The organism is Chitinophaga alhagiae (assembly GCF_003568665.1).
Lineage (GTDB): Bacteria > Bacteroidota > Bacteroidia > Chitinophagales > Chitinophagaceae > Chitinophaga > Chitinophaga alhagiae.
This window is the reverse complement of sequence record NZ_QXMH01000001.1, coordinates 692,058-922,743: the sequence shown is the minus strand read 5'-3', so window position 1 is coordinate 922,743 and position 230,686 is coordinate 692,058. Positions and strand designations below refer to the sequence as shown.

The following is a 230,686-nucleotide window of genomic DNA, read 5'->3' as shown; positions in this document are numbered from 1 at the left end:
TACATTGGGAGAGGCCTTTATACTGGTAGCTATTGTGGTGTTCCTCTTCCTGGGCGACTGGCGGTCTACCCTCATCCCGACACTGGCCGTGCCGGTCTCGCTGGTGGGCGCATTTTTCTTCATGCAGTTGTTCGGGCTCACCATCAACCTCATTACACTGTTTGCGCTGGTACTGGCAATCGGTATTGTGGTAGATAATGCCATCGTAGTGATTGAGGCGGTACACGCCAAAATGGAAGAAGAACATCTTTCTCCGTACCAGGCTACCTACAAGGTGATACATGAGATTGCCGGGGCCATTGTGGCTATCACCTTTGTAATGGCGGCGGTGTTCATCCCGGTGGCATTCATGTCAGGCCCGGTAGGCATCTTTTACCGGCAGTTCTCCATCACCATGGCCACCGCTATTGTGCTATCCGGCCTTGTTGCGCTTACGCTCACGCCGGTGCTCTGCGCCATGATCCTGAAGAACCCGCACGGGAAGCCGAAAAAGAAATCGCCGGTAGACCGGTTTATAGATGGCTTTAACAACCTGTTCGGGAAACTCACCGGCCAATACGAGCGCCTGCTCCGCTTGATCGTGAACAGGAGGGTGGTAACGTTTGGCATCCTGCTGGCTTTCTGCGCGGGAATTGCGGGCATATTCAAAGACCTTCCGTCCGGGTTCATACCTAATGAAGACCAGGGTATGATCTATGCCATCATTCAAACGCCGCCGGGCTCTACGCTGGAGCGCACCAATGACCTGGCGCGCAAGCTGCAGGAAATTGCGGAGCATGTGGAAGGCATCCGGTCTGTTTCGGCGCTGGCGGGTTATGAGGTGCTGACGGAAGGGCGGGGCTCCAATGCGGGTACCTGCCTGATCAACCTGAAAGACTGGTCTGAACGGAAGCACTCCGTGAACGAGATCATCCGGGAGCTGGAGGAGAAGTCTCATGAGATTCCCGGCGCTACAATAGAATTTTTCGGTCCGCCGGCGGTGCCTGGGTATGGTGCGGCGGGTGGCTTTGCCTTGCGCTTGCTGGACAAAACCAATAACGACGATTACAGGGAACTGGAAAAAGTGAACGACCAGTTTATGGCGGCGCTGGAAAAACGCAAGGAGCTTACCGGCCTCTTCACATTCTTTAGTGCCAACTATCCGCAATACGAACTGGAGATAGATAACAAGGCTGCCATGCAGAAGGGCGTTTCCATTGGCAAGGCCATGGATAACCTGTCTATCCTGATAGGCAGTACCTATGAGCTGGGTTTTGTGCGGTTCGGCACTTCCCTCAAGGTGTATGTGCAGGCCGCTCCTGAATACAGGCGGCTGCCGGATGACCTGATGAAACTTTACGTGAAAAATGACCGGGACGAAATGGTGCCCTATTCCGCGTTCATGAGCATTAAAAAATCGCATGGCCTGAATGAGATCACCCGTTATAATATGTACACTTCGTCCGCCATCAGGGGAGAACCGGCGCCGGGTTACAGCAGCGGCGAAGCTACCAGGGTGATCCAGGAGGTAGCGGCCAAAACGTTGCCACGCGGGTATGATATAGATTGGGAAGGGCTTTCCAAAGATGAAACAGAACGGGGCAATGAAGCGCTCTACATCTTCCTGGTGGTGCTGGCATTTGTATACCTGATACTGGCGGCCCAGTACGAAAGTTTCCTGCTGCCCCTGGCGGTGCTGTTGTCCCTGCCGGCCGGCGTGTTCGGAGCCTTTTTGCTGGTGAAGGTGATGGGATTGGCCAACGATATTTATGCGCAGGTAGGGTTGGTGATGCTCGTTGGCCTGCTGGGCAAGAACGCGGTGCTGATCGTGGAGTTTGCCGTGCAGCAGCACCGCGCCGGCAAAACGCTGTTTGAGGCGGCCGTAGAAGGCGCCAAGGTGCGCTTCAGGCCTATCCTCATGACCTCGCTGGCCTTTATTGCCGGCCTTATCCCGCTGGTGTTTGCTACCGGTCCCGGCGCCATCGGCAACCGCACCATCGGCGCGGCGTCAGCCGGTGGTATGCTGATAGGCACGGTTTGCGGTGTGATCGTTATTCCCGGGCTGTACTACATATTCGGTGGTCTCGCAGCCAGGAGAAAACTGATCAGGGATGAAGATGAGAATCCATTAACTGAAGAAATCGATCATAATGTTTAAATATAGTTTGTACAGATATATCATAATCGGCTGCATCAGCATGATCTATGCGGCCTGCGGGATTCCTGCGCTGACAGGAAGAACGGAAAACAAAGCGGTGCCTGCGCGGTATGGCAGCCAGGAAGATACGCTGAACACCGCGCATGTACGGTGGAAGGACTTTTTTGCCGATCCGTACCTGTCTGCCATTATTGACACCGCTTTGCAAAATAATCAGGAGCTGAACATTGCCCTGCAGGAAATTGAAATGGCGCGTAATGAAGCAAGGGCCAGCAAGGGGGAATACCTGCCATTTGTTGGCCTGAGAGGCGGGGCCGGTGTGGAGAAAGTGGGCCGGTATACCAGCCAGGGCGCTAATGACGCCAATACGGATATCAAGCCCGGAAAGGAAATGCCGGAACCGCTGCCGGATTACATGGTTGCGGCCTATGCTACCTGGGAGGTGGATGTATGGCACAAGTTGAGGAATGCCCGGAAAGCAGCGGTAACCCGTTACCTGTCTACCATAGAAGGGAGGAATTTTCTGGTAACGAACCTGATCGCAGAAATTGCCGGCTCCTACTATGAACTGCTGGCGCTGGACAACCAGTTGAACATCGTAAAACAAAATATCGGCATACAGAACAATGCACTGGAGATCGTGAAGCTGCAGAAAGATGCTACCCGCACTACAGAACTGGCAGTACGCAAGTTTGAAGCGGAGGTGCTGCACACCAGGAGCCTTCAATATGACATTCAGCAGCAGATCACAGAAACTGAAAACCGTATCAATTTTCTGGCGGGCCGCTACCCGGCGCCCATTCCGAGAAACGACCGGCAGTTCGGGAATAATATACCCGCCGCCATTCATGCCGGTCTTCCTTCACAATTGCTGGCCAACCGCCCTGACATCAAACAGGCGGAGCTGGAACTGGCCGCGGCCAGGCTGGATGTGCAGGTGGCCAGAGCACGGTTCTATCCTTCACTCGGCATTTCCGCCGCCATCGGCTACCGTGCTTTCAACCCGGCATACCTGGTGAAAACACCCGAATCCCTGTTGTACTCGCTGACGGGAGACCTGGTGGCGCCCGTGGTTAACAGAAATGCCATAAAGGCGGCATACAGCAATGCCAACGCCAGGCAGATGAAGGCGGTTTACAATTATGAGCGTACCGTTCTGAACGCTTACGTGGAAGTGGCCAACCAGCTGTCAAAGATCGGCAACCTGTCAAAACGCTACGAACTGAAGGCACAGCAGGTAGCGGCATTAACACAGTCTATCACCATCTCGAACGACCTGTTCAAGTCTGCACGTGCAGACTATATGGAGGTGCTGATGACCCAGCGAGACGCGCTGGAATCGAAATTTGAGCTGATTGAAACGCAAAAGGAACAATTGGGCGCCATGGTGCGGATCTACCGGGCGCTGGGAGGTGGATGGAATTAACCCGTTCATAGGCAGGCCGGCGGAAAGGGGCCTTTCTTTCCGCCGGTTTTCCCTTCCCGGTTTGGCCGGTGCCCTACATGTGGTATCTTGACAAGAATCAGGAAGATGGTTGTACGAAATTACCCGGAATCCTTATCTTGGGAGTAAATCCCTAACCATGAAAAGAGCATTCGCCACCTATGCTGTCATTGCCATTGCGGCATTGGGCCTTTCCTCCTGCGCTACTATTTTTTCCGGCACCAAGCACACCTTTGTGCTCAACACTAAACCTGAAGACGCTAAAGTAACAGTAACAGATAAAAAGGGAAAAGAAATTTTCTCCGGCCAAACGCCCGCTCAGGTACGCCTGAAATCCGGGGCCGGTTATTTCTCGCCGGCGCGTTATGTGATCACGTTCAGCAAGCCTGGTTATGCGGACCAGACGGTACCCGTTGACTTCAAGATCAGCGGCTGGTACTTCGGTAACATCTTTATTGGCGGCGCGCTGGGCATGCTGATCATAGACCCGCTTACAGGTGGTATGTGGACGGTGGGTAACTCCGCTAAAAATATCTACCGGCCCCTTAGGCCACAGGGCGTAGCATTGGAGGTAATAGATATCCGGGACCTGAATGAAGCGCAGCGGCAACAGCTGGTAAAACTCAATTGAGGCTGGCTGCGGTTGCAATGTATCCAACCTTCCACAACCTGTGGAAAAATTCCCATCATTCCACCACAGGGAACAGCAGTAGCGGAATGGCTGAATGATAAGCCAGCTTTTTCGAGATGCTTTTGTGGAACAGGGCGGAGAAACCGCCGTGTTTTTTAGGAACAGCCATGATCAATGAGGCCCGCCGCTCATCTGAAAACGTTAGTATGCCTTCTACAACATCGTTTCTGGTGATGTAGCCGAAGGTAGGGGCGTATTTTTCCAGTTGCCGGTGAAGGTCTGTAATGGCCTCAAAAGTTTCCGGGGCGTATTTTTCCTGTGTTTCGGGCATTACGTTCAAAACGTACAGGCTGGCGCCGAATGCGTCCAGGAAGGCGTACAGCCGGCTGAGAGATACATGGGTTACCTCCTCCAGGTCTGTTGCAAAAACAACTGTTTTGACGGGCCGGCCCACCAACGCGTTTTGCGGTACAATGAGCACCGGCATTTCACTGCTTTTCAGCACTTGTGCTGTCATGCTGCCCATCAGCAGCTTTTCAAGGTTGGACTTGCCGGAAACGCCCATTACCACAGCTATCACTTCTCCCTGCCGGTACCGTTCGTTGATCCTTTCCCCCAGGATGGCCTCTTCCGCCACCAGTTCAATTTCAACGGATGGGCCTGCCAGTGCCTTCAGCCGGTCATGCAGCAGGCCAAGTGATCTCATGCTTTCGAGGTATACCTCCTGACTGTCTTGTACAACGGGTATTTCGGTTCCGCCCACAATGGTCTGGTAGGCATGGTAGAGAATGAGCCGATTCACTTCCAGCCCTGCTGCAATGCCGCAGGCGTATTCCGCGGCACGGAAGGCGGCTTCTGAAAAATCTGTGAGTATCAGCAGTGATTTCATCAAAGAGGAGTGCGGAAAAATTGTGCCAGCCTGGTCAGCGTGCCCGGATTTTTAGAGAAAAGGCCAGGATGGAAGAGAGGAATTTGGCCGGGCAAAAATTATTAGTCTACTAATTTAGTAGATTTATTTTGTTTTTTTATTTCTTCTTTCTATTTTTGTTCCGTTAATAGGAGGCACTGGCAGTAAGAATATCGGGCCATTGCGAGAGAAACCGCCACTGTAGCCACATATCAGCCATTAATTCTCTTCATGATGTGGGTGAAGACAAACATTAGACATACCAACCGGAACTAGCAGGGGAGCAATTCCCTGATAGATCAGACCAGCATAAAGGCTAACTTTTTTTAAAACTTTAAACATATGAAAGCACAGACTTCCAGCTCCCTGCCAACAGTACTGATGTGTAAAACACAGGCCGGTTCCTGCGGGAAGTGTTGTTGCCGGCTACTTTCTCAGAAACAGTAACGTTTCCCCTTTCTTAATAATGGTCACGCTTCAATTAACCTCGCATTTGCGGGGGCTGGCATCGCTTTGCCGGTACTATCATAAAAACTGAACGGCATGGAAATAAGAATGTAGGCAATCAATAAAAAAGGGAAATACATGAAGTATTTCCCAAGGTCTTATCATTAAAACAGGTTCTCAATTGGCGTTGTCGCCTGTTTCAATTAACTCTAAAACCAATGTAAAGGTATGCAAAAAAATGCGAATGCCGGGAGGGTGCTTTATGCCCGGCATCTTACACTATTCATTCTATTACTGCTTGTAATTCCGCTCTGCGCTTTAGCTCAACGGCCATCACCTCCCCTTGTCAACTCTACCTTATCAGGAAGAATAACGGATGCCGTTACCAAGCTCCCCCTGGCCGGTGCTTCTATACAAATTGAAGGGGTCACCCACAGCGTAACCACCAACAACCTGGGAGAATTTAATTTTGTAACCGGCCAAAAGCTGCCGTACCCGCTAGTGATCAGTTATGTTGGGTATAAGACCCTGCGCATAATTGTAAGCCAAAGCCCTGCAGAAATTCAGCTCGAACCGGAAGTGAGCAGCCTGGGAGATATAGTGGTAGTGGGCTATGGCCGGCAGCGGAGGAAAGACCTTACCGGTGCGGTAGCGTCTGTACCTACCATTCTGAAAGGGCAGCCGGTCAGCTCGCCGGACAGATTGTTACAAGGTGCTGTGCCCGGTGTGCAGGTTACACAGTCCAGCGGCCAGCCGGGCAGCGGCGCTTCCATCAGGATAAGGGGCGGTACCTCTATCAATGCCGGCAACGAGCCGCTGTACGTTATTGACGGTTTCCCTGTTTACAATGGTGATGCGTCTGTAGATGCCGGCATCACCAGTGGCGAAAAGATCAACCCGCTGGCCAGTATCGACCCGGCAGACATAGCGTCTATTGAGGTATTGAAAGATGCGTCTGCCACAGCTATTTACGGTTCAAGAGGCGCCAATGGGGTGGTGCTGATCACCACGCAACGCGCCAAGGCCAGGCAGTCTACTGTGTCTTACAACAACTATTTCGGCGTGCAAAGCGTGATCAGGAAGCTGCCGCTGCTGAATGCGGAAGAATGGGGTGCGCTGAAGAATGATGCAAGGGCTGATGCCGGCAAACCTCCCTTGTATTCCGCGGAACAATTAAAGGCGCTGGGGAAAGGTACGGACTGGCAAGACGAGGCTTTTACCTCCGCCCCTGTCACCAATCATAGTCTGTCACTGTCTGCCGGTACGGAAAAATCAAAATTCCTGCTCTCCGCCGGTTACTTCAGGCAAGACGGCGTGATCATCAACACCGGCTTTGAACGCTACAGCGCCCGGCTGAATGTTGAGCACGATTTTAACGAGCGGTTCAAGATCGGGGCTTTCCTCACGGGCAGTGCCACTAACGCCAAAGTAGCGCCCAACGGGGTGGTGCAGGGCCTGCTGGAAATGCCGCCTACCGTACCTGTCAGGGACGCCGAGAGGAACTTCACGCTGGTCAGCAATTTTGAAACGGCCATCGGCAATCCCATCAATACCCTGCATAACCAAACCAACGAGTCCAACACCCGCCGTTTTTTACTGAACGGTTTTGGTGAGTACGAGATCATCAAGGGGCTAACGGCCAAGGTGCTGGTGGGGGCAGACATCATCAACAACAAACAGAACAGGTACCTGCCGTCTACTGTATTTGAGGGGCTGCCGGCAGGCATTGCGGGAGTAGGTTCTCTGGGTACGGTCAACTGGCTGAATGAGAACACGCTCAACTACAAGTTTGACCTGGGGCAAAACCACCGTTTTGATGTGCTGGTGGGCAATACGCAGCAGCAGGCGGTTACAGAGGTATTCAGTGCGGGTTCTTCAGATTTTGTGAACGATGCCTTTACCTATCATAACCTGGGCGCCGGCGCTGTTCTCAGAACGCCAGGTTCGCTCTATACCAAATGGGCTTTAAAGTCGTACCTGGGCAGGATCAACTACGGTTTCAGAAGTAAATACCTCTTCACTTTCACGGTGCGGTCAGACGGTTCTTCCCGCTTTGGCAATAACAACAAATGGGGTACGTTCCCTTCCGCGGCCTTTGCATGGAATGCCAGTGACGAAAAGTTCCTGGAAGGCATCAAAGCCATCAGCTCCCTGAAACTGAGAGTGAGCGCAGGCCTCACCGGTAACCAGGAAATACCGGCATACCGTTCGCTGGCGCGGCTTTCTTACTACCGCTACAATTTTGAGGACCAGTTGGTAGGCGGTTTTGCGCCCAGCAGCTACGAAAATGCCAACCTTAGCTGGGAAAAAACGGAGCAATACAACCTGGGTCTGGAACTGGGCCTGTTTGCGGAAAGGATCAACGTGTCCACAGATGTTTATTATAAAAGAACAAATGACCTGCTGCTGGAAGTACCGTTGCCGTTCTCGTCTGGTATTGAAAGTGCTTTCCAGAACTACGGAAGTATTGAGAACAAGGGGATCGAGCTGGCTATCCGTTCAGAGAACCTGACTGGCAAATTCAGCTGGACCACCAACCTGATTTTTTCAGCCAACAGGAACAAAGTGCTGAGCCTGGGCCCTGGCGTAAAAGAATTTATTCCCATCAACCCCGCCAACACCGCCAGAACTTCGGAGATCGTGCGTGTTGGGGAGCCGTTGGGCAATTTCTTTATGTATGTAACAGACGGCATCTTCCAGGAAGGGGACGATTTCAGTTTGTCCCCTACGCCCAACACAAGGGCCGGCAGCCAGAAATATAAAGACGTGAACGGCGATGGCGCCATTACCCAGGCCGGAGATGTGACCATTGTGGGCAACTCTCAGCCAAAATTCCTGGCCGGCCTGTCCAACAATTTCAGGTACAAAAATTTTGACCTCCTGATCTTTTTGCAGTCTTCCTACGGCAACAAGATCTTCAGCAATAGCAAGGCCCTGCTGGAAATAGGCTCCGGTTTTACCGGCGCGTCTGCTACCCTGCGGAACCGATGGACGCCCACTAATACCAACACAGACGTACACCGTGCTATTGAAGACCCTTCGCCCACCTTGTCAGACAGATTTGTGGAAGATGGCTCCTACCTGCGGCTGAAAAACATTACGCTGGGGTACACCCTGCCTTCTGCGCTGTCTGCAAGGTTGCGGCTGAAATCCCTGCGGGTGTATGTTTCCGGGCAAAACCTGCTTACGTGGACGAAGTATACCGGCTTTGATCCTGAGGTGAGCAGAAACGGCCAGGACGCGCTCAGCTCCGGTTTTGATTTTGGTAGTTACCCCGGCACAAAAACCCTTTCTGCCGGGCTGTCTGTTTCATTGTAAAAAAGAAAAGAAGATGCGTAGCACATTTTTCAATATAAGGGCCCTTGTGGTCATCGGCCTGTTGTCATCCTGCGTAAAACTGAAGGAAGACCCCAGGTCTTTCCTGACCAGTGACCAGTTCTACAAAACGGCAGAAGATGCCGTTGCAGCGGTGAATGCCATTTATTATTCACTGAATAACGATAAGCCGGAAGGGCAGCACCAGATGTACGGATCGCTGCTGAATACCGCCATGGACATGGCCAGTGACGATCTTACCTCCGGGCCGGGAACACCCAATCCAAATGTACGTTCCCTGGCCATCCTCACCCATTCTTCCACCAACATCAGGGTAGAGCAGATGTGGCAGCAGCATTATATTGCCGTGAACAAGGCCAACGCGGCCCTGCAAAGGATACCTGACATGAACATCAACGGCGAGCTGAAGAACCGGTTGCTGGGCGAGGCGCTTTTCCTGCGGGCGCTGTTCTACTTTAACCTCGTGCGTTTGTACGGAGATGTGCCCCTGCTGCTGAAAGATCAGACCACACTATCTATTGATGAACTGCAGGTGCCCAGAACGCCGAAAGAAAAAGTGTATGAACAGATCATCAATGACCTCACGGCTGCTGCCGGTCATTTCAGGGAAGGTGGTACCGGCGAAGTAGGCCGGGCTACGGAAGGGGCCGCCAAATCATTGCTGGCAAAGGTATACCTGACCATCCGCCAGTGGGATAAAGCGGTGCAGTGGAGTGAAGAAGTGATCAACGGGCCTTACGGTTATGACCTGCTGGAAGATTATTCCCATGTTTTTCTGCCTGCCTATAAAAACAGCCGGGAGCACATTTTCTCCGCCCAGTTCAAGGGCTTTGCACAAAGCCAGGGCCATGCCTCTACCAGGAGGGCCATTTTTTCTGGTATTCCCGGGCTGGTAGGAAGCTATGGGGACCAGGTGCAATTCTACACAAACGGAAGCGACAAGTTCTTCAGCGTTTATAAATTGTATTCAGCCAATGATAAAAGGAAGGCGGTCACCTTTGTGACCAGCTTCAGAAGCCCTTCCAACGGAAAACTGTACGGGCAACTGAATGATCCGGCTCTTGCCGGAGACTCCACGCCGTTTTTCAACAAATACTGGGACCCCGGTGCTGTTGCGGCTACCAATGAATCTTCCGCCAATACGTCCATACTGCGCTTTGCAGAAATATTGCTGATACATGCGGAAGCGGAGAACGAGCTGAACGGTCCCACGGTCAAAGCCTACGCCTCCTATAACCGCGTGCGGCGCCGTGCCGGTCTTGCACCGCTGGAAGCGCTCACCAAAGACCAGTTTCGTGACTCGCTGTACCTTGACCGGCGGCTGGAGCTGGTATACGAGTTCCAGCGCTGGTTTGATCTTATCAGGCAAACAGGCAGCGAGGCTACGGGAGTAGGCCCGGAAGGCCGCGGTACCCTGGTGGTGAACCTGAAAAAAGCCGGTAAGACCAACGCGGCCCCGCGCCACTATTTATACCCTATACCTTACCTCGAAATACAGCGTAATCCCAGCCTCACCCAAAACCCCGGTTGGGAATAAGCCTGTTGAAAATAAATGTTGATCAACCTGAAAAAAAGTAATTATATGAACCATCAATCGCGCCATGTCATCAGCCTGCTGACGGGATGGCTCTTCTTTATCATTTTTACTCCAGCCCAGGCCCAGCACAGCCCGCTGCAGCCCTTTGGCGGAAAGATCAGGAAAACGCTTGACAGCACCGTGCAGTGGCGGCCGGAAAGGACCAAAGCACCCAAAGGCGCTCCCAATGTAGTATGGATATTGCTGGACGATGTGGGCTTTGGCGCATCGTCTGCTTTTGGCGGGCTGATTGAAACGCCTACGTTTGACAGCCTGGCCAACAACGGCCTTCGTTACACCAATTTTCACACCACCGGCATCTGCAGCCCTACCCGAGCGGCGCTGCTTACCGGCAGAAATTCGCATAGTGTAGGCATGGGGCATCATGCGGAGCTGGGTATTGGTACGCCGGGCTACTCCGGCGATATTCCACTGGAAGCAGGCACCATTGCCGAAATTTTCAGGGAAAACGGCTACAACACTTTTGCGCTGGGCAAATGGCATGGCAACCGGCCTATAGACCTTACGGCCGCCGGCCCTTTCAACCGGTATCCTACAGGGCGCGGGTTTGACCACTTCTACGGTTTCCTGGGTGGCGCTACAGACCAGTGGTATCCAGACCTGGTGGAAGGTATCACGCCGGTAAACCTCGACGGGAATAAGAAACACCTCAACGAACTGCTGGCAGACAAGGCCATTTCCTACATCGCCAACCAGAAGTCTGCCGCGCCAGACAAGCCTTTCTTCCTGTACCTGGCGCCGGGCGCCACGCATTCTCCCCACCAGGTGGCAAAAGAATGGTCTGACAGGTACAAAGGCAAATTTGACGGCGGATGGGACAAATACCGCGAAGATGTTTTCAAACGCCAGCAAGCCCTGGGCCTTATACCTGCACGTGTAAAGCTGCCGCCGCGGCAGGAGGGTATCAAGGCATGGCAATCCTTGTCTGCAGATGAGAAAAAGGTGTTTGAAAGGTTCTTTGAAGTATACGCCGGTTTCCTTTCCTACACAGACTTTGAAATTGGCCGCATTGTCAACTATCTCAACCAGATAGGCCAGTTGGACAATACCCTGATCTTTGTTATCATCGGCGATAACGGCGGAAGCAAGGAAGGCACTTATACCGGCACCACCGGCGGGGCGGAAGGCCCCCAGGGGCATGATATAGCTTACCTGCTTTCGCAATATGAAAAAATTGGAACGGCGTACACACATCCCAACTATCCCCTGGGCTGGTCTCAGGCTACCAACACACCGTTCAGGTACTGGAAGAGCGACGCCAACTCCGAAGGGGCAACCCATAACCCGCTCATCGTTTTTTACCCGAAAAAGATCAGGGAAAAAGGCGGCATCCGCACGCAGTATGCGCACGTAATTGACGTATTACCGTCTACCGTAGAACTGGCGCAGGTAAAAGTACCGGCAACAATCAACGGTTACCCGCAGCTGCCACTGCATGGCGCCAGCTTTGCCGCTACCATTGCGAACGCCGCTGCACCTGCCGCGCGTACCGTTCAGTACTATGAGTTGCATGGAGGCAGGGCCATTTACAAAGATGGCTGGAAAGCTGCCGTATACCATCCGCGGGGCTTCTTCGGTACGGAAGGATCTGATCCGCATTTTACACCGCCGCCTTTTGAAAAAGACAAGTGGGAACTCTATAACCTGCAGGAAGACTGGAACGAAACCCGTAACCTGGCCGCAAAGTACCCGCAAAAGCTGGAAGAGCTGAAAGCCCTGTTTGACCAGGAAGCCACCCGTTACAACGTATACCCGCTCAGAAACTACAAGGCCGGTATGGCGCAACCCGTTATCAGGAACAAGGCCGTTATTTATCAGGGCACAACGGCCAGAACAAAAGTGTACGTTGGCAAAGGTGATGTAACCATCACAGCGGCCGTGAACATACCTGGCAGGGAGGCCACCGGCGTAATATTTTCCAACGGCGGCTGGTCTACCGGAGGTACCAGCTTGTACATCAAGGATGGCAAGCTGCACTATACGCTCACGGATGCGGGAAGAGAGATCACCCTGAGCACGGACAAGCAGCTTTCCGGGGGAGAACATACCATCCGTGTAAAATTCAAAGGTGAAAACAGCGTAACGCTTTTTGTGGATGACGAACAGGTGGCGGAGGCGGAGATCACTAAAAGGAACAAGTATCTCGGTTCATTTGGCGGAGACGGCGTGAGCCTTGGGAAAGATCAGGCCGTACCCGTTACGGATGCTTACGAAAGGCCGTTCTCTTTTACGGGCACTGTGAAGTCAATAGTAATAGAACAATAAAACAATTGTATGAGCAGTGATAAAACAACTTCTCCTTCATCCCGCAGGCATTTCCTGAAACTGAGCTGCGGCGGGCTGGCCCTGCCGTCTATCCTGACCGGCGCCGTGCAACCATCTCACGATGTTGCGCGGCAGCCTGCCGGCAGGTTAGAGCCTGTGGTAACAGCTATACAGGTACACATTGTAAAAGTGAACCAGCGGGGAAACTGGGTATTTGTGGAACTAAAGACAGATAAAGGCATATCCGGCGTGGGGGAGGCTTCCCAGGGCGGCAAGCTCATAGCGGCGGATGAACAAGGTGTGTTACGGAAAGAGATCGATACGTTTTTCGGCCTGGTAAAGGGGCAAGGCGTTTTTAATATAGAACGTTACCGGCAGCAGGGATGGCAGCTTGCCGCCCGGTCAAGAATTTCAGGAACGGTCTTCAGCGCTGTAGAGCAGGCTCTGTGGGATATAAAAGGCAAGGCGCTGGGCGTACCGGTATACGATCTGCTTGGCGGAAAGCTGAGAGACAGGATAAAGGTGTATGCCAATATTAACCGCGCCACCAATGAAAAAGACAGCCATGGCCGGCGGCCGGCGCATGCGTTCCAGAAAAATGCGGAGGCCGCATTGAAGCTGGGCTTCAGGGCTATTAAAATGGCGCCTTTTGATGAAATGAAAGCACTGCCCTCCACGCCGGCGCAAATACAGGCAGACATTGATCACGCCGTAGGGTGCATAGAGGCCGTAAGAAAAACCATTGGAAATAATATTGACCTGCTGGTAGATGTGCACAGCCACCTTGATGAGCCGCTGGGCATTGAGGTGGCCAGGAGGGTGGAACCATTGCAGCTGTACTGGTTTGAAGAAGCCGTCAACCCGGGAAAGTATGTGAAGGAAACCAAAGCCATCACAGATGCTACAGAAAGGACCACCGCAGGTGGAGAATCCATATTCGGCAGGGAAGGATTTGCCCCGTTGGTGGCCGGCAAAGCGCTGGATATCCTGATGCCGGACGTAAAGCATTGCGGAGGTATACAGGAGCTGCGTTACATAGCGGCCCTGGCGGAAACAGCGGGTTTGCTGGTGGCGCCGCACAACCCCAGCGGACCCGTGGCCACTGCGGCCAGCGTGCAGGCCGTGGCGGCTATCCCGAATTTTGCGATACTGGAATGGGCGTTTGGAGAAGTGCCCTGGCGGGAAGACCTCATTACTCCCCGGGAAGAATTTGTTGACGGGCACATCTCCGTTAGCAACCGGCCCGGGCTGGGGCATGAGCTGAACCATGCCGTAGTGGCAAAACACAGTTTATAGTGACCTTCATTTTAATCCCCTGAATATGAAACTGACATTTTTTTCACCAGTCAATACTACGCTGATGCTGGCCGTATCAGCGCTCACGCTTGGCAGTTGCGATCAGCCAAAAACGCCGCAAAAGGCAACAAGAAACCCCAACGTGGTGGTGATACTTGCAGATGACCTCGGCTGGAGCGATATTTCCGCATATGGCGGTACTTATGTAAGCACACCGCACATTGATGCCATTGGCAAGGAGGGCGTAAGGTTCACGCAGGCCTATGCCTCCGCGCCCATATGCAGCCCTTCGCGGTCCGGGTTAATGACCGGCCGCTATCAGCAACGCTTTGGTCATGAATTTCAGATCCACGAGGTGGTAAAGGACCCCGCTGCCGTGAAGGCGGTACCAGGTGGTCATGTGTACGCCTATCAGCCTGAAAACTATGACGGGGTAACCCGGCAGGGCTTGCCGGTGAGCGAAATTACGCTGGCCCAGCAGCTCAAACAACACCAGTATGTGACCGGTGTGATCGGGAAATGGCACCTTGGGTTCCTCCCTGAATTTTACCCGGAAGCGCGGGGCTTCGACTATCATTTCGGTTTCCTTGGCGGGGGAACGTTTTATAGCGTGAACACCGCAGACACTACCGTGGTGACCCGGAAACTTTCTTGGGAAAAAGAAGCCGCCGTACCGGAACGGACAGGGTACCGCGCTATCAGGGAAAACAACCAGCCGGTAGCAGTAAACGAGTACCTGACAGACAGGCTGGCTACGGCCGCCGTAGACTTCATTGAGAAACACAAAGACACCACCTTCTTCCTGTATACCGCTTTCAACGCACCGCACACGCCTGTGCAGGCGCCCAAAGCGTATTACGACAAACTGGCCCATATACGTGACCCTGACCAGCGCGCCTATTACGCCATGATCGCTGCGCTTGACGATGCTGTTGGGAAAATCACAACTAAACTGAAAGAAAGCGGTCTGGAAGAAAACACCCTCATCTTTTTCCTGAGTGATAATGGCGGCGCCAGCTATACCGGCCTCACAGACAACCGGCCCCTGCGCGGCGGCAAGATCACGGAATTTGAAGGCGGCGTACGCGTTCCCTTCCTGCTCCAATGGAAAAACCAGATACCCGCCGGCAAGGTGCTGAACGCGCCGGTAAGCCTGCTGGACGTTTTTGCCACAGCCTCTGCTGCCGCCAGCGCCGCATTGCCGGAAGGCAGGCAATATGACGGGGTGGATCTTTTCCCATACGCTTCCGGCCGTACAGACAGCATCCCGCACCAGGCCCTTTTCTGGCGCCACGCCTACCAGAAAGCCGTGCGGAAAGGGGACTGGAAGCTGCTGCTGAACGCGCAATCCGGGGAAGCATGGCTTTACAGCCTTGCAGCGGATGTAACCGAGAAAAACAACGTGGCCGCTTCTCATCCGGACAAAGTGAAAGAACTGAAGGAAGAGCTGGCGCAATGGGAATCCGGCCTTGTTCAACCACTATGGAAAAGCTGGCGTATCGGGAATGTGAAAGTAGGTGAGAACGAATATTATTATATGCCTTTGTAGCACACAATGGCGCTCATTACAGCCCTTGCCCCAACAGGCCATGCACTTGCCGGGCAAGGGCCTCATACACCGCATTACTGCAGCAGATCGTTGAACTTCGTATAAGCGATATTGTTAGCTGCAAAACGAAAGGTACCCTTGTTCCTGATCTCTTCGGCAGCATGCAGAAAACCGCTGTACGCCGCCCGAACTAGAGACGAGCCCAGGCTTATGCGTTTAACGCCAAGCTCGGCCAGCTCCTCCACGGTGAAAACCGCTGGCCCCAGCCCCATTACCACATTCACTGGTTTGGGCGCTACGGCCTTTACCACAGCCGCTATTTCTTCACGGGTTTTCAGGCCGGGGGCAAACAGCACATCTGCACCGGCTTCCGCATAGGCCACCAGGCGGCGGATGGTGTCTCCCAGGTCTGGCCGGCCATAGATGAGATTTTCTGCCCGGGCCGTAAACGTGAAAGGCTGCGGCAGGCTGTGAGCAGCCAGCGCGGCGGCGCGTACCCTTTCCACCGCCAGCTCAAAGGGGTAAATAGGATCGCCTGGCCGGCCTGTGGCATCTTCAATAGAACCACCGGCCAGCCCCGCCATGCCTGCCTGCACAATTGTTTCTGCGCAGCTCTCCGGTTTGTCGCCATACCCGTTTTCCAGGTCTGCGGACACCGGGAGGGCAGTAGCGGCAATAATGTCCTGAATGTTTTTCAATGTTTCTTCCCGGGTAACGGCGCCTTGCCCGTCTGGCTTGCCCAATGAAAAAGCAAGGCCGGCGCTGGTGGTGGCCAGGGCTTCAAAGCCGAGGCTGGCTAACATTTTGGCGGAACCGGCGTCCCAGGGGTTGGGCGCTATAAAAATGCCGGGCCGCTCATGAAGCGCCCTGAAAGCGAGGGCGCGTTGGTATGCAGGTGTTTCCATAGTAGAAAGTTACTGAATCCGCGGATAGAAGTGGTTTATTCACCGTTTTATTGCCTTTTGTGTTCCCGTTATTTCGAATCTTGTAATCATTTTATAATCAGTTTGTTAGATAGCCTGCTGCGCAACGGCCAGCCTGGTCATGAAACATTTCACCGGTAATTAAGCGCGTTTTGACCGGCAGTTGCTGCTGTATGGAACAGTAGTTTTAGGATGATAAAAACTGTTTTTCAACCAAAACCTATTCTATGTTATTGAATGCTACCTTGAAACCTTTCCGCAGGGGAGCATGCGCCATCCTGCTATGGCTGCTTGCCACGTTACCTGCATTGGCCGCCACCCCGCCTCCTTCCGGCTATTTTAACATGATTGCCCGCAATGTTTGGGAACTGACGCAGGTCCCTAACATTGCCACTGAAACAGGCCGTATCAAAACCTCGCTGCAGGTGGCCGACTTTGAGCCGGTAGGCCTGAGGGCCACGGCCAATACGCCGTTGACCGTTTATGTAGAGCAACTGGGTGGCACGGGTCTGCCCAAACTCATCATGGGCACCTATGACCGGCAGCCGGTCGCCACCTATGACCTGGTGGCCGGAGTGAACACCATCACCAATGTGAACGGTGGAGACCTGTACTTGCAGTATTCTTCCGCCACCCCGTCTGACAATAACAAAGTAAGGGTTACTTTCCAGGGAGGGTATCAGCAGATGCCGCTTTACATATTGGGGGCTACTACACACCAGCAGTGGCTGGATATGCTGGATGCGGACACGCTTTCGCCAAACGCCACCCTGGTGTCTGACAGGGTATTTATTGTGGTTTCCCGCGTCAAGGCAGACGCTTTCCGGGATGAGAACCAGGATACCCTGCTCACGCTGATGGACAGGGTGATGCAGGCAGAAGGGGATATCAGCGGGCTGGACAACAGTTCTCCCCTGCATGCGCCCATCCTGAAAAACAAACTGATGCTGCTGGAAAAGGCCAGCGGCAACCCGGATGCCACTTCACTGGGCAGGGTACGCATCCCCACCGGCAGTATTAACTGGATATTGTCTCCCTCTTACATCCTTGACAGCGGTGGCTGGGGCGTGTTTCACGAAATAGGTCACCACCACCAGCATTGGGCCTGGACGTGGTCTACCTGCATTGAAGTATGCGTGAACATTTATTCCCTGGCAGCCAAACGGGCCATTCACCCCGGCCAGCAGGGCATGAGCACGGGAGACTGGAATACGGTGATGAATTATCTGGCCCAGCCGCAGGCCTCTAAAAATTTCAATGCTTCCGGCGTATCGCTGTTTACGCGGCTGGGCATGTTCCACCAGTTATGGCTGGCTTATGGCGATGCATTTTATCATACCCTGCATAAACGTGTGAGGGAAGAAGCGCCCACCCCCAGCGGAGACCCTGCGGAGATGCGCCTCTTCATGCTGTATGCCTGCCAGATCAGCGGGGAAAACCTGGGGCAGTTTTTCCGTAACTGGGGCCTGAATGTAGACCAGTCTGTTTACGATGAAATTGACGCGCTGGGTTACCCGTCTCCTGCCATTGAACCATCTACCCTGCGGGAAGATCTTGTAGCTGCTGTTACCTCTCCCGGAAATAACGCCGTATTTGCGGCCGGCTCAGATATTCCGCTGACGGCCACCGCCTTTGGCCCCGGCGCTATGGAAAAAGTGGAATTTTATGAAGGTGGCAACAAACTGGGAGAAGACAGCATTGCACCGTACACCTTCCTGTGGACGGGTGTACAGCCCGGCGCATACGCCATTACGGCCAGGGCCACCGCGCAAAATGGCAACACGGCTGTTTCTCCGGTTGTGAACGTTATCATGGAAGCGGTGTCCATTACTTCTCCCACGGATCATGCGGCCTTTGCAACAGGTACGGCTGTCAATATTGTGGCCAGCACAGGTGGCGGTGGCAGCCCCATCAGCCAGGTAGCTTTTTATGCAGACAGCATTAAAATTGGCGAAGCCACCGCGGCCCCTTACAGTTTCTCCTGGCAGAACGCACCGGCAGGCGTACATACGCTCACAGCCCGCGCTGTTTATCAGAACGGGGATACGGCCAGCTCTGCCGGCGCAGGCATTGTAATTGGTGGCGCCTTTCCCGTTGCTGACGCTTACGTGCGGGATGGCGGCAGCGCTACTGCCAATTTTGGCAACGCCACTTCAATTGTGGTAAAAAAAGACGGGAACAACGGTTATAGCAGGATCTCCTACCTGAAATTTGATCTGAACGGCTTCACCAACCCCGGCATTGCCACCCTCCGCTTATCCATTATCGGAGCAGGTACCAGCGTAACAGGCACCCAGTGGCAGGTATGGAAATGTGATAATGACAGCTGGACGGAGACCGGCATCAACTGGAATAACAAACCCGCCACCACCACACTGCTGGCCAGTTTGACCGGCAAACGGAGCGGAGTGGCGGAATGGGATATCAGTACGCAGGTGGCTGAAGAAGCCGCCGGGGATAAAATACTCACCCTGGCCATTGTTTCCTCCGTATCCGGCCAGACCAATGATGCTACCTTCCATTCCAGGGAGGCCGCTGAAGCTATTTGGAGACCGGTATTGCTGGCAGATAACTACCCGCACATCGCTCTCACCCAGCCCGCCAATGGAGATACGCTTACAGAACACCAGGCCTTGTCTGTCAAAGCCGACGCCGGAGATGACCGGCAGGTAGACAGCGTAACATTTTATATGAACGGTGAGCAAAAAGCAGTGGTTACCGCCGCGCCATATGAATGGAACTGGGTAGATGCGGCGCCCGGTATTTATGGCCTGCGTGCCAGGGTAACAGACAGTGCGCGGCTCAGCGCGTGGTCTGATTCCATAACGGTAGTAGTGGTAAAAGATACCATTGCCCCGCTGGTTACCGCCCCGCCTGCCATTACGGCCTTTACGGAGTCAGGAGCGGCTGAAGTGGCGGTAAATATCGGCCAGGCCACCGCCACTGACAATGGCGGCGTGGCTGCCATTACCCACAATGCGCCGGCGTCTTTCCCGCTCGGTGTCACTACTGTAACATGGACGGCCACGGACCGCAGCGGCAACACGGCCACCGCTTTACAAACGGTAACGGTACAGCATCCCAAAAGCACGTTTGGCCCGCTCACCATTTTTGCGGGTACTGCCAACGGGAATAACAACACCCGGCGCATAGACCTCATGGCCCAATTGTACCTGAACGGCACGCTGGTAGGCTCCGGTACCCTGCTGGACCAGCCCATATCAGGGAACGGTCTTGGCAATTGCAAAAAGTTCCTGCTGCCGCTGAATGCAGACAGCATTACCTATACGCCGGCAGATCTGTTGCAGCTGAAAATACTGGTGCGGCGTGCAAGCGGCAGCGGTAGCTTCAGTATCAAATGCTGGTACAACGAAGATTCCGTGAACACGGCATCAAAGGGTTTCAGCCGTTTCGTAAAATATACGCCCACGCATCCCGGCGGCACTTTCTTCTACCTGCGTAAAGAAATGAAGCTGGCCACATCATCTGAAACAGGTGAGGCGGAAAGGATTGTTCGCAACGCCGGAACAGACTTCCAGGAAGTAGGCACCTGGTCTGCAATTCCCGATGCAGGCCCCGCCGGCGCTGCCCTCAGCCGCATGCCCGGGCACCCGTATACCGCAGCGGAAGGGAAGCTCAGTATCAAAGCGTATCCTAATCCCAGCGCATATGAGTTTACGCTGACGGTGCAAAGTGAAAGCAGTAAAACCATCCACGTAAAGGTGATGGACGTAGCCGGGCGGCTGGTGAAGCAGTTGTACACCACCTCCGGGCAACTGCTGCGTTTTGGACAAGACCTCAAGGCGGGGATCTATTTTGTAGAAGTGCATCAGGAAGGGAAGCGGACAGTAGTGAAGCTGATAAAGCAGTAGACTGTGAATGATATGTTGAGGGGGGATGGGGCCTGGTGCTTCATCCCCCTTTGCTGTTGATTGCCCGGCTTATGTATGAATTACAGCCCTTCCATAGGGATAATGCAATTAAAATAATACATTGCAGGCTGTTTATGACCGGCAGAAAAAATATATACGGATGGGCCGCCCTGGCCGCCATGATGTTACTGTTTTCCTGTGGTGTGTTCAATAGTAAGGCGCCGCTGCGGCAATGTTATGTGAAAGACAGTGTAAAAGTATTGCTGCGCGGAAAAGATGCAACAGGCGGGGAACTTTATATTTACAAGGGCGGGCAACAGGTACATGTGCAGGAGCTGCTGCCGTATGCGGCCATGATCAGCCATATTGAAAGGGACACTGTTCACCTGTTTTATTTCCAGGGTAAAGATACAGGAGCAAAAGAAGGGCGTGTGCAGGCCGGTGATAATATGTGGCTGAAATGGATAGTGCGCCCGCGCGGGGAAATGGCAACCGGAAACATGATAGTGGCTGCAAAGTTCGATTTCCGCAATAACCGGCTGGAAGTGCGATCTCCCGGCGCAGACATCAGGCTCTCCTTTCCGCTCAATAATATCCTGCTGGAACAAAATCGGGTAGTAATAGTTGCCCACGGGCCGTTAAGAACTACCATCCGGGAAATTCAATTGCCGGAAAACGGATTAAAGGCCTTTGTAAATAAATTTGAAAGATATGGAGATGACGGAACAGAGAAGAAGAAATAGCCGGCCCTGGTAAAGACCTAGCTACACTTAAACACTCCAAATCAAAGCATCGCATCCTGCCAGTGGCGGAACAAGTTAAACCCTGATGCTTTAACAGATGTTACAACCCAATGTGCTTTTCATAGCGGCATAGCAGTAAAAATAGCTCCACCGCCTCCCGGAAAAATCTTTTATTGCCCCTATTGTATTAATAATCAATAGATTATTCCAATTCTCCTAACCCGCCCTCACTTTTTTATATGTTATACATAATACAATCGAAATATTTCCCTATCTTTATTATGTTATACATAATACAACCAAAATTCGTCCCGTATGAAATTCGTTAGATTACATGGCTTATTATTACTGGTATGCCTGTTAGTATCCGGGCCAGCCTGGTCCCAGGAACGAAAGATCTCAGGCAAAGTTGTGTCTGACGACGACAACCAGCCACTTATTGGAGTGAACGTAGTGGTAAAAGCCACCAAAAAAGGAGTACAAACCAATGCCAACGGCCAGTTCTCCATTGATGCCAGCCCGGGAGAAGTGCTGGTATTCTCTTACATCGGTTTTGAACAGCAGGAGATTACGATAGGCAGCGGCATCACTATCAACGCGCGCCTGAAAGTAAATGCGTCTAAAATGGACGAAGTGGTGATCACCGGTTACGGCACCGCCAAACGTTCAAAGCTTACTTCTTCCATTTCTAAGCTGGACAAAAAAATACTGGAATCAGGTATGCGTGCCAACCCCGCACAGGCGCTGGCCGGCACTATTCCCGGCCTGCGGGTATCTACCACCTCCGGCCGTCCCGGTGCTTTGCCCAACATCGTTCTGCGTGGCGGCACCAACTTTGACGGCAGCGGCAGTCCTTTAATTATGGTAGATGGGCAAATGCGCGGTTCTCTCAGCGACATCAACCCGGAAGACATTGAAAGCATGGAAGTATTGAAAGATGCCTCCGCCACTGCTATTTACGGCGCACGCGCCAGCAACGGTGTAATTCTCATTACCACCAAACGCGGCAAGGATGGCAGCTCCTCCATCTCACTGAAGGCACAAAGAGGTTTCAGCTATCTGAACGTTCCCTATAAATTTCTCGATGCGGAAGATTACATCACCTGGCAACGGCGCGCCGTAGTAGAGGCCATCAAAAACGGTACACTGGCAGCCAGCGCCCTGGGGGCAGTAGGCCCCAGGGGCACCGGCAACCTCTACAAAGATGGCGCGGGTAATGTGCTGGACGGCAATTATGACTCCCGCGCGGTTTGGAGCACCATGCGCCTCACAGATGCCAACCGGGAGCTGTTGGGCATGAATGACGGCTGGAAGGTGATGAAAGACCCGGTGCCTACTAATGCCGCGGGTGCATATGATCCCAACGGCACGCAGGCGGAATTGATCTACAAGGATTTTAATTACGGAGATTACGCATTCAACTCGCCTGCCGCCTCGCAAGACTATAACATCGGCATGACGGGTGGTAATAACAGGGGACGGTATTATGCCAATATCGGTTATTTCGATGAGCGGGGGCTTCCGCTCAAAACCTACTACCGCCGCATCAATTTTACCCTCAACGGAGATTACAAGATCAAGGACTGGCTTACTTCTGAAAGCAGCGTACAATACACGGTAGCCAACTGGCGTGACCAGGCGCTCACCAACGGTGAAGGCAACTACTGGGGGCGCATGTTGTCTGCCCCGCCCACCATGCGCGGTACCAATGCCGCCGGAGAGCTGATATTGGGCAGAGATGCCAGCGATGGTAACCCTGTTATTAATATTGATAAATACATCCGCAAGAACCAGACGGACAAATTCACCTTTTCACAGTCTTTCCGCTTCGATGCCGGCCACGGCCTCAACTTCAAGGTGGGGGGCATCTTGTTCTATGACGAAGGCTTCAACGAAAGTTTCAACCGCGATTTCCGTACCGGCCTGCTCAGCTATACCAACCCCAACACGGGCTGGAACAGAACAAGGGCCAGCTCCGCGGCGTTTGACAGAACTATCAACCAGACCTACAACGCCATTGCCAGCTATAAAAAGCAGTTTGCCGGCCGTCATAATATAGATGCCATGGCGGGTTTCGAATTTTTTGACGCATACCAAAAGGGCATGGGCGCAAGCGGTTCACTGGCACCTACGGATGATTTTATGGACCTGGGCCTCACCCTCAACAACGCTACTACGCAAACGCGCGGCACGGATTCCTACCATTCTCGGGAGCGCATCATGTCTGGCTTCGGGCAGCTGTTGTATGACTGGGACGGCAAGTACCTGGCTTCTTTTACCATCCGCCACGATGGTTATTCCCGCCTTATTGGCGATAACCAGTACGGTACCTTCCCCGCTGCATCAGTAGGCTGGCTTGCCCATAATGAACGTTTCATGAGCCCGCTCAAAAACTGGCTTTCCTATCTGAAGCTGCGCGGCAGCTGGGGCATCAACGGCAACATCGGCATCGGTACCAATAACGCTATTGGTGTTTATGAGCTGCAGGGCGCTTACGGTGCGCAAACAGCGTACAACGGCACCATCGGGTTTCTGCAAACTGCCTTGGCCAACCCCACCCTGAAGTGGGAAAAATCAAATACGGTGGAAGTAGGGGCAGACATGGGTTTCTTCAATAACCGGCTGACGGCATCGGCGGCATATTACAACCGCCTCACTTCAGACAAGATCACTTTTGTGAACCTACCTACCTCTGCCGGTGTGGCCAGCATCCGGACCAACAACGGCTCGCTCCGCAACAAAGGTGTGGAGCTGGAAGCGGCTTACAAGGTAGTGCAGAAAAAAGATTTCACTTGGCAGGTGGCCGCCAACGCGGCATACAACCGCAACACCGTAGTGAAGCTGCCTTACAATGGCAACGAAAACAACCGCCAGGGCGGCCAGCAAGTGTATGATCCCGCCAGCGGCAAGGTAATATGGGTAGGCGGCCTGCAGGAAGGCCAGGAGTGGGGTGCCATTTACGGCTTTGTGAGCGATGGTATTATCCGCAACGAAAAAGACCTGGCGGAATACAACAAAATAGATATGGCCGCCGGCGAGGTACAGTTTGGCGCAGCTGCGGGCAAACGGGTGGCCAGCCAGAAACTGATCACTGAAAGAGGACTGGCCAATTTCATTAGTACCAAACCGGGAGACATGATGTGGAGAGACATTGACCGTAACGATACTATAGATTACCGTGACATGGTGCGGATAGGGCAGGCATTGCCGCGCTGGACGGGCGGTTTCAATACCACGTTGACCTACAAGGGCCTCCGCCTGTTTGCCCGTTTTGATTTTGCTACCGGCCACAGTCAGCAGGACTTTATGCAGATGTGGGCGCTGGGCAGCTTCCAGGGAGAATTTAACGCCACCGAAATAGTGAAGGATACCTGGACGCCGGAAAATCCTAACGCCAAATATCCGCGTTATACCTGGGCAGACCAGTTGAATACCAAAAACTTTGACCGGCCCAGCAACATGTTCTACGTCAAATCCAATTACCTGGCCATCCGGGAAATATCGCTCAGCTACGGCATTCCCGCCCGCCTGCTGAAGCCGGCCAGGATTTCCGCACTCACCCTTAGCGTGAGCGGCCAGAACCTGGGCTACATCACCAACAGCATGATCAAACTGCCGGAACGCACTGGTGCGCAGAACAGCGCCTATACCGTGCCCACGCAACTGATCTTTGCGGCAAACCTTACTTTTTGATAACGGCTTCTTAAAAATATTGACATGATAAAGTACAGATATTTATGCTGGGTGCTGATATTGGCCATCTCTGCCACATCCTGCCACAAGTCACTGGAGCTGGCGCCGGAAGACTATTTTGGAGACGGCAACTTCTGGCAGAACGAGTCTCAGGTCAGCAATTTTATGGTGGGCCTGCACAAGCAGTTGCGTGACAACCAGTTTATGTTTTACCGGCTGGGAGAGATGCGCGGCGGCAGCCTCAGCAATGTAGACGTGCAAAACACCTCTCTCAACGAGCTGCCCGTAGTGGAACAGCGCCTGGAAGAAACCTCCCCCGGCATTACCAGCTGGGCGGGCATGTACGGCCCCATACTGCAGGTGAACCTGTTCATCCAGAAGGTGGAACCGGTTACTTTTCTGACAGAAGAACGAAAGAATTTCCTGCTGGGCCAGGCTTATGCATTGCGCGCCTTCTACTATTTCCACCTGCTGCGTACCTATGGCGGCGTGCCGCTGCGCCTGAGCGCGGAGGTGCTCAACGGGGTAACAGACCCGGTAGCCCTGCGGAAGGCAAGAGCTACAGAAGCAGAAGTGCTGGCGCAGGTGAAAAGCGATGTAGACAAGTCGCTGGCTCTTTTTGGCGGCGCGGCCTCCGCAGACAAGAGCATGTTTACGCCCAATGCGGCACGCATGCTGAAAGGTGAAATATACCTCTGGTCGGCCAAAGTATATGGCACCACGGCAGACCTTACAGCGGCCAGCTCCGCGTTAACCGCCGTTACCGGTTACTCGCTGCTGCCAAAGTTTGCAGATGTGTTTACCTATGCCCAAAAGAGGAACAGCGAGATCATCCTGTCTTTGAGCTTCCGGGTGGGTGAAGCGGAAATGAGCGGCATATCCATGTTCACCTATTCCACATTTAATTTCAACGGCCTGCATTATAAAGATTCTACGGTAAGCGCCGGCCCCGGCAACTTCCTGATAGATCCGCTGAAAATTGCGGACGTGAACTCACAACAGATCATTCAGCGTTACCGTTACAAGTTCGAGTTCTTTCAGTCTTTTGATGTAACAGATACCCGCCGCAACGCTACTTTTTATGATTATTACCAGGTCAATACTTCCGTAACGCCTTATGTTACCACGGTAAGAAATACAGCGCTGGTGAAGTTCCTGGGCACTATAGATGCCAATAAACGGTACTTTTCTGACGACTGGCCATTGTACCGCGAAGCAGACCGCCTGTTGATGCTGGCGGAAATTGCCAATGCACAGGGTGAAGACCCTGCTCCGTACATCAAGCAGATCAGGGACAGGGCATATGGTGGCGCCGGTAACGACCCGGCTCCTTTTGTGAACGGCAGCAAAGACGCCAATGAACTGGCTATTTTTAACGAAAGAAGCAAGGAGTTCGTATTTGAAGGCAAACGCTGGTATGATCTGAGAAGGATGAAGTATGGTACTGAGCCGCTGGTGTATCAAAGCGTGCAGCATCCGTATGGCGTGCTGGACAAGGGCACTAACGGCTACAGAACACTCTGGCCGGTAGAAACCGCCATCTGGACAAATGACCCGCTGGTGAACCAGACACCGGGGTACATGACGGCCAAACAGTAGGGAGCCAGGCTGGAAGCAGCCGCCCCTTTTCAGATGCCCTGAAAGCAAGACGTTTTCAGGGCATCTCGTTTTTTGCTGCCCCAAACCATTTCGGGGAACTCCAATACCCCAAACTTCCCTTTTCATCACATTTCTGCTGCTGCCGGGAAGACAATGCCGAGCTTTATAAGGAGTAACGGTTGTTGTGCCTGTGGTAAAATGTCTTATGCTTTTCCCTATGCTGAAGTATTATTTCAGCACGGGGAGTTCCTTCTATTGTCTATATTGCTCAAAGGGCTTGCTTTGAAAACACCCCGGTAAACTCATTTTTTTTGAAGAATATACTGGCTGGGGCTCATCCCGAACTGCTTGATGAAGTTTTTGCCAAAGTGCGTCTGCGATTTGTAGCCAACCATCATGGCCACTTCATAAATCTTGTATTGTTGCGTGCTGAGGAGTTCCGCGGCCTTTTTCAGCCGGGTAATGTTGATCAGCTCATGCGGCGTAAGGTCTGAGATGGCTTTTATTTTCCGGTAAAGGCTCACCCGGCTCATATTCACGGAGCGGGAGAGATGTTCCACATCCAGCTCCGTATTTTCGATTTCCCGCAGTATGCAGTTGTGAATGTTTTCGAGGAACGCCTCATCTTCCCGTGTGTGGGCCATGGTGTTGATGTGTACCAGCGGCGTTTGGGCAAAGTACTGCCGTATTTTGTGGCGGTTCATCAGCAGGTTGGTCATCTGCACTTTGAGGTGCGCAGGGGAGAAAGGTTTTTCAATGTATGCGTCTGCACCGGTTTCCAGGCCTTCTATTTTTGACTGGAGCGTGTTTTTGGCAGTGAGCAGTATAACAGGGATGTGGCTGATCTCGAAGGTGGTTTTGATACGCTTGCAAAGCTCAAAGCCGTCCATCACGGGCATCATTACATCGCTGATCACCAGGTCTACCGACTCTGAGTGAAGAACGGCAATGGCCTCCTCCCCGTTTTCAGCGGTAAGAATGGTGTAATCGGCCAGCAGGATGGAAGTTACAAATTCAACAATTTCCTCATTGTCGTCTACAAGCAAGATAGTTGGTTGCATAGCGTGGTTAAATTTTGGTCAATCAATCAGGGTGTTGCCGCCAGTACGGGAAACCTGAAAATAAATACGTTCATGTTGTGTTGCTGTGTAACGGAAAGGTTGCCCTTGTGCAGGTCTGCCAGCGAGCGGCTGATGGAAAGCCCTATGCCGGTGCCTTTCTGTTTTTCATTCTCTTTGAGCCTTACAAACGGCACAAATATCTTTTCGCGCATATTTTCCGGTATCAGCAGGCCATCGTTACACACTTCCAGCTGCAGCATGCTGCTGTTGTCCGTTTCTTTCAGCACGGCCAGCACCGTTGTGTCTGCATACTTCAGCGCGTTGCTGAAGAGGTTGCTGAATATTTTGTTGATCCCTTCTTCATCTGCGTAAGCATATAACTCTTTTTCGGGCATCCGCAGCAGGAAATGCAGCTTTTTCTGCTGCGCGGGCAGCTTGAAGTTGTCATACGTATCCTGTAAAATGGCGGAAATGTTAAGGTGCGTAAAATGAAGGCGGAAACCGGTAGATTCTGTTTGCCGGAAGTCCAGCAATTGATTGGTGAGCTGCACCAGCCTGTTGGTATTGCGCTCCATAATAAGCAGGTTGTGATGATTGGCGCGGATATTTTCAGGATCTTCTATCACTTGCTCCAGTGGGCCTTTGATAAGGGTCAGCGGTGTGTTGATCTCATGCGCCACATTGGTGAGAAAATCTATTTTGGCCTGGTACAGCTCCTTTTCCTTTTTATGCTGCAGCTCTTCCAGCTTTCGTTTGTGTTTGAGGTTTTGCCGGTGGTGGTATTGGCTGATAAAATAATAGAGCAGGTTAACGCCCACCAGGAAGTACAGGAGGTAGGCCCAGGAAGTAGCCCAGAAAGGCGGCTCTATCACTATTTCCAGCGCGGCATGCTGCGGCGCCAGCCTTCCGTTGTTGTCGGTAGTGGTGACCCTGAAAGTGTACTGCCCTGGTTTCAGGTCTGTGAAATAGGCCAGCCTGTTGGTTTTCAGGTAAGTCCATTCCCTGTCTAGCCCTTCCATTTTATAGGCGTAGGAGATCATGTCCGGCGCGGTGAAGCTGAGGGCGGAAAAGTCTATGTTGAAAGAAGACTGGTAATACGGGAGCGTTATCTTCCTGGTGAAGAGGATGGCCTTTTTATGGTTCAGGCTGGTTTCTCCGTCTTTTAAATGAAAGCCGGTGATGTAGATGGGGGCCGTAAAGGTGTCTTTCGTAAAACGGTCGGGGTAGAAGCTGATCATGCCTTTTACGCTGCCGAAGTACATTTTCCCTTTTTTGTCTTTGTAGCCGGAGTTGTAGTTGAACTGGTCGTTCAGCAGGCCGTTGATGCTGGTATACACCTGCATTTCTCCTGTAGCGGGTGTTAGGCAGGCCAGCCCGCGGGAGGTAGTGATCCACATGCGGTTGCTGTTGTCCTGCAGTATTTTGAATACATAGCCGCTGGGCAGGCCATGTTGCGTACCGTAGTGGGTAAAACAATTGGTCTGCCTGTTAAGCATGCTGAGGCCGGCGCCTTCACTGCCCGCCCAGATGTTTTGCCGGCTGTCTACCATCAGGGTGTTGATGGTATTGCTGTTAATGCTGCAGGGGTCTTTGTCGTTGTGCTGGTAACTGCCCTTCCGGCCGGTACGGGTATTGTAATAGAATATCCCCTGGTCCGCGGTACCTACCCAAATGGTGCCTTCTTCATCTTCGGCAATGGACCGGATGTTGCTGTATGGTACTTCATCTACCTTTACAAAATTGGCGCGTGCTGTGTCATAACGCGCCAGTTCGGAGCCGGTGCCCACCAGCAGCTGCCCGTTGGCGGTTTTGTGAAAAGTGAGAATGAAGTTGTTGCGGAAGGTTTCCGGGCTCGCGGAGTAGTGGCGTATTACTTTGCCGGTGGGGATGTTCATCTGGTCCATACCATTGTCCAGCGTGCCTATCCACAGGTTATTACCTTCTGCGTACAGCCCGTGTATGTTGGTGTGTGAAATGCTCTTGTTTTTCTGGCTGGGAGTATATTGGGTGATCTTGCCGGTGGCGGGGTCCAGTTTATTGATGCCGTTGTCTTCCGTGCCTATCCAGATGTTGCCGTACATGTCTTCGCATATTTCCCGGACTGCATTGCCGCTGATGGAGTTACTGCTGTTGTCAGGGAAGTGCTTTTCAAAATAGGTATACTGCCGGGGGTAATAGTTTACGCCGCCAAAGTAGGTGCCGGCCCACATGCCGCCCTCCTTGTCTTTTTCCAGGAAGTAGATGGCATTGTCAGACAGGGAGTAGGGATTGTTGTATTGTTTGCGCAGGTTGATGTGCCGCCGGGTGGACAGGTTGTAGATGTAGATGCCTGATTCTGTGGCAATCCAGTATTCGTCCCCATTATAGTGATGAATGTCGCGCACATACACCGGCAGTTCATCAGGGTTGTAGCAGAGCAGGTCTTCATACTGCCCGCTGCGGGTGTGCAGCAGCTTCAGGCCCTGGTTGGCAGTGCCCACCAGCAGGCTGCCGCCGGTGGTTTCCATGATCCTGCAGATGTGGCGGCTCAGCGGCCGGGGAGAGTGGGCAAACAGGTCGAACTTTTTTTCCGGTTGCTGAAAGCTGCTCACCATGCCTTGGTAGTTGGCCAGCCAGAGGGTGCCGTCTTTGCCGCGGTGCATGTCTGTAATGCCACCGAGGCCACCGGCATTCTCGTATTGGATAGTGGTATCCCGCAGGGGATCGTACTGCATTACGCGGCCGCTAAAGATGTACCATACATGCCAGGCGGTATCACAATGCAGGGCGCCTATGTTGCCATGGCCGGAGCTTTCCACGCGTTTGAAACTTTCCGTAACAGCAATATAACGGTACAGGCCGTCTCCTGTGCCTACCCATATTTGCCCGTTGGGGTCTTCGCAGAGGTTGAACACAAAGTTGTGGCCAATGCTGGTACTGTCTCCCGGGATATGCCGGAATATCTTGAAAATATTGCCGTCAAACCGGTTCAGGCCGTCTTTGGTACCCATCCATACAAACCCCTGCCGGTCTTGCATAACCGAAAATACCGTGTTGTGAGACAAGCCGTCTTCTACCTGGTAGTGCCTGAAATAATACTGCTGTGCCGTTCCCACGCCGACGGAAAGCACGAAGAGCAATAGCAGGATGTGGAATTTATACTTCAATGGGAGATGTTTACGCGCTTTGTCCAAATATAATTATAAAGACAGAATGTTCATGCCAATTCGAAATTGTTACATTTTAACGAAAGAATGAAATGAAACGACTAATGCTTCTAAAAAGATTGTTCTTTCTTTGACCCGCATTCAAAAGTTGATTAACCGGTTAGCACAGCAATGCTTCAGAGAAACAAAAGAAGATACCCACGTTGATGGAATTGATGCCATGAAGACCCGGCGTGTGCGCAGTATTCAATTCCGCTGATTATTTCCCGAACAATTGACTGGCGTTCAAACAGTGAAAACGGCCTGAAGGGAATACCATGTCTTCCACATCACCAAAATCAATTTCACATTATGAAAGAAATTAAACACGCATTCCATTTTATAACATGCCGTTCCGGCGGAGGAGCCGGTAAAACATGGCTGCTGTTGTTGCTGGCATGTACCTCGTTTCTCAGCCCCGCCATGTCACAAACAGCCGTAAAAGTAGCAGGTGTTGTAAAAGACAGTACGGGCGCAGTGTTGCCCAACGTGACCATTTATGAAAAAGGCACTCGGAACGGTACGCTGTCTGCCACGGACGGCACTTATACCATTTCTGTAAAACCCAGCGGCATACTGGTATTTACCATGGTAGGCTTCAAGAACCAGGAGCTGGCCGTAGAGGGCCGCAGCAGCCTGAACGTGGTATTGCAGTCTTCCGCCACTGACCTTACAGACGTTGTAATAGTGGGCTACGGCTCTACCAAAAAACAATCGCTCACCAACGCCATTTCCGTAGTATCCGCGGAAGATATCGGCAACGTGCGGGGTGGCGCAACCACCAGCACCACACTGGCCGGCAAGGTGCCGGGCGTATCTTTCCGCATGCCAGACGGGCGGCCGGGCGCTTCTGCCAACATCGAGATCCGGAATATGGGCGCGCCCCTGTATGTCATAGACGGGGTGCAGCAGGATGCCGGGCAGTTCAACAATATTGCCGCGCAAGACATTGAAAGCATTTCTTTCCTCAAAGATGCGGCCGCGGCCATTTACGGCGTGCGCGCGGCAAACGGGGTAGTGGTGGTGCAAACCAAAAGAGGCAGGCTGGGCAGCCGCAGCTCCATCAATCTTGACGTGAGCCTGGGCATGCAGAGCTGGACGCGGTTCATTGACGTGCTGGACAATTCCTACCAATACATGAGCCTGAAAGCAGAAGCGGAAATGAACCGTACGCTCGCCGTAGGCGCTAACCCCATCACCACCAATATCACGCCTGAAGAGCTGGAGCGGTACAAGGCGGGAACGGAATACGGCTACAAGAGCTTTAACTGGCGGGACTTCATCGTGAAAGACAACACCCCGCTCAATGTATATAACCTCAACTTTACCGGCGGCACGGACAAAGTGACCTATTATGTATCCGCCACCAACACTTTCCAGAACTCTGTACTGGGCCGCGAGTACAAGTTCAGCAGGACCAACATCCAGTCAAACATCACGGCCAGGGTGGCCAACGGCCTGAAGGTAGGCAGTTCCATCAATGGCCGCATTGAAACGCGAGATAACCCCGGCGTACCGGGCGGGGACGATTACTGGCAGGCGCGTTTCGCCATTCTGCGCAACACGCCTATGGAAAGACCTTACGCCAATGACAACCCGCAATATCTCAACGACATCAAGCACAACGAAACCAACTGGGGGTACCTCAATACCCAGTACGCCGGCAAGTTCAAAAGCGAATGGCGGCAGTTGCAGATGAACCTGGATGCGGAATGGGAAATACCCGGCATTGACGGCCTGAAGCTCTCCGGCCTTTACTCCTATTACATTGCGGACAATGTGCTGAACAACCATGAATACACATACGATACATATACCTACAATCCCGCTGACGACACATACACCCGCACCGGCGGCAGTACCAACCCCTGGCGGGAGCGTAACCAGGAGAAGGTGATCAACATCAGCTCGCAGATCAGCCTTGCCTACAACAAGACCTTTGGCAAGCATACTGTTTCCGCCATGATCGTATCAGAACGCATCAAGAACCAGCGGCTGCGGAACTGGATACATGCCGTGCCCATCTCCAACAACCTGCCGCTGATCTATTTCAATACAGCAGATACGTATACGGATGAAGATTTCCGGCAGGCAAGAACAGGGATTGCCGGCCGCCTGAACTATGTATACGGCAACAAATATTTCCTCGAAGGCATTATGCGCCGCGATGCGTCCTATCTGTTTGCCCCCGGTAAAAGGGTGGGCTACTTCCCCAGCGTGTCCGGCGGCTGGCGTATTACAGAAGAGGGTTTTATGAAAAACCTGCTGGGGAACAATAAGGTGCTGACAGACCTCAAGCTCCGCGCATCTTACGGTTTACTGGGAGATGACGGGACCGCGCTGGGCCTGGGTGAATTTGCCTACCTGGAAGGTTATGGCTACAACGTAGGCATGGCCATCCTGGATGGCAAGGTAGTGCTGGGCTCGCGTGACCGGGGCATTCCCATTACCAACATTTCCTGGCTGGAAAGCTCCATTTTTGACTTAGGTTTTGATTTCAGCCTCTTTGGCGGCAAGCTCAGCGGCTCCTACGATTATTTCTACCGGAAAAGAACGGGGCTGCGCGGCCGCAAGTCAGATGTGCTGATGCCTTCCGAGCTGGGGTACGACCTGCCGGATGAGAACATCAACAGTGATGCGCGCTACGGGCAGGAGTTCTCATTGAACTACCGTGCAGACCTGGGTGAGGTGAAACTGAACATCGGCGGTAACGTGTCTTATTCCCGCGGCAAGTTCCTGCAGTCTTATAACCCTGTTTTCTTCAACTCGGTAGACCGTTATTTCGCTTCCAATGAGGGGCGCGTGCAGGGTTTTGAATGGGGATGGGAAGCCATTGGGCAGTTTACTTCGCAGGAAGAGATCAATAACTATCCTGTTAACATTGACGGTGAAGGCAACAGAACATTGCTCCCCGGAGATCTTATCTACAAAGACGTAGACGGTGACGGCAGAATTACGGATAACGACCGGCGCCCTATTGGCTGGGCCACCTGGCGTACGCCCAACATGAACTTTGGCCTGCAGATCGGCGCTACCTGGAAGAACTTTGACCTCACGGCAGATTTCTCCGGCGCTTCCCACTTCACCTGGTTCCAGGAATGGGAAATGAAAGTGCCTTTCATTAACGACGGCAATCTCAACAAGATATTTACAGACCGCTGGCACAGAACAGACCCGTATGACCGCAACAGCGCCTGGGTACCCGGCAAATACCCGGCCCTGCGCTACAACGACAACGGGCATAGCAACAACCGCTGGTCTACCTTCTGGGGGCATGATGTGAGCTATTTCCGGGCCCGTACCATAGAAATAGGGTATACGCTGCCCGCATCACTGGTGAACAGGGCCAAAATACAACGCGCCCGTTTTTATGTCAACACGTTCAACCTCTTTTCGCTGGACAATATGCAGCAGTACGACACGGATGCGGAAATAACGGAAACGAACGGGCTGCAATACCCGCAGAGCAAGGTATTCAACGTAGGCGTTAACCTGTCCTTTTAATTCAATCTTACTATTATGCACACAAAGAACATACTATATACCGCATTACTGGCCGCTATCATCATAGGGGCGGGCAGTTGCAAAAAGGAAAGCGAGTTCCTGGATGTTCAGCCCACCAACATTTTTACGAATGAACAGGCGCTGTCAGACCCGGCGCAGGCGCTTTCCATCCTGGCCAACCTGTACAGCCGGCAGCTGGACATTTCAACGGTGAAAAGCTGGCAGTCCATGGCCGATTTCAGCGAAAGTTTTCCCTCCCAGAACGGCGGGGACCTGGATATTGTGCGGCGCACCGGCTGGGGTTATGGCAGCTGGAGCAACTGGGACTATGCCTACATCCGCGAAATGAACCTTTTCCTGGAGCGCTGCGAGGCGGCTGAAAAGCTGTCTGCCGACGACAAAAAACGTTTCCTGGCGGAAGGCCGTTTCCTGCGCGCCAATTTCTATTTTGAGCTGACGAAGCGGATGGGTGGTGTACCGCTGGTACTGGAATCCATGCAGTACGATTACAAGGGAGACCCTACCTACCTGCAGCATCCGCGCGCAAAGGAGGCTGAAATGTACGACTTCGTGATCAGCGAGGCGGAAGCCATCAAGATGGACCTGCCCGCGGATGCGTCCGTAAAATCGCGCGCCTCAAGGGGAGCAGCGCTGGCCATGGCCACCCGTGCGGCGCTGTATGCCGGCTCTATTGCCAAATACGGCGTGAACACCCCGCAGGTAAGCCTGCCGGGCGGTGAAGTGGGCATACCTGCGGCAAAGGCCAATGAATATTATACCAAAGCCCTCACACTTGCGCAGGAGATCATCGGCGGCTCCGCCGGGGCTTATGCCTTGTATAACTACAAATCCGACCTGCAAGAGAATTTTGCAGCTATTTTTTATGACAAGGGCAATAACCCTGAATCCATCTTTATTGAAGACTTCAAACTGAAAAGCGGCAAGGTGCATGGTTTCACCCAGTGGAACCAGCCCCGCTTCGGCGCGGAAGAAGAGGAAGGCGGCCGCATCAACCCCTCGCTCAACCTGGTACAGAGTTTCGAAAAGCTGGACAACACCTTTGCGCCCCTGCCGGTAAAAGACGGCAATGGCAATCCTGTCTATTACGATAACCAGCTGGATATTTTTGCAGACAGGGATGCCCGCCTCGGCGGCACCGTGATATTGCCCGGCTCCATGTTCAAAGGCCGGCCGGTAGATATCTGGGCCGGTTACATACTGGGAGACGGCGGCATCATTACAGGAGACGACCGCGGCCAGTTGAAACCCCTGCCCGGTACAACCACACCCGTGCAGATAGTAGGCTTTGACGGCCCTATCACCGGCAAGGAGCACACCGCCCAGTCAGGCTTTTACCTCCGCAAGTATCTCGATCCTGCTGCGGGCTCCGGCTCCAGGGGTACCGGCAGCGAAGTGCCGTTTATACGGTACCGTTATGCGGAAGTATTGCTGAACGCGGCAGAAGCGGCTTATGAACTGGGGCAGGCCGGTGTGGCCGTGGGGTATATGAACGAAGTGCGCAAGCGCGCCGGACTGGTGATCCCCCTGGCGGCCGGAGACATCACGTTTGACCGTATTGTACATGAACGCCGGGCAGAGCTGTCTTTTGAAGGGCATGTATTATTTGACAACAAACGCTGGAGAAGGGCCCACACCATCTGGGACGGCGTGCCGCTTACGGAGGCAGACCTCCTGTCTGACATAGGCGCGGCAACAAAACGGAACACCCAACCCTGGGCGCTGTGGCCGTACAAGGTACATAACCCTGGCAGCGTCAACCACGGCAAATGGACGTACAAGGTGCTGAAATCTTCCCTGGTAACAGGTACCAACCGCTTCCTGTTCGGGAACTATTATTCGTTCATCAACAACGACATCCGTTCCAACAACCCCAAAATTGTGAAACAACCCAACCAGGACTAACCGTAAAAAAATGACATCATGAAAAAACTCGCAATATTACTAGGTGCCGTTACGCTGTTTGCCTGCAAGAAAGATAACTATGACCCGCCGGCGTCCAAACTGACCGGCCGGGTGGTATACCAGGGAGAGCCCATTCAGCTGGAATTTAACCAGGTGCCTTTTCAGTTGTACCAGTACGGTTTTGGCAAGGTGGGGCCGGTAAGCAATACCACCTTCACACAGGAAGGTACTTTCTCCGTACTGCTTTTTGACGGGGAATACAAGCTCATCATCCCTGACAACCAGGGCCCTTTCCTCTGGAAGAAGAACGGCGCCGGCGCGCCAGACACCGTGGTGGTGAACATGAGCGGCAACAAGGAGCTGGACCTGGAGGTAATGCCTTTTTATATGATCAGGGACCACCAGTTCAGTGCGGCGGCAGGCAAGGTTACCGGTACTTTCAAAATAGAAAAGATCATTACAGATGCCGGTGCGCGCAATGTTGAGAGGGTAAACCTGTACATCAACAAAACGGCTTTTGTGTCTGGCAATGGCGCTAATTACAGCATTGCTTCCGCATCTATCAGCGGCGGCAATATAACGGACATGAACAATGTATCCATGACGGTAACCGTACCAGAGCTGGTGCCGGCGCAATCTTACGTGTTTGCGCGCATCGGGCTGAAGGTGGCGGGTGTGGAAGACATGATTTTTTCACCCATCGTAAAGCTCTCGCTTTAAAGATAATACCGGCCGGTGGTTGCCCATAGAACGTGGACACGTGGGTAGCCATCCGGTACCGGTATCTTAAAAAGTTTCAATGGATATAGCACCAACAGTAGCCGGACAGCAGATAAACGTACCAGCAGCGCATCATCATTCCAGTCACCGCGTTCTTTTCTGGGGCTGTTTCACCGTACTGGTGGCCTCGGCCTTCGGATTTGTGTTCCGTTCCTTTCTGATGGATGGCTGGGGCGTTCAGTTCGGGCTGAGCAAAACCCAGCAGGGCGAAATTTTCGGCGTCAGCTTCTGGCCGTTCGGTATCAGCATTGTGCTGTTCAGCCTCATCATAGACAAGGTGGGTTATAAAATGGCCATGGTGTTCGCTTTTGCCTGTCATGTACTGTCTGTGCTGCTCACCATGATGGCCAACGGCTACTGGATGTTGTATTGGGGTACGCTGCTGTTTGCGTTGGGAAACGGTGCGGCAGAGGCGGTGGTGAATCCCGTGGTGGCCACCATGTACCCGCACGAAAAAACAAAGTGGCTCAACATCCTGCACGCCGGCTGGCCTTCCGGCCTGGTGCTGGCAGGGCTTGCCGGTATTGCCATGATGCATACCGGCCTCCGCTGGGAATGGATCATTGGCGTAATACTGGTACCTGTGCTGCTGTATGGCGTTATGATCTTCAACCGCCGCTTCCCCGTTAGCGAACGGGTGCGGGCAGGCGTCAGTTACCTGGATATGGTGAAGGAAGTAGGGATAGGCGGCATGTTCATCATTATCAGCCTGTGTACTTTTCAGCTGGGCAGTTTGCTGGGCTGGTCGCTTACCGGTAAAATTGTGATCTCGCTGGCCGCTACCGCCATCCTGGGCGTGGTGGTACGCTCCCCGGGGCGGCCCATGTTCATATTGCTGCTGCTGGTAATGATATTGCTGGCTACTACGGAACTGGGCACAGATAGCTGGATCACAGACCTCATGGCGCCGGAAATGGCCAAGGCGGGATTGAGCGGCGGCTGGGTGCTGATCTACACATCGCTCATTATGGCGGTGCTCCGTTTTTATTCCGGCCCCATCGTACACCGCTTTGCACCACTGGGCTTGCTGGCGCTGAGTGCGCTGGTGGCCATAAGCGGTTTGCAGTTCCTTTCTTATGCCGCAGGTTTTATGATCATTGTGGCGGCTACCGTATATGCGCTGGGCAAAACATTTTTATGGGGTACCATGCTGGGCGTAGTGGCAGAGCAGTTTCCCCGGGGCGGCGTATTGGCGCTCAACTTCACCAGCGCTGTGGGGCAGGTTGGCGTGGGCGTTATCGGTGCGGTGATACTTGGTTTTGTGCAAGACAAGCAACTGGACGCTAACCTCGAAAAATACGATGCCGTCAACGGCACCGCGCTGCACAGCACTTACGTAACAGAACAGCGTACGGGCCTCTTTGGGGATTACCGCGTAATTGACCCGGACAAACTCACCACCGCCACACCGCAAACGCTGGCCACCATCACGGCCGTAAAGGAAGACGCCAAGAAAGACGCCCTGCGCACCGTGTCGCTGTTCCCTGTAGTGATGCTGGCGGCGTATTTTTTTATGATCCTGTACTACCGGTCAAAAGGCGGGTACAGGGCAGTACTGCTTCCCCCGCTGAAGCGGCCGGAGTGATTATTGTTTTTTCAAATAGACAGAGAAGATGAAACGAATCGGATTTTTATTGCTGGTAGTGGTAGCATGTTCTTTTGCATATTCCACTTTGGAGAAAAAAGGAAGGGCTGAAATACTGTTTCTCGGGCAGCCCGGTACTTCGCAACATGCCTCCTGGATGGCTACCAAGCTGTTCAAAAGCGGCATCAACCTCACTTTTACTACTTCGCTGGATGATCTGACGCCAGGCAAGCTGGCGCACTACGACGCGCTGGTGATACATGGTAGCTTTCCTTCCCTGCCGCCGGTACGGGAGGCCGCCCTGAAGAGTTTTGTAGAGGGAGGGAAGGGGCTGGTATTGCTCAACTCGGCTTCCGGCAGCTTTCTAAATTCCGCCTGGTACGCGGGCGCGCTTGGCGGCCGCCTGAAAGGCAGCAGGGAAGGCGTTACCGCCATGCAGATCGAAAGCCCTACTCACGCTGTAATGAAGGGAGTGCATGCCTTCCAGACCACGGATGCCTTGCTTACCCACCAGCAACTGGCAACTGATATAACGGTACTGACCAGGCGGAGTACCGAGCCTACCACCTGGACGCGCGCGCAGGGCCGCGGCCGCGTGTTCTATACCGCCTATGGCAGCAGTGACAATACCTGGAAGAACCGGGATTTCCTGAACATGCTCCGCAACGGCGTATGTTGGGCAATGGGAGACGGTGTGATGCAACGCGTGGCTGCCCTCAACATCCCTGATGTAGACATCTACAGCTCGGACACCATTGCTGACTATACGCGCCGTTACGCCGTACCCAAAATGCAGGAGGCGCTTTCTCCGGCGGAGTCCAACAAACTCACCCAAACGCCTGCCGGTTTCAGCATGCAGCTGTTTGCCGCAGAGCCTGATATCACCAAGCCTATTGCCATGACCTGGGATGAAAGAGGAAGGTTGTGGATAGTAGAGTCTGTTGACTACCCGAATGCATTTACAGAAATAGACAGCGTGGCCAATGACCGTATCAAGATATGTGAAGATACAGATGGCGATGGCAAGGCAGACAAGTTCACCGTGTTTGCGGATAGCCTCAACATCCCCACCAGTATTGTACTGACCAATGGCGGCGCCATTGTGTCCATGGCCCCGCATTTTCTTTTCCTGAAAGATACGGACGGGGACGACAAGGCGGACGTAAGGGAAATCCTCATGACCGGATGGGGCAAGCAGGATACACACGCCGGCCCCTCCAACCTGCAGTATGGCTTTGACAACAAGATATGGGGCGTGGTAGGTTATTCAGGCTTTGACGGTAAAATAGACGGCAAGCCTTTCCGCTTCCCCATGGGGGTATATCACTTCAGCCCAGACGGCAGCAATTTCGAGTTCCTGGCTAAAAGCTCCAATAATACGTGGGGGCTGGGTTTTACAGAAGATAACCATGTGTTCCTTTCCACCGCCAACAATACGCACAGCGCATATTATTCCCTGCCCGCGCGGCACATGCAGCGCACGGCAGGCAAGCAGGAAGCATTAGACCCCATCCAGAAAATAGACGGCCATTACGATGTGCATGCCATGACGCCCAACCTGCGGCAGGTAGACGTAGTGGGCGGCTTCACCTCTGCTACGGGCCATCATTTTTATACCGCCCGCAGTTTCCCGAAAGAATACTGGAACAGGGTGGCCTTTGTGAACGAGCCTACCGTACGCCTGGTACATAACGCTGTTATAGAGCCGGATGGCGCGGGTTTCCGGGAAACAGACGGTTGGAACCTGCTGGCCAGCTCGGATGAATGGTTTGGCCCTGTGCAGGCGCAAACCGGGCCAGACGGCGCGGTATGGGTGGCGGACTGGTACAACTTCATCATTCAGCATAATGTATTCGTAAAAGAACAGGCGCCGCGGGAAACAGTGCTGCCCTTCACGGAGCAGCCGCACGGCAAGGGCAACGCTTTTGAAAGCAACCTGCGGGATTCGGCGCATGGCCGCATCTACCGCATCGTATATGACAATGCAAAGCCTTACCGGCCGCTTCATTTATCGGCAACCAACGTTCCGGCCCTGCTGGCCGCGCTGGAAAACGACAATATGTTCTGGAGAATGACGGCCCAGCGCCTGCTGGTGGAAGGCAACCGGCAGGAAGTGATACCCGGCCTGTACAAGATCATCAGCAACCTGAAAGTAGATGAAGCCCGGCTGAATAGCCCCGCCGTACACGCCTTATGGACGCTGCACGGCCTGGGTGAACTGAACGCTGCTTCCATGGCCGTGGTGGCCAAAGCGCTCCGCCATCCTGCGGCGGGCGTACGCAAAGCGGCGGTGGAAGTGCTGCCCAAAAACAAAGCCGGCCTTGACGCCATTGTTAAAAGTAATATCCTGAATGACAAAGACCTGCATGCCCGCGTAGCGGCCTTCCGCGTTCTGGCAGACTTCCCGGCTTCCAACGCCGCGGGCACGCTTGTATACAAAGCCGCGGGGCTCAGCCAGAACGCTAAAGACCTCTGGCTGGCGCGTGCATTGTTTGCCGCTGCCATTACACATGAAAAGGGCTTTCTGGCTGCTGCCGCGGCACAGCCAGCGGGCTCCGGCGCATTCCGCACGGCCATTACCAAAGGCCTTCATCATGCCGCCTATAAAGTGGACAGGGGCGGCACGCCCTTTTTCGCAGACGCAGCGGGGAAAGAAATATTCATCAAAGCCATGGTAAGCAAGCCGAGAGAACGTGCTCTTAACGGGCTGATACTGGCGCATGGCAACAGCCAAAACGGCTATGGCCTCTATATTGCAGACGGCGCATTGCATATGGTGGTGAACCAGAAAGGGGTTGCTTACAAAGCCAGCACTACCGCGCCCCTGCCAGACAAGTTCGAGGCCGGCGCCGCCCTCCTGAAAAACGGCGGCATCCAATTGATGGTAGATGGCAGGGAAGCAGCCCGCGCCAAAGCTCCCGCGTTGTTTGCCACCTCGCCGCAGGCGCCGGTGCGGGCAGGGGAAGATGCGCTGGAAGATAGCCACGTTACAGACTATACCGGGCGTTTCCCTTTTGCCGGAGGCCTGCAGAACATCAGCCTGGAGCTGGACCGGCCGGTGGCCAAAACAACGGAAGCGGCCGGCGGAAGCACGGTGCCGCCGATGGTGATAGATCTCAAGGTGGTGAAAGATATTATGCAGTACGATAAGAAAAAGATCTCCGTAAAGGCCGGCCAGCAGGTCACCATCCGGCTGGAAAACCCTGACGGCATGCAGCATAACCTGCTCATCATCAAGCCCGGCTCCCTCCAGAAGGTAGGCGCCGCCGCAGATGCCATGGTACGTGACCCTAAAGCGTCTCAAATGCAGTACGTGCCCAAAGTACCGGAAGTACTGTGGGCTACCCGCCTGGTGAGCCCGGGAGAAACGGTGGTGCTTAAGTTTACCGCCCCGAGGGTACCGGGCGATTATCCTTTTGTATGCACCTTCCCCGGCCACTGGCGTGGTATGAACGGGGTTATGCAAGTGATCAGATAACTTAATTCCTCCAGATATGAAAATGTTTATCCGATGTATGATTTGCTGCGCCGTGGCGTTAATTGCCGGCCTGCACACTTTTGCACAATCAGGGAGCATCCGCGTGCTGATGGTGGGCGGTGGCGGCTCGCACAATTTTGAACGCTGGTACGGGCAGGAAGATGCGGCCACGCTCGAAAAAGACGGCCTGGCCACCGTGACCTACACGCAAGACCCCTCTACCATTCTGCAGCACCTGCCGCAAACAGATGTACTGTTCCTCTGTAATAACCAGCCTATCAGCGATTCAGCCACACGCAAGGCCATCTTTGATTTTGTGGAACAGGGTAAAGGCCTGGTGCTGGCGCATGCGGCCATCTGGTACAACTGGCAGGACTGGCCTATGTACAACTTCAAGCTGGTAAGCGGCGGCAGCCGCGGGCACGAGAAATACGGCGAGTTCAGCGTAATGGTGAATAACCGGAAGCACCCCGTCACCAAAGGCCTGCCGGCAAAATTTACCCTGAAAGACGAATTGTACTACTACAAGGAAGATACCAACGGCCCCGGCATCAGGGTACTGGCTACCACCGGCCCGGATGCTTCCGGGCAAACCTATCCCAGCCTGTTTGTGGTGCGGAACCCCCAAGCGCGTATTGTAGGTTTTGCTCTCGGGCACGATGCGGCGGCGCACGAGCTGCCGGAGTACCGCACCATTTTACGGAACGCTGTAAAGTGGGTGGCGAAAAAATAATTTTTAATCATCTTAATAAGCATTCGTACATGAAACAGATCACTGTAGTTATTGTAGGCATGGGCTTTGGCAAGGAATTTATTCCCATTTACCAGCAGCACCCGGCTATCAAAAAAGTGGGTATCTGCACCCGCAACCGCAAAACGCTGGACGAGCTGAAGGCCCGCTTTAACCTGGATGAGGATTTGCTGTTCACCAACTACGACGATGTACCCAAGCGCGCAGATGTAGACGCCATCCATATTGTAACCCCTGTGCCTGACCATGCCCGCATGACGCTGGCCTCCCTCAATGCCGGCAAACATACCGCCTGCACCATTCCCATGGCCATGACGGTGGAAGATTGCAAAGCTATTGTGGAAGCCAAACGAAAGGCCGGTAAAGTATACATGATGATGGAAACCGCGCTGTATACCCGCGAGTTTCTCTACGGTCTGCAGCTGGCGGAAAGCGGGCAACTGGGCCGCATCCAGTTTGTACGCGGCTCACATATACAGGATATGAGCATGGAAGGGTGGGATGAATACTGGAAAGGTTTTCCGCCCATGCTCAACGGCACGCACGCTATTTCGCCGCTGTTGCGCATCAATAACACCAAGGCGGAAACCGTGGTGTGCCACGGCTCGGGCCGGCTTAGTGAAGACCTGGCCAAACGGTACGGCTCACCCTTTGCCGTGGAAACGGCCACTTTTACGCTCAAAAACTCCGACGTGGTAGCGGAAGCCACCCGGTCGCTGTTTGACGTAGTGCGCCAGTACAGGGAAAGTTATGATGTATACGGTACCAAAATGTCTTTCGAATGGGAGCAGCTGCAGGACGAAAGCCACGTGATCTTTGACGGTGGCGAAAATGCCGCCCGCATAGAAGTGCCAGACACAGACGCCCTGCTCATACCTGAGATTGCCCACTTCACGCGCCGCGAAAAAATTGATGACCCCAACCACGTGTCTTTCCTGCAGGGCGCCGGCCACGGCGGCTCACACCCGCACCTGGTGCAGGAGTTCCTGGCGGCCATTGTGGAAGGCAGGGATTCCGCGGTAGACGCGCACATTGCGGCCAACTACACCTGCGCGGGCATCTGCGCGCATGAGTCTGCCATGAAAGGCGGCGCACGCATCAGCATCCCTGATTTTGAAGCATAAGTATATTCCAGCCGGGGGCGGCAATGCCCCCGCTTCCTGTTAAATACATCATTCATGACATTCGGCATCAGCACCTTTGTATGGGTATCTCCATTTTCCACCGCGCATTTTCACCTGCTGCCCAAAATAAAAGAAGCAGGGTATGATATTGTAGAAGTGGCGGTAGAAGACGCATCACTGATCAACTGGCCCGAGCTGCTGCAGCGCGCCCGCGATCTTGACCTGAAGATCACCATCAGCGGGGCCTTCGGGCCAGACCGGGATATTTCCTCTACAGATGCTTCCACCCGCAGGAACGGCCTGCGGTATATTACGGATTGCGTGGCCATTGCCGCGCAAATGGGCAGCCCGGTGTTTGGCGGCCCCGTGTATTCCGCCGTGGGTAAAACAAGGATCGTACCGCCGGAGCAGAAAATACAGGAGCGCGCATGGTGTATCGAAAACCTGCGGGAGGCGGCCAAAGCAGCAGCAGACCATGGTGTTATCATTGGCCTGGAGCCGCTCAACCGTTTTGAGACGGATATGATCAATACGGTAGACCAGGCCATGGAGCTGCTGGAAGAAACCGGCAGCCCGCACATTAAAATATTGCTGGATACTTTTCATGCCAACATAGAAGAGAAAAACATTCCTGCCGCCATCCGCAAAATCGGGAAAGACAGGTTGTGTCATATTCAGGGCAATGAAAGCGATCGGGGCACGCCGGGTACGGGCCACCTGGATTGGTCGGGCATCAGGGAGGCGCTGGCAGACATTGGTTACACCGGGGCTATTGTGCTGGAAACGTTTGGCGCCCCGTCTAAGGAACTGGCGCGGGCAGCCTGCATATGGCGGCCGCTGGCAGGCAGCGCGGACGAGCTGGCTACCGAAGGCTTACAATTTTACAGGGCTGCTTTTTAAAAGCGGCCTTTTCCCCAATGCCTTGCCAACGGCCATTATTAACGCGCCGGTAAACAGGAAGAGCACCAATATCAGGGCGGCGTTTTGCAGGGCTTTGGGATAGTCCAGCTGTACCACATCTATAAAAGGGTAAGGATAAAAACCGGAAAATGCACCGCGGATAATGACAAACACCATGTAGGCCAGCGGGTACAATAGCCAGGAGGGCGCCTGTTTCCAGGCCAGCTCCCGTTTAGGCGCAAATATCAGCCAGTACGCCAGGTACAGCAGGGGCACCGCCGCGTGCAGCAACTCATCCACCAGCCACTGCATGCCCTGCGGGGCCCATAAGAAACGGAGTATCACATTGTACACCAGCGCCACTATCAGGATGTACAGCAGGAGCGCGGCCTGCACGGACGCGCGGGAAAAGAAGCCGCCCGGCTTCAGCAACAGCGCCGTACAGCCGGCAGCGGTCAGTATATTGGATTGCACGGTGAAAAAACTGAAAAAACGTATAATGGTTTCCCCGGCAGGGAGCTGGCTGTTAACCATCATCAGGCAGAATTGGGCAATAACGGCAAACCAGCCCAGCAAGGCTAACAAGGCAAGGGTATAACGTTTGGTTTGTTGCATACGCTTAAGTTACGTTTTATCCGGTATTGTTGCAAACAGCCCGGATTTTCTGAAATCAAAGATTAAGGTTAGTTTTGGGCGCAACAAAAAACATTTGGACATGAGCGCAAAAATCCTGAAAGACGAAATATACGAGCAGGTGGAACTGATCTCAGAAGCTGGTAACGATTTTGCTGATGATGAAGAATATGCTGCCGCCGCTGAAAAATTCAAAGAAGCGCTGCAACTGGTACCGGAGCCTAAAACAGATTGGGAAGCCGCTACATGGCTCTATTCCAGCATCGGTAACATGTATTTTATGCTGGATGATTTTGAGCAGGCGGGGGAATATTTTCAACAGGCCATCAATTGCCCTGACGGGAAGATCAATTCCTTCATTCAAATGCGGCTGGGCCAGGTAGCGCTGGAGCAGCAGCAGGAAGACAAGGCGCTGGAGCACCTGCTGAAAGCCTACCGCCTGGGCGGCAAAAGCCTGTTTGTAGAAGAAGATACCAAATACCTGGGTTTCCTGGCCCGGCGCGTGAAGCTGTAATCCAGGACGCGGGAGAGGCGGGCGTATCATTGATACGCCCGCCTTTTTATTAGGTAGAGAGAAGTATCCGTTACCCCGCTTTCTTATCAGACATGGAGAAACACCTCCGGCTACTGTTTTTACTGGCGCAAAGGACATTTTATGATGACAATCGGGATGAACTGGAAGGACAGTTCGGCTTTGCGGAATTTTACGCTTATTTTAGGCTGCTTGTTTTAAGGATCTTATGAGGAAATTTATACCGATATGAAAAGAAGAAATTTTTTAGGCATGATGGCCATGAGCACCGGCGCCGCATTGTCAGCCCCGCTGACCGGTTTTACGTCTTCACCTGCGCCCGAAGCGGGTAACGCAACATCACCGGCAGGCAGCCTGATGCAGGCAGACCTGGTGGTGGCCGGGGCGGGACTGGGCGGCTGCGCGGCCGCACTGGCAGCCCTGCGCAATAACCTCACGGTGATCATGACGGAAGAAACGGACTGGATAGGCGGACAGCTCAGCCAGCAAGGCGTACCGCCTGATGAGCACAGTGCCATTGAAACGCATGGCGCTACGCAGTTGTACCGCGATTTCAGAACGGCCATCCGGCAATATTACATGCGCCACTATCCCCTCAACGAAGCTGCCGGGAATCGGCCTTACCTGAACCCGGGAGACGGCGCCGTGTCTCGCCTCTGCCACGAGCCAAGAGTGGCAGTGGCCGTGCTGGAAGCCATGCTGGCCGCTTATATCAGCGCCGGCAAGCTGGTGCTGCTGCCGGAACATAAAGTAAAGAAGGCAACCGTGTCAGGCAACCGTGTGCAAAGCCTGCAGGTGGTGAACCTGCGCAGCAGGCGGGAATATACCCTGGCGGCACCGTATTTTGCAGATGCCACGGAAACAGGGGAACTGTTGCCCCTGACCGGCACCGAGTTCGTAACCGGCGCCGAGTCAAAGGCAGATACCGGCGAGCTGCATGCGCAGGAAACGGCCAACCCGCGCAACCAGCAGTCTTTCACCGTTTGTTTTGCCATGGATTATGTGCCGGGCGAAAACCATGTTATAGAAAAGCCACGGGAGTACAATTTCTGGAGCAACCATGTACCCGCCGTTACGCCGGCCTGGCCGGGCAAATTGCTGGAGCTGCATTACCCCCGGCCTACCACCCTGAAGCCCACCCAGCTCGGCTTTCACCCGGAAGGTATCAAAACCGGCAGCATGCTCAACCTCTGGAACTACCGCCGCATCATCAACAAGGAAAACTTTATGCCCGGCACCTACAAGGGAGACATCACTATTGTGAACTGGCCGCAGAACGATTACATGCTGGGCAACCTGGTAGGCGTCAGCGAAAAGGAATTTAACCGGCATGTAGAGCGCGCCAAACAACTGAACCTGTCCCTGCTCTACTGGCTGCAAACAGAAGCGCCGCGCCCCGATGGCGGCAAAGGCTGGCCCGGCCTGCGTTTGCGGAAAGACATCATGGGTACGGAAGACGGGATGGCCAAATACCCTTATATCCGCGAGTCCCGCCGCATCAAAGCCGTTTTCACCGTGCTGGAAGAACATGTGGGCAGCCTCAACCGCGCGCAGGTAACCGGCCAGGCTACCGGTAATACGGCCGCGGCGTTTTTTGACAGCGTGGGTGTTGGGCATTATAGCATAGACCTGCATCCCAGCAGCGCCGGTAACAATTATTTCCACCTGGATTGCCTGCGTTTCCAGATACCGTTGGGAGCATTGCTGCCGGTGCGTATGGAAAACCTGCTGCCGGCCAACAAGAACATTGGTACTACGCATATTACCAACGGCTGCTACCGGCTGCACCCGGTGGAGTGGGGTATTGGGGAAGCCGTAGGCATGCTGGCGGCTTTTGCGCTGGAAAAGAACGTGCTGCCCCGCAGGGTGCGGGAAGATAAAGCGCTGCTGGCGCAGTTCCAGCAACGTATCCGCTCACAGGGCATTGAAACGGAGTGGCCGCGGCAGTAGCTTTACCCGCGTTTGCAAGCACCGGAAATCTGTATTATATTAAGGCCCATGAAGAAAATTCCCGTTATGTTCATGCTGCTGCTGTTGCTACAAACCACCGCCGCACAGCAGCCCCGCTTTATCAATCAGCCAGACACCGGCTACCGCGGCCTCTGGTATAGCATAGGCCCCACCAAAGACGAGTACGCCTTTAAATACGGCGGCGGCCTGGGCACGTATCCCGCTAACCACTACCCCTTTTCGGTGTATGCGCCTGCGGTCAACAAAACTTTTTTCTGCTATGGGGGTACAGACTCCACCGGCAAAACGCTGCTGCATGAGGTAGGCTGTTTTGACCATGCTACCGGCATGGTGTCCCGCCCCACGGTAGTGATGGACAAAGCCACCGACGATGCGCATGACAACCCCGTTATACAGATAGATGACAAGGGGTACATCTGGCTGTTTTCCACCTCCCACGGCGTTACCCGTCCTTCTTTTGTATACCGGAGCAGCCAGCCCTACAACATTGGCAGTTTTGAAAAGGTGCAGGCATACAAGGGAGAGGAGGTCATGGATAATTTTTCTTACCTGCAGGTATATTACCAGCCGGGAGATGGTTTCCTGGGCCTTTTTACCCACTATGAAACGCAGCAACTGCGGTATGGGAAAAAGAATTGCCGCGTGATTGCCTATATGACCAGTAAAGACGGCATACACTGGTCTTCCTGGAAAGACCTGGCCAACATGGAAGAGGGCCATTACCAGACAAGCGGGCAGCAGGGCCGCCGCGTGGGCAGTGCCTTCAACCACCACCCCAATGTGCAGAAGGGCGCCGGGCTGGATTACCGCACCAACCTCTATTACCTGCAAACAAATGACCTTGGCCGTACATGGACAACCGCTAACGGCCGCCCCGCCACCCTGCCGCTGCGTACGGGAGATACAACGGCGCTGGTGAAAGACTATGCGTCTGAAGGCCTGAACGTATATATCAACGATGTGAATTTTGACGCCGGGGGCAACCCCGTGATACTTTATGAAACCTCCCGCGGTCCGGCGCCTGGCCCGGTTAACGGCATGCGCCAGTGGTATACCGCCCACTGGAAGAACGGGCAATGGCAGATCCTGCCGTTTACCGCTTCTGACAACAACTATGATATGGGCTCGCTGATGATAGAGAAAGGCGGCGTATGGCGGGTGGTGGCCCCCACGGCCTCCGGCCCGCAGGCGTATAACACCGGCGGGGAAATAGTGATGTGGGAAAGCAGGGATGAAGGAAAACACTGGAAGCCGAAGCAGCTTACCCGCAACAGTGCCCGCAATCACAGCTACCCCCGCCGGCCCGTAAACGCGCATGCAGGGTTTTATGCGTTCTGGGCAGACGGGAATGGCCGCCAGCCTTCCGTGTCAAAACTGTACTTTTCCGACCGTAACGGTAACGTATATATATTGCCGGAGAAGATGGACAAGGAATGGGTACGCCCGGTGCGCCTGAAACGCTGACCTGCAAAAACCCTGAATAAAAAATACCTAAAGGTGGGGATTTTACCAGCCGGCCTAAATTCCCATTTTTACAGTCCATAACAACAGATGATAAACAGGGCTGCCGTCTATTCCTGGACATGCGGCCCTGTTTTTTTGTTCCTTAACCATTTCATAATCTTCCCTTTACATTCCGGTCACGCTGCCGCCGTATCATTACGTCGGAAAGTTCGTATCCAAATTCGCTGTAACAATATCTCATGCTAAAAGTAAAGCCCGGTATCTACCGGGCTTGCGCTTTATCAGAAATGATCGTGATCGTTCTGGTCTGTCAGTATCTTTCTTTCTACCAGGGACTTATGATAAACAGAATGTTTCACATACTTGCGGGTAATGAAATAGGAAATAGCCGTTACGATCATGAGCGGGATGAACAGCTTGTACCCGCCCGATATCTCCGCCAGCAGAAATATAGCGGTGAGCGGGGCATGCATAACGCCTGCCAGTACGCCGGCCATGGCCGTAATAATAAAGTTGGGCGTATTGAGGTGGTAGATGCCGGAGAGATTGACGAGGTAGGCAAAGAGGAACCCCGTAAGCCCGCCGGTGACCATAGACGGGGCAAAGATACCCCCGTTGCCGCCCGCGCTGATAGTAAGGCAGGAACATATCACCTTGAATACCAGCAACAACACCGTCATTAAAATGATTGCCCAGGAATAGCTGCTGTATTGCTGCAGCAGGGAGTGGGCGGTAAGGCTGGTGTAATCTCCGCCCAGGAGGCTGGTGATGGTGGAGTAACCCTCTCCATACAGCCCCGGCAGCAGAAAGATGAGCAGGCACAGCGGCACGCCGGCCAGCAGCCAGGTCTTCCAGTTCATGGTCTTTTTTTCAAAGTATCCTTCAATATAATCTACCGAGCGGGTAATGTATACAGATACCAGGCCGCAAAAAATGCCCAGCAGGATATAAAAGGGGATGGCGGGTACGCTCCAGCTTTCACTGGCCACAAAAATGAACTTGCCAGGGTAGATCAGCTGTGAAATAACGGTGGCGGTAGCCGTGGAGATCAGCAGGGGAATGAAAAAGGGGATGCTAAAATCCAGCAGGAAGATCTCCAGTACAAAAATGATCCCTGCCACGGGGCTGTTGAAAACAGCGGCAATACCGCTGGCGGTGCCGCAGGCAAGCAGCAGCACCGTGTCTTTGCCGGAAAGGCGAAGATCGTGACCGGTATTGGAACCGATGGCCGCGCCGGTGGCCACAATGGGGGCCTCCAGCCCCACGCTGCCGCCAAAGGCCACGGTAATGGTACTGGTGAGGATATGGCCGTAGGTATGCCGCTTCTCAATGCGGCCCTTGTTGGTAATGATGCTGTTGATGATGAAACCCACGCCCCGGCTCAGCCTGTTGCGGAAAAAGCGGGTCAGCAGCAGCAGCGAAATGCCGGTACCGATAAGGGGTAATGTGGCAGACAGCCAGTTACTGTCCAGCCAGTTATTCATCGCATCTACCCGGTGCTCGAAGAACTGTACGGTTATCTTCAGCAAAACAGCGGCCAGGGCCGCCATTACGCCTACAATAAAACTGAGGAGGATGAGAAAATTGCGGTGTGACGTATATTTTGTTCTGTACCGGCCTATTTTCACAAGCAGCCGGTAGAACCTGTTTCCCGTTACTTCCATGGCCCGAAAATAGGGAATCCTGTATAAAACGGTTTTACGGGCAATGAAAAACCCGGCGCATGTGCTGCGACGGGTCCCGGAAAAGATCAAAAGATGTTTTACTGGTAAGTTTTGAACACTACTTTATCTACCACCACATTGAGCTTTTTCAGCCCGCTGTTGTCTGAGCGGAATTTCTTTTCGCCCGTGAACTGGTCATACAGTTTGGGATCTCCGCTGTTAATGGCGCGGAAGAGGATCTGTACGCCTTTTTTGTCCATGGCGCCGCCTTCCCAGCTGTCTACAATGCCGCCGTTGGTCCATTCAAAGCCGTTCACCCTGAAAGCACGGGCATTTACCTTGTTCACTTTGTCAATCGGGTCTCCGGGTTTGATGCCGAAGGGAGATTTCCACTTGGAGCGCTCATGGGTGAAAGTGATGGTTTTGGACGAGTCTGCATTGAAGATCACCTGCATTTCGTTTTCCGTGTCCGGGTATACGTACCAGGCCTTGCCGGTATAGTTGCCGTCCAGGTCGGTAGCGTCACGAAGCTCCACGTTCTCTTTGCCGTACAGGGTCTGCAGGTCGTCTGGCCTGGTCATGGCAAATACGCTGCGTACTTCCCAGTTGCGGGTATCTTCTACTGGTGCTGCGGCGGCGGTGCTGCCAGCGGCGGCCGCAGCCGGCTGGGCGGCGCCTGCGGGTGTTTCTGCGGTAGCGTTGGCCACCACGCCCGGCTGATTGGCGGGCGGGGCCACCATTACGGAGGTAACGGCCGGGATGGCGCCTATGCGCAGCAACTCGGCTTTTTCGTCCTGCAAGGTTTTGGCCTCTGTCTTGTTCTTATTGACGATGTAGGTAGCGAGCGGGAACACGTTGCCCGATTTCACGTCCATACCGCGGAGGTTGGCGATCAGGGTCTGGCGGTTACAGTCGCTGTACTGGTACAGGAACTTCAGCGCCGCGTCCAGGGCGGCGGGGTCTTTCCCCAGTTCCATCATGGTTTTATCTACTTCCAGTCCCCCGGAGCCTGACCTGCTCATTTGCTCGGTCACGAACACCAGCGCCGGGTCGTTACGGAGCTGGAACTTTGCGGCCATTTTTTCAGAAATATCTTCCACCGCAGATTCAGACAGCGTTTGGGCGCCGGCGGCCAACGGCAGGGCAAATAACAGGAATATCAGGAACCGTTTCATGTAAGATCGATTTATAACTGGATGTATATAACGTACATCATTCTCACTAAATTATGCAATATTCCCCATTCTGCTGCAAATAGCAGGCCAGCCGCTGTTTTTCCCAATTGCGTAAATCAAATTTCCGATTGGAGTTGCCTGCCCTGCCGCAGGCCGCTACTTTTACCGGAAAAAAGATGCACTACAGATCGATGATTATGGCGGTGTTGCTGGTATTGGCAGGCCTCCGCGTATCCGCCCACGCCCTCTGGATAGAAACGAGCCCTAGCGGCAAGAAAGGACAACCGCAGGAAGTAAGGGTGTTCTGGGGCGAATTTGCTGACAAGGACATTTCCCCGCTGGACAAATGGTTTTCCGATACCAAATCTTACAAGCTCTCTGTTATTACCCCTGACAAAAAAATCATCCCGCTTACTTCCGCCCCCGGAACAGATCATTATAAAGCATTTTTTACGCCTGAAACGGACGGCGTGTATACCGTGGTAATGATCCATTCCGTAAAAGACCTGTATCATGGCAGCCGCCTGGACTATCATGCCAGCGCTGCCGTTGTGGTAGGCGGCAACCCCGGCGCGGCCGGTTCCGCCAATGCCAACCCGCTGAAAGTGGAAGCCGCTGTACGGCAGACCTACAAGGTGAATGAAAGCATCAACCTGGGGGTACTGGCAGAACAGGCACCCGCCAAATCCAGCGAAGTAGAAGTGGTGGCGCCCAATGGCTGGATCAAAAAACTGTATACAGACAGCACCGGCACCACGTCTTTCACGCCCCTCTGGCCCGGCCGTTACATGGTGGAAGTAGCCAAAACGGAGAAAAAAGCGGGAGACCACAACGGCAAGCCGTACGAGGCTATCTGGCGTTGTGCTACCTACTGCATAGAAGTGGTTGAAAAATAATTCATAAGAAGAATATAAAAGGGGCTGATCATTTTTTGGATCAGCCCCTTTGTATTTGATAATTTACTATCAGAAAGTGGCTTTTATCCGATTGCATACCCTGTTCCAAAGCGTTTTTTTGGTAGCTCTAAACCCTCTCTCTTGGCTGCTTTAGTCTGCTCTTTACCATGCCTGCCCACGGCCTTCGCTATAGCAAGAGCATGTATGCGTGCAAGGAGAGAGTATCAATTCTGATACTATTTTGATAGTCCAACCGCTTTATTTTCTCAACAGGGCGGTAGCGCACCATAATAGCGGCGCCTGCCCATGCATGTCACCAGTAAGTCGCTTTCTGTCAAGGTAATACTGATGGTCATTTTTCATATTGGTGCCTTCACAAACATCGCTGATGTCTCCGTCTTCATTGATGTAGGTGATCAGCTTCAGCCAGGCCTTTCTGGCGGCGGGGCCATACACCTTTTTGTCCAGCCAGCCGTTTTTCACGCCGGTGATCATGGCGTAGGTGAACATGCCCGTACAGGAAGTTTCGGGCCATGATCGGGGATCGTCTATCAACTGGCGCCACATGCCGTCTTCCGCCTGGTATTTAAGCAGGCTGGCCATCATGGCCTGGTAGGCTTTCAGGATGCGGGAACGGTTGGGATTGTCTTTGGGTACCGAACGCAGCAGCTCGCTCATGCCGGCCGCCATCCAGCCGTTGCCGCGGCCCCAGAAGAAGGGAGCATTGGGGGCGTGGTAAAAGAGCCCGTTGGGTTTTTGCAGGGAGTCCAGGTAAAACACCATTTCATTGGCGGCCTTGTCTATATAAGACCGGTCCCCGGTGGCGCGGGTAGCCTGAGACTGTACGGCGGTGATCATGAACATGTCGTCTATCCACAACCGCGTTTGCCAGGTATAGCCTTTGGCATAGAAGCGGCGGGAATCATCCGTAACCCGTTTACCTTCCGGCGGCCCCCATTGTTTGTCCGCAAAACGTTTGCCGATGGCCAGGTAGCGGCTGTCTTTCGTTTGCTGGTACAATTCAAGGGGTACGGAGCCGAATACGGTGTAATCCACATGGTCAGGCACGGGAATGAGCGTATCCCTGCTGCCCAGCAGCGGTTCAAAGCGGGCGGCCAGTTGCTGAAGCAGCGTTTTGTTCCCGCTTTCTTTGGCAAAGGTCAGCGAGCCGTACCAGGCACAGGTTTCAGGGTAGGTGATGACCCTGGGCGGCCTAGGGCGGCCAAAATTCGGATGAGGAGAGGCCACAAACCTGTTGGCGATGCGCTGGCCAATTTCCTGTGGCGTGGCGCCTTTCGGGAATTTGGAGAGGGCTCCGGACTGGGCACGGACGTCTCCGGCAAACAGCAACATGGCGGCTACTGCCATGCCCTGGAGGAATGAGCTAGTTTTCATAACGTGAAATGATGGAATTTTAGACCTCCAAGTTATGCAAACGTTTGCGTAAATCCAAACAGGCAGCTCCGCAAGGTCGGTACGTAGAAACACGCATTCTTGTAAATCAGCGGTTCTACTGGTGTCATTATGATGGCCGGCCACTAATTTTGCTACAGCTAGTCTGAATAATTAAACTGTTTGTTATCCCGCTCCCTTTAGTGAATGCGCATTCCCCGATGCGCATTTTTTTTTGCTTCGCTCCCGCAGCGCGTTCCGGCTGCCGGGTTAGTTTTTCCGGTTCATTTGCTATTTTTAGGGATGCGCTATCTGTTTTTTCTCTGCTGTCTTTTCTGCAGCCTCTCATCCACCGCCCAGTTCTTTAAAAAGGGAGACCGTGTATGTTTTGTTGGCAACAGCATTACACACAACGGCGACTATTGGCACAACGTGCAGCTGTATTACAGCACCCGTTATCCTCACCTGGGCGTGCAGTTCTTCAACTGCGGTATTTCCGGGGATGTGACCTCCGGCATCCTGCGGCGCATGGACCAAGACATCCTGGTACACCACCCCACCTGGGCGGTGATCATGATCGGCATGAATGATGTGAACCGTCCGCTCTATGACGCCAGAAGGAAGAACGAAGCCGGCATCCGCGAAAAACAGCAGGCAGCGCTGACCGCTTACCGCAGGAACCTTGACAGCATTGTTCGCATTTTTCTCGCAAAAAATATCCGCGTTGTATTGCAAACGCCCTCCATTTATGACCAGACGTCAAAAATGGCCGGCAACAACCTCTATGGCGTTAATGACGCGCTGAAAATATGCGCCGGTTACGCCAGGGAGTTTGCCGGGCGCGACAGTCTGCTGGTAGTGGATTACTGGGGCATGCTCACCAAACTGAATGCAGAAGTGCAGGCGAAAGACAGTACGGCCACATTGATCGGGAAAGACCGGGTACACCCGGGCGGGGTGGGGCATTTGCTGATGGCCTGGGAATTCCTGAAAACCATTAAGGCGCCGGCCACGGTAGCCAATATAGTGGCAGACCGCAACGCAAAAAGCAGCCAGGCCAAAAGCCAGCAATGCACTATTTCGGGTTTTACCCGTAAAGACGGGCAGATAGAGTTCACGGCGCTTGAGAAAGCCCTGCCGTTCCCCGTGCGGGAAGACCAGTTAAAGGCAACGGAACTGGTGCCTTTTGCAGACAACCTCAACCGCGAGATCGTAAAATTCAACTACCTGGTGCCGGGTAATTATGTGCTGACCATAGATGATGTGGAAATTGGCCGTTTCTTTTCCGGAGAACTGGAAAGAGGGGTCAACCTGGCCACCATGCCACAGTTGCCGCAATACCAGCAAGCCCTGAAAGTACAGGCCCTGCTGCAGAAACGCTGGCAGCTGGAAGCCCGGCTCAGGGCGATCCGTCTCATTGAACACCGCTATATCAACACCCTGCCGGGCAACGAAAACCTGGAAACCGTACGCCGCTTTTACGATACGGCGCATGCCCATAAACCGGATTCGGACTATGTGAAAAAGATGTTCATCACTTACCTGGACACCAAACCCAAAGAAGCACAGATCCGCCGGCAGTGGGAGCGCTCGCTGGATTCGCTGCCGGCGTTGAGCAAACCCCGGCCTCATCGGTATTTGCTGAAAAGAAGCTGAGGGCCGCCACAACAGTGGTGTTACTTCCGGGCATCATTCACCTCAATCCAGTACCCGTCAGGGTCTTGCAGGTAGATCTGTTTCACCCCGTCTACCCGCAAGGTGATCTTTTTCTTTTCTCCTGCCCAGTTGATGTATTCCATACCCGCTTTCTCCAGCCGTTCAATAAACGCTTCCACGGAGGGCACGCTGAAACAGATATGGGTATTGCGGTCTCCCTGCTGCCGCGCTTTGGCGCCGGCAATCAGGTGGAGGTGGCTGGCAGGGCCTACGGCAAACCAGGTGTGCTTGCCGTCGTGGAACGGCTCGGGGATAGTGTCCAGCCCCAGCAGGTCCCGGTAAAAGGTGGTGGCTTTCCCCAGGTCCTGCACATACAGGGCCAGGTGGTTCAGCACGGGGCGGGTCTGGGCTGGTGCCTGCGCGGAAACAACGGTGGCGCCGCAGCAGAATAAAACAAGCAGGAAAAACGTTTTCATAAGTACAAGATACAGCGCCGGTTTTAATTGAACAATCCCGGTAAGAAGCTGTTGGTAATTACACGTCCTGCTCTCCCCATATCTCTTCTCGCACCTTTAAACAACATATCATGAAAAACCTGGTACTCGCCTGCCTCTGCGCACTGGCCGTTTTCACAGCCTGCAACAGTAATGACGATATGCCTACCGTAGCGGTGGCCAGATTCCAGATCACCCATGCCTCGCCCGGTACCGGCGGGCTAGACCTCGGTATGGACGGCCTGCGCATCAACAACCTGCCGTTCAACTACCTGGCCAATACGGGCTACCTGGACGCCTACGTGGGGCAGCGTCAGTTCCAGGCCAATGTGGCCGGCACCGGCACCACCCTGGTAGACCAGCGCATTCAGCTGGCGGAAGACCACCGCTATACCATGTTTGTGTATGACACGGGCAGCCGGGTAAAGGGGCTGTTTGTGGAAGATGTGTTCCCCGCTGTTGAATCCGGCAAGGCACACATCCGGTTTTTCCACTTTACACCGGATGCCCCCGCGGTGACCATCGGGTACGTGAAAGACGGGGCTTTTACTCCTATTTTCCCCAACCGCTCCTTTGAAACGCCGGAGAGCGGCGTGGCCAACCAGGGCTTTACGGCCGTGGATGCCAGCACATATACTATTGAAGTGCGAAGGGCCTCAGATGACTCGCTGGTGTTCACCAGGCCGGGCGTTACCCTTACAGCAGGGAAAATATACACCGTATACGCCAAGGGGCTGATAGGCTCGCTGGCTACGCCGCTGGGAGCGGAGATGGTGATAAACCGGTAAGCCCTACTTCCTGTTATACAACGGCAGCCGCCGGGGCAGGTGCAGGGGAATGATGAGGAGGATGGACATGCAGAACGCCCCGGCTATGAAAAGAATGGCGCTGCGCAGGCTGGCGGAAGGTGTGCCGCCCACGGCGCGGACGTCTACCATTTCGTCAAACCAGGCCAGCGAAAAGTAAAGGGAAAGGAACAGCATGAGCAGTCCCGCCGTCATACGGGCATACGTGCGCGGGATGAACAGCAGTACCAGGAAAAGCACCAGCATAACGGGCGCTATGATGCTATTATCAAATAGAAAGAATATACATAACGCAAGGAAAATGAAATACAAGCATGGCAAGTAATGTTTGAAAATGGTTCCTGTTTTCATGGGGTCGGGATTAATACTGTAATTTATGCCGCTTATACCACTTTTCCTATAGCATTTTTGTGCCTATTTTTGTTGAATGAGTACACCTGTACATATTGTGGGCCTTACCGGCAGTCTCCGGAAAGGCTCCTACAATACATCCCTGTTAAAGACGGCCATGGAGCTGCTGCCGGAAGGCGTTACCGCTGAAATAGCCGATTTTTCCAACGTTCCCCTCTATAACGCAGACCTTGATGTGGGTACCCGGCCGGAGCCGGTACGGGCGTTCCGCGAAGTGCTGGCAGGCGCCCAGGCCATCCTGATCGTATCGCCGGAATACAACTATTCCATTCCCGGTGGGCTGAAAAACGCTATAGACTGGGCGTCTCGCGGTACAGACGCGCCTTTGCTGCACAAGCCGGTGGCCCTGATGGGCGCTACCCAGGGCCTGTGGGGCACGGTAAGGATGCAGCTGGCCTTCAAACCCGTGTTCCAGTTCCTGGACATGAAACAGGTGCTCAAGCCGGAAGTGATGATAGCGCAGGCACAGGGCAAGTTTGACGCGGAAGGCCGGCTTACGGACGAAAAAGCGCGGGACCTGGTGGCCCGGTTGCTGGAAGCCCTGCGGGACCTTACCATACAATTGCATAAATAATAGTGGCTAAATGGCTAATTTCGCCGCACAATTCAGTTAATATTCTCTATGGCAAACAGCTTGTACGAATTTGGAATGATCGGCCTGGGCGTAATGGGGCGCAATCTCCTGCTCAATATGGCAGACCATGGTTTTGCCGTGATCGGGTTTGATAAAGACACCGAAAAGGCACAGGCCCTTGAATCTTCGGCATCTGCCGGCACCCGCGTAAAAGGGGTGGTATCACTGGAAGAAATGATCAGCCAGTTGCAGAAGCCCCGCCGGGTAATGATGCTGGTGCCCGCCGGTAAACCGGTAGACGATGTGCTGGCGTCTCTCCACCCCCTGCTGGAACCGGGGGATATTGTAATTGACGGCGGCAACTCCCATTTTACGGATACCCTTCGCCGCGTGTCTTCCATGAAAGACGCAGGCTTCCATTTTATGGGCGTAGGTGTTTCCGGTGGCGAGCAGGGCGCCCGCACCGGTCCCAGTATTATGCCGGGGGGAGACAAGGAAGCATATGCCCATGTTAAGCCCATGCTGGAAGCCATTTCCGCCAAAGTGAACGGGGAGCCTTGCGTGGCTTACCTCGGCAAGGGCGCCGCCGGCCATTATGTCAAAATGGTACACAACGGCATAGAGTACGCCATCATGCAGCTGATCAGCGAAAGCTACCGCCTGCTGAAGGCCGCCGGCCTGAACAACGACCAGCTGCACCAGGTATACAAGGAATGGAACGAGGGAGAGATGCAGTCTTTCCTGCTGGAGATCACAGCAGACATCTTCCTGCAGAATGACGATAAATCGGGCCAGCGCCTCGTAGATGTGATCTCTGACAAAGCCGGCTCCAAAGGCACCGGCAAATGGACGTCACAGGAGGCGATGGACCTGGGTGTGCCCGCCACGGTTATTGATACGGCGGTGGCCATGCGCACTATCTCCGCTTTCAAGGATGAAAGGGTAGAAGCGGCAAAGGTGTACGAAGAGCCCAAAATACCGGTTTCGGCAGAAACAAAGCTGTTCATTTCGCAGGTGAAAGATGCGTTGCAGTTTGCCACCATTATGTGCTACGCGCAGGGTATGGCCATGCTGTACAACGCCTCCACCGCCCACCAGATGGACATTCCCCTGCCGGAAGCCGTGAAGGTTTGGCGAGGCGGCTGCATTATCCGCTCCGCCCTGCTGGGTACCTTCTACGCCGCGCTCAAACAGGCGCCCGAAGTGCCCAACCTGCTGCTTAACAAGGCAGTGGCAGACATCGTGAAAAGCAAAGAGCACAACACCCGCGCGGTAGTTGTACAGGCGGCGCAAGCCGGTTTGCCCGCCGCAGGGTTCATGGCGGCATTGTCTTATTTCGATGCCTACCGTACCGAAAAACTGCCCACCAACCTGGTACAGGCACAACGGGATTATTTCGGCGCCCATACATATCAGCGTATAGACATGCCCGGTAGTTTTCATACTTCCTGGCAACACCATTCATAATTTTTTCATTTTTTATGCAACATCATAAACGCCCGCCTGCTTCCATACTTTTTATTTTCGGCGGCAGCGGGGACCTGAACTACCGCAAACTGACACCGGCGCTGTACAATCTTTTCCTTGACGAATGGATGCCGGAACAGTTTGCCATTGTAGGCATCGGGCGCACGGAATATACCTCGGAGAACTACCGCGCCCATTTACAGGAAGGCATTTCCAAGTTCAGCCGCCGCAAGGCCGAGGCCAACGGCCACTACAAGGAATTTTTCGAACATGTGAATTACCTGCAGCTGGATGCGGGAGATATCGAGTCTTACCAGCGCATTGCAGAATACGTGCAAACAAAAGAACAGGAGTGGGGTACGCATCCCAACGTGATCTTTTACCTGGCCGTAGCGCCGCAACTGGTGCCTTCCATTGCGCAGGAGCTGGGCACGCTCAACCTCTGCAAAGACAAGAGCACCACCCGCATCGTGATCGAAAAACCCTTTGGCCACGATCTTGCCAGCGCGCATGAGTTGAACGACCTGTTGACCGGCCTCTTTGCCGAAGAACAGATATTCCGTATAGACCACTACCTGGGAAAGGAAACGGTGCAAAACATCCTGGCGCTCCGCTTTGCCAACGCGCTTTTTGAGCCCGTCTGGAACCGCCATTACATAGATCACATCCAGATCACGGCCGCGGAAAGCGTGGGGCTGGAGGGCCGTGGCGGATATTACGAACATTCCGGCGCCCTGCGTGACATGGTGCAGAACCACATTCTGCAACTGATGTGCATGGTGGCCATGGAAGCGCCCGTTTCTTTTGATGCCAACGAGATCCGCAATAAAAAAGTAGACGTGCTCAACGCCATCCGCCCCATCAAAAAAGAGGACGTGCATGAGAGCGCCGTGCGGGGCCAATACGGTGACGGCTGGATGAAAGGCAAGCAGGTAACGGGTTACCGCCAGGAAAAAGGCGTAGACCCCTTGTCCAACACGGAAACCTATGCCGCCGTTAAATTTTATGTGGACAACTGGCGCTGGCAGGGCGTACCGTTTTACGTGCGCACAGGCAAGCTGATGCACCAGAAGTCTACTCACATCACCATACAGTTCAAGGATGCGCCTACTTTCGCCTTCCCTTCCGAAGCCGCGGAATCCTGGCGCTCTAACCGCCTCACCATCAGCATTCAGCCTGAAATGGACATCCGTATCCGCTTCCAGGCCAAACGCCCGGGCCAGACCATGACGCTTGACCCGGTGAACATGACCTTCAACTATGAAGGCTCTGATGATCACACGCCCGAAGCGTATGAAACGCTGCTGCTGGACGTGATGGAAGGAGACGCCACGCTCTTCATGCGCGCAGACCAGGTGGAGGCGGCATGGAAGGTGATAATGCCCATCCTGGAAACATGGGAGCACCGCAGCCCGCAAGACTTCCCGAACTATGTGCCAGACTCCTGGGGGCCTGAAGATGCAGACGCTCTCATTGCCCGTGACGGCCATTCGTGGATCAACCTGCCGCCGACCCGGTAAAATGCCGCCGCCCGATACATCATCAGTATTAGTAAATCGTAACAAGTCATTCCATGGAATTGCACGTAGCAAAAGACCCGCAGCAACTCAGTGAGAACCTGGCCGCATTTATCAGTCGCCAGATACAGGATGTGCTGCAGCAACAGGACCGGTTCACCTTTGCCCTCTCCGGCGGCAATACGCCCAAAGCATTATACGCCCTGCTGGCAAAAGAACCTTATGTGAATATGATAGACTGGGGAAAAGTGCATTTTTTCTGGGGAGATGAAAGGGCTGTGCCTTTTGAGGATGCGCGCAACAATGCCCGCATGGCGTATGATGTGTTGCTGGACAAGGTGGGCGCCCTCCCGGAAAACATCCATATTATGCGCACAGACATTGAGCCGGAAGCGGCTGCCGCGGAATATGAAAAAACGCTCCACGGCTATTTTGACGGGAAGCCATATACGTTTGACCTGGTACTGCTGGGGATGGGAGATGACGGCCATACCCTCTCGCTGTTCCCTGGCCTGCCCATTGTACATGAGCGCAAAGCCTGGGCAAAAGCATTCTGGCTGGAAGCGCAGGATATGTACCGTATTACGCTTACCGCTCCCGTTACCAACCTGGCCCGCTGCGTGGTGTTTATGGCTACCGGCGCCGGCAAGGCCCTCACACTCAAAAGCGTGATAGACGGTGCGCCAGACCCTGACCGTTTTCCCTCCCAGCTTATCCGTCCTGAGAACGGAGAATTGCACTGGTTCGTAGATGAAGCGGCGGCAGAGGCGCTGCAGGTGTAAAGGCGGTTTTATCCGTAAAGCGGTTAGCAAGATTGAAAATCGGAGAAGTCCAATTTTGTAGCTATGGAGGGAAGGAGTAATTTTGATAGAGATTATTTCAGAACACCAAAACCACTTATTGAATGACTGATAATCAAATGCAGACTGTTCTTTCGGCTATTGAATCTATGAAGAATGGATTCGATCAGCGGCTAATCTCAATTGACACCCGCCTAACACATGTGGAAGAGCATCTGGACAAACTCGACACCCGCCTAACGCGTGTGGAAGAGCATCTGGACAAACTCGACACCCGCCTAACGCGTGTGGAAGAGCATCTGGACAAACTCGACACCCGCCTAACACATGTGGAAGAGCATCTGGACAAACTCGACATCCGTCTAACACGAGTGGAAGAGCATCTGGACAAACTCGACACCCGCCTAACGGACGTAGAAGTCAATCTGATCAAGCTTGACATCCGCTTAACACACGTAGAAGAAAGCCTCGACAAGCTCAACACCCGCTTAACATATGTGGAAGGCAATCTGGGCAAAATCAATAACCGCTTAACAGGCGTGGAAGACAATCTGGTAAAAATAGATATCCGCCTGACGCACATAGAAGGTGATCTCGACAAAATTGAAGCCTGGACAGGCTATAGGGCTGATCCCAATTTGCCGGAACCGAAAAAAGCAACGGCCTGATAATTGAATAAATTTAAAGGAAGTCTTATGGTATATCACCATAAGACTTTTTTATCCCTGATTATTTTGCCTGTCATGCCGGTGCTACAGTTTGCCGGTGCCGCGCAAGGTTAAACATAAGCATCGTTTCCGCTCCACTTCCCCCAAAATTTCTCTAACTTTAATACAGCAGGCATCCGCTGAAGCCGGCACCTGCGGGCACTAATCAGTTCATAACTCCTAACTCATTGTTATCATTGAAAATTCTCGTTCTCTTCGCCCACCCGGCCTTTGAACGGTCGCGCATACATGTCCGCCTACTACAGGCCGCGGCTACCGTACAGGATGTCACCATCCGTGACCTCTACCAGGTGTACCCTGACTTTGACGTGTCTCCCCAGGCCGAACAACCCATTGTAGAGCAGCACGATGTGATCATTTTCCAACACCCTTTTTACTGGTACAGCGGCCCTGCGCTCATCAAACAGTGGATGGACCTGGTGCTGGAGCATGGCTGGGCTTACGGTAAAAATGGTACCCGCCTGCAGGGGAAACGAATGATGAACGTACTGTCTATGGCCGGCAATGAGCAGGCGTACAGTGCGCAGGGGCATCACGGCCACCCCGTGAACGCTTTCCTGCTGCCTTTTGAACAAACGGCCCGTCTTTGTTACATGCAGTACCTGCCGCCTTTTACGGTACATAGTTCCAACGCCCTCAGCGATCAGCAGTTGAATGAGCATGCCAACCGCTACATACAGCTGCTGGAACAACTGAAAACGAACGCGGCCGCTTTGATCAGTAACCCGCCGCCAAATCCATCAGGCCTTTCCTAATTCTAATCCACAATTAACTATGTCTAATGAATCATTCTTCTACCAGGCGCTTGTTTACCTTGCTACCATGGTGGTATTTGTGCCTCTGGCCAAAAAGCTGAACCTGGGCTCTGTGCTGGGCTACCTTATTGGCGGTATCATCATAGGACCGGCGCTGCTGGGGCTTATCGGGCACGGTGGCGAAGACCTGATGCATTTTGCGGAATTTGGGGTAGTGATGATGCTGTTCCTGATAGGCCTGGAGCTGGAACCATCCCTTCTCTGGAAGTTGCGCGCGCCCATACTTGGCCTTGGTGGCCTGCAGGTAGTAGTAACGGCCACCCTGGTGGCGGGACTGAGTATGGTTTTCGGGCTGCCCTGGAATCAGGCGCTGATATTGGGAATGATCTTGTCTCTTTCTTCAACGGCCATAGTGCTGCAAATACTGAATGAGAAAGGGCAGATGGGCTCTGCCGCGGGCCAAAGCGCTTTTTCCGTATTGCTTTTCCAGGATGTGGCGGTTATACCCATGCTGGCCATTTTCCCGCTCCTGGGGCCCTCCGGCGCCGCCGGCACGGTAGAAGACGGGCAGTCTCTCATAGCCCACCAGCCAGCCTGGGCCAAAACCCTGATAGTATTCGGCGCTGTATCTGCGCTGGTAGTAGGAGGGCGCTATGTGGTGAAGCCCATTTTGCACATTGTGGCCCGCACGCGGTTGCGGGAGCTGTTCACCGCGTCCGCCCTGCTGCTGGTAGTGGCCATTGCCGTGCTGATGACGCTGGTGGGCCTTAGTCCCGCGCTCGGCGCGTTCCTGGGTGGGGTGGTACTGGCCAACAGCGAGTACCGGCACGAGCTGGAAAGTGATATAGAACCTTTTAAAGGCCTGTTGCTGGGGTTGTTCTTTATTGGCGTAGGCGCCACCATCAATTTCCAGCTGGTGGTACAGGAGCCCTGGTTGATCACCGGGCTGGTGGCAGGCGTTCTGGCCGTGAAATTTCTGGTGCTGGCCGGCCTGGGAAAATTGTTCCGCCTCAGCGGGGAGCAGAACCTGCTGTTTGCCTTTGCGCTCCCGCAGGTGGGTGAGTTTGCCTTCGTATTATTCTCCTTTTCCGAGGGCGCCAGGCTGCTGCCGGCAGAACTGGTAGATATTATGACGGCCGTTGTGGCTATTACCATGGCCCTTACGCCATTGCTGATGCTGGTGTACGACAAGGTGATAGTGCCGCGCTTCGGCTGTACGGCCAACCGCGAGGAACGGGAGCCTGATACTATAGACGAAAAGAACCCCGTGATCATTGCGGGCTTTGACCACTTCGGTACGGTAGTAGGCCGTTTTCTGCGTGCCAGCGGTGTTCCGTCTACCGTGCTGGACCTTGATTCTGACCGGGTAGACCTGTTGCGGCAGATGGGGCTTAAAGTGTATTACGGCGATGCGGCCCGTGCAGACATGCTGAAGTCTGCCGGCGCGGAACAGGCCCGCCTGATCGTGATTGCCATGGCCACGCCGGAAAAGACGCTGGAGGTGGTGGATACGGTGAAAAAACACTATCCGCATCTGCAAATGCTGGTAAGGGCTACGCAGAACGCAGATGCCTTTGACCTGATGAACGCGGGCGTGCTGCATATTTACCGGGAAACAATAGACACGTCGCTGCGCCTGGCCGCTGATGTGCTGGAAATGCTGGGCCGCCGCGCATACCAGTCACAGCGGGCCGCGCGGATGTTCCGGCGTTTTGATGAAAGGTCCCTCAAAGGGCTGGCTGCTTACCGGGACGACAAGCAATACGTGAACATTGCACGGGAAAGAATGGAGGAACTGCAAAAGCTCATACAGGCAGATGCATATACCAACATGCTGATCCGCGATGGCGGATGGGACAGGGAAAACGCGGAAGAAAGGAATTGATCAATGCTGCGGTGCGGCGGGCGGCGGGTTTTTCCTGCCTTCTTCTTCCAGCTCGGCCAGTTTCTTTTTACCATACGCCAGCCGGGTGATCAGCACATACAATACCGGCACGCTGAAAATAGCCAACAAGGTGGCAGCCAGCATACCGCCCACAACCGTGAAGCCGATGTTGACCCTTGCGGCCGCGCCCGCACCTTTGGCCAGGGCCAGCGGCATTACCCCCAGTATGAACGCAAAGGAGGTCATGAGAATGGGCCTGAAACGCAGGCTTACCGCCTCCAGGGTGGCCTGGATCAGCGGCATGCCTTTGTCTACACGTTCTTTACAGAACTCTACGATCAAAATGGCGTTTTTGGCAGATAACCCTATCAGCGTGATCAAACCGATCTGCGAATAAACGCTGTTTGCCTGGCCGGTGAGCCACAGGGCAAGGATAGACCCGAACAAGGCCACCGGTACGGCCAGCAGTACAGAGAATGGGACAGACCAACTTTCATATAACGCAGTAAGTAACAAGAATACAAAAAGAATAGACAGGGCAAAGATCATGGTGCTTTTGTTGCCGGCCTCTATTTCCTGCTTGGAGATATTGGACCACTCGTACCCGAAGTTAGGCGGCAGCACTTCTTTGGAAACTTCTTCCATGGCTTTGATGGCATCGCCGCTGCTGAAGCCGGGATTGCTGGTGCCGCTGATCTCCGCCGACCGGTACAGGTTAAAGTGGTTGATCACCGGCGCGCCCGCGCCCAGTTTGGTTTTGATAAGAGAACTGAGCGGTACCATTTCCCCGTTCTGGTTGCGTACATGGTAAAAGCTCAGGTCGTTGACCGTTTGGCGGAAGCTGCTGTCTGCCTGCAGTACCACGCGGAAGCTGCGGCCGAAACGGGTGAAGTCATTTACATACATACCGCCCAGGAAGGTTTGCAGTGCGTTGAATACATCGTTTACCGCCACGCCCATCTGCTTGCACCGGTCACGGTCCACTTCCACGTTGAACTCCGGCGTGGTGGCGCTGAAGAACGCATAGGCCCGGGCTATTTCAGGGCGCTTGTTGGCAGCCACCAGGAGGTTTTGCAGCACCTTGGAAAACTCGGCAACATCCGTTCCGCTGCGCTGCTCCAGTACGTACGTGAAACCGGTGGAGGTACCCATGCCACGCAGGGTGGGAGAGGGCAGCGCCAGTGCCGTAGCCTCCGTGATCTGCGCCAGCTTCATTTGTATGCGGCCGGATACGGTGCCGATATCATCTCCATGTGCAAGCCGCTGGTCCCAGGGTCTGAGGTTCACAAAGAAGGTAGCGGAGTTGGGCTTGATGGCATTGGCCACGAAGTTGATGCCCGATACGCCCATGAAGTGGGCCACGGCAGAGTCTCCCAGCAGTATATTGTTGATGCGCTCCACCACTTCGCGCGTGCGTACGGAAGAAGATGCGTCAGGCAGTTCCACTACCAGGAACAGCGCGCCCATGTCTTCCTGCGGCACAAAGGTGGTGGGCACTTTCTTGAACAGCGCAAACGCCGCCCCGAAAAGGATGCCCAGCAATATCAGTACAAATGCCGTTTGTTTGATGGCACGGCGCACGCCGTGGGTATATCTGTCAGTGAAGCGGGTAAACCATTTGTTGAATTTGTAATGCAGCTTGTTGATGCCTCTTGAGTGCTCGTCCAGCCGGCTGGGGCGCAGTACCACCGCGCAAAGCGCCGGTGTAAGGGACAGCGCCAGGAATGCGGACAGTATTACGGAAAATGCAATGGTAAGTGCAAATTGCTGGTACAGCTTGCCGCTCACGCCGGGGATGAAGGCCACGGGCACAAACACCGCGGCCAGTATCAGCCCGATGGCAATTACCGGCGCCTGCACCTCCGTCATGGCCCTGTACGTAGCTTCCAGCGGGTTCATGCCGTTCACGTCAATATGGTGCTGCACTGCTTCCACCACCACAATGGCATCGTCTACCACTATCCCGATGGCCAGCACAAAGCCGAACAGCGTAAGGGTATTGATGGAAAAGCCGAGCAGGGTGAAAAAGATAAAAGTGCCTATCAGCGAAACCGGTATTACCAGCACCGGCACCAGCGTGGCCCGCCAGCTTTGCAGGAAGAGGTATACCACCAGTATTACCAGTAACATGGCCTCAACAAAGGTCTGTATCACCTCGTTGATGGATATTTTTACGAAAGAGACCGTTTCAAAAGGTATCAGCCAGTTCACATCTTCCGGGAAAGATTGGGCCAGCTCCTTGAACTTGTTTTCTACCCGTTCCGCCACGTCCAGCGCATTGGCGCCGGGCGCCAGGTAAATGGCCATACCGGTACCGTTCTTCCCGTCTGGCTTCACTTCCACGGCATAGGAGAAGGACCCCAGCTGCTGCCGGGAAATATCCTGGAGCCGCACCAGCGAGCCGGTTTGCGGGTTGGTGGCCACAATGATGTTGCCAAATTCTTCCGCCGTCAGCAGGCGGCCCTTCACCTTCACGGTGTATTCAAATGCCTGCCCTTGCTTGGCCGGCGGAGAACCGATAATGCCCGCGGGGGCCTGCGTGTTCTGCTCCTGGATGGCCCGTGCCACGTCTCCCGCGGTGATGTTCAGCGCGGCCATCTTGTCCGGGTTGAGCCAGATGCGCATGCTGTAGTCTTGCGAAAAGGCGTTCACATCGCCCACACCCGGTACACGCAATATTTCAGGCCTTACGTAGATATTGAGATAGTTGTTCAGGAACTCGGAGTTGTGGGTGCCGTTGGGCGAGTTAAGGGCCACCACCATCAACATGTCGTTAGACCTTTTTTTGGTGGTCACACCTACCCTTCGTACATCGTCCGGTACGGAAGGCAACGCGAAGTTTACCCGGTTTTGCACGTCCAGCGCGGAAATATCGGGGTTGGTGCCTATTTCAAAAGTAACGGTAATGCTCATGGAGCCGTCGTTGGCGCTTACGGACTGTATGTACATGGCGCCGGGCGTACCGTTCACCTGGTTCTCTATGGGAGTGGTAACTGTTTCTTCTACCGTCGTGGAGTTGGCGCCGATGTAGTTGGCCCGCACGTCAACCACTGGCGGGGCAATATCCGGCAACTGGGCAATAGGGAGGTTGATCATGCAGATCAGCCCTACAATCACCATAATGACCGCAATAACAATAGTGGTGTTTTTCCTTTCTATGAACGTTTTTGAGATCATGCTGCCCTGCTGTTAACTGTTATTTGATATTGACCGTATCTCCCTGGTGAACTTTCTGGATGCCGTCTACTACTACGCGGTCTCCCGCCTGCAGCCCGGAACGGACGATCATCATGCTGTCTACCACGGCGCCCCTTTCAACAGGGCGCATCTGTATCACGTTGTTGCGGTCTACCACGTATGCTTTCACTTCTCCCAGCAACTCTACAATAGCCCTGGATGGAATGGCCACCTGGCTGCTGCCGGCGGGGGAATGTATCTCCACCGCCCCCGTCATGCCGCTTTTCAATGTACCCTGCGGATTGGGGAAGGTCAGCCGCATGCGGATGGTGCCCGTTCTCGGGTCTACCACGTTGTTGACCAGTAATATCTTTCCCTCATGGGAATAGTGTTCGCCATTGCCGAAGATCAGGTAGAATTGCTGCCCGCCGCGGTTGAAATCCGTATACCTGCTTTGCGGCAGGTCTATATCCGCATAAATGGGATCTTCATTGACCAGGGTGTTGATCACCGTTTGGCCGGCGGTTACCAGGTCTCCGATACGAATGGTGGCAATGCCTATTTTCCCGTTCAGGGGTGCGCGCAGCACGGCATGATTGATATCTGTACCGCTGCGGGCGCGGGCCGCCTTGGCCGCGGCCAGGTTGGCCTCCGCGGTGCGGAGCGCGGTTTCAGCCTGGTCTACCGTCTGGCGGGAAATAGCGTCTTGCTGCAGCAGGTTGCTGTACCGCTCGTAGTCTTTCTTCTTGAGGGCAAGATCTGCCTCCGCCTGCCGCACACTGGCCTCTGATTGTTCATACGTGGCCTGGCTGCGGCTTTTGTCCACTTCATACAATACCTGCCCTTTTTTTACAGTGCTGCCGTCTTTAACGCGGATGGCCTCCAGGAAGCCGGTTACATCAGATTTAAGGTCTACGATCACATTGCCTGTCAGCGTGGCCGGAAATTTTTCTGTTACCTTGAACGTTGCCGGTTTCACTTCATATACTGACACAGTAGGCTTGGGCATAGGGCCGGCGGGCGCCTGCTTTTTGCCGCCGCAGGCACTGAGCAGCGGAAGTAACAGGGATATGTAAATGTTCCGGGTGCGGTGCATAAAAAATATTTTATTGTGGTTTGATTTTGCCCATCGCCTGCTCCAGCTTCACTTTGCTCACCAGCATGTTGATCAGGGCCTGTATATAGTCAACCTGGGCCTGCTTCAGGCCACTGTCTGCCGTAGCAACGTCAAGGCTGGACGATACGCCTTCCTTGAACTTCAGCAGCACCCGGTCATACACGCCCTGCGTGAGCGCCATGTTCTTTTCTTCCATAGCCAGCGAGGCGGCGTTGTTCCGGTAGGTTGTCCACGCCTCTTTTACCTCCAGCTGTATCTGCTGGCCCAGGTAGGCGAGGTTATTCTCGGATTGTTTCAACGAGATCTGCCGCTGCCGTACCTGGTAGATCCGCTCTGTACCGGTAAACAGGGGCATGGACAGGCTTACGCCCAGGGCGGATACGCCAAAGCCCTGTTTGTACAGGTCAGAAAAGGAATCGGAAAACCAGTTCACGCCATAGTTGATATGTGCATTGAGGGAGGGCAGTATTTCCAGTTTTTTGCTTTTCAGGTTCAGCCTGTCCAGCTCCACCTGCGTATGCTGCATGGAGTATTCCGGCCGGTTCTGTACGTTATAGTTCATGCTGTCAGGCATTTCCCTGGTGAAGCTGTCAAGATCGTCTTCCAGCTCCAGCATTTCCTGCAGGGGCATGCCCATTTCAAATTTCAGTACGTCCATGGAGAATTGCAGCAGGCGCTCCAGGTTGGCCCGCTGGGTCTCTGATTTGTTGTAGGATACCTGCAGCCTGTCCACGTCGATCCTTTCAGACACCCCTTGCTCATAACGGGCCCGGGTATCTTGCAGGGCCTTGGAGGTCTGTACCAGGTTGGCATCTGTAAGGCGGATGCTTTCCCGGTTGACCAGCACTGTAAAAAACGCGTTGCTGACCGCTACCCGGGTAGCAATGGCGGTGCGTTCATAGTCCTTCACGGAAAGCTGGTCATATACCCTGGCCGCCCGCAGGCCCAGAAAGTAGTCGCTGTTCAGCAGCGTCTGCGTGGCCTCGGCCTGTACCATGGAAGAGAACTTGGTGCCGAACTGCACGGGTATCTTGTTATTGGGATCGTTGGCAAAGTCGGGAATGTACGAGGTCTGCAGCTTGAGGTTGTCTGTAAAGCTGGCATTCACATTCACATGCGGGAACAGTTTGCCCCTGCTTTCCCGGATCTTTTCCAGGGAAGCCTGCCTGTTGAGGCGGGCATTGACCACATCGTTCTGATGGCGTAGCGCATACTGAACGGATTCTTCCAGCGTAAAGGAGTGAGCCCCTGAAGTGTCCTGCTGGGCGGAAAGCGGTTGCAGCATCAGCACTAAAGCGGCCGGCAGCAACCAGTTACGGAGCTTTTTATGGATAGTCGAACGCGTCATAGTTCCCGGGTGCAATACATGAACAACTACAAATATAAAAGGTTCAATGATTTATAAAAATATTATGGAAAAGAAAACTGCCCGCATCTTCCTGTTAAACTAACTGCCATGGAAACAACCAAACTCCTCAAATCAGATTTTCTCGACATTCTTTTTGATGACCGGAACAAGGAATATGGCGCTTATGAGCTGCGCCGCCGGTATGACAGGCGTGTGCGCAGCGCCGTGCTGGGCATGTCTGCCATTGTGCTGATAGTGATAGGCGGATATACGGTAAGCTCTCGGCTGCTGGCCTCCAGCGAGGTGAACGTACCGCTGAGGCCGGTGATCACAGAAACAAAACTGACGAACATTGTAGAAGAAAAACCCGCGTTCACGCCGCCGCCCACCGTGCGGGAACCGGCCCCGGCCATTTCCAAACCTACTGTGAAGCATACCACTTTTGTCATCAAGCCGGATGAGGACGTGCGGCCGGATGACGAGCCGGCCAGGAACGCTGACCTGGAAAAAGTGGCCATCGGCGTGAAAACAGACCTGAGCGGAGACCCCAACGGCGCGGACAATGGCATCCCCGAGGGCCTTACAGGCGGCAGCAACGTGGTGGAGGCGCCCAAACTAGAAAAGAAAGACGAGGTGCAGACCTTTGTGGAAATAATGCCGACGTTCCCGGGCGGAGAAGCGGCCCTGGCCAAATTTTTAACCAATAACCTCCGATACCCCGGCATGGCTGCCGAAAACGGCGTGCAGGGCGTTGTGTTTGTGAAGTTTGTGGTACGGTCTACGGGAGAGATCAGCGATGTGGAGCTGGTAGGCGCTAAAAAGGGCGCCGGGCTGGATGAAGAGGCGCTCCGCGTGGTGAAAAAAATGCCGAAATGGAAGCCCGGCAAACAGAACGGACAATATGTATCTGTATTTTTCAACCTGCCCATCAATTTCAAGCTGCAGGACCAATGACCGTAGCCCCGCGCTTGCAGAAAAAAATAAATACGGCATTTATGGAATCATGGAAAACCATGCATCCGCTTTTTAGCATCTCAACAGTAGATGACGCTAAAATGTGGAAATGATATCGCCATCCCGGTGTCTACCGGGGTGGTTTTGATTATGGCAGGGAAATACCCTATATTTATTGTATGCGTTATCTATCCTTGCCAGCTAAAAGCGCCATGGTGGCGTTTTTATTTATTTTGACAGGTGCTACGGCCTTCATCTCCGCCCCACCAAAAGGCCCTGCGCCGGTTGTCATTGCCTATGTAGGCGGCTTCCGCGGGCTGGTGCAAAACCCCTCCGCCATTATGGTGGAAAAGCTCACGCATATCAACTACGCATTTGTAGATGTGAAGAACGGCCGGGCATGGCTCACCAATGAAGCCACAGACACCGTCAACTTCCGCGAGCTGAACGCCCTCAAACTCCGTAATCCCGCACTGAAAATACTCATCTCCATTGGCGGATGGGCCTGGAGCGAAAACTTTTCCGACGCCGTGCTCACGGAAGACGGGCGCCGGCTGTTTGCGGCCTCCGCGGTAGACATTGTACGCCGGTACATGCTGGACGGGGTGGACATTGACTGGGAATATCCCGGCGTGCCGGGTGAAGAAGGGAATATTTTCCGCCCGGAAGACAAACAGAATTACACCCTGATGTTCAAGGCCCTGCGTGAGTCGCTGGACTCGCTGCAACAGCAGACCGGGCGCAGCTACCAGCTCACTACCGCCGTGGGCGGTGGCCGGTATTTCACTGATCATACGGAAATGGCCAACGCCCAGCAGTACCTCAACTATGTGAACATCATGAGCTACGACTACAAAACCAACCCCACCGGCATTGCCGGCCACCATACTAACTTGTACGGTTCTACGAAAGACACGGCAGAATCTTCCGCCCACCGCTCTGTGCAGATCTTCATGGAAGCAGGGGTGCCAGCGGAAAAACTGGTGATGGGCATCGCCTTTTACGGCCGCGCCTGGGCCATGAAAGACGCTACCGCCAGGGGGCTCAACCAGCAGGCCCTCAAGGGCGCCAGGGGCGGCGGGTATACCCGGCTGAAAGACAGCTTGATGAACCAGGGGTATGTGCGTCATTGGGACAGGCGCGCCAGGGCCCCTTATCTTTTTCACCCCGTGCAGCATATTTTTGTCACCTTCGATGATGAACGCTCCGTGCGCGCCAAATGCAAATACGTGAAAAAGCACAAGCTGGCCGGGGTCATGTTCTGGGAGTATTCCAGCGATCCGAAGGGGTACCTCCTGAACACCATTCACAACGCATTCAATTAAAAGTAATTGCGGCAGTGAAAAGAGGACGGGTTTCCGCTCTCTTTTTGGCCTGCAGTTAAATCCTGACTATATGCACTTCAGATTCACATGCATGCTGCTGCTGCTCTCCGGTTTTTCTTTCGCGCAGGCGCCCGCTTTCCCGGCGGATGGTCTGCAGGTAAAGTGGGAAGTGGTGGAGAATGGTTACCAGGGCAAGGCCCAAACGCTTTCTGTTTTTACGCTTATTAACAAAACAAAACAGGCGTTCCCCGCCGCCGGCTGGACGTTCTGCTACAATTTCATCCGATATGTAACACCGGGTGAGACCAGCCCGGGCATCGAGGCCGCGCATGTAAACGGCCCGCTCTTCACGTTCCGGCCCAAAAACGGTTTCAAGGGCATTGCCCCCGGAGATTCACTGAAGATCAATATTGTATCCGTAGCCTGGGTAACCGGCATCACAGATGGGCCGGAAGGGCCTTACCTGGTGTGGGACCAGCAGCCCGCCAAGGGGTATGCCCTGACGGATTACGTGGTGGTACCGTCCACCACAGAGAAACAGTTGCGCCGCACCGCGGCAGACCGGCACCCGCAGACCACTGTGGAGGAGATTTACCGCCGCAATGCGCTGGTGGCCGATGTGCCGCTGGAACAACTGCCTAAAATATTCCCCACACCTGCCAGCTACGAGGAAAAGCCGGGTGTTTTGGTGCTGGATGCCGCCGGCACCATTGGTTACCATCCGGACTTCAGGCAGGAGGCGGAATATCTTTCCGCCATGGTAGGCCAGTTGCTGGGCAAGCGGTTGCGCCTGACAGAAGGCAGCGACCAGGGCAGTATACGCCTGGAAAAGGCCGCGGATGCAGACATGGCGGCCGGCGCTTACCGATTGAGCGGTAAACCGGACGCGTATACTATTTCTTCCGCCAATGCGCAGGGGATCTTTTACGGCATCCAATCGCTCCGCAGCATGTTGCCGGCCGGCAGTAAAAATACATTGTACCCACTGCCTCCCGGTCAAAGCCCGGCGCCGCCCCCGTCGGGGAGCCGGGGCCCCGCGCTGCGGCTGCCGTTGGTAGAAGTGAATGATATGCCCCGCTTCGGTTTCCGCTCCCTCATGCTAGACGTGGCCCGCAACTTCCATCCCAAACAACAGGTGCTGAAGGTGCTTGACCTGATGGCGCTTTATAAACTGAATGTGCTGCACCTGCATATGAGTGACGATGAGGGCTGGCGCGTTGAAATACCCGGTTTGCCCGAACTGACGGCCGTAGGCGGCCGCCGCGGGCATAGCGTAGACGAGCTGACGGCCCTGCTGCCTTCCTACGGCTCCGGGCCGGATGTGAACAACACCACCGGCAGCGGTTTTTATACGCGCGCGGATTACCTGGAGATACTGCGTTACGCCCGCCAGCGGCACATCAAGGTCATTCCGGAAGTGGAAATGCCGGGCCACGCCCGTGCGGCCATAAAGTCTATGGACGCGCGCTACGCCCGGTTGATGAAGGAAGGCAAAGCCGCGGAAGCGGCGGAATACCGCCTCAGCGATCCTGAAGACAAAAGCCAGTACCGCTCTGTGCAGGAATGGAAAGATAATGTAATGAACGTGGCGCTGCCTTCCACCTACAAGTTCCTTGAAAAGGTAGTGGACGAGCTGGTAGCCATGCACCGCGAGGCCGGCGCCCCGCTGGATATCATTCACATGGGTGGAGACGAAACGCCCGCCGGTGTATGGGAAAGATCTCCCGCCTGCTCCACGCTCATAGCCCGGGAAAAGCTGGGCGGCGTAGACGACCTCTGGTATTATTTCTATGACAGGGTAGCCAAAATAGTGAACCAGCGCGGCCTGCAGCTGTATGGCTGGGAAGAGGCCGCCATGCGCAAAACCCGGAGAGACGGGCGCAACGTGATGATCGCCAACCCTGATTTCGGGAACCGCAACTTCCAGGTAGACGTGTGGAACAATGTAATGGGCGAAGGCATGGAAGACCTGACCTACCGCCTTGCCAACGCCGGGTATAAAGTAGTATTGTCCGGCGTGAGCAATTATTATTTCGACATGGCGTACGTGAAAGACTATTATGAGCCGGGCTTTTACTGGGGCGGATATGTGGATGTGGACAAGCCCTTTTATTTCATCCCCTTCGACCTGTACAAGAACGCGAAGGAAGACGACCAGGGCAATCCCTTGCCGCCCACTATTTTTACGGGGAAAGACCGGCTTACGGAGTATGGTCAGCACAACATTGTAGGGATACAGGCAGCCCTGTGGAGCGAAACGGTGAAAACCGCCGCCCGGCAGGAGTATATGCTGCTGCCCAAACTGCTGGGTATGGCAGAACGCGCCTGGGCGCCAGACCCTGCCTGGGCACGGGAAAAGGACGAAGCCGCCGCCGCCCGCCTCTACGCGGAGGCCTGGAGTAAATTTGCCAATATAGTGGGTAAAAGGGAACTGCCGCGCCTGGCCCGCCTTAACGGTGGGTACCAGTACCGGGTACCTACGGCCGGCGCCCTGGTGGAAAACGGGAAAGTTTTGGCCAACGTACAACTTCCGGGCATGGTGGTCCGTTATACAGTAGACGGTATGGAGCCTACGGCTAAAAGCCCCGTATATACGGAGCCGGTAGCTGCAAAGGGCGCCGTTAAGCTGAAGGTGTTTGACAGTGCGGGAAGGGGCGGCAGGACCATTACGGTGCGGCCATAACAAAAAATATTACGAAAATGCATACCATAAAGGGAAGGCGCTGACGTTATGTTCACCTTCCCTTTGTTTTTTTACTGGTCTCACCCTGCTGAAATTGCCTAGAAATTTGTATTGTTGTCACAGTTAAACGCAAACTTGAATCGTTACCTGAAAATAACCATCATTGCGTCCCTAAGCTGTTACCTGATATTGTTTTGCCTTCCGCAACAATCTTTTGCGCAGGCAGATACCATTCCTCCGCAGGGAAAGAAATGGTTCAAAAAGCTGAATGAGTATGTAGATTCCCTGAAGAGCCGGCGGTACCGGGATTCGCTGTTGTCCAGCATTTCCCGGCATAACGACCCGCCGCCTTCAACGGACGACAGCAGCATGACCAGGAGCGAACAGGGATTTTTGCCGCATACCGGTAAAGTGATCCGTCATATCCGGTATCGCCGTGTGAAAGTATTTGGCCCCCGCAACATCAATGATACCACCTTCACCACCAGCATGAAACTGATCCACCTGGCCAACCGCCTCCACTTTGATTCGGAGGAGTGGGTGATCAGGCAATCTCTCTTTTTCAGGCAGAAAGACACCGTGAACGCTTACCAGCTGGCAGATAACGAACGTTACCTCCGTAACCGCCCTTTCATCCAGGATGCCCGCATACTGACGGTAGAAACGGGATATCCTGATTCGGTAGACGTGGAAGTGGTGACCAAAGACGTGTTCGAGTACGGTCTCGACCTCCGGGAGCTGACGCCTACCGTGGCGGCCGCCCGGGTGTTCAGCAATAACCTTTTCGGGGCCGGGCAGGGTTTGACGGTGGGTTTCCGCTGGGACAATTCCTATACCCGCCCCTGGGGTACGGAGGCCCGGTACACCAAATACAACCTGCTGGGCAGCTTTACAGACGTAACCCTTGGCTACTCCGCCCTCAATACCCAGGTGCCGCTGGACTCCGGGGTGTACGAAGGTTCCTATTTCATACAGGTCAGCCGCCCGCTGTACCGCACATCTGCCCGGTATGCCGGCGGCTTCAGCCTGGCGCGCAACTATTCCATTAACATTCATGGCTATCCGGACACCGTTTTCAGGGATTACGCCTACAAAACGCTGGACGTATGGAGCGGCTACAGCTTCCGCAACCGCTATGCGAAAGACGGCAGTTTTGACAATAAACCCAATATAGCCCTGCTGTTCAGGTACAACAACCTGCGTTTTGATAAAACGCCGGAGCAGGCCATGTACAAGGAAGACCCCACCTACAACAACAGGCATTACTACCTGGGGCAGATATTGCTCTTCAAGCAGGATTTCTTCAAGGCCCACCAGTTCTTCGGCTTCGGGCGCACGGAAGACATTCCGTACGGCTATTCCGCCAGCCTCACCGGCGGTTGGGAAAACTGGATGGACCGGCGGCGGTTCTATACGGCTGCCGAAGTGCAAAAATACTGGCACACCCGCCTCAACGGGCTGCTCAGCCTCAATGCGGGGCTCAGCTCATTCTGGCAGCGCAACGTGTCTGAAGACATGGTGATACACGCCAACGTCAGTTATTACAGCAAATTAATGCGCATGTGGAAGGGGCACTGGCGCCTGTTCCTTAGCGGAGATTACCTGGGCAACCCTAACAATTATTTTTACAAGCCGCTGAACATCAACATGGAAAACGGCATATGGGGCTTCAGGAACACTATTATCAACGGTTTTCACCGCCTCACGCTTCGTTCCGAGTCCGTATTTTACAGTCCCTGGAAAGTATACGGCTTCAAGTTCAACCTTTTTGCCTCGGCGGAAGCAACGCAGCTCTCCGCGGAACACCAGTACCTTGTTGAAAATCCCGTATACACCGGCCTGGGCCTGGGCGTGCGTGTCAGGAACGAGAACCTGGCCCTGAATACCCTGAAGCTCGGCGGCTACTATTATCCCAATGCGCCGTACCCCATGAACCGGCTTTATTTTGAGATCACCACCGTAGTAGATTTCCGGTTCGATATTTACGGCATGAAGGCGCCATCTTTCCTGCAGTTCCGTTAAAACGGCCATGTTCTGTTCCCCTCCTGCTGCCGGTCATTATGATTTCTGAAACAGGATGAGTAATTTAAATGCCTGAAACCATAAATGCTCATCATGCCACGTTTACTCGTTACCGTATGCCTGATACTTGCCTCGCTGGGGGCTTTTGCCCAGCTTCGCCTGCCTGCACTGCTTTCTGACAATATGGTGCTGCAGCAAAATGCCACTGTTAAATTATGGGGCTGGGCCGGGCCCGGCGAAAAAATAAAAGTGCGGGTGCCGTGGAGCAACCGTGTAGATTCCGTGGTGACCAGCCGGGACGCTACCTGGAGCCTTTCCATACCAACCCCCGCTGCCGGCGGCCCTTATACTATCACCATACAGGGCAACACCAGCATACAGCTGAAGAACGTGCTGATCGGGGAAGTATGGGTGTGCAGCGGTCAAAGCAACATGGAATGGAGCGGCAACCACGGCCTGAAAGATATCAAGGCGGAACTGCCCGTTTGCGCGGACAACAACATCCGCTTTTTCCATGTGCCCAAATCCACCTCCGCCTATCCGCAGGATGATGTGCAGGCGCAATGGACCGCTTGCGACTCCAACGTATTGAAGAGCTTCAGCGCCGTAGCATATTTTTTTGGTAAAACGTTGAAGAAAAACCTCAACGTGCCCATCGGCCTCATCAACACCAGCTGGGGCGGCACCGCCGCCGAGGTATGGACGCCGGCTGAAGCCGTGGAACAAGACGCCACGCTGAAAGCCGCCGCCGCCAGGCTGACGCCAAGCAACCACTGGCCGTACCACCCGGGTTACAGTTACAACGCTATGATCTACCCCCTTACGCCGTTCCGCATTGCCGGCTCCATCTGGTACCAGGGAGAAAGCAATACCGGTACCGCTTCTACCTACACGCAGCTGTTCAATACCATGATAGGCGAGTGGCGCAAGGCCTGGGGGTACGATTTCCCGTTCTATTATGTGCAGATTGCCCCGTACCACTACGGCCCCGGCATTAACGGCGCCCTGCTGCGCGAAGCGCAGACCGCCACCCTGCAATATCCCCGCACCGGCATGGCCGTTATTACAGACCTGGTAGATGATACTACCAACATCCACCCCCAAAACAAGCATGATGTAGGCTTGCGCCTGGCCAACTGGGCGCTGGGAGATACCTACCGTAAAACCGGCCTGGCCTACAAAAGCCCGGTGTACGAAAGAATGGAACGGCAGAAGGGAAAAATAGTGTGTTATTTCACTAACGCCGAAAACGGCCTGAAAACCAGCGGCGGCAAACCCGCGCAGTTCTTTATTGCAGGGCCTGACAAAAAATTTGTGCCCGCTGATGTAAAGCTGGAAGGCAACAAGGCCATTGTGTCTGCCAAAACGGTGAAACAGCCGGAGGCGGTGCGGTTCTCGTTCACCAATTCCGGTATCGGGAATGTGTTCAACTCCGCCGGGCTGCCGCTGAACCCCTTCCGTACAGACAACTGGGAAGAATAAGCCCCCCTTTTTAGGCTAAATAATTCTTCCCTTATGCTAAATCCTTTTCAGGAGGAATCCGGAACTTTGACAGTGAAAAGGATGCCCTAAGGCTGTTGTGGCTACATGAACAACGCCCCGTGCATCTGCGTTGATATTACTGATCAAAGCCGCAGCCATGAAAAAGATAGCCTGTTTTATACTGCTGTTTTCTTCCGCTACTACCGCCGGTGCGCAGCAGAACACGTTTATCCGCAACCTGTTGCAGCGCATGACGCTGGATGAAAAGATCGGGCAGTTGAATTTGCTCACCAGTGACATGGACGTAACGGGCCCCTTCATGAAGGAAAACTATAAACAGGATATCCTCAGCGGCGCCTGCGGGGCCATATTTAACGCTTACACCCCGCAATACACCCGCCAGTTGCAGAACATGGCCATGCAAACGCGCCTCAAAATTCCCCTTCTTTTCGGGTACGACGTGATCCACGGGCACAAGACCATTTTCCCCATCCCGCTGGGAGAGGCCTGCACCTGGGACATGGCGCTCATGGAAAAAAGCGCCCGCATAGCTGCGGAAGAAGCCAGCGCAGACGGCCTTCACTGGACGTTCTCCCCCATGGTAGATATTGCCCGGGACCCGCGCTGGGGCCGCGTGGCGGAAGGCGTAGGGGAAGACACCTGGTATGGCATGCAGGCAGCAAAAGCCAAGGTGAAAGGCTACCAGGGCAGTGACCTGGCCGCCAACAATACCATACTGGCCTGCGTAAAACACTTTGCGCTGTACGGCGCGGCGGAAGCGGGCAGGGACTACAATACGGTAGATATGAGCCGCCGCCAGATGTACCAGTTTTACCTGCCTCCCTACAAAGCGGCCATAGAGGCGGGCGTAGCTACGGTGATGACCTCCTTTAATGAAGTGGACGGTATTCCCGCCACGGGCAACTATTGGCTGTTGTCTGAGCTGCTGCGGAAAGAGTGGGGCTTCAGGGGTTTTGTGGTAACAGACTATACTTCCATCAACGAAATGATACCGCACGGCATTGTGAAAAATGAGTACGAAGCCGGGGAACTGGCGCTCAAAGCGGGTGTGGACATGGACATGCAGGGCGGTATCTATGCCGGGCAACTCAAAAAGCTGGTGCAAAACAAAAAGATCAGCATGCAGGAAATAGACCGGGCGGTAACCCGTGTGCTGGAAGCCAAGTACAAACTGGGCCTCTTTTCAGACCCTTACCGTTATTGTGACAGCCAGCGCGCGGCCGCGCAGATCATGAGCCCGGCCCACCTGCAGGCCGCGCGCGAAATAGCGCAGCGGTCTATTGTGCTGCTGAAAAACAGCAACAACCTGCTGCCGCTGAAAAAGGGCGCCCATGTTGCGCTCATAGGGCCGTTGGCAGATTCAAAAAAAGACATGATCGGCAACTGGTCTGCCGCCGGTGATCATAAAAAAGCGGTTACCCTGCGGGAAGCGCTGCAGGAGCGGGTGAACCTCGCATACGCGCAGGGCGCCAACATCACGGGTGATACCGGGCTATTGAAAAAACTCAATATTACAGACACCGGCCGAACGGACGAGATGTTGCAAGCTGCCGTGGAGATTGCCCGCAAGGCGGAAGTGGTTGTACTGGCATTAGGAGAGTCTCAGGGCATGAGCGGCGAGGCCGCCAGCCGTTCTGATATTGGCCTGCCCGCCAACCAGCGCCGGTTGCTGGAAGCCATACTGGGGGCTGGAAAGCCGGTGGTGCTGGTATTGATGAACGGCCGCCCGCTTACATTGGAGTGGGAAAACGCTCATGTGCCTGCCATTCTGGAAACCTGGTTCCTGGGCACGCAGGCCGGCCATGCCATTGCAGACGTGCTGCTGGGGGATTACAACCCCTCAGGGAAGATCACCATGACCTTTCCGCGCAACGTAGGCCAGGTGCCCATTTACTACAACCATAAAAACACCGGCCGCCCCCTCGACCCGAATAACAAATACACTTCCAAGTACCTGGACGTGAGCAATGAACCGCTATACCCCTTCGGCTACGGCCTGAGTTATACCACCTTTGCCTACGATAACCTGCGGCTGGACAAAAACAGCATGCGCCTGCGGGACAAACTGCGTGTATCCGTAACAGTGACTAATAGCGGCGCATTAGACGGGGAAGAAGTAGTGCAGTTGTACATCCAGGACGTAACTGCCAGCGTAAACCGGCCGGTAAAGGAACTAAAAGGTTTTCAGAAGATTATGCTCCGGAAAGGAGAAAGCCGCGAAGTGGTGTTCAATATCACTGCGGAAGACCTGAAGTTTTATGACCGCAACATGCAATATACGGCCGAACCGGGCGCTTTCAAGGTGTTTGTGGGTACCAATAGCCGGGACGTGGCGGAGGCGGTGTTCGAGTTGCAATGAACTGGCCCCGGTTGAGCGCTCCGGTAAACGGGAATGGAATATTACGGTTCCCTGCCGCGTGAAACATGCTGCAGGCTTTAGTACAGCAGCTTCCTCAGCAAATCAGGCTGCACAATGCGGATGCGCGTACCCTGCATTTCAATCAGCTTTTCAGACTTGAAATCGCTCAGTGTGCGGATCAGGGATTCTGTGGCGGTGCCCACAAACCGGGCAATATCATCGCGGGACAATTCAATGAGGGCGCCGGGCTGCTGCTCCAGGTGCAGCTTGTCATGAATGGCCAGCAGGCCATTGGCCACGCGTTTGCGCAGGGAATCATAGGCCAGTTGCAGCAGGCGGTCTTCTTTCTCTTTTACTTCTGAAGCAATGCGTTTAATGAACGTCCGCGCTACGCCGATGTTGTTCAGCAATTGTTCCAGGAACACTTCCTTGGGTATCTGCACCAGTTCCGTATGCTCCAGCGCTTCGGCGTTTTCCTCGTAGGGATGGTCTTCCAGCAGCGGCACATAACCAAAATAATCACCCTGCCCAAAAAGGTTGGTGATGTATTCCTTCCCGTCATCGTTGAGGCGGTAGGCTTTTACTTTCCCGTTTTTTACATAGTAAAGGAATTGCGGGTGCTTGCCTTCGCGGTAGACCGGTTGTTTTTTGCTGAACTGTGCCACGTCATAGGCGTCCAGGTCCAGTTGCAGGAGGCCGGAGGCCTGCCAGTCCTGCAGCATTACACCAATGGACTGTGTTTGGGCGGCGGCAAACTTCTCTTGCAGGAACTGCTGCTTCTTCAGCCGGGTTTCTACGGCGGTGAGCAATTCCACATCTTCAAAAGGTTTGGTAATATAATCGTCCGCACCCATTTCCATGCCTTTGCGGAAATCGCTGCGGTCTGTTTTAGCCGTGAGGAAAATGAAGGGGATATGTTCGGTTTCAGGGTATTTGCGCAGCATATGCAGCACGCCGTAGCCATCCAGCTCCGGCATCATAATGTCACATACAATGAGGTCTGGGCGTTGTTCCTTGGCCATTTCTACGGCCTGCTTCCCGTTTTCGGCTTCGAGGGCGTGGTACCCTGCCAGCGTGAGTATTTCCGCAACGTTCTCGCGGATGCCGGGGTGGTCGTCTATTACCAGTATGGTGGCTGTCATGATGTTTTTAAGTTTGGAAAATGAATGAATATGCTGGTCCCCTTGCCGAGGCTGCTTTCAACGCTGATCTGCCCCTCCAGCATGTCTACATACCGTTTTACGATATGCAGCCCCAGGCCGGTGCCCTGTATGTTGGTTACATTGCGGCCGCGGAAGAAGCTGCTGAAAAGGTACGCTTTGTCCTCTTCTGGAATGCCCATGCCATGGTCTGCCACAATAGCGTTGATCTGCCCGTTTTCCTGCCACAGCTTCCACGCAATGGGCGTGTCTGCGGGAGAGAATTTGGAAGCATTGGTGAGCAGGTTCACAAATATATGTTTGAGCAATCTTTTGTCAGATATCACTTCCAGCGAATGGTCCACCTCCGGGTGCAGCACCTGCCCGGCTTTGAGGAGGCCCTGCACTTCTTCTACCGTTTCAATGGCAAAGTTATGCAGGGATATTTTTTCAGGGTGTACATGGATCTTGCCTTCTTCGATGCGGCCCAGGGAAAGGAAGTCTTCCAGCAGTTCATTGAGGTGCGTCACCGCTTCACGGATCTTCTGCACGTGCTTTTCCCGACGGGGCTGGTCTTCCTGCGCGGGATATTTGCCGATCAGCGCTGCGGAAGAAAGTATGGCGCTCAGCGGCGTTCTGAACTCGTGGCTGGCCATAGACACAAAACGGGATTTGATCTCGTTCAGTTCCTTTTCCTTTTCCAGCGCGTCTTTCAGCTCTGCCTGGGACGAGGCGAGGTGGGAAAGCGCCAGTTCCAGGTTGGCGGTACGTTTCTCCACTTCCCGCTCCAGCGCCTGGTTTAGCTCCTGCATGGTACGGTACAACCGTTTCAGGAACAGCACCAGCAGGGTGGAACTGATCACCAGTATCAATGAGAAGAAGTGCTCTATGAACACTTCGGCCAGGTTGGGGTTCTTATGCGGCAAACAGGCTATTATCACCACCAGCAACGTACAGGCAATGCCCATAAAATAGGTGGCCCCGTCCTTTTTGATAAAGATGGTGAGCAGTATGGCGGTGATGAGTCCGCCGTCAAAAAAGTTGTAGTCCGGCCGCCACACCAGCAAACATGCCGTGAGCAGCATGATGAGGATGGAAATGATGAGCGTGGTGCGCTGGCTGAAATGAAACATGTACGGACACGATTTATGTGAATGGCAAAGATAGCACTTGCGGCCGTATTGCCAGCCGGTATAATAAATGCCAGGGCCTTGCCGGTTATGCGGCTATTCTACGCTGTACGTTTGTCCTTTCGCTGTGGCAAAAGTTACTAGTTGCGCCTCAGCGGCAGCTTCCGCCAGTATTTTGCCGCGGCGGTCTTTTACTTTTTTGCCGGCGGGCAATAACAGCCGGCAGGTTTCACCTTTGATGGAAGTAATGGCGGCGGTGGAAATGCTGCCCCGTTGCCATACCATGTCTACCTTGAACGCTCCTCTTGCGCGCAGGCCTTCTATACGGCCGCTTTGCCAGTCCTGATGCGTGGGCAGGGCGGGCAGCATGCGGATCACGGCGGTGTCTCCATGGCTTTGCAGCAGCATTTCGGCAATGCCGGAAGTGCCGCCGAAGTTGCCATCTATCTGGAAGGGCGGGTGCGCGCAAAAGAGGTTGGGATAGGAGCCGCCCCCGGCAGGTTTGACGGGGTCTACCGGGCGCAGCAATTGATGTAGCAGCACCAGTGCATGGTCTCCATTGCCGAGGCGGGCCCAGAAATTGATTTTCCAGGCCAGTGACCAGCCGGTACCGTCATCACCGCGTTGGCGTAGTGTTTCATGGGCGGCTTTGGCCAGTTCCGGGGTGCCCCAGGGCGTAATTTCATCATAAGGGTGCAGGCCGTAGAGATGGCTGACGTGGCGATGCTGCGGCTCGGCGTCTTTCCAGTCTTGCAGCCACTCGTTCAGGTCTCCCGCGGCGCCCACCTGGTTGGGGGCCAGCTGGCGGCGCACCGCTTCCATTTCCTGCTTCCATGCCTGGTCTGTCTGAAGAATATCCGCGGCGGCTATGCAGGCGCCAAACAGCTCCCGGCATATCTGCATGTCCATAGCCGGGCCCATGGCGGTATTGCCACGCGTGCCGTCCGGCATGATGTAGGCATGCTCCGGGGAGTTGGATGGAGCGGTTACCAGCCAGCCATGCTGCGGCTCCTTAATGAGAATGCTGCGCAGGAACTGGGCAGCGCCTTTCATAACCGGGTAATAGCTGCGGAGGAAAGCGGTATCGCGCGTGTAGCGAAAATGTTCCCACACATGCTCGCACAGCCAGGCGCCGCCGGTAAGGGTAGAGCCCCAGGCCGCGCCTTCTCCTGGCGACGTAAAGCCCCACGGGTTGCAGATCACATGGGCTACCCAGCCGGGTGCGTTATAATAAGCTTTGGCCGTTTTGGCGCCGGGGGTCTGCAGCATTTTGATATAGCGGTGCAGCGGCTCCGCCAGGTCGCCCAGGCCAGTGATGGGGGCCAGCCAGTAGTTCATCTGGAGGTTGATGTTGATATGGTAGTCCCCGTTCCAGGGCGTTTGATACTCCGGCGCCCAGAGGCCCTGCAGGTTGGCGGGCAGGCTGCCCGGACGGGACGAGCCGATGAGCAGGTAACGCCCGTAGTTGTAGTACAGCACCGGCAGCTGCGCGTCTGACCCGCCATTGTAATAGTGGGCCAGCCGCTCCGGCGTGCTCAGGGTATCTGTCTGCAAAGGCGCGTTCAGGTAAAACCGGTTGCGGTTGAAAAGTTCGTGATGGGCGCGCATTTGATCTTTGTGCAGGGCCTTGTACCGCTTTTTTGCCACCGCAGTCAGTATTTTATCTACAACAGGAACAGGGTCGGGCCCTTTCTGCGTATATACGGTATGGTTATAGTCTGTTGCGGCGGTGAACAGCAACAGGCATTCGTCAGCATCCTCAATACGTATATCCTTATCCGTTATTACCTGTTTGCCGCCCCTGACGCGGAGCCTCAACGCGGAGGCATAACGCAGCCCGCGCTGAGACCCGTTGGGAAGCTGCCCCCGCAGGGTGATGAGGCCTTTTTCTGTGTGAACGGTGCCGTTTTCCGCGCGCTCGAGGCTGGCAGCCAGTGATATTTTCCCTTTCCGCGAGGCGGTGAGGCGGATAGCGATCACGTTGGCGGGTATGCTGGCCCATGCTTCCTGTTTGTAAGTAACGCCATTGCGCTCCCAGGTAGTAGTAGCCACGGCGTCCTCCAGGCTGAGCACACGGCGGTAGTTGCGCCAGGCGCTGATACTGTCCTGCCACTGCAACTGCAGCGTACCCAGCACCTGGTAAGCCCCAAAGGGTACGTTGGCGCCGCGGCCATGGCCGGAACCTTCTCCTTTGCAGATAAAATACTGTTGCAATAATTGCTGCGCTGCCTTGTTCTCTCCCTGCAGGAGCTTTTCCTGGATGCGGGGCAATATGCGGTAAGCGGTATCATTATCGGCATCCTGCACGCCGCCAGACCACATGGAGATCTCATTGAGCACAATGCGGTCTTTGACCGGGTGCCCGCCAATGAGCGCACCTATGCGGCCGTTGCCCAGCGGCAGGGCTTCGAGGTAACTGGCAGCGGGCTGTTTGAATTGGAGGCTAACGTCCGGTTGCTGGGCAGACGTGAACAGGGGGAGGGCCAGCAGGCCCACTAGCAGTTTGACGTGGTTCATAAACTAAATATATCCACTGGCCTTGTAATTTGGAAACCGGCGCTAAAATGGTACCAGCATCAGCCAGTAAAATATTAAATTACAGCATGCCCCTCAAACCCCTCATATCCTTTCTGGTATTGACCGCTTGTTACGGTTGCCGCGAAACGCCCGCCCCGGTACAAAAGGTGGAATATATGCCGCTTGAAAATTACCGGTTTCACCAGCCCTGCGGCCGGCCCGTATTCTCCGGAGACATGCCCGGCGGTTATTACGCTGCTTTTGTATTGACTGACAGTTTGCAGGTAGCCGACTGTGTAAGCAGCAGCGGCGGGGCTTCCGGAGCAGCGTCTATTGCCTTGCGAAGTGGCCGGGATTTCCTGCTCATCCTGCAAGGCAGCAGGCCTTGCGCCTTCAGCCTGGATGGGATGGAGCTGGCAGACAGTGTGCTGCAGATCGGCCTGCGGGCAGATACGGCTGCCAGGGGCGTTAACATCTGGAAAATAAACGGGGAAGGGGTGAAGCTGATACAGCTTATGGCAGACCGGCTGCACTACGCTTATGTACCGGGGCCGCAATGGACCGGAACGGTGCCCGTGTTAAAGGGCCTGTACCAAAAAGAACAGTCGGCGGGTGACTAAAAAGAAACCTGCCTTATCCTTTTGCATCATTTTGAGATCTAAACCTTTGCTATGAGAAAAAAGCGTTTGCCGGGAGTACTAAAACAAAAAGGCACTTCTATTTTGATGCCTGTTTTTGTAACGGGCATCAAAATAGTACAGTGCCTAAAAAGGCGGAGTTAATAGTTTGTTAACCAGCCGCCATGGTTGTTAATAGGACATGTTCTTGCAAACATGTTGGTGTAATCTCACAAGGAAGGTCACATCATGGCAGCAGTCATAAGACTTTTGGTGAACTTGATATTGAAGCCACCTCTTTCTCCATAATAATAACTTTCCTTGTACCGATCATATTCTATGGGCGCGCCCAGGTCTTTCATGAGTTTAAGGAACTCATAAAGCGTGCGTTCTGAAATGCGCATCCGTTTAGCCAGCTGAGATGGCTTGCCGGTACCCTTGATTCGAATAAGATGGTCGATGGTCTGTAGTCTTTCAAAATAACGCTTTGGCATGGATCAACAGGGGGTTTAAGCTAAATTGTAAATCGGGTTTCAGTAAAAAATTTAATCAGGCCAATGGTGATAATATGTTAGCTGTTATGCATATTGTATGGGCTTGCTGTTCATCTTCCTCTTCTGACAATGGTTTAAACGGGTAACTGATATTTCATACCGCTTCGTTTTAGTGGATAGACCTCGAAGTTAACATACCTTACTGCAACATTTTTACAGTAGTTATTTTATTCCACCTAAAAAAAAGCAACCAATCATGAACGGGACCGGTTGCCTTTTTTAATCAATGGTTAACATGGGTTTGATGCATATCGTTACTAAATATGTGTTCAAACGCATATCCAATATTACACTCATCTGTTTGTGTAAGATGTTAATGTAATGTTAAAGAAATGTCATATTTCCGGTTTTTTGTTAACGGGGAAGCCTTTTTCACGGGCATGCAATAAGAAGGCCGCCCTTATGCAAAAGTGGCGGCCTGTAGTCGAAAATCAAATTGGAGCGCTAGCGGGTAGCTATATAAAAAGGTGAATTTGCTGCAGCAATGTTACAGTGAAAATAGGCTTATTAATGTTAATCAGTTGTTAATCAATGTTAACTATGTATGATCTTCAGGTCATGTTAAAATTGCGGGAACATTGGCATAAATACTACACCCCGGATATACGCCCTTTCTTTATTTTGTCTGAACAATAGCCGGGGCCTTTCCCTAAGCATAACACGTTCTAAACAGTAAATTGAAGTATGACAAAGCAACTCTTCCTGCTGCTGGCTTGTTTGCCCTGCGTTTTCCCGTTACAGGCCCAGCAGCGTGACTGGCTCATAGACAATACAGCCTTCCGCGCCAGGGTGGAAACCGGCGCGGCCGGCACCATCACGCTCGGCAACGGCCTGCTTTCCCGCAGTTTCAGCCTGCGGCAGAATCTGGTATGTACGGACTACCGCAACCTGGTAAACGGAGAGCAATTGCTGCGGGCCGTGCAGCCGGAAGCGCGCGTTACCCTCAACGGTACCACCTACCGCGTAGGCGGCCTGCATGGTCAACCGCAGCAGGCTTACCTGGTGCCCGCGTGGCTGGATACCATGAAAGCCGGTGCGGAAGATTTTGTATATACGCGGCATACCCTGCCTGCCGCGCAACCTGATGTACAATGGCAACCCCGGCGCTGGGCGGGCAATCCCCGGCAACCGTCTTTCAAGGCCCTTGACCTGTTGTTCTCCTCCCGCCAAAAGGATCTGGAGGGAGTAGAGATCACGGTGCATTATAAGGTGTACGACGGTATCCCCCTGCTGGCAAAAAGCATCAGTATCCGCAACAACAGCGGCCGCCCGCTGGTGGTAGACCAGGTAGTGAACGAAATACTGGCCGCCCCGGAAGAAGAAAGCGCCGTAGTAGGCAGCGTGCAGCAAATGAAAGTACCGCATGGCATTTATGTGGAAAGCAACTATGCGTTCAACAATGCCATGAAGGCCAGCCTGAGTGATCAGACCACGCATTGGAAAACAGACAGTTCTTATACTTCACAGGTAAATTACAATTACCAGACGCCCTGTTTGCTGGAAGTGTACCCGGAGCAGGGCATTCACATTACGCTCCAGCAGGGCGGAACATTCCGTTCTATCACCACCTGGGAGCTGCTGCTGGACAGTTATGACCGGGAGCGTAACGGCCTGGCGCAACGCGCCATGTACCGCACCATAGCGCCGTGGACCACGGAGAACCCCATCTTCATGCACCTCGTCACCACCGAGCCTGAAAAAGTAAGAGCGGCTATTGACCAATGTGCGGCAACCGGTTATGAAGGGGTGATACTGAGCTTTGGCAGCAAGCTGAACATGGAAGATACGAGCGCCGCCAACATCAGCCGGTTCAGGGAACTGGCAGACTATGCCCACGGCAAAAAGATATTGCTGGGCGGCTATTCCCTTTTTTCGAGCCGCCGCATCAGCGATGAAGATGACGTTATAGACCCCGCCACCGGCAAACCCGGCGGGGCCATGTTCGGCGGCCATGCCCCCTGCCTCGGCAGCAAATGGGGCATTGCCTACCTGCAAAAGATCAAATACTTCATTGGCCGCACAGGCTTCGATATTTTCGAGAACGACGGCCCTTACCCCGGAGATCTATGTGCCTCCACTACGCACCCGGGCCACAAAGACCTGCATGATTCGCAGTGGACGCAAATGGAGCAGCAGAAAAAGTTCTACCGGGAACTGAATGCCATGGGCGTATACATGAATGCGCCAGACTGGTATTTCCTGGACGGCACCCATAAAATAGGCCTCGGCTACCGCGAAGTGAATTTTTCCCTCCCGAGAGAGCAGCAGATCCTACTCAACCGCCAGAATATTTTTGACGGCACCTGGGAGAAAACGCCATCCATGGGCTGGGGATTTGTGCCGCTCACCCAATACCACGGCGGTGGCGCCGCGGCCACGCTGGAGCCGTTGAAAGACCATCTGCACGCCTACGAGAACCTGATGATGCAGTACTATGGCGCCGGTATACAGGCCTGTTACCGCGGCCCGCGTTTATATGATACAGACAGTACAAAAAAACTGGTGCAGCGCGTTGTTGGCTGGTACAAGCAATACCGTCCTATTCTCAATGCAGACATTATTCACCTGCGCCGGGCAGATGGCCGGGACTGGGATGGTTTTATGCATGTAAGTCCCCGCCTGCCGCAAAAAGCCCTGGTAATGCTGTTCAACCCGCTGCCTGAAAATATTACGCGCGAAGTAGCCTTGCCCCTGTATTATACCGGGCTTGATAAAATTGCCCGCATACGCATGCAGGAAGGTGCTGCCCGCCCCTACGCACTTGCGCGTAATTACTCGGCCACGGTAAAGGTGACCATCCCCGCGCAGGGATACACGTGGCTGGTAGTGGAATAAAATACGCATACCAGCCAATATCCTATGAGCGCAGGCTGTTCCGAACGCCTAACTTGTGCGCCTGTTAAAATCTATATGAGTATGAAACGTACCGCCCTGCTGCTTGTTTGCGGCCTGCTGCTGGCAATCAGCGCCACGTCACAGGAAAAAAAGATCTTCAGCGAAACACTGGAACAAAAAGAAAAACGCCTGGCATGGTGGACGAATGACCGCTTCGGGATGTTCATACACTGGGGCCTGTACGCCCTGCCCGCCCGGCACGAATGGGTAAAAACAAGGGAGCAGATACCTGATTCCGTCTACCAGCGGTATTTTGAGTATTTCAATCCTGATCTCTATAATCCCCGTGATTGGGCCAGAAAAGCGAAAGAAGCGGGCATGAAATACGCGGTGATCACTACCAAGCACCACGACGGTTTCTGCCTTTTCGATTCCAAATTTACCAGCTACAAGGCCACCAACACGCCCATTAAAAAAGACCTGATCAGGGAATGGGTGGATGCGTTCCGCGCGGAAGGGCTGAAAATAGGCTTCTATTATTCCCTGATAGACTGGCACCATCCTGACTTTACCGTAGACCGCAGCCATCCCCTGCGGCCCAGGAACGAGGCCGGCTATGCGGAGTTGAACAAAAACCGGGACATGGGCAAATACCGCACGTATCTTGCCAACCAGGTAAAAGAACTGCTTACCAACTATGGCAAGGTAGACATCCTTTGGCTGGACTTTTCCTACCCCGGCAAATTCGGGAAAGACCACAACGACTGGAACTCCGTAGAGCTGATCAAAATGGTGCGCAAACTGCAGCCCGGTATTATTGTGAATGACAGGCTTGATCTCAAAGAATATGCGGACGGAGGTGATTTTGTAACACCGGAACAATATAAGGTGGCCGCCTGGCCCACGGAAAATGGCAAACGTGTACCCTGGGAAACCTGCCAGACCTTTTCCGGCTCATGGGGGTACTTCCGGGACGAGACCACCTGGAAGAACGTAAAACAACTGCTGGTGCTGCTGATAGAATCTGTAAGCAAAGGCGGCAACGTGTTGCTGAATGTAGGCCCTACCGCCCGCGGCAAGTTTGACAACCGCGCCGATGCGGCGTTGAGCGGTATGGGCAGCTGGATGGAACTGAACGGCCGCGCCATTTACGGCTGCACGCAGGCGCCTGACCAGTATGCCCGGCCAGACAATACCCTGCTCACCTACAACCCCGTTACCAAACGGCTGTACGTACACCTGCTGGACTATCCCCTGCAAAACTTCACGCTGCCCGGTTACAAAGGTAAGATCAAATACGCCCAGTTCCTGCATGATGGCTCCGAGATCCGCTTCAGGGCGCCCGCAGGCCACGGGTACAAAACAAATGGCCTCGGGGAGAACGACCTGAACCTGAGCCTGCCGGTACTGAAGCCGGATGTGGAAATACCGGTGATAGAGCTGATGATGGCAGACTAAAAATTGCCGTAAATTATAAATACTGGAAACACTGCGTTAAATTTAACGCAGTGTTTCTTTTTTTGGTAAAACCCGCTCTTTGGTATGATGAAAAAAATTATGGCCGGCGTAGTGCTGGCAGCCGCGGTTGCGGCCGTTTGCAGCTTTATGCCGCGTAAGGCGCCTGCGCCCAATGTGGTTATTATCTTTATGGACGATATGGGGTATGGAGACCCGGCCAGTTACGGCGGCGGGCCTTACAAAACGCCCAATCTTGACCGTATGGCCGCCCATGGCATGCGCTTTACGCACTTCTATGCGGCGCAGGCCGTGTGTTCCGCTTCCCGCGCGGGTTTGCTCACAGGGTGTTATCCCAACCGCATCGGCATTCACGGAGCGTTATTTCCGGCATCTCCTACCGCCCTCAGCAATGAGGAAGAAACCATTGCGGAGCTGCTGAAGGCAAAAGGCTATAGCACCGGCATGGTAGGCAAATGGCATTTGGGCAGCAAGCCGCCTTTTTTGCCCCTCCAGAACGGGTTTGATGAGTACCTGGGGCTGCCTTATTCCAATGATATGTGGCCTGTGGATTACGATGGCAAACCTATTACGGACACCGCTAACAGGCGTGGCAAATTGCCGCCGCTGCCGCTGATAGAGGGCAACAATACCTTGCGCATCATCAAAACGCTGGAAGACCAGTCTGAGCTGACCTCGCTGTACACGGAGCGCGCCTGCAACTTCATCTGGGCGCATAAAAAACAACCTTTCTTCCTGTATATGGCACACAGCATGCCGCATGTGCCCATTGCCGTGTCTCCCAAATTTAAGGGCAAAAGCGGGGCAGGCCTTTTCGGGGACCTGATGGAGGAACTGGACGCCTCCATAGGTGCCGTGCTGAAAACGCTGGAAGAGACCGGCCTTGACAAAAATACCCTGGTAATATTTACCAGTGATAACGGCCCCTGGCTGAACTTCGGGAACCATGCCGGCAACACAGGCGGCCTGCGGGAAGGCAAGGGCACCAGCTTTGAAGGCGGCCAGCGCGTGCCCTGCATCATGCAGTGGCCGGGCCAGATACCTGCTGGCACTATTACCAATGCCATTGCTTCCACCATTGATATTTTACCTACCGTGGCAAACATTTGCGGGGCAAAAATGCCTGCCAAAAAAATAGACGGCCTCAACATCCTCTCCCTTCTGAAACAGGAAAAAGGCGCCAACCCGCGAGACCATTTTGTGTACTATTACGGTACCAACAACCTGGAGGCCATCCGGAAGGGAAAATACAAACTGGTGTTTCCCCACAAAGGCCGCACTTACAAAAACAACCTGCCGGGCTACGATGGTTTCCCCGGCGCTCAGCCAAGCATAACGGTGCCCCTCGCGCTGTACGACCTAAGCCGGGACCCCGGTGAAACGCTGGATGTGCAGCAACAGTTCCCGGAAGTGGTGAAAGAGCTGGAAGCACTGGCAGACCAGTACCGGCAAACGCTGGGAGACGACCTGAAAAATATGAAAGGAACGGAGCGGAGAGAACCGGGAAGAGTGGCCATGAACTGATAAAACAGGCTTGAATAATTAATATGCATAACCCCCGCATGGGGTATAGGGAGCTGACCGGTCAAACGGGTCAGCTCTTTTTTTGCATGCAATTTCTTCCGATCCGCTACGGCTGTTCCGCCCCCATCAAGATATTCCGGCTGTTACTGAACATTCACCCCACTCTGTTGTAGTACATGATGTACCCCCCTGAAAACCGGCCTGTCCTTTTCTCTCTGTACATCTCTGCAAAACCCCAAAACTGCTTGTGTATGAAACCTTGCTTACTGTTATTGTATTTACTATTCATTTCACGGCTGGCGGTTGCGCTTTATGTACCGGTAAAAGGTACGGTAAAGGATACGGATGGCAACCCCGTTCCCGGTGTTGCCATCCAGGTAAAGGGTACCACGCAGGGCACTGTTACCCAGCCGGATGGCACTTATACGCTGGAGGTGCCGGATGCCAACGCCACGCTGCTGTTTTCGTTCATTGGTCGCAGCGGAAATTTACGAGCTGATCATCAGCGATCTGCAGTTTGCGGTAGATCACCTGCCGCTGAAAGGCGCCACCCCGGTGGGCCGCATCACGAAGGGAGCGGCAGAAACGCTGCTGGCCAAGGTGTACCTTTACCAGAAAAACTGGCAAAAGGCGTTTGAACTGTCCAAAGCCGTAATCGATGCAAGGTAGTATGATACCTTGTCCAGTTACGCTGACATCTGGCGGATGAAAGGCGTTAATTCCATAGAGTCGATCTTTGAAGTGCAAACAGGTACCAACGCTGCCTGCAATGCTGCCATAGAGCTGTATGCCAACAACCAGGGCATCCGCGCCCGCAGGGGGTGGACAGACTTCGGGTTCGGGTTCAACAACCCTACGGCAGACCTGGTAGCGGCGTATGAGCCGGGAGACAAACGGAAGGATGCCACCATCATCACCATTTTGCCGGCCGGCACCGTGTTATGGGACGGTTTTCGCGTACCTTCACGTGATTCCGTGGAGAATGACAGGTACAATTACAAAGCGTATCACAGCCGCTCCATGGAGCCGTATTGCGGCAGCCCGGACCGTACGCCCAAAAACCTGCGGGTGCTGCGGTACGGGGAGTTGCTGCTGATCTACGCGGAAGCTGCCAATGAGCTGGGCAATACCGCGGAGGCGCTGAACAAGCTGAACATTGTGCGCAAAAAGGCCGGGCTGCCCAATGCTACCGGCGGGCAGGTAGCGCTGCGGCTGAAGATATGAAACGAAAGGAGGGTGGAGCTGGCCATGGAACATGACCGCTTCTGGGACCTGGTGCGGCAGGGCAGGTGATGCGCGCGCACGGAAAAAATTTTGTGGACGGGAAAAATGAATTGTTCCCCATTCCACAGGAACAGATACTTTTGAGTAATAACCGGTTAACACGAAATCCTGGCTATAATTGATGAGAACATTCCTTACAACCGTACTGTTGATCTGTACGCTTCTGCAAGCTGCCGCGCAAAAGCGGCCGCAACTCGGAGATTCGGCGTTGCTCACGCTGGTGCAGCAAAAAACTTTTGATTATTTCTGGTCTTTCGCCCATCCGGTATCAGGCCTGGCGCCTGAACGCACGGCCACGCCCAATGTGGTTACCATCGGCGGCTCAGGCTTTGGCGTAATGGCCATTGTAGTGGGTATAGAACGGAAGTTCATTACCCGAGAAAAAGGACTGGAAAGGATGTTGAAGATCGTCAACTTCCTGTCCAAGGCAGAACACTACCACGGCACCTGGGCGCACTGGCTGGATGGTACCACCGGTAAAACGGTGCCGTTCAGCCGGAAAGACGACGGGGGAGACCTGGTGGAATCTGCCTTTATGTTTCAGGGCTTGCTAGCTGTGCGGCAATATTTTGACCGGGATGTACCCAAAGAAAGAGAGCTGCGCAACAAGATCAACAACCTCTGGCGCGATGCGGAGTGGGACTGGTACACGCGAGATGGGCAGGATGTATTGTACTGGCACTGGTCTCCCAACAACGGGTGGGCCATGAACCACCAGGTGCGTGGCTGGAATGAGTGCCTGATCGCGTATGTGCTGGGCGCCTCATCGCCCACCTACGCCATTTCTCCCCGCGTATATCACCGCGGCTGGGCCGTGAGCAACCATTTTCTGAACGGCCGGGAGTACCTGGGCATCAAACTGCCGCTGGGCTTTGATTACGGCGGCCCGTTGTTTTTTACGCACTACTCCTTCCTGGGGCTTGACCCGCGCGGACTGAAAGACCGCTATGCGGATTATTGGGAACAGAACCGCAACCATACCCTTATTAACCGGCAATATTGCATCAACAACCCGAAAAAATACAAAGGCTACAGCGCCGACTGCTGGGGGCTCACCGCCAGCGACAATCACCAGGGGTATAACGCGCATTCTCCCACCAATGACCTGGGCGTGATCACGCCCACGGCTGCCCTTTCTTCTTTCCCGTACACACCGGAGTATTCCATGCAGGCCCTTAAATATTTCTATAACAAAGTAGGCAACAAGCTCTGGGGCAAGTACGGGTTTTATGACGCGTTCAATGAAACCGTCAATTGGTATGACCATCAGTACCTCGCCATTGACCAGGGCCCTATTGTGGTGATGATTGAAAACTACCGGAGCGGGCTGCTGTGGCGGCTTTTCATGAGTTGTCCCGAAATAGGGGAAGGACTGCGCTCACTGGGTTTCACTAGCCCCGCGCTGCAGGGGAGCTAAATATTTTAGCAGGTACATGTGAATTTATCACTAATAAAAGATAAAATAAAGGCTATTTATGTGCAACCGATTGCATAAATTGCATACTATATTCGGGACGGTAATTTTTATCCCCGCAACCATAATAATGCAAACGTTTGCAATAAATCTAAACGCACAGACATTCAACTAAATTTTTTTTAAATATGCCCGCAGAGGGCACCGCGTTATGAAAACTAGGTCATGTATTTTTATTCTGACATGCCTTTGCTGCATTCCATGGGAAAGTACAGTGTGTAGATGAACTGTACTCCCATGGAGCAGCAGTTTCAGCGCCTATAACTCACGCTACATGAAGAGATTATTTTTTCCTGTTTTATTATTGGTCACAATGTCTATGCCGGGGTTCAGCCAGGACCCCTTGCTGAAGCTCTGGTACCAGCAGCCGGCAAAGAACTGGAACCAGGCATTGCCCGTTGGCAATGGCCGCATGGGGGCTATGGTTTTCGGACAGGTACAGGAAGAAAGGTTGCAGCTCAATGAAGGTTTTTTGTGGAGCGGCGGCCCGCAAGATGGCAACAACCCCGGCGCCAGGGCCGTATTGCCCAAAGTGCGGGAAGCGCTGTGGAAAGGGGAGTACATGCTGGCAGACTCGCTCAGCCGGCAAATGCTGGGTCCTTATTCTGCCAGGTATATAACGCTGGGAGACCTGCTGCTGCGTAACACCGCCCCCGCCGGCAAACCGGAAAAATACGAACGGAGCCTTGACCTCAACACGGCCGTGGCCACGGTAAAATATACAGACAACGGTGTGGAATACACGCGCGAAACTTTTGTGAGCTACCCTGACCAGTTGCTGGTGATCCGCTGGCGGAGCAGCCGCCCCGGCGCTCTCAGCTTTCATGCGGGGTTCAATAATCCGATGCCTTCAAAGATCACCAGGCGCAGCGATGCGCACATTGTGATGAGCGGGCAGGCGCCTGCTTACGTGCCCCACCGCCCATATGAAAAAAGGCAAATAGAATATGATCCCCAAAGGGGCACTAAATATGAAGTGCATGTGAAGGCCAGCCTGAAGGGCGGCAGCAGCAAGGCGGATGCGCAAGGTCTGCGGATCACCAACGCTACTGAAGCAGTGTTGCTGGTATCCATAGGCACCAGTTATAACGGTCCGTTCAAAAATTCAGCCACGGAGGGTAAAGATGCCGCTGCGGCCGCATTGCAATACCTGTCCCGCCCCAAAAGCTATGAAGCATTGCTGGATAGTCACCTGAAAGACTACACGAAACTGTTCAACCGCGTACAGCTTAACCTTGGGGACGATGGCAGCTCATCCAAAGCCACAGACGCCCGCCTGGTAGCCTATACCAAAGCCGGTGGCAACCGTGACCCGCAGTTGACCACGCTCCTTTACCAGTACGGCCGCTACCTCATGATAGCGGGCTCCCGCAAGGGCGGCCCGGCCATGAACCTGCAGGGGCTGTGGAACGACAAGATGCAGCCGCCATGGGGCTCCAACTATACCACCAACATCAATACCGAAATGAACTACTGGCCGGCAGAAACGGCCAACCTCAGCGAATGCGCGCAGCCGCTGTTCACCTTCATTGGCCAGCTGGCGGAGAACGGCCGCAAAACGGCCGCTGTGAACTATGGCATGAGCGGCTGGGCCGCGCATCATAATGCAGACATCTGGGCGCTCACTTCTCCCTCCGGGGGCTTTGACTGGCGAGACCCGAAGGGAGACCCGCGCTGGGCTATCTGGCCAATGGCCGGCGCATGGTTCTGCCGCCACCTGTGGGAGCATTACACCTACACGGGCAATACCGCTTTTCTGCGTACCACCGCTTACCCGCTGATGAAAGGCGCCTCGGAGTTCATGCTGGACTGGCTGGCGAAAAACCCGGAAGGGAAATGGGTCACCAACCCTTCCACTTCGCCCGAAAACAATTTTCTCATCAACGGCCAACGCAAGGGTTCCGTGAGCATTGCCTCCACCATGGATATTTCCATCATACATGATCTTTTTACGCGCACCATTGCGGCGGCAGAAGAAATTAAAACGGATGCGGCACTGGTGGCCCGGCTCAGGCAGGTGTTGAAAGACCTGTACCCCCTCCACACCGGCCGCCTTGGTCAGTTGCAGGAATGGTACCTGGACTGGGACGATCCGAATGATAAACACCGCCATCTTTCCCACCTCTACGGCCTGTTTCCCGGCAACATGATCAGTCCGCGCAGGCAGCCGGAACTGGCGGCAGCCGCCAAACGCAGTCTTGAGTTGCGCGGAGACGGCGGCACCGGCTGGTCTAAAGCCTGGAAGATAAACTGGTGGGCGCGGCTGGAAGATGGTGACCATGCTTACCTTATGCTGAACAAACAACTCTTCCTGGCGGAATCTGATGCTATCAGCGTGGCAGACAACAGCGGCGGCTCTTATGCCAATCTGTTTGATGCCCACCCGCCTTTCCAGATAGACGGCAATTTTGGTGTTACCTCCGGCATCACGGAAATGCTGGTGCAAAGTCATGACGGCGCCATCCACCTCCTGCCTGCTCTTCCCTCCGCATGGCCGGATGGCAGCGTAAAGGGATTGAAAGTGAAAGGCGGCGGAGCAGTAGATATTACCTGGAAAAACGGAAAGCTCCTGGCGGCGGAGATCCGCTTTGACGGCTCTTTTGGGGGCAAGTTCACGCTGCGCACCTTTGAACCGGTAAAGGTAACCGCGCCACCTGCGGGGCAGGCGCCGCAAAAGTCTTTTAAAGACTATGGTACGGCAGTGAACAAGGTGATCAAAGACCGTAGCCAGCTGCCGCAACTGCCATTGAAAAAAGTTTACGATACAGATATCATCATTACAAAAGGCACAACGAAGATTACAGCAATATGAACCGCAGGGCGAAAACAGGATGGCTGGCCGCGGCAATGCTGGGGCTGTCAATGCAGGGCTTTTCCCAATACAGGGGAGATGACGACGGCATTCTCATGCAGCAGGCCGCCCGGCGTGACAGTGCGGCTATAGCAGACGCGGTGAACGGCTGGTGGAAAGTTTCTATGAAAGACCACAGCAGCCGCATTACCTGGTGGAGAGAAGCGAAATTCGGGTGTTTTATCCATTGGGGCGTATATTCCGTGCCGGGTGGAGAATGGAAAGGCAAAAAAGTGGGCGGTTATGCAGAACACCTGATGCGCAAGGAAAAAATTTCCAGAAAGGAATACGAAGAAAAGCTCATCCGCACCTTCAACCCCACGGAGTTTGATGCGGAAGCATGGGTGAAGCTCATCAAAGAGGCCGGTATGAAGTACCTGGTGATCACCGCCAAACATCACGACGGGGTGGCCATGTACCCTTCCGCCATTGGGGATTACACCATTGCGTGCAGCGCATTCCCGCGTGACCCCATGCAGGAGCTGGCTGATGCCTGTAAAAGGCATGGTATCCGCTTCGGGTTTTATTATTCCCATGCTTTTGACTGGGAGCACCCGGATGCGCCGGGCAACGACTGGGATTACAATAACCCCGGTGGTGATAAAAACCTTTTTGGCGGCACCAACTGGTACGATCATCACCCGGAACTGGTACCAAAAGCGGTGAAGTACGTGAATGAAAAGTCCATTCCGCAAATACGGGAGCTGCTGAAAAAATACCATCCGGATATTATCTGGTTCGATACGCCGCATAAACTACCGTTGTCTGAAAACATCCGCATACTGCAGGCCATCCGCGAGGTAGATCCCGGTGTGGTGGTGAATGGCCGCCTGGCACGCAGTGCAGCCGTGTCTTTCGGTGACTATAAGAATACGGCAGACAGGCCGACGGAGTTTTACCCGGTGGAGGGAGACTGGGAAGCGATCCCCACCACCAACGAGTCTTACGGCTATTCCCGTTTTGATGACAGCCACAAGCCGTTGGGTTTCTTCATCCAGCTCATGGCCAAAGCCGCCGCCAAAGGCGGTAACCTGCTGATGAACATCGGGCCCATGGGCAATGGCCTCATTGACCCCAGAGATACACTGATATTACACGGCATCGGGCAATGGATGAGCAAATATGGCGAGAGCATTTACGGCACTACAGCACTGAACAGGCATGAGCAGTATTGGGGCGTTATGACGCGCAAGGGCGCGCAGGAATACCTGCATGTATTTCACTGGCCAGCCAATGGCAGGCTGGTGGTGAACGGCATCAGCGAAATAAAGAACGCGGCCCTGCTGGGCAACAGAGAACTATTGCAGGTGAAAAAAATAGCGCCCGCCCGATGGGAAATAGTAGTGCCCGCTGTTGCGCCAGACCCTTACAACAGCGTAGTGAAAATAACTACCACTGGTGGGGAAGAACCTGTGATGCCGCGCCTGCTGGCTACCAGCGGCCAGGCTAACACGCTGCTTGCTTTTGACGCTGAGCAGCAGGGGAAAGGCTGGGCCTATGGAGACGGGAAGGCGGCTAAATACTACGTGCACCGCTGGAGCAGCCCAACACAGGCGCTGCGCTGGCAGGTAAGTACAACGGAGGCCGTGCGGTATAAAGTGAAGATCAAATATGCCGCGGATGCTGGAACGGAAGGCGTTTACCGGGTGCTGGCGGATGGTAAGGGCGGGGAGTATGTGGTGAAGCCGGCGGCAAAGGGCGAAAGTATAGTAGAGCAGGAACTGGAAGATATATCCCTTGCGCCGGGTAACCATGTTTTGCAGATAGCGCCGGTGCGCATCACGGGGAAAGAACTGATGAAATTATTTGAGATCACCCTAACGCCGGCGGGCCGGCAATAAAAAGTGAAAAGAACATGAAACAACGGCTGTTGATCATTATAGGTGTATTACTGGCGCAACTGGCGCACGCCGGTGGCACAGACTGGCTGAAAGAGGCGGTGATAGTGCGGCGGGCGGATATTATGGCCAAAGCGGAGTGGGCCATGCAGCAACAGCCTGTAACCGTTACGGCATCCCGCTGCGAGCGCAGCGCCGGCGGCCTGCATGACTTTTATTCTGAAGGGGATTACTGGTGGCCCAACCCGGCGCATCCAGACAGCCCGTATATCCAGAAAGACGGGCAAACCAATCCCGGCAACTTTGTGGCGCACCGCCAGGCCATGGTGCGCTTCAGCAGGGTGGCCGGCGCGTTGGCGGCGGCCTATGTAGCCACCGGGGATAAGAAGTACCTGGCTCATGCGCTGACGCATATACGCGCCTGGTTCGTAACGCCTGCCACCCGTATGACCCCGCATTTGCTGTATGCGCAAGCCATCAAGGGCAGGGTAACCGGCCGCGGTATTGGCATCATAGATACGGTGCATTTCCTCGAAGTGGCGCAGGCGCTGCGCATCATGGAAAAAGCCGGCGCCATTCCGGCCGCAGACCTTGCAGCCGTTAAAGAATGGTTTGCCGCCTATCTGAAATGGATGACGGAGCACAAATACGGCATTGACGAAATGAATGCCGCCAATAACCACGGCACCTGCTGGGTGATGCAGGTGGCCGCTTTTGCAAAGTTCCTGAACAATACCCGCTGGCTCAACTTCTGTACAGAACGGTACAAGGAAGTGCTGCTGCCCCGGCAAATGGCAGACAATGGCAGCTTTCCGCTGGAACTGCGCCGAACAAAACCTTACGGGTACGCGTTATTTAACCTGGACGCAATGGCCACCGTTTGCCAGATACTCAGCAGCCCCGGCAATGATCTGTGGACGTACACCGAAACAGCAGGAAAATCAATATCCAAAGGCATTGCGTATATGTACCCGTATGTGAAAGACAAAAACACCTGGCCTTTTGCCAAAGACGTGATGTATTGGGAAGAATGGCCGGTGGCACACCCCTTCCTCCTTTTTGGAGCGGCGGCTTACAATAACAAAGATTATTTTACCCTGTGGCAGCGGCTGGAACATGACCCGCAGGTGGAAGAAGTGCTGCGCAACCTGCCGGTACGCAATCCTGAAATATGGATGGTGAAATTATAAACGCAAAAAGATAATCATAAACGTACTAAAGATTTTACTGTAGACGTGGAATATGATAACGCCGGTCTCGTCTGAGCCGGCATCTTTTTTTATAACTCCTTCAGCAGCTGCTGCGCCCGCCGGTAGTTGTCAGCGCCCTCCGGGATTTTCAACAGCCATTCACGGCAGGTTTTCCGGTTCCTTTGCTTCAGGTAACTCAGCGCCGTGTAAAAAGCGCCGTCATATTTAAAGTCAGAGGGGCCATTGTAGATGATCTCAAGGTCTGGCCGGGAAAGGGCGGGCTGATTACTTTCAAGATAAGACAGGCCTCTGTACAGCCGCGCATACGGATCATGAGGCCGTTGCTCCAGCGCTGCGTTCAGCGAGCTGATGGCAGCGGGGTAGTGGCGGTGGTTGAACTGCAGGGCTGCCTGTTCCATGATGCTGTCTGGCTCCTCTCCCCGTTCTACCGGCGTCATCATGGCCTCAGACGCATACTGCATGGAAAGATCACGCTTCCACGGGCCGAGGAATAGCAGCAGCGCGGCAATGATGGCGAGAGACACTACTGCAATGGAGAACCGTTGCAGTTTTACCACACCTGAACGGGCCCTGAACATGGCCCCGTCACCATCCTGCGCGGGAACGGGTACGGTGGATGGTGAGTCTGTCCGCCGCCGCAGCTCTTCCTGCAGGCCCGGTTCCATCCGCAGCCTGTCTTCAAAAGCCTGGCGCGCAGCCAGGCTCATGTCACCGGAAAGGTAGCGGTCTATCAGTTCCAGATCATGAATGTCCATGTCAATTCCTATTTTTCTGCAGACGAAGGAAAAATTACCTGCACCAGCCTGTATAAAATATCCCGCAACACCGCTGCGTCAGATTCTCCTATGATGCTTGTATAATATTGCTGTACCTCGTGTACCACCTTGTTGGTATCTATCACGAGCTGTTTGCCCTTGTCGCTCAAAAAGATCACTGTGGCCCTGTTGTCTGTTTCATGCTTGCGGGTATAAATATAGCCGGTAGCCTCCAGGTTTTTCACCACCTTGCTCATGGCCTGCTTCGTAATACGCGCTTTTTTGGCTAGTTCGTTATTAATGGTGCCCTCTTGTGAAATATTTACAATGAGCACCATATCGCCGATCTTGAAATCTTTATAACCGGCTTGCTGCAGTTTCTCCGTAAGCCTGGCATCAAAATCTTTCTTCACGATGCTGAGCAGCCGTATCAGTAAACGCGGCCGGTTCGCCACTATTTCCGCCAGTTGTTGGTCTAAGGTTGATGTGGTCATATAACAGTTGTTTGTGGCTGAATTGTCATACAAAGATAATAATTTCCCTAAATAGTCAACTTGATTGTCTAATTTAGTAATCTTGGTTTACCTTTGCGTCCATCAAATACAATACTACAAAACACATACTACAATGGAAACTGCAAATTCCAATCCAGGCCCGCGTAAGGGCAAATTAGTCGTGCGGCTTATTTTCATCGGTATCCTCATAGTGGCCGCCATCTTTGGTGTTCGCCAGTGGTTGTATGCCCGCCATCATGAAACTACAGACAACGCGCAGGTGGAGGGCCACGCCGCCCCGGTAATTGCCCGTGTGTCTGGCTACGTAAAAGATCTTTACGTGCAGGATTACGGCACGGTAAAACAAAAAGACACTTTGCTGGCCATTGACGATGAAGAATACCGGATTGCGCTGCAGCAGGCCGAAGCTGACTACCGGCAGGCCGTGGCGGACCTGCAAACGGCCAGGGCCAACCAGGGCAATGCGCGGGCGGGTATTGACGTAGCCAATGCCAACGCGCAGGTAGCACTGGTACACAAAAACAAAACGGCGGCAGACCTCAGCCGGGACCAGAACCTGTTTAACGATCAGGCCATCACCAACCGCCAGCTGGATGATACCAAGGCCGCCAGCCTCACCAGTGAAAAACAATACCAGGCAGCGCAGGACAATATTACCCTGGCCCGCTCCGGCGTACAGGTGGCCTCGGCCAAGGTAGCGCAGGCGGAAGCGCTGGTGGCCAGCAAACAGGCCGCGGTAGAGCAAATGAAGCTCAAGCTGGGTTACACCAGCATCACCGCCAACATTTCCGGCCGCATCGGCAAAAAGAATGTTGAACCGGGCCAGTTTGTACAGGCCGGCCAGAGCCTTTTCACCATTGTGGACGAAAACGGTTTTTACATTGTGGCTAACTTCAAGGAAACGCAGCTGGCGCACATTCACCAGGGCCAGGAAGCTGAAATTGAAGTGGATGGTTTCAGTGATCTGAAGCTGACAGGCCACGTTACCGCTATCTCAAAAGCTACCGGCGCCAAATTTTCCCTGCTGCCGCCAGACAATGCTACCGGCAATTTTGTGAAGATCGTGCAGCGGGTACCGGTTAAAATTTCTATCGATAACGCAGACCAATACCTCGACAAGCTCCGTGCAGGCCTGAGCGTGGAAGTGGCCTTAAAATACTAGCCATATGTCTCCCAAACCGAAAGGATTTGCCAAGTGGATCATAGTGGCCACGGTCATTTCGGCTACTATGCTGGAGCTGATAGACACCACTATTGTGAACGTGGCATTGTCGCAGATCAGCGGCAACCTGGGCGCAACCATTGAAGACGCTTCCTGGGTCATTACCGCCTATGCGATAGCCAACGTGATCGTGATCCCTATGACGGGCTTCCTGGCTTCGTACTTCGGAAGAAAAAATTATTACCTCGCATCCATCCTCATCTTCACCTTCTCTTCCTACATGTGCGGCAACGCAGGCGGGCTTTGGGAACTGGTGGCCTGGCGCTTTCTGCAAGGCGTGGGCGGCGGGGCGCTGTTATCTACCTCACAGTCCATTCTTTTTGATACGTTCGAGATCTCTGAAAGACCAATTGCCTCTGCCATTTTCGGGATGGGAGTGATCATAGGCCCTACCATTGGCCCTACGCTCGGCGGGGTGATAGTGGATAACTACCACTGGTCGCTCATCTTTGACATCAACGTGCCGGTGGGTATTATTGCGGCGTTCCTGGTGTTTAGCTACATCGACAAGCTGCCCAATGAATACAACATCAACCGCAAGGCCATCAAGATAGATTACGTAGGCATTCTGCTGCTGATCATCTGGGTGGGCAGCCTGCAGTACATACTGGAAAAGGGGCAGTCTGAAGACTGGTTTGCTGCCCAACATATTGTAGTGCTTGCAATTGCCGCTGTGCTGGCCTTTATCCTGTTTATCTGGTGGGAGCTTCGTACGGAGGCGCCGGCGGTTAACCTGCATGTGCTGAAGAACCGTACCCTGGCTATTACCACCTTGCTCACCTTTATTATGGGCATGGGCATTTATTGTTCCATGTTCGTATACCCGGTTTGGATGCAGCGCATCATGGGCTTTACGCCCACGCTCACCGGTGAGTCTTTATTTCCCGGGGCTATTATGGCGGCGGTGATGATGCCCCTGGTGGGAAAGGCCATACAACGCGGCGTGCCGCCCAAATACCTGATCACAGCGGGTTTTCTCACGTTTGCCATTTTCTGTTTCTGGATGTCTGGCGCCAGCCCGGAAGCGGGCGTGCTCTTTTTCTTTACGCCCCTGCTGCTGCGTGGTGTAGGCTCGGCCATGCTGAGCGTACCGCTCACCAACCAGGCTGTATCAGGCCTGTCACCGCGGGAAATGCCGCAGGGTATTGCTATCAATAATATGTTGCGGCAACTGGGCGGCTCATTTGGTATTGCTTTTATGAACACTTATGTGGCACGGCAATACGCGTTGCACCGCACACAGTTATTGAACTATGTAACGGCAGACAGTCCGCAGGCCATAGACCGGATCAACCAGACGGCCGGCGCATTAACGGCCAGGGGCATTAACCCTTTGCAGGCGCACCAGGCAGGCCTAAGCATGCTGGATGGGCTGGTCACCAAACAGGCATACGTGCTGACGTACCTGGATGCTTTCCGCATTGTGGGCATCTTTTTCGTATGCGTGCTGCCTTTAATGTTATTCGTCAAAAAACGTAATCTCAGCGCAGCCGCCATGAAAGAAGCGGCAGAGCATGCGCACTAATAAAACACATTACAACAGATGAAAAAGATATTGTTCATGATATGCACCATTTCCGCCCTGGGGGCTTCTGCCCAGCAGGTGCCGGACAACCTTAAAGGCATGGTGCAGCATACTTTCGATCATTTTGCGAAAATAAAAGCGATGGAAACACAGCAACGCATTGCGGCAGACCAGACGCAACTGGCCAAAGCCGGCCGGCTGCCGGAGATCAACGGCGTTGCCTCCTACAACCACGTATACCCTGTGCCCAAGGTGCAACTGCCCGGCAGCGACTTCGTTTTCCAGCCCGTGCCCTCGGAAAATATAAACGCCGGCGTGGAAGCGCGGCAATTGCTGCTGGACTTTGGCAAGTCAGGCAGCCATATCAGGCAAAATGAAGCGCAGGCCAGCCTGCTCAACCTGCAAACGGCCGAGCTGAAAGAGCAGCTGGCCTACCAGGTGGCCAATGTGTACCTGGGCATCGCCTTCCTGCACAACAACATAGCCGTGCAGAATGCCAACATTCACCTGCTGGAGGAAACAGAGCATATGGTGGAAAACAAGCTGAAGCATGGCGATGCTATTGACCTTGACCTGCTCAACACGCGCGTGAAGCTGGAAACCTACCGCAACCGCAAGGTGGATTATGAAAACTCCCTGCAAAAACAGTTGGCTAACCTGGAGTACCTCACCGGCGAACCGCTGGCGGATTCCATCAGCACGTTGTTTGAATGGCCCGCGCCGGCCGTGCAGGCAGCGGATGATTATAACAGCAACGCTACCGTAAAATCGTCGCTGGAGCAGGAAAAAGTGGCGGAAACAGGCCTGCTGGCCGCAAAATCACAATACAAACCCTCCCTGTTCCTGGACGCAGGTACGGGTTTCAAGAACGCCTATCTGCCAGACGTCAACACACCAAAATTCAATTACGCCGCGGGCGTAAGCCTTTCCGTACCTATTTTCCACGGTAAAAAGCTGCGCACGCAGGAACATATGGCTGCCACTGAAGTGGAAGTGGCCAAATGGAACACAAAGAGCATAAAAGATAATATACGGAAAGAAGTGTTACAGCAGCAATCAGACATTGCCGCCAACAAGGAGCGGCTGCAAACCGCGGAGGTATTGCTGCAGCAGGCGCAACGCGCGCTGGAGCTGGCGCAGAGCCGTTACAGGAACGGTGTGATCACCTACCTTGATCTGCAGAATGCGCAAACCTCCATGCTGGAAGCACAGCTGTCAAAAATACAATACCAATACCAGTTGTCTGTTTCGAGCCTGGCATTGTTACAACTGAACGGCAATGAGTTCTGGAAATAGAACTTGTTGTTTTTGTAGTGTGTGTTAATAGAAAAAGCCCGGCCCTTCTGAGCCGGGCTTCATTTATGAATGCCCGCAGTCCGGGAAAGGCCTGCAATGGCCAGCCCCAGCCGTTTATATGCTAGTTCTTTCCTGCTATGCCCATTTCAAGGCCGCGCAGTTCTGCCAGCCCGCGCAGGCGGCCAATGCCGCTGTAACCCGGGTTGGTCTTTTTGTGAAGGTCATCCAGCATCTGGTGGCCATGATCAGGCCGCATGGGAATAGATACATTCCTTTTTTGCATCACGGCCAGGATGTTTTTCACCACGCTATACATGTCCACATCTCCTTCCAGGTGGTTGGCTTCATAGAAGTTGCCCAGCGCATCACGTTTGGTGGAGCGGAGGTGGATGAAGTGGATGTGGTCTCCCAGGCGCTCCACCATACCGGGCAGGTCATTGTCGTCTCTCACGCCGTAAGAGCCTGTGCAGAAACAAAGCCCGTTGGCCGGCGAAGGCGCCGTGGCCAGCAGCTCGCGCGCATCCTGCTCGGTGCTTACTACACGGGGCAGGCCCAGGATGGGATACGGAGGATCGTCCGGGTGAATGGCCAGTTTAATGCCCACTTCTTCCGCTACCGGCACGATCTGTTGCAGGAAATAAAAGAGATGCAGTTTGAGCTTGATGGCGTCCACGTCTTTATACTTATCTAGCGCAGCCTGGAACTGCTCCAGCGTAAAGCTCTCTTCAGAGCCGGGCAAACCGGCTATGATGTTGCGTTGCAGCAAGGCCTTTTCTTCGTCCGTCATGCTGTCAAACTGTTCTTTGGCGCGGGATATTTCTTCTTCCGGGTAGTCGTTTTCCGCGCCGGGCCTTTGCAGCAGGAACAGGTCAAAGGCCATGAACTGCGCCTTGTCGAAACGCAGGGCCTTGGAGCCGTCTTCTACCGTGTAGGCAAGGTCTGTACGCGTCCAGTCCAGCACGGGCATGAAATTATACGTTACCGTATACACGCCGCAGGCGGCCAGGTTACGCAGGCTCTGCTGGTAATTTTTGATATATTCTTTGAACCGGCCGGTTTGCGTTTTAATGTCCTCATGTACGGGAACACTTTCAACAACAGACCAGGTGAGGCCTGCCGCTTCTATTTCCTGTTTGCGCTGCATGATATCTTCCTTGCTCCATACAACGCCATTGGGAACGTGATGCAATGCGGTAACGATGCCCGTGGCGCCCGCCTGGCGGATATCTGAAAGGCTTACAGGGTCTTTGGGACCGAACCATCGCCAGGTCTGTTCCATTCTCAACATAACTCTGAATGTTTTTTAGTTTCCCAAAAATAGAATCAAAAGTGAGATATGCAAATAATCTGGGAGAAATATCCATTATATCATGAAAAACGGGTGGGGTAGTGAGGTGGTGCCGGAGCGGTATGGGCGTTGGCGGCACAGCTATGGATGGTACCGGCCATATGCGCACCAGCAGGTGTGCCCCGGCATGCTGTTCCCGTTCGGCATCTCCATGCAGCCCCGGGCGGCAGGCGTACAGAGTGGGTATCAATGGAATGCCAGGTGTGTTGCAGCATGCTCCCCCGTTTGGCATCTCCATGCCGGGCGTTACCGGAAAGCCGGCGGTTGCTGCAACAGGATCACCACCATGTCCATTACATTGGTGTGGGTATGGCCGGTTTTAAGCAGGGAGCCGGTTTTTTCAAAAAAATGATAAGCGTCGTTGTTATGCAAAAAGGGCAGGGGATCGGGCGCGCCTTGCAGCAGATGCGCGTTGATGACCGCACCGGCGGCGTCTGTAGGCCCGTCTATGCCGTCTGTGCCGGCGGCCAGGAAGGTAATGTAGGGCGCGTCTTTTATCACCAGGCCCGCTGCCAGGGCCAGTTCCTGGTTTCTGCCGCCTTTACCGGTGCCGCTTACCTGCACGGTGCTTTCTCCCCCGGCCAGCAGGCATGCGGGGAAAGGGCCTTCATACGCCAGTGCCTGCCGGGCCAGGCGCAGCGCCAGTTCACGGGCCTCACCGGTGGCCGTGTCTGTTAACACCGTGGTATGATACCCCAGCTGCGCGGCTTTTTCTTTAGCTGCCGCCAGGGCTATGCTGTTGCTGGCCGCTATGCAATACTGCGCATGCGGTATGCTGCCCGGCTTGGGCGTTTCCGCCACTGCGCCGGTGAGGCCCTGCTCCAGGTGATGGCGGATGCCGGCCGGCAATGTATCCACGAGCCGGTATTTTTCCAGCACGGCCCAGGCTTCCGTAAAGGTAGACGGGTCTGCCACGGTAGGCCCGGAGCCTATCACGGCGGGGTCGTTGCCGGGCACGTCAGACAGAATGATGGTGTAAATACGGGCGGGATGCAGCCGGCGGGCCAGCTGGCCGCCTTTGATAGCGGAGAGGTGCTTGCGCACGGTATTCATTTCCCGGATGTCTGCACCGCTTTTAAGCAGGGTATTGAACAATTGCTGCAATTCCTCCATGGCAACGCCTTCCGGCACATCGGCCAGCAGGGAAGAGGCGCCGCCGGAAAGCAGGAACAGCACCAGGTCCCCGGACTGCATGGCGCCGGCCATTTCAAGCATGGCGGTGCCGGCAATAAGACTGTTCTCGTCAGGTACGGGATGGCGGCCTGTAATGGTCTGTATGCGGGAAAGGGGAGCGGCGGCGGGATCATTGGTCACTATCAGGCCTTGCGTGATCTTGCTGCCTAATAAAGATTCGGTTTCCTGCGCCATAGTGGTAGCGGCTTTGCCGGCTCCCAGCACAAAAATACGGGTGGCCTCCTGAACAAGCGCGGCGGGGAGGCAGTTGCGCATGAACTGCTTTGGCTGCACGGCGGCCACGCCTTGCAGGAATATCTGGTATGCCTGTTGCGCAAAATGCTCCATCAGCGGTTGGCTTTACGGGCCAGTTTTTTGTCCTGCTTGCGGTCCATTTTGGCCTCCAGTTGTTCTTTCTTTTGTAGTTGCCAGTCGTTCCACCTTTTATACTGTGCCGGCGTGAGCACGGTCTTGAACCGGTTGCTGCGCTCCGCATCCAGTTGCTGGCGGAGCTGCATTTTACGCCGTACGCTTAGCGTGGTATCTCTGCGGGCGTCGTCGCGGCGGCGGGCAATATCGTCATTAATGGCATGTATTTGCTGGTTCTGCTCTTTGGTGAGGTTCAGTTCACGGTACAGCTTGTCTGATAGCTTGTCTGCCTTGGAAGCAGCGTCCCATCTTTCTTTTTTGACCCGGGCCGTTTCCTGGGCCTGCCCTGCCAATGCCGCCAGCAGGAAAAGTACCATCATAAAGCCTGTGTTCTTTTTCATAAACGATCTGATTAACTGGTTTCCCGCAACTTTTATACCGCTTGTAAAATTTATACTAAAATAGGCGATAAGCGGTCAATCATTTGTTAAATTTAACACTTGTAGCTGTATTGTGACCTGATGCCGGACATAATTTAATCTAAACCTGTACCGGTGGTATGATTATCAGCCATCAACTAATTTCTAAAAGTAAATCGAACATGAAACCAGATTTGTTACAACAGAGGCCGCAATGCTACCTCTCCCGGCTAACGTATGCGCGCCGCGCTGTATTGGCTGCCATTGGCCTGCTGGTGGCGGGCTTCAGCGCCCGGGCGCAGGAAACCTGGCCGGTAAACGGGGTGGCAGACCCGAAAAATGATTGTTACGCCTTTACCCATGCCACCATTGTGAAAGACGCGCAAACCACCCTCAGCAATGCCACCCTCGTGATCCGGGACGGCAAAATTGCCGCAGTGGGAGCGGCCGTGACCATTCCGAAAGATGCAGTGGTGATAGACTGCAAGGGCAAATTCATCTACCCCTCCTTTGTAGATGCGTACAGCGACTACGGTATGCCGGCCGTGCAGCGGCGCGGCGGCTTCGGCAGCAGCACCGGCCCGCAGTTCCTCTCCAATACCAAAGGCGCTTACGGCTGGAACCAGGCCATAAAAAGCGAAGTGAATGCCGTACAATTGTTCAATGCAGATGAAACAAAAGCCAAAAGCCTGCGGGAACAAGGGTTTGGCGCTGTGCTCACCCACCAGAACGATGGTATTGCCCGGGGCACCGGCGCCCTGGTAAGCCTGGCGGCGGAAAGAGAAAACAAGACCGTGCTGCTGCCCAGGGTATCTGCACACTATTCTTTTGACAAAGGATCTTCTTCGCAAGACTATCCCTCCTCCCTGATGGGCACCATTGCCCTGCTCCGCCAGCAGTACCTGGACGCGCAATGGTACAGGTCTTCACCCGCCAAGGAAGGGCTTAACCTCAGCCTGCAGGCCTGGAACGACAACCAGCCGCTGGTGCAGGTATTTGAGGCTAATGATAAATGGAACGCGCTGCGCGCGGATAAAGTAGGAGACGAGTTTGGCGTGCAGTACGTGATCAAGGCCGGCGGCAACGAGTACCAGCGCCTGCCGGAAATGGCCGCCACCAAAGCTGTTTTCATTCTGCCGCTTAACTACCCCCAGGCTATGGACGTGGAAGATCCTAATGACGCCCGTTTTGTGTCCCTGGCTGACATGAAGCACTGGGAGCTTGCGCCCACTGCCGCCGGGGCTTTTGAAAAAGCCGGCATCCCCTTCTGCCTGTCTGCCACAGACCTGAAAGACGTGAAAACCTTTCTCGGTAATGTGCGCAAGGCCATAGCATACGGCCTGTCCGAACAAAAAGCGCTGGAAGCCCTTACCAAAGCACCGGCCACGCTCATCAAGGCATATGATAAAATAGGAAGCCTGGACGCCGGCAAGCTGGCCAACTTCCTCATCACCTCCGGCCCCGTTTTCGCAGAAAACACCACCATTCACCAGAACTGGGTGCAGGGCATCAGGTATGCGGTGAAGGAAGACGGCTGGAAAGACCCGCGCGGCTCCTACAACATCACGTTCAACAACACCACCTACCCGGTGGAGATCAAGGGAACGCCTGCTGCCCCCAGCCTGGTGAACAAAGACAGCATAGCCGGTAAAATTGAAATAGATGGACAACTGGTAAAACTCATCATCAATAAAACAAAAGACGGCCAGCAGCAGCTGCGGTTGAGCGGCGCGATTGGCCCTGACAATACCTGGAATGGTTCCGGGCAGGACGAAAAGGGCACCTACGGCAACTGGACGGCACTGCAGACCAAAGGATTTACGCCAAAGGCGGATACCGCTAAAAAGAAAGCCTCACAGGAACTGGGCAAAATATATTACCCGTTTGTGGGGTATGGATATGAAACGCTCCCCAAGCAGGAAGACATCCTGATCCGCAACGCTACGGTGTGGACCAATGAGAAGGAGGGCAAGCTGGAAGGTACGGACGTGCTGGTGCGCAACGGCAAAATAGCGCAGATCGGCAAAGGCCTTTCTGCCGGCAATGCCCGGGTGGTAGACGGTACCGGCAAACATCTTACACCCGGCATACTGGATGAGCATTCCCACATCGCCATTTCCCGCGGGGTGAACGAAGGCACGCAGTCCGTTACTTCGGAAGTACGCACTGCGGATGTGGTAAACCCGGATGATGTGAACATCTACCGCCAGTTGAGCGGCGGCGTTACCTCTTCCCACCTGCTGCATGGCTCGGCCAACACCATCGGCGGCCAGAGCCAGCTGATCAAGCTGCGCTGGGGCGCCAATGCCGAGCAATTGAAGTTCCAGCACTGGGACGGTTTCATCAAATTTGCGCTGGGAGAGAACGTGAAACAGTCCAACTGGGGAGAACGCCAGCGTACCCGTTTCCCGCAAACCCGCATGGGTGTGGAGCAGGTGCTGGCGGATGCCTTTACCCGCGCTAAAGACTATGAAAAAGCAGGCGCCAATAAACGGAGAGACCTGGAGCTGGACGCGCTGGTGGAGATCCTGAACAAAAAACGTTTTATCACCTGCCACTCCTACGTGCAAAGCGAGATCAACATGCTCATGAAAACCGCGGACCGCTTTGGTTTCAAGGTCAACACCTTTACACACATACTGGAAGGGTACAAAGTAGCGGATAAAATGAAGGCGCACGGCGCTGGCGCTTCTACCTTTGCAGACTGGTGGGCGTACAAAATGGAAGTGGCAGACGCCATTCCGCAAAACGCCACCATCATGCAGCGTGTGGGCCTTACCGTAGCCATCAATTCAGACGATGCCGAGATGGCCCGCCGCCTCAACCAGGAAGCCGCCAAAAGCGTGAAGTACGGTGGCATGTCTGAAGAAGACGCGCTTAAAATGGTGACCCTCAACCCCGCGCGGCTATTGCACGTGGCAGACCGCATCGGCAGCATCAAGACCGGTAAAGACGCGGACCTGGTGCTCTGGAGCGATCACCCGCTGAGCATTTATGCCAAACCGGAAAAGACCATTGTAGACGGCATTGTATACTTCGACAAGGAAAAAGACCTGGAACTCCGTGCCCGCATTGCCGCCGAGCGCGCCCGCCTCACCGCCAAAATGCTCGGAGACAAAAAGCAAGGCATGCCTACGCAGCGGCCGGTGCCCAGCAGGGAAGAGATCTACCATTGTGAAGACCTGCAGGCAGGCCACCAGCATCACATCCTGGACGAGCACGGCGCTGAAACCTTTAACCAGTAAACCGCCAGATGGCAACTGAAAAAAACAAAACTATACGCAGATGAACAAAATATGTAGCTATATACTTGGTATCACCGCCTGCAGCCTGCAATTGCAGGCACAGGAAACGGTATACCCCGCCCGGCCGCAGCAGGGCCCCATTTACCTGAAGAACGCCACCATTCACGTGGGTAACGGGCAGGTGATCACCGGCGGTACCATTGGCTTCAACGGCGGCAAGATCATTGCCGTGGGCAATAACGTACCCGTTCCGATGGACGATGTAAAGGTTCTTGACCTGCAGGGCCAGCACGTATACCCCGGCCTGATTGCGCCTGAAACTACGCTGGGCCTTACAGAAGTAGCCAGCGTACGCGCCACCAACGATTACCAGGAAGTAGGGGAGATCAACCCCTCCGTACGTTCCATCGTATCTTACAACACAGATTCCAAAGTGATAGGCACCCTGCGCACCAACGGTATATTGCTGGCGCATACCGTGCCCCAGGGTGGCCTTGTCAGCGGCAGCTCTTCCGTAGTACAGCTCGATGCCTGGAACTGGGAAGACGCGGCGTATAAAACAGATAACGCCATTCACTTTAACATGCCCCGCCTCATGGCCCGGAGCAACCCTTTTGGCGCAACGGCCAGCGGCCCGGGCACAGACGCGGTAAAGGCGGCCATGGCCAAAATTGAAGAAGTAAAGCGCTTTTTCCGTGCGGCGCAGGGCTACCTGCAGCAGCCCCAACATACCGCTACCAACCTCAAGTATGAAGCGGTGAAAGGCCTGTTTGACCGCTCGCAGAAACTCTTCATTCACTGTGACCTGGTAAAGGAAATGATCGTAGCGGCAGACATTGCGAAGGAATTTAATTTTGACGTGGTGATCGTAGGCGGTACAGACGCCTGGCTCATCCCGGAGGTGCTGAAGAAAAGCAATATTCCCGTAGTGCTCACGCAACAACACAGCCTGCCCGTAACGGCAGATGATGATGTGGACCAGCCTTACAAAACCGCCGCCCAGTTGCAGCAGGCCGGTATCCTGTTCTGCATCAGCAACGAAGGCTTCTGGCAGCAACGGAACCTGCCTTTTAACGCGGGCACCGCTGCGGCGTATGGCCTGAGCAAGGAAGAAGCGTTGAGCGCCGTTACCCTCAATGCCGCTAAAATACTGGGCATTGCGGACAAAACAGGTTCGCTGGAAGTGGGGAAAGATGCCAATATTGTGGTGAGCACGGGAGATATCCTTGATATGAAAAGCAGCGTGATCACCCGCGCTTACATACAGGGCCGGGAAGTAAGCCTGGAGGACAAACACAAACAATTGTACGAACGGTATAAATACAAGTACGGCCTTAACTAGGCCTCCTTGCCTGCAAAAGGGCTGACCAGTGATCCCGGTCAGCCCTTTTTTTTTATTTCTTTTTCTTTGCTTCAAAGGTGCCGTTGGGTTGCAGGAAAGTAATGCTTTCCACTTCCTGCCCTTTCAGCCCGAAACGTACCTTGTAGCCGTTCAGCTTTGTCAGCGTAAAAGTATGCTCACCGGTTGGCGAGGTCTCGTATTCCGGTTGGCCCGGCACAAATACGTACAGCACATCGCCCTTGGTGTATACGCGAACGGAGGCTTTACCCATCAGGTACTCTCCGGTATATTTTTCCAGCATGCTTTTGGGAACGGCCAGCTGTTTGGGCTGGTAGGTAAATTCTATGGGGCTTTTCAGGGAAGATTCCAGCGGGGCCAGCAGCTTTTCCACGCGGCCGGTATCGTTGTAGCGGAACGTAAAACGAAGGCCGGTACCGGTAGAATCCACTACTCCCTTGTCATCTATGCCCTTTGCCTCAAAAACATCATAATGGAAATGGGAGAGGTAGAGGGAATCTTTCGGCCCTATTTTCAGGTACAGCGCGTTCTTGTGTTGCGTTATTGAAATAGTGCCGTAGCCGGGGTTATAAAAGCTGCCTTCGTAGGCTGAAAGCTGGTGGGAAGGCCGCGTGCCCTTAATGCGGTCAGCGTTTTTGGTTTTGCTGGCAGTTTTCCGGTTGGCAATGGCCTTTTTAATGTTATCTCTTACTTCAGCGTTCCAGTCTACATATTTCAATTGCAGCATGCGGTCTGCAATGAGTTTGCGGGCGTAGTCGGGAACAGAAGAACCGTTCTGGTTGCTGAGCACTACAATGCCCAGCTCGTCAGACGGGTAGAAGGCTACGCTGGCGGAGAAGCCGTCAATATTGCCGCCATGCTCCACCTCGTAGTGGCCGCGGTAAGAGCTGACAAACCAGCCCAGGCCGTAAGACAACAGGTGAATATCGCTGTGTTTTTTGGGCAATGCGGCTCCCGGGATCACCATTTGCGGCGCCGCGGCAGCTTCAATGTAGGAAGGCGCCAGTACGTCTTTCCCTTTATATTTTCCTTCGTTGATCCACGTTATCAGCCACGCCGCTATTTCATTGGCGCTGCTGTTGATGCTGCCGGCGGGCCCTATGATGGACAGGTCGTGGAAGTCCATTTTTTCAATGACGCTGTCTTTTTTAACAGTATAACCGTAGGCAAAATCTTTGTCCTGCTGCATGTCTTCTACAGAAAAGTTGGTACGGGTCATGCCCAGGGGCGTTAGTATCCTTTCCCGTATGTTGTCTTCCCACGGCTTGCCGGTGAGTTTTTCGGCGATCACCCCCTGCGCCATATACATCAGGTTATTGTATTGCCAATATTCGCGTACGCCCCTGTTGGGCTCCAGGTACTGCAGCCGTTTCATCAGGCTGTCTCTCGATCCGGTCTTGAAAGCGTACCAGCTCCAGTCGTGCCGCGGCAGGCCGGTGCGGTGGCTCATCATATCCCGGATGGTGATGTTGGCGTCCATCTTTTCATTATAAAAATGATAGCCGGGCAGGTAGGTGAGTGCCGGCTTGTCCAATTCCAGCTTGCCCTCATGGGCCAGTTGCCCCAACAGCGCACAGGTGAAGGCTTTGGTGCTGGAGCCGATGGCGAAGAGGGTGTTGGGAGTTACCGGCAGCTTTTGTGCGTAGTTGCGGTAGCCGAAACCTTTGGCATACACGATCTTGTCTTTTTTCACCACGGCCACGGCAAAGCCGGCGGCCTTGCAATCGGCAAGCAGGGTGGAAAGCAGGCTGTCTATGCCTGCCAGTCTTTTATCGGCCAGGGAATCGCTCTGTTGGGCTTTTGCCTGCGTAAAGGCCAGCAACGCAAGGCCTATGAAGGGAATCAATTTCATGGGCGGGTCATAAAGAGTTTAGAAGTGTGAAAATAAGGTTTTTTTTACCGCCGCCGTTCCTGCTGACATACCCTTGTCACTACCCTGGTCCACATTTGTATAAAAAAGCATGAGGATCACCACTACCAGGCTCTTCGGGCTTACGGAGATAAGCCCTGAAGAGGTAAAACAAAAGCTCGGCCAGCCGGGGTTCATTGCCATTGACAATAATAGTATTTCCTCCTTCCGCCGCCACCACCTCCCGGGAGCCAGGCATCTGGACCCGGGGGACTATGGCCCTGAAGACCTGGGGCCGGACAGAAAAGCCCTGATCGTGTTCTATTGTTCGGACGCGCTTTGCGGCGCGGGGCCTTACGCTGCCAAACGGGCAAGGAACATGGGGTTTGAGAACGTGTTCGTGATGACGGCGGGGCTTTCCGTGTGGTTGCGGAAAGGTTACCCGGTAGAGGCGGAAATAAAAAACGGCGCAGTACCGGAGTAGCTACGCCGCTGTTGCCGTAAAACGCTGGTTTACACCACTTTTACGAGAATATAATTTTTCTTCCCTTTCTGGAACAGGATGTTTTTACCGATGATGAGCGCATCCTGGTTCACCGGCTGGTCAATGGCCGTTACCTTGCTGCCGTTCATGCTCACGCCGCCGTTCTGGATGGTCTTGCGCGCTTCTCCCTTGCTGGAGAAAACACCGGCATCCGCCAAAAAGGTCACCACATCTTTACCTGCCGCCAGGTCTGCCGCCGGCACTTCAAACTGCGGCACGCCGGCCATTACTTTCAGCAACTGCTCTTCCGAAAGGGATTTCAGCACTTCTACGGACGCGTTGCCGAACAATATCTGGGTGGTGGTAATGGCAAATTCATATTCCTGCTCACCATGGATGAAGCTGGTCACTTCTTTGGCCAGGCGCCGCTGCAGCACGCGTTTGCCCGGATCTTGCCGGTGTTCGGTAACGAGTGCGGTAATGGTGGCCTCATCCAGGAAGGTGAATATTTTGATATAGCTCTCCGCGTCTTCGTCTCCCGCATTGAGCCAGAACTGGTAAAACTCGTACGGGCTGGTTTTTTGCGGGTCCAGCCAGATATTTCCTTTTTCGGACTTGCCGAATTTGGTGCCATCTGCTTTTTTAATGAGCGGGCAGGTAAAGGCGTAGGCCTCTCCTCCGCCAATGCGGCGCACCAGCTCGGTGCCGGTCACAATATTGCCCCACTGGTCAGAGCCGCCCATCTGCATCTTGCAGTTTTTGGCATTGTACAAGTGGTAAAAATCATACCCCTGGATCATCTGGTAGGAAAACTCCGTGAAAGACATCCCGTTATCCCCTTCCAGCCGCTTCTTCACAGAATCTTTGGCCATCATATAATTTACCGTGATGTGTTTGCCCACATCGCGGATAAAACTGAGAAAGCTGATGTTCTTGAACCAGTCGTAGTTGTTCACCATCTCCGCCGCATTGGGCTTTGCGGTGTCAAAATCCAGGAAGCGTTCCAGCTGCGCATGGATGCAGCGTTGGTTATGCAGCAGGGTGGCTTCGTCCAGCATTTTTCTTTCTTCCGCCTTAAAGGAGGGGTCTCCCACCATGCCGGTGGCCCCGCCAACCAGCGCCAGCGGCTTGTGCCCGGCCTTTTGCAGGTGTACCAGCAGCATAATGGGCACCAGGTTGCCCACATGGAGGGAGTCTGCCGTAGGGTCAAAACCCACGTAAGCGGTGGTCATTTCCTTCTGCAATTGTTCCTCCGTGCCCGGCTTGATATCCTGCACCATTCCTCTCCAGCGCAATTCCTTGATAAGATCCATGAATAAGAAAAATTTTTGCAAAGCTACGCATTCAATTACGAATAACGAAGATTGAAGCGGTAACTGTTTGGTATACAGTGTGTTTGTGTGGGTTGGCCGGTTACTGCCTGGGTCTCCAGGGGATCTCTTCCACCTGCAGCCCGTGGCCGGTGTAGCGGGCCAGCACAAAGAGATAATCGCTCAGGCGGTTGATGTACTGTATTACCAGCGGTTCTATGAACATATCCTGTTCCTGCATGTTCACACACAGTCTTTCCGCCCGGCGGCATACGCAGCGGGCCACGTGGCAGTGAGACACGGCTTTGTGGCCGCCGGGGAGCACAAAGAACTTCATTTCCGGCAGCAGCGCGTTCATGGCGTCTATGTGATTTTCCAGCAGCTGCACGTCTGCCTCATGGAGGTCAGGGATCTTCATTTTGCTGTCTTTGTCGGGATCTGTGGCGAGGGATGCGCCCACTGTGAAGAGGCGGTCCTGTATTTCCCGGAGCTGTTGCCGAACGGCAGCGTCTTCCATATAGTCGCTCACCAGCCCCAGCCATGAGTTCAGCTCGTCTACCGTACCGTAGGTTTCTATGCGCAGGTGGCTTTTGGGCACCTTGGTACCGCCAATGAGCGATGTTTTGCCTTTGTCACCGGTTTTGGTATATATTTTCATTGCCATGGGAGCCTTTTTTGCGAAGGTAAAGAAATAAAAAAGGCGGCAGATGATGCTGCCGCCTTCCATATGGTGCATGAACGTCAGTGGCTGTGTGCCGCTGCCATCTCATTCATTTTGTCTGATTCTATGAGGCCGTCTCTTAACCTGATGATGCGGCGGGCGTGGGCGGCAATGTCTTCCTCATGCGTTACCAGCACTACGGTATTGCCGGAGGCGTGGATGTTGCCGAAAATTTCCATGATCTCCACGGAGGTTTTCGTATCCAGGTTACCGGTAGGTTCGTCTGCCAGGATGAGGGAGGGATCGTTCACCAGGGCGCGGGCAATGGCCACACGCTGGCACTGGCCCCCTGAAAGCTCGTTGGGTTTGTGTTTGTAACGGTCTCCCAGGCCTACTTTTTCCAGCATCTGGCGGGCCTTGTCTTCCCGTTCCTTTTTGCCGATGCCCGCGTAGATCAGCGGCACGGCCACATTCTCAAGGGCAGACAGGCGGGGCATCAGGTTGAACTGCTGGAATACAAAGCCGATCTCCTGGTTGCGGATACGGGCCAGTTCATTGTCTTCCATCCTGCTTACATCATGCCCGCTCAGCACGTATTTGCCGGAAGTAGGCGTGTCAAGCGCCCCGAGTATGTTCATGAGGGTAGACTTGCCGGAGCCGGAAGGGCCCATCAGGGCTACATACTCGTTTTTGAGAATGTCGAGCGAAACGCCTTTCAGTACGGGTAGCTCGTTCTTCCCGATAAAATAGCTTTTACGGATTTGTTCAAGATGGATAACAGACTGGGCCATATTTATTTCTTGATTACTTTAGGGACGCTGAAATATTCTCCGGTATGGGCAGGCGCGTTTTTCAGGCCTTCTTCACGGCTGATACCAGGCAGTACTTCATCGTTCCTGAGTACATTGGTATCTGCCGTCATATGCAGCAATGGTTTCACGTTGGCGGTATCCAGCTCGGCCAGCTTCTCTACAAAGGTGATCATCCGTTGCAGGTCTTGCCGGATCTCTTCACTTTCTGCCGGGTTAATGTCCAGCCTTGCCAGGGTTCCCAGTTGCCGGATCAGGGCATCATTCACTTCCATGAGTTCAAATTAACGATTAAATCTAACAAATAGTATTAATATCTCCGATAAATGTTGACCGGTTTGGCAAAATTAGGGATAAATGGCGGTCAATTTTCTTAAATTGCGCCCCGATATGGGAAAGGAAAAAGAAATCGTTGTGAGCGGCATCCGCTCTACCGGCATTTTACACCTCGGGAACTACTTTGGCGCCATCCGGAACTACATCCGCATGCAGGAGGAATTTAACTGTTATTTCTTTGTGGCAGACTGGCACTCGCTGACCACCCACCCAGACCCCAAAGCGCTTCGCGGCAACGTGTTCAGGGTGCTGGCGGAAAACATCGCTTCCGGGCTTGACCCGGAAAAAGTGATCCTGTATGTGCAGAGTGATATTCCGGAAATAGCAGAGCTGTACCTCATGCTGAACATGATGGCCTACAAGGGCGAGCTGGAAAAAGTACCTACCTTCAAAGACAAGGTGCGCCAGAACCCGGATAACGTGAATGCAGGCCTGCTGACCTACCCGGTGCTGATGTCTGCAGACATCCTCATTCACCGCGGCCTGAAAGTGCCTGTGGGCAAAGACCAGGAGCAACACCTGGAAATGAGCCGCAACTTTGCGCAACGTTTCAATAACCGCTACGGTTACCTGTTCCCCGAACCTGTTCCCTTTAACTTCGGGGACGACCTGATCCGTATCATGAGCCTGGATGGCAACGGTAAAATGAGCAAGAGCGAAAACCAGAACGCCACCATTTACCTCAATGACACGGACGATGCCATTCGCAACAAGATCAAAAAAGCGAAAACGGACAGCGGCCCGCAGGCTCCCAACTCCGAAAAGCCGGATTATATCGCCAATCTTTTCACCATTATGCGCCTGGTATCCACGCCAGATACCGTGCGGCATTTTGAGGATGCCTTCAATAACTGCAGCATCCGCTACGGCGATATGAAAAAGCAACTGGCTGAAGATATGGCCGCGTTCATCAGGCCCATCCGCGAAAAAGCGGAGGCCATTGAGCATGACGCTGCTTACCTGAACCGCATCATGCGCATGGGCGCTGAAAAAGCGCGCGAATCCGCGGCGGCTACCTTGCGGGAAGCGCGGAAGCTGATGGGTATTAACTTTTACTGATTCATACACCCCCTTGCATGGCAAAGAACAAGATCAAGCACATTGCAATAGCCGGAAACATAGGCGCAGGAAAAACCACGCTCACCGAAATGCTGGCCCGGCACTACAAATGGACACCGCAGTTTGAGGATGTAGAGCACAACCCCTACCTGAGCGATTTTTACGACGACATGCCCCGCTGGTCTTTCAACCTGCAGGTGTACTTTCTGCACAGCAGGCTCAAGCAACTGGTAGACATCCAGCATGGTAAGGAAACCGTGATACAGGACCGCACCATCTACGAAGATGCTCATATTTTTGCGCCCAACCTGTATGAAATGGGCCTGATGACGAAGCGGGACTTCGACAACTACTTCAACTTTTTTGAAACGCTGAAGTCTATGGTGAAACCGCCGGACCTGCTGATCTACCTGCAGGCTTCCGTACCAACGCTGGTGGCGCAGATACAAAAACGGGGAAGGGAATATGAGGAAAACATCCGGCTGGACTACCTGAAACGGCTGAACGAATTTTACAATTCGTGGATAGAGAAATATAAGGACGGGCCGCTGCTGATCATAGACGTAGACAAGAACAAGTTTCCCGAAAAGGAGGAGGACCTGGGTGAGATCATCTCCCGCATTGACTCCGAGCTGTACGGGTTGTTTTAAATAATTGCAGGCATTGGTATCTCCGGAACAGGCAAGAAGCGTCCTGTTTCCGGAGATATTTTTTTTGGTGGAAGTATTTGCGGCGATTAATTTGCTGCCCGTAAAAAGTTTGTTAACCAGCAAAAGGAAGTATGAAGATCATTGTTTGTTTACTGGGCATGCAGCTCTGCATGCATTACCCGCGGGTTTACGCGGTTGGTTGTTCCCCGGTTGGTTGTTCCCCGGTTATTGCAGAAGGCCGTCTCTTAACAGCGAAACATTTTCCTGGCATTTTTACCGCTGCCATGCAGCCAGCACAGGCACCCGCACCTGTTACACAACTTGCGCCCGCTGCCATTTCCGGCAGCTTTTCCCCGGTGATGCAGGCATTCCGCAACCCCGGCGCCCTGGCGGGCCTGCGGCATTTTTCGGCAGGGTTGTACACGGAGCGGGGGTTCCTTCTAAAAGAGTTAAGCGTATACGCGGTAGCGTTAAGTATGCCGGTTGCAACCGGTGTAGTGGGTGTTAAATTGTGGCAGTTCGGTTTTCCGCTTTACCGGGAGCAACTGGCGGGGCTGGGTTACGCATTGGCGCTGGGAAACCGGTTGCAGGCCGCCGTATTTCTGGATTACGGCACGTACGGCATGGACGCGGAACTGGGGCTTGTATGGCAGCTTACAAAAGAAACAGGGCTGAGCCTGCACCTGTGGGGGCCCGGCAGGCGCCATGGCGTATATACGGCCGGGTTGAGCTATATGCCTTCTACCGGGTTGCGGCTGGAAGGTGAATGGCGCAAGGAGGCCAACTGGCCACTCTTTATGAAAGTGCAATGCCTCTACCGGCCAACAGGCGCAGTATGGCTGCTGGCCGGCTTTTCCACCGCGCCGGCCACACAGTTTGCCGGCGCGGCTTTCAAGGCAGGGCGGCTGCAGATAGGGGTTACAGGCAGTTACCATTCACTGCTGGGCATTACACCAGGCATTATGTTGGTATGGGGAAAAGAATGAACTGGTGGTGCATGGCCGTGGTGATAACAGTGCTGCTCCGGGCCGAAGTGAAAGCCGGCGGGCAGGAAACGCAAAAAAAAGAACATGGCCGGGAAATGCCGCAGGAAGAAGTACATGAACTGCCGTATGAAACCGAGCTGGAACAGCTGCCGGAAGAAGAACAGCCACGCCTGGAGAACGATGAGGCCTTTCAGCAAAGGGAAACGCTGGCTGGCCGGCGGTTGGACCTGAATGCGGCAGACGAAGCGGCATTGTATGCACTCGGGTTGCTGTCTGCTTTGCAGGTGCAGCAGTTCATAGCCTACAGGCAATTGCTGGGCCCTTTGATCAGCTTGTACGAACTGCAGGCGGTGCCCGGTTTTGACCTTCCCTTTATCCGGTCTTTGTTGCCTTATGTGCGGGCAGGCACAGGACTGGAACCTGCCTATACCCTGAAGGACTATTGGCGGAAGGGCAGGCACACGGTACTGATGCGTTACCAGCGCCCGCTGCGGGCGGTTGAAGCGAATAAATATAATGGCAGTATTGACAAGGTGATGCTACGGTACCGGTACCAGTTCTCCCCTTACGCCAGTTGGGGAGTGGTAATGGAGAAAGATGCCGGGGAGCAGTTTTTCCGCGGCGCGCAAAAACAGGGTTTTGACCATTATGGCGCGCACCTGTTTGTACGCAAGGGTAACATCAAGGCACTGGCCTTGGGGGATTATACGGTTAACATGGGGCAGGGGCTGATCCAGTGGCATGGCCTTTCTTTCGGGAAAAGCGGGCAGGTAATGCAGGTGAAGCGCGAAGGGGAAGTACTGCGGCCTTATGCTTCGGCAGGGGAATTTTACTTCTACCGCGGGGCAGGCATTACAATAAAGCGCCGCCGCAGCGAATGGACGGCATTTCTTTCCCGCCGCGCGCTGGATGCGGCAGACAGCAGCGGGTCTCTCACCACCGGCGGTTATCACCGCACCGCGGCGGAAGTGGGCAAGCGAGGCAGTATGTTGCAATACACCGCGGGTGCCGTATACAAAAAATGGCTGCCGCACGGGCACATGGCCGTGAACGTGCTGGCCCACCGCTTTTCAAAACCTTTTGTGAAAGGGACCGCGCCTTACCGCCTGTATGGCCCCGATGGCCGCACATTCCTGAATGCAGGCGTGGATTATGCGCTGGGTTGGCGCAACCTGCATTTTTTTGGTGAGGCGGCGGTGGATAGAAACAGGGAATACGCGGTGTTGCAGGGGCTGCTGGCCACGCTTTCCCGCGGAGTGGATGCGGCCTTTATATACCGCCGTGAAATGCCCGGCTACCACGCGTTTTATGCAGACGCCCTGGGAGAGAACGCTTCCGCCGGTAATGAATCCGGGTTTTATACGGGGCTGCAGGCGCGGTGGGGCAGCCGTTGGCTGGTAGCGGCCTATGCGGACGTATTCCGCTTCCCCTGGTTGAGGTACCGCGTCAATGCGCCGTCTGAAGGTTATGATGCGCTGGTGATGTGTACGTGGCAGCCAGACAAACTCACCACCCTCACCTTGCGGTATTACTATAAACGGAAGGCGGCCATAGATTCACTGCCCGTTCCCGCGGAGCAGACCGTACGCTGCCAGATCAGCTTGCCCGTGATGGCAAAGTCTCTTCAGTGGAAGTGCCGTCTGCAGGCCGGCGCCACTGCGTGGCTGGTACATCAGCAATGGGAGGCCCGCTGGCAACGGTGGCGCTTCAGTGCAGGATATACATGGTATGAAACAGCGGAGAAAAAAGCAGTGTTTCTTGCGGGGCAAGGGTTTCCGGGAGATAATTCTCTGGCGCGCTACTCCGGCAGCGGCTGGGGATTGCAGCTGCAGGCACAGCGGCGCATTGGCCGGTCTGTTACATGCTGGTGCCGGTGGCAACTGGCCCCTGGCGCTAGCTCGCTACAAGTACAATGGCGTTTCGACTGGTAATTGCACCCCAAAAAACCGGGAAGAAATGATTTTATGTAGTAAAAAATATCCCTGTTAGCCAAAAGGGTGAAGTCTACATAAATATTTTTTTAGATAATATGATAATCTTATCGAGTTGATATTCATATGATTGCAAAGTTATCTTGTAAAATCTTTTAACAAACTTTTAACCGATGCATTTTTGAAAATAAAAAATGCACTATCTTAGAAATATCATCCAAAATTTGATACTGACTGAAGGGAAAAAATGAAAAACTTTTTTTTGGAGCCTTGCAGAAAAAACTAAAGCCAAAATTTAAACCGAGAAAAAAATCCAGAGCATTTAACATTTTCATCAACTGATGGTAAAGATCGCCATTCTATTACCCAGCCGCTACTTTATTATAATAACCCGGACCCAGATTAGAAAATAGTTTTTGATCAAGGGAAACCTGTGTGCGAACTAACCGTAAAACCTATATGACTAAAGTATTGTGTCAATCTCTGTATCAATTCGAACAAGATCTGGATACCTGCATCACTTAGCTTCAGCTTTGAAAGTAAGTATTGCGTCAACCACTACATCAATTTAAACAAAATCTAAATCGCTATGACTTAAGATCCATTCATGTATTTCATTATTTCCGCCAATTTTTAGAATTAAAAGTTCATCATCCAAAATCTGAATCTTTCTTTTATGAAACAAGCTTTACTGTTCATCACCATGCTTATGGTGAGTGTCAGCCTTGCATATGCACAGCAGCGCAAGGTGACAGGTAAGGTGGTAGGAGACGACGGCGCTCCAATTCCTTTTGCCACCATACAGATTAAAGGCACAACATCGGGAACCACTGCAGACCAACAAGGCAATTTCTCCCTCCAGGTTTCCGGAGACAATGTTGTAATCATTATCAGAAGCGTTGGGTTTACCCAACAGGAAATCCCTCTCGGCAGCCAGACGTCCGTAAATGTTACACTGGCGTCTGATTCCCAAAGTCTCCAGGAAGTAGTCGTAACCGCCTTGGGCGTGAGCCGTGCAAAAAAATCGCTGGGTTACGCCGTACAGGAAATCAAGGCAGACAAAATCACCCAAACCAAACAGGCAGACCTCAACACGGCCATTGCGGGTAAAGTGGCCGGCGTGCAGCTGCGCGGCGGCTCCGGCGCCAAGTTCGGTACTACCACCATCCGCCTTCGTGGTGTGAACAACCTTACAGGTGGTAACCCGATCTATGTGGTAGATGGTGTAATTACACCGTCTTCTGCCATCAATCCTGATGATGTGGCTTCCCTCACGGTGCTGAAAGGCCCTGCTGCTACTGCATTGTATGGCCAGCGTGCTTCCGAGGGCGCTGTGGTGATCTCTACCAAAAAATCAAGCGGTTCCGGCATTGGCGTTACGCTGAACCACACCACCACTTTCGAAAGGGTGTACGTGCTGCCGGAATACCAGAATGAATACGGTGGCGGCAGCTCACAGAGCTGGCGCACTTTCGTGTTCAATCCTGCGCAGCACGATCCGGCGCTGCAAGTACTGGACGGCGCCAAGTATTACAACTATGAAGTGGACGAAAGCTGGGGCCCCCGCATGGACGGCACTATGCACGCTCCCTGGTACGCCTGGGACAAAACGGTGAACGCGGAAGACTTCGGTAAACAGAAACCTTTTGTAGCGCACCCCAATAACGTGCGAGACTTTTTTGAAACTGGCGTTGCCAACAACACTACCGCCTCTTTTGCCAAAAGCGGCGAAGGGTACAGCAACCGTTTTTCCTTCACCAATCTTACCCGTACCGGTGTGATCCCCAATTCCAAACAACAAAAGAACTGGCTCACCTACACCGGCTCGCTCAACCTGACAGACCAGCTGGTGATATCTACCGGCGTCAACTACGTGTACGAGTATCTTTACAACGTGCCGCGTGAAGGGTACAGCACGCAAACAACAGGTTCTTTCAACCAGTGGTTTCACCGTAACCTGGAAACGGACAAGCTGAAACAGTACTACAAACGCGCAGACGGCAGCTTCCGCAGCTGGAACATCACCGGGCCCACCAACCCCGCCGTGAAATATTGGGACAACCCGTATACCGAAGCGTATGAAAACGTGCGCAACAGCTGGGAACAAACCATCTTTGGCCATGTAACCCTGGGTTACAGTTTCCTGAACGGGTTCAAGGCACAGGTGATCAGTCGCGGTACGTTCATTAACCAGAACGGAGACAACCGCGTGGCCTCCTTTACGCTGAACCCCGCGTTCTTCGGTACCAGCCAGGACAAACGGACGGAAACGGCTTTCCTCGGTAGCCTGGAGTATGAAAAGAACGTGAACGACTTCTCTTTCAGGGCAGGTCTCTGGGGTGAGATCAACAAACGCAAGCGCAACCAGGTATCATCTCAAACCGCTGGCGGCTTCATTGTGCCCAACGTATACAATGTCAGCAACTCGCTGAACGAAAAAGTGACCAGCAATTTTGTGCAGAACCGGCAGATCAACAGCTTGTTCGGTTACGCCTCCATCGGCTACCGGGATATGGTGTTCCTCGACGGGTCTGTGCGGAATGACGTGTCTTCCACGCTGCCTCAAGACAATAACTCCTATGTGTACGGCAGCTTGTCTGGTTCTTTTGTGTTCACAGAACTGCTGGAAAACAAGAACTTCCTGAGCTTTGGTAAGGTGCGCGCTTCCGTAGCCCGCCTGGGTACAGATACCGATCCTTATGGTTTGTTTGAAACGTTCCCGCTGGGTACTAACTACAGCAAACCTATTGTATCTCCCTCCGGGGCCACCAGCACGGTGGTATATTCCCGGCAAAATGTGCCTGATACAAGGCCTAATGACGAACTGCGCCCCGCTATGTCTACCAGCTATGAGATAGGTACGGAACTGCAGTTTGCCAATAACAGGGCACGCCTGGACGTGAACTACTTCTACCGTAACAACAAAGACCAGATCGTGAACGTTACGGTGCCAAGCTCATCTGGTTACAGCGGCCGGCTGATCAATGCCGGTGAAATGGAAAACAAGGGATGGGAATTTACTATTGGCGCAAGCCCCCTGAAAAACAAGGACTGGAATTGGGACGTTGATATCAATTTCGCGTTCATGAAAAACAAGATCATTTCCATAGCGCCCGGTGTAGACAATCTCCAGGTTGCGTTGGACGGTTCCGCGCTTTCTTTCGGGTTTGTAGGCTCTCCCCGTGTTTCCCTGAACGCTACCAAGGGTAAATCTTACGGCCAGATATTGGGCGGAGGGTTTGAACGCGATGAAGCAACCGGTAAGATACTGGTAGATGACGATGGGTATCCTTTGATGCAGAACCAGGTGGAATTAGGTTACGTAACGCCAGACTGGACCGGTGGCCTTGCATCCGGCTTAACGTACAAGAACTTCTATCTGAACTTTTCACTTGACTTCCAGAAAGGCGGCCGCTTTGTATCCATCTCCAAAATGTTCAATGCCGGGTCTGGCCTGGGCATAGAAACTGTTGGGAACAATGACAAAGGCAATCCCAAGCGTGACCCTGTGGAAGATGGCGGCGGCATCAAGCTGGATGCTATTAATGCCAACACCGGCAAGGCAAATGAGGCCTACGCTGATACCAAAGACCTCTATGAATCTTACCTGTTCTCTATGTGGGAGAACTGGACGTACGATGCTTCTTATGTTAAACTTCGTGAATTGTCTTTCGGGTACTCCCTGCCGGCAAAGATCTTTAACAGAACACCTATTAAAGGGATAAACGTTGCGGTGATAGCGCAGAACCTCTGGCTCATTTATTCAAAAGCCAAAGGCCTTGACCCGTCCGAGCTGGAATCCTCCTGGATCGAAGGTGGTCAGTTGCCCGGTACCCGGTCTATCGGCTTTAACGTAAAAGTTAATTTCTAATATCTAAACCGCAGAAGAAATGAAACAGATCAGGTTTAAACATATAACATCGGCGGTGATGCTTGGATTAATGCTTACATCCGCCGTGTCTTGTAAGAAAGATTTTGGCGACATGAACGTGAACCCGAACACCCCGGCAGAGCCCAGCACCAAATTCCTGTTCGGCAGCGCAGTATTAGGCCTTGCCGGTGTTACCAACGCCGCAGGCGGCGTGTTGTACGTACAGCATCTGGGAGAGTTCATTTATAATAATGAATCCCGCTACTTCAACCGTGAATATAGTTACAATGGGATTTACGCCGGCCCGTTAATGGACCTTACCCGTATGATCCAGCTCAATACAGATCCGGCTACCAAAGACACGAAAGCAGTTACGGATAACGGGCCTAATGATAACCAGCTGGGCCACGCCAGGATACTGCGCGCGTTCCTGATGCTGCATATGACAGACAGGTGGGGAGCCATTCCCTACTCCGATGCGCTGAAAGGCATAGATCAGCTGCAGCCGGCATTTGATCAGCAGAAAGCCATTTATGCCGACTTGCTGAAAGAATTGAAAGAGGCGCCTGCCCAGATTACGCGGGCTATGCCCAATGACCCGCTTTTTGACGGTAATTTTGAGCGCTGGAAAAGATGGGGTAACTCATTGAGGGCCATAGCAGCCATGCGTATTGTTAAAACGGAAGACGCTGAAGCTGGCAAGACCGCTTTCCAGGAGGCTGTTGCGGCTGGCATCATGACCAGTGCAGATGATGACGCTGCCTATTCCTACCTGGCACAACAGGCATTTGAAAGCCCCTGGTATACCAACTACCGTAGCCGCTACGACTATGGTGTAAGTGAAACGTTCATCAACAGACTCTCCGACCTTGCTGATCCCCGTTTGCCCATTATGGCCCGCCCACCCAAGTTGGCGCCCGGAACATATAAAGGTGTGCCGTATGGGAGAAATGTTCAATATGAAACCGATGGCCACAGCCTCATTGGCACTACACCGGCAGCCCAGGCTTTTCCCGCCGTATTAACCTCCTATGCCCAGATGTGCTTCACCATGGCCGAAGCGGCATTGCGCGGATGGGTCCCGGGAGGCGATGCTGAAGTGATGGCCTGGTACAATAAAGGCATAGACGCGTCTATCAGGAAATGGAAAAAATTGGCCGGAAGTGTTGCCACAGACCTTGAGATCACCGCTTATCAGGCTGAGCTGGCCGTAATTTTGCAGCCTGCGCAAACTTTTGACCAGAAACTGGAGCGCATCATGACCCAGAAATGGATCAACTTCTACCTGGGCAACGGCTATGAAGCCTGGGCAGAATGGCGCCGCACCGGTTATCCGGTGCTGTCTCCCGCACCTGATGCCGTGAATGTGGATAAGCAGATCCCCCGCCGCCAGTGCTACATCGGTACCGAGCGGGACCTGAACAAGGCTAATTACGATGCGGCCCTTGCCGCACAGGGCCCGGACGAACTGTCTACCCGCCTCTGGTGGGATAAACCCTGAACTGTCATCCTTCCTGTGACTTTAGCCCGTTGTGGCTTTTTTATAGCATGATTTAGATTTTGAAGTCACCCGGCTACAATGTCAAAGGTCGGCCTCTTCCGGGGCCGGCCTTTTTTTCGTGGCATTCAGCAGGCTTTTTATATTTTTGTACCACATTAATCCGCACATAATGGAAAAACAAGAAGAGCAACAGCAGCTCAATATTGAGCTGAGTGAGGAAATTGCAGACGGAACATATGCCAACCTGGCTATTATTACGCATTCTCCTTCCGAGTTTGTGGTTGATTTTATCAATGTGATGCCCGGCCTGCCAAAGGCCAAGGTGAAATCCCGCATTATTCTTACGCCGCAGCATGCCAAACGCCTGATGAAGGCAATCGTAGACAATATAAAAAAATATGAATCCGCTCACGGTACCATCCAGGACCAGGAGCCGGTTTCCATTCCCATGAACTTCGGAGGCCCTACCGCGCAGGCATAAATAAACAGAATGGAGCAAGTTTTTCCTTACGAGCACCTGCATGCGTTCACACAGGATGTTTTTATAAAGATGGGCTGTCCGGCAGATCAGGCCAGCCTGGCTACCACGGTATTATTGTCTGCAGACCTCCGGGGCATAGATTCTCACGGCGTGGCGCGCCTTTCCGGGTACGTACGGCTGTGGGAGGCGGGGCGCATCAATGCCCGGCCCAATATACAGGTGGTACATGAAACGCCCAGCACGGCCGTTGTTGACGGAGACAGCGGCCTGGGCCTGGTGGTGGCGCCTTTTGCCATGCAGGTGGCCATGGATAAAGCCCGCACTGCCGGCACCGGCTGGGTGAGCGTACGCCATTCCAACCACTTCGGCATAGCCGGCTACCACGCCATGATGCCGCTGCAGCAAGATATGATAGGTATGGCCATGACCAACGCCAGCCCGCTGGTAGCGCCTACATTTGCCACAGAACGCATGCTGGGTACCAATCCCATTGCCGTGGCCATCCCCGCGGGCAGCCAGCCGCCTTTTGTAGCGGATTTTGCTACCACCACCGCCGCCAACGGCAAACTGGAGATCCTGCAACGCAAGGAGCAGGAAGCGCCGCTGGGCTGGATACAGGACAAAAGCGGTACCCCCAGCACCAACCCGAACGAGCTGAAAAGCGGTGGGGCGTTGCTGCCGCTCGGTGGGGACCGTGAGCATGGCAGCCACAAGGGCTATTGCCTGGGTGCAATAGTTGATATATTTTCGGCCGTGTTTTCAGGCGCCAATTACGGCCCCTGGGCGCCGCCGTTCGTGAGTTTTCTGCCGCTGCCGCCAGACCCGGTGGGCAAAGGCCTGGGCCACTTTTTCGGCGCCATGCGGGTAGATGCCTTCCGCCCGGCAGATGAATTTAAAGAGCATATGGACAAGTGGATCGGCCGCTTCAGAAGCGCGGCCACAGTAGAAGGGCAGGAAAAAGTGCTGATACCGGGAGATCCCGAGCGGGAGATGGAAGCGGAAAGAAGAAAAACGGGCATTCCCCTGTTAGGGCCGGTGGTAAAAGACCTGGGGGATATTGCCGTTAAATTTAAAATCGATTTTTAAGTAATACATATTATACCTTAACTACAAATGAAAGTCTTGAAATTTGGCGGGACCTCGGTTGGTAAACCTGAGCGTATGCATGCCGTAGCGAAGTTGATTACTGCAGATACCGATGCCAAAATAGTGGTATTGTCTGCCCTGTCTGGTACCACTAACGCCCTTGTGGAGATCAGTCAGTCTCTGCTGGACAGCAAAAAGGAGCAGGCCAAGCAGCAGATAGACAAGCTGGAAGCACACTACCGCAATTTCTGCCATGAGCTGGTGAAGGGAGAGGCCGCCCGTGAAAAAGCCAGGGCGGTTGTAGACGAACATTTTGAGTTCCTGAACATCATACTGAAAATATCTTTTAACGAGGCGCTGAACAAAGACATCCTGGCGCAGGGAGAGTTGCTTTCCACCAAACTGTTCTGCGCCTACCTGGAAGATGCCGGCGTAAAGGCCGTGTTGCTGCCGGCGCTGGACTTCATGAGCATAGACGAGTTTGAGGAGCCGGAGATCCCGCGCATGAAAGTGAAGCTGAGCGCACTGATAGACAAGCATAAAGGCGAAACCCTGTTCATCACCCAGGGGTATATTTGCCGCAACGCCCGCGGAGAGGTAGACAATCTCAAACGTGGCGGCAGCGATTATTCCGCCTCCCTCATCGGCGCGGCCATCAGGGCCTCCGAGATCCAGATATGGACAGATATAGACGGCATGCATAACAATGACCCGAGGGTAGTGAAAAAGACCTTCCCCATTGAGCAACTGTCTTTTGACGAAGCGGCGGAGCTGGCCTACTTTGGCGCCAAGATCCTGCACCCCGCCTCCATCTGGCCGGCGCAGCATTTCAACATTCCCGTGAAACTGCTGAACACCATGCAGCCGGATGCCAAAGGCACCATTATCACGGAATTGCCGAACGGTAACGGTGTAAAGGCCATTGCGGCCAAAGACGGCATTATTGCCATCAAGATCAAATCCAGCCGCATGCTGCTGGCTTACGGTTTCCTCCGCAAAATATTCGAGGTGTTTGAAAAATACCGTACGCCTATTGATATGATCACCACTTCCGAGGTGGCCGTATCACTCACTATTGACGATCAGAAACACCTTGACCAGATACTGAAAGAGCTGCAGCCGTTCGGTACGGTGGAGCTGGACCATCACCAGGCTATTGTATCCATTGTAGGCAACGAGGTAGCGGCTACGCCTTCCATCCTCAAAAAACTGTTTGAGGCTATGAATGAAGTACCGTTAAGAATGATCTCCTACGGTGGCAGCCGTCATAACATCTCCATACTGGTAGGCGGGCAGCATAAGGAAAAAACGCTGCAACTGCTGAACAAAGGGTTGTTTGGGCTGGATTGAGCCGTAACAACGGTTGCCGCCCTACAGGCGTAACCTGTTCCGGAGATTGTTTGCCACGGGCACGTCTTTTTGTATAACCGATCTCCGTCCGCACAAAAATATCATGGAACGCTCCGCTGCAGGCGGGGCGTTCTTCTTTTACATCGCGGCTTTCAGTGCGGGCTGATCTTCAAAATACCCGATCTTCCGCATATAACCCACATCCAGCGTATACACGCCAAATTCTTCCGTTACCTTGCCTTCCAGTATATAAAAACCGCCTTTCATAAAAGGGTATTTGCGGATGCTGTCCGGAAAATGGACCGTATCCAGGAAATCACCCTTGCTGTCAAGGAAGGTACCGAAACACATCGGCTCGTTTTTGCTGGTATATACATGCTTGAGGCAGACAAAATATCCCAGCATTTTCACCTGTTGCCCCTGATGGTCTTTCAGGGCGGATACGGGCAGGTAGCGCTGCTGGTCATGCTGCAGTACGTCAAACGGGGAGCATAACGGGAAGCCCAGCAGCTCTATTTCATCAAAGGCGTCTTCGTGCCGGTGGTAGGAGAGCGCGGGCAGGTCCCAGTTCCGGGAAGGCTCCCGGAAAAGGCGCGGTTTGTCATCTTCGTGGCCTGACAACTTCAGCAACGCGGAACTTTTCCATAACAGCTGCTTCTTGGTGTGCCCGGTAAACTTGAATGCGCCGATGCGCACCAGTATTTCCAGTTGTTCGGGTTTGGGATGGGTACGTTCCGTGAAGTTCTCCAGGCTTGCGTACGGGCCGTTGGCGGCGCGCTCCCTGAGCGCATTTTCTATAAATGCCTGTTCCAGGCTATCTACATGAATAAACCCTGTGTACACATCGTTGCCGGTGATGCGGGTGGCATATTCGCTGTTGTTCATACAGGGCGGATGCAGGGTAACACCGGTTTTCTGCAATTCCCGGAAATAAAGCTCACGGTTGTAAAAGCCGCCGAAATTATTGATCACCGCTACCATGAACTCGGCGGGGAAGTGCGTTTTGAGGTAAAGGCTCTGGTAGCTTTCCACCGCAAAGCTGGCGGAGTGCGCTTTGGAGAAAGAAAAATTGGCGAAGCTGGATATCTGCCGCCATACTTCTTCGCTCACCGCGGGGTCCCGGCCCAGGCGGGCGCAATTGTTGAAGAACTGCTGCCTGATCTTCTCAAAGTTATTGAGACCGCGGTATTTGCCGGCCATGGCCCGCCGGAGAATGTCCGCATCCGCCAGGTCCAGGTCCGCAAAATGATGCGCTACCCTGATCACATCTTCCTGGTATACCATCACCCCGAAGGTTTCTTTCATCAGTTCTTCCATCACCGGGTGCAGGTATTTCACCTCGTTGGGATGGTTGTAATTGTATACATATTGCCGCATCATGCCCGCCTGCGCTACGCCGGGGCGTATGATGGAGCTGGCGGCCACCAGCGTGAGGTAATCCTCACACCGGAGTTTCTGCAGCAATTGCCGCATGGCGGGAGATTCTATATAAAAGCAGCCGATGGTGTTCACCGTTTTCAGGTTGTTTTTGACCGCTTCATCTTCCATAAAAAACGCCCGGTTATGAAAATCATTGAGGTGGATGGTGATGCCGCGGTTCTCCCTGACATAGTCCAGGGTGTTGCGGATATGCCCCAGGCCGCGCTGGCTGAGAATATCGAATTTATGAAGCCCGATGGCCTCCGCCATGTGCATATCCAGTTGTGCGGTAGGAAATCCTTTGGGCGGCATGTGTGTGGTGCAGTGCTGGAAAATGGGCGCTTCGCTGATGAGAATGCCGCCGGCATGGATGCTCAGCTGGTTGGGGAAGGGTTTGGATTTTCCCCGGCTGTCTTCCACCAGCATTTTACCGAACCGGATGATGCGCTGGTGTATGTTATCTCCGCCCAGCGTTACCTGGTAAGGGTTTTCCAGTATTTTATCTATTTCACGTTTGGGCAGGCCGTATACCTTGCCCAGCTCGCGCACAATGGAATTGGTCTGGAAGGTAGATACCGTGCCCAATAACGCCGTATGGTCGGATGTGTATTTCCGGAAAATGTAACGCGTTACCTCATCGCGGTCCCGCCAGGAAAAATCGATGTCAAAATCAGGCGGGGAACTGCGGTAGGGATTGAGAAAACGTTCAAAATACAGGTTGAGGCTGATGGGGTCTACGTCTGTGATGCCGAGGCAATAGGCAACAATGGAATTGGCCCCGCTGCCGCGCCCTACATGGAAAAAATCGCGGTGTTTGGCAAAACGCACAATGTCCCACGTGATCAGGAAATACGCGTTAAATTGATGGTGATCGATGATGTTCAGTTCTTTTTCCACCCGTTCCCGCGCTTCCGCATGATGTGGGCCATACCGGTATTCCATGCCTTCAAAGGCGAGATCGCGCAGCAGGTCACGGTCTGCCTGCGGGCTGTGGGTAAAACATTTTTTATTGAGCTGCCGGCCGGGCGGTAAATAAATTTCGCATTGGTCCATGACCAGCAGCGTGTTCCGTACAATATGCGGCAGTTCCTGAAAACAGTTCAGCAGCTGCCATGGGGGCATAAAACATTCATCGGCCCCGGCGGCTTCTCCGGGAGGCAGCTGGCTGATGAGCAGGTTATTGTCTACCGCGCGCAACACGGTATGCAGCTCGTGTTTTTCTGCATCCTGAAAGGTAAGGGGCTGCAGTATCACCAGCTTATGCGCATACTTCCGGGTATCGAAGCGGAACAGCTTGTTGATCTCCCGCTGCCGGATGCCTGTAAGCTCGTGCGCCTCCAGGCTGTCCGGTGTACGGGCGCCCCAGCCGTATATCACAAAGGTATGCGGCATGAAGGGGGCTTTATCTGGAAAAAGAATATTTTGCTGCAGGTGATGGGACAGGAACTGGTTGATATGCCGCCAGCCTTCCATGTTGCGGGCCAGCAATACGTATTTGAACGCCGCACCGTTCCGGCATTCCAGGCCAAGAATGGGTTTGATGCCCGCTTCCTGGCACTCCAGTACAAACGTCCACGCATCTGTAGTGGCGTTGATGTTGGTCAGCGCCAGAGATGTGATGCCATTGTTCCTGGCCAGCCCCACCAGCTCCGAGGTACGGATGGTACCGTACCGCAAGCTGAACCATGTTTTACAGTTAAGATACATGTCACCTTTAATTACGCGTTGCCCTCGTGCGCAGGGTTATTCCTGAAACATTTTTCTCCGCTTCGTTACGCGAGACTTTTCCTGCTGACCGCTTCGCGTCAACGTTGCCCCGCCCCAGGGTGTTTCCTTTTCACGCCCTGCTGCCCGGGTACCGCCGTTTAAACACCACGGCCCGTTCAGGCGGCCTTTTGTCTTTCATGAATGGCTGCAGCCCCGCTTCAAACCTGGGCGCGCTGCTGCTGCCGCGCATGATGAACTCCCAGCCGAACTGGCTTTTGATACTGTCTATGGCCTGGTAGAGGGAGATCATTTCGTGGGTGTCCTCAAACAGGCTGATCTGGTAATTGCCTGATACCAGGTGGCTGAAACGGACCCCTATCAGGCGCACCAGCAACCGCCTGTCATACAGCCGCTCAAACAGTTCCTTTACTTTTTCCAGCAGCACGTGGTCACTGGAAGAGTAGGGGATGCTCACCTGTTTGGTGACGGTCTCAAAATCGGAATACCTTATTTTGACCGTTATGCAGCCGGTGAGCCGGTTTTGCTGCCGCAGCTCGAAGCCGATCTTTTCCGTCATCCGCACCAGTTCGCTGTGCAGGAACCGCAGGTCTATGGTGTCTGCGGAAAAAGTGTTTTCCGTGGAGATCGACTTCTGTTCATGATAGGGTACCACCGGCGTCTCATCTATCCCGTTGGCCTTTTTCCAGAGAGAGATGCCGTTTTTCCCCAGCCAGGCCTCCAGCAGCCCCACCGGTATCTCGCTCAGCGTTTTGACCGTTTCCACCCCCCGCCGCCGCAGCTGGGCGGCGGTTTCTTTCCCCACCATGGGGATTTTTTCAACGGCCATGGGCGCCAGGAAACTTTTTTCGTGCCCGAAAGGGATGGAAAGTTGCCCATTGGGCTTGGCCTCATTGGTAGCTACTTTAGACACCATTTTGTTGGAGGCCAGCCCCAGGGAAATAGGCAACCGGGTTTTACGGATAATTTTCTGTCTCAGCTCGCTCGTCCATTTCATGGTGCCGAAATATTTGTCCATGCCGGTGAGATCGAGATAAAATTCATCAATGGAAGATTTTTCATACAAAGGCGCTTCCTCCGCGATCATGCCGGTTACTTCCGCTGAATACTTGCTGTACTCGTCCGCGTCGCCGCCGCGCACAATGGCATGGGGGCACAGGCGCAAAGCCATTTTCATGGGCATGGCGGAATGGATGCCGAACGTACGCGCTTCATAGCTGCAGGCAGCCACCACGCCCCGGTCTCCCCGGCCCCCCACCAGCAACGGCTTGCCAATGAGGCTCCGGTCTTTCAGGCACTCCACGGACACAAAAAAACAGTCCATATCAAAATGAGCAATGGTCCTCTGACCGTCCAGCAACATAAGCCCAGCGTATTTTAATTCGAAAATACTAAAAAAATTAGTAAAACTAACGTTGTTAGCATAAATAATTTTAAACCATTTTGGCACGAAGGGTGTAGTAATATATAGCACTAATCCCTGCCTGCGGCTTTCGCGGGCTATTGAAAAAACGTCTAAATTTTTTTTCATGAAACATCCGGATTATGTCAAAGAATTGCTGCTGCTCGCCTTGTTATTAGGCCCCATGATCTACCTGGGCGTTATCTGGGGCAGCCTGCCGGAAACCATCCCCACCAACTTTCACCTGAACGGGGTGCCGGACAGGGTGGGAGACAAAAGCGAGTTCCTGCTGCTGATGATCTTCCTGTTTTTCACCACTTTTTTACTGTACGCGCTGTTCCGCTACATTCCCAAGCCGGAAGAAGACGCGGAGCACCCTGAACATACGCCGGAGCATATCAGGGCCTATTATCGCATACGTTTCAGGATACATATTTACCTGGCTGTTTTTACAACTGTTATCATCTACCTGGTGAGCGCAGGCCGGGAAATTTTCCTGGAAAAATGGGTGTTCGTCGGGGTAGGACTGATGGTCTCTTTCATCGGCATTTACCTGCGGCACCTGAAGCCCAACAATTTTGTAGGCGTGCGTACCCCCTGGACGCTGAAAAGCGACGAGATCTGGGTGGAAACACATGATATGGCAGGAAAGTTGTGGCTGTACGGCGGACTGGTCATCATCGTGGCCGGCATGTTCCTGCCGGTGGTGAGCGGGGTGTTCCTGTTCATTTTTGCGGCGGGGGCGCTGGCCGCGCTGCCTTACATTTATTCTTACCGTTTATTTTACAAAACACAGGGATAAGGCAAGCATCCCTGCATAAAAAAAGTAAGGGCCATATTATGATGTGGCCCTTACTTTTTTTGTTGCGTGTTGTAATGATATCAGAAGGAAGGGAACAGCGCCCTGCCTATCATTTCACGGCCGGGCCAGGGTATGAGCGCAAGAATGAGCACCAGCGACAGCCCGAAAAAGATAAGGGCGGTCCTGTGCTTTTTGCCGTCGTCCGCCAGCTTTTTGATCTTGCTGCGGCCAATATGTACCAGGGCAATGGAAGCAATGGCCAGCACGGTATGCTCCACACTGAAAAAACGGAGGCCTTTGTTGCCCATGGCGGCGCCCATATCGCCGAAGGCCGTTTGGGCGATGGGGCTTATAAAGAGGAGGATGAGGCCCAGCAGGAACTGGATGTCTAAAAAGATCATGAAGAAAAGCCCGGCTTTGGTGTCTGCAGCGGTGTAGGCAGACTTGCCGCTAACGCCCATGATTGCACGAATAACGGCCCAGAGCCCGAAGAGCAGTATCAGCCACCTTACGATGGAATGAATACCCAGTACTGTTTGCATATGAATTGAGTTTGTCCAAAAACAAAAATAAGCCTTGCGGGGAAGAATAATTTGGTAATTACAAAAAATATTTGCTAATTTTGTTAGCATTGTTGTACTAAATAATTTAGGGATGTCTACTGTTTGCCGTAATCTGAAATACCTGCGCAAGCAAAAAGGTTGGACGCAGCAGGAATTTGCCGACCGTCTCAACATCAAACGTTCGTTACTCGGAGCGTATGAAGAAGAGCGGGCGGAACCTCGTACCGAAGTGCTGGAACAGGTGAGCGATATGTTCCGCGTGTCAATTGATGACCTGTTGCGGCGCGACCTCAGCTCTCAGAAAGAGAGTTTCCTGGAAAGGCGCCGCCAGCAAAAACTGGGGAACACCTCCCGCCAGAACGTGGTGTTTGTGCCGGTAAAGGCCGCAGCCGGTTACCTGGCCGGTTTTAATGACGATGAGTTCATTGAAGAGCTGAACACCTTTACCCTGCCCATGCTGGGTGCAGGCAGCTACCGCGCTTTCGAAATAGCGGGAGATTCCATGCTCCCCACGCCCTCCGGCTCCGTGGTGGTATGCCATAAAGTAGAAGGCTGGGAAGACATCCGGAACAATGAAGCCTATATTGTAGTCACCAACCGGGAAGGCATCGTGTACAAACGGGTGGTGAAGAGCAACCGCTCCAAAAGCAAGGTAACCCTCGTGTCTGACAACCCCCAGTACGATCCGTACCCCGTGAGCATGGACGATGTGCTGGAGATCTGGCAGGCGGACGCCGTGATCCAGAAACTCGGCCAGCAACACCGCATGAGCGTCAACCACCTTGCCGGCATGGTCAGCCAGTTACAAGAGCAGGTCAGCCTCCTCAAAAAACAAATGAAAAATTGATCTGAACTTTTTAGACCGCGGAAGAATGCGATCCAACGGTCTGATATATGCAAGGGAACTTCATCCGCAATTTGTACCCCGGAGCTGCCGTGCCTGTTATAGGGGGCAGGGCAGCTGTTCTGAATTTGTTTGTTTGCCTCTCCTTCAGCCATTGCTTCCCCAAGTTAGCCATTAGACAGGTGCCGGAATGCGTTCCGGCACTTTTTTTATGCCTTCCTCACACCCGCAACACCTTCTTCTCCGCAATCACAAACACCTCCGCCGCCGCTTCCCGCTCCAGCGCATACGTGCCGGTAAAACCGCTGAAAGCGGGCAGTATAGCCACTGCTTCCCCGAAATAAAAACAGGGCAGCCGCAGGCTTTGACGCCCGTACCCTACCAGCCGCACGCCGGGGTGGATATGCCCGGAGAGCACGTAACTGTTGAGCGTGGCGGGTTTGTCTTCCGCGTCATGTATGAAGTAAATATCCTGCACCTCCAGGGAATCGTGCTGCCGGATGTCAAGAGAAGTGTATACGGCGGCTTCCATAATGTCGTGGTTGCCGGTTACCAGGTCAAATATAATGTGCGGGAACTGTTGCCGCCAGATCCTGAAATACTGCACATCGTTGTTGGCGGAGCTGTGGAACATATCTCCCACTACAATGATGCGCTGCGGCAGGTATTGTGTAATGAGCTGCTGCAGGCGGTAGAGGTCTTCCTGCACAATATTGGCCGGCACCGCAATGCCGGCTTTGCGGAAGTGCGCGGATTTTCCCACATGCAGGTCTGCTACTATCAGCAATTGTTCCTGCTCCCAATAAATAGCCCTGCCGGCGGAGAGTTTCCAGCTATGGCCCCTGAAATCGAATGTCACGTCCTCCACTACTTCAACTACAAATTAATGATGATAAAATGTGCAATATCTACCCGCGTTTGGAACGCATGGCCTTTACATGTTCCAGGTGCTTGTCTTTCACCAGCTTTTTATATTCCGCTGATTCCATGGCGTACAGGGCTATCCTTCCTTTTTCATCCGCATGCACGCCCCAGCCGTAACGTTTGGTGAGCGGGGATGCCCGGAAACAGGGCTGCCCCTTCGAGAAAAACTTTTCCCGTTCTGCGGCCAGCGCGGCGCCGTTGACCTTGTTCTTGTGTGCGTACACCTTGAACAGCACATCGTCTGAGGTGAACTGGTAGGGATGGTCTATCAACGTTTCAAACTGGATATTGGCGGCCGTTTTTTCCGTACCGCGCGTGCCGGGCACTTCGGCGGCGGTAACGGGACAATCGTCCGCCACTTCAATAAACGTATTGATATAATTGGTCGTTTTCATGCGCGCTCCAAATGTATTGAAATCTCACCAGACGATCATTTTTTTAATGCGGTCTTCCAGCTTTTCGCTGGTGAGCTGTTCCCGCAGGCTGTCTACCTTGATGGGGAAGCAGAAGGGCGTGAGCCGCTGCGGGAAAGTGATCACTATTTTCTGCCCGGCAATTCTCTCCAGCGTGTCGCGCAGGCGGGCCTCTTCCATCTGGTAGAAGAACGCTTCATTGAAGGCCTGCCGCAACAGCAGGTTCTGCGGATCATAATCATGAAAAACGTTGAACAGCAGTGACGCGGAAGATTGCAGGTGGCGGTTGGCTTTGTGTTTGCCGGGGTAACCCTGGAAAATGAGGCCGGCTATCACGGCAATGTCCCGGAATTTGCGGCGGGCCATTTCTGTGGCGTTCACACTGCTTTGCAGGTCTGCGGCCAGGTTTTCAGGAGAAAGCAGCTCCTGCGCGTTGGTATCATCTACGGGAATGGGCTGGTCAGACAGTAGTTCAAAACCATAATCGTTCATGGCAATGGAAAACGAAATGGAATGCTGCCGGCTGATGCGCCAAGCCAGCAAGGCGGCCATCACTTCGTGCACCAGCCTGCCTTCAAACGGGTATACGAAGAGGTGGTAACCGTCTTTGGTCTCGATATGCTCCATCAGCAGCTCGTTTTCCTGCGGGATGTGCGAAAGCAGTTGCTGCAGGTCAAAGAGGGGGCGCAGGATGGTGATCTCTTCTTCCTGCGCAATACCGTTCATGGCCTCATGGAACTTGCGGCGCAGCATCATGCCCAGGTTGGCGGACAACGGCATGCGGCCGCCGTTCCAGCTGGGAACGATGCTTTTTTTTGATTTGGACTTGCGCACCAGCACCGTCATGTCTTTGATCATCACAAACTCCAGGTTGTTGCCGCTGAGGCTGAAACTGTCACCCGGGGAAAGGCGGGAAATGAAGTACTCTTCAATGAGGCCAATGAAACCGCCCGTCATGTACCGCACTTTCAGCATGGCATCGCTTACAATGGTGCCGATGTGCAGGCGGTGGCGCATGGCCAGCTGGCGGCTGGTGCAATAATAACGGTCGCCTACCAGGTGGAGCTTGCGGAACTCGTCATAGCTGTTGAGCGCTTCGCCGCCGGTGGTCATGAAGGCGAGTATCCACTGCCATTCTTCCGGTTCCAGGCTCTGGAAGCAGAAGGTAGACCTTACTTCGGCCCAGGTTTCTTCCGCGTTGAAACCGTCAGATACGGCCAGTGTCATGAGGTATTGCAGCAGCACGTCGTAAGCCAGCACCACGGGCATGCGGCTCTCAATGAGATTGGCCTTCATGGCGTCTTTAAGGGCGGCGGCCTCTACCAGTTCCAGGGAGTGGGTGGGGAGGAACCAGATGTGGCTCACGGCGTCTGGCTGGTGCCCGCTGCGCCCCGCCCTTTGCAGGAAACGGGCTACGCCCTTGGGGCTGCCTACCTGTATCACGGTGTCTACCGGCCTGAAGTCAACGCCGAGGTCGAGGCTGGACGTACATACCACCAGCTTCAGGGCGCCGGTATGCAGGGCCTCTTCTACCCATATGCGCAGCTCCGCGTCTATGGAACCGTGGTGCAGGGCCATCACGCCCGCCATGTCGGGATAGGCTTTGAGGATCTGCTGGTACCAGATCTCGGACTGCCCGCGCGTGTTGGTGAACAGCAGCGTGGTACGGCTGTTCCGGATAACCGGCAGCACCTTGTGCAGCAGCCGTATGCCGAGGTGCCCGGCCCAGGGGTATTTCTCAATTTCATCGGGCAATATGCAGTGTACTTCAATGGCTTTGTTCACCTCCGCCCGCACAATGGCCTTGCTGGCGGTGGCGGTGCCCATGAGCACGTCCAGCGCTTCGTCCAGGTTGCCGATGGTGGCGGAAATGCCCCAGGTCTGCAGCTGCGGCCGGAGGCTGCGCAGGCGGCAGAGGCCCAGTTCTACCAGCACGCCGCGCTTGCTGCCCAGCAGCTCGTGCCATTCGTCTATCACCACGGTATGCAGGCCTTCAAAGCGTTTGGCGTATTCTTTTTGCGCCAGCAGTATGTGAATGGACTCCGGCGTGATGATGAGTATTTCCGGCATGCGGCGCTTCTGCTGTTCCCGCTCGCTGGTAGCCGTATCTCCGCTGCGGATGCCTACTTTCCAGGGAATGCGCAGCTCATGCAGCGCTTCTTCCATGGCCCTGCCAATATCTTTGGCCAGCGCGCGCAGCGGGGTCACCCACAACATTTGCAGGCCGCTGGTTGGGGGGCTTCCTTCGTTCACCCACCGTATGAGCACGGCCAGGAACAATGAAAAGGTTTTACCGAAACCGGTAGGGGCGTTCACCAGGCCGGAGCGGCCATGGAGGTAATGTTCCCATGCTTCTTCCTGGAATGCGAACGGCTTCAGTTCTTTTGCCGCCAGCCACTGTTCTATCTTTTGCCAGCCGGGTGTATTTTTCATGCGGAATGAAATTAGGAAAAAATTGTCCAAACCCTACCTTTGTTGCATGCGTGATTTTTTTGGCCTGAAAGAGCATTGTTCTACCCTGAAAAAAGAAGTGCTGGCAGGACTGACCACCTTCTCCACCATGGCTTACATACTGGCCGTTAATCCCATGATCCTTTCCAAAACGGGCATGGACTTTAACGCCCTCATCACGGCCACGGCGCTGGCCGCCGCCATTGGCACCCTCGTGATGGGCCTCTATGCCCGCCTGCCCATAGGCCTGGCGCCGGGGATGGGCCTCAACGCGTTTTTTGCCTATACCATTGTGCTCGGCATGGGCTATAGCTGGCAATTTGCGTTGACGGCCGTTTTCCTGGAAGGGATCATTTTTATTTTTCTCTCCTTGTTCCATATACGGGAGGCCATCATCAACAGCATTCCCGAAAATCTCAAACATGCCATATCCGTAGGCATCGGTTTGCTGATAGCGTTGATCGGCATGGCCAATGCCGGCATTATTGAAACGGGCATGCGGCATGTGGGAGAAGGGCGGCTGGAAGGCGTGATCCTCCAGATCGGCCATGTTACCGGCCCCGGCCCGCTCATTGCGCTCACGGGCCTGGTGGTCAGCGCCGTGCTGATGTACCGGAAAGTGAACGCTGCTTTATTGCTGGGCATCCTGGCCGCCACGCTGGCGGGCATTCCGCTGGGCATCACCACGTGGCCGGCTTCGGGCTCTCTCATCAGCCTGCCGCCGTCCCTGGGGCCTATTGCCTTTCAGCTGGAGTTCAGCAAGGTGTTTACGATGGATATGGTAGTGATATTGTTCACGCTGCTCATGGTAAACCTGTTTGACACGGTAGGCACGCTCATAGGCCTTTGCAGCAAAGCGGGCCTGCTGGATGCGCAGGGCCGCATTCCGCGCGCCAAGCAGGCTTTGTTTGCAGATGCGGTAGGCACTACCGCGGGCGCCCTGCTGGGCACCAGTGTGGTAACGGCCTATGTGGAAAGCGCCAGCGGCATTGCTTCCGGGGGCAGAACGGGCCTCACCGCGGTAACGGTGGCGGTTATGTTTTTGCTGGCGCTGTTCTTTGCGCCGCTCTTTGCCATGATCCCCCCGGCGGCTACCGCGCCCGCGCTGATCATGGTGGGCATGCTGATGATGGGAGCGGTGGTGAAGATCAATTTTGAAGATACTACGGAGGCCATTCCCGCCTTTCTGGCCATTGTAATGATGCCGTACACCTACAGCATTGCGGAAGGCATTGTATTCGGCATGTTATCTTATGTATTGCTGAAGGTATTTACCGGCCAGCACCGGAAAATAAGCCCGGTGATGTATGCATTGGCCGTGCTGTTCGTATTGAGTTTTTTATTGCGGTGATGGCGGCGGGTATGCGGCTTAATGCCGGATGGGTGCCGCCCGCCGGCATAAGCGTTGTATGCACGGCCACTGGGATAGTTACGCAAAGATCAGCCGGATGCCCACCAGGAACAACGCCCCTGCCAGCGCCAGTATGATCCCTTTGGGTTTGACCTTGCTGCTGAGCCCGGCGCCCAGTTGTGCGCCCACTACCACGCCGGCGCCAATGGCCAGCGCGGTTTGCCAGCCCTCCCAGAAACTCCCCTGCACCATATGCACCACGGTACCGGAAGCGGACATGATGGCCAGTATCAGGTGGCTGGTGGCGGTAGCAATGTGAATGGGGAAGTTGAGCAGGCTGATCAGCGCCGGTACGTGGATGATACCGCCGCCAATGCCCAGCAGGCTGCTGAGAAAACCTACTACAAAGCTGATGCCGATACCGTACCAGATGTTGAACGAAAAATGATGGGCCTCACCGCTTCTTTCCGTGATATAACGGTCTACCAGCCTGCCTTTGCCGGCGGTGCCGGCATAGCCGCCCTGTTTGGGTTTCAGCATCAGGAAAATGGCTATCACCATCAGCAGGCCGCCCAGTATCATGTTGAACGTATGCCGGGAAATGGCCGTGGTGGCCAGCGCGCCCAGGATGGAGCCGGGCAGGGTGGCTACGGAAAATACCAGTGCCGACTTGTAATCGATCCTTTTTTTGCGGGCGTACGCAATGGAGCCGGAGGTAGCGTTGAGACATACCACCGCCAGTGAAATACTGGTCAGCACGTCAGGCGGCATGTCAGGGTAGATCAGCAGCAGCAGGGGCATCAATATAAAGCCGCCTCCCGCGCCGATGAGGGTGCCGAAAGTGCCGATCAGAAATCCTAATCCTACCAGTAATAATGCAGACAGCAGGTCCATGTCCGTGCGTAATTTTTCCCGTGAATAGTTAACAAAGCATCCGGTGCTGCAAAGGGGAAAAAGAAACAAATATCATAGCAATGGCTGATGGTTGCCTGCATGCGAAACAATTGCGTTTTTTCTAATGTTGGTTTGCGTATGATTGGTTCCTTTTCCTTAATGCTCCTTCACATTAAGGATGTTTTGGCGGCCGGTACTTGCCCGGCGCAATAAAGGTAAATCAGTTTTCCGACACTAGTTCTGTAGACTAAAGGGGGATTGCGATCATGAAGTTCACCAGAAAAAAGACGCGGCCCGCATGCTTAAACAGCCATATCGTTTTTCAAACAAAAAAAAGCTATAAAAATGCAGGAGCAGCTACTATATTTGTAGCAATAGTTGAATAACTGAAATTTAAATCGGGACCATATTCGCCACAGTGAACATGACCTGCAGAACCATGCAGTTGTAATGCCGTTAACCTGGTATTGACCTGCGAAAACCTATTTGTTCCATCCGAAAATATTGCAGCCGGCTAAGACAGCATAGCGCAATGCGCCGGTGTTTTCCGTTGCAACGTGAAAAACCAATTGTATGATGTGCCAATCGAGAGGGCCATGAGCATTGTATGTGCGCATGACCATTTAATCTTCTTTACCGCTACCCAACTCTAGCGGGTTTCCGTAATGGAACCATTTCTCAACGAACAAAACCTATTATGATGCATTCAACTATTCCAGGCGCAGGGCGCAGCTATCAACCGGCTGCGGGCGTCTGCCGCTACGCACGGGGCATGGGCCGCGCCCTTTTCCGTTGCCTGCCGGTACTGCTGTTTCTCTGCAGTTTGACCGCCGGCGCTTACGCTTATGATCAACGTATTACCGGCAAGGTAACGGACGATACGGGTTCGCCGCTGCCCGGCGTGTCCATTGCCATTAAAGGCACCACGCAGGGCACCGTTACCAATGTAAAAGGCGAGTATGCCCTTACGGTGCCGGATACCAGCGCCGTGCTGGTTTTCCGCTTTGTGGGCTTTGAACAGCAGGAAGTGCCTGTTGGCGCCAGCACGCAGATAGACGTGGTGATGATCACGGCCGCCAAAGGCCTCAACGAGCTGGTGGTGGTAGGTTACGGCCAGCAGAAAAAAGTGAACCTCACCGGCGCTATTACGGCCGTAAAAGCGGCAGACATCCAGAACATTGCGCCCTCCAATCTCTCTAACGCACTGGCGGGGCGCGCCCCGGGCGTGAACGTCACCAACACCTCGGGCCTTTCCGGCGCCAGCTCTTCCGTACGCATCCGCGGCAGTTTTGCGGACCCGCTGTATGTGATAGACGGCGTGGTGCGGGAGAAAGCTGACTTTGACGCGCTGGAAGCGGCGGAAGTAGACCAGATGAGTTTTCTGAAAGATGCGGCCACGGCTTCCGTATACGGTTCCCGCGCGGGTAACGGCGTAGTACTGGTAACCACCAAAAAAGGGGCTAACCAGAAACCGGTGTTCAACTTCCAGAGCAACTATACCACCAGCCGCCCCACCATGACGCTGCTGTCTGACAAAACCACCGCCACGGATGAACTGATCTATCAGAACCGTGTAGCTGAATTTAACGGCACAGCGCTGCCCAACGGCCCGGAAGAGTTTGAATATTTCAAGAACAGGAGCTATAACGTGCATGATTTCATCTGGCAAAACCCCTACAGCCACCGTCACTCCCTGAGCGTGGCCGGCGGCACGGACAGGATCACGTACTACTCCCTGCTCAGCTACCGCGGCGAAGAAGGTTCTTACAAAAACCTTTCGCACAACAAGTTCAACCTGCGCAGCAATGTAACCGCCAAGGTAAGCGACGCCATCAAGGTAAGCCTCAACGTAGCCGGTACGCAACAGAACCTGGACCGGTTTTACTGGCCGTTTACGGGTGATGATGACTTTGATGTGTCTGACCTCTACCGCGTAACTTTCAACTGGCCCAAAACCTATCCCTTCTACCTGGAGGCAGACGGCACGCCGGCGGATTATGTAACGGAGTTCCCGGTGCAAACGCCCATGGGCAGCTGGCAGGCCTGGAGCGTGATAGACCAGGTGATCGGCAACCGCTACATCAAAACGCGGGAGCGCCAGATGAGCAGCATCCTCACGTTAGACATCAGCCTGGACAAATACGTGAAAGGCCTGTCTACCAAAGTGATGGGCAACTATGTAGGGGAAGACTACATGCGCAAGCGTTTTCTCACCTACCAGAAAAACTACGTGTTCAACCAGGCAGACCCTACGGGCAACCGTTTTCTGCCGGCCCCGCCAGATCCTGAAAAGACCAATATTTTCACCTTCAGCCAGAACCAGCCTTTCATGAACTACGAGATCTTCACCACCTGGAGCTATCAGTTCAACTGGTTCGTGAACTACAACCGCAACTTCGGCAAGCACGGCATAGACGCGCTGGCCGTGTTCGAGCAGGCGGAGATGGGCGGCTATGGCGCCATGGCGCGCGCTGAAAACCCGGTGGCGCCTATTGACCAGTTCTTCGCCTACCCTTCAGACAGGCAGTTCAGGAACTCGGGCGGCTGGGACTCTATTGGCGCCCGCCAGTCCTGGATAGGCCGTATCAACTATAATTATGACAGCCGCTATATTGCGGAGTTCTCTTTCCGGTACGATGGCAATGCCCTCTTCCCGCCTGAAAGCCGCTGGGGCTTTTTCCCTTCTGTGTCCGCGGCCTGGCGTATTTCTGAAGAAAGCTGGTTCCGCAACCTCACCAAAGCCTTTGACGACCTGAAACTCCGCGCTTCTTACGGTACCACCGGTAACGACCTGGACGTTTTCGGGCGCAGGATAGGGCCGTTCATGTTCAACGAAGTGTTCATTAACTCCGGCGGTTATATGTTCGGAGACCGGCTGTACCAGGGTATTTCACCGGGGGCCACGCCCAATCCCAACCTCACCTGGACCACCTCGCGCTCCTATAACGCGGGCCTGGATTTTGCTACGCTGGGCGGCCGCCTCACCGGTAGCGTAGATGTGTTTGTACGCAAGGAAACGGATATTCTCGGCCTCCGCCAGGAAACCGTGCCTGACAACTACGGCCGGCAGCTGGCGCCGGAAAACTATGCCGCGCGCTCTTACCGCGGCGGGGAGCTGTTCCTGGAATGGCGGGATAAAGCGGCCGGCAACAAGATCAATTATTCCATTACGGCCAACATGGGCTATGCGCGTGACCGGTGGGATATTTATGACGAGCTGCCCACGTTTGCGCCCGGTGGAGACCGTCATTTCCAGAGCCGCGTTGGCCGGCCGGAGAACCGTATCATCGGCCTCAAATCTCTCGGCATTGTACGTACGCAGGAACAGCTGGACGAGCTGCTGGCCAAAGGGTTTACCCAATACGGCCGCCAGCCTTACCTGGGCGGGCTCATTTTTGAAGATGTGCGCGGCGATGGCTACAAACCCGGCCCCGATGGCAAGATTGACGGAAATGATATTCAGCTGTTGAGCGAGAACGCGGCTCCCCGCATCAACTTCGGGATAGGGCTGAACATCTCCTGGAAAAACCTGGCGCTGCAATCTCTCTTCCAGGGCGTAAGCGCGTATGACCGTATTATCAGCAACCAGGAAGGTGAGGGTATGCGCCAGCATGGCGGCGCCATCCGCCCGTACTACCCCATCTGGGCGGGCGATGTATGGACGCCGGAAAACCCGAATGCCAAATACCCGCGCCCCATTGGCCAGAACTGGTACGAGTCAGGCACCGGCGCTACTTCTTTCTGGATACGCAACGGGGCCTACATGCGTTTGAAAATGCTGAACCTGTCTTACACGCTGCCCAGGTCATGGATGAATGCCATTGGCGTTAGCAGCGCGCAGCTCTATTTCAACGGCACCAACCTGTTCGCCTTCTCGGCCATGAAAGAGTTCCATGATCCGGAGCAAAAGAACTATGATTCTTACCCCGTCATGAAAACGTTCACCATAGGTGCAGATATTAAATTCTAGTGCTAAAGAAAGTATGATGATTATGAAAAAGATAACCTTAGCAATATTACTCCTTGCAGGCATGTTCGCCTCCTGCAAACGGGTACTGGATATAGAAGATCTCAAAAATTACAACCCTGACCAGGTCTGGAACGATGAGAATCTTGCCAATGCCTATATGACGGGCATTTACCCCATGTTCGGGAACTGGAGCCCGGGCCTGGAACAGAAAAGCGAACAGCTGGCCGGCATATTCTGGTATGCGGACCGCATCACCATGACGAACGGTGAATTTAAGATATGGCCGTATGACCGTATCCGCCTTATCAATACGGCTATCCAGGATGTGGCCAAAGGCTCGCTGAAGCAGGAAATTAAAGACGCCATTACCGGCCAGGCGCTGTTCATGCGGGCGTACACGTACTTCGAGATGGTGACCTACTACGGCGGGGTGCCTTACATTACCGTACCGCAGGAAAAGGACGATCCCAACCTGGCCACGCCGCGCCACTCCACCAAAGAATGTTTTGACCTCATCATCAAAGACCTGGATGAGGCCATGGCCAAACTGCCGAAGCAAAACCTGCCTTCTTCGGCCGATTACGGGAAAATAGACGGCAACTTTGCGCTGGCCTTTAAAGCAAAGGTGCTGCTGTACAAGGCGTCTCCCCAGTTCAACCCCGCCAACCCGTGGGGTAATGCCTACTGGGCGGAGGCACACACCGTTAACAAACAGGCCTATGATGAGTTGAAAGCGCAGGGGTACAAGCTGGTGGATGATTACAGCAACATTGCCCTGGTAGAGAAAGGCCCGGAAACGGTGTTTGCGGTAGTGAACCAGTACCCGAACAAAACCACCGAGTGGGACAATGGCGTGCGCCCCGGTTCTGAAAGCCGCGGCCCGGCCAATTCCTGCCCCACCTGGGAATTTGTAAAGGCTTTCCCCATGAAAGACGGCAAGCTGTATAACGACCCCACCGGCCTGTATTACAGATCAGACGCAGACTTCCTGCAGCACTACTGGGAAAACCGCGATCCGCGTTTTGACAAATCCATTGTATGGAACGGGAAAGATTACCCCGTATCCGGCAAAACCGGCAAGCGGCAGTACACCGCGCTGGGCGTTGCGCATGAGCTGGACGATTTTGGCGTCAACCCCGCCGCGCAAACCAACTCAACCAACCTGAACCGCTACACGGGTTTCTTCATCCTCAAAAACAGCCTGCTGCGCCTGAAACAGGCGGAAGTACAGCAGTACGATGTGGACTTTGTGCTGATGCGTTTTGCGGAGGTAATGCTGAATTATGCCGAAACGGCCAATGAAACCGGCAACACCGCGGCCGCCCTGGCCATACTGAAAGAGATCCGCCAGCGGGCGGGCATTGAGCCGGGCGCGGATGGCAACTACGGCATAGCCGCCGCCACCCGGGAAGCCATGCGCGAAGCCATTCTTGCCGAGCGTAACATTGAGCTGTGTTTTGAAGGCCAGCGCTTCTGGGACCTCCGCCGCCTGCGCCTGCTCAACCGCCTCAACGGCACTACCAAAACCGGTGTGGAAGCCATTGCCATCCGGCCGGACGGTACGGACATGCCCATCAACGAGGCCCGTGAACAGGCCAACACGTATACGCTGACGGAAATGAATTTCAAATACAGCCTGCTGCAGGTACCCCGCAGCGGCGTACAGGTCAGTACGCTGCCTGACACGTATTATTTCTTTCCCATCCTGAGCGATATACTGGACAGGAACCCCAACCTGGAACAGAACGCCAATTGGGGCGGGTCATTCAACCCAACACTGGAATAGTTTTTGTATATTTAGGGTCACAGGCTGGCCAAAAGGTATTGCACCTTTTGGCCAGCCTCTTTTTTATGATACTAAATTAACCAAATGGGGTAAGACTACCTCAAGCGAACGTGAAGCGAACGAGAAGCGAAGGAGAAGCCTCCAACTACGCAGGTAAAATAGTATCATAAAAGCGAGGGCGGCCCACCGGGCCGCCCTCGCTTTTATGATATCCGGCAGATGCCTTTACAGGGAGTTCATCCTGAAATCGGCACTGTCTCCCTTCTGAATGATGTAAATGTTCTTGTTCTCGAAATAATCCGGCATGTTGTTCTCCGTTCCCCCGTCTTTCAGGTACACCGGCTGAAAATTGAAGCTGGTGAACACGCGGTTGCCGGGTTTGTTCATGTCTTTGTTGAAGTACACCCCATCCTGCGTGAGCAGTTTTACAAAGTAGTAGGTCAGCTCAAAACCTTTGAAGGCCATGTCTGACGGGCGGGACCTGTACACTCTCCTGAAATGGTCTGTGATGTAGCGGCTGAACAGGTCTGTTTTGTCGTTGTAATAAGGGGAGGAGTAGTACATGGTGATGCCTGCAAACTCCGGCTCCTTGAACTTCATCACGTCCCAGGTAGGCATGCCGAACACGTGCATGGGGTAGGTACCCCGGTGCGGCGCCAGTTTACGGAGAACGGTTTTGGCGCCGGCCTCGTCCAGCGCGGTAATGATTAGCAGGTTGGGCCGGTCTGCCAGCAGGTATTGTGTGAGCTGCTGGTCTGTGGTGGCATCGCTCCAGATCACTTCGCGGATGCGGGTCTTTTTGTCGTAGTTCAGCCGGTCATACGCCGCCTTGATGCTGTTGGCAATGCTGGCCTCAAAGCTGGACGCGCGCCGTACCACCAGTATGTTCTTGTTGGCGAAACCTTTCTGCGCATAATCATGAATAGCTTCTACGTGAGAGCGGAGCGTACTGTTGCTGATGAGCAGGAAGGGGTTGTCTGTAACGCCCCCGTCGTTCGGGAAGGTGGCAGATACCAGGTTGATCTCTTTCTGTTTGGCAAAGTCACTGAGCGGCTTGAACTCCGGTGTGCCTACGGCGCCAATGATCAGGTCTGTATTGTCCAGCCGGTGGGTGCGGATGAGGGCCGCCACGTCCGTATTCCTTGATTTGTTGTCAAACACCTGCACGTTCAGTTGCAGGCCTTGTGTTTGCAGGGTGTCCAGGGCCAGCTGCACGCCTTCGTAAAACTCCAGGCCGGGCAATACATACCGGGGCATGGTGCGGCCGGGAATATCCAGCGAAGTGGCAAACACAGAATCCAGGTAAAGCGGTGCAAAAACGGCAATGTTATAGCTGCTGCGTTTCACCTCTTTGGCAAAGGCGGGCACATTAAAGGGCGCCCTGGCCTCCGGCTTTTTTTCTTCAGGCTTTTTCTCCTCCGGCTTCGGTTTGGACAGCTCCGGGGGAGGCCCGTCCGTTTTTACCGGCGCCGTGCGGAAAATGCTACAGGCTTGCAGTACGATCAGGAAAGATACGAGAACGGCAAGACTGGTTAAAGTTTTCATTCGGTTCATAAGCTGCCAAAATTGCAAAAATCATTCCGCAATGGTCGGTTGCGGGTCATGGAATTACGAATTATTTGCATGTTAACGCAACGCGTTCGCCAAACCTGTCCCGCCAATTGCTCCGGCCCGTTATTCCCACTCAATGGTGGCGGGTGGTTTGGAACTGATGTCGTACACCACGCGGTTGATGCCTTTTACTTTATTGATGATGTCGTTAGATACTTTAGCGAGGAACTCGTAGGGAAGGTGCGCCCAGTCTGCCGTCATCCCGTCTGTGGAGGTTACGGCGCGCAGCGCCACGGTAAACTCGTAGGTCCGTTCATCGCCCATTACGCCAACGCTTTGTACGGGCAGCAGAATGGTGCCGGCCTGCCATACCTGGTTGTATAGCTCCGCTTCGCGGAGGTTCTCTATGTAAATGGCGTCTGCTTCCTGCAGCATGGCCACTTTTTCAGGGGTGATCTCTCCCAGTATGCGGATGGCCAGGCCCGGGCCGGGGAAGGGGTGGCGGGCCAGGAAGATGTCGCTGATGCCGATTTCCTTGCCTACCCGGCGTACTTCGTCCTTAAACAGGAAACGCAGCGGTTCCACCAGGCCCATGTTCATTTTTTCAGGCAGGCCGCCCACGTTGTGGTGGGATTTGATGGTGGCGGAGGGCCCGTTTACAGAAACGGACTCTATCACGTCAGGGTAAATAGTGCCCTGGCCCAGGAAGGCAATGTCTTTCAGGGTGGTGGCCTCCTGCTGGAATACCTCAATAAAAAGGCGGCCAATGATCTTGCGTTTGGTTTCAGGGTCTGTAACGCCCTTCAGTTCGCCGTAAAAAAGATCTTTGGCGTCTACCCCTTTCACGTTGAGGCCCATGTGCTTGTAAGAGTCCAGCACGGTGGCAAATTCGTCTTTTCTCAGCAGGCCGTTGTCTACAAACACGCAGTAAAGGTTTTGGCCAATGGCCTTGTGGATCAGTTCCGCGGCCACGGTAGAGTCTACCCCGCCGCTGAGGGCCATCACCACTTTTTTATCGCCCACTTCCTGCCGGATGCGGGCTACGGTTTCCTGTACAAAGGCTGCCGGCGTCCAGTTCTGCTGCATGCCGCAGATGTGTACCAGAAAGTTGCGGATGATCAGCTTGCCTTCCAGGGAATGCGTTACTTCCGGGTGGAACTGCAGGGCAAACAGGGGGTGTTTGGCCAGTGTAAAGCTCTTGAAAGCCGCAACCGGTATATTTTCTGTATGAGCAATGGGGGTGAAGGCCTCCGGCAGGCGCACAATAGTGTCTGCGTGGCTCATCCACACCTGGCTCTTGGGTGAAATGTCGTATAACAGGGGTTCTTCCTTGTCAGTATGCTCCATGAAGGCCCGGCCGTACTCGCGGTGGCTGCTTTTGGCCACTTCGCCGCCAAACACCTTGGCCATGAGCTGCGCGCCGTAGCAAACGCCCAGCACGGGTACCTTGTCTGCCATGGCGGCAATGTCTACCACGGGGGCCTGCGGGTCGTTCACGGAAAACGGTGAACCGGAGAGGATGATGCCTTTAATACTGCTTTCCCAGGTAACGGGTTTGGTGCATGGTTGTATTTCACAATAAATATTCAACTCCCGGACGCTGCGTGCAATTAATTGCGTGTATTGGGAACCGAAATCGAGGATCAGGATCTTTTCTGTCATGGTGGTGCAAAGATAGCGTTTGCCCATTAAATACCCTGCGCTTCGGGATTGAAGAATTCTTTGTATTTTTCCCCCGCACCATTTATCTATAAACCTTATTATATGAAAGCAACTTTCTTACCCCTGCTGCTGCTGCCCCTGATGGCGGCCTGCGATTCCGTGAGCGGAAGCCGCAACCTGGCCCGCGAAGAGCGCCGGCCCGGAGAGTTCTCCCAGGTAGAAGTGAGCGGTTCCATGAACGTGTATATTACCCAGGGCAGTTCTCACCTGCTGTCTATAGAGGCGGAAGACAATATTGTTCCGCTCATTGAAACAGACGTAGACGGCGGGGAGCTGCGCATCCGTTTCCGCCGCAATACCAACATACGCGCGCACAGGCCGGTAAAAGTGTTCGTTACCACGCCGGTGCTGGAAGGGGTAGACCTCAACGGCTCCGGGGACGTGGAGGTGAAAAGCCACTTCACTTCTCCCGGCCGCATGCATTTCAGCCTCTCCGGCAGCGGGGACCTGTCCGGCAGCTTCAATGCCCCGGTCATCTCGGTAGACCTGGCCGGTTCCGGCAATGTGGAGCTGAAAGGGCAAACGAGAGACCTGCGCATCAACATTGCCGGCAGCGGCAACTGTGAGGCGGACGAGCTGCTGGCGGAAACGGCAGACGTGAATATTGCCGGCAGCGGCAACGCCGAAGTACATGCCAGCAGGGAGCTGAAAACCAACACCCTCGGCTCCGGCGATGTGCGCTACAAGGGAGAGCCGTCTATCAAAAGCAGCAAGCTGGGCTCCGGCTCGGTGAGGAAGCTGTAGCATAACAAATTCGAAATCTTTTGTATGTTTACAGATTTTTTGGAACATCAGACCCGTTTATGAGTCAACTACCGAAGATACTTGTCGTCTATTTCACACAAACCGGCCAACTGAAGAGGATCATTGACAACGTGCTGGCTCCCCTGCAGGGCAAAGCCGCCGTGGTATATGAACAACTTGAGCCGGAGAGCCCCTTTCCTTTCCCCTGGCCGAAACAGCAATTTTTTGACGCCATGCCGGAAACCGTGCTGGCGCGGCCCAGGGCCATCAAACCCCTGAAAGTCAACCCAGACGAACATTTTGACCTGGTGATCATGGCCTATCAGCCCTGGTTCCTTTCCCCCTCCCAGCCGGTGGCCGCTTTCCTGCAAAGCCCGGAAGCCGCCCGGCTGCTGAAAGGCCGGCCGGTGGTGACCCTGCTGGGCTGCCGCAATATGTGGATCAACGCCCAGGAAAAGGTGAAAAGGTACCTGCACCAGCTGGGCGCCAACCTGGTAGGGCATATAGCCCTGGCGGATACGCATCACAACCTGGTATCGCTGATCACCATCCTCCGCTGGTCTACCAAAGGGAAAAAAGACGCGTTCTTTATATTTCCCCCGGCCGGCGTGCAGGAAAAAGATATTGTGGGGGCTGCCCGTTTTGCCGCTCCCATTGCGGAGGCGCTGGAGAAAAAAGCGTTTAGCGGCCTGCATGGGCAGCTGCTGGCGCTCCGGAGCGTGGAAATGAAACCCGGCCTCATTGTGCTGGAAATGCGCGGTGTAAAGCCGTTCCGCTTTTTTGCCAATTTCATCAGCGCCAAGGGCGGGCCGGGAGATGCCGCGCGCCAGGGCCGCGTTACCCTGTACCGCGTCATATTGCTGCTGGCCATCCCCTTCCTGTCTCCCTTTACCACCGTAGCATCCTGGTTGAAATTGCTGCTGCTGCGCAAACAGCTGAACGAGGATGTGGCCTATTATAAAGGCATCTCACTCCGGGAAGGATGATACTTTCTGCGTAAATTTGCCGTTAGGGAATGCCGGTAGTTGCGTATTATTTTCAGGTTACTGCCTTGCCGCAGGGTTAAATAATTCATGCAAAATTCTATATTTACGGCCGTTTAAACTGTCACCAGCAATGATCTGGCCTGATAAAGAAGCCATAAAAAGACGAATTACAGCAAATGAAACGCAAGTTCCATTTGACCAATAAAAAGACGAACAATTGCAAATGAAACGCAAGTTCCATCTGACCAATAAAAAGACGAATATTAACAGATGAAAGAAGTATATATCACGAGGCTCTCCAAATTTCTGCCGAATGAGCCAGTAGGGAACGATGAAATGGAAAGCATCCTCGGAATGGTGGATGGCAAGCCTTCCCGGGCACGCAATATGATCCTGGGAAATAACAAGATCAAGACCCGGTACTACGCGCTGGATAAAACGGGTGCTTCTACCCATACCAACGCTGAAATGACTGCCGAAGCCGTAAGAATGTTGTTTGACAACCAGCTTCCCATAGAACGTTTGCAGCTCCTGGCCTGCGGCACCACCTCGCCAGACCAGCTGCTGCCCAACCATGCCGCCATGGTACACGGCCTGCTGAAATGCCAGCCCGTGGAGCTGATTGCCGCCACCGGGGCTTGTGCGGCCGGTATGCAGGCGTTCAAGTACGCCTACATGTCTATTAAATGCGGCAACACCAGCAACGCCGTGAGCACCGGTTCGGAGAAATTCTCCAGCTGGATGCTGTCCCGCAAGTTTGAACCGGAAACGGAAAACCTCAAATCACTGGCGGAAAACCCCATTATCGCCTTTGAAAAAGATTTTTTAAGATGGATGCTTTCAGACGGCGCCAGCGCCGCCCTGTTCGAAGACAAACCCAATGCAGAAGGGCTGTCTCTCCGGGTAGACTGGGTAGAGATCGCTTCTTACGCCAATAACCTGGATACCTGCATGTACGCGGGCGCCATCAAGCATGAAGACGGCTCCACCAAGGGCTGGACGGATATGACCCCCGAAGAGTGGGCCGCCAACAGCGTGTTCTCCTTCAAGCAGGACACCCGCCTGCTGGGCAAGAACATTGTACCTTCCGGCGCGCAGATGTGGAAAGACCTCGTAGAAAAATACAATATCGATATTGACAAGCTCACCTACTTCCTGCCCCACCTTTCTTCCGAATACTTCCGCTTCCGGATAGATGAGGAAATTGCCAGGCTGGGCGTACACATCCCGCAGGAAAAATGGTTCACCAACCTCACCCGCGTGGGCAATGTGGGCACCGCTTCTCCATATTTCATGCTGGAAGAGCTGCTGAACCAGGGCTTGCTGAAGAAAGGCGATACCATTGTGATGATGGTGCCGGAGAGTGCAAGGTTCTCTTACGCATACGCACATATCACAGTAGTGTAAGTCAATTACCCGTTACGGACCAGGCTGCGTGTTACGGAAGTACACCCTGGTTCGTAATTGTTTAAAGCTGTATATATGAAGAAAGATGAAGTTCCGCAGGACGGCGACAACCTGCATCACGGTACATTCAAACAGTTATTCTATGCAGTGGACGCTTCCGGGGATTACACCCCGGTGTCAAGCGTAGGGTGGGAGCCGGAAAACGTGGCTTTGGGGCAGGCCTGGGAAGAAGTGGAACACCGCGTGGAAGCCACCCGCGGCAAGGTGGCGAGCGGAGAGCTGAGCCCCGTGGCGTTCTATATGGAACGTACCCTGCTTGACCTGCCGCTGCTGGCGCGGAAAGTAGGTAAATTCCAGTGGCAGGTGAAAAGGCATATGAAACCCGCCGTGTTCAAAAACCTGAGCGCCGATATGCTGGCCAAATATGCCGCGGTGTTCGGCATTGCCGCCGAAACCCTGCAAAAGGGAGAGCTGCTGCCTTTTCAGCGCCCCGAATAAAAAAAGATCATGACACAATTCAATCACGTACAGACAGCACATTGCGAGAGCGGCGTAATATCCAATATCTTCCGGCATTACGGTTTGCAGATCAGCGAGCCCATGGCCTTCGGTATCGGGGCCGGTATTTTCTTCGGCCATTTACCTTTTGTGAAAGTGAACGGTGTGCCCGGCACTACGTACCGCATATGGCCCGGCGCCATTTTTTCACGGGTGTGCAAACGCCTGGGCGTTAAAATGGAGTCCCGCAAGTTCAGCAGTCCCGCCAAAGCCAGGCAGGCGCTGGAAGAGGTGATCGCCAAAGGCATACCGGTAGGCATGCAGTCCAGCGTGTATTACCTCCCGTATTTCCCCGCTTCCTACCGCTTTCACTTCAACGCGCACAACCTGGTGGTGTTCGGCAAAGAGAACGGCCATTACCTGGTCAGCGATCCTATCATGGACACGGTGACGCAGATAGACCCCGAAAGCCTGGAGCAGGCGCGTTTTGCCAAAGGCTTCCCGGAACCGAAAGGAAAAATGTACTACCCCGTGAGCGTTCCCGGGCAGGTGGATTTTACCGGCCCCATCCGGGAAGGTATCAAACAGGCCTGCCATTATATGCTCAAAATACCCGTGCCGTTCTTCGGCGTAAAGGGCATCCGTTTCCTGGCCCGCCGGGTGAAAGATTACCCCACTAAAGAGGGAGACCGCAGGGCCGCCTTGTACCTTGGCAACATTATCCGCATGCAGGAAGAGATCGGCACCGGCGGTGCGGGTTTCCGGTTCATGTACGCCGCCTTTTTACGCGAAGCCGGCGCGCTGCTGGGCAGCCAGGAACTGAAAGACCTGGGCACGGAGCTGACCGCCGTGGGAGACCTCTGGCGCAATTTTGCCTTTGCCGCCGGCCGCGTATGCAAAGCCCGCTCGGCAGATAACGTTTCCTACGCGGAACTGGCCAATATGCTGCTGCATATTGCCGATGAGGAAGAAAAAGTATTCCGCCGCTTATCCAAAGTAAAATTCTGATGAACAGCATTGTGGTGAAAGATCTGCACAAAACCTACGCAGGGGCCCTTGTGCCAAGCCTGCAGGGGCTTTCATTTGCTTTTGAGGAAGGCAGGATGGTAGGTTTGCTGGGCCCCAACGGCGCGGGGAAAACCACCACCATTTCCATTCTCTGCGGGCTGGTGAAAGCTGGCAGCGGCCATGTACAGATCTTTGACCTGCCGCAGGACGCGGCGCACCGCGAGGCCATTAAACGCGCCATAGGCGTAGTGCCGCAGCAGATAGCGCTTTTCCCGCAGCTTACGGCGCTGGAGAACCTGCGGTACTTCGGCAACCTGTACGGGTTCAAAGGCAAGCCGCTGCTGCAGAAAATACATCACTACCTGGAGCTGTTCGGCCTGGAAAAAGCCGCCAGCAAAGAAGTGGGCCGTTTCTCCGGCGGCATGAAGCGCCGCGCCAATATTATTGCCGCCATTTTGCACAGCCCCCGGCTGCTGGTGCTGGACGAGCCTACCGCCGGGGTAGACGTACAGTCACGCAGCATGATACTGCAGTTCCTGCGGGATTACAACCGGCAGGGGAACAGTGTGCTCTACACTTCTCACCTGCTGGAAGAAGCCCAGCAATTGTGCGAAGACGTGGTGATCATAGACGAAGGAAAAATGGTGGTGCAGGGAAGCCCTGCCGCACTGATACAACAGCACCCCCACAGCCGCAACCTGGAAGATGTTTTTCTGCATTACACCGGGCACGCGGTACGGGATTAACCGATAACATGTTAAGGCTCATTGCTACCATACGGAAAGAATGGCTGCTGCTGCTGCGGGACAGGGCCGGCCTTGCATTGCTGTTTGCCATGCCGGTGGTGCTCATTACCGTAATGGCCCTGATACAGGATGCGCCTTTTAAAGATTACCAGGAAATAAAGTTCGACATACTGACGGTAGACAATGACCAGGGCCGCCTGGGCCGCTACATCCGGGAAGGGCTGGGCCAGAGCGGGCAGTTCAACGTGATAGACTCCCTGGGGCAGCAGCCGCTCACAGCAGCGCAGGCGCAGCAGCTGGTGGCCGAAGGGGAGTACAAGATCAGCATCACCATTCCCAAAGGCGCCACGGGAGAGATCGTTAGCAATGCCAACAAGATCGTGAACGATATCTCCAAAAGAATGGGCATGGCCGCGCAACTGCCCGTGAAAGCAGCCGCGGCAGACTCGCTGGCCGTACAGCTGTATTTTGACCCCGCCGCCAAAAAGGCCTTCAAAAGCGCCATCCAGCAGGCGCTGGACAATTTTCTGACGCAGGTGCAGACAGACCTTTTGCTGGAGCGCATACAACTGCAGCTCCGCAAGCGGGACAGCACCACCGCATCAGACACCTTCCCCGCCATCAAGCTGAAAGCCGTGGGCCTGCAGGAAACAAGCATCGGCGCCGGCAAACAGATAGACGTGATATCCAATTCCGTGCAGCACAACGTGCCCGCCTGGAGCATCTTTGCCATGTTCTTCATTGTGATCCCCATTGCCGGCAACATGATACGGGAGCGCGAAGACGGCAGCCTGGTGCGGATGAAACTCATTCCCGGCAATTACGGTGATATACTGGGCGGCAAGCTGCTGTTCTTTGTAGGCGTTTGCGTGGTACAGTTTTACCTGATGATGCTCATCGGCATTTACGGCATGCCGCTGCTGGGCCTGCCCCGCCTGCAAATGGGCGTAGACCACCTGGCCGGTTTCATCACCGCGTTCAGCATAGGCGTTACCGCCACCGCTTACGGCATACTGGTGGGCACCGTGTTCAAAACCCCCAACCAGGCGCTGAACTTCGGCGCTATTTCCGTGGTGATACTCAGCGCCATCGGCGGCATCTGGATACCGCTGGAAGTGATGCCCGAAAAGATACAGGCCGTTGGCCGCCTGTCTCCCTTAAGCTGGGGGCTGGATGCCATTAACGATATTTATTTGCGCAACGGCCATACCCGGTACATTCTGCCGGATATTGCACGGTTATTGAGCTGTGGTCTGATCATGCTGGGCATAGCGGCATGGGTGGAACAGCGCAGGACCGGTTGAACAACAAACATTTTCAAAACAACCGTAAAACCTTTATTTTTGATCCCTTGGAATGCGCCATGGGCAATACCCTGAAGCGCAGCAACCTACAACATTATGGAAGCGTTAAAATTGAAATTGAAACAGCAGATAATTGAGGCATTGAATTTGCAGGACACCCGCCCTGAAGACATTGATGACAACGCGCCGTTGTTTGGAGAAGGGCTGGGGCTTGACAGCATTGACTCGCTGGAGCTGATGGTGCTGCTGGAAAGGCAATACCAGATCAAGGTGGAAGACCCCCGCGAAGGCCGTAAAATTCTGCAGTCCGTACAAACAATGGCTGAGTTTATCAAAAGTAAACAGGCAGCGTAACACCAGGGTAAAATGGCGGAAAGGGTTTTTATTACCGGAATGGGCATGATATCCGCCATTGGCAACAATGTGGTGGAAAACCTGCGCAGCCTGCGGTTGCAGCAAAGCGGCCTGGGCCACACCCGGTACATTGCCACCATTCACAAGGATGTGCTGCCTGTGGCGGAAGTGAAGCTAAGTACGGAAAAACTGGCCACCATGGCCGGCTTTGAGAGCACCGGCGGTTACACCCGCACCACCCTGCTCGGCCTCGTTGCCATCAGCGAAGCCCTCACGGCCGCCGGCATTGCCGATGCAAAAGAACTGCCCGCCGCCCTGATCAATGCCTCTACCGTAGGCGGCATGTGCGATACGGAAAAGGTGTATTTCGATATACTGGACCCTCAGAAAGAAGGCACTTTCCTGCAATACATAGATACGCTTGACTGCGCGGACTGTACCCAGCGCATGGCGGACATCACCGGCATCCGGGAGTATGTGACCACCATTTCCACCGCCTGCTCTTCCTCCGCCAATGCCCTCATGTACGGCGCCCGCCTTATTCAGCAGGGCCTGGTGCAACGGGCCGTCTGCGGCGGTACGGAAGCGCTCACCCGCTTCACCATCAACGGATTTAACTCCCTCAAGAACATAGACAAACAATTCTGCCGCCCTTTTGACCAGCAGCGCAATGGCCTGAACCTGGGAGAAGGCGCCGCCTACCTTGTGCTGGAAAGCGAATCGTTGGCCAGGCAGCGCGGGGCCAGGATACTGGCGGAACTGAGCGGATGGTGCAATACCAACGAAGCATTTCACCCCACCGCGCCTTCGCCGGAAGGAGACGGCGCTTATGAGGCCATGAAGAACGCACTGGCCATGAGCGGCAGAACGGTGGAGGAGGTGCAGTACGTGAATGTACACGGCACCGCTACATTAAATAACGACGTGTCAGAAGGGAAAGCATTGGAACGGCTGTTTGGCGCCCAAGTGCCGCGCTTCAGCTCTACCAAGCCATTTACAGGACATACCCTGGCCGCGGCCGGCGCCATAGAAGCCATCTACGCCGTACTGTCCATCGGCCAGCAAATGATCTTTCCCAACCTGCATTTCTCTGAAAAAATGGAAGAACTGGCCATTGTGCCCGAAACCCGGTTGCTGGAAGAGTATCCCGTGCAGAACGTGATCTCCAACTCATTCGGTTTCGGCGGCAACAATGCATCGCTGGTGTTCAGTAAATATGAAGGGTAAGGTTTACATACGGGGTTGCGCCGCCATTTCTCCGCAGGAGAGCTTCAGCGGCAGTTTTGTACCGCAGCCGCCAACGCTGGCGGACGATAACATCCTGCGCGCAAAGGAGCCGGACTACAAGGCCTTCATTGCGCCCAACAACCTGCGCCGTATGAGCCGCATGCTCAAAATGGGCCTCACCGCCGCGTTGCAATGCCTGCAAAATGCCGGTATTACCGTGCCGGACGCTATCATCACCGGCACCGGCAAAGGCAGCCTGCAGGATACAGAACGTTTCCTGCACGACATCCGCCAGTACGCCGAAGCCGCCCTCAATCCCACGCCGTTCATACAATCCACCTACAACTCCGTAAATGGCCTCATTGCCCTGCAACAGCAATGCACCCGGTATAACAATACCTTCGTACACCGCGGTTTCTCTTTTGAACATGCCGTGCTGGACGGCCTCATGCTGCTCCGCGAAGGCAACGCCGCCAACGTGCTCGCCGGCGGTTTTGACGAGATCACCAAAGAACATTTTTACATCAAAAGCCGCATCGGCTACTGGAAAACAGCCCTCACCCAACCTGCGGACCTCTTCAGCAGCAATACGCCCGGCGCCCTTGCCGGCGAAGGCGCGGTGTTTTTTGTGCTGGGCGCCGCACCGGCGGCCGTGAGCCTGGAAGGTATCAAGATGATGTACAAACCCTCGCAGGAAAGCCTGGGCCAGGCACTCGAAACCTTCCTGTCTCAACACCAGCTCACACCCGCAGATATTGACCTGCTGATAACCGGCCAAAGCGGAGATAGCAATCACGACCACTGGTATCAATTCGTACAACAGAAATACTTCCCCGATACAATTGCCACGCCCTTCAAACATTTATGCGGGGAATATGATACCGCGGGCGCCTTTGCCCTGTGGATGGCGGTGCAACGGATGCAGGAGGAAGAGCGGCTGAAACATGTATTGATCTACAACCAGTTTTACGGGGAACAGCATACGTTGATGTTGCTGGGACGGTGATATTTCATCTGTCTAAAACGTGCCTTATGCGCTACTTTTTATGGATCATCCTCGGCGCCTGCCTGGGAGGATGCAAGACCTATCCGGCCAATGTTACCGGCTCTCTCTATGTACAAAAGGACGGCCGCGCAAGTAAAAAATGGACGCTGGTATGGGAAGACAATTTCAACAATCTGCAGCCAGGGTAGCTGCCGGTGCAGATGGTGTGGGTGAGGGTGAGGGTGTGTCAATGATAGCTGTACTATGCACAAAGCTGTAACCTCGCCTTGTTCAGTTTCGGTTTATTGAGCGCGGTAATGGTTGCGCTAATTTTATCCAGCTTTTCAACGGGGAGGTATTTGGGTACCAGCAAATCAATATCTATTTTGAACAACAGGTTAATTATTACAAGGTCCTGAAGTGTAAATGGCTTAATTCCGTTTATCAATTCAGACATGTGCGTTTTGCTTTTGTGGCCAAGCAGCAGGCCTAATTCTGCTTGGGTCAGGTTAAAATCTTTCAATTTACGCTGGATGATGTTTTTTCTTTTCTCAAGGAACACTCTTTCTTTTTCAGCAATGATTTCCGCCTGATCGCTTTGCTCGATAAGTTCCTGCCCTACAGCTTCTTCATTGGGCCAAACACGTTTTTCGTAATCTTCGATCAAGTCCCGCAACTTGATACGGAGATTTCTAAAATGGCTGCTGGTTTTTGCGAGCAGACGTAATTTTCTATCAGCAATCATAGCTCTCTCATAATCCAGTTCACTATTGATGATGCCGGACTCAACTAACTTTTCAATATCTATTTGTGTTTTCATTATTCTATGTGGCCGTTTTTTCTAAGCCACTTTTCAATAGATGGCTTATTATTCTTAAAAATTCTTTCGTAGTCGTCGTGAGATCCTGCCCAAACTATGGTGGCTTCTCCATCATCATCAAAGTCAACTAGGACCAAAGAACGATGAACACTTATATTAAAGAAATAAAAACCGTCATTGTGTACACAATCAGCATCCTTTCTGACATCGGACAATTTAGTGTTTTGGGGGTTAAACCCCTCCAGATCTTCCACCAATTTGTCAATCTCGGCACAGAGTGGTTTGTTGCCTTTATTTTTCTTTTTAAGTTTAATTAGCTTATTCTTACCAAGAACTCTCATCTCAAAGGTAATTAAAGTTCGGAAAATAACCGAATTTATTGGAGCGGAAATACTGCAGAATAATGCCATTTGCTGGCGCAAGGTGAATTTATATACAGGTTAACATTCGCTCTTATCGGCGTTTTTAGTGGTTGGTTTAACAAATGTTCTTGATGCTAATTAGAGACGAGTGAAGATAAGGATCCAGTTGATCATTCTTTCTCATTCATTCATTCTTTTTTCACCACCCGAAACACCGGATACCGCATAAAACCCGGCTCGTTCCACGGAGAAAGGCGGTACACGAAATTAAGCTGCGCCTGTGCGCTGTTGGCAAAAGCGGTATCCGCCGCCCGCTTTTCTTCCAGCGCCTTTTTTGCTTCGGGGTGAGATTGCAGGAACTCCGCCGCCGTGTCTTCAAACACGTAGGTGGAATAACCTTCTTTCTGGCCCAGGATGGCATCAAAGAAATTCCATGCAAAAAAAGAGTCGCCGCCCTGCGGCTCCAGCGTTTCTACCAGGTAGCGGTTGGCTTCCTGGTTCATCGGGATATAATAATCCCCTTTCAGGAATTTGATGTTTTGCTGGCTGGTGCTCACGGTAATGCCGGAGTGCAGGTAGTGTTTTTCGTATGGCCGTTGGGGGGTGTTGTAGTTGTCGATTTTATAGGCCTCTACGGAAATGGTGGTGTCTTGCGTGAGGCGCCGCATTTTTACGCCATTCAGCTGCAGCAGCTCCGTTACGGCCCACCAGCCCTGGGGAATGATATAGGCGGCCGGTTTGGTCACAAAATCGCCCGGCAGAAAGGTGTTGTATATTTTGATCTGTTTTTCGTAGGGCTGCGCGCGGTCGTAGTAGAGGCGGGGCAGGCCTGAAACGGCACTGGTTTTCATGCCGGCCTTGTAACCTTTGAAGGTATAGAGATCGTACTGCGTTTTGTCTGGCGCCCAGCTCAGGGGGAACTTCTCCTGTGTTTTCACGGCGTTTTTGGTTTGCCGGCGAAGGTTGCTGATCTGTTCGCTATACTGTGCAGTGAACTGGATAAAACATTCCATGAGCGCGTAGGTGGCGGCTACCCGCTGGGGGTAGGGTTTTAGCATATGGGTTTCGGGTACAAAGCCGAAGGTGTGGAAGAGGGTGGTATAACCGCTGGAATAACGGGGGCCGTCTGCGTAGGCCGTCCAGCCGCTGTCTGGCGTGCTGCCGAAGTGATTTACATAGGGCAGCAGGTCGTACCCCTTGGTTTTCATCATTTTATACAGTTCTGGCTCAAAGGTCTGGTGCAGGAATGCACCCATGGGCCCGCCCAGTTTGCCGTACTGGGTGCTCAGCAGGGTCATGACGTGTTGATAATCAGCGCCATTGCTCACGTGGTTATCAATAAAAACGTCTGGGTCGATGAGGTGGTATATTTTGTGAAAGGCGCGCGCATTGCGGGAATCTGCCTTTATAAAATCCCGGTTCAGGTCAAGGTTCTGGCCATTGCCGCGGGAGCCGAACTCGGCCGGGCCGTTCTGGTCTACCCGGTAAAAAGCACTGCGGTTAAGGGCGCCGCCAATGTTGTAGAGCGGTATTACGGCCAGCACTACATTGGCGGGCAGTTTCTTTTTGCCTTGCAGAATATCGCGCAGCAGCAGCATGCTGGCGTCTACCCCGTCCGGCTCGCCCGGGTGAATGCCGTTATTGATCAATATGACCCTTTTATGCTTCTTTTTGAGGCTGGGAAAGGAAAAGTCCCCGTCTTGCGACAAAACGGCCAGGTGCAGGGGGTATCCGCTGTCCGTTTGCCCTATTTCCAGCAGCTTCAGCCGGGGAAAGCGGGCGGCCAGGGTTTTGTAGTAGGCAATGCACTCAAAATAGGTGGCCGTTTCTTTGCCATTGCTGCGCTCGTAACGGGTGGTAAGGTCTTGCGCGGAGAGGGGAAAGGCCGCAGACACCAGTAGCAGGGTAACCAGGAAGTTCCTCATAAAATATTGAAAGTCAGTATGTTTAGATTCGTTGATGGATATTGACAGGGATAAATGTACGATGTGAGGGGGAGAAATGGAAGCGTGCAGGTTTTTCCGGGGTATCGTCAAACAAGTGGAAAGCCTTCGCTGAAAGGGGCTATAGATCGGGACCCATTGAGAATAAATGAGTTAAGGGAATTTGGGGCAATAAAAAAAGCCCTTCCCGTTTGCAGGGAAGAGCCTGAATATGTTAAAACTGCGGTAGCAATTAAGCCAGTGTGTTCACTTTCTTGGCGAGCTTGCTCTTCAGGTTGGCAGCTTTGTTCTTGTGAATTACGTTGCGTTTTGCCAGCTTATCGATCATGGAGATCACATCCGGCAAATTCTCGGAAGCGGCTGTTTTGTCGGTCAGCTTCTTCAGGTCCCGTATGGCATTACGGGTAGTTTTACCGTAGTAGCGGTTACGCTCATTACGCTTTCTGCTCTGACGTACGTCTTTTTTCGTTGCTTTATGGTTTGCCATTGTATAAATTTCAAGTTTCGGACGGCAAAGGTAAGTTTTATCTTTTTATAAACAAAAATAAAAAGCAGGTATTTCCGGACGCCGCCCGGATTAATTGTCCGTAAAAATAATAAATTATATACATATCAAGCTGTTTTAAATCATAAAACACCCATCGGAAATACCTTAAAATCCCAAATCTTTAGCGATATTTGCAATCCCATTTGCCGGTTTTTTGTGTTAATGAAACAGGTAAAGGAGAAAGAGCATAAAAGACCAAGCTTAAATTTCGTTGTAAATGAAGGACTTTTCGTTTGTCACCAACTCGCACCCGGCGTATATTGAATCGTTGTACCAGGAGTACCGCAGAGATCCGGCCGCTGTAGACCCGGAATGGATCAAATTTTTTGAAGGCTTCGACTTTGCGGTGAGCAATACCAACGGGAAAGCGGGTACCGCCACGGGTACCGCTTCTTTGCCGGTGAGCAGCGAACAGCTTGTGAAAGAACTGGGCGTGTACCGCCTCATCCAGGCGTACCGTAAAAAAGGGCACCTGGTGGCCAAAACCAACCCTATCCGTGAGCGTATGGACCGCCACGCCAACCTTGAACTTAACTTCTTCGGCCTGTCCGATGCTGATCTGAAAACCGAATTTTTTGCCGGCCAGGTAATAGGCCTCGGCAAAACCTCCCTCCAAAAAATTGTGCAGCACCTGAAAGAGGTATACGCCTCTTCCGTGGGCCTGGAATTTACCTATATTAATGATGCCGCCAGAATAGAGTGGTTGCAGAAAGAAGTGGAAGCATCCATCCGCAAGTCACTGTCTCCCGAACAGAAAAAACGCATCCTGATGAAACTCAACCAGGGTGTGATGTTCGAAAAGTTCCTGCATACCAAGTACATCGGCCAGAAGCGTTTTTCGCTGGAAGGCGGTGAAACCACCATCCCCGCGCTGGACGCCATGATCAGCACTGCCGCGGAATACGGCGTGCAGGAAGCGGTCATCGGCATGGCCCACCGCGGCCGCCTCAACGTGCTGGCCAACATACTGGGTAAAACCTACGAACAGATATTCTCGGAATTTGAAGGCACCGCCACGCCTGATACCACCATGGGCAGCGGCGACGTAAAATACCACCTCGGTTTCCGCGCCAGCATTCAAACATCCGCGGGCAAGGAAGTGAACGTGCAGCTCACGCCCAACCCCTCTCACCTGGAGGTGGTTGACCCTGTGGTAGTGGGCTTTGCCCGCAGCAAGGCAGACGTGATCTATGGCAGCGACTATGACAAGATACTGCCCATCCTCATTCACGGGGATGCCGCTATTGCCGGCCAGGGCGTGGTATATGAAGTAGCCCAGATGAGCAAGCTGAGAGGTTATTACACAGGGGGCACCATGCACTTCGTGATCAATAACCAGATCGGCTTCACAACTGATTTTGAAGACGCCCGCTCGTCTGACTACTGCACCAGCGTGGCGTCTATTGTGCAGGCGCCGGTGTTCCATGTGAACGGGGACGATGTGGAGGCCGTGGTGAAAATAGCGGAAATTGCCACCCGCTACCGCCAGGAGTTCAACTCTGATATTTACATAGATATGGTGTGCTACCGCAAGCACGGCCACAACGAGGGAGACGATCCGAAATTCACGCAACCCAAGCTGTACGCCGCTATTGACAAGCACCCCAATCCCCGCGAAGTATATTCCCAGCAGCTGATCGCCAAAGGGGATGTAGACGCGGCCATTGCCCAGGAAATGGAGAAAGCCTTCTGGGCAGACCTGCAGGAGCGGCTGGATGAAGTGAAACAGCATCCGCTGCCATACACCTACCAGAAACCTGAAAAATGGTGGCAGGAGCTGCGCAAGTCCACCCCTGAAGATTTCATTAAATCTCCGGACACGGCCATCACCAAAGCACAGCTGGACACCCTCTTCAAAGCCATCATGACCATTCCGGAAGGCTTCAAACCTTTACGCAAGGTGGAAAAGCTGCTGCAGGACAAACAGAAGCTGTTTGATGAACAGGGGTTGCTGGATTGGTCTTCCGGCGAGCTGCTGGCTTACGGCAGCATACTGGCAGACGGGCGTGACGTGCGCCTGAGCGGGCAAGATGTGAAGAGAGGCACCTTCTCACACCGCCACGCCGTGTTAAGAAGTGAAGAAACAGACCAGGAACACAGCCGTCTCAGCCAGGTAGGAGAGCGGCAGGGCAAGTTCCGTATCTATAACTCCCTGCTCAGCGAATTTGCCGTGCTGGGTTTTGAATACGGCTATTCCATAGCCAACCCGTACGCGCTCACCATCTGGGAAGCGCAGTTCGGTGATTTTATGAACGGGGGACAAACATTGATAGACCAGTTCATTACCTCCGCGGAAACCAAGTGGCAAAAACAAAGCGGCCTGGTGATGCTGTTGCCGCACGGTTACGAAGGCCAGGGGCCGGAGCACTCCAGCGCCCGCCTGGAACGTTTCCTGCAGCAATGCGCGGAATACAACATCATGGTCACTAACTGCACCACGGCCGCCAGCTTCTTCCATGCGCTGCGCCGCCAGCTGGCCATGCCTTTCCGCAAGCCCATGATCAATTTCTCACCCAAGGCTAACCTGCGCCATGTGCGCAGTTACAGCCCGGCAACGGAATTTACGCAGGGCGGCTTTAAGGAGGTGCTGGACGATCCGTTCATCACAGATGCTTCCCGCGTGAAGAAAGTACTGCTTTGCAGCGGCAAAATGTACTTTGACCTGAGCGAAAAACAAATGAAAGAAGACCGGAAAGATGTGGCCATTGTGCGGCTGGAACAATTGTACCCGCTGCCCGTGGCTCAACTGGAAGGCATTCAGCAGAAATACAAAGGCGCCACCTGGTTCTGGGTACAGGAAGAACCGCTGAACATGGGGGCCGCCAGCTTCCTGCAAATGAACCTGAAACAGTTCAATTACGGCGTGATCAGCCGCAACCCCAGCGCATCAACGGCCACCGGCTATGCAAAAGTGCATGCGCAGGAGCAGCAGGAAATTATAGACACGGCTTTTAACATCTAATTTTTTACTTATCTGGAGGGTATAACACATGATCATCGAAATTAAAGTTCCTACGGTAGGAGAATCAATCAGCGAAGTGACCATTGCAAAATGGCTGAAAAAAGACGGCGATTTTGTACAGCAAGACGAAGTATTGTGCGAAATGGAATCGGAGAAGGCCACTTTTGAACTGAATGCGGAAAAGCCCGGCGTTTTGAAAATAATGGCGGAAGAAGGCGCCACGTTGAAGATAGGGGATGTAGCCTGCACCATTGATACGGATGCCAAAGGCGCCGCCCCGGCCCCTGCCGCCGCTCCCGCCAAAGCCGCGGAAGCAGCGCCTGAAAAAGCGGAAGCCGCTCCTGCCGCTGCGCCCGCCGCCCCTGCCGTGAACAAAGGCACCATAGATATCAAAGTGCCTACCATCGGTGAATCTATCAGTGAAGTGACCCTCATCAAATGGATGAAGCAGACCGGAGAGTACGTGGAGCGGGATGAAGTGCTGTGCGAGCTGGAGTCTGAAAAAGCCACCTTTGAGCTGAACGCGGAAGAAGCGGGCGTGCTCAAAACCATTGCCAAAGAAGGTGATACCCTCAACATAGGCGATGTAGCCTGCCAGATAGATACCGCTGCCGCCCGCCCCGCCGATAAAGCGCAACCCGCGCCGCAGCCGCAGGCCGCCGCGCCCAAAGCGCAGCAACAGGCCCAGCAGGCGCCGGTAACCGCCATCCCGAACGATATTAAAGCAACGCCGGTAGCCGCCGCCGTTATTGCGGATAAAAAAGTAGACCCGGCCACCATCAAAGGTTCCGGCGCACAGGGCAAGATCATGAAAGACGATGTGTTTGCCGCCCTGCAAAACCCCGGCGTGGCCCTCGGCCAGGAGCTGTTTACCCGCAACGACCGCCGCGAGAAAATGAGCAACCTCCGCAAAGTGGTATCCCGCAGGCTGGTGGAAGCCAAAAATACGACGGCCATGCTTACCACTTTCAACGAGGTAGACATGACCAACGTGATGGCCATCCGCAGCAAATACAAAGAGACATTCAAAACCCAGCACGGTGTCAACCTCGGTTTCATGAGCTTCTTCACCAAAGCATGCTGCTTTGCGCTGCAGGAGTTCCCGGCCGTGAACGCCTATATTGACGGGGAAGAGATCGTGTACCACGATTACTGTGATGTGTCCATAGCCGTATCCGCGCCGAAGGGCCTGGTGGTGCCGGTGATCCGCAACGCGGAAAGCCTGGGCATGGCGGATATTGAGAAAAAAGTGCTGGAACTGGCCACCAAGGCCCGTGACAACAAGCTGTCCATGGAAGAAATGACCGGCGGTACGTTTACCATTACCAATGGCGGTGTATTCGGCTCGCTCATGAGCACCCCCATCATCAACATTCCGCAGTCCGCCATCCTGGGCATGCACAAAATACAGGAGCGCCCCATGGCCGTAAACGGCCAGGTAGTGATCCGCCCCATGATGTACGTAGCCCTCAGTTACGATCACCGCATCATTGACGGGCGCGAGTCTGTGAGCTTCCTGGTACGCGTGAAGGAAATGCTGGAAAACCCCGAGCAGCTGCTCTTCGGGAAAGACCCGCTGAAAGCGCTGTTGAAATTGTAATTACCTGTAACAGATATCGTCATAAACCGTTCCGCTATGCCGGGGCGGTTTTTTTATTTATACCGCAGATGAAATGGAAGAACGGACGTTATGGCATGGCCTTCTCCGGCTGTTTCGCAAACCGCATTTCCTGCCCCATTTGCCTGGCCACCAGGTCAAAGCCGGTGCCGGTTTTATCGAACCGCAAATACATCGGCATTTCCATCAGTACAAAGTTGCCGGGTGCGGTGAAATGCGTTTGCATGGGCGTGCTGCCGTTCAATGCAATATGGAGCCGGCCGCTGGTGAGCGTCACATCTATTTCCACGCCCCGGCCTGTATACCGCCCTGTATATTGGCGCAAAGTATCTGCCGGTACTTGTATGCTTTTCTCCACAACAGGATCGTAAAGGTCATTCCAGCCATAGGTGAGGGCAATGCTGCGCATTACTTCGCTGACAATACTGAAATCGTCAGAATTGGTCATGATCACAAAACCATAGCCGCCGTCAAGACTGCCGGAGTAAGTGCATTTAAAACCTTCATTACCGCCGTTATGACTGAAATACTTGTTGCCGTTGGTGAGAAATACGCCCAGCGCCGCATCATTGCTCATAAAAGGCGTGAGCCGTGTTTTAGTGGTGGCCGGCGTCAGTACTTTGGAAGACCTGCCGGCGTAGGAAAGCTGTGTTTCAATAATGTAACGGGCCAGGTCTGTAGGGTTGGTCCACAATCCCGCGGCGGCCATTTCGGGGTACACGTGGTATTTGCCCTCTACCGGCTTGCCATTTTGCCGGTAAGCCGTGGCCAGCAGCTGTTTTTTGGCGGCGGGCGCGGGTTGGGTGTAGAAGCTGCTGGTCATGCCCATAGGGTCCAGCACTTCCTGTTGCAGGTACTGGTCATACGGCTTGCCGGTTACCGTGGTGAGTATCAATTGTGTAACAGTGGTACCGCCCCCGGAGTATTGCACTTTTTTACCCGGGGCAAACGCCGGCTTCACTTCTTTCGTGTTGGCGGGGGGAACGCCGCGCAATATCTGCTCCACCGTGGGCAGCGTATCTGTTACCTCGTATCCCGGAAAGCCATGTATGGTAAGCCCTGCCGTGTGGCTCAGCAGGTGGGCCAGTGTTATTTTCCCTGAATCCGCGGAAGGATGCCAGGTGTTGAGATAGCGGTTGATGTCTTCATCAAGGTTCAGCTTGCCTTGTTGCACCAGCTTCAACATGGCCACCCCGTTAAGTGATTTGCTGATGGACGCCGCCTGGAAGAGCGTTTGCGCGGTAACCGGCCTTTTTTCCGCCACATCGGCAAACCCGTACCCGCGGGCCCAATGCACCTTGTAATCTTTTATGACCGCTATGCTGACGCCGGGCATCTTGCCGGTCTGCAATCTTTCCTGCAGGTTCCAGCGGGTGGGTGGTTCGTTTTCGAAGGTGACCCAGCCGGCCAGGTTGTTTTCTACCTGGCGGATGGTATCTTCAACAGATTGGCCGTGCGCTAGCAGGGGCAGGCAAAGTAGCAGGATGATCTTGAGGGGCGATCTCATACAGGAAGGTTATGATAGTTAAGTTACGTAGAAATCCTGGTACTGGGAAGAGATGGCCGTACCTGGATGGCTATGACAAGATACCGGCGGCATTCCTATCTTTGCGCACATGACGCGCTGGGAAAATTATATGAATGCGGCCGAAAAGGTGATAACCGGGTACGATGGATCAATACCGCTGCATCACTACCTGAAAACTTTCTTCAAGGTACATCCCCACATGGGCAGCAGAGACAGGCGGTGGGTGCAGCAACTGGTATACCAGTACTTTCGCCCGGGCCGCTGGCAAAATGAGCAGCCTGTAAAGGAACGTATACTGCTGGGCGTTTTCCTTTGCGCGCAGGGGCCGGATGAGCTGCTGGCCTTTTTCCGCCCGGCGTGGAATGAACTGGCCGCCGCCCCGCTGGAACAAAAACTGGCTACAACAGGCGTAGGTTGGAACGCACAAGCCGCTTTCCCTTTCCTGCCACACCTTTCCGCAGGCATTGACGGTGAAACCTTCACCCGCGCTCACCTGCAGCAACCGCATCTGTTCATCCGCGCAAGGCCCGGCAAAATGGCGGCCATTCTCCGTTTACTGGATGCGGCGGGCGTTGCTGTGCAGCCAATAGGAGAACATGCGCTGGCGCTGCCCAACGGCACCAAAACAGACAGCATCATCCCGGATAAAAGCTGGTACGAAGTACAAGACCTTTCCTCGCAGGAAACAGGCCTGCATTTTCATGCAAAGGCCGGTGAGCATTGGTGGGACTGCTGTGCGGCCAGCGGAGGCAAATCCATCCTGCTGCTTGACAAGGAACCTGCAGTACACCTCTTTGCCAGCGATGTGCGCGCCAGCATTCTAGAGAATCTGAAAAAACGTTTTGCCGAAGCAGGCGTAAAGAACTATTCCGCCAAAGTGCTGGACCTCACCGCGCCCACGCTCCGCGCACAACTGCCACGCACCCGCTTTGACGGCATCATCCTGGATGCGCCCTGCAGCGGCTCCGGTACCTGGGGCAGAACGCCGGAGAACATCCGGTATTTCAAAGAATCGCAAATAGCTGAATATGCAAGGCTGCAAAAAGAGATAGCCGCCAATGTAACGCCATTCCTGCAACCGGGCGGTACGCTTGTGTATATTACCTGCTCGGTGTTCCGGGAAGAGAACGAAGAAGCCGTGGAGTATTTGCGCAGCCATTGTGGACTGGAAATAACGGAAAGCGGGGTGATCGGCGGGTATGAGCGCGGGGCGGATACGATGTTTGTGGCGGTGGGGAAGAAGCCATAAAAAAAGGGCCAACTGTTACCATTGGCCCTCTCGTATCCAAGATCGGATAATTATCTTCGGATGATCCCCCCGGCTATCACATCGTCTCCCTCATAGAAAACGGCGCTCTGCCCCGGGGCAATTCCTTTCACCTGCTCGTAAAAATCCACTTTCACCAGGCCGTCCGCACCATTGTATACATTGGCCAGCGCGCCTTTGTCTTTATACCGGATCTTTACGGTAGACTCGAAGCCTTCCGGCAGATGGTCATATTTCACATAGTTGAGGCCGCCTACGTTCATTTCGCTGCGGTTCAGCTCATGTTCGTCTCCCAGTACCACGGTATTGGTTTCCGGGATGATCTCGGTCACAAAAATAGGCCTGCCAAGGGCAATTTCCAGCCCTTTACGCTGCCCGATGGTATAGAAAGGGTAACCTCTGTGTTGGCCTACAACAGTGCCGTTCGCCAGCACAAAATTGCCGCCGTTCACTCTTTCTTCCAGCCCGTCTACTTTGCGTTTCAGGAAACCCCGGTAGTCGTTGTCCGGCACAAAACAGATCTCGTAGCTTTCCGCCTTTTTGGCCAGTTCGGGGTAGCCGAAGTCCATCGCCATCTGGCGGATCTCCGTTTTCCGGTAGGTACCCAGCGGCAGCAGGGTGCGTTTCACCACGTCCTGGTCAAGCCCCCAGAGTACATAGCTCTGGTCTTTGGTCTCGTCCAGCCCCTTGCTGATCACGCCACGGCCGTTTTCCATGCGCAGCCGGGCATAGTGGCCGGTGGCAATGAACTCGCAGTCCATAGCGTCTGCCCGCTTCATCAGGGCGCGCCACTTGATGTGCGTATTGCACAGCACACAAGGGTTGGGGGTGCGGCCGGCTATATATTCGTCTACAAAGTTGTTGATCACAAAATCGCCGAACTCCTCCCGTATATCCAGTATGAAATGCGGAAAACCATGATGCACGGCCGCTGCGCGGGCATCATTGAAAGAGTCCAGGTTACAGCAGCCGGTCTCCTTTTTGGAAGGGCCCGCGCTTGCGTAATCCCAGGTCTTCATGGTAATGCCCACCACTTCGTAACCTTGCTCATGCAGCATCAGGGCAGTAACCGTACTGTCAATGCCCCCGCTCATGGCTACCAGCACTTTTCCATGCTTGCTCATCTGTTCATCGAATTAAGGATGCAAAATTACTGAAATCCCCCGTAAAACGGGGCATTGGCCCTATAGATACTCATAATAGGGTCATAGATACACTTGTTTCTTAAATGATTTACATCGATTGATTCCCACAAATCTTTAGTAAATTGTCAAAAATTTCCAGGGCTAGTTATATATTTATCTGGAAATAGGTATGTTATTTAATAAATTATCCATGCATGCTACCGAGACTCAACAAGCAACACGTTATGAACAACCCCTCCTGGGGCATTAAACCTGACTATTTTCAATTTCCTGAAAAGATCCTCCAATTCGGTACGGGCGTGCTGCTCCGCGGGCTGGTAGATTACCTGGTAGACAAAGCTAATAAGGCAGGCATTTTTGAAGGCAGGATTGTGGTCGTAAAATCTACAGATGGCGATGCGGGCGCTTTTGGCACGCAAGATGGCCTCTATACCACTCACATCAAAGGCGTGTCTCAGGGACAGCCTGTTAATCAGCACCTTGTGAACGCTTCTGTTAGTCGTGTTTTGCAATCGAATGCAGAATGGGAGGCTATATTAGCGGCCGCTACCCAGCCCACGCTGAACATTATTATTTCCAACACCACGGAAGTAGGTATCCAGTATGTGGAGGAGAACGTGGCCGCAGGCGTGCCCGCTTCTTACCCCGGCAAGCTGCTGGCCATTTTGCATGAGCGCTTCCGCAAGGGGATGGACGGCTTCGTGATCATCCCCACGGAACTGGTGGTAGACAACGGCAAGCTCTTGAAAGAGACCGTACTGCAGCTGGCGGCATTTAACAAGCTGCCGGAAGACTTTATACATTGGATCTCCACCGCCAACCGCTTCTGCAGCTCGCTGGTAGACCGCATTGTGCCGGGCAAACCCAAGAACCTGCAGGAATGCTGGGAACAGGCCGGTTATGAAGATGAACTGTGGATAGACGCCGAACCTTTTCTGCTTTGGGCCATTGAGGGAGACACCGCGGTGGCGCAGCAGCTGGCTTTCCACCAGACAGACAGCCGCATGCTGATCGCCCCCAGCATCACCCCTTACCGGGAGCAGAAATTGCGCATCCTCAACGGCAGCCATACGGCAGCCGTGTGCGTAGGCTATTTGTCAGGCCTCAACACCGTGTACGAGTGCATGCAGGACGCCTACATGCGCCGTTTCTTTGAAACCGTGGTAACAGACGAAATTTTGCCTACCCTCAGCGCTTTGGGGCCGCAAACGGCCGTTTTTGCGCGGGATGTGCTGGACCGTTTCGCCAACCCGTATATAGAGCACAAGCTGATCAGCATCACCTTCCAGCAAAGTTCCAAAATGAACGCCCGCAATGTGCAAACCCTGTTGCGCTACCGCGAGGCCAAAGGCATATTGCCGGAAATGATGTTGCTCGGATTTGCAGCCACCCTGCTGTTCCTGAAGCCGGCCCGCGAGGTGAACGGTAAATACCAGGGCCAGCGTGGTAAAGACGCCTTCTATGATATTACGGACGATAATGCTGCCGTTTTTGCGGCCCATTGGCAGTCTGTGGAAAAGAACGGTTATCCTGAAATATCCGCCATGGTGCGCGCCGTCTGCAAAGACAGCCGCCTCTGGGAAACGGACCTGAATAATATTCCCGGTTTTGCAGACACGGTAACAGACCACCTGGTGGGCATGTTGCAAAACGGCGTTCAGTCATACATTACTCATCACTCCAAGGTTTTATAAGCAGCATAATGAAAACTTTTTTGTCAGAAGATTTCCTGCTCCGCACGGAGACAGCCAAACGGCTTTATTTCGATTTTGCGAAAGACATGCCGGTGATAGATTATCACAATCACCTGCCGCCAGACGAAATTGCCGGTAATAAACAGTTCCAGAACATCACGGAAGCCTGGTTAAAAGGCGACCACTATAAATGGCGTGCCATGCGTGCCAACGGCGTGAACGAAGATCTCATCACCGGCAACGCGGATGATTTCACCAAGTTCAAAATGTGGGCGGAAACCGTGCCCTACACCATGCGCAACCCGCTGTACCACTGGACGCACATGGAGCTGCGCAACCCCTTCGGCATTACAGAAGTGCTCAACGGCGGCAATGCCGCCAAAGTGTACGAGGCCTGCAACGCACAGCTGCCGCAGTTCACCACTAAAGCCTTGTTGCAGCATTTCAAGGTAGATGCGCTGTGTACCACAGATGATCCCTCAGATTCCCTGGAGCACCATGCGGCCATCCGCCAGCAAGGTTTTGCGGTAAAGGTACTGCCCACGTTCCGGCCGGATAAAGCGATTGCGGTCGAAGACCCCGCGGCTTTCCAGGTGTACATGAAAAAGCTGGGCGGCGCGGCAAATGTAGACATCAACAGCTACAGCGCATTGCTGGATGCCCTGAAGAAACGGCACAACTATTTTCATGAGCAGGGCGGCCGCTTGTCTGATCACGGCCTGAACTTCTTTATTTACGCAGACTTTACGGAAGCGGCGCTGGAAAAATCCTTTGCCGCGCTGATGGCCGGCAAACCATTAACCGGCGCTGATGCGGACATGTTCAAATCTGCCACGCTTCATTTCATCTGCACCTGGAACCATGAAAAAGGCTGGACACAGCAGTTCCATGCAGGCGCCATCCGTAACAATAATTCCCGCCTGCTGAAAAGGCTGGGGGCGGATGCCGGTGTGGATTCTATTGGAGACTGGCCGATGGCCGAAGCCATGAGCCGCTTCTTTGACAGGCTAGATAAGAATGACCAGCTGGCCAAAACCATTGTGTACAATCTCAATCCTTCCCATAACGAAGTGTATGCCACCATGGTAGGCAATTTCCAGGATGGTACCATAGCCGGCAAAATGCAGTTCGGCTCCGGCTGGTGGTTCCTTGACCAGAAAGACGGCATGGAAAAACAAATGAACACGCTCAGCAATATGGGTCTGCTCAGCAGGTTTGTAGGCATGCTGACAGACTCGCGCAGTTTTCTTTCTTACTCGCGGCATGAGTATTTCAGGAGAATATTGTGTAATTTGATCGGCAATGATGTGGAGAACGGCGAACTGCCGGCTGATATTCCCTGGTTGGGAAAAATGGTACAGGATATTTGCTACAACAACGCCAAAGCCTATTTTAATTTCTGATGCAACCGGTTTCTGTTATTACGTTTGGAGAATTGTTATTACGATTAAGCCCGGATTGGGCGGCACAACGTGCGTCTCTCTTTGTAGGCGGCGCAGAAGCCAATGTGGCCGCCGCTTTGGCTACTTGGGGCAACCCGGTGGCATATATCAGTAAAGCGCCAGACAACGGCCTTTCCCGCCAGGTACTGGCGCAACTGGAGGCCGTGGGCATTCAGACTGACCGGATGTTGTGGGGCGGGGACCGCATCGGGGCGTATTACCTGGCCCAGGGCGCAGACCTGAAACATGCGGAAGTAGTGTATGACCGCAAATATTCCAGCTTTTCGGAAATAAAACCGGGAACGGTAGATTGGGATGCCCTGCTGGGCCATGCCGGCTGGTTCCACTGGAGCGCTATTTCACCCGCGCTCAACAAAGATGCGGCGGTAATTTGCCGGGAAGTGCTGGAAGCGGCCACCCGCAAAGGAATGACAATATCAACAGACCTGAATTACCGCAGCAAGCTGTGGCAATACGGGCAATCGCCGCTGGACGTGATGCCGGCATTGACGCAGTACTGTCATGTGATCATGGGCAACATCTGGGCCGCCAATATGATGCTGGGCACACCGCTCAACCAGGAAGCGGTGAACGAGAACACTAAAGAAGCCTATCTCCGCGCCGCGCGGGAATCTGCGCAGGCTATTGTGCAACAGTTCCCGAAGTGCGACCGTGTGGCCTTCACTTTCCGTTTTTCTTCCGCGCCTACGCATAACCTGTATTATGCGGTGTACTGGAAAGACGGGGAACTGTACGTATCCCGGCAATACGAGACCAACGAAGTGGTAGACCGGGTAGGCAGCGGAGACAGTTTTATGGCGGGGCTCATTCATGCCAACCTGAACGGGTATACGGAACAGCAAACTATTTCATTTGCCGCCGCCGCAGCTTATTCCAAGCTGTTCCGCACCGGCGATTTTAACCTTACCGCAAAGGAATCCATTGCGCAACTGATGTAACATATGACACCACAACCTGATATAGTATTACAAGCATTTGAAGCCACAAAGGTGGTGCCGGTGTTTTATCATGATGACCCCGCTGTGTGTGCGGAAGTGATGAAGGCCTGCTACGAAGGGGGCATTCGTGTATTTGAATTTACCAACCGTGGAGAAAACGCCCGGCAGAACTTTGCGTACCTCCGCGATCTGAAAACCAAGTCCATGCCGGATATGTACCTGGGCATAGGCACCATCAAGAACGCGGCGGATGCCAGAACATTTGCGGAAATGGGAGCGGACTTTATTGTAAGCCCGATAATAGATGAGGCTACGGCCACCTATTGCAAATCTGCCAATATTTTGTGGATACCCGGCTGCATGACGCCTTCGGAAATAGCGGTGGCGGAAAAGAGCGGTGCGGCGCTGGTGAAACTGTTCCCCGGCAGCACACTGGGGCCGGGTTTTGTAAAAGCCATCAAACCGCTGTTCCCCGGCCTGCGCTTCATGCCTACCGGCGGCGTAGAACCGGAGCAGGCCAACCTCCAGGCATGGTTTGATGCCGGCGTGGTGTGTGTAGGCCTGGGGTCTAACCTGTTGCCCAAGTCTGTGATCGATAAACAAGACTGGAAAGGGCTGAGCGGAAAAGTAACGCAAACGTTTGCATATATAAAGGCATTGAAGTAATTTGTTGCCAACATGTATTTATCCTAAACAATCAACGAAATGAATTCCACTGTAATTGGCCGGTACCGCTGGCGCATTGTAGCTTTATTGTTTTTTGCCACTACTATCAACTATATTGACCGGCAGGTGATCGGGATTCTGAAACCTTTACTGGAGAAAGAATTTAACTGGTCAGAAACGGAGTATGGCGAAATTGTGATGGTGTTCTCCGCCTGCTATGCACTTGGCTTGCTGGTATTTGGCCGGTTTGTGGACAAAGTAGGCACCAAAATGGGATATACGGTTTCCATTGTAATATGGAGTGTTGCGGCCATGGCGCATGCGCTGGCTAAATCTACTTTCGGCTTTGGGGCGGCCCGCGCTTTGCTGGGACTTGGCGAGGCTGGTAACTTCCCGGTAGCCGTGAAGTCTGTGGCAGAGTGGTTCCCGAAAAAAGAAAGGGCTTTTGCTACAGGCCTGTTCAACTCCGGGGCCAATATTGGTGCCGTGGCGGCGCCTGCAATAGTGCCCTGGCTGGCTTCCGCGTACGGCTGGCAGGAGGCTTTCATCTGGACAGGTGTGATCGGTTTTATATGGCTTATTTTCTGGCTGGTGATGTACGAATTGCCCAACCGTCATAAAAAAGTGGGCGCGGCCGAGCTGGCTCACATCCAGAGCGATGGGGAAGAAGAAGTAGCAGTGGAAAAGAAAGTTTCCTGGGGTCAATTATTCGCCATTCGCCAAACATGGGCATTCGTATTCGGCAAGCTGCTGACAGATCCCATCTGGTGGTTCTTCCTGTTCTGGCTGCCATCTTATTTCTCCACTACCTTCAACCTGGATATCAAGAACCTGGGCTTGCCCCTGATCATTGTGTACACGGCTACCACCGTGGGCAGCATTGGCGGCGGTTACCTGCCGGGCTGGCTGATCAGCAAGGGCTGGCCGGTATTCAAGGCCCGCAAAATGTCTATGCTGTTTTTTGCCATCTGCGTAATTCCCATCATGACGGCGCGTTATGCGGAAAACATGTGGGTGGCTGTGGCACTGATCAGTTTAGCTGCTGCGGCACACCAGGCCTGGTCTGCCAATATCTTCACTACGGCGTCTGACATGTTCCCCAAATACACACTCAGCTCCGTAGTAGGCATCGGCGGTATGGCCGGCTCCCTGGGCGGCATGCTGTTCCCCCTGGTAGTGGGCTTCCTGCTTGATCATTACAAGGCGCTCGGCAACATCAATGCAGGGTACAACATCCTCTTCCTGATCTGCGGTTCCATGTACCTGCTGGCATGGATCACCATGCACTTCTTTGCACCGCGTATGGAAAAGGTGGAAATATAAACAACCATCTTTCAACATAAGAAAAAGGCTTCCTGCAGAGGAAGCCTTTTTTATTGAATTATTTCATGGTCCTGTTTGCCGGCGCACGGCATAAAAAAACGGTGCAGGGTTGCCCGCACCGTTCCTGTATCGTTCATATGCTTACAAACTTACACCGCGCTTCCAGGGAATAAAATCATCCTGGTGCAGTAACTCGGCCTTTGTAAAGATTTCTCCGCTGGCCACTTTCACCACGTGGTCCAGGATGTCTTCACCCATTTGTTCAATGGTTTTCTGACCGCTGATGATACTGCCGGTATCAATGTCTATAATGTCAGGCATGCGCTGGGCAAGCCGGGTATTGGTAGACAATTTTATAACGGGAGCAATGGGGTTGCCGGTAGGCGTGCCCAGCCCCGTGGTGAACAGCACTACGGAAGCACCGGAACCTACCTCGGCAGAAGTGGATTCCACATCGTTACCCGGTGTGCAGAGCAGGTTGAGCCCTGGTTTGGTGGCGTATTCCGTATAGTCCAGCACATCTTTTACAGGAGAAGTGCCGCCCTTTTTGGCCGCTCCGGCAGATTTGATGGCGTCTGTAATGAGACCGTCCTTGATGTTGCCGGGCGAAGGGTTCATATAAAAGCCTGAGCCTACGGACTGGGCCTGGTTTTCATAGGCCCGCATGATGGAAATGAACTTGTCTGCCGTGCCATTGTTTTCGCAACGGTTGATCAGCTCCTGCTCCACGCCGCAAAGCTCCGGAAATTCAGATAGAATGGTGGTGCCGCCCAGGGCTACCAGCAGATCTGAAGTATGGCCGATGGCAGGGTTGGCGGAAATACCGGAAAACCCGTCTGAACCACCACATTCCAGGCCTATCACTATTTTGGACAGCGGCGCCGGCCGGCGTTCCTGTTTATTGGCTTCCACCAGCGCCAGGAAGGTTTCCCGGATGGCGGTTGATAACATGTTAAATTCCGAACCGCTGGTTTGCTGTTCGTACACCAGTACCGGCTTGCTAAAGTTCGGGTTCAGCTTTTTGAGGGCGTCCTGCAGAATGGATACCTGCGCATGCTGGCAGCCCAGGCTCAGTACGGTAGCACCGGCTACGTTAGGGTGGTGTATGTAACCGGCCAGCAGGGCGCAAAGCGCATCGGAATCCTGCCGGGTACCACCGCAGCCGCCTTCGTGTATCAGGAATTTGATACCGTCTATATTGGGAAATACCGCGTTTTTGCGGGATTCCGTGGTGGCTTCCGCGGGCTTGTAATCCTGGATAGCGTCCAGCCGGCCGCTTTTATAGAGGCCCACCAGGTCGTTCACCTGCTCGTTGTACACCTCCGGCGGGGCAAAACCCAGGCCTTTTTCAAAGGCCGTTTTAATAACGCCTACATTCCTGTTCTCACAAAATACCATGGGTATTACCAGCCAGTGGTTGCGGGTGCCTACCTGCCCGTCTTCCCGGTAAAAGCCCTGGAAAGTCTGATTGGCCCAGCGGCTCACGTTGGGAGCCTGCCACTGGAAACTGGCGTCTTTTTCATGGAAAGCATTGGCATCGTGCTGTAAATTCCTGACCGTAATGGTTTCCCCCTCCTGTATGGGAGCTACCGCCTTACCCACCAGTACGCCGTACATCAGTACGGCATCGCCCGGCTGCAGGGGTTTTAAAGGGAATTTATGTTTAGCGGGAACGTTCTGTTTCAATTGAATTGTTGAACCATTGAACTCTATTTGCTTTCCAGCCGGCAGGTCCTGTAAAGCCACCAGCACATTGTCTTTCGGGTGAATCTGAAGATACGTGTTCATGATTTGCTAAAATAGCGTATTTGGAAACTTGCCGTTAATACTAAAATCTGATTTCTTGATTGGATATTAACCAACTGCAAAGTTAACAAAACACCATAGTATTTTGCGGCTGAAGCCCCCGTGTCACCGTTATTTGACGCTTTTATAGCAATTTAATGCAAACGTTTGCATTTCTCAGTATTTCATATTACCTTTCCATGAATATTGTTATTTTTTGGTTATACTTTCCAAAATGGAATTTCTTAAAATTTTATGATGAGCACGTCTATAGAAACAAGATATGCCAGCAGTCCCGCGGAAGCCAAAGCATGGGACACTGCGCAGGCCAGGGAAGCATTATTGATCACACCGCTGTTTGAAGCTGGCAAAGTACGGCTGGTATACAGCCATTACGACCGTTTTATTACCGGCGGAGCAATGCCGGCAGACAAGCCGGTAAAGCTGGAAACAGTAGACCCGCTGAAAGCGGAGTACTTCCTGGAACGCCGGGAGCTGGGCATTATCAATACAGGCGGAGACGGTACCGTTACCGTTGACGGCGAAGTGTTCGAAGTGGCTTTCAAGGAAGCCCTGTATATCGGCAAAGGCAAACGCGAGGTGGTGTTTGCCAGCAAAAACGCGGCAAGCCCTGCCCGGTTCTACCTCAATTCCACCCCGGCGCACATGAACTATCCCACCCGCCGCATTACCCGCGCGGAAGCGGATGTGGTAACACTGGGCGCACAGGAAACCTCCAACCACCGCACCATTAACAAACTGCTGGTCAATTCTGTACTGCCCACCTGCCAGCTGCAGATGGGAATGACAGAGCTGAAATCCGGCAACACCTGGAACACCATGCCGGCCCATACGCATGATCGCCGCATGGAGGTGTATTTTTATTTCGAAGTGCCGGAAGGCCAGTCTGTTTGCCACTTCTGGGGCCAGCCGCAGGAAACGCGCCACATCTGGATGCAGAACAACGAAGCGGTGATCTCACCGCCCTGGTCCATCCACTCGGGCGCAGGCACCAGCAACTATACTTTCATCTGGGGCATGGCCGGTGAAAACCTGGATTACGGAGATATGGACCATTGCGCCATCACTGAATTACGGTAACGACTACACGTATAAAAGAAAATCATGAAGAAATTCATCATCAACTGTTTATGCGCGGGCGTACTGTCCGGCTCGGCATTGGCCGCCGCCGCCCAGGCCCCGCTTTCCGTATCGCTTCACAACCCGGCCGGGGTAGCCGGCGGGCTGGTGGAAGTAGACTACGCTATGGTGGCCGCTCAATGGGCGCCGCTGGGCAAAGGCAGCTTTAAGGTGCTGAACACCGCCACAGGCAAGGAAGTACCTTACCAGGTGCTCACGGAAGGTACCGGCCAGCCGGTGAAAATACTGCTGGATGTTCCGCTGAAAGCGGGCGCCAGCACCACTATCAGGTTTGTAGCAGGAAAACCGGCCCCCGTGGCCGCCAAAACCTACGGCCGTTATGTACCGGAGCGGAAGGATGATTTTGCCTGGGAAAATAACCGGGTGGCTTTCCGCATGTACGGGAAGGCACTGGAAGCCACGCCCAAAGAAATGGCCTATGGGGTTGACTTCTGGAATAAACGGACGGAAAACCTGGTGATCAACAAATGGTACAAACGCACCAACTATCATAAGGACGACGGCGACGGACTGGATTATTATCATGTGGGGCTGACACTGGGCGCGGGCGGTATTGCGCCGTACCTGCAAGACAGCATCTGGTTCTCCAGGAACTACACCGGCCACCGCACGCTGGACAGCGGGCCTCTCCGCACCTCCTTTGAGCTAAGCTACGATGCCTGGCAGGTGAGCGGCAAGCCGGTAACCGTTACCAAAACCGTATCGCTGGACGCTCATGCCCAACTGAGCAAGATGCAGGTCCGGTACAGCCAAAGCCTGCCGGTGGCCATCGGTATCATCAAAAGGAAAGATCCGGGTACCATCCTGCTGCAGGAAGCCAATGGCGTAATGGGTTATTGGGAGCCGCAGCACGGGGCAGACGGCACCACCGGCATAGGCTGCATCGTACTGGCGCCCGTAAAGGAAATGAAGGTAGAGAAAGGCCATGTGCTGGCTGTTGCAGCTACGGACGGGAACGGCGCCATCACCTATTACACCGGCGGCGCCTGGGACAAGGCCGGCCTCATCAAAAACGCAGACCAGTGGTTCCGCTACCTGCAGGAGCAGGCGGAAAGGTTGCGGCAGCCGGTTACAGCTAAAATTATCCAGAAAAAATAATTTGACATCATGAGTGTTTTAGATCTGTTCAGCCTGAAAGGGAAAACGGCCCTTGTTACCGGGTGTAAAAGGGGCATTGGAAAGGCCATGGCCGTGGCATTGGCGGAAGCCGGCGCGGATATCATAGGGGTGTCTGCCTCCCTGGAATTGTCAGGCAGCGATGTGGAAAAGGAGGTACTGGCTACCGGCCGCCGGTTCAAAGCCTACCAGTGTGATTTTGGGAAGCGCGAAGCATTGTATAATTTTATCGGAACGGTACAAAAGGATTTTCCGGTAATCGATATCCTCGTGAACAATGCTGGCACCATTATGCGCAAACCGGCTGCGGAGCATCCGGACGAATATTGGGACGAAGTGATTGCCATCAACCAGAGCGCACAGTTCATCCTTACCCGCGAGATCGGGAAACAGATGATAGCGCACGGTAGCGGCAAGGTGATATTCACCGCTTCGTTGCTCACCTTCCAGGGCGGCATCAATGTTCCGGGCTACGCAGCCAGCAAAGGTGCGGTAGGGCAGCTCACCAAAGCATTTGCCAATGAATGGGCGGCCCGCGGCATAAATGTGAACGCCATTGCGCCGGGTTATATTTCCACGGATAACACAGCAGCCCTGCGGGCAGATGAAAAACGCAGCCAAAGCATCCTGGAACGTATACCCGCCTCCCGCTGGGGAGAGCCGGAAGATTTTATGGGACCGGTAGTATTCCTGGCATCTGCCGCGTCCAACTACATGCACGGCACCGTTGTGACGGTAGACGGCGGTTGGATGGGCAGGTAAAATCCCCTAAATAGCTAATCATATGTCGTCCCTTCGTTCTGAAAAAACAATTGTAGACATTGCCGAAGAACTGGAACTTTCGGTGTCTACCGTTTCCCGGGCATTGAATGACCATCCTAACATCAGCGCCAAAACCAAAGAGCGCGTTAAAAAGATGGCGCGTAAAATGGGCTACCGCCCTAACGCTATGGCCGCGGGCCTGCGCAACAACAAGAGCAAGATCATCGGTCTCATTGTTCCGCGCATTTCCATGTTCTTCCCCGCCGCCATCAGCACCATCATCCAGAACAAACTGCAGGAGTACGGGTACAACCTGATCATTTGCCAGAGCAATGACTCCCTGCAGCAGGAAATCGAACTGGCCAATACGCTGTACTCGGCCAGGGTAGACGGGCTGGCGGTATCCGCCACGCTGTATACCACGGATTTCTCCCACTTCGACATATTCAAGCAGCAAAACACGCCTATTGTGTTTTTTGACCGCACACCCAAAGATTACAATGTAAAAGTGATCAAGGGAGATGATTTCCTGGGCGGCTTCAAAGCCACGGAACACCTGGTGGAAAAAGGCTGTAAAGACATTGTGCATATTTCGGGCCCGCTTACCTGCAATCTGTATACAGAGCGGCTGGCCGGTTACAAGGAGGCCCTGCAGAAAAACAAGCTGCCTTATAAAAAGAACCGGGTTTTCTTTCATGAACTGACAAGGGAGAACGCCTGGCAGGCGGCGGAAAGGATATTTTCGCAGAAACCTTATCCCGACGGCATTTTTGCCACCAATGATACCACGGCCATCACCATACTGGAGTACTGCCGCAAGCATGGCATCAGGGTGCCGGAAGATTGCAAGATCGTAGGGTATTCCAATGATCCGCGTACGGAGATCGTAACGCCTTCTATCACCTCTGTAGACCAGTATCCCACCACTATGGGAGAAAGGATAGTGGCCGCGCTGATGGACCTGATACAGGCCCGGCACCCCGCGGCGTACCGCCACTCGCAGGAAATTGTGCCCATTCAGCTGGTAGAAAGGGAATCTACCGGGGGCATGCCCAAAGAAACGCCCGTGGCGCCGGCCGGCATCAAAGTGTCCGCTGCCAACGGGGCGGCCGTTAAAGCCGTTAAAAAGAAAAAATAACAGCCCGTTGCTGCGTAGCCGGGCATAAAAGTAAAATTCACACGGAATGAAAAGCAAGATCGTTTTTTTATTACTGATGGCCTGGGGCGCAGCTGCCCACGCGCAAACCAAATTATCCACCAGGCAGATGAAAGCGTTGGTAAATGAAAGTCTCCGCTTCTCTGCAACACAGTACAAACACATGATGCAGGCCCTGCCTGACTCGGTGTTTCCCCGCGCCACCAATAAAGACGGCAGCCTGATGACGGCCAAATACAACTGGTGGACGGCAGGTTTTTACCCCGGCTCCTGCTGGTACCTGTACGAATACACGAAAGACCCCGCTTTTAAGCAGGAAGCCGAAAAACGCCAGCAATACCTGTTGCCTGACCAGTACCGCACCAACACGCACGACCTGGGCTTTCTCATGTACTGCAGCTTTGGCAATGGCCTGCGCCTCATTGGAACGCCTGCTTACAACGATGTGCTGATGACCAGCTCCCGCTCCCTCATCACCCGCTACAAGCCCACCATAAAAGCCATCCGCTCCTGGGACCACGGCCGCTGGCAGTGCCCGGTGATCATAGATAACATGATGAACCTGGAAATGCTGGCATGGGCCACCCGCCATAGCGGGGATTCTACCTTTATCAAAATAGCCATAGACCACGCCAATACCACTATCAAAAACCACTTCCGGGAAGACTACAGCTCTTACCACGTAGTGGATTATGATACCGCTACCGGCCAGGTGCTGGCTAAAAAGACCCATCAGGGCCACTCGGACGCTTCGGCCTGGAGCCGAGGGCAGGCCTGGGGCTTGTACGGTTATACCATGATGTACCGGGAAACGAAAGACAAAAAATACCTTGATCAGGCGCGCCATATTGCGGACTACATGCTCAACCACCCCCGCATGCCCAAAGACCTGGTGCCGTACTACGACTATGATGCGCCCGAGATCCCGAACGCCATCCGGGACGCTTCCGCCGCGGCTGTAATGAGCTCTGCGTTGCTGGAACTGAGCAGGTATACCAATAAACAGGAACGCAAACGCTACTGGAATGCCGGCGCAGACGCGCTGGCCAGCCTGGCAGGGCCTGCCTACCGCGCAAAGGAAGGGGAAAACAATAACTTCATTCTTATGCACAGCACCGGCTCCATGCCTGGCAAGTCCGAAATAGATGTGCCGCTTTCCTACGCGGACTATTACTTCCTGGAAGCGCTGCTCAGGTATAAAAATTGGGCCGGCAAAAGATAGTTTAATGTTATTTTAATACAGAATTGACAAGGAATGCGCGCTTTTGCCGCATTCCTTGTATTTTATTACCCTTCTCTCCCGTGTTTTTTTATTATTTTGCCAACATCACATATAAAAGAAAACAGACGGGCGGATGATCCATTTACCAAACCTTATTATTGACCTGGCCCTTCTGCTGGGCTCGGCGGCCATAACAACCCTGATCTTCAAAAAATTAAAGCAGCCCCTGGTACTCGGTTATCTGATAGCCGGCTTCCTGGTGGGGCCGTATTTTGACCTCTTCCCAACGGTAAGGGAGGAAGGCAACATCCGTGTGTGGTCCGAAATAGGGGTGATCTTTTTATTGTTCAGCCTGGGCCTTGAGTTCAGCTTCAAAAAACTGATGAAGGTAGGCGGCGCCTCTTCCATTACCGCGTTGGTGGAAGTGGCCTTTATGCTGGGGCTGGGTTATGTCACAGGCCAGTTGCTGGGGTGGTCTATGATGGACAGTATCTTCCTGGGCGGCGTGTTATCTGTATCCTCCACCACCATTATTATACGGGCGTTTGAAGAGCTGGGGGTGAAAGGGCAGAAGTTTGCCGGGCTGGTATTTGGCATCCTGGTGGTAGAAGACCTTATTGCCATTGTGTTGCTGGTATTATTATCCACCCTTGCCGTAAGCCAGCAGTTTGCCGGTACGGAAATGCTGATATCTGTAGTGAAGCTGGTGTTCTTTCTCATACTCTGGTTTGTGGGCGGTATTTTCTTCATCCCCACGCTGCTCAAGAAAACCAAAACCCTCATGAGCGAAGAAACCATGCTGGTAACGGCCATTGCCCTTTGCCTGGGCATGGTGGTGCTGGCTACCCAGGTAGGGTTTTCCCCGGCGCTGGGCGCCTTTATCATGGGCTCTATTCTGGCTGAGACCACACAGGCGGAGAAAATAGAACACCTGGTCAAGTCTGTGAAAGACCTCTTTGGCGCTATCTTTTTTGTATCCGTAGGCATGCTGATAGATCCGGCCATGCTGCAGAAATACCTGGGGCCGGTAATATTGCTTACCCTCATTACCCTGGTAGGTAAAACGGTGAGCACCACGCTGGGCGCAGTTATTTCCGGCCAGCCGTTGAAAACTTCCGTGCAGGCAGGTATGAGCCTGGCGCAGATCGGGGAGTTCTCTTTCATTATTGCCACGCTGGGCCTTACCCTGAAAGTAACCAGTGATTTCCTGTATCCCATTGCGGTGGCCGTGTCTGCCGTTACCACCTTTACCACGCCGTACCTCATCAAGGTGGCCGAGCCTTTCTACGGTTGGCTGGACAAACGGATACCCGTTGGCTGGAAGGCCGCGCTGGCCCGTTACAGCACCGGCGCGCAAACCATCTCACAGGCCAGTGACTGGCAGGTGGTGCTGAAGGGATATGTCATCAACATGGTGGTATGTACCGTTATTATATTGGCCATTGGCCTGCTTTCTTCGCTGTATGTGTTGCCGGAAATGGTAGAACTGGCCGGCCTGAAATGGGGCAGGGCCATCACGGCCATCGGCACCTTCCTTGTAATGATGCCGTTCCTGTGGGCGCTGGCCGTAAGGCGGGTGGAAACCACAGCGTTCTCCAACCTCTATGCGCAAAACAAATACAAAGGCCCGTTGTGGCTGCTTCGTATAGCCAGGATCGTGTTGGCCGTGTTCCTCATAGGCCTGATGCTGGACCGGTTCTACTCGTTTACCATTGCCTTTTCCGTAACGGTTTTGTTCCTGGTGGTGCTGGTTATTTTTTCCCGGCGTATACAGGTATTTTATGACAGGCTGGAAGCCCGGTTCTTTACCAACTTCAATGCCCGCGAAGCTGCTCAGGCGGCCGCAGAAAAGGAACGGACCCCTGTGCTGGCCCCCTGGGATGCGCACCTGGCTTCGTTTAACGTACGGGCAGACTGGGAAGGGGTGGGTAAAACGCTGGAGGAGCTTGGGCTGCGGGAGAAATATGGTGTTAATATAGCCGTGATAGAAAGAGGGGAGCGCTTGCTGCCCATCCCTCCAAAATCGGAGCGGCTGTATCCCGGAGACCGGCTGCAGGTAATTGGTACAGACGAACAGATAGGTTTGTTCAGGGAATATATAGACCAGGATCTGCCGGAGATCAAGCCGGTTAAAACGGAAATAGAGCTGCGCCGCTATGAAGTGCAGCCAGGTTCACAGGTGTTCGGGAAAACCATCCGCCAGTCAGGCATCCGCGAGCAGGCCCGTGGCCTCGTTGTGGGCATTGAGCGGGGTACAGACCGTATATTGAATCCCGTGTCAGACATGATGCTGGAAAGCGGGGATGTAGTATGGGTAGTAGGCAACCCCAGGCGTACGGCCGCGCTGTTCAGGGTGAAAGGAGAATCCCAGAAGCCGGTGGCATAGTTTTTCAGCTGTAGAGGAGGCGGCAGGATCTTTGTACCTTTGTAGGGTAAAACAGGAAAGGTATGAAAGTGATCTATCGCAAACTTGGACGCGAAAAGGCGTACGGTATGTCTGATTACGGTTGTAATACCATAGTGATAGACAGCCGGTTGCAAGGCCGTAAGCATCTTGAAGTAAGCCTGCATGAAGCATTGCACATCTATTTCCCTGAAAAAAGCGAAACATTTGTTATGAACACGGCGCGCAAACTGGCCAATGTGTTATGGAAGATGAGTTACCGCCGTGTGGACAACTCGCTCGGGATCTAGCGTATATATGCCCGTTGAGGCTTGCCGGCCATGCCGGTACAGCTTTCGTATGAGCCTTTGTATATGAAAATCAGCCCTTAATCCCGATTTTTCATTGTAAATTCCGCAACTGTATTTACCAATTGATCAACCTCGCGCCGAATACCGGCCATTAAAATTAAAAGCAGTACAGCACTATCATGAAAGATAAGAAAGGCCAGGGCATGAAGCGTTTATCTCTCAAAGATGTAGCGCAGATGGCAGGCGTAGCCCCATCTACCGTATCTTTTGTATTGAACGGAAAAGCGCGTCAGATGCGCATTAGCGACGAGCTCGCGGAAAAAGTACAGGCCGTGGTGAAAAAAACCGGGTACCAGCCGCATTCCGTGGCCGTGAACCTGCGTACGGGCCAGTCCAAAACCCTGGGCCTTATGGTGGAAAGCATTTCCGGCAGCTTCTTTGCGGCGCTGGCAAGGGTGATAGAATCAGAGGCAGACCGTTACGGGTACAACATTGTATACTGCAGTACGGAAAATAACGCGCAGAAAGGCACGGAGCTGATCCGTATGCTGAACCGCCAGCAGGTAGACGGGTTCCTGATCACGCCTGCGGCAGGCATGGAAAAGGATATTGAGCAGCTGCTGGCACATAAACGCCCGGTAGTATTGATGGACAGCTATTTCCCCGAAGTGGCCGTTCCGTATGTATTGATAGACAACTATGGCGGGGTGCGGCAAGGCATGAAACATTTGCTGGGGAAAGGGTACAGTAAGATCGGCTTTATTACGGTAGATATGGAGCTGGTGCAGATACAACAACGTTTCCAGGGATACAGGGACGCGCTGAAAGAAGAAAATATCCCCTTCAGGAACAAACAGGTGCTGAAAATTTCTTACAACAGTCCGCGTGATGAGGCTGTAAAGGCTATACAGGATTTTATCACAGCCAACAAGGGAGTGGAGGCCCTGTTCTTTTCTACCAACTACCTGGGCATACTGGGGCTGGAAAGCATTGCCGGCCTTGGGTTGCGGATGCCTGATGATGTTGCGGTGATCTGTTTCGATGACCACGATATTTTCCGCCTGTACCCGCCCGGCATTACCGTGGTGCAACAACCTGTGGAAGAAATTGCAAAAACCGCTATCAGTTTACTGATGCATCAACTGGACAAAGGAGCGCGCGTAACCCGGAAAAGCCAGGTGCAGATACCGGGAAAATTTATTAAACGGGGATCTGCCTGAGAACAAATGCTGCGTTAGCCCTGGGTTTATTAGACAACCTGCATTACTTTTCTTACGTGAAGTATGTGCTACATCAATTTTCCCCGATGTTCCTGTACGCCCGCTCTTCTGAAACCCTTCACTGCATTGTGTTTTCAGTGAACTAAAGGCACCGTTCAAATAATTTTTGCGAAAAACATTTTGAATGCCACAAATTAATTCTACATTTATGGTGCGTATTGCTTCTCTTGGTGACGCCAGCACAGGTCCTTCCGGATCTTTTTTTAGAAGATGATGCTAAATCGATTTTGCATTTAGCGCGAAGAAAGAGAGCAGTTGCGTATAGAAATTCCAGGTTATTATAGCCTAACTATATACTGTAAAACTCAGCAAAATCCGGACCGCGCAAGTGCCCATGAAAAGATAAAAGATTGTGAAGACCGCTGCCAGTAAGAGGCTCAGGATGTCAACAGCGAACAAGGAGTAATAAACAGTGAAACTAGAATTTTGAAAAAAAAGGTAGTGCTTTCCGCCAACGCACTACCATTATATGCGCTAACTAAACTTAGATATCAGGAAAATCCATTGGGAACGTTATGACGATTCCTCAACTAGCAATCATTTAATTATCAACAAAAAATTTACGCAACAATGAAAGGATAGCAACCGGCATTCATATTGCCGAAAATTCCAGCTTATAGTCCTTTAGCTAAATCGATTTTGCAAGCATGGCGTAATCATGCATGCGGGGAATTGTTTGGCCTCCCCCAAGGGCTCCTTCCGGGAGGCCCCGGAGATCCTTTGCCTGTACCCTGCATGTTACGGCTGCTTCCATGCCCGCTTCACGGCGCCCTTTCGGCGCCGAACGGGGACCTTATGGCTAAAACGGCTTGTAGAAAATTTCACGAAAACTGTTTCCAGATTATTAACCAAATCAATTTCAATTGCAATGAAAAAGACATCTACGTTTTTCATGCGCGTGAGTTGGCTGGGTGCTTTACTGCTCCTTACAGCCTCCCTGGCCTATTCCCAATCCCGCACCATCCGGGGCACTGTGAAGGACGCGAAAGACCAGTCGCCCCTACCCGGTGTAACCGTCAGGGTAGTAGGTACCAGCACCGGCACGCAAACCGGGGGCGATGGCACTTACAGCCTCAACATCACCACAGGCGCCCAACTGGAGTTTTCTTACATCGGGTACGAAACGCTGACCATAGCCATTGGCAGCGGCAACACGGTGAACGCATCCCTCGCGCTCTCTTCCAGAACGCTGGAAGATGTAGTGGTAGTTGGTTATGGTACGCTGAAGAAAAAAGAAGTGACCTCCGCGGTTACATCTATCAAGGCGGAAAACTTTAACCCGGGCGTGGCCCGCTCTCCCATGGACCTGGTACAGGGTAAGGTACCTGGTCTCAGTATTACCCGCGTAAGCGGCAACAACCCGAACGCGGGCGCTTCCGTGCAGATGCGTGGCATCACCACCCTTAGCGGCAGCATTGGCCCGCTGATCGTGATAGACGGGGTACCGGGCGGTAACCTCGACCTCCTGCAGCAGGAAGATATAGCGTCTATTGACGTGCTGAGAGACGGCTCTGCCGCCGCCATTTATGGCACCCGCGCCAACGGCGGCGTTATACTGGTAACTACTAAAAAAGGCCGCTCCGGGGAGCCCCAGTTTAATTTCTCCAGCTACCTGCAGCGCGATGCTATTGCCAAAAAACCGCGCTTCCTCAATGCGGAAGAGTTCAAGGCCAATGCCCCGGCAGGCAACGACCTGGGCGGCAGCACAGACATTTATGACCTGTTGATCAATAAAAAGAACCTTTCCCAATATTATACCCTGTCTGCCACCGGTGGTACAGATAAGTCCAATTACCGGGTAGCGGGTTATTACAACGAAGGGGAAGGCATTGCCAAACGCAATAGCCGCAAGCAGTACGGCGGGCGCCTGAACGTGAACCAAACCGGTCTCCAAGGCAAAATGACCCTGCAGGCCAACCTGGCGGCCAACTTCAATAAAGCTGACCTGCTGGGCGGCTCCAACGGAGATTTTGAGCAGGCTGTACAACGTAATCCCACCGCGCCGGTTAAAAAGCCGGACGGTACTTACCTTGAAACCACGGGCTTTAACAATTTCAACCCGGTGGCCCGTCAGGAGCAGGAGCTGTCTGAACGGGACCAGCAAACCATTCAGGGAGACGGCAAGGTAACGGTAGAAGTATACAAAGGCCTCCGCGTATCTGCTTTTGGCGCTGTGGTACGCAATACCTGGAACGACCGCCAGTACAGGCTGCGCGCGTCCCGCTCCTCCCAGCAGGATTACCAGGGCGGTGGCTACGCCTACAAAGGCAACCGGGTAGAGCTGGATAAAACCTTCGAATCCGTGATCGACTACAACAATAATTTTGGCGAGCACGGCATCACAGCGCTGGCAGGCTACAGCTACCAGTACAGCACTATTGAGACCTACAGCGCCAACAACGCGGGCTTCCTCACAGATGCTTTTCAGGACTGGAACCTGGGCAACGGCCTCTACCGTACCCTGGGCCGCGCCGGCATGGCCAGCAACAAGGTAGACAATACGCTGGTGGCATTCTTTGGCCGCGTGAACTACACGTTCCGGCAGCGATATTTTGCACAGGCCATCCTCCGTCACGAAGGCTCCTCCAGGTTCGGCGCCAATCACAAATGGGCCGATTTTCCTGCTTTCTCCGCCGGCTGGACCATCAGCGAAGAAGATTTCCTGAAAGGCCACCGCGTTATCAACCAGTTGAAACTGCGCGCAGGTTACGGTGTTACAGGCAACCAGGGTTTTGCCAACTACCAGTCTCTCATCCTCCTGAGCACTGGCGGGGCATACCTGCAAAACGGCTCCTGGTTTGAAACATACGGTCCCTCCCGTAATCCCAACCCTGACCTTCGCTGGGAAAAGAAAAAAGAATGGAACATAGGGGTGGATTTCAGTCTCTGGGGCAACCGCCTGGCCGGTTCGTTCGATGTGTACCAGCGTAAAACGGAAGACCTCCTGGCCAACTACGATACGCAGCTGCCGCCGTTTGTTACCAGCCAGATCTTTACCAACGTGGGCACCATTTCCAACAAGGGTTTCGAGATCGTGCTGAATGCTGTGCCGGTGCAAACCAAAAACTTCAGCTACAACATTGACGTTACTTTCAACCGTCAGCAAAACGAAATGACCAGCATCACCAATGACCAGTACCGCCTGGAGAAGCTGGAGTTTGGCGGCCTGCCGTCTCCCGGTGCATTGGGTAACGCCATCAGGGTAGTGGAAGGCGGCGCCCTGGGCAATTTCTTCGGGAAACGTTTTGCCGGTTTTGACGATAACGGGAAGTGGCTGTTCTACAAAAAAGACGGCTCCAAAGTACCGGCCGGCCAGATCACGCAAGATGACCTGACCGTGATAGGCAACGGCGTGCCCAAAATGATGTTTTCCTGGAACAATGTGTTCCGCTACAAGAACTGGGACCTGAGCCTGTTTTTCCGGGGCAAGCTGGGATATGATATCCTCAACCTGCAGGAGCTGTACTTCGGCAACAAGGCCTGGTTCCCGAATAACGTACTGCAAAGCGCCATCACCAAGCATAAGGCCCTGAATGATGTACCGCAGTACTCTGACTATTACCTGGAAAAAGGCGGTTTCATGAAGCTGGACAACATTGCGCTGGGCTACAATTTCAAGCTGAAATCCAGCTACGTGCGCAGCCTGCGTATTTATGCCGCCGGCCGCAACGTGCTGACCTTTACCAAATACAGCGGGCTTGACCCGGAACTGGAAGACAATGGCCTCACCACTGGTATAGATGGCCGGGGTTTTTATCCCAGAACCCAGTCCTACACGATTGGTCTTAATCTCGGATTCTAACAATTCCTAAAAATGAAGAACATGCAAAAGAAATATATCGTAGCAGGCCTCGCTTCCCTGATGTTGGGCATGAGTGCCTGTACCAACCTGGAAGAAACAGTGTACAGTGAAATACCGGCGCAGAACTTTTACAAGAACCGGACGGAAGTGATGGCGGCGGTGCTCCGCCCCTTCACCCACGCCAATGCCTGGGCCGCCCCCACGGGGCAGGTAGGCTTCTGGCGGGTGAGCGAACTGTCTGCAGACCAGCTGGCCTGGCCGCAGAAAGGCCGCCACGGCTTTGATGGCGGAGACTGGATACGCCTGCACAACCACGCCTGGATAGCTAACGACAACAACGCCTGGAACCCCTGGCGGCTGATGTTCTGGGGTATGGGCTTCTGCAACAATACCATCAAGGACCTTTCCGCCATTGATTTCAAGACCATCGGCATGACGGATGAGGACAAGGCGGCCATTATTGCCGAAACCAAGGTGCTGCGCGCCTGGCACTACCTGAAGCTGATGGACCTGTATGGGAATATTCCCATTGTAACGGAAGTAGGCGTACCTGTTAGTCCCGTTAACGCCCCTCGGGCGGAGGTATGGGCTTTTATTGAGAAGGAACTGAAGGAGAACGTAGACCTGTTGCCCCCGCTGTCTCCCGCGCTGGTGGGCCGTGTTACCCGGGCAGCCGGCTACGCCATGCTGGCGGAGCTATACCTGAACGCTGAAAAATGGGCCGATACCCCCAAATGGGACGAGTGTATAGCCGCCTGTAACAAAATACTGGACGGCTCCTGCGGTTCCTTGTCTGGCGCGGCTCCCAGGCTGGAAACAGACCTGCTCAAGCCTTTTGATAACCTGAACCACACCTCTCCCGAAAACCTTTTCCAGATCACTTATGACTACACGGTGGGCAACTTCCGCTTTGGCTGGAACGGGGACCTGTGGCATTATGAGCAAAAAAAGCTGTATAATGCGAACTTTAACGGGAATAACGGCATTGTGGTGATACCCACGGCCTTTGACGCATTTTCAGACAAAGACCTGCGGAAAAAGACCTGGATGTTGATAGACACGGCCAAAATAGACGTGGCTTTCCGCACCAACTTTAACGACAGTATCGTAAAAGGCACGGAAGAATATGCCGGCCGGCCGCTGGTATTTGTCAAGGAAATACGCCGTAACTCGGAAGGAGAGGCAGGAGAAGGCGGTATGACGAGGGGCGAGGAAAACAGCGGCGCGCGCTTTAACAAGTACCGTCCCGGCCCGCAAACCTCTAATGTGTACTGGAATAACGACTTTGTGCTGTACCGCCTGGCCGAGATCTATTTCAATAAGGCAGAAGCCCTCACGCGCAAGAACGGCGGTACCGCCACCCAGGAAGCGGTAGACCTGGTGAATGAGGTCCGTAAAAGAGCGTTCTCTGCAACAGATTGGCCCACAGAGGCTTATACAGTTGCAAAATTAACTTTGGACGAATTCTTGGCAGAACGGGGCCGCGAGTTTATTTTTGAGGGGAAAAGAAGAACAGATATGATCAGGTTCGGTAAGTTCACTACCGCTTCCTGGTGGGACCACCCGGCGTCAGGACAAGATAAATGGGAGCTTTTCCCGATACCTTACAATCAGATGATCCTGAATAAAAACCTGAAACAGAATCCGGGGTACGAATAACTGTTATTAACAAGTGCTTATCATACAAACAATAAAGAGTAGCATCTAACGGCTGGCCCAATCCTGGGCCGGCCCCTTCTTTTTTGAAAAATCGATTTTGCAATCAAACATCACGTCTAGGCAATATGAAAAAAATTGGATGGATTTTTTTGCTGGCTATCTATGCTGCGCCGGCCGCACAGGCCCAAACGGTAACCCGCGTTACAGACCCGGTAGAATGGGTGAACCCGCTGATGGGAACAGACTCCAAAGGAAGTTTGTCTAACGGCAACACATACCCGGCTATTGCCCTGCCCTGGGGCATGAACTTCTGGATGCCGCAGACCAATACTATTGGCAACGGCTGGGCTTATCAGTACAGCGCAGACAAGCTCCGCGGCTTCAAGCAAACGCATCAGCCCTCCCCCTGGATCAATGACTACGGGCAGTTTGCCATTATGCCGGTTACCGGCTCGCTGAAGTTCACACAGGATGACCGCGCCAGCTGGTACTCCCACAAAGCGGAAACCGCCAAACCATATTATTACAGCGTGTACCTGGCGGATGCGGACGTAACCACCGAGATCACGCCCACGGAGAGGGCTGCCCAGTTCCGCTTCACCTTTCCGCAAACAGACAGTGCTTTTGTGGTGGTAGACGCCTTTGACCGCGGGTCATACATCAAGATCATTCCCAAAGAGAACAAGATAATCGGCTACACTACCCGCAACAGCGGCGGTGTGCCGGAAAATTTCAAGAACTATTTTGTGCTGGAGTTCAGCAAACCTTTCAACGTGGCACATGCCTGGAACGGTAACCGCCTGGCCGGAGATACGCTGGAACTGCAGGCCGGTCACGTAGGCGCTGTGGTAGGCTTTAAAACCGGCAAAGGTGAAAAAGTACACGTGAAGGTGGCCTCTTCTTTCATCAGCTTTGAACAGGCCGTTCTCAACCTGCAAAGGGAAATAGGGAAAGACAGTTTTGAGGCTACGCAGCAAAAAGCGAAGGCAGCCTGGAATAAAGAGCTGGGCCGTATACTGGTGGAAGGCGGCACAGCAGACCAGGTACGCACTTTTTACTCCTGCCTGTACCGCGTGCTGCTGTTTCCCCGCAAGTTTTATGAGTACGATGCGCAAAACCGCATTGTACATTACAGTCCCTACAACGGGCAGGTACTGCCCGGCTATATGTTTACAGACAACGGTTTCTGGGACACCTTCCGTGCCGTATTCCCCTTCTTCACCCTTATGTACCCTGAGCTGAACAGCCATATTATGGAAGGTTTGGCCAATACCTATAAAGAGAGTGGATGGTTGCCGGAATGGGCCAGCCCCGGCCACCGGGATTGCATGATCGGTTCCAACTCCGCATCTATTATTGCAGATGCCTACCTGAAAGGCATCCGCGGTTTTGACATTAATACCCTCTACGAGGCCATCCTGAAAAATTCAGAGAATGAAGGCCCGCTTTCTTCCGTTGGCCGTAAAGGCGTAAAGTATTATAATGAGCTGGGGTACGTACCGTACGATGTGAACGTGAATGAAAACGCCGCCCGCACACTGGAATATGCGTATGACGATTTCACTATTTACAAACTGGCCACAGCCCTGGGCCGGCCCCAGGCGGAAATAGACCGCTTTGCCAAACGCAGCCAGAACTACCGCCATATTTTTGACCCGGAAACAAAACTGATGCGCGGCAAGAACAAAGACGGCCGCTTCCAGGCGCCCTTCAATCCTTTCAAATGGGGAGACGCCTTTACTGAAGGCAATAGCTGGCACTACACCTGGTCTGTGTTCCACGATGTGCAGGGCCTGGCAGACCTGATGGGCGGCCGTGCAATGTTTGCCCGCATGCTTGACTCCGTGTTCGTAATGCCGCCGGTGTACGATGAAAGCTACTACCGCAGCGTTATTCACGAGATCCGTGAAATGCAGATCAGTAACATGGGCCAGTACGCTCATGGCAACCAGCCCATCCAGCATATGGTCTACCTGTACAATTACGCCGGCCAGCCATGGAAAGCCCAGTACTGGCTGCGGCAGGTGATGGACAAATTGTACCATGCCGGGCCTGACGGGTATTGCGGAGATGAGGATAACGGGCAAACCTCCGCCTGGTACGTGTTTACGGCCATGGGTTTTTATCCCGTTTGTCCGGGTACAGACCAGTACGTACTCGGCGCGCCCCTGTTCCCTAAAATGACCGTTACCCTGGAAAGCGGGAAACGTTTTGTAGTGGAAGCACCAGGCAACAGCGCCACCAACCTTTACACCCAAAGCGTACTGCTGAACGGCAAGCCGCACACCCAAAACTGGATCAGTCACCAGGCCATTCAGCAGGGTGGCGTAATGCGGGTCAACATGGGAGCGAAGCCTGAAAAAACAAGAGGCACCCAACCGGATGCCTTCCCGTATTCTTATTCAAACGCAAAAAAATAATCAAGATCCTGGAATAGTAGCAATGTTGCTATTTCATTGTTCACTGTATACATATATTACATCCCGATTCTTCGGGATGTTTTTTTTGTGCCTACCTGGTGGGCTTGCGGCTCATGTAAAATACGAGCTTGCCGCCGCCCATCACGTCGCTATGGCTGATAAAGCGCTGCTGCAGCGGCTTGCCGTTCAGTTCCACTTTCCTGACATATACGTTTTGCGGGCTTTGATCAACGGCTTCCACCGTAAAAGTTTTGCCGTTTTCCAGTTGCAGGCTGGCAGAGCGGATGGCCGGGCTGCCCAATGCATATGCTGTTGAGCCGGGGCATACGGGGTAAAAGCCAAGCGTGCTGAACAGGTACCAGGCGCTCATCTGTCCGCAGTCGTCATTCCCACCCAAACCATCGGAGGCGGGTTTATACATCTTTTCCAGTATCATACGCACCCTTTCCTGCGTTTTCCAGGGAGCGCCCGTCCAGTTGTAGAGGTAGGCGGCGTGGTGGGCCGGTTCGTTACCGTGTACGTAATTGCCAATAATGCCATCGCGGGTAATGTCTTCCGTTTCAGCAAAAAAAGCATCCGGCAGGTGCATGGTAAAGAGCGAATCCAGGTGCTGCGTGAACTGTTTTTTGCCGCCCATCATCTCGATCATTTCAGCCGGGTACTGTGGTACATAAAGGCTGTAGTTCCAGGCATTGCCTTCAATAAAACCCTGGCCATGGGTGCTGAGCACGTCAAACTCCTTGCGGAAACTGCCGTTGCTCAGTTTGGGCCGCATAAAGCCGGTGGAGGCATCGTACACGTGGCGGTAGTTTTGAGAGCGCTTAATGAACTCGTTGTACAGGTCTGTTCTGCCCAGTTTTTTTGCTACCTGTGCAATGCACCAGTCGTCATACGCATATTCCAGCGTTTTGGACACGGAGGAGCTGTTTTTGTCTTCCGGCACGTAGCCCAGTTCCATGTAATATTCCAGGCCGTCATATTTTTTGTAGCGGGCTGTGTTGGCGCAGGCTTCCAGGGCCTGCATGGCATCGTAGCCCCTGATGTTCCCTTTCACAATGGCATCAGCAATCACAGAAACGCTGTGGTAGCCTATCATGCACCAGTTTTCGTTAGCATGGTGGCTCCAAACCGGCAGCATTTTGTGTACGCTCTGGTTGTAGTGTTCCAGCATGGAGCGTACCATGTCCGCATTGCGCCTGGGCTGGAGGATGTTGAACAGCGGGTGAAGCGCGCGGTAGGTATCCCACAGGGAGAACGTGGTGTAATTGGTGAAGCCTTCGGCCTGGTGATTCAGCTGGTCAAGCCCGCGGTAGGCGCCATCTACGTCCATGTAAGTGGTAGGGCTGAGGTAGGTATGGTACAGCGCCGTGTAAAAATTGATGAGATCGTTTTCCGAGAGCGCCTTCACCGTTACTTTGGATAGTTCCCGGTTCCAGTCTTCCCTGCTTTTTCTTTTCGCCGCTTCAAAGTCCCAGCCCGGCGCTTCTGCCGCCAGGTTGCGAAGGGCGCCGGCGGTGCTTACGGGAGAAAGGGCAAATTTTATCTGCAGCTGTTCACCTGCTTTGGTGTCAAAATCGAACCAGGCCGTAATGCGGCGGCCGGCCATTTCAGGGAAGTTGGAGGTTTGGTCAAATTTTCGGTAGAAGCCTTTGTACACGCTGCTGTCAAGGTTCTGATGTCCGTATTGTTTAATGGGTTTTGAAAATACCATGGCAAAGTACAAGGTGCGGGTGCGCGCCCAGCCGCTGGTCTGGCGGTAGCCGGTGATGAGGGTGTCGTTTTCCACCCTGACAAAGGTCCATACGTTCTTTTTATCGTAGTTATAGATCCCGGAAACCAGGTCAAGGATGATATGGGCCTGGTCAGCCTGTGGGAACGTATACCGGTGAAGCCCTACGCGGTTGGTAGCGGTCAGTTCCGCAAGAATGTTATGATCATCCAGCCTCACCTTGTAATACCCTGCTTCTGCCGTTTCATGCTCGTGTGAGAAGCGGGAGCGGTAGCCGCTTTCGGGTTTGTCTGCCGTGCCGGGGTTGAGCTGGAGCGGCCCGGTGGTGGGCATAATGAGAAAATCCCCCAGGTCTGAGTGGCCGGTGCCGCTGAAATGCGTATGGCTGAAGCCAACAATCGTTTTGTCTGTATACTGGTAGCCGGCGCAGTACTTGTACACGTCAGGGTTGTACTTCCCGTTCATTTCGTAGGGGATGGTGTCTGTATCAGGACTGAGCTGCACCATGCCGAAGGGCACGGTGGCGCCGGGGTAGGTATGGCCCATTTTCTGCGTGCCGATGATGGGCTTTACATATTGTGCCGGATCTTGCGCGGGAAGCGCATACGGCAGTAACAGCAGGGGCAGGAAAAGTGATGTTCTCATTGCTTTTGGTAATTGATTTTGCAAGCTAAAGATAAAGGGTTTTCAGGTTCGGAGGTAGTGATCACCGCTAGCAAAATCGATTGAGCAAAGGAATTCATTCCTGCAGCAAGGCGGGGCGTATGGCATTTACCCCGGCGGACTGAACAACAGTGCCGTGCAAAGGCAATTGCGGTGTTGTTTGGAGCAAAGGATGTGGTGGTTTACGCAGCTGCGGCAGCCTTCCCAGAAAAGCGGGTCTGCCGGCAGCGCGGCGAAAGTAACCGGTAAAAAACCCAGGCGGGCATTGAGCTTCATAACAGCGGCGCTGGTAGTGATGCTGAAGAGCCGGGCAGCCGGGTAGAGCAGGCGTGAGAGCTGGAATATTTTTACCTTGATAAGCGCCGCAATCCCTTTTTCGCGGAAGGCCGGCGCTACAATGAGGCCGCTGTTAGACACAAATGTTTCGCGCTCCCAGGTTTGCAGGTAAGAAAAACCTGCCCAGATGCCGTTTTTGCAAAGGGCAATGACGGCCTTGCCCTGAAGTATCTTTTCCCGGATGAGGGAAGGCGGGCGTTTGGAAATACCTGTGCCACGGGCCAGGGCAGAAGATTCCATTTCGGCGGAGATGGTATCTGCGTAAATTATGTCGCCGGCATGTGCCACGCGGATAATAATGTCTCCCATTACTTCCGGAACAACGCCCTCAGCTGTTTTAGGTCCACTTTCCATTATCCGTGATTGGCGTTCAGGTGCAATTGTATGAACTGGTTATAGAAACTGGCAGGTATCAGCGAGTACAGTTTGATCTGGCTGATATTGTCCGGCAGTTTTTCGCGGGAGAGGCCAGGCAAAATGATATCGGCCACTGCTTTCCGTACCAGCGGATTGCCCCGGTCATACAACCTGCCGGCAAGCCGGAGGCCTTTTTCAAGCAGGTTGTAGTTTTTGTTGCGAAGCTGCTGCAACAGGAAATTTCGCAAGCACTGCATGGTCTCGTATATGTGAAATATGGACGGGAACTGGTGCAGCGCCTTGCCGAGCTGCGGAATAGCATCTTCTATCAGGGCGGGCACTTCAAATTGATTGATCATCGGAGTATCTTTATGAGCACCTGGATAATGATGGCCAGCGCTACCGCGGTGGTCAGCGCATAATACATAAAGTGTTTTTCAGGCGCCGGTTTCATGAAATATTTGTTTTGCCGGAGGTATGCCAAAAGCCGTTCCACACTGGTAAAAAGGAGGCGGATGGAATAGAATGCAATACAGTAAGGGATTTGAGAAGGAAGGCAGCATAGCGGCAGCAGCAGGCACCCTTCCGTTTCTGCATGGTAGGCTGCAGAAATGGAAAAATCCTTAACTTCCCATACACCCTACCGGGTTTGAAAATCCATCTTAAATATAGACCCCCGATAAATTATGGAAGCAGATCTCGAATACATCAGGCAATTGTACCTGCAGAAGTTAACGGGTACGCTCTCCGAAGAAGAGGAGAAGGAGCTGGAGGCTGCCATGGAAGAGCCCCGTGTCCGTAAGATGTGCAGGGAACTGGACGAGCTTTACCGCTCGCCTGACATGCTGGAACTGTTAAAAGTGCGCCCTACCAGCAAGCGGTGGAACGAGCTGGCGGAGAAGGTGATGGAAAACACCGGCGAGCCCATGCGGTACCTGCGTATATTCAGGTGGCTGGCGGCAGCATGTGTGCTGGCGCTCATCGGCTTTGCGGGCTATGTGTTCCTGGCGCCCTCCCGCCCGTCTGAGGGGCAAATGGCCGGAAACGGGAAAGATGGGCCTAAAATGTACGATATACGGCTCCGGTTGTCTAACGGAGAAGGCATGGCACTGAAACCAGACCATTCCATGCTGCTGGGAGATGTGCAGCTTCAGACCGAGGGCAATACCCTGCGTTTTCACCAGCGGAAAGACGGGGTGGAGCAGTGGAGCGCCCTGGAGGTGCCGGTTAAGAAAGACTACAAGGTCATATTGGCGGACGGTACAGAGGTATGGCTGAATGCCGCTTCTACCCTGAGGTTCCCCTTTTCGTTCAAGGGGAACGTGCGGGAAGTGGAAATACAGGGAGAGGCTTACTTCAATGTAGCCCGGAACGCGGAGAAGCCGTTCATTGTGCATACGCCTGACGGAGACATCCGGGTACTCGGGACCGCGTTCAACGTAAACACCTACCGGTCAGGCAAAGTTACAGCATCCCTGGTGCGGGGCAGCATACAGGCTGTTTCGGGCGCTACTGCGGTAGTATTGCAGCCGGGGCAGGCGGCAGCCTGGAGCAAAGGGGAGCAGGATATTGATGTGGCACACTTTGAACAGGGAGAAGTGCTGGCCTGGATGCAGGGCGTGTATTATTTTAAGGGCGCAGGCCTCACCGAGCTGTCCGCAACCATTCACCGCCTGTACGACATGAAGGTGCAGATCGATAACCCCTTATTAACAAATTTCCGGTTTGCGGGTAAGCTGGACAAAAACAGGCCTATTGAAGATTTTCTGGAGGTATTGAACATCACCAAAGGTGTGAAACACCGGATAGAAGGCAATACCCTGCATTTATTCTAAAATTGGTTGAACCACTAATAATAATGCATTATGAACAACGTTAATCTCACAAACCGCCTGCAGTATATTTTCCTGGCAGACAACCTGACATGGGAGGAATTTGCATACCGGGCCGGTGAAAACGGCAACAAATTGCGGGATGAGTTGCTGGAATTGCTGGATGGGGCCAGTGAGCTGTTGACCCATATTGGTTACCATATCGAAATTGTCAAGAATACCGAGAGGATCCGTTAAAAATTCGTATATTCATGGCAGGTTTTGCCTCGTCAGAGGGTCTTGTTCCTTTTGCCAACGGGCGAGGCTGTTAACCGAAGATTAACAACTTCGGTTTTTCCCGACTGTCCTTTTTTCACTATCTTGAGTGAAAAGTTCCTGGCCAATAGCAGGGTTTTTCCAAGGTACGCATCCGAAAAACGGACGTGCTGGATGAACTTTATCCATTTAATGTTCACCATATTATTACATTACAATAGCCATGAGTGAAGAATGCATATCACCGAACAACCCGCGGCATTCGCCTGAAGTGTTCAAGCACCTGTTTTACAAATACAGGGAATCGCTGATACTGGAGGCGGTGTCTATTTTGCACGATGTAATGGAAGCCGAGGATGTGGTGCAGGAAACTTTTATTGTGCTTTGGGAGAAAAACCATCTGGCCAATGTGATGCCAGCCAATTACCGCAGCTATTTGTTTTCCGCCGTACGGAACAATTGTTTGAGCCAGCAGCGCAAGCTGCAAACGGCAGAGCGGAAGAAAGCATTTTTCCTGGAATCCGCTCCCATGTTTGATTTGACAAACCAGGGCGATGCCTGGGAGGTACGCCACCGTATCAATAGCGCCGTACAGGAGTTACCCGAACAAAGACGCTGGGCTTTTATAAAGGCCCACCTGGACCGGAAATCCTACCGCGAAGTAAGCCAGGAAATGGGATTGAAAATGGAAACAGTGCGCAGTCATGTGAAAATAGCCCTACGAAACCTCCGGATGATGCTGGCCAATCTGAAGTAGATGATCCGGGTACTTATGGAGCTTTAGACATGAGGCTAAATCCTATCAGGCATAGGATTTATTCATTTTAACAAGTCAGTTCCCCCTATGTAAACTGTTTAAGACAACCGAAATTTATCATGCCCGGCAACGAGAAGAGATTTTCTATCCCGAAAAATATACCCGGATGGGTTACATTGCTGACTTAAAGATGATACGGCACCGCTCTCTCCCAAGGCTTTACAGGCTCCTGGCACTGATCGTATTGTTCTCCGTCAGCATACAAATTTACAGCCATGCCCAGCAACCCCAGGAAGAGCGTACGCTTACACTTTCCGGTACCCGTACAATAGAAGAAATTTTCAGCGCCATACAGACGCAAATGGGCCTGACCGTTACGTATGAATATTCCGTGATCAACCGGCTGCAGAAACTGCGTGTCAATTTCAAAAAAGCTACCCTGACGCAAGTAATGGAACGGGTGCTGCGGGGCCAGAAGGTTGGCTGGGCGCAGGTGAGAGGGCAAGTGCTTTTGTTCGAGAATAAAGCGCCTGTTGCGGTCAAAAAGGAAGAAGAACCGGCACAGATAACTGTCTCCGGCGTTATCACAAACCCCGAAGGCCAACCTATTCCCGGGGCCACGGTGATGATAAAAGGGACTTTAAAAGGCACCCAGACAAATGCACAAGGCCGCTTCCGTATTGAAGGCTCACCCCGGGAGGGAATGCTTGAAATTTCATCTATGGGTTACCTGGCCCGGCAGTTCAGGCTGGAAGGGGAGCAAGACCTCAAATTTGTGCTGACGCCTGCCGTTACGCAGATTGAACCTGTCACCGTGGTGTCTACCGGTTACCAGGACCTGCCCAAGGAACGGTCTACCGGTTCATTTGTGTTCATAGACAGCGCCCTGCTGCACCGGCGCGTGGGCGTGAATATCCTGGACAGGCTAGAAGGAGTGACGAGCGGATTATTAAATTATAAGACCCTCAACATGAACACCATCTCAAAAATGCCTACGGGTGTACCGTTGGGGATTTCGCTGAGAGGGTTGAGCACTTTATCTCCAAACCGGGTCAATACCAATCCGCTGGTGATATTGGATAATTTTCCTTACGAGGGGGATATTGGCAATATTAACCCGAATGACATCGAATCTGTAACAGTTTTGAAGGATGCGGCATCCGCCGGTATCTGGGGCGCCAGGAGCGGTAACGGGGTGATCGTGTTAACTACAAAAAGAGGAAAGTACCGGCAGAAAATGACCGTTGACTTTAACACCAACCTTACCATTGTCAGCAAACCCAACCTGTACAAAGACCGGAACTACATGAGTGCCGGGGACTACATAGATGTAGAAACCACCTTGTTCAATAAAGGGTATTTTGACGGGGACATCAACAACAGCACTACACGGCCGCCGGTTTCTCCGGCAGTAGAAATACTGGCTAAACTAAGATCTGGAACTATTACGGACGAGGAAGCGCAGGGCCAGCTTGATTTGCTGAAATCCCATGATTTGAGGAAGGATATGCTGAAGTATGTATATCAGCGCGGGGTGCGCCAGCAATACCAGGTGAATGTGAGAGGAGGGATCGACAAGCTGGCATATTTTTTATCTCTTGGATATGATCATGGAACAGATAATTTAGTGAGGAATGGCAGCAGCAGGGTAACGGCAACGTCCGCAATAAAATACCGTCCGGTTAAAAAACTTGAGATAGAGGGGTATGTGAATTACGGCCACAATACAATTTTACAGCATAACGAACTAGGGTACGGAAATATACTGGTTGGAGGGTCAAAATATAGATTATTGTATCCTTATGCCAGCCTGGCGGATGGCAATGGGAACCCGCTCCCAACAGTCAGGGATTACAGGGCAAACTATGTAGATAGCGTACACGGGTTGGGGTTTCTTGACTGGAGATACCGGCCGTTAGATGAGATCAGGAATGCAAGGAGGTACATGAATTTAAGTGATTTGGTATTAAGAGGCAGTTTGAAGTACCGGATAGCACCCTTTTTAGATGTAGATATACAGTTCCAGAATGAGACCCAGGCCATATTTTCAAAGAACTACAGGAGTGAGGAAACATATTTTTCACGTAACCTGATCAACAGGTTTTCGGTATACGATGTTTCGAATAGCCAGTTTACCTATAACTTCCCCAGGGGCGGTATTCTTGAACGTGAAAATTATGACTGGAGGAGTTATAGCATCAGGGCAAGTTTGAACTACAGGCAACAAATAGGCAGTCACCTGTTGACGGGTATTATAGGCAGTGAACTGAGGGAACTTTCTGCCACTGGAACAGAATTTAGTACGGCAGGCCATGCCGGCGAGCATGGAGCAGCCGCGTCAGGTCTGGATCTAACTACCCTATTTCCCGTAAACCCTGCAGGCCAGTCAACGCTTAATTCTGCATTGTCCATGACAGGAACTGTTTTGGGGCTACTAAACCGGTTTATATCATACTATACTGTTGCCGGTTATTCTTATAAAAAGAGATACGATATAAGCGCCAGCGCCCGGAGGGATGGAGCGAATATATTTGGAGCCCGTACCAATCAAAAATTAGTGCCGCTCTGGTCGGTAGGTGGAGGGTGGAGCATAAGCAAAGAGCCTTTTTATAACTTGGGCTGGTTGCCGAATTTAAGATTACGGATGTCTTACGGATTTAATGGGAATGTATATAATGGAGCCGCATACCTGACGGGTACTCGAATAACCGACCCTTTAACAGGGCTGCCTTCAATTGTTAATCTTACTCCTGCCAATGAAGAACTGCGCTGGGAGAGGGTGAAAATAATCAATACAGGATTGGATTTTTCATTGTGGAACTCCCGGATTTCGGGAACGGTTGAATATTACCACAAAGAAGGTCTTGACCTGGTTGAGCAGGTTTCCAACATGCTACAGACTGGATTGGGGGCTGTAAATAGAAACTCTGGCAGTATCTTAACGAAGGGATTTGATGTGAATCTCAATTCCAGGATTTTGGATAAAAAACTTGCCTGGGATGCGGCATTTATGGTGAGTCATCTTAAAGACCGAATCACAAATTACTCCAGGAAGCCGACCGCAGCATCCGTTGTATTCCCCGATCCATTGAATCTTTTGTATGTTGTGGGAAAGCCTTTGCGTGGCGTACTCAGCTATAAATGGGCCGGCCTGGACCCGAAAAACGGGGACCCTCAAGGATATTTGGGTGGCGTGATCAGTAAGGATTACCTAGGTATAAGGCAAAATTTTAATCCGGATAGCCTTGTTTACCACGGGTCAGCAACTCCTACTTTTTTTGGCGCGATAAGAAATGATTTTACTTTCAAAGGGGTGCAATTATCATTTAATATTACCTATAAGCTAGGCTACTATTTCCGCCGGCCCAGCCTTAATTTGAACTATCAGAGTATACTAAATGAAAGTATGAATATTGACTATTCGAGGCGCTGGCAACGTCCTGGGGATGAAGCACATACTGATGTTCCAGCTCTTTCCTATCCATCTAGCTCAGACAGGAATTTGTTTTACCGGTTCTCAGAAGTAATGGTTGAAAAGGGAGACCACATCAGGCTTCAAGACATTAGGTTGGGATATAATATTCCGGTGAGAAACAATACTTTTATTAAGAACATGGAGGCCTATTGTTACTTAAATAACGTTGGTATTATTTGGAGAGCCAACAAGTTTGATCTTGATCCGGAGGTGTATTCTACACAGTTCGCTAATAATGTTCCCAACCCATTTTCAATCTCAATAGGATTCCAGGCAAATTTTTAATAGTATGAAAAATTTCCTTATCATAGCGAGTATCTTTTCTTTCTTAAGCTGTTCAAAGCAGAATGAATGGCTGAACGCAAAGAGACAGGCTTCTGATGTGGTGCCAACAACATTGGAAGACTTTCAGGCTATCTTGAACAATACCATACTGATGAATTCAAATTATCCCACCATTGGACTTTTAGGGTGTGATAATTTTTACTATGCGGATGAAACTATTAGTTCTTTGAACGCCATAAGCAAAAATTCATATTTGTGGAATAAAGAAATTTTTGAAGGGCAGCTTTCCAGCGATTATGCAAACAGTTACAATGTTATTGCCTCTGCTAATATTGTATTAGAACGATTGGAGCTGGGGGATTTCCCTGCGAATTCGGCAGAAGTGAATAATATAAAGGGCCAGGCGCTTTTTTTTCGAGCAATAATTTTTTCAGAACTGGCGAGTGCTTTCTGTAAGCCATATGTAGGGTCAAGCGCAGCTACAGACCTTGGCATTTGTGTAAGATTAAAATCAGACATTTACCATGTTGAGCCAAGATCAACCGTTCAGAAAACATATGAGCAAATAACCGGAGACCTGAAGAAAGCGGCGGCTTTGTTGCCTGTTACATCGTCTTACAAGAGCCGCCCCAACAAACCCGCTGCCTTTGCATTGCTGGCACGCATATATCTATTGATGGATGATTACTCACTTGCGAAAGAATATGCGGACTCATCGCTATATTATTCGGACAAAGTGCTGGATTTCAATAGCGGGTCGGTGACGTTGACAAAGCCATACAGATTTCCAGGGTTTACGGAAGCAAATGATGAAATATTGTTTTATGCTACTGGCGTTGGGCATGTAGCGGTTATTCCTGATGAAGCTTTTAACCTTTCGCTGGTTGATAGTTCCCTTTATAACAGCTACAATGACGATGATCTGAGAAAAAGCTACTATTATGACTACATTGCTGTTAATAGAGTAAGGTTCAGAGGCACATATGCTGGTACCGGCAAGAGCTTTTCAGGACTGGCAACAAACGAAGTTTACTTTATCAGAGCAGAGTGTAACGCGAGAACGGGGGATATCGAACCAGCTTTAAACGACTTGAATAAGGTATTGTCCAATAGGTATAAACAAGGGAAATACACGAATTATTTTACAAATGACAAAGAACTTCTATTAAAAAAGATACTGGAAGAAAGAAGAAAGGAATTTCCATTTGCCAGTCAGATCCGCTGGCAGGATCTAAGGAGGCTGAACAGAGATGCACGTTTTGCTACAACTCTGTATAGAAAGGTGTTTGGAGTAATCTACCAATTATTGCCTAATGACAGGAGATATGTTTACCCACTACCTCAAACCGAGATCGAACAGGCTGGATTGCAACAGAATGAGCGTTAGATCAGAATCTGCATATAGGGAATAGGGAAGGGATTTTTGCCTTGAGTGCCAGGTGAAGTGATACTATTTATTGATATACCGTCAGAATCGTGGCATCCTGGGATGGAATTGCATAGGTTGGAGGAAGGTTTTCTTCGGCAAGCACAGTACATACCCATCCGAACTCTCCTGCTATGCAATCAGGGGCAGGTGAATTGGGAGAAATTATGAAATAATCAGCGGACACAGAAGTTGTTGGTGCTATATAATATATTTGCAGCATCTTCTTATACTTCCCATAAGCGCCAACCGCGCCGCATACCAATGCCAGGGCCAGTACGGCCAATTTGATCTTTTTCATAGTAAATGGTTTTTTAAAAAGGTAAGAGCAATAGGCTGTTTGCTGGAAACAGCCTTGTTTCAGATTAAAAGGTGTGTAGATTTATTGACGATCCTAAGATAGTTTAAGCTGCGACTGCCGTGGAGCAGATGGAGGCAGCTTGTAAAGCACTATTCCCGCTATACTGATACCAACAAAGAACAGGTTGAAAAAAAGATGCTGTGTCCAGTTGAGGCGTTCTATTACCCCGCCGCAGGAGCAGGGTATGCTACCGAAATAGTTCAGTTTTATCAGTGCTATATACGCTGTGAAAATGACCAGCATTATCAGTGATGCCCATAAGCCGGCTTTCATCGTCTTCCTGAATATCAGGCAGGCCGCAATAGCAAATTCGATCAGCAATAGTCCTATTACCAGCGGGGTGGTATACCGGTTGTTGAACGGCTGTGCGTCCATCTGGAAAAGGAACTGTTTGTAATTGGCCAGTTTGCTGCCGGCTGCATAGGTAAACAGGATGAAGAGCAGCATGGTAATAGATTCCAAGGTCCACTTACGTGTCATGGCTCGCGCTTTTATGGTTATTAACTAGGAGCGGTACTGTGGCTGCACTGCCACGAAATGATGACCGGATGTGCTTCGACGCGGTTTTTCCCTTGCCCATGTCATCCTCGCATGCGAATGCTTATCTTAATAAAGGTGTTCTAAAATTCGTTTGTCTGTTTGATAATATATTAGCCGATTTGATAAAAAAGCTATCAGAAAGATCAAATTACTTTAACAACGGTTTTCCGGAAATCACTTGGAGACTGCTGGAAATGCATCGTAAATACCCGGGTAAAGCTGGTAGATGACTCATAACCTACTTCCCAGGCTATTTCATGCACGCTGAGCGTGGTATTCTGCAACAGGTTGCGCGCACGGGACAAGCGTACTTCGCGGATATAGTCGCACAAATGCCGGTGGAAGACCTTTTTGTAACCTCTTCTCAGGAAGCTGGGCTCAATGGAGAAACGGGTAGCGAGCGTTTGTACAGATAGTTTCTTGTGAATGTTGTGCTGCACATAATCCTTTACCTGTTTCAGCGTATCATAATCGCGGTGATAGGTGGAGGCCTGGGTCTTTTTATAGCTGACGCCAATTTCGTCGAGCGTTTTGAAGAGCAGGTCCAGTATGATCACTTGTCTTTTGAGCTGCCAGATCTCGCCGGAGTAACGGTTCTGGTGCAGGCTGCGCAACAGTTTCCGGCATTCTTCCGTGATGCGGCCGGGCTGATGGGCCCGCAGCGGGATGTTGATGTGGCTTTCGTCCAGCAGTGAGCGCAGGGGAGCGGTAAGTTGCAGGAAGAGCACCCGGCAATGGCCGGCTGCGTCCAGCGTGTGCTGTTCCGGCTGAAGGGAGAAAAGGCTATAGCTGTTCTCGGAAAGCCGGGTTGTGTGAAATGGCCTGGTTTTCAGCGTTACTGCTCCCTGTAGTACATAAATCATCATGGGAGCGGCCTGCGGCAAGGTAATATGCAGGGTGCTTTCCTGTTGCAGCTGCATGTCATACAGCCAGGCACGGGCATAGTGATCATGGAAGTGCTGGGCCAGTATGCTGCCGTTTTCGTTAGCAGCCGTGGCTGCGGTGGTTTCATTGAGCAGTTGCGGGTGACAGGCTTCAGGCGCCAGGGGCAGAAACTGGAAGTTCTTTCCCTGCAGAATACTCCAGGTGTTCTTCATGTGCTTTGGCATTGGTTTTCAGGTAATGAAAAATTATGGCATAAGCTAGTCGGCAGAAAAAATGGCCGTATTACACGGCGGGAGAATGTTGAAACATTCATTTATCATACTGAAACAATACCGCAGTGAAAATGTTTTCGACTGCTTCACTTTCAGGCAGTTGCCTTATACGGCTTCTTTTTTTAACTGGTTGCGGATCTTTTCCCGGTGCATGGTGCCCCATTCGCGCAGGGCGTCTACTACGTTACCGAGGGTATTGCTATAGTCTGTCAGTTCATATTCTACTGCAACGGGCGTAGTGTTGTGTACATGGCGTACCACAAAACCGTTCAGCTCCATTTCCTTCAGCTCGTGCGAAAGTACTTTGGCGGCAATGCCTTTCACGGTTTTCTGCAGCTCGTTAAAACGTTTGTTACCGGAGCTGAGCGCAACAATGATAGGCAGCTTCCACTTGCCATTTAAAACATAAAGGGCGTCTTGTACGGCACTCAATGCGGTACAGGCTTCCCATTCTGCCGAAATTGTCTGTAACTTTACCATGATCCCGGATTTTAACTTACCTGAAAGTAACTGCTTACCTTTAGGTAACTGCTAACCAATTGTTAGCAAATGTACATAAGTTTGCATTCCGTAAAAAACCAAATATACATTTATGAAAAAGATCACCTGCTTAGCATTGCTGTTGGCTGTAGCGCTCAGCTCCTTTGCGCAGTCTTCCTGGAAATCCGACAAAGCACACTCCCAGTTGAAGTTTGATATTCAACACCTGGGCGTATCTACCATCTCCGGTGCCTTCACCGATTTTGACGCTACCGTTACCGCTTCCAAGCCGGATTTCAGCGATGCCAGCTTTGAGCTGACCGCGCAGGCTACTTCTATCAATACCGGCATTGAACAACGGGACAACCACCTGAGAAGCGCCGACTTCTTTGACGTGGCCAACATTCCTACGCTCACTTTCAAAAGCACTTCCCTGAAAAAAGTAAGCGAAGGCAAGTACCAGGTAACCGGCAACCTGACCCTTCACGGCGTAACCAAACCGGTAACCCTTGATCTCTGGTACCGCGGCACCATTGAGAACCCGATGAGCAAAAAGCCCACCGCAGGTTTCCGCGTAACAGGAAACATTAAACGTTCAGACTTTAGCGTTGGCGCCAAATTCCCGGCTCCCATGCTGAGCGAGGAAGTGGCTATTGTGGCCGATGGCGAGTTTGTGAAACAATAACACTCCCCAACAAGATCTTACCGGGGCTGGCCAAATGCGGTCAGCCCTTTTTTGTGCAAAAAACCCTGTAGGTTACTCCGGTAAACAGCCACCATGGCCGATGATAGATTTATTTTGTATAAAGTCTATAGAATTAGTAGGATAATAGAAATATTCCTCTTACCTTTACATGGCAATACCCGTTTTAAAGATCAAAACCATCATTAAAAGAATAGTATGCGCACCACCAACCGTTATGCGGATTTTCCGCCGCTGTACCCCGAGATCAGGAGCACCAAACCCCTGAATGACAGAACACGCATCAAGCCTGTTGTAGCAGGCAGCACCCTGCCGTTGTTCCATTTGCATAAAGATGATTTCGTTACGCCCTTTCCTTTCCTGAGCCGTGAAAGTAACTACATGGTGGGCAGCGAACTGCTGAACCAGCCGCTGGTGCTGGCCTTCTTTTCTATTCACTGGAACGGGTACGGAGACCGTTACCTGCGGCAGTTGCAAGACCTGTATGCAGATATCCAGGTGATGGGCGGCCAGTTGCTGGTAGTATCCGCGGATAGCCGCAGTGAGCTGGAATACCTGGTAAAACAGCATCAGCTTACTTTTCCGCTGGCCATTGACAGTGACCACCAGATAGCAAGAGGGGCGGGCCTATACCGGGAATCTGACCCATTGTGGGACCGGGTGAGCGGTATTGAGGAGAACGCCCCGCTGCCGGCGGTATACGTTATCGGGCAGTCGCAGCGTATCAGCTATCACTTCCTTGACCATTACCTGCAGCTTTCTATCAATACACGAGACCTGCTCAGCCAGGTATACAGCACCGGGCAGGCGCAGGCCCTCAGCCGCGCCATTGCCTAGCTGGTAGCTAGAGGTATTGTTTCATTTCGTCTTCAATATTTTTGCGGAGGTCCATCAGCCGGTGGGCGTACTGCTCCATGTTGGTCTCATCTTCCGTTTCCGGCACCCATTTGGGAACAGACACCGTTTGCCCCTTTTCGTCAATAGCGGCAAATACCATAATGCAATGCGTGGTTTTGATTTTCTCCTGCTGCCGCGGGTTGCCGGCATATACATGTATGGAAATGTGCATGCTGGAACTGCCGGTGTAAATGATAGATGCCGAGATCTCCACCAGGTCCCCAATAGCAATAGGCTTGTAGAAGCGGATACCTCCTACATATACTGTTACACAATATTGGCCGCTCCAGTTGGCGGCGCAGGTAAAACCGGCCTGGTCAATCCATTTCATCACGGAGCCTCCGTGTACCTTTCCTCCGAAATTAACATCTGACGGTTCTGCCAGAAAACGTAGCGTAACGGTGTGTTGCGGTCTGCTCATACAGTAATGATTGAAAGAATGATGTTAACGGGCAGGAGCATACTGGGTGCCTTTTTTCTTGCGCCAGTTCCAGGGCGCTACCGGCCGTGCATCGGCCCACAGGCCCAGTTTTTCCTGCCTTGCCTTTTTCTCCGCCAGCGCCAGTGCTTCGTTTTTGCTGAACTTTTTATAGTGCCAGGCGTAGCCTGCCTTTACCAGCGCGGCGTTCAATGAGCTATTGCCTGGAAGGTATACTTCCGCCACCACCCGGCCATAGGGGTCTTTGCTTTGCTGCACCGCCTTTACCTGCTTGCCGAAACAGAGGCCGGCCGTATACTGGCGGGCTTTTTCACCAAAGGGCTGCCCCTTTTCCGGACAATCTACCCCAAAAAGCCGTACACGGATGGTTTTACCGGCCACCAGCATTTCTATGGTATCGCCGTCTTTTACGGCAGTCACTTTGCCGGTATAGGTTTGGGCGTGCAGGCAGGAGGAAAGCAAAAAAAGTAGTACCGGGAGTATATATCGCATGCACAAGTATAAAAATAATACTTGTGAAATTCGATGCATTTGTTATTTTTATGCAAACGTTTGCACAGATTTAATCACGTTTACGGATATTAAAATTATTCCACACTATGACATCCACTTTAGGGAAACTGACGAAAGCGGCCGCACTGGCCATGTTACTGCCCCTGGTCTCGCAGGCGCAGAAAGCCTCCAAAGCGCACATGCGGCAGCTCATTGATGAAAACATGAAATTTGCCGTAAAGCAGTACGCGGTGCTGAAAGACAGCACGCCCGCGGGCAGAATGCCCCGTACCTTCCAGAACGGCCGCTCTGTTGATGCCAAAACCGACTGGTGGTGCAGCGGTTTTTATCCCGGCACGCTCTGGTATATCTACGAGTATACGAAAGACGCCGGTATCAAAACGGAAGCGGAAAAGCGACTGGCTATCCTGGAAAAGGAGAAACGCTATACCGGCAACCATGATATTGGTTTCATGATCTTCTGCTCCTTTGGCAACGCTTACCGCATCACCGGCAATAAACAATATAAAGATGTAATAGACACGGCGGCGGTGTACCAGATCACCCGGTACCGGCCTACTATCCACTCCATCCAAAGCTGGAACAAGAGCGATAAATTCAACTGCCCCGTGATCATAGACAATATGATGAACCTGGAGCAGTTGCTCTGGGCCAGCCAGCAAGGCGGGAGCAGCCGTTTTCGTGAAATAGCGGAAACACATGCCAATACCACCATGAAGAACCATTACAGGCCTGACTTCAGCTCTTACCATGTAGTGGATTACGACCTCGGCAACGGCCAGGTGCTGGGCAGAAGAACGCACCAGGGCGCGCATGACACCTCTGCCTGGAGCAGGGGCCAGGCCTGGGGGCTGTATGGGTTTACCATGATGTACCGCTTCACTAAAAACAAGGCCTACTTGCAGCATGCGCAGAAAATAGCAGACTTTGTGCTCAGCCATCCTAACCTGCCGGAAGACAAAATACCGTATTGGGACTTTAATGCACCGGAAATGCCCACCAAACGTGATGCTTCTGCCGGCGCCATTATTGCCTCCGCATTGCTGGAGCTGGGCCAGTACACAGCCAAAGCAGACCGCGCCCGGTATGTAGATGCCGCCACCGTAATGCTGCAGGCTCTCTCTTCAGACGCCTACCGCGCCAAACTGGGCAGCAACGGCGGTTTTCTGCTGGAACATAACGTGGGCCACTTCAGGGCCAACAGCGAGGTAGACGTGCCGCTTACTTATGCGGACTATTACTTCCTGGAAGGACTGCTGCGGTATAAAAAATGGTACCTGTAGTTTTGATGATAGATAAGAAAGGGGAAACGATCTGTTTCCCCTTCTTTTTATAAGGTAGCCGCGGCGGCTTGCTGTTGCGGCTGCAACCGCCTGAATGCCGGCGTTTTCTTCTTTTTCTGTTTCTTTTTCTTGCCCCACCAGATGTAGAAGCCGGTAATGGGGAGGCTGGCGCAGATCAGGCTCACAAAGAACATCAGTATTTTGCCTGGCAGCCCTGCAATGGCGCCCACGTGAATATCATAGTTCATCCTGAACAGCTTTTCACCGCGGGAGGTGGCCTCATAAGGCGTGGCGTAAGAACCGCCGCCGGGTACCCGCTGCAGGGTGTACCGGTCATAAAACCAGAACTCCCGCTTATAGTAGGTACCCTCTTCAGGGTTATAGGTTACGCTGATGGGGTCTGCCGGTTTTTGGGCAAATTGTATCTGGATGTTGCCTTTCAGGTGGTTCACTGTAGCCCATATCTTGTCTTCCGGGTATTGCATGTCAGCCATGGCGGTGGTGTCTGATGTTCCTCTTTCCCAGGCTACAAAAGACTTGCCGCCGGTCAGCGTCCAGTAATAAGACTTGGAAAACCACTGAAAACCCCATACCAGCCCGGTGATGCCCAATACCAGCGCAATGGTGAGGGCGTAAAAGCCCAGTACATTGTGGAGGTCATAGTTCACCCGTTTGGCGCCGGCGTCTGTTTTGATCTTGAAACTCTTGTTACGGTTGGCCCTGTTCCATTTTTTAGGCCACCACATAATAAGGCCGCTGATCAGCAGCACAATAAAAATGAGGGTAGCAACGGCCACTATAGGCTGCCCGATGGGGCGGGGGAGCCAGAGGTTAAAGTGCCCTTCCAGGATGATCCTGAAAAAGTCGTTCTTCAGTATTTTTTCTTTGAGGATGGCGCCGGTGTAGGGGTTCATGTAAATCATGGTATACCCGTTCTCCTTGTCCATATATGCGGCAATGGCAGCTTTGCCGGTGTGGCCGTAGTTGACCCCCAGCACGGGGTTTTCGCCCGCCCGGGCCGCGGCGGCTTTTTGCAATACGGAGGGGGGGAGGAAAGGCCGGTTCTCTTCCGCTACAAAGCGGTAGGGCTGGGTCAGGTCGGAAATCTCTTCCTGGAAGGCATAAATACAGCCTGTAATGCTGACAATCACAATGATAATGCCCGATATAAGGCCCAGCCACAGGTGTAGCCAGTCGTTCACACGGCGAAAAAGAGATTTGCGTTTGGCCATCCGGATAAAAGCTTTGCGCAAAAATCGGGCACGGCGCTTACAATCACCTTCGCAATCGGGAAAAAGATTTACGCAAAAAGGAAACTTATCGCTTTCCCATATAATAAAAATCTCTCAAGTAGCTGCAGCGGTCAAATGTTTCCTTGTAAAAAGCCGTATGGCCGCAGTCGTTGATCAATTGCCGGAAATGCGGGTTTTTCTCCGAGGCCAGGTCATACCAGTCCCGGTTGGGATCATATAGGTGCTTCTGTGCGCAACGGGCGGCCATATACAGGCTACGGGCCTTAAACTCAGGGTTTTGCGCAACGTCTGCGGCTTTTTTATAATATTCTTCCGCCCGGTAGCAGCCAAAATATTGTTTCAGGCCGGGATGCCCGTCGTACCCGGGCTGGTACCAGCGGGTACTGGGCCGGTAGGTGGCTGAAAAGTGGTAAGAATGCCCATAATAGGAAATACTGAAGAGACCGGTGGCATATTTATAATAGTCTTCTGCGGCAGCCTTGCCTTTTTTCATCTTTTTTTCCAGGTCCAGCATGGTAGCGGCATACTCCAACTGGGAAATGCCGGCCTCGGTGGTGTCCAGGCCAAAGTCTTCCAACTGCTCCGTGAAGGCCATACCCGCGGAAAGGCTGCTGCCGGATTTTTTGAACCAGTTAACGGCATTGGCAAAATCGTGCTGGCGCACGTAGTTGATGGCAATGGCTTCGCCCACCTGGTTTTCCGTCATACCGAACTCCCGGCAGAGGTATTGTTCAAAAGGTGTTTTCTTTTTTTGTTGCAGCAGGCTGTAGAGATTTTCAAGCTGGCCTGCCTGCATGCTGTCTTTTACAAAGTCCGTGGCAGACACATAATTAAAATTGAAACTGTAAGGCAGCACCTTGTCTCGTTTGGAGAGCACCAGTGCCATGCGGTTAATGTCTCCCTGTTGCTGGTAGCGGGTGGCTACCACATAATCCAGCAGGTTGCGGTACATGACCGTGTAGAAATTACGGTTAATGGACTGGTTATCAGGACTTAAATAATAGTCTTTCCGGGTGGCGGTATCCAGCCGGCTGTCCAGCCATTTGAAAGATTCGAGCAGTTCCGCTTCAAAATCCCTGCCTATCCGGGGCTGCTCGCTGACGGTTACCAGCAGGCGTACAATTTCCCATTGGTCTTGCAGGGCGGGGCGCCCGGCGCCCGCTTTGGCAGCCATCAGCTTTTGCCGGGCGGCGGCGTAGTCTTTCAGCATGTACGAGAGATAGGCAGATGAAACCTGCCAGAGGGCAGGCTCTTTCACCCTGCCGCCAGCCACCAGGCTGTCTGCCAGGCGCTGCAGCTCCAGTACTTCGCTACCGGGAACATCCGCGTAGTGGTAACCCGCGCTGCCATAACGTTCCAGGGTCAGCCGGTTATGGAGATAGCCGTCTTCCAGTTTGGTGATCTCCCGCTCCAGCAGTACGTTCAGCATTGGCGATTGCGGATGCAGCCCATATATTTTCCGGATGCCCTCCGGGTAGGGTTCGTAGTAGCGGAAAGCGAACATGGCCGCCACCGTGGCCTTTTCTTCATTGTTTTTGCAAAGGTCCAACACCTGCTGTTCCGTGGCGCCGGCCCATCTCACATTCAGGAAAGCCATCTGGCGTTGGGAGGGGGCTAGCTCAAACACCCGGGAAAAAATATAGGCGCTCTGTGCCCGCGCCCCGGTGCGCATCAAGGCGCCGGCTTTCAGGGCCAGCGTTTTGTAGTGCATGAGGGAAGTGGAACGGATGGGAGCGGCCAGGGAATCGTAATACTGAAGGGCCTGGGCGTAGTTGCGCCCGTAATGGGCCAAACGGGTGGCCTGGAAGGCATACCGTTCGCGGATGCGCTCATCTTTACAGGCTTTGTACAACTGCATACCGTTGCGGGAGAGCCTGAGCATGGTGGCGGAATCTCGCACGGGCGCTTCCCAGCTGTCTTTTCCGCCGGTATGGGCCTCACATTGTTTGGCGTACATCAGGTAACCCAGCGTTTCACGGTCTTTGCTGCTGATAAAATATTGGGTAAGGGTGTTTTTCCTGACACTGTCAGGCGCTTCCAGCGGGCTGCCCTTTTCAATATGGTTGTACAGGGCTGTCATTTGGGGGTGGGCATAGGTATAGACGAACTCCCGTATGTCCTTTGCGGTGGCCCTGCCGGAAAAAAATGCATGCCAGTCGCGCAGGTTAATGTCTTCTTCCGCTACCTCACTGCCGTAATATTCCGCCAGCCCGGTGTAGTAAAAAGGTTCAAAACCGTCCCGGGCGGGCAGGGAAGGATTGTAAAAGCCGATGTAATAATCATACGGATCGGGTTCCGGGCCGCAGGAGAGCACGTATACGGCCCTTGTCAGGAAAATGGCCAGAAAACTAACGCAAAATATCGTAAATCTCTTCCAGTTCATGCATTTGATGCTTACGGAGGGTTAATGAATCCAGGTGATATAAAATGATGACGGGCGAATACGTTTGCCGTTGCCGGTTCAGGTACTTCGCCGCCTTTTGCAGCACTGCCGGGTCTGCCGTTTCGTGGCGCAGCGTTTCTCCTGCCCGCAGCGGATAGCCGTTCAGCACGGTATCTTTCAGCACCGTGAACAGGAAGTTGCCGGCCGGCCGGAATACAGCGCGGTCTTCCAGTTGCTCACGTTCCATGTTGCGCAGCAACCCTGCATACTGCCGGTTGCGGAACAGCACCGTCCATTCAAACAACGGCAAAGCCAGGTCTAAAGGTAAGGGATAACTGCTGATACGGTTGCTGCCCGTGTAGGCTTTTAGCGATCCCATGTTCAGGATGGAATTATGATCTCCCCATTTGCGCAGGTCCCCCATATTGTAGCACATCAGCAATCCCTTATCTACCGGGGGGATTCCGCTGCTTTGCAGGTACTTTACCTGGTGCAGGCGGATGGTGGCGGATAATTGTTTACCGGCAAAGTAGGGCTGGCCGCGCAGGTGCCGCAGAAATGCAAAATAGGCGGCCTGGCTGTTCCGCGTCCAGTCACAATCCAGCTGTATTTCCCGGATGGGCCTTGCGGGAGTGACCTGCTGCAGGAGACCGGCTACCTTTTGCGCCATGGCGGCGGGCCAGGCGGTGTCTCCCTGTTGCCACACTTCATTGACGAGGAATACTACCGGCACCAGCTCCACACTGTCTGGCAGCTGTTCCCGGAAATCCGCAATGGCCACGGGGTGGGCGGTGCGCTTTGCCGCATCCCAGTTCACGTCAAACATTTTTACATACAGCTTTTTGGCGCCGGTGGCCTGCAGTGTTTGTTTTTCGGTGGTATTCAACTGTACCCGTTGCTTCCAGAAATAGAAGGCAGGCGTAACCTTTCGCGCAGGTTGTGTACAGGCGCAGGCGGTGAGCAGTATGCCCATGAAAATATAGTACCGGTTAAATTTCATCCGGCTGCAAATATCGGGTGATGTGCCGTAACAGCAATGAGGCGGCGGTTACTTGTTGATGGCAATGATCTGGTAGCCCTCGGGGAAAGCGCTGAACCATATTTCCCCATTGCCCAGCATGGCGCCCTGGTAATTGCGGAAAATGCGGTCCAGCCGCTGGGTGTCTACTACTGCCTTCAGGGAGGCGTCAAAAATCTTGTTGTATTGCTGGCGGAAGGCGTCTGCCGTCTTGTATTTTTTGAGCGGGAAGCGAATGTGGGCGGTGATGCTGTCTACCTGGTCTGCTTTCACCCAGTTTTTGAAAGATACCAGGAAGCGTTTGAAATCCGCCGGTTGGTTAAAACCGGCATCCGCCCAACTGCCGGGTGTGCTGCCGTCTTCAAACAGGGTGTCTTGCGCGGCCATTTCCGCTTCATAAGGATTGGCGGGTGGTGGCGGCGGGGCCACGGGTACCAGGGTTTGGGCGCCATCAACAATGGTGCTGTCTTCAGACTTCTTTTCAGGGGCGGTATTGCAGGCGGCGGCCAGCAACAGGGCGGGTATCAGTAAGCGGTAGGTCATAGCAGCGGGTTTAATTATATAGTGAAATTAAGGAAGATTTATATGTGGCTGTGCGATATGAAAAAACTGTTAAAAAGATTTGCAGGAATGATTTTTTTGTACTTATCTTTGCAGTCCCAAAACGGAAGAGCTGAAAGGCGCGGAAGTTTTTGCGGAGGATCGGTAGTTCAGTCGGTTAGAATGCCGCCCTGTCACGGCGGAGGTCGCGGGTTCGAGTCCCGTCCGGTCCGCACGATTTAGAAGAGACCCGCGCTTGGCGCGGGTTTTCTGTTTTTAGTCGAGTATTTAGTCGAGTTGGATCAACCTCCGCAGGAAATGTTTGAAAGCCGTGCCGTGATGAATGGCTTTTTATATTATGTGATTTAGCGTTGCCCCCTTTCCCTTAAATGGTATAAGCCCCAACTTTTTATAGAGGCTATTGTATGTTGGCTATCCCCAATAATTAGCGGTAGTTTATCTTTTTATCAACTGTTCCTTCATATCGTCTAAAAGTGAAACCATATCTCTCTTACTTAATTCGGGATCTTTCTCTTGAATAAATTCCAATCCGTAAAACATGTTCCCTCTTTTACGGTTTTGTCTTGGTTCCAGTGCTTCGACAAGTATTGCCTCTAAAGTATTCGTAAGTTCGGAGAGTGAGGTTGTTAGTTGACTTGCTATATCAGTAAGTATTCCATTTTGTTTCACGCCTCGAAGCCCGAACCATGAAAATCTGTTCCATCTACCTCCAAGTCTATCGGATGTATGTTGATATAATCTTTGTGCAATACTTTGTTCTAATGCCTGACCAATATAGATTACGTCTCTTCCGTCATGTAACAAGTATATACCTATCTGGCTGCCAAAGTTTACAGGAGTAGAGCCCCTTTGTTCTGCTCCATATAGCGTAGGATTGTTTTTCCACAAAATGTAATCGCGGGACCAGTACATTCCGAATGTTTTAATTATCCCTTGGTCGGTAAACTCTTTCACTGCTTCGTCAATTTTCTTTTGCTCCTCGATTTCTTCTTCAGCAGATACCACCTCAGGTGATATTATTACCTGTGTAGAATGCCTGAGAAAATACTCTCCAAGCCCAACTCTAATAAAAGCAGATTCCTCCTTTTTTTGATTTATATCCGTTGTAATAATACTTACCACCGTAGCAGCAGGGGTAGCACCCACTTTTGTCCGAAAATTCTTGTCAAGTATTTTCTGTGCAATTTCCTCGTAATGCATTGATTTTCCTTCCTCTTGGAGCACTTTTATAATTGCGTCTATCCATTTCATAAAAACGAGCCGGTTTAATTGTTGTAAATATTTATATGTGCGTATTTTTATATTTGATGTGTGTCGGGCGTTAGCTTCTTTTGGAATTCTTAAGTTCGGAGTAGTAAAATACTAAATAGGATCTAAGTGGAAATTTTTTTTTTGCTTCAACTTCCGCCCCACAACCTCCGCAAATCATCTCGGAGACCCGCGCAACGCGCGGGTCTCCGTTTTTTAGTCAAGTTCCCCTCTTGTTGTCAAGTCCAGGTTGCGTCGAAAGCCTCAGAAACCGCAATTCCAGATATTCTTTTAGCTACAGGCTTAATCATACTTACATTTATCATTGGGCATTCTAAAAGAGGTCTGCCTGAAACCAGCGCCTGTCGGCCCCGGAATCTCGGGGGCCGGTTCGTTATGATCGCTTAATGCATTGATTTTTAGTTTTTTTATCGGGAGCGCCACAGCAAAGGGTCACCGGCATTCCAGGAGTGAATGGTCCTGGATTTTACCAAATGATCTTTTTCCGGAAATTTGGGCGTATTCCTATACAAACTATTATGTATATTTAGCCCAGCGTTATGAGCCATTTCTATTACTATTTACAGGCAAGCCTGGCACAAGAGATATTAGTTTCCCCGTGTTGCGGGCAATACTACCAGGTAAATGGTGGATCAGTACACAGTTCCTTTACATCGATAATACAAGACCCAAAGGAGCTTACTGTTTTATGCCAGGATCAGCCGGCAGCTTTTACACGATCCAAATTGCGGTTATCTGTTCATCAAAAATAAAATTTCAATTAAGTAGTTGGAAAAAGATAGAATAATTATGAATGATAGCATTCTCATTATTGACGACAATGAGGATGTCCTGGATTTTTTATCTATTGTTTTAGGCGAGCACTACAGGATCCTGCTCGCCTCGAATGGAGCAATTGCAAAGGGCATACTGGACACAGAAGTGGTAAACCTTATTATATCAGACATTATGATGCCGGGTATTGACGGCTTTGAACTATGCAGGCTGGTTAAGTCTAATGTTGAATACTGCCACATTCCCATCATTCTATTAACTTCCAAAAATACTTATCAGGCCCACATTGAAGGATTGGAAGTAGGCGCGGATGCGTATATCCAGAAACCTTTCTCACAAGAATTATTACTGATGCAGATTTCCAACCTGCTTAAAAACCGGTTGAAAATAAAAGAGCATTTTGCCAGTTCTCCTTTTGAAGATGTAAGGGTAATGGCGCATTCAAAAACAGACGAGGCATTTCTCAGAAAGCTGGATGAATATATTCGTGACAATATCAAAGATCCCAATATTGATATTGATAAGCTGGCTGATCATATGTTTATGAGCCGCACTACTTTCTACCGGAAAATAAAATCTCTTTCATCATTATCGCCCAAAGAATTAATTGACATTACACGCCTGAAAAAAGCGGCCGGTTTAGTTGCTGAGAATGAATTTTCTTTATACGAGATTTCAAAAATGGTGGGGTATAGTTCACAAAGCCTTTTTACCCGGAATTTTCAAAAGTATTTTAAGGTTAGCCCTTTGGAATATTCTAAATCTCTCCCGAAAGAACGATAGATCTATTCTATCTTTTTCCAACTACTTAATTGAAATTCAATTTTTTGGTGTACGGGCAATTGCAGTTCAAAAATAATCAGGTCCTGCTTGCCGGAAATCAGTTGCAGCGATCCGTTGTGCAGCTCGGTGAGCGCTTTTGCAAGCGATAGGCCAATCCCGGTTCCCGGCTTGCTGTTACCCCTCAACCTGACAAAGGGCTCGAATATCTGCTGCCTGAACTCTTCAGGGATGCCTTTACCATCATTCATAAAAAGAATAGTAAAGTGTTTGTCGGAATCTTTTATGGGATGGATCGTTACTGTTGCCCTCTCAGCCGCATATTTAATAGCGTTCGATATCATATTAGTGCATATTTTAATAAGTGCTTCTCTGTCAACATACGCCATAAAGCGGCTTTCCGGCAATTCAAGGTTTAAATCAACATTGTTATTGTTAGCCTGCTGTTTGAATGCAGTGATAAGATCAGCCACCAGCGTAATGATATCTGTTTTTACAAAGTTTAAGCTGAACTGGTTGGCCTCGGTTTTCCTGAAATCAAGCAACTGGCTGGATAACGCTACCAGTCTTTTGATATTCTTTTCGGCTATTGTAAGGCTTTTCTTGACGTCTGGCTCTTTGCCAAATTTTTTGATCAGCCACTCAATGGGCCCGGCAATAAGTGTAAGCGGAGTTTGGATTTCGTGAGTGATATTGGTAAAGAACTCGATCTTGGCCTTGTAAATTTCTTTTTCTTTTTCGTGCTCAAAAAGTTGCAGTTTTCGGAGATTTTTTCTTTCGAGATGCCGGTGATAAAATCGCACCAGGAAATATAAGCAGGTGAAAAGGGCTATTGTATATAATATATACGCAATATTACTCTTCCAAAAAGGGGGCAGGATCCTAATGGTCAAATGGCGTTCTTTACTTACCCAGCTTCCGGTATTGCTTTCGGCTTGTACTATAAACTCGTATTTCCCCGGCGCCAGATCTGTAAAGTAAGCGTTGCGGTTAGTGCTGAGATAGGTCCAGGATTCGTCAAGGCCTTTCATCCGGAACTTATATCTTGTTACTTCGGGAGCTGAAAAATTTAATGCCGCAAATTCAATGCTGAAATTATTTTGGTTGTATTGCAGTACGATAGTGTCAGTATATAAAATTGATTTGGAAAATGGGCTGTTTGTTGCATCAGGTATTACTTCCGTATTGTTGATCTGGAATCCTGTAATAAAGATTGGAGGGCCTGGTTCTTTTTGGTCAAATGAAGACGGGTGGAAAGCGATCATCCCTTTAACGGAACCAAAGTACATTTTCCCGTCAGTATGTTTATACGCGGAGTTATAGTTGAATTGGTCAGTTATCAATCCATTGGCCTGCGTATAAACATTTACTTCTTCCGTTTCGATATTTAAACGGATGATGCCCTTGAGAGAGCTGATCCATAAATGTTTTGAATTATCTTCCAGGATAGCATATAATACATTCGTGGGCAGCCCGTTTTTTGTAGTGTACTTTTTGATAATTTTCCTGTCAGGGCTTAATTTTATTAATCCGCCGCCAGTTGTAGCAAACCATAAGGAATGATCGCTGTCTTCAAAAATATTATATACCGCAAATTCATTTATGATTTTGTTATTCAAAGTGTCGCCGAACCGTATGTTGCCATGCAGGCCTGTTTTAGGATTGTAATAAAATGCTCCGGCTGATACGCTGCCCGTCCAGATATTACCCTGGCTGTCTTCTGTTATGGCGAATGTATAAACGTTGTGCGGGATTTGCGGAACATTCTTGAAGGTCTTATGCAGGGGGTCATAAACAAACAGGCTCGCTCCATGATAGGCTGTGCCAATAAGTAAAGTGCTGTCCTTTGTGAGGTAGATGCAGGTTACAAAATCACTGGTTTCATCGCCGTCGTTCTTTATGAGTTTGAACCGGTCTGTAATCTTGCCGCTGCGCGTATCCATTATATCAAGACCATTGTAAAACATCCCGATGAAAAGCTGATTGCCTAAAGCCAGTAGTCCATGTACATTATAGTATGAGATACTTTCTTTTTTTTCATGCGTAGTGTAATTGGTAAACTCTTCTGTATTCAGATCAAGTTTATTAATTCCCGCATCTTCAGTGCCGATCCATAGATGACCCTTTTTGTCAGGAACAATTTTTCTTACGGCGTTCCCTGATATGGAATTAATCCCGGGAAGAGGGTAGTATTTTTTAAATTTTGCATTTTCTTTTGAATAATAATTAATGCCGCCAAAATAGGTACCCACCCACATGCTGCCCTCGCGGTCCCTGAAAAGGGTATACACCGCATTATCTGATATCGAATATGGGTCCCCGGTTATTTTTCTCAGGTGCTGCACAACATTAGTGGCGAGGTTATAAATATATATGCCAGACTCTGTTGCTATCCAGTATTGCTGCTCCGCTCCCTGTATAATATCCCGCACGTATATGGATGCCCGGTTGTTGTTTTCCAACGCTAAGGACCTGCAGACCTTGGTTTTATGATTGTAAATTTTAAGCCCCTGGGTGAAACACCCGATCAGCAGTTCATCTTCATTAATGGGATATATCCTGCTGATAGATCTTAAGTTCAAAGGAACTTTTTGGTCAATTATACTGATATTCTCAATAGACCGGTTTTCAAAATTATATTTGCCAATTGTGCCGTCTTCTCTTCCTATCCA

Annotated in this window: 166 protein-coding genes, 1 tRNA gene and 1 pseudogene (2 of these 168 only partly in view); 110 read left to right on the top strand and 58 right to left on the bottom strand. The window is 53.0% G+C overall.

Features of this window, described 5'->3' with window-relative positions:
- The 3 genes from D3A97_RS03540 to D3A97_RS03530 form a co-directional block, all read left to right on the top strand.
- Nucleotides 1–2,137 carry the 3' portion of an efflux RND transporter permease subunit gene (locus D3A97_RS03540; RefSeq protein WP_119076699.1) on the top strand. The gene continues 1,031 nt to the left of window position 1, outside the view, so only the last 2,137 of its 3,168 coding nucleotides appear in the window; its start codon lies off the left edge, out of view; it ends in the stop codon at nt 2,135–2,137.
- 7 nt (nt 2,138–2,144) lie between these two features.
- Nucleotides 2,145–3,563 (top strand): TolC family protein, encoded by a 1,419-nt coding sequence (locus D3A97_RS03535; protein ID WP_232825837.1) that lies wholly within the window; start codon nt 2,145–2,147, stop codon nt 3,561–3,563.
- A gap of 157 nt (nt 3,564–3,720) precedes the next feature.
- The gene (locus tag D3A97_RS03530) at nt 3,721–4,212 is read left to right on the top strand and encodes a hypothetical protein (RefSeq protein WP_119076695.1); all 492 of its coding nucleotides are present in this window, start codon (nt 3,721–3,723) and stop codon (nt 4,210–4,212) included.
- 55 nt (nt 4,213–4,267) lie between these two features.
- Here D3A97_RS03530 and D3A97_RS03525 read toward each other — a convergent pair whose 3' ends face one another.
- Nucleotides 4,268–5,101 (bottom strand): universal stress protein, encoded by an 834-nt coding sequence (locus tag D3A97_RS03525; protein WP_119076693.1) that lies wholly within the window; start codon nt 5,099–5,101, stop codon nt 4,268–4,270.
- Nucleotides 5,102–5,794: 693 nt separating this feature from the next.
- Here D3A97_RS03525 and D3A97_RS03520 point away from each other — a divergent pair.
- Genes D3A97_RS03520 through D3A97_RS03500 form a run of 5 tightly spaced genes read left to right on the top strand, consistent with a single transcriptional unit; the run spans nt 5,795 to nt 15,609 of the window.
- Nucleotides 5,795–8,884, top strand: coding sequence for a SusC/RagA family TonB-linked outer membrane protein (locus D3A97_RS03520; protein ID WP_119076691.1), 3,090 nt, complete (start codon nt 5,795–5,797; stop codon nt 8,882–8,884).
- Between the two features lie 13 nt (nt 8,885–8,897).
- On the top strand, nt 8,898–10,439 hold the full coding sequence (locus tag D3A97_RS03515; protein ID WP_119076689.1) for a RagB/SusD family nutrient uptake outer membrane protein: 1,542 nt from the start codon (nt 8,898–8,900) through the stop codon (nt 10,437–10,439).
- Nucleotides 10,440–10,484: 45 nt separating this feature from the next.
- Nucleotides 10,485–12,764 carry a sulfatase-like hydrolase/transferase gene (locus tag D3A97_RS03510; protein ID WP_157986332.1) on the top strand — a complete coding sequence of 760 codons (2,280 nt, stop codon included), beginning with the start codon at nt 10,485–10,487 and terminating at the stop codon, nt 12,762–12,764.
- 9 nt (nt 12,765–12,773) lie between these two features.
- On the top strand, nt 12,774–14,060 hold the full coding sequence (locus D3A97_RS03505) for a mandelate racemase/muconate lactonizing enzyme family protein (protein ID WP_119076684.1): 1,287 nt from the start codon (nt 12,774–12,776) through the stop codon (nt 14,058–14,060).
- Between the two features lie 25 nt (nt 14,061–14,085).
- On the top strand, nt 14,086–15,609 hold the full coding sequence (locus D3A97_RS03500) for a sulfatase (protein WP_119076682.1): 1,524 nt from the start codon (nt 14,086–14,088) through the stop codon (nt 15,607–15,609).
- Nucleotides 15,610–15,683: 74 nt separating this feature from the next.
- Here D3A97_RS03500 and D3A97_RS03495 read toward each other — a convergent pair whose 3' ends face one another.
- On the bottom strand, nt 15,684–16,514 hold the full coding sequence (locus tag D3A97_RS03495; RefSeq protein ID WP_119076680.1) for an isocitrate lyase/PEP mutase family protein: 831 nt from the start codon (nt 16,512–16,514) through the stop codon (nt 15,684–15,686).
- A gap of 245 nt (nt 16,515–16,759) precedes the next feature.
- Between D3A97_RS03495 and D3A97_RS03490 the strand changes: the two genes are divergently transcribed.
- The 4 genes from D3A97_RS03490 to D3A97_RS03475 all read left to right on the top strand — a co-directional run bounded on the left by D3A97_RS03490 (nt 16,760) and on the right by D3A97_RS03475 (nt 26,439).
- On the top strand, nt 16,760–20,404 hold the full coding sequence (locus D3A97_RS03490; RefSeq protein WP_119076677.1) for a M60 family metallopeptidase: 3,645 nt from the start codon (nt 16,760–16,762) through the stop codon (nt 20,402–20,404).
- Between the two features lie 134 nt (nt 20,405–20,538).
- Complete coding sequence (locus D3A97_RS03485; protein ID WP_119076674.1) at nt 20,539–21,147, top strand: hypothetical protein; 609 nt, start codon at nt 20,539–20,541, stop codon at nt 21,145–21,147.
- Between the two features lie 315 nt (nt 21,148–21,462).
- Nucleotides 21,463–24,840 (top strand): SusC/RagA family TonB-linked outer membrane protein, encoded by a 3,378-nt coding sequence (locus D3A97_RS03480; protein ID WP_119076672.1) that lies wholly within the window; start codon nt 21,463–21,465, stop codon nt 24,838–24,840.
- A gap of 24 nt (nt 24,841–24,864) precedes the next feature.
- Entirely contained in the window at nt 24,865–26,439 is a 1,575-nt protein-coding gene (locus D3A97_RS03475; RefSeq protein WP_119076670.1) for a RagB/SusD family nutrient uptake outer membrane protein, read from the top strand.
- Between the two features lie 302 nt (nt 26,440–26,741).
- Here the strand turns inward: D3A97_RS03475 and D3A97_RS03470 are convergent, their stop codons facing one another.
- Nucleotides 26,742–27,500, bottom strand: coding sequence for a response regulator transcription factor (locus D3A97_RS03470; RefSeq protein ID WP_119076667.1), 759 nt, complete (start codon nt 27,498–27,500; stop codon nt 26,742–26,744).
- 26 nt (nt 27,501–27,526) lie between these two features.
- Nucleotides 27,527–30,646, bottom strand: coding sequence for a ligand-binding sensor domain-containing protein (locus D3A97_RS03465; protein ID WP_198673849.1), 3,120 nt, complete (start codon nt 30,644–30,646; stop codon nt 27,527–27,529).
- Nucleotides 30,647–31,108: 462 nt separating this feature from the next.
- Here D3A97_RS03465 and D3A97_RS03460 point away from each other — a divergent pair, with 462 nt between their 5' ends.
- The 8 genes from D3A97_RS03460 to D3A97_RS03425 all read left to right on the top strand — a co-directional run bounded on the left by D3A97_RS03460 (nt 31,109) and on the right by D3A97_RS03425 (nt 44,730).
- Complete coding sequence (locus D3A97_RS03460) at nt 31,109–34,189, top strand: SusC/RagA family TonB-linked outer membrane protein (protein WP_232825836.1); 3,081 nt, start codon at nt 31,109–31,111, stop codon at nt 34,187–34,189.
- Between the two features lie 15 nt (nt 34,190–34,204).
- Complete coding sequence (locus tag D3A97_RS03455; protein WP_119076661.1) at nt 34,205–36,112, top strand: RagB/SusD family nutrient uptake outer membrane protein; 1,908 nt, start codon at nt 34,205–34,207, stop codon at nt 36,110–36,112.
- A gap of 18 nt (nt 36,113–36,130) precedes the next feature.
- A complete protein-coding gene (locus D3A97_RS03450) occupies nt 36,131–36,832 on the top strand; it encodes a DUF3823 domain-containing protein (RefSeq protein ID WP_119076659.1) in 702 nt (233 codons plus the stop codon).
- Between the two features lie 79 nt (nt 36,833–36,911).
- On the top strand, nt 36,912–38,477 hold the full coding sequence (locus tag D3A97_RS03445) for an MFS transporter (RefSeq protein WP_119076657.1): 1,566 nt from the start codon (nt 36,912–36,914) through the stop codon (nt 38,475–38,477).
- A 28-nt stretch (nt 38,478–38,505) separates the two neighbouring features.
- A complete protein-coding gene (locus tag D3A97_RS03440) occupies nt 38,506–41,955 on the top strand; it encodes a PVC-type heme-binding CxxCH protein (protein WP_119076655.1) in 3,450 nt (1,149 codons plus the stop codon).
- Between the two features lie 16 nt (nt 41,956–41,971).
- Nucleotides 41,972–42,688 (top strand): ThuA domain-containing protein, encoded by a 717-nt coding sequence (locus tag D3A97_RS03435; protein ID WP_119076653.1) that lies wholly within the window; start codon nt 41,972–41,974, stop codon nt 42,686–42,688.
- Nucleotides 42,689–42,717: 29 nt separating this feature from the next.
- Nucleotides 42,718–43,830 (top strand): Gfo/Idh/MocA family protein, encoded by a 1,113-nt coding sequence (locus D3A97_RS03430; protein WP_119076651.1) that lies wholly within the window; start codon nt 42,718–42,720, stop codon nt 43,828–43,830.
- 54 nt (nt 43,831–43,884) lie between these two features.
- Nucleotides 43,885–44,730 (top strand): sugar phosphate isomerase/epimerase family protein, encoded by an 846-nt coding sequence (locus tag D3A97_RS03425; protein ID WP_119076649.1) that lies wholly within the window; start codon nt 43,885–43,887, stop codon nt 44,728–44,730.
- Here the strand turns inward: D3A97_RS03425 and D3A97_RS03420 are convergent.
- On the bottom strand, nt 44,704–45,345 hold the full coding sequence (locus D3A97_RS03420; RefSeq protein ID WP_198673848.1) for a Pr6Pr family membrane protein: 642 nt from the start codon (nt 45,343–45,345) through the stop codon (nt 44,704–44,706). The two genes, D3A97_RS03425 and D3A97_RS03420, sit on opposite strands and share 27 nt — an antisense overlap.
- Nucleotides 45,346–45,445: 100 nt before the next feature.
- Here D3A97_RS03420 and D3A97_RS03415 point away from each other — a divergent pair, with 100 nt between their 5' ends.
- The 3 genes from D3A97_RS03415 (at nt 45,446) to D3A97_RS03405 (ending at nt 49,330) form a co-directional block, all read left to right on the top strand.
- The gene (locus D3A97_RS03415; RefSeq protein ID WP_119076647.1) at nt 45,446–45,877 is read left to right on the top strand and encodes a tetratricopeptide repeat protein; all 432 of its coding nucleotides are present in this window, start codon (nt 45,446–45,448) and stop codon (nt 45,875–45,877) included.
- Between the two features lie 246 nt (nt 45,878–46,123).
- Complete coding sequence (locus tag D3A97_RS03410; protein ID WP_119076645.1) at nt 46,124–47,845, top strand: FAD-dependent oxidoreductase; 1,722 nt, start codon at nt 46,124–46,126, stop codon at nt 47,843–47,845.
- 48 nt (nt 47,846–47,893) lie between these two features.
- Nucleotides 47,894–49,330 (top strand): BNR-4 repeat-containing protein, encoded by a 1,437-nt coding sequence (locus D3A97_RS03405; RefSeq protein WP_119076643.1) that lies wholly within the window; start codon nt 47,894–47,896, stop codon nt 49,328–49,330.
- Nucleotides 49,331–49,611: 281 nt separating this feature from the next.
- Here D3A97_RS03405 and D3A97_RS03400 read toward each other — a convergent pair whose 3' ends face one another.
- Together D3A97_RS03400 and D3A97_RS03395 are read right to left on the bottom strand one after the other, a co-directional pair.
- Nucleotides 49,612–50,994, bottom strand: coding sequence for a chloride channel protein (locus tag D3A97_RS03400; RefSeq protein WP_119076641.1), 1,383 nt, complete (start codon nt 50,992–50,994; stop codon nt 49,612–49,614).
- Nucleotides 50,995–51,092: 98 nt separating this feature from the next.
- Nucleotides 51,093–52,169 (bottom strand): hypothetical protein, encoded by a 1,077-nt coding sequence (locus tag D3A97_RS03395; RefSeq protein WP_119076639.1) that lies wholly within the window; start codon nt 52,167–52,169, stop codon nt 51,093–51,095.
- 176 nt (nt 52,170–52,345) lie between these two features.
- Between D3A97_RS03395 and D3A97_RS03390 the strand changes: the two genes are divergently transcribed.
- On the top strand, nt 52,346–53,065 hold the full coding sequence (locus tag D3A97_RS03390) for a DUF4198 domain-containing protein (RefSeq protein WP_119078409.1): 720 nt from the start codon (nt 52,346–52,348) through the stop codon (nt 53,063–53,065).
- A gap of 258 nt (nt 53,066–53,323) precedes the next feature.
- Here D3A97_RS03390 and D3A97_RS03385 read toward each other — a convergent pair whose 3' ends face one another.
- Nucleotides 53,324–54,460: a glycoside hydrolase family 88/105 protein gene (locus D3A97_RS03385; RefSeq protein WP_119076637.1), complete on the bottom strand. Its 1,137-nt coding sequence runs from the start codon at nt 54,458–54,460 to the stop codon at nt 53,324–53,326.
- A 300-nt stretch (nt 54,461–54,760) separates the two neighbouring features.
- Between D3A97_RS03385 and D3A97_RS03380 the strand changes: the two genes are divergently transcribed.
- On the top strand, nt 54,761–56,113 hold the full coding sequence (locus D3A97_RS03380) for an SGNH/GDSL hydrolase family protein (RefSeq protein ID WP_157986331.1): 1,353 nt from the start codon (nt 54,761–54,763) through the stop codon (nt 56,111–56,113).
- A gap of 20 nt (nt 56,114–56,133) precedes the next feature.
- On the opposite strand, the gene D3A97_RS03375 is transcribed toward D3A97_RS03380, so the two are convergent.
- Entirely contained in the window at nt 56,134–56,589 is a 456-nt protein-coding gene (locus D3A97_RS03375; RefSeq protein ID WP_119076633.1) for a VOC family protein, read from the bottom strand.
- A gap of 110 nt (nt 56,590–56,699) precedes the next feature.
- On the opposite strand from D3A97_RS03375, the gene D3A97_RS03370 reads away from it, so the two are divergent.
- Nucleotides 56,700–57,395 (top strand): DUF4397 domain-containing protein, encoded by a 696-nt coding sequence (locus D3A97_RS03370; protein WP_119076630.1) that lies wholly within the window; start codon nt 56,700–56,702, stop codon nt 57,393–57,395.
- Nucleotides 57,396–57,398: 3 nt separating this feature from the next.
- On the opposite strand, the gene D3A97_RS03365 is transcribed toward D3A97_RS03370, so the two are convergent.
- Nucleotides 57,399–57,659 carry a hypothetical protein gene (locus D3A97_RS03365; RefSeq protein WP_119076628.1) on the bottom strand — a complete coding sequence of 87 codons (261 nt, stop codon included), beginning with the start codon at nt 57,657–57,659 and terminating at the stop codon, nt 57,399–57,401.
- A gap of 181 nt (nt 57,660–57,840) precedes the next feature.
- On the opposite strand from D3A97_RS03365, the gene D3A97_RS03360 reads away from it, so the two are divergent.
- From D3A97_RS03360 to D3A97_RS03330, 7 genes are all read left to right on the top strand, one after another.
- Entirely contained in the window at nt 57,841–58,398 is a 558-nt protein-coding gene (locus D3A97_RS03360) for an NADPH-dependent FMN reductase (protein WP_119076626.1), read from the top strand.
- A gap of 48 nt (nt 58,399–58,446) precedes the next feature.
- Nucleotides 58,447–59,865, top strand: coding sequence for an NADP-dependent phosphogluconate dehydrogenase (gnd, locus tag D3A97_RS03355; protein ID WP_119076624.1), 1,419 nt, complete (start codon nt 58,447–58,449; stop codon nt 59,863–59,865).
- A 14-nt stretch (nt 59,866–59,879) separates the two neighbouring features.
- A complete protein-coding gene (gene zwf / locus D3A97_RS03350) occupies nt 59,880–61,385 on the top strand; it encodes a glucose-6-phosphate dehydrogenase (RefSeq protein WP_119076622.1) in 1,506 nt (501 codons plus the stop codon).
- 53 nt (nt 61,386–61,438) lie between these two features.
- Nucleotides 61,439–62,164 (top strand): 6-phosphogluconolactonase, encoded by a 726-nt coding sequence (gene pgl / locus D3A97_RS03345; protein WP_119076620.1) that lies wholly within the window; start codon nt 61,439–61,441, stop codon nt 62,162–62,164.
- A gap of 122 nt (nt 62,165–62,286) precedes the next feature.
- Nucleotides 62,287–62,850 (top strand): hypothetical protein, encoded by a 564-nt coding sequence (locus D3A97_RS03340; RefSeq protein WP_119076618.1) that lies wholly within the window; start codon nt 62,287–62,289, stop codon nt 62,848–62,850.
- Nucleotides 62,851–63,086: 236 nt separating this feature from the next.
- A complete protein-coding gene (gene kefF / locus D3A97_RS03335; RefSeq protein ID WP_119076616.1) occupies nt 63,087–63,665 on the top strand; it encodes a glutathione-regulated potassium-efflux system oxidoreductase KefF in 579 nt (192 codons plus the stop codon).
- 19 nt (nt 63,666–63,684) lie between these two features.
- Nucleotides 63,685–65,550 (top strand): monovalent cation:proton antiporter-2 (CPA2) family protein, encoded by a 1,866-nt coding sequence (locus tag D3A97_RS03330; protein ID WP_119076614.1) that lies wholly within the window; start codon nt 63,685–63,687, stop codon nt 65,548–65,550.
- Here D3A97_RS03330 and D3A97_RS03325 read toward each other — a convergent pair whose 3' ends face one another.
- From D3A97_RS03325 to D3A97_RS03315, 3 genes are read right to left on the bottom strand one after another with little or no spacing between them, the layout of a single operon-like run.
- Nucleotides 65,551–68,727, bottom strand: coding sequence for an efflux RND transporter permease subunit (locus D3A97_RS03325; RefSeq protein ID WP_119076612.1), 3,177 nt, complete (start codon nt 68,725–68,727; stop codon nt 65,551–65,553).
- Nucleotides 68,728–68,746: 19 nt separating this feature from the next.
- Nucleotides 68,747–69,823 carry an efflux RND transporter periplasmic adaptor subunit gene (locus tag D3A97_RS03320; RefSeq protein ID WP_119076610.1) on the bottom strand — a complete coding sequence of 359 codons (1,077 nt, stop codon included), beginning with the start codon at nt 69,821–69,823 and terminating at the stop codon, nt 68,747–68,749.
- Nucleotides 69,824–69,833: 10 nt separating this feature from the next.
- Nucleotides 69,834–71,192: a TolC family protein gene (locus tag D3A97_RS03315; protein WP_119076608.1), complete on the bottom strand. Its 1,359-nt coding sequence runs from the start codon at nt 71,190–71,192 to the stop codon at nt 69,834–69,836.
- Nucleotides 71,193–71,300: 108 nt separating this feature from the next.
- Here D3A97_RS03315 and D3A97_RS03310 point away from each other — a divergent pair, with 108 nt between their 5' ends.
- The 6 genes from D3A97_RS03310 (at nt 71,301) to bglX (ending at nt 82,038) form a co-directional block, all read left to right on the top strand.
- Nucleotides 71,301–72,146 (top strand): energy transducer TonB, encoded by an 846-nt coding sequence (locus D3A97_RS03310; protein ID WP_119076606.1) that lies wholly within the window; start codon nt 71,301–71,303, stop codon nt 72,144–72,146.
- A 179-nt stretch (nt 72,147–72,325) separates the two neighbouring features.
- Entirely contained in the window at nt 72,326–73,471 is a 1,146-nt protein-coding gene (locus tag D3A97_RS03305; protein ID WP_198673847.1) for a glycoside hydrolase family 18 protein, read from the top strand.
- 70 nt (nt 73,472–73,541) lie between these two features.
- On the top strand, nt 73,542–76,154 hold the full coding sequence (locus tag D3A97_RS03300; protein WP_119076602.1) for a family 20 glycosylhydrolase: 2,613 nt from the start codon (nt 73,542–73,544) through the stop codon (nt 76,152–76,154).
- A gap of 135 nt (nt 76,155–76,289) precedes the next feature.
- On the top strand, nt 76,290–78,176 hold the full coding sequence (locus D3A97_RS03295; RefSeq protein WP_119076600.1) for a BamA/TamA family outer membrane protein: 1,887 nt from the start codon (nt 76,290–76,292) through the stop codon (nt 78,174–78,176).
- 93 nt (nt 78,177–78,269) lie between these two features.
- A complete protein-coding gene (locus D3A97_RS03290) occupies nt 78,270–79,658 on the top strand; it encodes a sialate O-acetylesterase (protein ID WP_119078408.1) in 1,389 nt (462 codons plus the stop codon).
- A 157-nt stretch (nt 79,659–79,815) separates the two neighbouring features.
- Nucleotides 79,816–82,038 carry a beta-glucosidase BglX gene (bglX, locus tag D3A97_RS03285; protein WP_119078407.1) on the top strand — a complete coding sequence of 741 codons (2,223 nt, stop codon included), beginning with the start codon at nt 79,816–79,818 and terminating at the stop codon, nt 82,036–82,038.
- A gap of 77 nt (nt 82,039–82,115) precedes the next feature.
- On the opposite strand, the gene D3A97_RS03280 is transcribed toward bglX, so the two are convergent.
- The 3 genes from D3A97_RS03280 to D3A97_RS03270 all read right to left on the bottom strand — a co-directional run bounded on the left by D3A97_RS03280 (nt 82,116) and on the right by D3A97_RS03270 (nt 86,824).
- Nucleotides 82,116–83,180, bottom strand: a complete 1,065-nt coding sequence (locus tag D3A97_RS03280; protein WP_119076598.1) for a response regulator — start codon at nt 83,178–83,180, stop codon at nt 82,116–82,118.
- Nucleotides 83,177–84,310, bottom strand: a complete 1,134-nt coding sequence (locus D3A97_RS03275; RefSeq protein ID WP_119076596.1) for a sensor histidine kinase — start codon at nt 84,308–84,310, stop codon at nt 83,177–83,179. Before D3A97_RS03275 ends, D3A97_RS03280 begins: the two co-directional genes overlap by 4 nt.
- A 93-nt stretch (nt 84,311–84,403) precedes the next feature.
- Nucleotides 84,404–86,824, bottom strand: a complete 2,421-nt coding sequence (locus D3A97_RS03270) for a glycosyl hydrolase family 95 catalytic domain-containing protein (RefSeq protein ID WP_119076594.1) — start codon at nt 86,822–86,824, stop codon at nt 84,404–84,406.
- Nucleotides 86,825–86,910: 86 nt separating this feature from the next.
- Between D3A97_RS03270 and D3A97_RS03265 the strand changes: the two genes are divergently transcribed.
- Nucleotides 86,911–87,444, top strand: coding sequence for a hypothetical protein (locus tag D3A97_RS03265; protein ID WP_119076592.1), 534 nt, complete (start codon nt 86,911–86,913; stop codon nt 87,442–87,444).
- A 239-nt stretch (nt 87,445–87,683) separates the two neighbouring features.
- Here D3A97_RS03265 and D3A97_RS25410 read toward each other — a convergent pair whose 3' ends face one another.
- Complete coding sequence (locus D3A97_RS25410) at nt 87,684–87,845, bottom strand: hypothetical protein (protein ID WP_232825835.1); 162 nt, start codon at nt 87,843–87,845, stop codon at nt 87,684–87,686.
- An 834-nt stretch (nt 87,846–88,679) separates the two neighbouring features.
- Here D3A97_RS25410 and D3A97_RS03255 point away from each other — a divergent pair.
- The 10 genes and pseudogenes from D3A97_RS03255 (at nt 88,680) to D3A97_RS03210 (ending at nt 102,467) form a co-directional block, all read left to right on the top strand.
- Complete coding sequence (locus D3A97_RS03255; RefSeq protein WP_119076588.1) at nt 88,680–90,830, top strand: alpha-galactosidase; 2,151 nt, start codon at nt 88,680–88,682, stop codon at nt 90,828–90,830.
- An 81-nt stretch (nt 90,831–90,911) separates the two neighbouring features.
- Nucleotides 90,912–92,288, top strand: coding sequence for an alpha-L-fucosidase (locus tag D3A97_RS03250; protein ID WP_119076586.1), 1,377 nt, complete (start codon nt 90,912–90,914; stop codon nt 92,286–92,288).
- 84 nt (nt 92,289–92,372) lie between these two features.
- Nucleotides 92,373–93,830, top strand: a complete 1,458-nt coding sequence (locus D3A97_RS03245) for a sulfatase family protein (RefSeq protein ID WP_198673846.1) — start codon at nt 92,373–92,375, stop codon at nt 93,828–93,830.
- A gap of 176 nt (nt 93,831–94,006) precedes the next feature.
- Nucleotides 94,007–94,249, top strand: a pseudogene (locus D3A97_RS25330) (hypothetical protein); the annotation flags it as partial.
- Between the two features lie 52 nt (nt 94,250–94,301).
- On the top strand, nt 94,302–94,499 hold the full coding sequence (locus tag D3A97_RS25075; protein ID WP_232825834.1) for a RagB/SusD family nutrient uptake outer membrane protein: 198 nt from the start codon (nt 94,302–94,304) through the stop codon (nt 94,497–94,499).
- Nucleotides 94,500–94,508: 9 nt separating this feature from the next.
- A complete protein-coding gene (locus D3A97_RS03235; RefSeq protein WP_157986330.1) occupies nt 94,509–95,054 on the top strand; it encodes a RagB/SusD family nutrient uptake outer membrane protein in 546 nt (181 codons plus the stop codon).
- Between the two features lie 181 nt (nt 95,055–95,235).
- Nucleotides 95,236–96,531 carry a glucoamylase family protein gene (locus D3A97_RS03225; protein ID WP_119078403.1) on the top strand — a complete coding sequence of 432 codons (1,296 nt, stop codon included), beginning with the start codon at nt 95,236–95,238 and terminating at the stop codon, nt 96,529–96,531.
- A 331-nt stretch (nt 96,532–96,862) separates the two neighbouring features.
- Complete coding sequence (locus D3A97_RS03220; protein WP_119076581.1) at nt 96,863–99,400, top strand: glycoside hydrolase family 95 protein; 2,538 nt, start codon at nt 96,863–96,865, stop codon at nt 99,398–99,400.
- Entirely contained in the window at nt 99,397–101,280 is a 1,884-nt protein-coding gene (locus D3A97_RS03215) for an alpha-L-fucosidase (RefSeq protein WP_232825833.1), read from the top strand. The genes D3A97_RS03220 and D3A97_RS03215 overlap by 4 nt, the downstream gene beginning before the upstream one ends.
- A 14-nt stretch (nt 101,281–101,294) precedes the next feature.
- Nucleotides 101,295–102,467, top strand: coding sequence for an alginate lyase family protein (locus D3A97_RS03210; protein ID WP_119076579.1), 1,173 nt, complete (start codon nt 101,295–101,297; stop codon nt 102,465–102,467).
- Between the two features lie 89 nt (nt 102,468–102,556).
- Here D3A97_RS03210 and D3A97_RS03205 read toward each other — a convergent pair whose 3' ends face one another.
- Both D3A97_RS03205 and D3A97_RS03200 read right to left on the bottom strand, forming a co-directional pair.
- Nucleotides 102,557–103,243: a hypothetical protein gene (locus tag D3A97_RS03205; protein ID WP_119076577.1), complete on the bottom strand. Its 687-nt coding sequence runs from the start codon at nt 103,241–103,243 to the stop codon at nt 102,557–102,559.
- A gap of 8 nt (nt 103,244–103,251) precedes the next feature.
- The gene (locus D3A97_RS03200; protein ID WP_119076575.1) at nt 103,252–103,737 is read right to left on the bottom strand and encodes a MarR family winged helix-turn-helix transcriptional regulator; all 486 of its coding nucleotides are present in this window, start codon (nt 103,735–103,737) and stop codon (nt 103,252–103,254) included.
- 133 nt (nt 103,738–103,870) lie between these two features.
- Here D3A97_RS03200 and D3A97_RS03195 point away from each other — a divergent pair, with 133 nt between their 5' ends.
- From D3A97_RS03195 to D3A97_RS03185, 3 genes are read left to right on the top strand one after another with little or no spacing between them, the layout of a single operon-like run.
- Complete coding sequence (locus tag D3A97_RS03195; protein WP_119076573.1) at nt 103,871–104,920, top strand: HlyD family secretion protein; 1,050 nt, start codon at nt 103,871–103,873, stop codon at nt 104,918–104,920.
- Between the two features lie 4 nt (nt 104,921–104,924).
- Nucleotides 104,925–106,505, top strand: coding sequence for a DHA2 family efflux MFS transporter permease subunit (locus D3A97_RS03190; protein ID WP_119076571.1), 1,581 nt, complete (start codon nt 104,925–104,927; stop codon nt 106,503–106,505).
- Nucleotides 106,506–106,523: 18 nt separating this feature from the next.
- Nucleotides 106,524–107,801: a TolC family protein gene (locus D3A97_RS03185; protein WP_119076569.1), complete on the top strand. Its 1,278-nt coding sequence runs from the start codon at nt 106,524–106,526 to the stop codon at nt 107,799–107,801.
- Between the two features lie 121 nt (nt 107,802–107,922).
- On the opposite strand, the gene uxuA is transcribed toward D3A97_RS03185, so the two are convergent.
- The 3 genes from uxuA to D3A97_RS03170 all read right to left on the bottom strand — a co-directional run bounded on the left by uxuA (nt 107,923) and on the right by D3A97_RS03170 (nt 111,092).
- Nucleotides 107,923–109,089, bottom strand: coding sequence for a mannonate dehydratase (gene uxuA / locus D3A97_RS03180; RefSeq protein WP_119076567.1), 1,167 nt, complete (start codon nt 109,087–109,089; stop codon nt 107,923–107,925).
- A gap of 306 nt (nt 109,090–109,395) precedes the next feature.
- Nucleotides 109,396–110,670 (bottom strand): glycerate kinase type-2 family protein, encoded by a 1,275-nt coding sequence (locus tag D3A97_RS03175; RefSeq protein ID WP_119076565.1) that lies wholly within the window; start codon nt 110,668–110,670, stop codon nt 109,396–109,398.
- Nucleotides 110,670–111,092, bottom strand: coding sequence for a DUF4890 domain-containing protein (locus D3A97_RS03170; protein ID WP_119076563.1), 423 nt, complete (start codon nt 111,090–111,092; stop codon nt 110,670–110,672). The genes D3A97_RS03175 and D3A97_RS03170 overlap by 1 nt, the downstream gene beginning before the upstream one ends.
- A 200-nt stretch (nt 111,093–111,292) precedes the next feature.
- Here D3A97_RS03170 and D3A97_RS03165 point away from each other — a divergent pair, with 200 nt between their 5' ends.
- Both D3A97_RS03165 and D3A97_RS03160 read left to right on the top strand, forming a co-directional pair.
- Nucleotides 111,293–114,355 carry an amidohydrolase family protein gene (locus D3A97_RS03165; protein ID WP_119076561.1) on the top strand — a complete coding sequence of 1,021 codons (3,063 nt, stop codon included), beginning with the start codon at nt 111,293–111,295 and terminating at the stop codon, nt 114,353–114,355.
- A 40-nt stretch (nt 114,356–114,395) separates the two neighbouring features.
- Nucleotides 114,396–115,697: an amidohydrolase family protein gene (locus D3A97_RS03160; protein ID WP_119076559.1), complete on the top strand. Its 1,302-nt coding sequence runs from the start codon at nt 114,396–114,398 to the stop codon at nt 115,695–115,697.
- Between the two features lie 52 nt (nt 115,698–115,749).
- Here D3A97_RS03160 and D3A97_RS03155 read toward each other — a convergent pair whose 3' ends face one another.
- Nucleotides 115,750–117,567 carry a serine hydrolase gene (locus D3A97_RS03155; protein WP_119076557.1) on the bottom strand — a complete coding sequence of 606 codons (1,818 nt, stop codon included), beginning with the start codon at nt 117,565–117,567 and terminating at the stop codon, nt 115,750–115,752.
- A gap of 109 nt (nt 117,568–117,676) precedes the next feature.
- Here D3A97_RS03155 and D3A97_RS03150 point away from each other — a divergent pair, with 109 nt between their 5' ends.
- Nucleotides 117,677–118,048: a rhodanese-like domain-containing protein gene (locus D3A97_RS03150; RefSeq protein ID WP_119076555.1), complete on the top strand. Its 372-nt coding sequence runs from the start codon at nt 117,677–117,679 to the stop codon at nt 118,046–118,048.
- Nucleotides 118,049–118,077: 29 nt separating this feature from the next.
- On the opposite strand, the gene tyrS is transcribed toward D3A97_RS03150, so the two are convergent.
- From tyrS to gatC, 4 genes are all read right to left on the bottom strand, one after another.
- A complete protein-coding gene (gene tyrS / locus D3A97_RS03145) occupies nt 118,078–119,361 on the bottom strand; it encodes a tyrosine--tRNA ligase (protein WP_119076553.1) in 1,284 nt (427 codons plus the stop codon).
- A gap of 100 nt (nt 119,362–119,461) precedes the next feature.
- Nucleotides 119,462–120,022, bottom strand: coding sequence for a cob(I)yrinic acid a,c-diamide adenosyltransferase (locus D3A97_RS03140; protein ID WP_198673845.1), 561 nt, complete (start codon nt 120,020–120,022; stop codon nt 119,462–119,464).
- Between the two features lie 77 nt (nt 120,023–120,099).
- Nucleotides 120,100–120,810 (bottom strand): ABC transporter ATP-binding protein, encoded by a 711-nt coding sequence (locus D3A97_RS03135; protein ID WP_119076551.1) that lies wholly within the window; start codon nt 120,808–120,810, stop codon nt 120,100–120,102.
- A 2-nt stretch (nt 120,811–120,812) separates the two neighbouring features.
- The gene (gatC, locus tag D3A97_RS03130) at nt 120,813–121,103 is read right to left on the bottom strand and encodes an Asp-tRNA(Asn)/Glu-tRNA(Gln) amidotransferase subunit GatC (protein WP_119076549.1); all 291 of its coding nucleotides are present in this window, start codon (nt 121,101–121,103) and stop codon (nt 120,813–120,815) included.
- Nucleotides 121,104–121,218: 115 nt separating this feature from the next.
- Between gatC and trpS the strand changes: the two genes are divergently transcribed.
- The 9 genes from trpS to D3A97_RS03085 all read left to right on the top strand — a co-directional run bounded on the left by trpS (nt 121,219) and on the right by D3A97_RS03085 (nt 134,079).
- Entirely contained in the window at nt 121,219–122,223 is a 1,005-nt protein-coding gene (trpS, locus tag D3A97_RS03125) for a tryptophan--tRNA ligase (protein ID WP_119076547.1), read from the top strand.
- A 17-nt stretch (nt 122,224–122,240) separates the two neighbouring features.
- The gene (locus D3A97_RS03120) at nt 122,241–122,873 is read left to right on the top strand and encodes a deoxynucleoside kinase (protein WP_119076545.1); all 633 of its coding nucleotides are present in this window, start codon (nt 122,241–122,243) and stop codon (nt 122,871–122,873) included.
- A gap of 284 nt (nt 122,874–123,157) precedes the next feature.
- Nucleotides 123,158–123,859, top strand: coding sequence for a hypothetical protein (locus D3A97_RS03115; RefSeq protein WP_119076543.1), 702 nt, complete (start codon nt 123,158–123,160; stop codon nt 123,857–123,859).
- A complete protein-coding gene (locus D3A97_RS03110; protein WP_157986329.1) occupies nt 123,844–125,790 on the top strand; it encodes a ComEA family DNA-binding protein in 1,947 nt (648 codons plus the stop codon). The genes D3A97_RS03115 and D3A97_RS03110 overlap by 16 nt, the downstream gene beginning before the upstream one ends.
- 676 nt (nt 125,791–126,466) lie before the next feature.
- Nucleotides 126,467–129,661: a SusC/RagA family TonB-linked outer membrane protein gene (locus D3A97_RS03105; RefSeq protein WP_119076539.1), complete on the top strand. Its 3,195-nt coding sequence runs from the start codon at nt 126,467–126,469 to the stop codon at nt 129,659–129,661.
- 58 nt (nt 129,662–129,719) lie between these two features.
- A complete protein-coding gene (locus D3A97_RS03100; protein ID WP_157986328.1) occupies nt 129,720–131,162 on the top strand; it encodes a SusD/RagB family nutrient-binding outer membrane lipoprotein in 1,443 nt (480 codons plus the stop codon).
- A gap of 169 nt (nt 131,163–131,331) precedes the next feature.
- Complete coding sequence (locus tag D3A97_RS03095) at nt 131,332–131,643, top strand: DUF3467 domain-containing protein (RefSeq protein WP_119076535.1); 312 nt, start codon at nt 131,332–131,334, stop codon at nt 131,641–131,643.
- A gap of 9 nt (nt 131,644–131,652) precedes the next feature.
- Nucleotides 131,653–132,729: an Ldh family oxidoreductase gene (locus D3A97_RS03090; RefSeq protein WP_119076533.1), complete on the top strand. Its 1,077-nt coding sequence runs from the start codon at nt 131,653–131,655 to the stop codon at nt 132,727–132,729.
- Between the two features lie 27 nt (nt 132,730–132,756).
- Nucleotides 132,757–134,079, top strand: a complete 1,323-nt coding sequence (locus D3A97_RS03085; protein ID WP_119076531.1) for an aspartate kinase — start codon at nt 132,757–132,759, stop codon at nt 134,077–134,079.
- A gap of 138 nt (nt 134,080–134,217) precedes the next feature.
- Here D3A97_RS03085 and D3A97_RS03080 read toward each other — a convergent pair whose 3' ends face one another.
- On the bottom strand, nt 134,218–137,205 hold the full coding sequence (locus D3A97_RS03080; RefSeq protein ID WP_119076529.1) for a DNA polymerase III subunit alpha: 2,988 nt from the start codon (nt 137,203–137,205) through the stop codon (nt 134,218–134,220).
- Nucleotides 137,206–137,335: 130 nt separating this feature from the next.
- Nucleotides 137,336–138,586: a DNA polymerase IV gene (gene dinB / locus D3A97_RS03075; protein WP_119076527.1), complete on the bottom strand. Its 1,251-nt coding sequence runs from the start codon at nt 138,584–138,586 to the stop codon at nt 137,336–137,338.
- 166 nt (nt 138,587–138,752) lie between these two features.
- On the opposite strand from dinB, the gene D3A97_RS03070 reads away from it, so the two are divergent.
- A complete protein-coding gene (locus tag D3A97_RS03070) occupies nt 138,753–139,427 on the top strand; it encodes an SdpI family protein (protein WP_119076525.1) in 675 nt (224 codons plus the stop codon).
- A gap of 80 nt (nt 139,428–139,507) precedes the next feature.
- On the opposite strand, the gene D3A97_RS03065 is transcribed toward D3A97_RS03070, so the two are convergent.
- Nucleotides 139,508–139,969, bottom strand: a complete 462-nt coding sequence (locus D3A97_RS03065; protein WP_119076523.1) for a hypothetical protein — start codon at nt 139,967–139,969, stop codon at nt 139,508–139,510.
- Between the two features lie 112 nt (nt 139,970–140,081).
- On the opposite strand from D3A97_RS03065, the gene D3A97_RS03060 reads away from it, so the two are divergent.
- A complete protein-coding gene (locus D3A97_RS03060) occupies nt 140,082–140,837 on the top strand; it encodes an XRE family transcriptional regulator (RefSeq protein WP_119076521.1) in 756 nt (251 codons plus the stop codon).
- A gap of 217 nt (nt 140,838–141,054) precedes the next feature.
- On the opposite strand, the gene pdeM is transcribed toward D3A97_RS03060, so the two are convergent.
- Genes pdeM through D3A97_RS03045 form a run of 3 tightly spaced genes read right to left on the bottom strand, consistent with a single transcriptional unit; the run spans nt 141,055 to nt 144,604 of the window.
- Nucleotides 141,055–141,702 (bottom strand): ligase-associated DNA damage response endonuclease PdeM, encoded by a 648-nt coding sequence (gene pdeM / locus D3A97_RS03055; protein ID WP_198673844.1) that lies wholly within the window; start codon nt 141,700–141,702, stop codon nt 141,055–141,057.
- 40 nt (nt 141,703–141,742) lie between these two features.
- Entirely contained in the window at nt 141,743–142,153 is a 411-nt protein-coding gene (locus tag D3A97_RS03050) for a DUF6157 family protein (protein ID WP_119076519.1), read from the bottom strand.
- 24 nt (nt 142,154–142,177) lie between these two features.
- Complete coding sequence (locus D3A97_RS03045) at nt 142,178–144,604, bottom strand: ligase-associated DNA damage response DEXH box helicase (RefSeq protein WP_119076517.1); 2,427 nt, start codon at nt 144,602–144,604, stop codon at nt 142,178–142,180.
- A 46-nt stretch (nt 144,605–144,650) separates the two neighbouring features.
- Between D3A97_RS03045 and D3A97_RS03040 the strand changes: the two genes are divergently transcribed.
- Nucleotides 144,651–145,973, top strand: coding sequence for an NCS2 family permease (locus D3A97_RS03040; protein ID WP_119076515.1), 1,323 nt, complete (start codon nt 144,651–144,653; stop codon nt 145,971–145,973).
- A 78-nt stretch (nt 145,974–146,051) separates the two neighbouring features.
- Here the strand turns inward: D3A97_RS03040 and D3A97_RS03035 are convergent, their stop codons facing one another.
- Nucleotides 146,052–146,867 (bottom strand): sulfite exporter TauE/SafE family protein, encoded by an 816-nt coding sequence (locus tag D3A97_RS03035; protein WP_119076513.1) that lies wholly within the window; start codon nt 146,865–146,867, stop codon nt 146,052–146,054.
- Nucleotides 146,868–147,564: 697 nt separating this feature from the next.
- Between D3A97_RS03035 and D3A97_RS03030 the strand changes: the two genes are divergently transcribed.
- The gene (locus D3A97_RS03030) at nt 147,565–150,837 is read left to right on the top strand and encodes a SusC/RagA family TonB-linked outer membrane protein (protein ID WP_119076511.1); all 3,273 of its coding nucleotides are present in this window, start codon (nt 147,565–147,567) and stop codon (nt 150,835–150,837) included.
- Between the two features lie 22 nt (nt 150,838–150,859).
- Nucleotides 150,860–152,623 (top strand): RagB/SusD family nutrient uptake outer membrane protein, encoded by a 1,764-nt coding sequence (locus D3A97_RS03025; RefSeq protein ID WP_198673843.1) that lies wholly within the window; start codon nt 150,860–150,862, stop codon nt 152,621–152,623.
- Between the two features lie 225 nt (nt 152,624–152,848).
- Here the strand turns inward: D3A97_RS03025 and D3A97_RS03020 are convergent, their stop codons facing one another.
- Together D3A97_RS03020 and guaA are read right to left on the bottom strand one after the other, a co-directional pair.
- Nucleotides 152,849–154,177 (bottom strand): ABC transporter substrate-binding protein, encoded by a 1,329-nt coding sequence (locus D3A97_RS03020; RefSeq protein WP_119076508.1) that lies wholly within the window; start codon nt 154,175–154,177, stop codon nt 152,849–152,851.
- Between the two features lie 120 nt (nt 154,178–154,297).
- Nucleotides 154,298–155,836 (bottom strand): glutamine-hydrolyzing GMP synthase, encoded by a 1,539-nt coding sequence (gene guaA, locus D3A97_RS03015; protein ID WP_119076506.1) that lies wholly within the window; start codon nt 155,834–155,836, stop codon nt 154,298–154,300.
- 102 nt (nt 155,837–155,938) lie between these two features.
- Here guaA and D3A97_RS03010 point away from each other — a divergent pair, with 102 nt between their 5' ends.
- From D3A97_RS03010 to D3A97_RS24770, 11 genes are all read left to right on the top strand, one after another.
- Nucleotides 155,939–156,640: a head GIN domain-containing protein gene (locus D3A97_RS03010; RefSeq protein ID WP_119076504.1), complete on the top strand. Its 702-nt coding sequence runs from the start codon at nt 155,939–155,941 to the stop codon at nt 156,638–156,640.
- A gap of 59 nt (nt 156,641–156,699) precedes the next feature.
- Nucleotides 156,700–157,626 (top strand): dialkylrecorsinol condensing enzyme, encoded by a 927-nt coding sequence (locus D3A97_RS03005; RefSeq protein ID WP_157986327.1) that lies wholly within the window; start codon nt 156,700–156,702, stop codon nt 157,624–157,626.
- A 270-nt stretch (nt 157,627–157,896) separates the two neighbouring features.
- Nucleotides 157,897–159,033: a dialkylresorcinol biosynthesis protein DarB gene (gene darB, locus D3A97_RS03000; protein WP_119076500.1), complete on the top strand. Its 1,137-nt coding sequence runs from the start codon at nt 157,897–157,899 to the stop codon at nt 159,031–159,033.
- Nucleotides 159,034–159,108: 75 nt separating this feature from the next.
- On the top strand, nt 159,109–159,531 hold the full coding sequence (DarG, locus tag D3A97_RS02995; protein WP_119076498.1) for a flexirubin biosynthesis protein DarG: 423 nt from the start codon (nt 159,109–159,111) through the stop codon (nt 159,529–159,531).
- A gap of 9 nt (nt 159,532–159,540) precedes the next feature.
- Nucleotides 159,541–160,539, top strand: coding sequence for a BtrH-related acyltransferase DarH (gene darH, locus D3A97_RS02990; protein ID WP_119076496.1), 999 nt, complete (start codon nt 159,541–159,543; stop codon nt 160,537–160,539).
- Nucleotides 160,539–161,285 (top strand): ABC transporter ATP-binding protein, encoded by a 747-nt coding sequence (locus D3A97_RS02985; RefSeq protein WP_119076494.1) that lies wholly within the window; start codon nt 160,539–160,541, stop codon nt 161,283–161,285. The genes darH and D3A97_RS02985 overlap by 1 nt, the downstream gene beginning before the upstream one ends.
- 8 nt (nt 161,286–161,293) lie before the next feature.
- Complete coding sequence (locus D3A97_RS02980) at nt 161,294–162,589, top strand: ABC transporter permease (protein WP_119076492.1); 1,296 nt, start codon at nt 161,294–161,296, stop codon at nt 162,587–162,589.
- A 96-nt stretch (nt 162,590–162,685) separates the two neighbouring features.
- Complete coding sequence (locus D3A97_RS02975; RefSeq protein WP_119076491.1) at nt 162,686–162,943, top strand: phosphopantetheine-binding protein; 258 nt, start codon at nt 162,686–162,688, stop codon at nt 162,941–162,943.
- A gap of 12 nt (nt 162,944–162,955) precedes the next feature.
- Entirely contained in the window at nt 162,956–164,170 is a 1,215-nt protein-coding gene (locus D3A97_RS02970; protein WP_119076489.1) for a beta-ketoacyl-[acyl-carrier-protein] synthase family protein, read from the top strand.
- Complete coding sequence (locus D3A97_RS02965; RefSeq protein WP_157986326.1) at nt 164,160–165,176, top strand: beta-ketoacyl synthase chain length factor; 1,017 nt, start codon at nt 164,160–164,162, stop codon at nt 165,174–165,176. The genes D3A97_RS02970 and D3A97_RS02965 overlap by 11 nt, the downstream gene beginning before the upstream one ends.
- A 26-nt stretch (nt 165,177–165,202) precedes the next feature.
- A complete protein-coding gene (locus D3A97_RS24770) occupies nt 165,203–165,364 on the top strand; it encodes a hypothetical protein (RefSeq protein WP_157986325.1) in 162 nt (53 codons plus the stop codon).
- Between the two features lie 53 nt (nt 165,365–165,417).
- On the opposite strand, the gene D3A97_RS02960 is transcribed toward D3A97_RS24770, so the two are convergent.
- The 4 genes from D3A97_RS02960 to rpsT form a co-directional block, all read right to left on the bottom strand.
- Nucleotides 165,418–165,975 carry a transcriptional regulator gene (locus D3A97_RS02960; RefSeq protein WP_119076485.1) on the bottom strand — a complete coding sequence of 186 codons (558 nt, stop codon included), beginning with the start codon at nt 165,973–165,975 and terminating at the stop codon, nt 165,418–165,420.
- Nucleotides 165,975–166,316: a type II toxin-antitoxin system HigB family toxin gene (locus D3A97_RS02955; RefSeq protein ID WP_119076483.1), complete on the bottom strand. Its 342-nt coding sequence runs from the start codon at nt 166,314–166,316 to the stop codon at nt 165,975–165,977. Before D3A97_RS02955 ends, D3A97_RS02960 begins: the two co-directional genes overlap by 1 nt.
- Nucleotides 166,317–166,525: 209 nt before the next feature.
- Nucleotides 166,526–168,262, bottom strand: coding sequence for a M14 family metallopeptidase (locus tag D3A97_RS02950; RefSeq protein WP_119076481.1), 1,737 nt, complete (start codon nt 168,260–168,262; stop codon nt 166,526–166,528).
- A 250-nt stretch (nt 168,263–168,512) separates the two neighbouring features.
- On the bottom strand, nt 168,513–168,767 hold the full coding sequence (rpsT, locus tag D3A97_RS02945) for a 30S ribosomal protein S20 (RefSeq protein WP_119076479.1): 255 nt from the start codon (nt 168,765–168,767) through the stop codon (nt 168,513–168,515).
- A 277-nt stretch (nt 168,768–169,044) separates the two neighbouring features.
- On the opposite strand from rpsT, the gene D3A97_RS02940 reads away from it, so the two are divergent.
- Both D3A97_RS02940 and odhB read left to right on the top strand, forming a co-directional pair.
- Entirely contained in the window at nt 169,045–171,789 is a 2,745-nt protein-coding gene (locus D3A97_RS02940; RefSeq protein ID WP_119076477.1) for a 2-oxoglutarate dehydrogenase E1 component, read from the top strand.
- A 28-nt stretch (nt 171,790–171,817) separates the two neighbouring features.
- Nucleotides 171,818–173,389 carry a 2-oxoglutarate dehydrogenase complex dihydrolipoyllysine-residue succinyltransferase gene (odhB, locus tag D3A97_RS02935; RefSeq protein WP_119076476.1) on the top strand — a complete coding sequence of 524 codons (1,572 nt, stop codon included), beginning with the start codon at nt 171,818–171,820 and terminating at the stop codon, nt 173,387–173,389.
- Between the two features lie 88 nt (nt 173,390–173,477).
- On the opposite strand, the gene D3A97_RS02930 is transcribed toward odhB, so the two are convergent.
- Nucleotides 173,478–174,914, bottom strand: a complete 1,437-nt coding sequence (locus D3A97_RS02930; protein ID WP_119076474.1) for a serine hydrolase domain-containing protein — start codon at nt 174,912–174,914, stop codon at nt 173,478–173,480.
- A 109-nt stretch (nt 174,915–175,023) separates the two neighbouring features.
- On the opposite strand from D3A97_RS02930, the gene D3A97_RS02925 reads away from it, so the two are divergent.
- The gene (locus D3A97_RS02925; protein WP_119076472.1) at nt 175,024–176,184 is read left to right on the top strand and encodes an RsmB/NOP family class I SAM-dependent RNA methyltransferase; all 1,161 of its coding nucleotides are present in this window, start codon (nt 175,024–175,026) and stop codon (nt 176,182–176,184) included.
- Between the two features lie 50 nt (nt 176,185–176,234).
- Here the strand turns inward: D3A97_RS02925 and mnmA are convergent, their stop codons facing one another.
- Nucleotides 176,235–177,326, bottom strand: coding sequence for a tRNA 2-thiouridine(34) synthase MnmA (gene mnmA / locus D3A97_RS02920; protein ID WP_119076471.1), 1,092 nt, complete (start codon nt 177,324–177,326; stop codon nt 176,235–176,237).
- Nucleotides 177,327–177,541: 215 nt separating this feature from the next.
- On the opposite strand from mnmA, the gene D3A97_RS02915 reads away from it, so the two are divergent.
- Genes D3A97_RS02915 through D3A97_RS02895 form a run of 5 tightly spaced genes read left to right on the top strand, consistent with a single transcriptional unit; the run spans nt 177,542 to nt 183,431 of the window.
- Complete coding sequence (locus tag D3A97_RS02915) at nt 177,542–179,041, top strand: tagaturonate reductase (RefSeq protein ID WP_119076469.1); 1,500 nt, start codon at nt 177,542–177,544, stop codon at nt 179,039–179,041.
- Between the two features lie 8 nt (nt 179,042–179,049).
- A complete protein-coding gene (uxaC, locus tag D3A97_RS02910) occupies nt 179,050–180,444 on the top strand; it encodes a glucuronate isomerase (RefSeq protein ID WP_119076467.1) in 1,395 nt (464 codons plus the stop codon).
- A complete protein-coding gene (locus tag D3A97_RS02905) occupies nt 180,444–181,442 on the top strand; it encodes a sugar kinase (RefSeq protein WP_119076465.1) in 999 nt (332 codons plus the stop codon). The genes uxaC and D3A97_RS02905 overlap by 1 nt, the downstream gene beginning before the upstream one ends.
- Before the next feature lie 3 nt (nt 181,443–181,445).
- Entirely contained in the window at nt 181,446–182,108 is a 663-nt protein-coding gene (gene eda, locus D3A97_RS02900) for a bifunctional 4-hydroxy-2-oxoglutarate aldolase/2-dehydro-3-deoxy-phosphogluconate aldolase (protein WP_119076463.1), read from the top strand.
- Nucleotides 182,109–182,147: 39 nt separating this feature from the next.
- Nucleotides 182,148–183,431, top strand: a complete 1,284-nt coding sequence (locus tag D3A97_RS02895) for an MFS transporter (protein WP_119076461.1) — start codon at nt 182,148–182,150, stop codon at nt 183,429–183,431.
- Nucleotides 183,432–183,572: 141 nt separating this feature from the next.
- Here D3A97_RS02895 and D3A97_RS02890 read toward each other — a convergent pair whose 3' ends face one another.
- On the bottom strand, nt 183,573–185,219 hold the full coding sequence (locus D3A97_RS02890; protein ID WP_119076459.1) for a UxaA family hydrolase: 1,647 nt from the start codon (nt 185,217–185,219) through the stop codon (nt 183,573–183,575).
- Between the two features lie 255 nt (nt 185,220–185,474).
- Between D3A97_RS02890 and kduI the strand changes: the two genes are divergently transcribed.
- The 11 genes from kduI to D3A97_RS02835 all read left to right on the top strand — a co-directional run bounded on the left by kduI (nt 185,475) and on the right by D3A97_RS02835 (nt 202,488).
- Nucleotides 185,475–186,317: a 5-dehydro-4-deoxy-D-glucuronate isomerase gene (gene kduI / locus D3A97_RS02885; RefSeq protein WP_119076457.1), complete on the top strand. Its 843-nt coding sequence runs from the start codon at nt 185,475–185,477 to the stop codon at nt 186,315–186,317.
- Nucleotides 186,318–186,341: 24 nt separating this feature from the next.
- Nucleotides 186,342–187,475 carry a BT3233 family polysaccharide utilization protein gene (locus tag D3A97_RS02880; protein ID WP_119076455.1) on the top strand — a complete coding sequence of 378 codons (1,134 nt, stop codon included), beginning with the start codon at nt 186,342–186,344 and terminating at the stop codon, nt 187,473–187,475.
- A 9-nt stretch (nt 187,476–187,484) separates the two neighbouring features.
- Nucleotides 187,485–188,255: an SDR family NAD(P)-dependent oxidoreductase gene (locus tag D3A97_RS02875; RefSeq protein ID WP_198673842.1), complete on the top strand. Its 771-nt coding sequence runs from the start codon at nt 187,485–187,487 to the stop codon at nt 188,253–188,255.
- Between the two features lie 22 nt (nt 188,256–188,277).
- Entirely contained in the window at nt 188,278–189,393 is a 1,116-nt protein-coding gene (locus D3A97_RS02870; protein WP_119076451.1) for a LacI family DNA-binding transcriptional regulator, read from the top strand.
- Between the two features lie 46 nt (nt 189,394–189,439).
- The gene (locus tag D3A97_RS02865; RefSeq protein WP_119076449.1) at nt 189,440–190,633 is read left to right on the top strand and encodes a glycoside hydrolase family 88 protein; all 1,194 of its coding nucleotides are present in this window, start codon (nt 189,440–189,442) and stop codon (nt 190,631–190,633) included.
- A gap of 133 nt (nt 190,634–190,766) precedes the next feature.
- A complete protein-coding gene (locus tag D3A97_RS02860) occupies nt 190,767–193,019 on the top strand; it encodes a monovalent cation:proton antiporter family protein (RefSeq protein WP_119076447.1) in 2,253 nt (750 codons plus the stop codon).
- Between the two features lie 62 nt (nt 193,020–193,081).
- On the top strand, nt 193,082–193,327 hold the full coding sequence (locus tag D3A97_RS02855) for a hypothetical protein (RefSeq protein ID WP_119076445.1): 246 nt from the start codon (nt 193,082–193,084) through the stop codon (nt 193,325–193,327).
- 179 nt (nt 193,328–193,506) lie between these two features.
- Nucleotides 193,507–194,547 carry a LacI family DNA-binding transcriptional regulator gene (locus tag D3A97_RS02850; protein WP_232825831.1) on the top strand — a complete coding sequence of 347 codons (1,041 nt, stop codon included), beginning with the start codon at nt 193,507–193,509 and terminating at the stop codon, nt 194,545–194,547.
- A gap of 928 nt (nt 194,548–195,475) precedes the next feature.
- Nucleotides 195,476–198,409 (top strand): SusC/RagA family TonB-linked outer membrane protein, encoded by a 2,934-nt coding sequence (locus D3A97_RS02845; RefSeq protein ID WP_119076443.1) that lies wholly within the window; start codon nt 195,476–195,478, stop codon nt 198,407–198,409.
- Between the two features lie 21 nt (nt 198,410–198,430).
- On the top strand, nt 198,431–200,068 hold the full coding sequence (locus D3A97_RS02840) for a RagB/SusD family nutrient uptake outer membrane protein (protein ID WP_232825830.1): 1,638 nt from the start codon (nt 198,431–198,433) through the stop codon (nt 200,066–200,068).
- A gap of 125 nt (nt 200,069–200,193) precedes the next feature.
- Entirely contained in the window at nt 200,194–202,488 is a 2,295-nt protein-coding gene (locus tag D3A97_RS02835; protein ID WP_119076439.1) for a GH92 family glycosyl hydrolase, read from the top strand.
- A 91-nt stretch (nt 202,489–202,579) separates the two neighbouring features.
- On the opposite strand, the gene D3A97_RS02830 is transcribed toward D3A97_RS02835, so the two are convergent.
- The 3 genes from D3A97_RS02830 to D3A97_RS02820 all read right to left on the bottom strand — a co-directional run bounded on the left by D3A97_RS02830 (nt 202,580) and on the right by D3A97_RS02820 (nt 205,932).
- Nucleotides 202,580–204,862, bottom strand: a complete 2,283-nt coding sequence (locus tag D3A97_RS02830; protein ID WP_119076437.1) for a GH92 family glycosyl hydrolase — start codon at nt 204,860–204,862, stop codon at nt 202,580–202,582.
- Nucleotides 204,863–204,988: 126 nt separating this feature from the next.
- A complete protein-coding gene (locus D3A97_RS02825) occupies nt 204,989–205,570 on the bottom strand; it encodes an N-acetyltransferase (protein WP_119076435.1) in 582 nt (193 codons plus the stop codon).
- Nucleotides 205,570–205,932, bottom strand: a complete 363-nt coding sequence (locus tag D3A97_RS02820; protein ID WP_119076433.1) for a DUF7674 family protein — start codon at nt 205,930–205,932, stop codon at nt 205,570–205,572. The genes D3A97_RS02825 and D3A97_RS02820 overlap by 1 nt, the downstream gene beginning before the upstream one ends.
- Before the next feature lie 327 nt (nt 205,933–206,259).
- On the opposite strand from D3A97_RS02820, the gene D3A97_RS02815 reads away from it, so the two are divergent.
- The 5 genes from D3A97_RS02815 (at nt 206,260) to D3A97_RS02790 (ending at nt 213,564) form a co-directional block, all read left to right on the top strand.
- Nucleotides 206,260–207,408, top strand: a complete 1,149-nt coding sequence (locus D3A97_RS02815; RefSeq protein ID WP_119076431.1) for a FecR family protein — start codon at nt 206,260–206,262, stop codon at nt 207,406–207,408.
- Between the two features lie 30 nt (nt 207,409–207,438).
- Complete coding sequence (locus tag D3A97_RS02810) at nt 207,439–207,642, top strand: hypothetical protein (RefSeq protein WP_119076429.1); 204 nt, start codon at nt 207,439–207,441, stop codon at nt 207,640–207,642.
- Nucleotides 207,643–207,883: 241 nt separating this feature from the next.
- On the top strand, nt 207,884–208,417 hold the full coding sequence (locus D3A97_RS02800; protein ID WP_119076425.1) for a sigma-70 family RNA polymerase sigma factor: 534 nt from the start codon (nt 207,884–207,886) through the stop codon (nt 208,415–208,417).
- A 166-nt stretch (nt 208,418–208,583) separates the two neighbouring features.
- Entirely contained in the window at nt 208,584–212,177 is a 3,594-nt protein-coding gene (locus tag D3A97_RS02795; RefSeq protein WP_119076424.1) for a SusC/RagA family TonB-linked outer membrane protein, read from the top strand.
- Between the two features lie 4 nt (nt 212,178–212,181).
- Nucleotides 212,182–213,564 (top strand): RagB/SusD family nutrient uptake outer membrane protein, encoded by a 1,383-nt coding sequence (locus tag D3A97_RS02790; RefSeq protein WP_119076422.1) that lies wholly within the window; start codon nt 212,182–212,184, stop codon nt 213,562–213,564.
- Between the two features lie 67 nt (nt 213,565–213,631).
- On the opposite strand, the gene D3A97_RS02785 is transcribed toward D3A97_RS02790, so the two are convergent.
- The 4 genes from D3A97_RS02785 to D3A97_RS02770 form a co-directional block, all read right to left on the bottom strand.
- Nucleotides 213,632–213,904, bottom strand: a complete 273-nt coding sequence (locus tag D3A97_RS02785) for a hypothetical protein (protein ID WP_119076420.1) — start codon at nt 213,902–213,904, stop codon at nt 213,632–213,634.
- Between the two features lie 93 nt (nt 213,905–213,997).
- The gene (locus tag D3A97_RS02780; protein ID WP_157986324.1) at nt 213,998–214,444 is read right to left on the bottom strand and encodes a MauE/DoxX family redox-associated membrane protein; all 447 of its coding nucleotides are present in this window, start codon (nt 214,442–214,444) and stop codon (nt 213,998–214,000) included.
- A 203-nt stretch (nt 214,445–214,647) separates the two neighbouring features.
- On the bottom strand, nt 214,648–215,601 hold the full coding sequence (locus D3A97_RS02775) for a helix-turn-helix domain-containing protein (RefSeq protein WP_157986323.1): 954 nt from the start codon (nt 215,599–215,601) through the stop codon (nt 214,648–214,650).
- Between the two features lie 165 nt (nt 215,602–215,766).
- Nucleotides 215,767–216,141, bottom strand: coding sequence for a winged helix-turn-helix transcriptional regulator (locus tag D3A97_RS02770; protein ID WP_119076414.1), 375 nt, complete (start codon nt 216,139–216,141; stop codon nt 215,767–215,769).
- Nucleotides 216,142–216,253: 112 nt separating this feature from the next.
- Here D3A97_RS02770 and D3A97_RS02765 point away from each other — a divergent pair, with 112 nt between their 5' ends.
- Together D3A97_RS02765 and D3A97_RS02760 are read left to right on the top strand one after the other, a co-directional pair.
- Nucleotides 216,254–216,826 (top strand): YceI family protein, encoded by a 573-nt coding sequence (locus D3A97_RS02765; protein ID WP_119076412.1) that lies wholly within the window; start codon nt 216,254–216,256, stop codon nt 216,824–216,826.
- A gap of 216 nt (nt 216,827–217,042) precedes the next feature.
- Nucleotides 217,043–217,681 carry a redoxin domain-containing protein gene (locus D3A97_RS02760; RefSeq protein WP_119076410.1) on the top strand — a complete coding sequence of 213 codons (639 nt, stop codon included), beginning with the start codon at nt 217,043–217,045 and terminating at the stop codon, nt 217,679–217,681.
- 7 nt (nt 217,682–217,688) lie between these two features.
- On the opposite strand, the gene D3A97_RS02755 is transcribed toward D3A97_RS02760, so the two are convergent.
- Together D3A97_RS02755 and D3A97_RS02750 are read right to left on the bottom strand one after the other, a co-directional pair.
- On the bottom strand, nt 217,689–218,162 hold the full coding sequence (locus D3A97_RS02755; protein WP_119076408.1) for an acyl-CoA thioesterase: 474 nt from the start codon (nt 218,160–218,162) through the stop codon (nt 217,689–217,691).
- Nucleotides 218,163–218,186: 24 nt separating this feature from the next.
- Entirely contained in the window at nt 218,187–218,672 is a 486-nt protein-coding gene (locus D3A97_RS02750; RefSeq protein WP_157986322.1) for a thermonuclease family protein, read from the bottom strand.
- A 107-nt stretch (nt 218,673–218,779) separates the two neighbouring features.
- Here D3A97_RS02750 and D3A97_RS02745 point away from each other — a divergent pair, with 107 nt between their 5' ends.
- Entirely contained in the window at nt 218,780–219,976 is a 1,197-nt protein-coding gene (locus tag D3A97_RS02745; protein WP_232825829.1) for a glycoside hydrolase family 88 protein, read from the top strand.
- A gap of 47 nt (nt 219,977–220,023) precedes the next feature.
- Here the strand turns inward: D3A97_RS02745 and D3A97_RS02740 are convergent, their stop codons facing one another.
- The 4 genes from D3A97_RS02740 to D3A97_RS02725 form a co-directional block, all read right to left on the bottom strand.
- Entirely contained in the window at nt 220,024–221,178 is a 1,155-nt protein-coding gene (locus tag D3A97_RS02740; RefSeq protein WP_198673841.1) for a PepSY-associated TM helix domain-containing protein, read from the bottom strand.
- Nucleotides 221,179–221,293: 115 nt separating this feature from the next.
- Nucleotides 221,294–223,612: a hypothetical protein gene (locus D3A97_RS02735; protein WP_157986321.1), complete on the bottom strand. Its 2,319-nt coding sequence runs from the start codon at nt 223,610–223,612 to the stop codon at nt 221,294–221,296.
- Entirely contained in the window at nt 223,578–224,612 is a 1,035-nt protein-coding gene (locus D3A97_RS02730; RefSeq protein WP_119076400.1) for a hypothetical protein, read from the bottom strand. Before D3A97_RS02730 ends, D3A97_RS02735 begins: the two co-directional genes overlap by 35 nt.
- 48 nt (nt 224,613–224,660) lie before the next feature.
- Nucleotides 224,661–225,173 (bottom strand): hypothetical protein, encoded by a 513-nt coding sequence (locus tag D3A97_RS02725; RefSeq protein ID WP_119076398.1) that lies wholly within the window; start codon nt 225,171–225,173, stop codon nt 224,661–224,663.
- A gap of 156 nt (nt 225,174–225,329) precedes the next feature.
- Between D3A97_RS02725 and D3A97_RS02720 the strand changes: the two genes are divergently transcribed.
- A tRNA-Asp gene (locus D3A97_RS02720) sits at nt 225,330–225,403 on the top strand.
- A gap of 223 nt (nt 225,404–225,626) precedes the next feature.
- Here the strand turns inward: D3A97_RS02720 and D3A97_RS02715 are convergent.
- Nucleotides 225,627–226,442, bottom strand: a complete 816-nt coding sequence (locus D3A97_RS02715; protein ID WP_119076396.1) for an HTH domain-containing protein — start codon at nt 226,440–226,442, stop codon at nt 225,627–225,629.
- Nucleotides 226,443–227,249: 807 nt separating this feature from the next.
- Between D3A97_RS02715 and D3A97_RS02710 the strand changes: the two genes are divergently transcribed.
- A complete protein-coding gene (locus tag D3A97_RS02710) occupies nt 227,250–228,017 on the top strand; it encodes a response regulator transcription factor (protein WP_119076394.1) in 768 nt (255 codons plus the stop codon).
- A gap of 2 nt (nt 228,018–228,019) precedes the next feature.
- Here the strand turns inward: D3A97_RS02710 and D3A97_RS02705 are convergent, their stop codons facing one another.
- Nucleotides 228,020–230,686, bottom strand: partial view of a ligand-binding sensor domain-containing protein gene (locus tag D3A97_RS02705; RefSeq protein ID WP_232825828.1) — the 3' portion only. Its footprint extends 531 nt past the window's final position; the window shows 2,667 of its 3,198 coding nt (coding positions 532–3,198); its start codon lies off the right edge, out of view; it ends in the stop codon at nt 228,020–228,022.

Excerpts from the sequence above, each read along its gene's own strand:
- D3A97_RS03530 (WP_119076695.1), top strand. The coding sequence starts at position 3,721 with ATGAAAAGAGCATTCGCCACCTATGCTGTCATTGCCATTGCGGCATTG.
- D3A97_RS03525 (WP_119076693.1), bottom strand. The coding sequence starts at position 5,101 with ATGAAATCACTGCTGATACTCACAGATTTTTCAGAAGCCGCCTTCCGT.
- D3A97_RS03520 (WP_119076691.1), top strand. The coding sequence starts at position 5,795 with ATGCAAAAAAATGCGAATGCCGGGAGGGTGCTTTATGCCCGGCATCTT.
- D3A97_RS03515 (WP_119076689.1), top strand. The coding sequence starts at position 8,898 with ATGCGTAGCACATTTTTCAATATAAGGGCCCTTGTGGTCATCGGCCTG.
- D3A97_RS03510 (WP_157986332.1), top strand. The coding sequence starts at position 10,485 with ATGAACCATCAATCGCGCCATGTCATCAGCCTGCTGACGGGATGGCTC.
- D3A97_RS03505 (WP_119076684.1), top strand. The coding sequence starts at position 12,774 with ATGAGCAGTGATAAAACAACTTCTCCTTCATCCCGCAGGCATTTCCTG.
- D3A97_RS03500 (WP_119076682.1), top strand. The coding sequence starts at position 14,086 with ATGAAACTGACATTTTTTTCACCAGTCAATACTACGCTGATGCTGGCC.
- D3A97_RS03495 (WP_119076680.1), bottom strand. The coding sequence starts at position 16,514 with ATGGAAACACCTGCATACCAACGCGCCCTCGCTTTCAGGGCGCTTCAT.
- D3A97_RS03490 (WP_119076677.1), top strand. The coding sequence starts at position 16,760 with ATGTTATTGAATGCTACCTTGAAACCTTTCCGCAGGGGAGCATGCGCC.
- D3A97_RS03485 (WP_119076674.1), top strand. The coding sequence starts at position 20,539 with ATGACCGGCAGAAAAAATATATACGGATGGGCCGCCCTGGCCGCCATG.
- D3A97_RS03480 (WP_119076672.1), top strand. The coding sequence starts at position 21,463 with ATGAAATTCGTTAGATTACATGGCTTATTATTACTGGTATGCCTGTTA.
- D3A97_RS03475 (WP_119076670.1), top strand. The coding sequence starts at position 24,865 with ATGATAAAGTACAGATATTTATGCTGGGTGCTGATATTGGCCATCTCT.
- D3A97_RS03470 (WP_119076667.1), bottom strand. The coding sequence starts at position 27,500 with ATGCAACCAACTATCTTGCTTGTAGACGACAATGAGGAAATTGTTGAA.
- D3A97_RS03460 (WP_232825836.1), top strand. The coding sequence starts at position 31,109 with ATGTCACAAACAGCCGTAAAAGTAGCAGGTGTTGTAAAAGACAGTACG.
- D3A97_RS03455 (WP_119076661.1), top strand. The coding sequence starts at position 34,205 with ATGCACACAAAGAACATACTATATACCGCATTACTGGCCGCTATCATC.
- D3A97_RS03450 (WP_119076659.1), top strand. The coding sequence starts at position 36,131 with ATGAAAAAACTCGCAATATTACTAGGTGCCGTTACGCTGTTTGCCTGC.
- D3A97_RS03445 (WP_119076657.1), top strand. The coding sequence starts at position 36,912 with ATGGATATAGCACCAACAGTAGCCGGACAGCAGATAAACGTACCAGCA.
- D3A97_RS03440 (WP_119076655.1), top strand. The coding sequence starts at position 38,506 with ATGAAACGAATCGGATTTTTATTGCTGGTAGTGGTAGCATGTTCTTTT.
- D3A97_RS03435 (WP_119076653.1), top strand. The coding sequence starts at position 41,972 with ATGAAAATGTTTATCCGATGTATGATTTGCTGCGCCGTGGCGTTAATT.
- D3A97_RS03430 (WP_119076651.1), top strand. The coding sequence starts at position 42,718 with ATGAAACAGATCACTGTAGTTATTGTAGGCATGGGCTTTGGCAAGGAA.
- D3A97_RS03425 (WP_119076649.1), top strand. The coding sequence starts at position 43,885 with ATGACATTCGGCATCAGCACCTTTGTATGGGTATCTCCATTTTCCACC.
- D3A97_RS03420 (WP_198673848.1), bottom strand. The coding sequence starts at position 45,345 with ATGCAACAAACCAAACGTTATACCCTTGCCTTGTTAGCCTTGCTGGGC.
- D3A97_RS03415 (WP_119076647.1), top strand. The coding sequence starts at position 45,446 with ATGAGCGCAAAAATCCTGAAAGACGAAATATACGAGCAGGTGGAACTG.
- D3A97_RS03410 (WP_119076645.1), top strand. The coding sequence starts at position 46,124 with ATGAAAAGAAGAAATTTTTTAGGCATGATGGCCATGAGCACCGGCGCC.
- D3A97_RS03405 (WP_119076643.1), top strand. The coding sequence starts at position 47,894 with ATGAAGAAAATTCCCGTTATGTTCATGCTGCTGCTGTTGCTACAAACC.
- D3A97_RS03400 (WP_119076641.1), bottom strand. The coding sequence starts at position 50,994 with ATGGAAGTAACGGGAAACAGGTTCTACCGGCTGCTTGTGAAAATAGGC.
- D3A97_RS03395 (WP_119076639.1), bottom strand. The coding sequence starts at position 52,169 with ATGAAACGGTTCCTGATATTCCTGTTATTTGCCCTGCCGTTGGCCGCC.
- D3A97_RS03390 (WP_119078409.1), top strand. The coding sequence starts at position 52,346 with ATGCACTACAGATCGATGATTATGGCGGTGTTGCTGGTATTGGCAGGC.
- D3A97_RS03385 (WP_119076637.1), bottom strand. The coding sequence starts at position 54,460 with ATGAAAACTAGCTCATTCCTCCAGGGCATGGCAGTAGCCGCCATGTTG.
- D3A97_RS03380 (WP_157986331.1), top strand. The coding sequence starts at position 54,761 with ATGCGCTATCTGTTTTTTCTCTGCTGTCTTTTCTGCAGCCTCTCATCC.
- D3A97_RS03375 (WP_119076633.1), bottom strand. The coding sequence starts at position 56,589 with ATGAAAACGTTTTTCCTGCTTGTTTTATTCTGCTGCGGCGCCACCGTT.
- D3A97_RS03370 (WP_119076630.1), top strand. The coding sequence starts at position 56,700 with ATGAAAAACCTGGTACTCGCCTGCCTCTGCGCACTGGCCGTTTTCACA.
- D3A97_RS03365 (WP_119076628.1), bottom strand. The coding sequence starts at position 57,659 with ATGCTGGTGCTTTTCCTGGTACTGCTGTTCATCCCGCGCACGTATGCC.
- D3A97_RS03360 (WP_119076626.1), top strand. The coding sequence starts at position 57,841 with ATGAGTACACCTGTACATATTGTGGGCCTTACCGGCAGTCTCCGGAAA.
- gnd (WP_119076624.1), top strand. The coding sequence starts at position 58,447 with ATGGCAAACAGCTTGTACGAATTTGGAATGATCGGCCTGGGCGTAATG.
- zwf (WP_119076622.1), top strand. The coding sequence starts at position 59,880 with ATGCAACATCATAAACGCCCGCCTGCTTCCATACTTTTTATTTTCGGC.
- pgl (WP_119076620.1), top strand. The coding sequence starts at position 61,439 with ATGGAATTGCACGTAGCAAAAGACCCGCAGCAACTCAGTGAGAACCTG.
- D3A97_RS03340 (WP_119076618.1), top strand. The coding sequence starts at position 62,287 with ATGACTGATAATCAAATGCAGACTGTTCTTTCGGCTATTGAATCTATG.
- D3A97_RS03330 (WP_119076614.1), top strand. The coding sequence starts at position 63,685 with ATGTCTAATGAATCATTCTTCTACCAGGCGCTTGTTTACCTTGCTACC.
- D3A97_RS03325 (WP_119076612.1), bottom strand. The coding sequence starts at position 68,727 with ATGATCTCAAAAACGTTCATAGAAAGGAAAAACACCACTATTGTTATT.
- D3A97_RS03320 (WP_119076610.1), bottom strand. The coding sequence starts at position 69,823 with ATGCACCGCACCCGGAACATTTACATATCCCTGTTACTTCCGCTGCTC.
- D3A97_RS03315 (WP_119076608.1), bottom strand. The coding sequence starts at position 71,192 with ATGACGCGTTCGACTATCCATAAAAAGCTCCGTAACTGGTTGCTGCCG.
- D3A97_RS03310 (WP_119076606.1), top strand. The coding sequence starts at position 71,301 with ATGGAAACAACCAAACTCCTCAAATCAGATTTTCTCGACATTCTTTTT.
- D3A97_RS03305 (WP_198673847.1), top strand. The coding sequence starts at position 72,326 with ATGCGTTATCTATCCTTGCCAGCTAAAAGCGCCATGGTGGCGTTTTTA.
- D3A97_RS03300 (WP_119076602.1), top strand. The coding sequence starts at position 73,542 with ATGCACTTCAGATTCACATGCATGCTGCTGCTGCTCTCCGGTTTTTCT.
- D3A97_RS03290 (WP_119078408.1), top strand. The coding sequence starts at position 78,270 with ATGCCACGTTTACTCGTTACCGTATGCCTGATACTTGCCTCGCTGGGG.
- bglX (WP_119078407.1), top strand. The coding sequence starts at position 79,816 with ATGAAAAAGATAGCCTGTTTTATACTGCTGTTTTCTTCCGCTACTACC.
- D3A97_RS03280 (WP_119076598.1), bottom strand. The coding sequence starts at position 83,180 with ATGACAGCCACCATACTGGTAATAGACGACCACCCCGGCATCCGCGAG.
- D3A97_RS03275 (WP_119076596.1), bottom strand. The coding sequence starts at position 84,310 with ATGTTTCATTTCAGCCAGCGCACCACGCTCATCATTTCCATCCTCATC.
- D3A97_RS03270 (WP_119076594.1), bottom strand. The coding sequence starts at position 86,824 with ATGAACCACGTCAAACTGCTAGTGGGCCTGCTGGCCCTCCCCCTGTTC.
- D3A97_RS03265 (WP_119076592.1), top strand. The coding sequence starts at position 86,911 with ATGCCCCTCAAACCCCTCATATCCTTTCTGGTATTGACCGCTTGTTAC.
- D3A97_RS25410 (WP_232825835.1), bottom strand. The coding sequence starts at position 87,845 with ATGCGCATTTCAGAACGCACGCTTTATGAGTTCCTTAAACTCATGAAA.
- D3A97_RS03255 (WP_119076588.1), top strand. The coding sequence starts at position 88,680 with ATGACAAAGCAACTCTTCCTGCTGCTGGCTTGTTTGCCCTGCGTTTTC.
- D3A97_RS03250 (WP_119076586.1), top strand. The coding sequence starts at position 90,912 with ATGAAACGTACCGCCCTGCTGCTTGTTTGCGGCCTGCTGCTGGCAATC.
- D3A97_RS03245 (WP_198673846.1), top strand. The coding sequence starts at position 92,373 with ATGATGAAAAAAATTATGGCCGGCGTAGTGCTGGCAGCCGCGGTTGCG.
- D3A97_RS03225 (WP_119078403.1), top strand. The coding sequence starts at position 95,236 with ATGAGAACATTCCTTACAACCGTACTGTTGATCTGTACGCTTCTGCAA.
- D3A97_RS03220 (WP_119076581.1), top strand. The coding sequence starts at position 96,863 with ATGAAGAGATTATTTTTTCCTGTTTTATTATTGGTCACAATGTCTATG.
- D3A97_RS03215 (WP_232825833.1), top strand. The coding sequence starts at position 99,397 with ATGAACCGCAGGGCGAAAACAGGATGGCTGGCCGCGGCAATGCTGGGG.
- D3A97_RS03210 (WP_119076579.1), top strand. The coding sequence starts at position 101,295 with ATGAAACAACGGCTGTTGATCATTATAGGTGTATTACTGGCGCAACTG.
- D3A97_RS03205 (WP_119076577.1), bottom strand. The coding sequence starts at position 103,243 with ATGGACATTCATGATCTGGAACTGATAGACCGCTACCTTTCCGGTGAC.
- D3A97_RS03200 (WP_119076575.1), bottom strand. The coding sequence starts at position 103,737 with ATGACCACATCAACCTTAGACCAACAACTGGCGGAAATAGTGGCGAAC.
- D3A97_RS03195 (WP_119076573.1), top strand. The coding sequence starts at position 103,871 with ATGGAAACTGCAAATTCCAATCCAGGCCCGCGTAAGGGCAAATTAGTC.
- D3A97_RS03190 (WP_119076571.1), top strand. The coding sequence starts at position 104,925 with ATGTCTCCCAAACCGAAAGGATTTGCCAAGTGGATCATAGTGGCCACG.
- D3A97_RS03185 (WP_119076569.1), top strand. The coding sequence starts at position 106,524 with ATGAAAAAGATATTGTTCATGATATGCACCATTTCCGCCCTGGGGGCT.
- uxuA (WP_119076567.1), bottom strand. The coding sequence starts at position 109,089 with ATGTTGAGAATGGAACAGACCTGGCGATGGTTCGGTCCCAAAGACCCT.
- D3A97_RS03175 (WP_119076565.1), bottom strand. The coding sequence starts at position 110,670 with ATGGAGCATTTTGCGCAACAGGCATACCAGATATTCCTGCAAGGCGTG.
- D3A97_RS03170 (WP_119076563.1), bottom strand. The coding sequence starts at position 111,092 with ATGAAAAAGAACACAGGCTTTATGATGGTACTTTTCCTGCTGGCGGCA.
- D3A97_RS03165 (WP_119076561.1), top strand. The coding sequence starts at position 111,293 with ATGAAACCAGATTTGTTACAACAGAGGCCGCAATGCTACCTCTCCCGG.
- D3A97_RS03160 (WP_119076559.1), top strand. The coding sequence starts at position 114,396 with ATGAACAAAATATGTAGCTATATACTTGGTATCACCGCCTGCAGCCTG.
- D3A97_RS03155 (WP_119076557.1), bottom strand. The coding sequence starts at position 117,567 with ATGAAATTGATTCCCTTCATAGGCCTTGCGTTGCTGGCCTTTACGCAG.
- D3A97_RS03150 (WP_119076555.1), top strand. The coding sequence starts at position 117,677 with ATGAGGATCACCACTACCAGGCTCTTCGGGCTTACGGAGATAAGCCCT.
- tyrS (WP_119076553.1), bottom strand. The coding sequence starts at position 119,361 with ATGGATCTTATCAAGGAATTGCGCTGGAGAGGAATGGTGCAGGATATC.
- D3A97_RS03140 (WP_198673845.1), bottom strand. The coding sequence starts at position 120,022 with ATGGCAATGAAAATATATACCAAAACCGGTGACAAAGGCAAAACATCG.
- D3A97_RS03135 (WP_119076551.1), bottom strand. The coding sequence starts at position 120,810 with ATGGCCCAGTCTGTTATCCATCTTGAACAAATCCGTAAAAGCTATTTT.
- gatC (WP_119076549.1), bottom strand. The coding sequence starts at position 121,103 with ATGGAAGTGAATGATGCCCTGATCCGGCAACTGGGAACCCTGGCAAGG.
- trpS (WP_119076547.1), top strand. The coding sequence starts at position 121,219 with ATGGGAAAGGAAAAAGAAATCGTTGTGAGCGGCATCCGCTCTACCGGC.
- D3A97_RS03120 (WP_119076545.1), top strand. The coding sequence starts at position 122,241 with ATGGCAAAGAACAAGATCAAGCACATTGCAATAGCCGGAAACATAGGC.
- D3A97_RS03115 (WP_119076543.1), top strand. The coding sequence starts at position 123,158 with ATGCAGCCAGCACAGGCACCCGCACCTGTTACACAACTTGCGCCCGCT.
- D3A97_RS03110 (WP_157986329.1), top strand. The coding sequence starts at position 123,844 with ATGGGGAAAAGAATGAACTGGTGGTGCATGGCCGTGGTGATAACAGTG.
- D3A97_RS03105 (WP_119076539.1), top strand. The coding sequence starts at position 126,467 with ATGAAACAAGCTTTACTGTTCATCACCATGCTTATGGTGAGTGTCAGC.
- D3A97_RS03100 (WP_157986328.1), top strand. The coding sequence starts at position 129,720 with ATGCTTGGATTAATGCTTACATCCGCCGTGTCTTGTAAGAAAGATTTT.
- D3A97_RS03095 (WP_119076535.1), top strand. The coding sequence starts at position 131,332 with ATGGAAAAACAAGAAGAGCAACAGCAGCTCAATATTGAGCTGAGTGAG.
- D3A97_RS03090 (WP_119076533.1), top strand. The coding sequence starts at position 131,653 with ATGGAGCAAGTTTTTCCTTACGAGCACCTGCATGCGTTCACACAGGAT.
- D3A97_RS03085 (WP_119076531.1), top strand. The coding sequence starts at position 132,757 with ATGAAAGTCTTGAAATTTGGCGGGACCTCGGTTGGTAAACCTGAGCGT.
- D3A97_RS03080 (WP_119076529.1), bottom strand. The coding sequence starts at position 137,205 with ATGTATCTTAACTGTAAAACATGGTTCAGCTTGCGGTACGGTACCATC.
- dinB (WP_119076527.1), bottom strand. The coding sequence starts at position 138,586 with ATGTTGCTGGACGGTCAGAGGACCATTGCTCATTTTGATATGGACTGT.
- D3A97_RS03070 (WP_119076525.1), top strand. The coding sequence starts at position 138,753 with ATGAAACATCCGGATTATGTCAAAGAATTGCTGCTGCTCGCCTTGTTA.
- D3A97_RS03065 (WP_119076523.1), bottom strand. The coding sequence starts at position 139,969 with ATGCAAACAGTACTGGGTATTCATTCCATCGTAAGGTGGCTGATACTG.
- D3A97_RS03060 (WP_119076521.1), top strand. The coding sequence starts at position 140,082 with ATGTCTACTGTTTGCCGTAATCTGAAATACCTGCGCAAGCAAAAAGGT.
- D3A97_RS03050 (WP_119076519.1), bottom strand. The coding sequence starts at position 142,153 with ATGAAAACGACCAATTATATCAATACGTTTATTGAAGTGGCGGACGAT.
- D3A97_RS03045 (WP_119076517.1), bottom strand. The coding sequence starts at position 144,604 with ATGAAAAATACACCCGGCTGGCAAAAGATAGAACAGTGGCTGGCGGCA.
- D3A97_RS03040 (WP_119076515.1), top strand. The coding sequence starts at position 144,651 with ATGCGTGATTTTTTTGGCCTGAAAGAGCATTGTTCTACCCTGAAAAAA.
- D3A97_RS03035 (WP_119076513.1), bottom strand. The coding sequence starts at position 146,867 with ATGGACCTGCTGTCTGCATTATTACTGGTAGGATTAGGATTTCTGATC.
- D3A97_RS03030 (WP_119076511.1), top strand. The coding sequence starts at position 147,565 with ATGATGCATTCAACTATTCCAGGCGCAGGGCGCAGCTATCAACCGGCT.
- D3A97_RS03025 (WP_198673843.1), top strand. The coding sequence starts at position 150,860 with ATGAAAAAGATAACCTTAGCAATATTACTCCTTGCAGGCATGTTCGCC.
- D3A97_RS03020 (WP_119076508.1), bottom strand. The coding sequence starts at position 154,177 with ATGAACCGAATGAAAACTTTAACCAGTCTTGCCGTTCTCGTATCTTTC.
- guaA (WP_119076506.1), bottom strand. The coding sequence starts at position 155,836 with ATGACAGAAAAGATCCTGATCCTCGATTTCGGTTCCCAATACACGCAA.
- D3A97_RS03010 (WP_119076504.1), top strand. The coding sequence starts at position 155,939 with ATGAAAGCAACTTTCTTACCCCTGCTGCTGCTGCCCCTGATGGCGGCC.
- D3A97_RS03005 (WP_157986327.1), top strand. The coding sequence starts at position 156,700 with ATGAGTCAACTACCGAAGATACTTGTCGTCTATTTCACACAAACCGGC.
- darB (WP_119076500.1), top strand. The coding sequence starts at position 157,897 with ATGAAAGAAGTATATATCACGAGGCTCTCCAAATTTCTGCCGAATGAG.
- DarG (WP_119076498.1), top strand. The coding sequence starts at position 159,109 with ATGAAGAAAGATGAAGTTCCGCAGGACGGCGACAACCTGCATCACGGT.
- darH (WP_119076496.1), top strand. The coding sequence starts at position 159,541 with ATGACACAATTCAATCACGTACAGACAGCACATTGCGAGAGCGGCGTA.
- D3A97_RS02985 (WP_119076494.1), top strand. The coding sequence starts at position 160,539 with ATGAACAGCATTGTGGTGAAAGATCTGCACAAAACCTACGCAGGGGCC.
- D3A97_RS02980 (WP_119076492.1), top strand. The coding sequence starts at position 161,294 with ATGTTAAGGCTCATTGCTACCATACGGAAAGAATGGCTGCTGCTGCTG.
- D3A97_RS02975 (WP_119076491.1), top strand. The coding sequence starts at position 162,686 with ATGGAAGCGTTAAAATTGAAATTGAAACAGCAGATAATTGAGGCATTG.
- D3A97_RS02970 (WP_119076489.1), top strand. The coding sequence starts at position 162,956 with ATGGCGGAAAGGGTTTTTATTACCGGAATGGGCATGATATCCGCCATT.
- D3A97_RS02965 (WP_157986326.1), top strand. The coding sequence starts at position 164,160 with ATGAAGGGTAAGGTTTACATACGGGGTTGCGCCGCCATTTCTCCGCAG.
- D3A97_RS24770 (WP_157986325.1), top strand. The coding sequence starts at position 165,203 with ATGCGCTACTTTTTATGGATCATCCTCGGCGCCTGCCTGGGAGGATGC.
- D3A97_RS02960 (WP_119076485.1), bottom strand. The coding sequence starts at position 165,975 with ATGAAAACACAAATAGATATTGAAAAGTTAGTTGAGTCCGGCATCATC.
- D3A97_RS02955 (WP_119076483.1), bottom strand. The coding sequence starts at position 166,316 with ATGAGAGTTCTTGGTAAGAATAAGCTAATTAAACTTAAAAAGAAAAAT.
- D3A97_RS02950 (WP_119076481.1), bottom strand. The coding sequence starts at position 168,262 with ATGAGGAACTTCCTGGTTACCCTGCTACTGGTGTCTGCGGCCTTTCCC.
- rpsT (WP_119076479.1), bottom strand. The coding sequence starts at position 168,767 with ATGGCAAACCATAAAGCAACGAAAAAAGACGTACGTCAGAGCAGAAAG.
- D3A97_RS02940 (WP_119076477.1), top strand. The coding sequence starts at position 169,045 with ATGAAGGACTTTTCGTTTGTCACCAACTCGCACCCGGCGTATATTGAA.
- odhB (WP_119076476.1), top strand. The coding sequence starts at position 171,818 with ATGATCATCGAAATTAAAGTTCCTACGGTAGGAGAATCAATCAGCGAA.
- D3A97_RS02930 (WP_119076474.1), bottom strand. The coding sequence starts at position 174,914 with ATGAGATCGCCCCTCAAGATCATCCTGCTACTTTGCCTGCCCCTGCTA.
- D3A97_RS02925 (WP_119076472.1), top strand. The coding sequence starts at position 175,024 with ATGACGCGCTGGGAAAATTATATGAATGCGGCCGAAAAGGTGATAACC.
- mnmA (WP_119076471.1), bottom strand. The coding sequence starts at position 177,326 with ATGAGCAAGCATGGAAAAGTGCTGGTAGCCATGAGCGGGGGCATTGAC.
- D3A97_RS02915 (WP_119076469.1), top strand. The coding sequence starts at position 177,542 with ATGCTACCGAGACTCAACAAGCAACACGTTATGAACAACCCCTCCTGG.
- uxaC (WP_119076467.1), top strand. The coding sequence starts at position 179,050 with ATGAAAACTTTTTTGTCAGAAGATTTCCTGCTCCGCACGGAGACAGCC.
- D3A97_RS02905 (WP_119076465.1), top strand. The coding sequence starts at position 180,444 with ATGCAACCGGTTTCTGTTATTACGTTTGGAGAATTGTTATTACGATTA.
- eda (WP_119076463.1), top strand. The coding sequence starts at position 181,446 with ATGACACCACAACCTGATATAGTATTACAAGCATTTGAAGCCACAAAG.
- D3A97_RS02895 (WP_119076461.1), top strand. The coding sequence starts at position 182,148 with ATGAATTCCACTGTAATTGGCCGGTACCGCTGGCGCATTGTAGCTTTA.
- D3A97_RS02890 (WP_119076459.1), bottom strand. The coding sequence starts at position 185,219 with ATGAACACGTATCTTCAGATTCACCCGAAAGACAATGTGCTGGTGGCT.
- kduI (WP_119076457.1), top strand. The coding sequence starts at position 185,475 with ATGAGCACGTCTATAGAAACAAGATATGCCAGCAGTCCCGCGGAAGCC.
- D3A97_RS02880 (WP_119076455.1), top strand. The coding sequence starts at position 186,342 with ATGAAGAAATTCATCATCAACTGTTTATGCGCGGGCGTACTGTCCGGC.
- D3A97_RS02875 (WP_198673842.1), top strand. The coding sequence starts at position 187,485 with ATGAGTGTTTTAGATCTGTTCAGCCTGAAAGGGAAAACGGCCCTTGTT.
- D3A97_RS02870 (WP_119076451.1), top strand. The coding sequence starts at position 188,278 with ATGTCGTCCCTTCGTTCTGAAAAAACAATTGTAGACATTGCCGAAGAA.
- D3A97_RS02865 (WP_119076449.1), top strand. The coding sequence starts at position 189,440 with ATGAAAAGCAAGATCGTTTTTTTATTACTGATGGCCTGGGGCGCAGCT.
- D3A97_RS02860 (WP_119076447.1), top strand. The coding sequence starts at position 190,767 with ATGATCCATTTACCAAACCTTATTATTGACCTGGCCCTTCTGCTGGGC.
- D3A97_RS02855 (WP_119076445.1), top strand. The coding sequence starts at position 193,082 with ATGAAAGTGATCTATCGCAAACTTGGACGCGAAAAGGCGTACGGTATG.
- D3A97_RS02850 (WP_232825831.1), top strand. The coding sequence starts at position 193,507 with ATGAAAGATAAGAAAGGCCAGGGCATGAAGCGTTTATCTCTCAAAGAT.
- D3A97_RS02845 (WP_119076443.1), top strand. The coding sequence starts at position 195,476 with ATGAAAAAGACATCTACGTTTTTCATGCGCGTGAGTTGGCTGGGTGCT.
- D3A97_RS02840 (WP_232825830.1), top strand. The coding sequence starts at position 198,431 with ATGCAAAAGAAATATATCGTAGCAGGCCTCGCTTCCCTGATGTTGGGC.
- D3A97_RS02835 (WP_119076439.1), top strand. The coding sequence starts at position 200,194 with ATGAAAAAAATTGGATGGATTTTTTTGCTGGCTATCTATGCTGCGCCG.
- D3A97_RS02830 (WP_119076437.1), bottom strand. The coding sequence starts at position 204,862 with ATGAGAACATCACTTTTCCTGCCCCTGCTGTTACTGCCGTATGCGCTT.
- D3A97_RS02825 (WP_119076435.1), bottom strand. The coding sequence starts at position 205,570 with ATGGAAAGTGGACCTAAAACAGCTGAGGGCGTTGTTCCGGAAGTAATG.
- D3A97_RS02820 (WP_119076433.1), bottom strand. The coding sequence starts at position 205,932 with ATGATCAATCAATTTGAAGTGCCCGCCCTGATAGAAGATGCTATTCCG.
- D3A97_RS02815 (WP_119076431.1), top strand. The coding sequence starts at position 206,260 with ATGGAAGCAGATCTCGAATACATCAGGCAATTGTACCTGCAGAAGTTA.
- D3A97_RS02810 (WP_119076429.1), top strand. The coding sequence starts at position 207,439 with ATGAACAACGTTAATCTCACAAACCGCCTGCAGTATATTTTCCTGGCA.
- D3A97_RS02800 (WP_119076425.1), top strand. The coding sequence starts at position 207,884 with ATGAGTGAAGAATGCATATCACCGAACAACCCGCGGCATTCGCCTGAA.
- D3A97_RS02795 (WP_119076424.1), top strand. The coding sequence starts at position 208,584 with ATGGGTTACATTGCTGACTTAAAGATGATACGGCACCGCTCTCTCCCA.
- D3A97_RS02790 (WP_119076422.1), top strand. The coding sequence starts at position 212,182 with ATGAAAAATTTCCTTATCATAGCGAGTATCTTTTCTTTCTTAAGCTGT.
- D3A97_RS02785 (WP_119076420.1), bottom strand. The coding sequence starts at position 213,904 with ATGAAAAAGATCAAATTGGCCGTACTGGCCCTGGCATTGGTATGCGGC.
- D3A97_RS02780 (WP_157986324.1), bottom strand. The coding sequence starts at position 214,444 with ATGACACGTAAGTGGACCTTGGAATCTATTACCATGCTGCTCTTCATC.
- D3A97_RS02775 (WP_157986323.1), bottom strand. The coding sequence starts at position 215,601 with ATGAAGAACACCTGGAGTATTCTGCAGGGAAAGAACTTCCAGTTTCTG.
- D3A97_RS02770 (WP_119076414.1), bottom strand. The coding sequence starts at position 216,141 with ATGGTAAAGTTACAGACAATTTCGGCAGAATGGGAAGCCTGTACCGCA.
- D3A97_RS02765 (WP_119076412.1), top strand. The coding sequence starts at position 216,254 with ATGAAAAAGATCACCTGCTTAGCATTGCTGTTGGCTGTAGCGCTCAGC.
- D3A97_RS02760 (WP_119076410.1), top strand. The coding sequence starts at position 217,043 with ATGCGCACCACCAACCGTTATGCGGATTTTCCGCCGCTGTACCCCGAG.
- D3A97_RS02755 (WP_119076408.1), bottom strand. The coding sequence starts at position 218,162 with ATGAGCAGACCGCAACACACCGTTACGCTACGTTTTCTGGCAGAACCG.
- D3A97_RS02750 (WP_157986322.1), bottom strand. The coding sequence starts at position 218,672 with ATGCGATATATACTCCCGGTACTACTTTTTTTGCTTTCCTCCTGCCTG.
- D3A97_RS02745 (WP_232825829.1), top strand. The coding sequence starts at position 218,780 with ATGACATCCACTTTAGGGAAACTGACGAAAGCGGCCGCACTGGCCATG.
- D3A97_RS02735 (WP_157986321.1), bottom strand. The coding sequence starts at position 223,612 with ATGAACTGGAAGAGATTTACGATATTTTGCGTTAGTTTTCTGGCCATT.
- D3A97_RS02730 (WP_119076400.1), bottom strand. The coding sequence starts at position 224,612 with ATGAAATTTAACCGGTACTATATTTTCATGGGCATACTGCTCACCGCC.
- D3A97_RS02725 (WP_119076398.1), bottom strand. The coding sequence starts at position 225,173 with ATGACCTACCGCTTACTGATACCCGCCCTGTTGCTGGCCGCCGCCTGC.
- D3A97_RS02715 (WP_119076396.1), bottom strand. The coding sequence starts at position 226,442 with ATGAAATGGATAGACGCAATTATAAAAGTGCTCCAAGAGGAAGGAAAA.
- D3A97_RS02710 (WP_119076394.1), top strand. The coding sequence starts at position 227,250 with ATGAATGATAGCATTCTCATTATTGACGACAATGAGGATGTCCTGGAT.